The 230,686-nt window shown below is 61.9% G+C and carries 207 protein-coding genes and 1 pseudogene (2 of these 208 cut by a window edge); 102 read left to right on the top strand and 106 right to left on the bottom strand.

The window, feature by feature from the left end; genetic code table 11:
• From dapA to D460_RS0107510, 4 genes are all read right to left on the bottom strand, one after another.
• On the bottom strand, positions 1 to 622 hold the 5' portion of the coding sequence (dapA, locus tag D460_RS0107525; protein ID WP_018897919.1) for a 4-hydroxy-tetrahydrodipicolinate synthase. 269 nt of this gene lie to the left of the window's left edge; the window shows 622 of its 891 coding nt (coding positions 1–622); its start codon is at positions 620 to 622; the stop codon falls past the left edge of the window.
• Positions 623 to 637: 15 nt separating this feature from the next.
• Positions 638 to 1,330: an amino acid ABC transporter permease gene (locus D460_RS0107520; RefSeq protein WP_018897918.1), complete on the bottom strand. Its 693-nt coding sequence runs from the start codon at positions 1,328 to 1,330 to the stop codon at positions 638 to 640.
• A 73-nt stretch (positions 1,331 to 1,403) separates the two neighbouring features.
• Positions 1,404 to 2,240 (bottom strand): ABC transporter substrate-binding protein, encoded by an 837-nt coding sequence (locus D460_RS0107515; RefSeq protein WP_018897917.1) that lies wholly within the window; start codon positions 2,238 to 2,240, stop codon positions 1,404 to 1,406.
• Positions 2,241 to 2,349: 109 nt separating this feature from the next.
• Positions 2,350 to 3,000, bottom strand: a complete 651-nt coding sequence (locus D460_RS0107510; protein ID WP_018897916.1) for a GntR family transcriptional regulator — start codon at positions 2,998 to 3,000, stop codon at positions 2,350 to 2,352.
• Positions 3,001 to 3,104: 104 nt separating this feature from the next.
• On the opposite strand from D460_RS0107510, the gene D460_RS0107505 reads away from it, so the two are divergent.
• On the top strand, positions 3,105 to 3,785 hold the full coding sequence (locus D460_RS0107505) for a GntR family transcriptional regulator (protein WP_018897915.1): 681 nt from the start codon (positions 3,105 to 3,107) through the stop codon (positions 3,783 to 3,785).
• Positions 3,786 to 3,796: 11 nt separating this feature from the next.
• On the opposite strand, the gene fabI is transcribed toward D460_RS0107505, so the two are convergent.
• From fabI to D460_RS0107475, 6 genes are all read right to left on the bottom strand, one after another.
• Complete coding sequence (gene fabI / locus D460_RS0107500) at positions 3,797 to 4,579, bottom strand: enoyl-ACP reductase FabI (protein ID WP_018897914.1); 783 nt, start codon at positions 4,577 to 4,579, stop codon at positions 3,797 to 3,799.
• A gap of 27 nt (positions 4,580 to 4,606) precedes the next feature.
• Positions 4,607 to 5,806, bottom strand: a complete 1,200-nt coding sequence (locus D460_RS0107495) for an acetate/propionate family kinase (protein WP_018897913.1) — start codon at positions 5,804 to 5,806, stop codon at positions 4,607 to 4,609.
• Between the two features lie 3 nt (positions 5,807 to 5,809).
• Entirely contained in the window at positions 5,810 to 6,775 is a 966-nt protein-coding gene (locus D460_RS0107490; RefSeq protein WP_018897912.1) for a phosphate acetyltransferase, read from the bottom strand.
• Positions 6,776 to 6,836: 61 nt separating this feature from the next.
• Positions 6,837 to 9,086 carry a DUF3141 domain-containing protein gene (locus D460_RS0107485; RefSeq protein ID WP_026282889.1) on the bottom strand — a complete coding sequence of 750 codons (2,250 nt, stop codon included), beginning with the start codon at positions 9,084 to 9,086 and terminating at the stop codon, positions 6,837 to 6,839.
• Positions 9,087 to 9,333: 247 nt separating this feature from the next.
• Complete coding sequence (locus tag D460_RS0107480) at positions 9,334 to 10,845, bottom strand: ATP-binding protein (RefSeq protein WP_018897910.1); 1,512 nt, start codon at positions 10,843 to 10,845, stop codon at positions 9,334 to 9,336.
• Positions 10,842 to 11,564: a response regulator gene (locus D460_RS0107475; protein WP_018897909.1), complete on the bottom strand. Its 723-nt coding sequence runs from the start codon at positions 11,562 to 11,564 to the stop codon at positions 10,842 to 10,844. Before D460_RS0107475 ends, D460_RS0107480 begins: the two co-directional genes overlap by 4 nt.
• A 283-nt stretch (positions 11,565 to 11,847) precedes the next feature.
• Here D460_RS0107475 and D460_RS32740 point away from each other — a divergent pair, with 283 nt between their 5' ends.
• The 4 genes from D460_RS32740 (at position 11,848) to D460_RS0107455 (ending at position 14,510) form a co-directional block, all read left to right on the top strand.
• Positions 11,848 to 12,120: a hypothetical protein gene (locus D460_RS32740; protein WP_018897908.1), complete on the top strand. Its 273-nt coding sequence runs from the start codon at positions 11,848 to 11,850 to the stop codon at positions 12,118 to 12,120.
• An 83-nt stretch (positions 12,121 to 12,203) separates the two neighbouring features.
• Complete coding sequence (locus tag D460_RS32735) at positions 12,204 to 12,824, top strand: flavodoxin (RefSeq protein WP_018897907.1); 621 nt, start codon at positions 12,204 to 12,206, stop codon at positions 12,822 to 12,824.
• 180 nt (positions 12,825 to 13,004) lie between these two features.
• A complete protein-coding gene (locus D460_RS0107460) occupies positions 13,005 to 13,847 on the top strand; it encodes an SDR family oxidoreductase (RefSeq protein WP_018897906.1) in 843 nt (280 codons plus the stop codon).
• 93 nt (positions 13,848 to 13,940) lie between these two features.
• Positions 13,941 to 14,510: a flavodoxin gene (locus D460_RS0107455; protein WP_018897905.1), complete on the top strand. Its 570-nt coding sequence runs from the start codon at positions 13,941 to 13,943 to the stop codon at positions 14,508 to 14,510.
• Positions 14,511 to 14,575: 65 nt separating this feature from the next.
• Here the strand turns inward: D460_RS0107455 and D460_RS0107450 are convergent, their stop codons facing one another.
• From D460_RS0107450 to D460_RS0107400, 11 genes are all read right to left on the bottom strand, one after another.
• Positions 14,576 to 15,196 (bottom strand): nucleotidyltransferase family protein, encoded by a 621-nt coding sequence (locus D460_RS0107450; RefSeq protein WP_018897904.1) that lies wholly within the window; start codon positions 15,194 to 15,196, stop codon positions 14,576 to 14,578.
• A 52-nt stretch (positions 15,197 to 15,248) separates the two neighbouring features.
• Positions 15,249 to 16,172, bottom strand: coding sequence for an XdhC family protein (locus tag D460_RS0107445; protein ID WP_018897903.1), 924 nt, complete (start codon positions 16,170 to 16,172; stop codon positions 15,249 to 15,251).
• Positions 16,173 to 16,249: 77 nt separating this feature from the next.
• Complete coding sequence (locus tag D460_RS0107440) at positions 16,250 to 17,596, bottom strand: cytochrome c (protein WP_018897902.1); 1,347 nt, start codon at positions 17,594 to 17,596, stop codon at positions 16,250 to 16,252.
• A 125-nt stretch (positions 17,597 to 17,721) separates the two neighbouring features.
• The gene (locus tag D460_RS0107435; RefSeq protein ID WP_018897901.1) at positions 17,722 to 19,989 is read right to left on the bottom strand and encodes a xanthine dehydrogenase family protein molybdopterin-binding subunit; all 2,268 of its coding nucleotides are present in this window, start codon (positions 19,987 to 19,989) and stop codon (positions 17,722 to 17,724) included.
• Positions 19,986 to 20,447: a (2Fe-2S)-binding protein gene (locus D460_RS0107430; RefSeq protein WP_018897900.1), complete on the bottom strand. Its 462-nt coding sequence runs from the start codon at positions 20,445 to 20,447 to the stop codon at positions 19,986 to 19,988. The genes D460_RS0107435 and D460_RS0107430 overlap by 4 nt, the downstream gene beginning before the upstream one ends.
• A 396-nt stretch (positions 20,448 to 20,843) precedes the next feature.
• Positions 20,844 to 21,674 carry a ThiF family adenylyltransferase gene (locus D460_RS0107425; protein WP_018897899.1) on the bottom strand — a complete coding sequence of 277 codons (831 nt, stop codon included), beginning with the start codon at positions 21,672 to 21,674 and terminating at the stop codon, positions 20,844 to 20,846.
• An 11-nt stretch (positions 21,675 to 21,685) separates the two neighbouring features.
• A complete protein-coding gene (locus D460_RS0107420) occupies positions 21,686 to 22,414 on the bottom strand; it encodes an amino acid ABC transporter ATP-binding protein (protein WP_155947714.1) in 729 nt (242 codons plus the stop codon).
• Between the two features lie 66 nt (positions 22,415 to 22,480).
• Positions 22,481 to 23,122: an amino acid ABC transporter permease gene (locus D460_RS0107415; protein WP_018897897.1), complete on the bottom strand. Its 642-nt coding sequence runs from the start codon at positions 23,120 to 23,122 to the stop codon at positions 22,481 to 22,483.
• A gap of 9 nt (positions 23,123 to 23,131) precedes the next feature.
• Positions 23,132 to 23,800 (bottom strand): amino acid ABC transporter permease, encoded by a 669-nt coding sequence (locus D460_RS0107410; RefSeq protein ID WP_018897896.1) that lies wholly within the window; start codon positions 23,798 to 23,800, stop codon positions 23,132 to 23,134.
• Between the two features lie 28 nt (positions 23,801 to 23,828).
• Positions 23,829 to 24,275 carry a type II 3-dehydroquinate dehydratase gene (aroQ, locus tag D460_RS0107405; protein ID WP_018897895.1) on the bottom strand — a complete coding sequence of 149 codons (447 nt, stop codon included), beginning with the start codon at positions 24,273 to 24,275 and terminating at the stop codon, positions 23,829 to 23,831.
• Positions 24,276 to 24,374: 99 nt separating this feature from the next.
• Positions 24,375 to 25,205, bottom strand: coding sequence for a transporter substrate-binding domain-containing protein (locus D460_RS0107400; RefSeq protein ID WP_026282888.1), 831 nt, complete (start codon positions 25,203 to 25,205; stop codon positions 24,375 to 24,377).
• Between the two features lie 206 nt (positions 25,206 to 25,411).
• Here D460_RS0107400 and D460_RS0107395 point away from each other — a divergent pair, with 206 nt between their 5' ends.
• Positions 25,412 to 27,307, top strand: a complete 1,896-nt coding sequence (locus D460_RS0107395; protein ID WP_018897893.1) for a sugar phosphate isomerase/epimerase and 4-hydroxyphenylpyruvate domain-containing protein — start codon at positions 25,412 to 25,414, stop codon at positions 27,305 to 27,307.
• Between the two features lie 18 nt (positions 27,308 to 27,325).
• Here the strand turns inward: D460_RS0107395 and D460_RS0107390 are convergent, their stop codons facing one another.
• Positions 27,326 to 28,000 (bottom strand): FCD domain-containing protein, encoded by a 675-nt coding sequence (locus tag D460_RS0107390; RefSeq protein WP_018897892.1) that lies wholly within the window; start codon positions 27,998 to 28,000, stop codon positions 27,326 to 27,328.
• A 158-nt stretch (positions 28,001 to 28,158) separates the two neighbouring features.
• Here D460_RS0107390 and D460_RS0107385 point away from each other — a divergent pair, with 158 nt between their 5' ends.
• Positions 28,159 to 28,836, top strand: a complete 678-nt coding sequence (locus D460_RS0107385) for a GntR family transcriptional regulator (RefSeq protein WP_018897891.1) — start codon at positions 28,159 to 28,161, stop codon at positions 28,834 to 28,836.
• Positions 28,837 to 28,839: 3 nt separating this feature from the next.
• On the opposite strand, the gene D460_RS0107380 is transcribed toward D460_RS0107385, so the two are convergent.
• Positions 28,840 to 29,601 (bottom strand): IclR family transcriptional regulator C-terminal domain-containing protein, encoded by a 762-nt coding sequence (locus D460_RS0107380; RefSeq protein WP_018897890.1) that lies wholly within the window; start codon positions 29,599 to 29,601, stop codon positions 28,840 to 28,842.
• Positions 29,602 to 29,723: 122 nt separating this feature from the next.
• Between D460_RS0107380 and D460_RS0107375 the strand changes: the two genes are divergently transcribed.
• From D460_RS0107375 to pobA, 4 genes are read left to right on the top strand one after another with little or no spacing between them, the layout of a single operon-like run.
• On the top strand, positions 29,724 to 30,431 hold the full coding sequence (locus D460_RS0107375; RefSeq protein ID WP_018897889.1) for a 3-oxoacid CoA-transferase subunit A: 708 nt from the start codon (positions 29,724 to 29,726) through the stop codon (positions 30,429 to 30,431).
• The gene (locus D460_RS0107370) at positions 30,428 to 31,120 is read left to right on the top strand and encodes a 3-oxoacid CoA-transferase subunit B (RefSeq protein ID WP_018897888.1); all 693 of its coding nucleotides are present in this window, start codon (positions 30,428 to 30,430) and stop codon (positions 31,118 to 31,120) included. Before D460_RS0107375 ends, D460_RS0107370 begins: the two co-directional genes overlap by 4 nt.
• Entirely contained in the window at positions 31,117 to 32,322 is a 1,206-nt protein-coding gene (gene pcaF, locus D460_RS0107365) for a 3-oxoadipyl-CoA thiolase (RefSeq protein WP_018897887.1), read from the top strand. The genes D460_RS0107370 and pcaF overlap by 4 nt, the downstream gene beginning before the upstream one ends.
• Positions 32,323 to 32,362: 40 nt before the next feature.
• Positions 32,363 to 33,535: a 4-hydroxybenzoate 3-monooxygenase gene (pobA, locus tag D460_RS0107360; RefSeq protein WP_018897886.1), complete on the top strand. Its 1,173-nt coding sequence runs from the start codon at positions 32,363 to 32,365 to the stop codon at positions 33,533 to 33,535.
• On the opposite strand, the gene pcaQ is transcribed toward pobA, so the two are convergent.
• Entirely contained in the window at positions 33,514 to 34,467 is a 954-nt protein-coding gene (pcaQ, locus tag D460_RS0107355) for a pca operon transcription factor PcaQ (RefSeq protein WP_018897885.1), read from the bottom strand. The two genes, pobA and pcaQ, sit on opposite strands and share 22 nt — an antisense overlap.
• A 93-nt stretch (positions 34,468 to 34,560) precedes the next feature.
• On the opposite strand from pcaQ, the gene pcaD reads away from it, so the two are divergent.
• The 10 genes from pcaD to D460_RS0107305 all read left to right on the top strand — a co-directional run bounded on the left by pcaD (position 34,561) and on the right by D460_RS0107305 (position 43,111).
• The gene (pcaD, locus tag D460_RS0107350) at positions 34,561 to 35,370 is read left to right on the top strand and encodes a 3-oxoadipate enol-lactonase (protein WP_018897884.1); all 810 of its coding nucleotides are present in this window, start codon (positions 34,561 to 34,563) and stop codon (positions 35,368 to 35,370) included.
• Positions 35,363 to 35,767, top strand: a complete 405-nt coding sequence (gene pcaC, locus D460_RS0107345; RefSeq protein WP_018897883.1) for a 4-carboxymuconolactone decarboxylase — start codon at positions 35,363 to 35,365, stop codon at positions 35,765 to 35,767. Before pcaD ends, pcaC begins: the two co-directional genes overlap by 8 nt.
• 9 nt (positions 35,768 to 35,776) lie before the next feature.
• Entirely contained in the window at positions 35,777 to 36,526 is a 750-nt protein-coding gene (gene pcaH / locus D460_RS0107340) for a protocatechuate 3,4-dioxygenase subunit beta (RefSeq protein ID WP_018897882.1), read from the top strand.
• Positions 36,526 to 37,140, top strand: coding sequence for a protocatechuate 3,4-dioxygenase subunit alpha (gene pcaG, locus D460_RS0107335; RefSeq protein ID WP_018897881.1), 615 nt, complete (start codon positions 36,526 to 36,528; stop codon positions 37,138 to 37,140). Before pcaH ends, pcaG begins: the two co-directional genes overlap by 1 nt.
• A gap of 59 nt (positions 37,141 to 37,199) precedes the next feature.
• On the top strand, positions 37,200 to 38,249 hold the full coding sequence (locus D460_RS0107330) for a 3-carboxy-cis,cis-muconate cycloisomerase (RefSeq protein WP_018897880.1): 1,050 nt from the start codon (positions 37,200 to 37,202) through the stop codon (positions 38,247 to 38,249).
• A gap of 109 nt (positions 38,250 to 38,358) precedes the next feature.
• Entirely contained in the window at positions 38,359 to 39,531 is a 1,173-nt protein-coding gene (locus D460_RS0107325) for an ABC transporter substrate-binding protein (protein WP_018897879.1), read from the top strand.
• Positions 39,532 to 39,783: 252 nt separating this feature from the next.
• On the top strand, positions 39,784 to 40,647 hold the full coding sequence (locus D460_RS0107320; RefSeq protein WP_018897878.1) for a branched-chain amino acid ABC transporter permease: 864 nt from the start codon (positions 39,784 to 39,786) through the stop codon (positions 40,645 to 40,647).
• A gap of 1 nt (position 40,648) precedes the next feature.
• The gene (locus D460_RS0107315; protein WP_018897877.1) at positions 40,649 to 41,653 is read left to right on the top strand and encodes a branched-chain amino acid ABC transporter permease; all 1,005 of its coding nucleotides are present in this window, start codon (positions 40,649 to 40,651) and stop codon (positions 41,651 to 41,653) included.
• Complete coding sequence (locus D460_RS0107310; RefSeq protein WP_018897876.1) at positions 41,650 to 42,414, top strand: ABC transporter ATP-binding protein; 765 nt, start codon at positions 41,650 to 41,652, stop codon at positions 42,412 to 42,414. Before D460_RS0107315 ends, D460_RS0107310 begins: the two co-directional genes overlap by 4 nt.
• The gene (locus tag D460_RS0107305) at positions 42,395 to 43,111 is read left to right on the top strand and encodes an ABC transporter ATP-binding protein (protein ID WP_018897875.1); all 717 of its coding nucleotides are present in this window, start codon (positions 42,395 to 42,397) and stop codon (positions 43,109 to 43,111) included. The genes D460_RS0107310 and D460_RS0107305 overlap by 20 nt, the downstream gene beginning before the upstream one ends.
• 26 nt (positions 43,112 to 43,137) lie before the next feature.
• On the opposite strand, the gene D460_RS0107300 is transcribed toward D460_RS0107305, so the two are convergent.
• Positions 43,138 to 43,632 (bottom strand): GNAT family N-acetyltransferase, encoded by a 495-nt coding sequence (locus D460_RS0107300; RefSeq protein WP_018897874.1) that lies wholly within the window; start codon positions 43,630 to 43,632, stop codon positions 43,138 to 43,140.
• A gap of 72 nt (positions 43,633 to 43,704) precedes the next feature.
• The gene (locus tag D460_RS0107295) at positions 43,705 to 44,583 is read right to left on the bottom strand and encodes a LysR substrate-binding domain-containing protein (RefSeq protein WP_018897873.1); all 879 of its coding nucleotides are present in this window, start codon (positions 44,581 to 44,583) and stop codon (positions 43,705 to 43,707) included.
• A 237-nt stretch (positions 44,584 to 44,820) separates the two neighbouring features.
• Between D460_RS0107295 and D460_RS0107290 the strand changes: the two genes are divergently transcribed.
• The 6 genes from D460_RS0107290 to D460_RS0107265 all read left to right on the top strand — a co-directional run bounded on the left by D460_RS0107290 (position 44,821) and on the right by D460_RS0107265 (position 51,313).
• The gene (locus D460_RS0107290) at positions 44,821 to 47,208 is read left to right on the top strand and encodes a membrane-bound PQQ-dependent dehydrogenase, glucose/quinate/shikimate family (protein WP_196809320.1); all 2,388 of its coding nucleotides are present in this window, start codon (positions 44,821 to 44,823) and stop codon (positions 47,206 to 47,208) included.
• Between the two features lie 150 nt (positions 47,209 to 47,358).
• Positions 47,359 to 47,454, top strand: a complete 96-nt coding sequence (gene pqqA, locus D460_RS0107285; RefSeq protein ID WP_018897871.1) for a pyrroloquinoline quinone precursor peptide PqqA — start codon at positions 47,359 to 47,361, stop codon at positions 47,452 to 47,454.
• A 54-nt stretch (positions 47,455 to 47,508) separates the two neighbouring features.
• Positions 47,509 to 48,246 carry a YceI family protein gene (locus tag D460_RS32730; RefSeq protein ID WP_018897870.1) on the top strand — a complete coding sequence of 246 codons (738 nt, stop codon included), beginning with the start codon at positions 47,509 to 47,511 and terminating at the stop codon, positions 48,244 to 48,246.
• 142 nt (positions 48,247 to 48,388) lie between these two features.
• The gene (locus D460_RS0107275; RefSeq protein ID WP_018897869.1) at positions 48,389 to 49,330 is read left to right on the top strand and encodes a LysR family transcriptional regulator; all 942 of its coding nucleotides are present in this window, start codon (positions 48,389 to 48,391) and stop codon (positions 49,328 to 49,330) included.
• Between the two features lie 167 nt (positions 49,331 to 49,497).
• Complete coding sequence (locus D460_RS0107270) at positions 49,498 to 50,253, top strand: SDR family oxidoreductase (RefSeq protein ID WP_018897868.1); 756 nt, start codon at positions 49,498 to 49,500, stop codon at positions 50,251 to 50,253.
• Between the two features lie 58 nt (positions 50,254 to 50,311).
• Positions 50,312 to 51,313, top strand: coding sequence for a zinc-binding dehydrogenase (locus D460_RS0107265; protein ID WP_018897867.1), 1,002 nt, complete (start codon positions 50,312 to 50,314; stop codon positions 51,311 to 51,313).
• Positions 51,314 to 51,505: 192 nt separating this feature from the next.
• On the opposite strand, the gene D460_RS32725 is transcribed toward D460_RS0107265, so the two are convergent.
• Complete coding sequence (locus D460_RS32725; RefSeq protein WP_018897866.1) at positions 51,506 to 51,901, bottom strand: hypothetical protein; 396 nt, start codon at positions 51,899 to 51,901, stop codon at positions 51,506 to 51,508.
• 88 nt (positions 51,902 to 51,989) lie between these two features.
• Between D460_RS32725 and D460_RS0107255 the strand changes: the two genes are divergently transcribed.
• From D460_RS0107255 to D460_RS0107245, 3 genes are read left to right on the top strand one after another with little or no spacing between them, the layout of a single operon-like run.
• Positions 51,990 to 53,561: a recombinase family protein gene (locus D460_RS0107255; RefSeq protein WP_051110778.1), complete on the top strand. Its 1,572-nt coding sequence runs from the start codon at positions 51,990 to 51,992 to the stop codon at positions 53,559 to 53,561.
• Complete coding sequence (locus tag D460_RS0107250; protein ID WP_018897864.1) at positions 53,558 to 54,463, top strand: plasmid partitioning protein RepB C-terminal domain-containing protein; 906 nt, start codon at positions 53,558 to 53,560, stop codon at positions 54,461 to 54,463. Before D460_RS0107255 ends, D460_RS0107250 begins: the two co-directional genes overlap by 4 nt.
• Positions 54,464 to 54,466: 3 nt before the next feature.
• On the top strand, positions 54,467 to 55,393 hold the full coding sequence (locus tag D460_RS0107245; protein ID WP_018897863.1) for a plasmid partitioning protein RepB C-terminal domain-containing protein: 927 nt from the start codon (positions 54,467 to 54,469) through the stop codon (positions 55,391 to 55,393).
• A gap of 47 nt (positions 55,394 to 55,440) precedes the next feature.
• On the opposite strand, the gene D460_RS0107240 is transcribed toward D460_RS0107245, so the two are convergent.
• The 3 genes from D460_RS0107240 to ltnD all read right to left on the bottom strand — a co-directional run bounded on the left by D460_RS0107240 (position 55,441) and on the right by ltnD (position 58,255).
• A complete protein-coding gene (locus D460_RS0107240) occupies positions 55,441 to 56,472 on the bottom strand; it encodes a proline racemase family protein (protein WP_018897862.1) in 1,032 nt (343 codons plus the stop codon).
• 99 nt (positions 56,473 to 56,571) lie between these two features.
• Complete coding sequence (gene otnI / locus D460_RS0107235) at positions 56,572 to 57,339, bottom strand: 2-oxo-tetronate isomerase (protein WP_018897861.1); 768 nt, start codon at positions 57,337 to 57,339, stop codon at positions 56,572 to 56,574.
• 1 nt (position 57,340) lies between these two features.
• Positions 57,341 to 58,255 (bottom strand): L-threonate dehydrogenase, encoded by a 915-nt coding sequence (gene ltnD, locus D460_RS0107230; protein ID WP_018897860.1) that lies wholly within the window; start codon positions 58,253 to 58,255, stop codon positions 57,341 to 57,343.
• A 200-nt stretch (positions 58,256 to 58,455) separates the two neighbouring features.
• Here ltnD and D460_RS0107225 point away from each other — a divergent pair, with 200 nt between their 5' ends.
• The 12 genes from D460_RS0107225 to D460_RS0107170 all read left to right on the top strand — a co-directional run bounded on the left by D460_RS0107225 (position 58,456) and on the right by D460_RS0107170 (position 70,527).
• Entirely contained in the window at positions 58,456 to 59,460 is a 1,005-nt protein-coding gene (locus tag D460_RS0107225) for a LacI family DNA-binding transcriptional regulator (protein ID WP_018897859.1), read from the top strand.
• A gap of 29 nt (positions 59,461 to 59,489) precedes the next feature.
• Positions 59,490 to 60,752, top strand: a complete 1,263-nt coding sequence (otnK, locus tag D460_RS0107220; RefSeq protein WP_026282884.1) for a 3-oxo-tetronate kinase — start codon at positions 59,490 to 59,492, stop codon at positions 60,750 to 60,752.
• On the top strand, positions 60,752 to 61,396 hold the full coding sequence (otnC, locus tag D460_RS0107215; protein WP_037111011.1) for a 3-oxo-tetronate 4-phosphate decarboxylase: 645 nt from the start codon (positions 60,752 to 60,754) through the stop codon (positions 61,394 to 61,396). The genes otnK and otnC overlap by 1 nt, the downstream gene beginning before the upstream one ends.
• Positions 61,397 to 61,542: 146 nt before the next feature.
• Entirely contained in the window at positions 61,543 to 63,126 is a 1,584-nt protein-coding gene (locus D460_RS0107210) for a Na+/H+ antiporter (RefSeq protein WP_018897856.1), read from the top strand.
• A 264-nt stretch (positions 63,127 to 63,390) separates the two neighbouring features.
• Positions 63,391 to 64,416, top strand: coding sequence for a 4-hydroxythreonine-4-phosphate dehydrogenase PdxA (locus D460_RS0107205; protein ID WP_018897855.1), 1,026 nt, complete (start codon positions 63,391 to 63,393; stop codon positions 64,414 to 64,416).
• Positions 64,417 to 64,481: 65 nt separating this feature from the next.
• Entirely contained in the window at positions 64,482 to 65,471 is a 990-nt protein-coding gene (locus D460_RS0107200) for a tripartite tricarboxylate transporter substrate-binding protein (RefSeq protein WP_026282883.1), read from the top strand.
• Positions 65,472 to 65,543: 72 nt separating this feature from the next.
• Positions 65,544 to 66,032: a tripartite tricarboxylate transporter TctB family protein gene (locus D460_RS0107195; RefSeq protein ID WP_018897853.1), complete on the top strand. Its 489-nt coding sequence runs from the start codon at positions 65,544 to 65,546 to the stop codon at positions 66,030 to 66,032.
• A 19-nt stretch (positions 66,033 to 66,051) separates the two neighbouring features.
• Entirely contained in the window at positions 66,052 to 67,566 is a 1,515-nt protein-coding gene (locus D460_RS0107190) for a tripartite tricarboxylate transporter permease (RefSeq protein ID WP_018897852.1), read from the top strand.
• Between the two features lie 55 nt (positions 67,567 to 67,621).
• On the top strand, positions 67,622 to 69,004 hold the full coding sequence (locus tag D460_RS0107185) for a flagellar protein FlgA (protein WP_018897851.1): 1,383 nt from the start codon (positions 67,622 to 67,624) through the stop codon (positions 69,002 to 69,004).
• A gap of 9 nt (positions 69,005 to 69,013) precedes the next feature.
• Positions 69,014 to 69,742 (top strand): sulfite exporter TauE/SafE family protein, encoded by a 729-nt coding sequence (locus D460_RS0107180; protein WP_018897850.1) that lies wholly within the window; start codon positions 69,014 to 69,016, stop codon positions 69,740 to 69,742.
• Positions 69,743 to 69,827: 85 nt separating this feature from the next.
• Positions 69,828 to 70,130, top strand: coding sequence for a type II toxin-antitoxin system HigB family toxin (locus D460_RS0107175; protein WP_018897849.1), 303 nt, complete (start codon positions 69,828 to 69,830; stop codon positions 70,128 to 70,130).
• 10 nt (positions 70,131 to 70,140) lie between these two features.
• Entirely contained in the window at positions 70,141 to 70,527 is a 387-nt protein-coding gene (locus tag D460_RS0107170; RefSeq protein ID WP_018897848.1) for a transcriptional regulator, read from the top strand.
• Between the two features lie 65 nt (positions 70,528 to 70,592).
• Here the strand turns inward: D460_RS0107170 and D460_RS0107165 are convergent, their stop codons facing one another.
• From D460_RS0107165 to D460_RS0107155, 3 genes are all read right to left on the bottom strand, one after another.
• On the bottom strand, positions 70,593 to 72,305 hold the full coding sequence (locus tag D460_RS0107165) for a dihydroxyacetone kinase family protein (RefSeq protein ID WP_018897847.1): 1,713 nt from the start codon (positions 72,303 to 72,305) through the stop codon (positions 70,593 to 70,595).
• A 10-nt stretch (positions 72,306 to 72,315) separates the two neighbouring features.
• A complete protein-coding gene (locus D460_RS0107160) occupies positions 72,316 to 73,254 on the bottom strand; it encodes a sugar phosphate isomerase/epimerase family protein (RefSeq protein ID WP_018897846.1) in 939 nt (312 codons plus the stop codon).
• Positions 73,255 to 73,361: 107 nt separating this feature from the next.
• The gene (locus tag D460_RS0107155; RefSeq protein WP_051110777.1) at positions 73,362 to 74,351 is read right to left on the bottom strand and encodes a 4-hydroxythreonine-4-phosphate dehydrogenase PdxA; all 990 of its coding nucleotides are present in this window, start codon (positions 74,349 to 74,351) and stop codon (positions 73,362 to 73,364) included.
• Between the two features lie 207 nt (positions 74,352 to 74,558).
• On the opposite strand from D460_RS0107155, the gene D460_RS0107150 reads away from it, so the two are divergent.
• The 9 genes from D460_RS0107150 to D460_RS0107110 all read left to right on the top strand — a co-directional run bounded on the left by D460_RS0107150 (position 74,559) and on the right by D460_RS0107110 (position 85,226).
• Positions 74,559 to 75,239, top strand: a complete 681-nt coding sequence (locus tag D460_RS0107150; RefSeq protein WP_026282882.1) for a GntR family transcriptional regulator — start codon at positions 74,559 to 74,561, stop codon at positions 75,237 to 75,239.
• A gap of 236 nt (positions 75,240 to 75,475) precedes the next feature.
• Positions 75,476 to 76,174 carry a GntR family transcriptional regulator gene (locus D460_RS0107145; RefSeq protein WP_018897843.1) on the top strand — a complete coding sequence of 233 codons (699 nt, stop codon included), beginning with the start codon at positions 75,476 to 75,478 and terminating at the stop codon, positions 76,172 to 76,174.
• A 223-nt stretch (positions 76,175 to 76,397) separates the two neighbouring features.
• Positions 76,398 to 77,969, top strand: a complete 1,572-nt coding sequence (locus D460_RS0107140; protein WP_037110915.1) for an ABC transporter ATP-binding protein — start codon at positions 76,398 to 76,400, stop codon at positions 77,967 to 77,969.
• A complete protein-coding gene (locus D460_RS0107135; protein ID WP_018897841.1) occupies positions 77,959 to 79,035 on the top strand; it encodes an ABC transporter permease in 1,077 nt (358 codons plus the stop codon). Before D460_RS0107140 ends, D460_RS0107135 begins: the two co-directional genes overlap by 11 nt.
• On the top strand, positions 79,035 to 79,955 hold the full coding sequence (locus tag D460_RS0107130) for an ABC transporter permease (protein ID WP_018897840.1): 921 nt from the start codon (positions 79,035 to 79,037) through the stop codon (positions 79,953 to 79,955). The genes D460_RS0107135 and D460_RS0107130 overlap by 1 nt, the downstream gene beginning before the upstream one ends.
• Positions 79,956 to 80,001: 46 nt before the next feature.
• Complete coding sequence (locus tag D460_RS0107125) at positions 80,002 to 81,102, top strand: BMP family ABC transporter substrate-binding protein (RefSeq protein WP_018897839.1); 1,101 nt, start codon at positions 80,002 to 80,004, stop codon at positions 81,100 to 81,102.
• 94 nt (positions 81,103 to 81,196) lie between these two features.
• Positions 81,197 to 82,390: an amidohydrolase family protein gene (locus D460_RS0107120; protein WP_018897838.1), complete on the top strand. Its 1,194-nt coding sequence runs from the start codon at positions 81,197 to 81,199 to the stop codon at positions 82,388 to 82,390.
• Positions 82,390 to 83,967, top strand: coding sequence for a gamma-glutamyltransferase family protein (locus D460_RS0107115; protein WP_018897837.1), 1,578 nt, complete (start codon positions 82,390 to 82,392; stop codon positions 83,965 to 83,967). The genes D460_RS0107120 and D460_RS0107115 overlap by 1 nt, the downstream gene beginning before the upstream one ends.
• A complete protein-coding gene (locus D460_RS0107110; RefSeq protein ID WP_018897836.1) occupies positions 83,964 to 85,226 on the top strand; it encodes an amidohydrolase family protein in 1,263 nt (420 codons plus the stop codon). The genes D460_RS0107115 and D460_RS0107110 overlap by 4 nt, the downstream gene beginning before the upstream one ends.
• Before the next feature lie 200 nt (positions 85,227 to 85,426).
• On the opposite strand, the gene D460_RS0107105 is transcribed toward D460_RS0107110, so the two are convergent.
• Positions 85,427 to 87,832, bottom strand: coding sequence for an autotransporter domain-containing protein (locus D460_RS0107105; protein ID WP_026282880.1), 2,406 nt, complete (start codon positions 87,830 to 87,832; stop codon positions 85,427 to 85,429).
• Between the two features lie 254 nt (positions 87,833 to 88,086).
• Positions 88,087 to 88,824 (bottom strand): IclR family transcriptional regulator, encoded by a 738-nt coding sequence (locus D460_RS0107100; RefSeq protein WP_018897834.1) that lies wholly within the window; start codon positions 88,822 to 88,824, stop codon positions 88,087 to 88,089.
• 237 nt (positions 88,825 to 89,061) lie between these two features.
• On the opposite strand from D460_RS0107100, the gene D460_RS0107095 reads away from it, so the two are divergent.
• The 7 genes from D460_RS0107095 to D460_RS0107065 all read left to right on the top strand — a co-directional run bounded on the left by D460_RS0107095 (position 89,062) and on the right by D460_RS0107065 (position 102,079).
• Positions 89,062 to 92,922, top strand: a complete 3,861-nt coding sequence (locus D460_RS0107095; protein WP_018897833.1) for a hydantoinase B/oxoprolinase family protein — start codon at positions 89,062 to 89,064, stop codon at positions 92,920 to 92,922.
• Between the two features lie 65 nt (positions 92,923 to 92,987).
• Positions 92,988 to 94,544, top strand: coding sequence for an ABC transporter substrate-binding protein (locus D460_RS0107090; protein WP_018897832.1), 1,557 nt, complete (start codon positions 92,988 to 92,990; stop codon positions 94,542 to 94,544).
• A 215-nt stretch (positions 94,545 to 94,759) separates the two neighbouring features.
• Complete coding sequence (locus D460_RS0107085; protein WP_018897831.1) at positions 94,760 to 95,767, top strand: ABC transporter permease; 1,008 nt, start codon at positions 94,760 to 94,762, stop codon at positions 95,765 to 95,767.
• Positions 95,764 to 96,660 carry an ABC transporter permease gene (locus tag D460_RS0107080; RefSeq protein WP_018897830.1) on the top strand — a complete coding sequence of 299 codons (897 nt, stop codon included), beginning with the start codon at positions 95,764 to 95,766 and terminating at the stop codon, positions 96,658 to 96,660. Before D460_RS0107085 ends, D460_RS0107080 begins: the two co-directional genes overlap by 4 nt.
• A 9-nt stretch (positions 96,661 to 96,669) precedes the next feature.
• Positions 96,670 to 97,554: an ABC transporter ATP-binding protein gene (locus tag D460_RS0107075; protein WP_018897829.1), complete on the top strand. Its 885-nt coding sequence runs from the start codon at positions 96,670 to 96,672 to the stop codon at positions 97,552 to 97,554.
• Positions 97,554 to 98,378 carry an ATP-binding cassette domain-containing protein gene (locus D460_RS32720; protein WP_018897828.1) on the top strand — a complete coding sequence of 275 codons (825 nt, stop codon included), beginning with the start codon at positions 97,554 to 97,556 and terminating at the stop codon, positions 98,376 to 98,378. The genes D460_RS0107075 and D460_RS32720 overlap by 1 nt, the downstream gene beginning before the upstream one ends.
• 311 nt (positions 98,379 to 98,689) lie before the next feature.
• Positions 98,690 to 102,079, top strand: coding sequence for an autotransporter domain-containing protein (locus tag D460_RS0107065; RefSeq protein WP_018897827.1), 3,390 nt, complete (start codon positions 98,690 to 98,692; stop codon positions 102,077 to 102,079).
• Here D460_RS0107065 and D460_RS0107060 read toward each other — a convergent pair.
• Positions 102,076 to 102,867, bottom strand: coding sequence for a class I SAM-dependent methyltransferase (locus tag D460_RS0107060; RefSeq protein ID WP_018897826.1), 792 nt, complete (start codon positions 102,865 to 102,867; stop codon positions 102,076 to 102,078). The two genes, D460_RS0107065 and D460_RS0107060, sit on opposite strands and share 4 nt — an antisense overlap.
• Before the next feature lie 151 nt (positions 102,868 to 103,018).
• Here D460_RS0107060 and D460_RS0107055 point away from each other — a divergent pair, with 151 nt between their 5' ends.
• The gene (locus D460_RS0107055; protein WP_018897825.1) at positions 103,019 to 103,903 is read left to right on the top strand and encodes a LysR family transcriptional regulator; all 885 of its coding nucleotides are present in this window, start codon (positions 103,019 to 103,021) and stop codon (positions 103,901 to 103,903) included.
• Between the two features lie 42 nt (positions 103,904 to 103,945).
• On the opposite strand, the gene D460_RS0107050 is transcribed toward D460_RS0107055, so the two are convergent.
• On the bottom strand, positions 103,946 to 104,902 hold the full coding sequence (locus D460_RS0107050; protein WP_018897824.1) for a zinc-binding alcohol dehydrogenase family protein: 957 nt from the start codon (positions 104,900 to 104,902) through the stop codon (positions 103,946 to 103,948).
• A gap of 138 nt (positions 104,903 to 105,040) precedes the next feature.
• Positions 105,041 to 106,456: an aldehyde dehydrogenase family protein gene (locus D460_RS0107045; protein WP_018897823.1), complete on the bottom strand. Its 1,416-nt coding sequence runs from the start codon at positions 106,454 to 106,456 to the stop codon at positions 105,041 to 105,043.
• 135 nt (positions 106,457 to 106,591) lie between these two features.
• On the opposite strand from D460_RS0107045, the gene D460_RS0107040 reads away from it, so the two are divergent.
• The gene (locus tag D460_RS0107040; protein WP_026282879.1) at positions 106,592 to 107,497 is read left to right on the top strand and encodes a LysR family transcriptional regulator; all 906 of its coding nucleotides are present in this window, start codon (positions 106,592 to 106,594) and stop codon (positions 107,495 to 107,497) included.
• A gap of 168 nt (positions 107,498 to 107,665) precedes the next feature.
• Here the strand turns inward: D460_RS0107040 and D460_RS0107035 are convergent, their stop codons facing one another.
• On the bottom strand, positions 107,666 to 108,706 hold the full coding sequence (locus D460_RS0107035; protein ID WP_280741327.1) for a LacI family DNA-binding transcriptional regulator: 1,041 nt from the start codon (positions 108,704 to 108,706) through the stop codon (positions 107,666 to 107,668).
• A gap of 176 nt (positions 108,707 to 108,882) precedes the next feature.
• Here D460_RS0107035 and D460_RS0107030 point away from each other — a divergent pair, with 176 nt between their 5' ends.
• Both D460_RS0107030 and D460_RS0107025 read left to right on the top strand, forming a co-directional pair.
• Positions 108,883 to 109,407 (top strand): gluconokinase, encoded by a 525-nt coding sequence (locus D460_RS0107030; protein ID WP_026282877.1) that lies wholly within the window; start codon positions 108,883 to 108,885, stop codon positions 109,405 to 109,407.
• 93 nt (positions 109,408 to 109,500) lie between these two features.
• On the top strand, positions 109,501 to 110,853 hold the full coding sequence (locus D460_RS0107025; protein WP_018897819.1) for a GntP family permease: 1,353 nt from the start codon (positions 109,501 to 109,503) through the stop codon (positions 110,851 to 110,853).
• A 112-nt stretch (positions 110,854 to 110,965) separates the two neighbouring features.
• Here D460_RS0107025 and D460_RS0107020 read toward each other — a convergent pair whose 3' ends face one another.
• Both D460_RS0107020 and D460_RS0107015 read right to left on the bottom strand, forming a co-directional pair.
• Positions 110,966 to 111,937 (bottom strand): DMT family transporter, encoded by a 972-nt coding sequence (locus D460_RS0107020; protein ID WP_018897818.1) that lies wholly within the window; start codon positions 111,935 to 111,937, stop codon positions 110,966 to 110,968.
• Between the two features lie 148 nt (positions 111,938 to 112,085).
• Positions 112,086 to 113,006 carry an AraC family transcriptional regulator gene (locus tag D460_RS0107015; RefSeq protein WP_018897817.1) on the bottom strand — a complete coding sequence of 307 codons (921 nt, stop codon included), beginning with the start codon at positions 113,004 to 113,006 and terminating at the stop codon, positions 112,086 to 112,088.
• Positions 113,007 to 113,119: 113 nt separating this feature from the next.
• Between D460_RS0107015 and D460_RS0107010 the strand changes: the two genes are divergently transcribed.
• Positions 113,120 to 113,947, top strand: a complete 828-nt coding sequence (locus D460_RS0107010; protein WP_018897816.1) for an oxidoreductase — start codon at positions 113,120 to 113,122, stop codon at positions 113,945 to 113,947.
• Positions 113,948 to 114,008: 61 nt separating this feature from the next.
• On the opposite strand, the gene D460_RS34465 is transcribed toward D460_RS0107010, so the two are convergent.
• The 7 genes from D460_RS34465 to D460_RS0106975 form a co-directional block, all read right to left on the bottom strand.
• Positions 114,009 to 116,075 carry an SUMF1/EgtB/PvdO family nonheme iron enzyme gene (locus tag D460_RS34465; protein ID WP_018897815.1) on the bottom strand — a complete coding sequence of 689 codons (2,067 nt, stop codon included), beginning with the start codon at positions 116,073 to 116,075 and terminating at the stop codon, positions 114,009 to 114,011.
• Complete coding sequence (locus D460_RS0107000) at positions 116,072 to 116,455, bottom strand: VOC family protein (protein WP_018897814.1); 384 nt, start codon at positions 116,453 to 116,455, stop codon at positions 116,072 to 116,074. The genes D460_RS34465 and D460_RS0107000 overlap by 4 nt, the downstream gene beginning before the upstream one ends.
• 17 nt (positions 116,456 to 116,472) lie before the next feature.
• Positions 116,473 to 117,858 (bottom strand): ABC transporter substrate-binding protein, encoded by a 1,386-nt coding sequence (locus tag D460_RS0106995; protein WP_018897813.1) that lies wholly within the window; start codon positions 117,856 to 117,858, stop codon positions 116,473 to 116,475.
• 8 nt (positions 117,859 to 117,866) lie between these two features.
• Positions 117,867 to 118,706 carry an ABC transporter permease gene (locus D460_RS0106990; protein ID WP_018897812.1) on the bottom strand — a complete coding sequence of 280 codons (840 nt, stop codon included), beginning with the start codon at positions 118,704 to 118,706 and terminating at the stop codon, positions 117,867 to 117,869.
• Between the two features lie 5 nt (positions 118,707 to 118,711).
• On the bottom strand, positions 118,712 to 119,722 hold the full coding sequence (locus D460_RS0106985; protein WP_018897811.1) for an ABC transporter permease: 1,011 nt from the start codon (positions 119,720 to 119,722) through the stop codon (positions 118,712 to 118,714).
• Between the two features lie 86 nt (positions 119,723 to 119,808).
• Positions 119,809 to 121,374 (bottom strand): ABC transporter substrate-binding protein, encoded by a 1,566-nt coding sequence (locus tag D460_RS0106980; RefSeq protein WP_018897810.1) that lies wholly within the window; start codon positions 121,372 to 121,374, stop codon positions 119,809 to 119,811.
• Between the two features lie 240 nt (positions 121,375 to 121,614).
• Positions 121,615 to 122,472: a rhodanese-like domain-containing protein gene (locus tag D460_RS0106975; protein WP_018897809.1), complete on the bottom strand. Its 858-nt coding sequence runs from the start codon at positions 122,470 to 122,472 to the stop codon at positions 121,615 to 121,617.
• 190 nt (positions 122,473 to 122,662) lie between these two features.
• On the opposite strand from D460_RS0106975, the gene D460_RS0106970 reads away from it, so the two are divergent.
• Positions 122,663 to 124,465, top strand: a complete 1,803-nt coding sequence (locus tag D460_RS0106970; RefSeq protein WP_018897808.1) for an ABC transporter ATP-binding protein — start codon at positions 122,663 to 122,665, stop codon at positions 124,463 to 124,465.
• Between the two features lie 19 nt (positions 124,466 to 124,484).
• Here D460_RS0106970 and D460_RS0106965 read toward each other — a convergent pair whose 3' ends face one another.
• On the bottom strand, positions 124,485 to 125,177 hold the full coding sequence (locus D460_RS0106965; protein ID WP_018897807.1) for a GntR family transcriptional regulator: 693 nt from the start codon (positions 125,175 to 125,177) through the stop codon (positions 124,485 to 124,487).
• 193 nt (positions 125,178 to 125,370) lie between these two features.
• Between D460_RS0106965 and D460_RS0106960 the strand changes: the two genes are divergently transcribed.
• Genes D460_RS0106960 through D460_RS0106940 form a run of 5 tightly spaced genes read left to right on the top strand, consistent with a single transcriptional unit; the run spans position 125,371 to position 130,246 of the window.
• Positions 125,371 to 126,033 (top strand): aspartate/glutamate racemase family protein, encoded by a 663-nt coding sequence (locus D460_RS0106960; protein WP_018897806.1) that lies wholly within the window; start codon positions 125,371 to 125,373, stop codon positions 126,031 to 126,033.
• Complete coding sequence (locus D460_RS0106955) at positions 126,030 to 127,391, top strand: hypothetical protein (RefSeq protein WP_018897805.1); 1,362 nt, start codon at positions 126,030 to 126,032, stop codon at positions 127,389 to 127,391. Before D460_RS0106960 ends, D460_RS0106955 begins: the two co-directional genes overlap by 4 nt.
• Positions 127,392 to 127,412: 21 nt before the next feature.
• The gene (locus tag D460_RS0106950; RefSeq protein ID WP_018897804.1) at positions 127,413 to 128,339 is read left to right on the top strand and encodes a dihydrodipicolinate synthase family protein; all 927 of its coding nucleotides are present in this window, start codon (positions 127,413 to 127,415) and stop codon (positions 128,337 to 128,339) included.
• A complete protein-coding gene (locus D460_RS0106945) occupies positions 128,339 to 129,097 on the top strand; it encodes an SDR family oxidoreductase (protein ID WP_018897803.1) in 759 nt (252 codons plus the stop codon). Before D460_RS0106950 ends, D460_RS0106945 begins: the two co-directional genes overlap by 1 nt.
• A gap of 3 nt (positions 129,098 to 129,100) precedes the next feature.
• Positions 129,101 to 130,246 carry a PatB family C-S lyase gene (locus D460_RS0106940; protein ID WP_018897802.1) on the top strand — a complete coding sequence of 382 codons (1,146 nt, stop codon included), beginning with the start codon at positions 129,101 to 129,103 and terminating at the stop codon, positions 130,244 to 130,246.
• Between the two features lie 64 nt (positions 130,247 to 130,310).
• Here D460_RS0106940 and D460_RS32710 read toward each other — a convergent pair whose 3' ends face one another.
• Positions 130,311 to 131,204 (bottom strand): PHB depolymerase family esterase, encoded by an 894-nt coding sequence (locus D460_RS32710; protein ID WP_018897801.1) that lies wholly within the window; start codon positions 131,202 to 131,204, stop codon positions 130,311 to 130,313.
• Positions 131,205 to 131,281: 77 nt separating this feature from the next.
• Between D460_RS32710 and D460_RS32705 the strand changes: the two genes are divergently transcribed.
• Complete coding sequence (locus tag D460_RS32705; RefSeq protein ID WP_051110771.1) at positions 131,282 to 131,485, top strand: hypothetical protein; 204 nt, start codon at positions 131,282 to 131,284, stop codon at positions 131,483 to 131,485.
• 218 nt (positions 131,486 to 131,703) lie between these two features.
• On the opposite strand, the gene mnhG is transcribed toward D460_RS32705, so the two are convergent.
• The 6 genes from mnhG to D460_RS0106900 are packed head-to-tail and all read right to left on the bottom strand — an operon-like array spanning position 131,704 to position 137,692.
• Positions 131,704 to 132,066: a monovalent cation/H(+) antiporter subunit G gene (gene mnhG / locus D460_RS0106925; protein ID WP_037110997.1), complete on the bottom strand. Its 363-nt coding sequence runs from the start codon at positions 132,064 to 132,066 to the stop codon at positions 131,704 to 131,706.
• Positions 132,066 to 132,347, bottom strand: a complete 282-nt coding sequence (locus tag D460_RS0106920) for a K+/H+ antiporter subunit F (protein ID WP_018897798.1) — start codon at positions 132,345 to 132,347, stop codon at positions 132,066 to 132,068. The genes mnhG and D460_RS0106920 overlap by 1 nt, the downstream gene beginning before the upstream one ends.
• Positions 132,344 to 132,820, bottom strand: a complete 477-nt coding sequence (locus D460_RS0106915) for a Na+/H+ antiporter subunit E (RefSeq protein ID WP_018897797.1) — start codon at positions 132,818 to 132,820, stop codon at positions 132,344 to 132,346. Before D460_RS0106915 ends, D460_RS0106920 begins: the two co-directional genes overlap by 4 nt.
• Positions 132,820 to 134,439, bottom strand: a complete 1,620-nt coding sequence (locus D460_RS0106910; RefSeq protein ID WP_018897796.1) for a monovalent cation/H+ antiporter subunit D — start codon at positions 134,437 to 134,439, stop codon at positions 132,820 to 132,822. The genes D460_RS0106915 and D460_RS0106910 overlap by 1 nt, the downstream gene beginning before the upstream one ends.
• Entirely contained in the window at positions 134,436 to 134,771 is a 336-nt protein-coding gene (locus D460_RS0106905) for a Na+/H+ antiporter subunit C (RefSeq protein ID WP_018897795.1), read from the bottom strand. Before D460_RS0106905 ends, D460_RS0106910 begins: the two co-directional genes overlap by 4 nt.
• Entirely contained in the window at positions 134,771 to 137,692 is a 2,922-nt protein-coding gene (locus tag D460_RS0106900) for a monovalent cation/H+ antiporter subunit A (protein WP_018897794.1), read from the bottom strand. Before D460_RS0106900 ends, D460_RS0106905 begins: the two co-directional genes overlap by 1 nt.
• Before the next feature lie 122 nt (positions 137,693 to 137,814).
• Here D460_RS0106900 and D460_RS34975 point away from each other — a divergent pair, with 122 nt between their 5' ends.
• A complete protein-coding gene (locus D460_RS34975; protein ID WP_081619872.1) occupies positions 137,815 to 138,087 on the top strand; it encodes a helix-turn-helix transcriptional regulator in 273 nt (90 codons plus the stop codon).
• Positions 138,088 to 138,322: 235 nt separating this feature from the next.
• Entirely contained in the window at positions 138,323 to 138,769 is a 447-nt protein-coding gene (locus D460_RS0106890) for a phage regulatory CII family protein (protein ID WP_155947696.1), read from the top strand.
• A gap of 28 nt (positions 138,770 to 138,797) precedes the next feature.
• On the opposite strand, the gene D460_RS0106885 is transcribed toward D460_RS0106890, so the two are convergent.
• Positions 138,798 to 139,052: a hypothetical protein gene (locus tag D460_RS0106885; RefSeq protein ID WP_018897791.1), complete on the bottom strand. Its 255-nt coding sequence runs from the start codon at positions 139,050 to 139,052 to the stop codon at positions 138,798 to 138,800.
• Positions 139,053 to 139,195: 143 nt separating this feature from the next.
• On the opposite strand from D460_RS0106885, the gene D460_RS0106875 reads away from it, so the two are divergent.
• On the top strand, positions 139,196 to 139,825 hold the full coding sequence (locus D460_RS0106875; protein ID WP_026282876.1) for a hypothetical protein: 630 nt from the start codon (positions 139,196 to 139,198) through the stop codon (positions 139,823 to 139,825).
• A gap of 14 nt (positions 139,826 to 139,839) precedes the next feature.
• Here the strand turns inward: D460_RS0106875 and D460_RS0106870 are convergent, their stop codons facing one another.
• Complete coding sequence (locus D460_RS0106870; RefSeq protein WP_018897788.1) at positions 139,840 to 141,288, bottom strand: aldehyde dehydrogenase family protein; 1,449 nt, start codon at positions 141,286 to 141,288, stop codon at positions 139,840 to 139,842.
• Between the two features lie 323 nt (positions 141,289 to 141,611).
• Between D460_RS0106870 and D460_RS0106865 the strand changes: the two genes are divergently transcribed.
• Together D460_RS0106865 and D460_RS0106860 are read left to right on the top strand one after the other, a co-directional pair.
• Positions 141,612 to 142,289: a dimethylsulfonioproprionate lyase family protein gene (locus D460_RS0106865; protein WP_018897787.1), complete on the top strand. Its 678-nt coding sequence runs from the start codon at positions 141,612 to 141,614 to the stop codon at positions 142,287 to 142,289.
• Between the two features lie 220 nt (positions 142,290 to 142,509).
• The gene (locus tag D460_RS0106860; protein ID WP_018897786.1) at positions 142,510 to 142,800 is read left to right on the top strand and encodes an acylphosphatase; all 291 of its coding nucleotides are present in this window, start codon (positions 142,510 to 142,512) and stop codon (positions 142,798 to 142,800) included.
• Between the two features lie 47 nt (positions 142,801 to 142,847).
• Here D460_RS0106860 and D460_RS36350 read toward each other — a convergent pair whose 3' ends face one another.
• Complete coding sequence (locus D460_RS36350; RefSeq protein WP_196809327.1) at positions 142,848 to 143,249, bottom strand: hypothetical protein; 402 nt, start codon at positions 143,247 to 143,249, stop codon at positions 142,848 to 142,850.
• Between D460_RS36350 and D460_RS0106850 the strand changes: the two genes are divergently transcribed.
• Positions 143,184 to 144,089, top strand: a complete 906-nt coding sequence (locus D460_RS0106850; protein ID WP_018897784.1) for a LysR family transcriptional regulator — start codon at positions 143,184 to 143,186, stop codon at positions 144,087 to 144,089. The genes D460_RS36350 and D460_RS0106850 overlap by 66 nt on opposite strands.
• Positions 144,090 to 144,141: 52 nt before the next feature.
• On the opposite strand, the gene D460_RS0106845 is transcribed toward D460_RS0106850, so the two are convergent.
• The 4 genes from D460_RS0106845 to D460_RS0106830 form a co-directional block, all read right to left on the bottom strand.
• Complete coding sequence (locus D460_RS0106845; protein ID WP_018897783.1) at positions 144,142 to 145,176, bottom strand: L-idonate 5-dehydrogenase; 1,035 nt, start codon at positions 145,174 to 145,176, stop codon at positions 144,142 to 144,144.
• A gap of 10 nt (positions 145,177 to 145,186) precedes the next feature.
• Positions 145,187 to 146,134, bottom strand: a complete 948-nt coding sequence (locus D460_RS0106840) for a 2-hydroxyacid dehydrogenase (RefSeq protein WP_026282874.1) — start codon at positions 146,132 to 146,134, stop codon at positions 145,187 to 145,189.
• A gap of 87 nt (positions 146,135 to 146,221) precedes the next feature.
• A complete protein-coding gene (locus D460_RS0106835; RefSeq protein WP_018897781.1) occupies positions 146,222 to 146,995 on the bottom strand; it encodes an SDR family oxidoreductase in 774 nt (257 codons plus the stop codon).
• A 36-nt stretch (positions 146,996 to 147,031) separates the two neighbouring features.
• Positions 147,032 to 147,787, bottom strand: a complete 756-nt coding sequence (locus D460_RS0106830) for an SDR family oxidoreductase (protein WP_018897780.1) — start codon at positions 147,785 to 147,787, stop codon at positions 147,032 to 147,034.
• A 397-nt stretch (positions 147,788 to 148,184) separates the two neighbouring features.
• Between D460_RS0106830 and D460_RS0106825 the strand changes: the two genes are divergently transcribed.
• The 14 genes from D460_RS0106825 (at position 148,185) to D460_RS0106755 (ending at position 164,416) form a co-directional block, all read left to right on the top strand.
• Positions 148,185 to 149,603, top strand: a complete 1,419-nt coding sequence (locus tag D460_RS0106825) for a UbiD family decarboxylase (protein WP_026282873.1) — start codon at positions 148,185 to 148,187, stop codon at positions 149,601 to 149,603.
• Between the two features lie 55 nt (positions 149,604 to 149,658).
• Positions 149,659 to 150,234, top strand: a complete 576-nt coding sequence (locus D460_RS0106820) for a UbiX family flavin prenyltransferase (RefSeq protein ID WP_018897778.1) — start codon at positions 149,659 to 149,661, stop codon at positions 150,232 to 150,234.
• Between the two features lie 104 nt (positions 150,235 to 150,338).
• On the top strand, positions 150,339 to 151,943 hold the full coding sequence (locus D460_RS0106815) for an ABC transporter substrate-binding protein (protein WP_018897777.1): 1,605 nt from the start codon (positions 150,339 to 150,341) through the stop codon (positions 151,941 to 151,943).
• A gap of 118 nt (positions 151,944 to 152,061) precedes the next feature.
• A complete protein-coding gene (locus D460_RS0106810) occupies positions 152,062 to 152,994 on the top strand; it encodes an isocitrate lyase/PEP mutase family protein (protein WP_026282872.1) in 933 nt (310 codons plus the stop codon).
• Between the two features lie 109 nt (positions 152,995 to 153,103).
• Positions 153,104 to 154,063 (top strand): ABC transporter permease, encoded by a 960-nt coding sequence (locus D460_RS0106800; protein WP_018897774.1) that lies wholly within the window; start codon positions 153,104 to 153,106, stop codon positions 154,061 to 154,063.
• Positions 154,060 to 154,971, top strand: coding sequence for an ABC transporter permease (locus tag D460_RS0106795; protein WP_037110909.1), 912 nt, complete (start codon positions 154,060 to 154,062; stop codon positions 154,969 to 154,971). The genes D460_RS0106800 and D460_RS0106795 overlap by 4 nt, the downstream gene beginning before the upstream one ends.
• 1 nt (position 154,972) lies before the next feature.
• Positions 154,973 to 156,016 (top strand): ABC transporter ATP-binding protein, encoded by a 1,044-nt coding sequence (locus D460_RS0106790; RefSeq protein WP_018897772.1) that lies wholly within the window; start codon positions 154,973 to 154,975, stop codon positions 156,014 to 156,016.
• Positions 156,009 to 157,040, top strand: coding sequence for an ABC transporter ATP-binding protein (locus tag D460_RS32695; RefSeq protein ID WP_018897771.1), 1,032 nt, complete (start codon positions 156,009 to 156,011; stop codon positions 157,038 to 157,040). Before D460_RS0106790 ends, D460_RS32695 begins: the two co-directional genes overlap by 8 nt.
• 9 nt (positions 157,041 to 157,049) lie before the next feature.
• The gene (locus D460_RS32690; protein WP_018897770.1) at positions 157,050 to 157,604 is read left to right on the top strand and encodes a TIGR02444 family protein; all 555 of its coding nucleotides are present in this window, start codon (positions 157,050 to 157,052) and stop codon (positions 157,602 to 157,604) included.
• Positions 157,601 to 158,980, top strand: coding sequence for an amidohydrolase family protein (locus tag D460_RS0106775; protein ID WP_018897769.1), 1,380 nt, complete (start codon positions 157,601 to 157,603; stop codon positions 158,978 to 158,980). Before D460_RS32690 ends, D460_RS0106775 begins: the two co-directional genes overlap by 4 nt.
• Before the next feature lie 7 nt (positions 158,981 to 158,987).
• Positions 158,988 to 160,244: a Zn-dependent hydrolase gene (locus tag D460_RS0106770; RefSeq protein WP_018897768.1), complete on the top strand. Its 1,257-nt coding sequence runs from the start codon at positions 158,988 to 158,990 to the stop codon at positions 160,242 to 160,244.
• A 63-nt stretch (positions 160,245 to 160,307) separates the two neighbouring features.
• Complete coding sequence (gene hutH / locus D460_RS0106765; RefSeq protein ID WP_018897767.1) at positions 160,308 to 161,921, top strand: histidine ammonia-lyase; 1,614 nt, start codon at positions 160,308 to 160,310, stop codon at positions 161,919 to 161,921.
• 92 nt (positions 161,922 to 162,013) lie between these two features.
• Complete coding sequence (locus D460_RS0106760) at positions 162,014 to 163,888, top strand: LysR family transcriptional regulator (RefSeq protein ID WP_018897766.1); 1,875 nt, start codon at positions 162,014 to 162,016, stop codon at positions 163,886 to 163,888.
• 222 nt (positions 163,889 to 164,110) lie between these two features.
• On the top strand, positions 164,111 to 164,416 hold the full coding sequence (locus tag D460_RS0106755; RefSeq protein ID WP_018897765.1) for a hypothetical protein: 306 nt from the start codon (positions 164,111 to 164,113) through the stop codon (positions 164,414 to 164,416).
• 8 nt (positions 164,417 to 164,424) lie between these two features.
• Here D460_RS0106755 and D460_RS0106750 read toward each other — a convergent pair whose 3' ends face one another.
• The 4 genes from D460_RS0106750 to D460_RS0106735 all read right to left on the bottom strand — a co-directional run bounded on the left by D460_RS0106750 (position 164,425) and on the right by D460_RS0106735 (position 169,271).
• A complete protein-coding gene (locus D460_RS0106750) occupies positions 164,425 to 165,471 on the bottom strand; it encodes an AI-2E family transporter (protein WP_018897764.1) in 1,047 nt (348 codons plus the stop codon).
• 153 nt (positions 165,472 to 165,624) lie between these two features.
• On the bottom strand, positions 165,625 to 167,439 hold the full coding sequence (locus tag D460_RS0106745; protein WP_018897763.1) for an SLC13 family permease: 1,815 nt from the start codon (positions 167,437 to 167,439) through the stop codon (positions 165,625 to 165,627).
• A 57-nt stretch (positions 167,440 to 167,496) separates the two neighbouring features.
• Positions 167,497 to 168,018, bottom strand: a complete 522-nt coding sequence (locus D460_RS0106740; RefSeq protein WP_018897762.1) for a DUF1269 domain-containing protein — start codon at positions 168,016 to 168,018, stop codon at positions 167,497 to 167,499.
• 140 nt (positions 168,019 to 168,158) lie between these two features.
• On the bottom strand, positions 168,159 to 169,271 hold the full coding sequence (locus tag D460_RS0106735) for an alpha/beta fold hydrolase (protein WP_155947694.1): 1,113 nt from the start codon (positions 169,269 to 169,271) through the stop codon (positions 168,159 to 168,161).
• Positions 169,272 to 169,601: 330 nt separating this feature from the next.
• Between D460_RS0106735 and D460_RS0106730 the strand changes: the two genes are divergently transcribed.
• From D460_RS0106730 to D460_RS0106705, 6 genes are all read left to right on the top strand, one after another.
• Positions 169,602 to 171,431 (top strand): SLC13 family permease, encoded by a 1,830-nt coding sequence (locus D460_RS0106730; protein ID WP_018897760.1) that lies wholly within the window; start codon positions 169,602 to 169,604, stop codon positions 171,429 to 171,431.
• Positions 171,432 to 171,510: 79 nt separating this feature from the next.
• A complete protein-coding gene (locus tag D460_RS0106725; RefSeq protein WP_018897759.1) occupies positions 171,511 to 172,953 on the top strand; it encodes an amidohydrolase family protein in 1,443 nt (480 codons plus the stop codon).
• Positions 172,954 to 173,217: 264 nt separating this feature from the next.
• Positions 173,218 to 174,279, top strand: coding sequence for a helix-turn-helix domain-containing protein (locus D460_RS0106720; RefSeq protein WP_018897758.1), 1,062 nt, complete (start codon positions 173,218 to 173,220; stop codon positions 174,277 to 174,279).
• Positions 174,280 to 174,657: 378 nt separating this feature from the next.
• On the top strand, positions 174,658 to 175,707 hold the full coding sequence (locus D460_RS34455; RefSeq protein WP_018897756.1) for a helix-turn-helix domain-containing protein: 1,050 nt from the start codon (positions 174,658 to 174,660) through the stop codon (positions 175,705 to 175,707).
• Between the two features lie 381 nt (positions 175,708 to 176,088).
• The gene (locus D460_RS32675; protein WP_245267722.1) at positions 176,089 to 177,126 is read left to right on the top strand and encodes an efflux RND transporter periplasmic adaptor subunit; all 1,038 of its coding nucleotides are present in this window, start codon (positions 176,089 to 176,091) and stop codon (positions 177,124 to 177,126) included.
• Entirely contained in the window at positions 177,123 to 180,269 is a 3,147-nt protein-coding gene (locus tag D460_RS0106705) for a multidrug efflux RND transporter permease subunit (RefSeq protein ID WP_018897753.1), read from the top strand. Before D460_RS32675 ends, D460_RS0106705 begins: the two co-directional genes overlap by 4 nt.
• Before the next feature lie 53 nt (positions 180,270 to 180,322).
• Here D460_RS0106705 and D460_RS32670 read toward each other — a convergent pair whose 3' ends face one another.
• The 12 genes from D460_RS32670 to D460_RS0106645 form a co-directional block, all read right to left on the bottom strand.
• Complete coding sequence (locus tag D460_RS32670; RefSeq protein WP_018897752.1) at positions 180,323 to 181,303, bottom strand: urea transporter; 981 nt, start codon at positions 181,301 to 181,303, stop codon at positions 180,323 to 180,325.
• A 102-nt stretch (positions 181,304 to 181,405) separates the two neighbouring features.
• Positions 181,406 to 183,112 carry an urease subunit alpha gene (gene ureC / locus D460_RS0106695; protein WP_037110906.1) on the bottom strand — a complete coding sequence of 569 codons (1,707 nt, stop codon included), beginning with the start codon at positions 183,110 to 183,112 and terminating at the stop codon, positions 181,406 to 181,408.
• Positions 183,113 to 183,118: 6 nt separating this feature from the next.
• Entirely contained in the window at positions 183,119 to 183,424 is a 306-nt protein-coding gene (locus D460_RS0106690) for an urease subunit beta (RefSeq protein ID WP_018897750.1), read from the bottom strand.
• Between the two features lie 10 nt (positions 183,425 to 183,434).
• Positions 183,435 to 183,737: an urease subunit gamma gene (gene ureA / locus D460_RS0106685; RefSeq protein WP_018897749.1), complete on the bottom strand. Its 303-nt coding sequence runs from the start codon at positions 183,735 to 183,737 to the stop codon at positions 183,435 to 183,437.
• Between the two features lie 24 nt (positions 183,738 to 183,761).
• Positions 183,762 to 184,520 carry an urease accessory protein UreD gene (locus D460_RS0106680; protein ID WP_245267721.1) on the bottom strand — a complete coding sequence of 253 codons (759 nt, stop codon included), beginning with the start codon at positions 184,518 to 184,520 and terminating at the stop codon, positions 183,762 to 183,764.
• A gap of 169 nt (positions 184,521 to 184,689) precedes the next feature.
• Positions 184,690 to 185,211: a YqhA family protein gene (locus D460_RS32665; RefSeq protein ID WP_018897747.1), complete on the bottom strand. Its 522-nt coding sequence runs from the start codon at positions 185,209 to 185,211 to the stop codon at positions 184,690 to 184,692.
• A 63-nt stretch (positions 185,212 to 185,274) separates the two neighbouring features.
• Positions 185,275 to 185,988, bottom strand: a complete 714-nt coding sequence (locus tag D460_RS0106670; protein ID WP_245267720.1) for an urease accessory UreF family protein — start codon at positions 185,986 to 185,988, stop codon at positions 185,275 to 185,277.
• A gap of 71 nt (positions 185,989 to 186,059) precedes the next feature.
• Entirely contained in the window at positions 186,060 to 186,638 is a 579-nt protein-coding gene (locus D460_RS0106665; RefSeq protein WP_018897745.1) for a HupE/UreJ family protein, read from the bottom strand.
• 97 nt (positions 186,639 to 186,735) lie between these two features.
• A complete protein-coding gene (locus D460_RS0106660; protein WP_018897744.1) occupies positions 186,736 to 188,172 on the bottom strand; it encodes an SLC13 family permease in 1,437 nt (478 codons plus the stop codon).
• A 302-nt stretch (positions 188,173 to 188,474) separates the two neighbouring features.
• Positions 188,475 to 189,485 (bottom strand): hydroxyacid dehydrogenase, encoded by a 1,011-nt coding sequence (locus D460_RS0106655; protein WP_018897743.1) that lies wholly within the window; start codon positions 189,483 to 189,485, stop codon positions 188,475 to 188,477.
• Positions 189,482 to 191,338: a DUF2264 domain-containing protein gene (locus D460_RS0106650; RefSeq protein WP_018897742.1), complete on the bottom strand. Its 1,857-nt coding sequence runs from the start codon at positions 191,336 to 191,338 to the stop codon at positions 189,482 to 189,484. Before D460_RS0106650 ends, D460_RS0106655 begins: the two co-directional genes overlap by 4 nt.
• A gap of 5 nt (positions 191,339 to 191,343) precedes the next feature.
• Entirely contained in the window at positions 191,344 to 192,375 is a 1,032-nt protein-coding gene (locus D460_RS0106645) for a LacI family DNA-binding transcriptional regulator (protein ID WP_018897741.1), read from the bottom strand.
• A gap of 137 nt (positions 192,376 to 192,512) precedes the next feature.
• Between D460_RS0106645 and D460_RS0106640 the strand changes: the two genes are divergently transcribed.
• The gene (locus tag D460_RS0106640; protein WP_018897740.1) at positions 192,513 to 193,796 is read left to right on the top strand and encodes an ABC transporter substrate-binding protein; all 1,284 of its coding nucleotides are present in this window, start codon (positions 192,513 to 192,515) and stop codon (positions 193,794 to 193,796) included.
• Between the two features lie 73 nt (positions 193,797 to 193,869).
• The gene (locus tag D460_RS0106635) at positions 193,870 to 194,514 is read left to right on the top strand and encodes a ThuA domain-containing protein (protein ID WP_018897739.1); all 645 of its coding nucleotides are present in this window, start codon (positions 193,870 to 193,872) and stop codon (positions 194,512 to 194,514) included.
• A 30-nt stretch (positions 194,515 to 194,544) separates the two neighbouring features.
• On the opposite strand, the gene D460_RS0106630 is transcribed toward D460_RS0106635, so the two are convergent.
• Positions 194,545 to 195,429, bottom strand: coding sequence for a LysR substrate-binding domain-containing protein (locus D460_RS0106630; protein WP_018897738.1), 885 nt, complete (start codon positions 195,427 to 195,429; stop codon positions 194,545 to 194,547).
• Between the two features lie 164 nt (positions 195,430 to 195,593).
• Between D460_RS0106630 and D460_RS0106625 the strand changes: the two genes are divergently transcribed.
• The gene (locus D460_RS0106625; protein ID WP_018897737.1) at positions 195,594 to 196,304 is read left to right on the top strand and encodes an SDR family oxidoreductase; all 711 of its coding nucleotides are present in this window, start codon (positions 195,594 to 195,596) and stop codon (positions 196,302 to 196,304) included.
• Positions 196,305 to 196,652: 348 nt separating this feature from the next.
• Here D460_RS0106625 and D460_RS0106620 read toward each other — a convergent pair whose 3' ends face one another.
• The 16 genes and pseudogenes from D460_RS0106620 to D460_RS0106550 form a co-directional block, all read right to left on the bottom strand.
• A complete protein-coding gene (locus tag D460_RS0106620) occupies positions 196,653 to 198,059 on the bottom strand; it encodes an amidohydrolase family protein (protein ID WP_018897736.1) in 1,407 nt (468 codons plus the stop codon).
• 24 nt (positions 198,060 to 198,083) lie between these two features.
• Positions 198,084 to 198,959: an ABC transporter permease gene (locus D460_RS0106615; protein ID WP_018897735.1), complete on the bottom strand. Its 876-nt coding sequence runs from the start codon at positions 198,957 to 198,959 to the stop codon at positions 198,084 to 198,086.
• Positions 198,959 to 199,903, bottom strand: a complete 945-nt coding sequence (locus tag D460_RS0106610) for an ABC transporter permease (RefSeq protein ID WP_018897734.1) — start codon at positions 199,901 to 199,903, stop codon at positions 198,959 to 198,961. The genes D460_RS0106615 and D460_RS0106610 overlap by 1 nt, the downstream gene beginning before the upstream one ends.
• A gap of 54 nt (positions 199,904 to 199,957) precedes the next feature.
• The gene (locus D460_RS0106605) at positions 199,958 to 201,454 is read right to left on the bottom strand and encodes an ABC transporter substrate-binding protein (protein WP_018897733.1); all 1,497 of its coding nucleotides are present in this window, start codon (positions 201,452 to 201,454) and stop codon (positions 199,958 to 199,960) included.
• A gap of 14 nt (positions 201,455 to 201,468) precedes the next feature.
• Positions 201,469 to 202,554, bottom strand: a complete 1,086-nt coding sequence (locus D460_RS0106600; protein WP_018897732.1) for an oligopeptide/dipeptide ABC transporter ATP-binding protein — start codon at positions 202,552 to 202,554, stop codon at positions 201,469 to 201,471.
• Entirely contained in the window at positions 202,554 to 203,591 is a 1,038-nt protein-coding gene (locus D460_RS0106595; RefSeq protein WP_018897731.1) for an ABC transporter ATP-binding protein, read from the bottom strand. Before D460_RS0106595 ends, D460_RS0106600 begins: the two co-directional genes overlap by 1 nt.
• 195 nt (positions 203,592 to 203,786) lie before the next feature.
• Positions 203,787 to 204,680 (bottom strand): IclR family transcriptional regulator, encoded by an 894-nt coding sequence (locus D460_RS0106590; RefSeq protein WP_018897730.1) that lies wholly within the window; start codon positions 204,678 to 204,680, stop codon positions 203,787 to 203,789.
• 45 nt (positions 204,681 to 204,725) lie between these two features.
• Complete coding sequence (locus tag D460_RS32660; protein ID WP_018897729.1) at positions 204,726 to 205,898, bottom strand: MFS transporter; 1,173 nt, start codon at positions 205,896 to 205,898, stop codon at positions 204,726 to 204,728.
• A gap of 433 nt (positions 205,899 to 206,331) precedes the next feature.
• Positions 206,332 to 206,523, bottom strand: a pseudogene (locus D460_RS36705) (ribose ABC transporter permease); the annotation flags it as partial.
• Positions 206,524 to 206,546: 23 nt separating this feature from the next.
• Complete coding sequence (locus D460_RS32655; protein ID WP_018897728.1) at positions 206,547 to 207,494, bottom strand: substrate-binding domain-containing protein; 948 nt, start codon at positions 207,492 to 207,494, stop codon at positions 206,547 to 206,549.
• Position 207,495: 1 nt separating this feature from the next.
• Positions 207,496 to 208,551, bottom strand: a complete 1,056-nt coding sequence (locus tag D460_RS32650; RefSeq protein WP_018897727.1) for a hypothetical protein — start codon at positions 208,549 to 208,551, stop codon at positions 207,496 to 207,498.
• A 21-nt stretch (positions 208,552 to 208,572) separates the two neighbouring features.
• Complete coding sequence (locus D460_RS0106570) at positions 208,573 to 211,065, bottom strand: sulfite reductase flavoprotein subunit alpha (RefSeq protein ID WP_018897726.1); 2,493 nt, start codon at positions 211,063 to 211,065, stop codon at positions 208,573 to 208,575.
• Positions 211,062 to 212,036, bottom strand: coding sequence for an ABC transporter substrate-binding protein (locus D460_RS0106565; RefSeq protein WP_018897725.1), 975 nt, complete (start codon positions 212,034 to 212,036; stop codon positions 211,062 to 211,064). The genes D460_RS0106570 and D460_RS0106565 overlap by 4 nt, the downstream gene beginning before the upstream one ends.
• A 34-nt stretch (positions 212,037 to 212,070) precedes the next feature.
• Positions 212,071 to 213,123, bottom strand: a complete 1,053-nt coding sequence (locus tag D460_RS0106560) for an iron ABC transporter permease (RefSeq protein WP_018897724.1) — start codon at positions 213,121 to 213,123, stop codon at positions 212,071 to 212,073.
• Positions 213,120 to 214,154 (bottom strand): iron ABC transporter permease, encoded by a 1,035-nt coding sequence (locus D460_RS0106555; protein ID WP_037110975.1) that lies wholly within the window; start codon positions 214,152 to 214,154, stop codon positions 213,120 to 213,122. The genes D460_RS0106560 and D460_RS0106555 overlap by 4 nt, the downstream gene beginning before the upstream one ends.
• A 5-nt stretch (positions 214,155 to 214,159) precedes the next feature.
• The gene (locus D460_RS0106550) at positions 214,160 to 214,960 is read right to left on the bottom strand and encodes an ABC transporter ATP-binding protein (protein ID WP_196809318.1); all 801 of its coding nucleotides are present in this window, start codon (positions 214,958 to 214,960) and stop codon (positions 214,160 to 214,162) included.
• Between the two features lie 363 nt (positions 214,961 to 215,323).
• Between D460_RS0106550 and D460_RS0106545 the strand changes: the two genes are divergently transcribed.
• Positions 215,324 to 217,564: a TonB-dependent siderophore receptor gene (locus D460_RS0106545; RefSeq protein ID WP_245267719.1), complete on the top strand. Its 2,241-nt coding sequence runs from the start codon at positions 215,324 to 215,326 to the stop codon at positions 217,562 to 217,564.
• 162 nt (positions 217,565 to 217,726) lie between these two features.
• On the top strand, positions 217,727 to 218,611 hold the full coding sequence (locus D460_RS0106540; RefSeq protein WP_018897720.1) for a MurR/RpiR family transcriptional regulator: 885 nt from the start codon (positions 217,727 to 217,729) through the stop codon (positions 218,609 to 218,611).
• Positions 218,612 to 218,812: 201 nt separating this feature from the next.
• Here the strand turns inward: D460_RS0106540 and D460_RS0106535 are convergent, their stop codons facing one another.
• From D460_RS0106535 to D460_RS0106490, 10 genes are all read right to left on the bottom strand, one after another.
• The gene (locus D460_RS0106535; protein ID WP_018897719.1) at positions 218,813 to 219,391 is read right to left on the bottom strand and encodes a peroxidase-related enzyme; all 579 of its coding nucleotides are present in this window, start codon (positions 219,389 to 219,391) and stop codon (positions 218,813 to 218,815) included.
• Positions 219,388 to 219,876, bottom strand: a complete 489-nt coding sequence (locus tag D460_RS0106530) for a hypothetical protein (RefSeq protein WP_018897718.1) — start codon at positions 219,874 to 219,876, stop codon at positions 219,388 to 219,390. The genes D460_RS0106535 and D460_RS0106530 overlap by 4 nt, the downstream gene beginning before the upstream one ends.
• 63 nt (positions 219,877 to 219,939) lie before the next feature.
• A complete protein-coding gene (locus D460_RS0106525) occupies positions 219,940 to 221,229 on the bottom strand; it encodes an FAD-binding oxidoreductase (protein ID WP_018897717.1) in 1,290 nt (429 codons plus the stop codon).
• Complete coding sequence (locus tag D460_RS0106520; protein WP_018897716.1) at positions 221,226 to 221,885, bottom strand: VOC family protein; 660 nt, start codon at positions 221,883 to 221,885, stop codon at positions 221,226 to 221,228. Before D460_RS0106520 ends, D460_RS0106525 begins: the two co-directional genes overlap by 4 nt.
• On the bottom strand, positions 221,882 to 222,679 hold the full coding sequence (locus D460_RS0106515) for an ABC transporter permease (RefSeq protein WP_018897715.1): 798 nt from the start codon (positions 222,677 to 222,679) through the stop codon (positions 221,882 to 221,884). The genes D460_RS0106520 and D460_RS0106515 overlap by 4 nt, the downstream gene beginning before the upstream one ends.
• A 3-nt stretch (positions 222,680 to 222,682) precedes the next feature.
• Positions 222,683 to 223,546 carry an ABC transporter permease gene (locus D460_RS0106510; RefSeq protein ID WP_018897714.1) on the bottom strand — a complete coding sequence of 288 codons (864 nt, stop codon included), beginning with the start codon at positions 223,544 to 223,546 and terminating at the stop codon, positions 222,683 to 222,685.
• A 71-nt stretch (positions 223,547 to 223,617) separates the two neighbouring features.
• Positions 223,618 to 224,523, bottom strand: coding sequence for an extracellular solute-binding protein (locus tag D460_RS0106505; protein ID WP_018897713.1), 906 nt, complete (start codon positions 224,521 to 224,523; stop codon positions 223,618 to 223,620).
• Positions 224,524 to 224,720: 197 nt separating this feature from the next.
• Positions 224,721 to 226,700 carry a hydantoinase B/oxoprolinase family protein gene (locus D460_RS0106500; RefSeq protein WP_018897712.1) on the bottom strand — a complete coding sequence of 660 codons (1,980 nt, stop codon included), beginning with the start codon at positions 226,698 to 226,700 and terminating at the stop codon, positions 224,721 to 224,723.
• Complete coding sequence (locus tag D460_RS0106495; RefSeq protein ID WP_018897711.1) at positions 226,697 to 228,754, bottom strand: hydantoinase/oxoprolinase family protein; 2,058 nt, start codon at positions 228,752 to 228,754, stop codon at positions 226,697 to 226,699. Before D460_RS0106495 ends, D460_RS0106500 begins: the two co-directional genes overlap by 4 nt.
• A 17-nt stretch (positions 228,755 to 228,771) precedes the next feature.
• Positions 228,772 to 229,869, bottom strand: a complete 1,098-nt coding sequence (locus D460_RS0106490) for an ABC transporter ATP-binding protein (RefSeq protein WP_018897710.1) — start codon at positions 229,867 to 229,869, stop codon at positions 228,772 to 228,774.
• A 185-nt stretch (positions 229,870 to 230,054) separates the two neighbouring features.
• On the opposite strand from D460_RS0106490, the gene D460_RS0106485 reads away from it, so the two are divergent.
• Positions 230,055 to 230,686: the 5' portion of a LacI family DNA-binding transcriptional regulator gene (locus D460_RS0106485; protein ID WP_348625617.1), read on the top strand. The gene runs 379 nt beyond the window's last position; the window shows 632 of its 1,011 coding nt (coding positions 1–632); it begins with the start codon at positions 230,055 to 230,057; its stop codon lies beyond the right edge, outside the window.

Raw genomic sequence — 230,686 nt, 5'->3', positions numbered from 1 at the left:
AGGCCACCGCAACCCAGCCCTGCGCACCCATCACAAAGGATTCGAAGCCGAGGATGCCGCCGAACACCGTCATGTCGTCGCCCGCCAGCCGGATGATGTCGCGCACGCGCGTCACCTCAAGCGTCGATTCCTTGATGTAATCGCAGCCCTTGATCTCGGCGATGCGCTTCACGAGCTCGGGCTTCAGATCGACGTTGGCAGTCGCGGGGTTATTGTAGACCATGATCGGGATCGAGATCGCGGCAGCAACGGTCTTGTAGTGATGGACGAGTTCGTCGTCGGTCGGGGTCGAGTAGAAGGGCGGGATGATCATCACGCCGTCGGCGCCCATCTGCTCGGCCTTGAGGCTGAGGCGCACGCATTCGCGCGTATCCTCGGCGCCGGTACCGATCAGGACAGGCACGCGGCCGGCAACGGTTTCGATGACGGTGTGGGCGACACCGTCGCGCTCTTCCTCGCTGAGCGACAGGAACTCGCCGGTCGATCCCAGCGGAATGAGGCCATGGATACCCTGGCGCACCTGCCATTCGGTGAAGGAGGCCATCGCCTTGAGATCGACGGCGCCGTTGGAATCCAATGGCGTAATCATCACGGTGTAAACGCCGCGAAACTTCTTGGTCATGTCAATATCCTGGTTCTAGCGCTTTTCGCTGACGGACAGCCTGGAATCGGACTGGCCGAAGCGCTTCTCGATATGCCTCTGGAAAACATCCCAGAGCGTGGTCAAAAGGAGGTAATAGATCGCCGCAACGGCGAAGAGCTCGAGCACCATGAAGCGCTCCTGGATCAGCACCTGGGTGCGACGCAGCAGTTCTTCCATCGAGATCACCGACGTGACCGATGTCGTCTTCAAAAGCCCGTTCACGGAATTGCCGAGCGGCGGGATGATGACCTTGAACGCCTGCGGCATGACGACGTAGCGCATGATCTGGCGCTCGGTCATCCCAAGCGCACGAGCGGCCCGCGTCTGGCCGATCGGGACGGCCTCGATGCCGGCGCGAATGATTTCGGCGAGATAGGCCGCCTCGTTGAGCGCCAGCCCTACGAGCGCCGCCTCGATCACCGAGAGACGGATGCCGAACAGCGGCAGCGCGGTGTAAAGCGCAATCAGCTGCACAAGAAGCGGTGTGCCCCTGAACAGCCAGATGTAGACCTTGGCCAGCGTCTGAACCGAACGCAGTCTCGAGCGGCGCATCATCGCCAGCGCGAAGCCCAATATAAGACCCGCGATCAGCGAGACGACGGTCAGCCAAATGGTCGTGACCACGCCACCGAGGATGAAGGGGTTGAAGAGGTATCCGAAGAAACCCGACCAGTTCCAGAGCGACATCAATCCATTTCCTGCTCAAGGCGAGCGCGGGAGCCCCGCGCCTCGCCAGTCAATCGATCGTCCGGCTGCCCGATCAGCGGCCGGGACCCTTTACGGAATAGTCGCCGGCGACCATCGGCATGCCGTACTTGTCGAACAGCGCCTTCAGAGAGCCGTCGGTCTTCATTTCCTTCAGCGTCGCAGAGACGGCATCCGCCAGCACGGTGCTCTTGAAGGCGACGGAGACGGGCGCCGGATAGAGACCGCTCAGGGCGCGCTTGAAGTCGCCGCGGCTGTCATATTCCTTGGCGACCGCGTCGATCGACACGACGGCCTGGACCTGGCCGGCGCGAAGCGACTGGTAGGCCAATGCGAAATTGTCGAAGGTCTGGATCGTCAGGCCTTCCTTGCCGGCGTCGCGCAATTCCTTGTCGAGCAGGCGCGTCTTCGTTTCCTCGAAACCACCGATCTCGACGCCGACAGTCATGCCGGCGAGGTCATCCTTGGTGGCGACCTTCTTGTCAGAGTTCGGAGCGATGGAAACGCTGATCGCCTGATCCTCATAAGGGATCATCTGCATGATCTTGGCGCGTTCCTCGGTGAAGAAGATGCCGGTGTTGATCATATCCCAGCGGCCGGCCTGCAGGCCCGGAACCATCGCCGAAAATTCGATGCGGACATATTCCGGCTGGAGGCAAAGGCGCTTGGCGATCTCCGCACCGAGTTCGACGCGCATGCCCTTCAGCTCACCGCTGGAATCGACGAACTGCAGCGGCGGCAATGTCGGGTTGGTCGACATGACAAGCGTGCCGGGCTTGATCAGCTCGCTTGCGGGAACCTTGGGTTCGCAGGCCTGCGCGAAGACGGCCGATGCCGTCAGCGACACGGAGAAGGCGGCGAGAGCACCGCGAAAAATGAAAGAACGGGTCATGGATGGCCTCTGGAGTTGGTCTTTGAATTATGCTACCCAGTTTGCATTCATCTGGGATCCCACTTTTATACATGGTTCTCTGAGACACGCAACAGGCATGAAGATGACATCAGTAATTTGTGAGAACGCCCTGACGGACAGCGTCCAGATGCTCGGACATCGCCCTGCGCGCACCCTCGGCGTCACGGGCGGCCAGGGCGACAAGTATCGCACGGTGCTCCGAAATGCCTGGCTTGGCGCGCACGACAGCCATCTGGCGTTCGAAGATCGTGGTGTAGCGCCGCATGTCGCCAATCGTCGCCTTCATGAAAGCATTACGGCTATTGTCGGCAATGCAGCCATGCAGGGCGTCGTCGAACTGCCACACGATTTCGGGGTCGGGGCCGGGATCCGCATCGATCGCATCAAGCATCGACGTGAGGCGCTCAAGATCGACGTCGGCGACATGAGGCGCCGCCAAGGCGGCCGCGGTCGGCTCGATCAGCATGCGCATCGTCAGGCCATCGAGATAGTCCTTCAGCGAAATCACGCGAACGCAGAGAACGCCCTTCTCGTTGCGCACGAGCAGCCCCTCCCCCTCCAACCGGCTCAGGGCATGGCGCATGGGAGAACGCGACACGGCGTGCTGGCTGGCGAGACGGCGCTGCTGGACGATGGAGCCGCCGGCGAGCCGGGCCGACAGGATATCAGCCAGAAGCAGGCGATAGGTGTCATCGGCAAGGCTGGTCTCGTCGTTGGTTTCGCTCAATCCATCGTCCATCGGGTCTCTTTCGGGTTCTCGTCGGTATCGACTATCATATGCGGCAGCTTTCCGCGTAAAGGAATAAGCGAGGGGCTACATTGCCGGTAGAGGAAGAAGGCAAAGTGACGAACACATCGGTTGCTTCAGACGTGAAGATCGCCACCCGCGGTCAGCACAATCTCGCATCGCTGACCTATAAAGCGGTCTCCGACATGATTCGCCACCGCAGGCTGAAAGGCGGCCATGTGATCGTCGAGGCAAAGCTCGCCGAGACCCTTGGAATATCGAGGACGCCGCTGCGCGAAGCCCTGCAACGGCTTGAGGGTGAAGGGCTCGTCCGCAAAGGCGACGGCCGCAACTATGTCGTGCGCCGCGTGGACATCGGAGAGTATCTGCAGAGCCTACGGCTGCGCTTGCTGATCGAGCCGGAAGCCGCCGCCCTTGCCATCCGCAACATTCCGCGCCGCCGGCTGATCGAGGTCAGGCGCGAGATCCACGATCTTCTCGACGCGACGGCCTATCATACGGACGCGCACTGGTTCTCCGACGACAATCTGCACAACATGATCATCGACTACTGCGGCAATGCGGTGATGGCCGAGGTGCTGCGTGAACTGCGTGCCACCACCCGCCTCTTCGAGATCGACAGGCTGAAAGACCGGTTGAAGCCGGACTCGACCGAGCACCTTGTCATCATCGAGGCCATAGAACGCGGCGATCTCGACGCCACCCGTGCCGCGGTCGCCACGCATATCGAGAGCCTAATCTCGTTTACGCGTGACTATCTGGGCGCCGGCGAATAGCGGTGCGGGGGCTAATCGATGATGTGGTATCCGCCATCGATATAGATCGTGTCGCCGGTGATGAGCCGCGCCGCGTCGTGAGCCAGGAATGCGGTTGCCATGCCGACATCGTCGATCGAGACGAGACTGCGTGTCGGCGCTGTCTCCTGGGCCTTGTTCAGCAGCTCGTCGAACTCGGGGATGCCGGAGGCGGCCCGGGTTGCCAGTGGACCGGGTGAGATCGCATGCACGCGAATGCCCTTCGGCCCTAGTTCGGCGGCGATATAACGAACAGCGCTCTCAAGTGCTGCCTTGGCAACGCCCATGATGTTGTAATTCTTCACCACCATCTGGCTGCCGTAGTACGTCATGGTGAACAGCGTGCCGCCCTGCTTCATGAGCGGTTCGGCAAGATGCGCCATCCGGATGAAAGACCAGCAGGAGATATCCATCGTCTTAAGAAACCCGTCGTGGGGTACATCGACGACGCGGCCCTGCAAGGTATCCTTCGGCGAGAACGCGATGGAGTGCACCACGAAATCGAGCGCGCCCCATTGCTCCGTGATGCGCTCGAACACGGCTTCCAGCTGCCCCGGCACCGAAACGTCGAGCGGCATGACAATCGGCGCTTCCAGTGCCCGCGCGAGTGGCTCGACATAGGGCTTGGCCTTGTCGTTGAGATAGGTCACCGCTAGTTCGGCACCCAGAGCGCGGAATGCGCGCGCGCAACCCCAGGCGATCGACTGATCATTGGCGATGCCAACCACCAGCCCGCGCTTTCCTTCAAGAAGCTTCGCCTTCACGGTCGGTATCATATGTAGCCCTCTCTTTTGTCCAAGTAACTAGCGCGCGCCGGCAGACACGGTCCCGCCAGCGGTGATAAGCGCGAAAGTGTGCCGCGCAATCATCAGCTCCTCGTCGGTCGGCATGACGAAGACTTTGACCGTGCTGTCATCGCTTGAGATCAGCAATTCGCCGGCATTGTTCCGCTCCGTATCGAGCGATACACCGAGCCAGCGCAGTTTCCTGGCGATCCGTTCGCGCATCACCGGCGAATTTTCGCCGACCCCGGCGGTGAACACAAAGGCATCCAGCCCGCTCAGCGCGGCCGCAAGCGCACCGGCGTTGAGCCCGATGCGATGAACGAAATGGTCGAGCGCCAGCGCAGCACCGGCCTCTTGGCTGTCGAGCAGATCGCGCACGTCGTTGCTGATGCCGGAGAGGCCCTTGAGGCCGGACTCCTTGTAGAGCATATCCTGCAGCTGCCTTGCCGACATTCCATGCTGCTCGAGCAGGTAAAGCAGCACGCCGGGATCGATCTGCCCGCATCGCGTGCCCATCGGCAGGCCGTCAAGCGCCGTGAAACCCAGTGTGCTCTCCACGCTTCGTCCCTCATGAAGCGCGCACATCGACGCGCCGCTGCCGAGATGGGCGACGATGACGCGCCCGCCGCCAACGTCAGGCGCAACTTCCGCCAGCCGTCCCGCAACATATTCGTAGGACAGACCGTGAAAGCCGTAGCGCCTGACTCCCTCCTCGAAATAACGTGTCGGTATCGCATAATGATCCGTCATCGGATCATGCCCGCGATGGAAGGCAGTGTCGAAGCAGGCGACCTGCGCCAAGTCAGGCTGTCGTTCCAGCAGCACCCGGATGGGCGCCAGATTGTTTGGCTGATGCAGCGGCGCGAGCGGCGTGTACCACTCCAACTCCCGCAGCAAGCTTTCATCGACCCTCGCCGGCCCAGCATGGTTCGGCCCGCCGTGGACGACCCGGTGGCCGACCGCGATCAGGTGCCCCTCAAGTCGCTCACCCAGCCATTGCCCGACCAGGCGCATCGCCGAAGGCAGATCCGGGATGGCCTCGGACGGATAATCATCATTCGCCAGTTGCTCACCGCCAGCATTCCTTATGGAAAGATGCGGCGCGGTGCCGATCCCTTCCATCTTTCCCTTGACCAGACGCGTGAGCGAACCCGCGACGGAGAAGACTTCAAATTTCAGGCTGGATGAACCGGCATTCACCACCAGAATCGTGTCCATAAATCACCCGCCCTGTATCGGCGCCGCACGACGGCGCGCTTCTGCAAGCAAGACGCCGACGGCGCAGGAGGCAAGGCGCGTGCGCACAGAATCCGCCCGAGACGTCAGGATGATCGGCACGCGGGCACCAAGGACAAGCCCCGCCGCATCCGCCCGCGCCATAAAGGTCAGGTTCTTCGCCAGCATGTTGCCGGCCTCGAGATTGGGCACGACGAGGATATCGGCGTGGCCGGCGACCGGAGAGTGGATGCCCTTTATTCTCGCGGCCTCCGGATCGATTGCATTGTCAAAGGCAAGAGGCCCGTCCAGGACGCCCCCCGTGATCTGTCCGCGTTCCGCCATCTTGCAGAGCGCGGCCGCCTCGATCGTCGAGGGAATCTTCGAGGTGACCGTCTCGACGGCCGAAAGGATCGCCACGCGCGGCGTGCCGAGCCCGATCTGGGTGAAGAGATCGATCGCGTTCTGGATGATATCGCGCTTCGCATCGAGATCCGGTGCAATGTTGATGGCGGCGTCGGTGATGAAAAGTGTTTCCGCATGACCGGGAACATCCATCACGAAGACATGGCTGATCCGCCGTGCGGTTCTAAGCCCCGTCGCCGATGATGTCACGGCCCGCAAGAGTTCATCAGTATGCAGGCTTCCCTTCATCAGAAGATCACCACCGCCTTCCCTGATGATCTCGACCGCCTTTGCGGCTGCCGCGTCGCTATGGGGAGCGTCGACCAGTTGGAACGCCGAGATATCGAGGCTGTGCACCTCGGCGACGCCACGTATTTTCTCGGCCGGACCGACAAAGACCGGATTTATCAACCCGACCTCGGCTGCTTCGACGGCGCCGCGCAGCGATGCCTCATCGCAAGGGTGGGCAACCACCGTCGTCATCGCGCGAACCTGCTTGGCCTTCGCGATAAGCCGCTCATATTTCTCGTGCCTGCCGGCGTCGCCAACGTTTTCCAAGTTCGACATTTGCACATGCTCCATGCTGGAAGACGCATTCAAACCTTGGGCTGTTCAATGATCCCGTCGATTACGTCACACGGCGGATAGCTGTCACCGACGCCGTCTTTGCTGATGGCGCAGCGGGGGCTGTGATCGGCTCCTCGGAAATGTCGAAGATGCCGACAATCCTTTGCCAACGCTGTTCGGCCTCACCGGTCAACGCGCCACGCGCGTTCAGGACGTCCCGCAGCGAGGATAGCGCTTCACGGCGCACACCATCCTCTGACGGCAACAGCCGGGCAATGGCGTTTACGGCCGCCTCCTCGTCGATCACGAGCATGAGGAACTGGTCGCGGATCAAAGCTTTGAACTCCGCCAGCGTCATGACCGGCATTCCGTCTTCGACGCGACGCATCCTGCGGATCGCCGCAAACCCACGCTCGTCGGCAGCACCATTTGCCATCGCCACGTAAAGCAGACTACGCGCCAAACCCTCGCGAAGGCCGCCGAGGTCCATTTGTGCCTTGAGCTCCTCGATCCTCTCTTTCAGGACGCGTGCATGCAGCGCGGTCTTGCTTGCTCGCCGCTGCGGTCTGGTGTCCGAACTGTCGATACCGACCGAGGCCTGCAGAAACGGTGATCCATAGACGGAGAGGAACGCCGCCTCGCTCAGCATCTCCACGCCTTGCCGCCATGCTTCCAACCCCTCGACGATCTGGCGCGAGACCGTCTGCTCGACTGCCAGAAAGGGATTGCCTGAAGCGACGGGACGACGCTCTGCGGCCACCTCGGCCGCGAGATCGGCAATCGGCGCCATCAACGGATTGACGTCCGAGAAGACCTCGTATTGCAGCCGCAGCGGATGCATCTCGCGAAGGCTCCGGCTCGCCCAGTCCGGCACTGCGGCGCGCACGACGGGTTGAAGAAAAGCGCGGTAGAGCGACAGGTTGATGTCGGAGACCTTTGCGACGGTCGCGAAGCGCCGATCATCAGCCGGCCCATTGCATCCGAGCGCGCGGATGTCATCCAGCGTTCGCGCCTCGCAACGCATGATCCAATCGCCCTCGACGAGTTCGCCGCCGACGGTCTCATCGCTTTTCGCCTCGAAGACCGCCTCGTACAGCCCCGGCGGCAGCGCGTCGATAAGGTCGATATTGCTCGATAATTCGCCATGCTCCTTGCGCGCGACACTTGCGGAAACGAAGATCCCGAGATGGCCGATCGTCTCGTGCACGGTGTATACGATTGTCTGCCCGTGCGAGCGTATCTCGTTCACATCGTCGTAGAGATCGAGAATCCAGCCGAGTGCTTGCGCCGGCGGGGTGACATTGTCACCCTTCGAGCAGAAGACGACAATTGGCGCGCGAATGTTGCGAAGGTCGACCGCCTCCCCATTCGATGTCTCGATACGACCGGCGGCAAGATTGTTGCCGATGAATAGTTCGTCCACGATGAACTGGATCTCCTCGGCATTGAGGCTGACGTGACCGCCCCACCATTGCTCGAAGCCCAGATAGCGCGGCGCCTCAGTGTCGATCTTTGAGTACAGATTGTACTGCTTGGTCCAGAGCGTATTGGCCGGGTTCTGGTTCTCGAAATTCTGCACGAGCCAGGCACCGTCAAACAATCCGTGGCCGAGATCGCTCGTAAGCGCGGTCAACCAAGTGCCGCCAAGCAGGCCTCCGGTATAGCGCATCGGATACTTGCCGCGCTCGCCTGCCCAGTAGGACAGCGGCGCGCCGGCGATGATGATCGAGCCGAAGAGTTCCGGCCGCATCGCCGCGAGCATCATCACGGCCCAGCCGGCCTGGCAGTTGCCGATGACGCAGGGCTTGGCGTCAGCCTGCGGATGCAGCGAGATGACTTTTTCCAGGAAGACCGCTTCAGCGAGTGCGATGTCCTCGATCGTCTGGCCCGCGACCGGTTCCGGCAGGAAGCCGATGAAATAGCAGGGGTGTCCGGCCTTCAGCGCCACACCGATCTCGCTATCGGCCTTGAACCCTCCGATCCCCGGCCCGTGCCCGGCGCGCGGATCGACCACGACGAAGGGGCGGCGCGCATCGTCGATCGTCATGCCCTCAGGCGGGACGATGCGGACCAGCGCGTAGTTGACGGGGCAGCCCAACGTGCGCCCATCCAACACGACCTCGGGCGTGAAGTTGAGCACATGCGGCGCGTTTGCCTCAGCATGTGAGCGGTAATGGTTGCCGCGCTGTCGCATGACGTCCCAAAACAGAATGCTACGTTGCGCCGCGTCCAACGCGTAGTCGAACGCAAGCGCGGCTGGACCAAATTGAGTGGCGAAATCTGGTGTGGGGAGATGGGAAGAATACCGCATGCCGAATCTCCTGGTTCATCGCTTTTGGCGATCATTCAAAGACCTAATGCAGCTCTGAGATTAGCTTCGTTCTGCATCCGCTCTGTGAATGCGCCCTGATCTTGCAGAGCACTCAGTTATCTCGCAGATGCAACATAGGCAGACCGGGCACGCCGACCAACGTATCTTACGGTAGCATACGGGCGTTTTCGGCGGTCGAAAGCACATGTGACAGAACGGTGACGTACCTTGCATCCATCGGCCGATATCACCCCACCTTGGCCTTCTCCGGCTTTGAGCGCAAAGTAACGCGGAAGCGCCTGCCGCGCGTGGGCTGCACAAAGTTAACATTGTGCACCAACCCCTCCTTCGGCAGGGAGATGATGGCGCGCAGCCCGGGTTCGTTGGAGGCAAGCACGATGTCGCCGCCATGCTGACGCGCGACTGCCCTTGCGATCGACAGGCCGAGCCCGACGCCGCCGGTGTCGCGATTGCGCGATGTCTCCAGCCGGAAGAACGGCGCAAACACCTGCTCCCACATGGCCTCGGGGACACCGGGACCCTTGTCCTCGATGACGATGTCGACACCCGATGGGCCCTGCCTGACGCAAACCTTGGCGTGACCGGCGTAGCGTACAGCGTTTTCGGCGAGGTTTCGAACGGCACGGCGCAGGCCGTCCGGCCGGCAGCGGTAGGTGGTTCTTGGGCCGTCCACGAACTCTATCGGATGGCCGATGTCGGAAAGATCGTCGCAGATGCTGCCGACCAAAGCCTGGAGTTCGATCGTCCTCGTGTCCTCGACGTTCGCCTCGCCACGGGCAAAGGCAATAGCCGCTTCCGTCATGGCCTGCATCTCGTCGATGGTCGAGATCATCTTCGCGCGAACCTCGGGTTCCTTGACGAATTCGGCCCGCAGCCGCAACGAGGTCAATGGCGTCCTGAGGTCATGGCCGATCGCGGCGAGCATCCTGGTGCGGTCTTCCACGAAGCGATGCAGCCTCCGCTGCATGCGATTGAAGGCAACTGCGGTAGCTTTGACGTCGCTTGGGCCTTCCTCCGGCAGCGCCGGCAGATTCTCCCCTCTTCCGAGCGCCTCGGCCGAGGCAGCGAGACGACGAAGCGGGCGCGTGATTCGCCGCGCTATGAAGATGCCGATCAGCGAGAGTACGAATGCCGTGATCGCGAGTGATGTCAGCGACTTCGAGTTCCACCAGAACGAGGTGTCCAGCTTGTAGGACGCGCAGTTGAGCCAAACGCCGTCGTCGATCTTCACGGCAAGCCCGTAGCCGCTCCTTCCATCGAAATAGAGGAACTTTGCTTCCTGCGGTTGGCTCCATAAAACGCTCGTCGGCTTTATCCAGCTTTCGTCGACATTCGATGCCGTGATGTCCCTGTCGCTGATCTTGCGCCCCACGGGTCTTGTCTCAATGCCGTAGGACCGGCCGAGATCGACGAAGTTGTCGAGCGGGCGCGAGAGCTCCGTGACCGCGCGGCGGCGCCACGCTAGCGGATCCGTCTCGTCACGGTCCGACAACCAGAAGCGGGAGTAGCTCGTTTCGCTCGATGAGAGCACACTTTGCCTGACCTCGGGCTGCAATGTCTCCATCAGCCGGGTGATGGTGGCGGAACGGCTGAAGAACTCGCTCTTGATCGCCGCGTGCAGTGCCTTCGACCGCTCATCCCAGGACACAAGAAATGTGATTGCCTGCGCAACCACGAGCGCGAGCAGCGTGAAGCAGATGAACTGGGCAGCAAGGCTCCTTTTCCACCAGTAGATCATTCGAAGTTGACCTCCGCCGACAGGCTGTAGCCCCCTCCCCAATGCGTCCGGATGAGCGACGGGTTTTTCGGATCCGGTTCGATCTTCTTTCGTAGACGGCTGACCTGGTTATCGATGCTGCGGTCGAAGATGTCGGCGACCCGGCCAACGGTGAGATCAAGAAGCTGCTCGCGGCTTAGAACGAGACCAGGACGATCGAGAAAGACCCTCAACAGCCTGAACTCCGCGGTGCTCAACGGCACCCCGACCCCATCATCGCCCGCCAACTCCTGCCGACCAAGGTTGAGTTTCCAGTGCCCGATCCTGACGATGCTTGCCCCGACCCTGTCGCGCTGGGAACTCGCAGAGGTTTTGGCGCGTCGCAGCACGGCTCGGATCCGGGCGAGCAACTCCCGGGGATTGAACGGCTTCACCAGATAGTCGTCGGCGCCGAGTTCGAGACCGACGATGCGATCGGTATCTTCCGCCATCGCCGTCAGAAAGATGATCGGCGTCTCGGTGGTCGATCTCAAAGCCCTGCATACGGACAGCCCGTCCTCGCCTGGCATCATCACATCCAGCACGATGAGATCGACATCGTCCTTGTCGATGATCCGCCTGAGAGCCGCGCCGCTTTCCGCCACACTGACACGATATCCCTGTTGCTCGAGATATTGCCCGACCAACTCCCGGATATCCTGATGGTCATCGACGACCGCGATGTGAGCTGCGCTTTGCATGAACCGGCACCTTCAACGTTAAGGCACTTTACCGGACCACGCTTCGGCTCGCATCGACAAAAGTGTATCAAAGTTTCACAGCAAACGTCGCGCAGGCAAAGCGGGGTTGATGCCATCGAATGCCGTGGCTGTCACCAAAACTCAGCGTTGGCAGGCTTGGCCGAGCTTCGGGCGACCGCGCAAATCGAGACAATCGTGCGACAACTTCCGACACGACCGGCAAACCCCTGCGACATCTTCCCCCTATGGTCTCGGCACGGAAATGATTCGACAGGAGACCGGAATGCGTGGCGAACTCTGGCAGGTGATCATCATGAAGCAGGTTCTCAACGAATTCTGCGCGGACCATAAGCTCTCGCTCAAGGATCGCCCCGCGATCGAGGCCGCCGAACACCTGATGAAGTTTGTCGGGGAAGGCGAGGTCGAGCCGGACAGTCTTCGGTCCCGGCTGGATGGCGTCATGGTCGATCGCCCCTTTGGCAACAGACTGCCCGTGGCGGCCGGCGCCAATGCTATATCGCGCGATGCCGCGCGCATGAACACTCTGAATTCCTAGGCTTTATTCCACACCAGTCAGCACTACGCGGCAGCGTGAACGCTTGTTTTCAAAGTGCCCGCCGCGCAATCGAGGGGATCGGCATGAACATCAGGTCCATATCTGCCAACATCGCCTTCGCGGTCCGCAGCAACGGCGGCATCAGCGCGCTACCCGCGGTCATCGCGGTTCTCGCGATCTCGCCGGCGACAGATGCGCTGGCCGACCAGAAGATCCTCATCGCATATTTCTCTAACAGCGGCACCACCGCTGAGATGGCCCGGAAAATACACGATCAGCTGGGCGGAGAACTCTACGAGATAAAGCTCGCGGAACCCTATCCCACCAATGGCGCCGCCTTGGCCGAACGGGCAAGACGCGAAGTCGAAAAGGGCCCCTTGCCTGTCCTTGACGGAACGCTTCCGACCATGAACCATTACGACCTTGTGCTCGTCGGCGCCCCGGTCTGGTGGAACACGCTTCCCGCCCCGCTCATGAGCTTCCTCAAGCAGGTCGACTTCAAGCAGACGACGGTTGCCGGGTTCGCGACTTATTCTCTTTCCAGCGGCACTTTCTTCCCTGATCTCAAGGCTCAAGCGCGCAACGCCGTGTTAGCGGAAGGCCTCGGCCTGGACGAATTTGGCATACGACAAGGACAGGTGGACGATCGCATCGGCAGCTGGATCCGCTCGCTTTCATCGACCGACCTGCACTCGAGCCAGTGACGGTATATCAGGAACGGCGCTGCCTTCATGAAGCCGGAACATAAGTTCATGCGGAGCCTGACGGCTACCCAATTTGAACAGCGAGCGCTAAATTCCGTCCGCATCCTTCATTCGGCATGACGCTGGTCCGGCTGCGAGCGGCTTTGCCGCAGCCAAACCTTACTGACCCAGGAGATACACATGGCACAACGCACTTGGTTCATCACCGGGGTCAGCAGCGGCTTCGGCCGAGAGTTGACGCAGCAGCTCCTCGCGCGCGGTGACAAGGTTGTCGGCACCGTTCGCGACCTCACCAAAATTAAGGATCTGAGAGAGGCCTATCCCGACGCTTTCGTCGCAACCGTGCTCGAGGTGACCGATCCGGCTGCGGTCAAGGCAACCGTCGATGCCGCCTTCAGCGATCTCGGACGGATCGACGTCATCGTCAGTAACGCGGGCTACGGGCTATTCGGCGCCGCGGAGGAACTCTCCGACAGCGAGATCGACCACATCATCGCCACGAACCTGACTGGCTCGATCCAGCTCTTCCGCGCGGCCATCCCTCACCTGCGCGCGCAGGGCGGCGGCCGGATCATCCAGTTGTCCTCCTATGGCGGCCAGGTCGCATTTGCCGGCAATTCGCTCTATCACGCGACCAAGTGGGGTATTGAAGGTTTTGCAGAGGCCGTCGCCAAGGAAGTCGAAGCGTTCGGCATCGGCGTCACCATCGTCGAACCGGGCGGCGCGCGCACCGAATTCCGCTATGGCAGCGCCAAGGTCGCGAACCTCATGCCGATCTATGACAACAACCCCGCGCATACCTTCCTGCAAATGCTCGACCCTCAGAATGGCCTTGCCGCCGGCGATCCCGTCCGCATGGCCACCCGGATCATCGAAAGCGTCGACATCGAGCCGGCGCCTCTGCGCATGGTGCTGGGATCACAGGCGTTGGCGAGCACGATCGACACGCTGAAGGCGCGGATCGCGAACTTCGAGACCCAGGCGGACCTGGCCGCCTCCACCGACTTCCCGCCAAACGAATGATCTGCCGCCGGCGACATCGAATGACGAGAGGGCGGGCATCGGGATCACGGCCGGCACAACCAGGATTACCCGAGTTACTGTAAGGAAAGCAGAATGCAATTCGGCATCCCGCGACGCGAACTTCTGAAAACGCTTCCTCTTGCGGCAGTAGGTGCCACGGTCGCCGGTAAAGCTGCGGTTTCGCAAGTTCCGCCGCAAATCCGATCGACCCTTGTGGTTTACTTCGCGCGCACCGGCAACACGACGGTCATTGCAAAGCAAATTCGCCGATCGAAAAATGCAGACCTCGCCGAGATCATTCCCGTCGATCCTTACCCCGAGGACTACAAAGAGACCGTCTCGCAGGCCAGCCGGGAGACTGAGGCCGGATACCTCCCACCCCTGAAGCCGTTGACGGTCGAGGTTGCGCGGTACGATACCCTCTATCTCGGCTTTCCGATCTGGGGAATGACGGCGCCCCCGGTCATCCGCTCTTTTCTGCGGTCCAACAGTCTTGCTGGAAAGACGATCTATCTGTTCATAACGCATGGCGGCTACGGGCTTGGAAGCAGCATAGAAGTTCTGCACTCCCATCTGGACGGCGCCAAGATGCAACCCGCCTTCTCCATGGAGGCAGATCAAGAGCGCCGGACGTTGGAGCAGGTCACAGGCTGGCTGGGCTGACCGCGATCGACCACTGACCGGCGGAAAAGCAACGAAAGACGTGGCTACCCTGTTTTCGGCTCGTTTTAGATCGTCAAGCGGCCGCCGGCCTCAACGACGGCTTGCTGCGTGTCCACATCGAGATGCGCGGCCTCTCCGATCTCAATACCGACAACCGGCACACCGGCACGCTGGATAACGGCGCGCGCGCCCTCGTCTCCTTCCAACGTCAGAAGCTGGCCGTAGAGAGATCTCGGAAGGATCGCCGGATTTCCCCTCCGACCGTCGCTCGTGGCACGGATCACGGCCTGACCCCCGTGTTGACGAAAGCCCTCGATCAACATGTCGAGATGCTCGGTCTCGATAGCAGGCATATCGGCCAATGCGATCAAAACGCCATCCGCGCTCATGATCGCGCCAGCCTTGAGACCGCAGACGAGCGACGACGCCATCCCCAGTTCGAAGGTTTCGTTCAGCACGCGATCAATCGGGACGCCCTGCAAGGCGGCGCGGATCGCGCCGCTTCGGTGGCCGATGACCACCACCGCTGACGATAGGTCCGCCGCCAACAAACGCAGGGCGATGCGCTTGACGAGGGGAACACCATCGAACTCTGCGAGCAGCTTGTGATAGCCGTCCGGCCCCATCCGTCGAGCTGCGCCGGCGGCCAACAGAATTCCGGAAACCGACAGGTCGTTGGCCGTCATGCACATCACTCCTATGAACAGCAGGCACGAGCGGTCGCTTGCGGGCGATTTCTTACCCCGATGTCGCCAAGCGACAAGCGGCAATGTCGGCCACTACCGAAATCGCAAGGGATTGGGCATCTCGGGTCGGCCCGAACATGCCGATCGGCGCCTTGATCCTTGCGATATCGGCCTTGGAATGACCAGCTGCCCACAACATCTCTTCGCGACGGCGATGAGTGCGCGTGCTGCCGAGCGCACCGATGTAGAATGATGGTGATCGAAGCGCGATATCGAGCATCCCCTGTTCCGCATCCAGATCGTGATGCAACAGGACGCACGCAGTAAAACCGTCCAAGGGGACTGATTTCGTGAATCTGGCGTCGTCTGTACGCTCGACCACCCAGCCGGATGCCGCAGCCATGCGCGCCACGGCCTCGGCTTCAGCGCCCCGGCCGGAAATGACTACACGTGTGAGCGGGCGATAGACCGTGAGGAAATCCGCGCCTTGCGGGCCTGGCCGCGATGGAACTTCGGCGATGGCGAGCGATTGGCGTTCGTGACAGTAGCGCAGGCCGGCCGCCTCCCGGGCCTCCAGCCGACCCAGCACCGCCTCAAGCGGAGCAACGTCCCGCACGACATGGATGGCTACCGATATGCCGCCACCGCAAGGCAGAACGATATCGAAGAACGGCGAACCGTCACCGAAGTGGGCGATACGGTCCCGGCCCTCCTCCATCGCCTGAAGCGCTTCGGCCGCGACCGCGGCTTCGACGCATCCTCCGGAGACGTATCCGCAAAACCGCCCATCGCCGGATATGGCTACATGCGCGCCCAGCGCCCGGGCAGCCCCGCCGCGAATATCCACGAGCGTTGCAAGCGCCACCCGTTTGCCCTGATGCCAGGCGCCAACCGCGAAGCTAAGGATATCCGCGGGCGTATCGCCGACAGGGGCTCGTGTCAGGTCAGGCAACGATTTCACGATGGCGACGTCCATGCCGTTTCCTTTCATGTGGTGCTCCGGTGCGCACCTGCACGCGCAAGTGCGCAACCGGTTCGTATTGCCCCCGACCCTCAACGCATCTGCAGGACAATCGGATTGCTGCTGGCCGGATCCGTGTGGTCGCGCAGCGCCTTCACGTCTTCCGGCTTCACCGGCCCGCCATGATTGCCCCAACTGGAGCGCACATGGGTCAGAACATCGGCAACTTCCTTATCCGACAGCTGCTGGCGGAAGGGCGGCATGCGATAGGCATCCGGAACGCCTGCGGTCACCACGCGGCCGGAACCATTGAGCACCACATTGATCTGCGAATCCGTGTGCTCGATCAGCGACGAGGCGGCGCCGGCGAGCGGCGAGATCCACTCGTTCTGGCCACGACCATCCGGCCCATGGCAAAAGCCGCAGCGCGCCGCGTAAGTCTGCGCGCCGGGGACGCTGCGCGCAGCCGGCGTTCCGGGAGCGGCGGAAGCCTCGACATAGGCCCAGGGCTTCCCGTCACGCGAGGGGTCGCCAGGCAGCGATTTCAGATAGTGGCCGATCGCCCTCAGGTCCTCGTCACTCATGAACTGCAGCGAGTTGTTGTAGGCTTCCGTCATCGAGCCGAAGACAACGGCGTGGTGGTTGCGGCCATTCTTCAGGAAGGCGAAGATATCGTCCTCGCTCCACCGGCCAAGGCCCGTATTGTGGTCTTGCCGCAAGCTCGGTGCATACCAGCCATCGAGGAGCGCGCCGGAAAGGAAGGCCGTGCTGCTTTCGTCCAGGCCCTTTTCGTTCATCGTTAAGCTGCGTGGGGTGTGGCAAGCGCCGCAATGGCCAGCCGCCTGCACCAGATAGGCGCCGCGGTTCCATTGCTCATCCTGATCAGGTTTCTGCTGGTAGGTGCCGGACGGAACGAAGACGGCATTCCAGAACGCCAGCGGCCAGCGCATGTTCAGCGGCCATTCGATGCCGCTCGGCTTGTTGGCCTCGGCGACCGGCTGCACGTCATGCATGAAGAAGGCATAGAGCGCCGCAATGTCGTCATCGGACATCTTCACATAGGACGGATAGGGCATGGCCGGGTAGAGCCGATGCCCGTCCGGCGTAACACCATGGCGGACCGCGCGGTCGAAGTCGGCAAGGCTGTAGTTACCTATGCCATGCTCTTTGTCGGGGCTGATATTGGTGGCGAAGATCGAGCCGAGCGGCGTGCCCATTTCCAGCCCACCGGCAAAGGGCTTGCCGTCAGGCAGGCTGTGACAGGCAACACAGTCGGCCTGGCGGGCGACCATTTCGCCTCTGGCCAGGAGGTCAGGAGAGGAGACGACCGAGGCACTGTTACCGTCAAACGGAGACGATGGCGTGTGGTTGACGAACCATATCACGCCGCCGGCCACGATGATGACGATGAGAAAAATAACGAGAAAGAATCTCTTCAAGGATAATCCATCCTCTGTAGGGGGCTTCTATGCGAACGCACCGCCAACGCGCCTTGACGGGCGGTGCTGCCGCGTGCTGCGAACCGCGAGGCTCCCGACGCGATATCGTCGAGAGCCTGCTATGCTCAGCTTTGGAATGTGTAGTGTGAGAGCGGCATGCTGCGGACGCGCTGACCCGTCAGGGTCGAGACGGCGTTGGCAACCGCAGGCGGCACGGCCGGAAGCCCGGGCTCGCCGATCCCACCCATCTTTTCGCCGCTTTCGACGATCCGCGTATGAACCCGCGGCATCCGGCTTGGCGGCAGAATGGGGTAGAGATCGTAGTTGCGGGCAACCGGCTGTCCCTTCTCGTAGACGGCCTCTTCCAGCAGAACCTGGGATACACCGAGCGCCACAGCCGAATTGATCTGCGCGTCGATGATCGCCGGGTTGACGATGCTACCAGGATCGATCGCTTCCCACACATCGTGGACGACCACCTCGCCGGACTGGATCGAGACTTCGGCGATCGCTGCCGTATGGCTGCCGAAGGGTGATGCCATGGCGACGCCGCGTGCGCGGCGCGTGCCGTCCGATGCCGTAAACGGACCCCGCTTCCAGCCACCGGAAAGGTCGCCCACCGCCTTCAGAAGCGTGCTTAAACGCGCATTGTCCTTCAGAAGCTGCAGGCGCAGCTCATAGGGATCCTTGCCGCCCTTATCGGCCATCTCGTCGAGGAAGGATTCGTAGAGGAAGTCGTTCATCGAATTGCCGACCGATCGCCAATAGGCGAGCATGGTCGGGTTTTCGACATAGACCTGGGCGATCCGCTTGTTGGGGATCGCGTAGGCCTTGCCCGTCAGCCCCTCGACCGCCGTTTCGTCGATCTTGTCGGGATTGTGCCCGGAAATGCCTTCGCTCGGGCCTTCGCAGATACTGACCGCCTCGATCGCGACGGGCATGCCGCTGTCATCGAGTGCACCCCTGAAACGAACGGCTGCCATCGGCCGCATCGGATCGCGCAGGAATTCTTCCTCGCGGCTCCAGATCAGCTTGATCGGACGTCCCGTTTCCTTGGCGAGTTGGATCGCCTGTGGATAGGGATTTGCGGTCGCGTAGAGGAAGTGGCGACCGAAAAAGCCACCAAGCAGCGGGCTGTGAAGCGTGATCTTGGATGCATCGAGGCCGGTGCGCTTGGCGATGTCGGCCTGGAACATTTCCGGCGCCTGATTGGGCGCCCACAGCTCAAGGCTTCCGTCCTCGTTGAAGCGGGCGAGCGCCGAAGGGGGTTCCAGCTGGGCATGGTGGAGATACTGGCTGTGATAGGTTGCCGAGACGACGGTTTTCGCGGACGCGATCGCGCCGGCGACATCGCCTTCCTTTTCGGCATCCTTGCCCGCACCGGGTTCCTTAGCGAGACGGTCGGCGAAGGCTACCGTCGAGAAGTCGGCAGGCATGATCCTGGTGCCTTCGACGATCGGTTTGCCGTTGGCTTCCTGCCAGTCGACCTGCAACGCTTCGACCGCCCGCTTGGCATTCCACCAGCGCTCTGCAACCACTGCGACCGCACCTGGAAGGCGATGCACGGAGTGAATGCCCTTCATGGCCTTCACCGCATCTTCGTTGCGGATCGCCCCGACCGTCATGCCAAGCCGTGGCGCATGCTGGACTGCGGCATGCAGCATGCCGTCCACCTTGGCGTCGATCGCATAGACGGCGCGCCCGGTGGATTTGTCATGCATGTCGAGCCGCGCAACCGGCTTGCCGATCCAGCGGAACTGGTTTGGGTCGCGCAATGTGACGCTGTCGGCTGCGGGGATCGGTAGGTCGAGCGCGTCGCCGGCAACCTCGCCATATGTCAGCGAGCGGCCAGAAGCCGCGTGAATGACCTTGCCCGGCTCCGTCGTCAGTTCGGCGACCGGCACGCCGAGGCGGCTCGCCGATGCCTGCAGGATCATCAGCCGTGCGGAAGCGCCGAGATGACGCATCGTGTCGTAGCTAGTGCGAACCGACATGGAGCCGCCGGTGATGCGCATCTTGCCGAAGACGACGAGATAGTCGGGACCGGTCGGAGCATGATCGACGGTAAAGGCGGACGGATCCATGTCCAGCTCCTCGCCGACGATCTGCGCCATGGCGGTCATCACGCCCTGGCCGCCTTCGATGAATGGGTTCATCAGCCGTACGGTGTTATCCGGCCGGATTTCCAGGAACGCGGGCACGCGGGTGCCGGGCACAACGGCCGGAACCGCTTCCTGGGCGCGGGCGGCGCCCACCGGCATGCCGAAGCCGATGACGAGCGCACCAGCCGTCACGCCGGCCGAGGCCAGGAGAAACCTTCGACGGGAAATATTGACCGGCGCGCCATTCGGAAATTCGTCGGCCGGCGTGTTGTCACGAACGATCTCGCTCATAGCGAAGCCTCCTCACGACCAGCCACCTCGTTCACGGCGGCCTTGATGAAGTTGTAGGTTCCGCACCGACAGAGATTGACCATCGCGGCGGCAATATCGTCTTCCGAGGGGGTGGCGCTCTGCTTGAGAAGGGCTGTCGCGGCCATGACCTGGCCGGACTGACAGTAACCGCACTGCGGAACCTGATGCTTCACCCAGGCGGCGACAACCTTCTCACCAACAGGATCAGCTTCGATCGCTTCGATTGTCGTGACGGCGCGGCCGGCGACGCTTTCAACGGGCGTGACACAAGACCGGACGATCTCGCCGTCGATAAGCACGGAACAGGCGCCACACTGCGCCAGCCCGCATCCATATTTCGTGCCTGTCATGCCAAGCTCATCGCGGATCACCCACAGGAGCGGAGTATCCGGGTCGGCATCGATCTCGTGCGTAATGTCGTTGATACGAAGCTGCATCGTCTTTACCTCGACTGCTGGTGCGGCCTGCTAATTGCATTCGGACCACTGGCCCACGCCGCGACGAAAGGATTGGAAGCTATACGCGCGTTCAACTCGCAGGATTAGCCAGTCTGGATTGATTGCACTTATGCATCTGAAACATAAATCCAACCGATTGGTTCCTGGGCCGCTACCCCAGCGATTAATCTGATCCAAGGCTTACATATTGAGAAGAGCCTACTGCCCAAGCCGGGTAACGTTGTAGTGAACGAGCAGCCGGCTGCAGAGCGATGGTCCGTGAAGGCTTCGCCCGGCTGAATGCCGAGCGATCCTCAATCTCGCCCCGGATCAGGGGCAGCCGGCGCCTGCGGGGTATAACTGGGGTAACGTTTGAGATTTACGTGTGGGCTTAAGTCAACCCATCCGAGCGACGGATCGCAGCTCGTCCGCCGTCGTGGTCGGAAAGCCGAAGAATTCGAGGTACGCCGGAATCTGCTCGAACAGCATGTCGGTGCCCACCTGGAAATCGCAGCCGGCAGCGCGCGCTGCCGCGAGAAACGGCGTGATCTCCTGCTTCATCACGACCTCGCCCACGAATGTTGCGGAAGACAATCGCGACACATCGATCGGCAGCGGATCATCGCTCTTCATGCCGAGCGGTGTGGCGTTCACCACGATGTCGAACCCTTCAGGATCGCGCGAGCCGGCCGTGACGTCCACGTCGGGATAATGCTGGCGAAGCCGTCCAATCAGCCCATTCATGACCTCCGGGTTGGCATCGAAAATCGCGATCTTTCTAACGCCGGCGGCGGCGAGCGATGCGGCGATCGCCGAACCGACGCCGCCGGAACCGACGACAAGGACGTCAGCGCCAGCCACCCGCCTGCCCTTGCGCAGCACGCCGCGCACGAACCCCTCTCCATCGAACATGTCGCCAATTAGCCGGCCATGTTCATCCAGCCGGATGGCATTGCAGGCGCCCGCGACCTGGGCACGCGTCGACAGTTCGTGGAGCAGGCCCATGGTGGTGACCTTGTGCGGCATGGTGATCAATGCGCCGTGGATGTTCGACAGGCGGAAGACGAGCCTCAAGAAATCCGGAAAATCCTCCGCCCGGCAGCCCATGGGCACAACGACCGCATCAATGCCGTGCTTTTCGAAGTAGGGATTGTAGATCAGCGGCGACTTGAAGGTCTCCGTCGGATAGCCCAGATGGGCGATGATCCTGGTGGTGCCGGAAATCATGCCGAAAACTTTCAGTGACGCAGAATTTCGCCAAGGAACTTGCGCGTGCGCTCTTGCCTCGGATTGCTGAAGAATGTGGCGGGCGGCGCCTCTTCGACGATCGCGCCGCTCGCCATGAAGATGACCCGATCGGCCACCTGACGGGCAAAGCCCATCTCGTGGGTGACGCAGATCATCGTCATCCCCTCCTCCGCCAGGCCGATCATCGTGTCGAGCACTTCCTTGACCATCTCAGGATCCAGCGCCGATGTCGGCTCGTCGAACAGCATCACCTTCGGCCGCATGCAGAGCGCACGGGCAATCGCCACGCGCTGCTGCTGACCACCGGAAAGCTGCGCCGGATATTTCTCGGCCTGTTCGAGGATCTTGACGCGGTCGAGCAGGCTGCGTGCGCGCTCTTCCGCCTCCGCCTTGCCAAGACCGAGCGCACGCATGGGCGCCAGCATGCAGTTCTGCAGCACGGTCAGATGCGGAAAGAGATTGAACTGCTGAAACACCATGCCGACGTCGCGCCTGATGGCGTCGATATCCCTGGAGCGATGTCCGAGCAGCGTGCCGCCGACGCGGATCTCGCCTTTCTCATAGCTCTCGAGGTGGTTGATGCAGCGGATCAGCGTTGACTTGCCGCTGCCGGAGGGGCCGCAGAGCACGATCCGCTCGCCCTGGCGGACATCCATGTTGATATCGTGCAATGCCTGAAAGGCGCCAAACCATTTCTCGACCTGCGCCAGGCGGATCATCGGTTCGGTGGTGGTGGGCGTCGACACAGTGGTCATGGTTCAATTCTCCCGGACAGGCAGGCGCACTCAGCGCGCCGACATCGCGAAGCGCCGCTCGAGGCGGGCACCGAGGATCGTCAGCGGGCAGCACATGATGAAATAGAGGATGCCGACGATGCCGAAGACCGTCAGCGGCTCGAAGATCTGATTGGAGATGATGTTGCCGGCGCGCGTGAGCTCGGTGAAACCGACGATCGCGGCCAACGACGTTCCCTTGATCAGCTGCACCAGGAAGCCGATCGTCGCCGGCAGCGAGATGCGGATCGCCTGCGGGAGGATCACGTCCTTCATGCGCGACACGTATTTGATGCTGAGCGCCTTGGCCGCCTCGGTCTGCCCGCGCGGCACGGCCTCGATCGAACCGCGCCAGATCTCGCCGAGATAAGCGCTGGCATGCAACGTCAGCCCGATGGCGACCGCGACCCACGCATCAAGCTTCAGACCCACCAGCGCCAGCCCGTAATAGACGACGAAGAGCTGCATCAGGAGCGGCGTACCCTGAAACACGCCGATATATCCGGCGGTTATCCGCTCCAGAAGCGGCAGGCCGCAGGTCCGTAGCAGCGCGATTATGAGCCCGCCGATCGAACCGCAGATGAAACCGACGACGGACAACACGACAGTCCATTTCAGACCGATCAGCAGGAAGATGAATTCATCGCGACCCATGGGAGCCTCCTACTTGACCGGATAATTGAAATAACGGGACGAAAAGAGCCCGAAGAGGCGCATCATCACCCAGGAGATCACGAGGTAGAAAACCGTGACGGTGAAATAGACTTCGAAGCTGCGGAAGCTTTCGGATTCGATCCGTTGCGAGACCGACGTGAGCTCGTAGGCCGAGATCGCCGAGGCGATGCTGGTCGACAGCGTCAAGAGCACAAACTGGCTGGTCAGCGAGGGGTAGATAGCCCTTAGCGCAGGCTTCAAGACGATGAAACGGAAGACTTGCGCCTTGTGAAGACCGAGCGCCAGGCCTGCTTCCTTCTGGCCCGCGGGGATCGACTGCACCCCGCCGCGAATGATCTCGATCGCGTAGGCGCCGCCATTGATGCCGAGCGCGATAATCGCCGTCGGCGTCGGATCGAGCCTGATGCCGGCGAGCGGCAGGGCGAAATAGATGAAGAAGATCTGCACCAGGAACGGCGTGTTGCGGATGATCTCGACGAAGCCGATCACCAGCCAGCGTACTGCCTTGAAGCGGGAGTCGCGCAGCATGACGCCGCCGATGCCGATCAGGACCGCAAGCAGCATGCCCGAGATCGCCAGCAGGAACGTACCGAGACAGGCAAGCAGCAGGCTCGGCAGACCGTCGATGACAGGCGTGAAGTCCAGTGTGTAGTTCATGGTGTTATTTCTGGCCTTTCCTGTCCGGTCAACGGCTGCGAGCGACCAGCTGCGTCATGGCCTGGATCGCCAGCTCGTATCCATCCGCACCGAAACCGATCATGATCGACGTCGCGATGGGCGAGATCAGGGATTTGTGGTAGATGCTCTCGCGGGCGTGCACATTGGAGATGTGCAGCTCGATCTTCGGCGGATCGAAGGTCTTCAGCGCATCGAGAACCGCGATCGAGGTAAAGGTGAAGGCCGCCGGGTTGATGATGATCCCGCAAGCCTTCTCGCGCGCCTCGTGAATGCTTTCGATAAGCGCGCCCTCGAAATTCGTCTGGCGAAAATCCACCTCGTAGCCGAGGTCGCGCGCCTTGGCCGTGCAGCGCTGCTCGATCTCGGCAAGCGTCGTCGAGCCATAGATATGCGGCTCCCGCTGACCGAGAAGATTGAGGTTCGGCCCGTTCAGTACAAAAATCGTCTTGCTCATCATCGCTCCCGCGTTTGGCACGAGACAGTCATCGCCGCGGCAAAGCGGCGGCGGTCGTCTTCAAGACGCCGCCGTCGCACTGCCCTGTCGCGAAGCGGCCTACTTCGCAGCGAAGGGAATGCCTTCGAGGCTCGCCGGGAATTCAGGCACGGGAACCTTCATCCACTTGTCGTAGACCTTCTTCAGCTCGCCATTTGCCTTGATCTTGTCGATGAAGGTGTTGAGCGAGGCGTTGATTTCCTTCTCGCCCAGGCGGGTGCAGGCGCCGTTGTAGAGCTTCTGGAACTCGAGCTTGTTCTCGAACTCGCCGGGGCGGGCCTTCTCGACGCGATCCATGTAGAAGATGTTGCCGCCGAGTGCCTCAGCCTGCCCGGATACCAGCGCCTGGACGCTGGCCGCGTCGCCGTCGAAACGGCGAATGGTGGCCGAAGCCGGCGCATTCTTGGTCACCTGGGTGTCCTGTGCGGCACCCTTCGCCACGGAAATGGTCATATTGGCCATGTCGTCATTCGTCTTGATCGACTTGTTCTTCGGCCCGATCAGCACAATGGCATTGGCATTGTAGGGCTGGCTGAACTGAACCGCCTTGGCGCGGTCAGGCAGCATGGCCATCGTCGCGAAGAGAACATCGACGCGACCTGAGGTCAGCGCCGGAATGCGGTTGTTGACTTCGAGCGGCACGAACTCGACCTCGACGCCGAGTTCCTTGGCGTAGAGCGCGCCCATGTCGGCATCGAAGCCGTCCTGCTTGCCGGCGCTGGTAACGAAGCCCCATGGCGGATTGTCGCCCTGGATGCCGACGATCAGTTTGCCGCGGGCCTTGATTTCTTCTGGGGTGACGGCAGCTGCCGGCTGAGCCAGCGCAATGCCGGTGAGCAGAGCGGCCGCGCCAAGCATGGCGTTGCGCCGTGACAACATGGATTTCAACATCTTTTCCTCCTCCTCAATGGTCGTTGCGACCGCACAGCCTTCCTTCTCCTCCGACTGTGAGACCAAAACTGCCTGACACGGACCGATAAATCAACATAGTTTTTAGAAATCGTATGAGACTTCTATTTTCAAACGTTGAATTGAACTTCTCACGACATTCGTCATAATGATTGTCACGACGATATCGGCCAGGGAGGATAAGCGAGATGAAGACCTCGATAGCGACGGTTTCGATCAGCGGCGAGTTGCCGGAGAAGCTGGAAGCGATCGCGCGAGCGGGCTTTGACGGCGTGGAGATTTTCGAGAACGACTTCCTGGCCTTTGACGGCAGCCCCGCCGATGTCGGCAAGATGGCTGGCGATCTCGGACTTAAGATCACGCTGTTCCAGCCGTTCCGTGATTTCGAGGGCATGCCGGAACCGCTGCGCAGCCGCACCTTCGACCGCGCAGAACGCAAGTTCGACATCATGCAGCAACTCGGCACGGACCTCGTCCTCGTCTGCTCGAACGTCTCCTCTGCCTCGCTCGGTGGCATCGACCGTGCGGCTGCCGACTTTCGCGAACTGGGTGAACGCGCAGCAGCACGCGGATTGCGCGTCGGCTACGAGGCGCTAGCATGGGGTCGGCACATCAATGACCACCGCGACGCCTGGGAGATTGTGCGTCGTGCCGACCACGACAATATCGGCTTGGTGCTGGACAGCTTTCACAGCCTCTCACGCAAGATCGACATCAATTCGATCCGCTCGATCCCGAAGGAGAAGATCTTCATCGTCCAGCTGGCGGATGCGCCGCAGATCGACATGGACCTGCTCTACTGGTCGCGACACTTCCGCAACATGCCCGGCGAAGGCGACCTGCCGGTGACGGCCTTTACATCCGCGATCGCCGCGACCGGCTATGACGGCTACTATTCGCTGGAGATCTTCAACGACCAGTTCCGTGGCGGCTCGACGCGCGAGATCGCGGCCGACGGCCACCGTTCGCTGATCTATCTGGGCGATCAGGTGCGCCGCAGCCTCGGCGGCGACAAGCCGATTGGAAAGCCCATGCCGCCCCGCGCAACGGTGAAAGGCGTGGGCTTCGTCGAGTTTACGGCCGATGAAGGCGATGCGGCCGAGCTGATCGGCATCCTTGAGGTACTGGGCTTTCGCAAGACGGCCAAGCATCGCAGCAAGGAGGTCAGCCTCTACGAACAGGGCGGCATCCGCATTCTCGTCAACATCGACCAGGCCGGTTTTGCCAACGCGGCATACGCCGTCCACGGCACGTTGGCCTATGCCTTCGCGCTTGTCGTCAACCACGCCTGGGAGGCCCACCGGCGCGCGGTGGCACTCAATGCAGAACCCTTCCTGCAGCCGGTCGCCGAAGGCGAACTCGAGCTGCCGGCGATCCGTGGCGTCGGGGGCGGCATTGTCTATCTGATCGACGAAGCCTCGCCGCTCGGCCGCTTCGCGGAAGTCGACTTCATTCCCGTCGACGAACAGCAATTGGCCTCGAGCGCAGGTCTGCTGCGCATCGACCATATCGCGCAGACCGTAGCCTACGACGAGATGCTGACGTGGCTGCTCTTCTACACCTCGATCTTCGCGACCGAGAAGACGCCGATGGTCGATATCATCGATCCAGGTGGCGTCGTGCGCAGCCAGGTGGTCGAGAACGAGGAAGGGTCGCTGCGCATCACGCTCAACGGCGCGGAAAACAGGCGGACGCTCGCCGGACATTTCATCGCTGAAAAGTTCGGATCGGGCATCCAGCATCTTGCCTTCAGCACCGACGATATCTTCGCCACCGCCGAAGCCTTACAAAAAGCCGGCTTCAAGCCATTGCACATTTCGCCGAACTACTACGGGGATGTTGAGGCGCGTTTCGGACTGGATCCCGATCTCACCGAGCGGCTGAAGGCACACAACATCCTCTACGACCGCGATGAGCACGGCGAGTATTTCCAACTCTACAGCGGCACCTACGGCGAAGGCTTTTTCTTCGAGATCGTCGAGCGCAAGGGCTATCGCGGCTACGGCGCGGCCAATGCCATCTTCCGCATTTCGGCATTGAAAAAGCAGATGCGCCCGGAAGGCCTGCCGCGCGATAGCGACTAGGCCAGGAATAGTACGCGATCAGGCGACGATGCCGCTCTTCAGGATGTGCTCGACCCCGCTATGCACATGTCGGCGGATCACGGCCTTCGCCTGTTCCGCATCGCGCCGAAGCGCGAAATCGAAGAGCGCGCGGTGATCCTCGACCACCGGCTTGCCGCGGAAGCTCTCGGCCAGCATGTGATAGCGCAGGAAGCGGTCGAAGACCGATGAGAGCGTCGCCATCAGCGTCGCGGAATTGCAGGCCGAGACGATCGCCTGGTGGAACTCCCAGTCATAGCGCACCCATTCAATAGTGCGCGAGGCATCGCCGGCAAGAAGCCGCCGTTCCGCGGCCGCCAGCTTGTGATGCGCAGCAACGATGGAGGCCTCCCACTCGAGATCGCCAGCAGTAAAGGCGAGATCGAGCGCGTGGGTTTCGAGCACCACGCGGAGATCGGCAAGCTCGAGCAGTTCGCGACGCGACGCCGGGCTGACCTCGAAACCCTTCTGCCCCTCGGCGACGACGAGATTTTCCGTTGTCAGTCGGCTGAGGATTTCCCGCAGCGGCGAGACGCTGATCGAATAGCGTTCGCGCGCCTGCTCCAGCCTGATCTTGGATCCCGGCGGCAAGATGCCGGAAATGATGTCCTGGCGGATCTGCCGAAACACGACCTCGCTCACGGTTTCGGCCGTCTCTCCAGTTTTCTTCAGCATTGCGTTGCGCGGGCTCCAGTCGCCATGATTTGGAAAATCATACAGCAGATTGCCTTTCCTATGTCTTTTTTAAATATGGCAGACGATAGGATTTCAGCGGTTGTGACAATGAGGTAACGTGAACACCACAGTTCGCATCGAAATAGCAGAGCATCGTGATGTTGCAGCAGACAGTAAACGAGACCATCGCGGAGAGCAGCTACCGCCGCATCCGTGCCGACATCATCTTCGGCCGGCTCGCACCGGGCCAGAAATTGAAACTGGATGCGCTGAAGGAATCCTACGAGACCTCGATCAGCACATTGCGCGAGATCCTCAACCGTCTTTCCTCGGAAGGATTGGTACTGGCGGAGGGGCAGCGAGGGTTTCAGGTGTGCCCCGTCTCCATTACCGATCTCAGGGAGATCGCCGCCTTGCGGCTGCTCCTGGAGACGCATGCGCTGGAGCAGTCCTTCGCGCAAGGCGACATGGAATGGGAAGCGCGCCTCGTATCCGCCCACTACAAGCTTGCCAGCCTGGAACGACTGATGGCGACCGGTGACGCAAGCCGGGCCGAGGACTGGAAGCGATACGACTGGGAGTTTCACCAGGCGCTGATTTCGGCCTGTGGCTCCAAGCTCCTGATCGAAACGCACTCGGTCATCTTCGACAAGTATCTGCGCTATCAGATGGTCGCACTATCTTACCGCGGCGATGTGGCGTCGCGCGAGCATCAGGCGCTTCTCGATGCAGCCCTCAGGCGCGATGCCGATGCGGCCAAGCAAATCCTTGCCGCGCATATCGAAGGCGGTGTCGAGCATGCGCTCGCGCGCGGTCTGCTGAAGCAGGACAACTGAGGGCTAGACCAGAATTCCGCTCAGCTCGGCCTTTATCCGCAGCAGCGCCGGAAGATAGCGCGATACCATCGTCTGCATCGGCTCTTCCGTCGCCGCAAGGCCGACATTCAGCGCTGCCAGCGTTTGCCCGCGCGCGCCGACCAGCGGCACTGCGACCGACCTGAGGCCGATCTCGACCTCCTGGTCGATGGAGGCGTAGCCGGCGGCTTTGACGTCCTGCAGGATGCGTTGGAGTTCACCCACATCGGTCTGCGTTCTCGCCGTTCTTTGCGCGAGCGGTTCGGCCGAAAGCAATTCCAGCGCCCGCTCCGAAGGAAGTGCGGCCAAAAGAACGCGTCCCATCGACGTGCAATAGGCGGGAAGTCGCGATCCCGGCATCAATGCGATCGACATCACCCGGCGCTGCGATGCGCGCGCCACGTAGACGATCTCGGCATCATCGAGGATCGAGACTGACGTGCTTTGGCCGATTTCCTCCGACAGTTGGTCCAGCCATGGCTGAACGATGCGCGGCAGCGGCATGGAGGCTAGGCATCCGGCGCCAAGCCGCAGCACGCGCGGTGTCACCGTGAAATACTTGCCGTCATAGGCGCAGTAGCCAAGCTCCGCCAAAGTCAGAAGGCATCGCCGCGTCGTGGCGCGGTCGTAACCCGATATGTCAGCAGCCTCAGAGATGCTGAGACGCGGGTGCTCGGCTGTGAACGCCTCGATCACCTTCAGCCCCTTGGCGAGGCCACCCATGATGTCACGTTCCTTCACCTGCATGTGTCGTCCCCAATGTGCGATATTCGAACAAATATTACATACCGCACAAACAAGATTGCCGTCCACACCGCCCTCCCCTAAAAATCGACGCGCTGCCGGTGACAGGCGGCGATGGAGGATCGATGGACAAGACAGTGCGAAGCGCGGCCGAAGCGGTCGACGGGATTGGCGATGGAGCAATCGTAATGATCGGCGGCTTCGGCGGCTCCGGCGCCCCGATCGAATTGATCCATGCGCTGATCGACAAGGGGCCTCGGAACCTGACCGTTATCAACAACAACGCCGGCAACGGACGGATCGGCATCGCGGCGATGATCGATGCGGGCATGGTCCGCAAGATGATCTGCTCCTTCCCCCGCTCGTCCGACCCGCGCGCCTTCACAGACCGGTATCTTGCCGGCGAGATAGAGCTGGAGCTTGTGCCGCAGGGAACACTTGCTGAACGTATCCGCGCCGGCGGCGCCGGCATCCCGGCATTCTATACGCCGACAGGCTACGGAACCGAACTCGCGCAGGGCAAGGTCATCGCCGAGTTCGACGGCCGGCCCTATGTGCAGGAACGCTGGCTGAAGGCCGATTTCGCGATCGTCAAGGCGCATGTCGGCGACACCCATGGCAACCTCACCTATCGCAAGGCCGGCCGCAACTTCAATCCGCTGATGTGCATGGCGGCCGAGCAGACGGTTGTCCAGGTTTCGAGCCTCGTGCCCCCTGGCGGCATCGACCCCGAGCACGTCGTGACCCCCGGCATCTTCGTCGATCGCGTCGTCGAAATTGCAAATCCCAAACAGGAAGAAGAGCTTATCCGCGAGGGAGCGACACACCCATGAGCAACGATAACAAGCTCTCGAACGCGCAGATCGCCTGGCGTGCAGCGCAGGACATCGCTGATGGCGCCTATGTCAATCTCGGCATCGGCTTTCCCGAGATGGTGGCGCGTTACCAGCCGCCCGGCAGACAGGCGATCTTTCATACGGAGAACGGCGTTCTCGACTTCGGCGAGGCGCCGCCGGCGGGCGAAGAGGATTGGGATCTGATCAACGCGGGCAAACGCGCCGTAACCCTGAAACCCGGCGCCGCCTTCTTTCACCACGCCGACAGCTTCGCCATGGTACGCGGCGGCCATCTCGATGTCGCGATCCTGGGGGCCTACCAGGTTGCCGAGAACGGTGACCTCGCCAATTGGCGGGTGGGCTCCAAGGGCGTGCCCGCCGTGGGCGGCGCGATGGACCTCGTGCACGGCGCCCGACAGGCCTTCGTCATCACCGAACATGTAACCAAAAATGGCGAGCCGAAGCTCGTCGAGAAGTGCACCTTCCCACTGACCGGCGTCGGCTGCATCACCCGCATCTATACCAGCCACGCGGTGATCGACATTGCGGACGGCCATTTTGTGCTTCGAGAAAAGCTGCCGGATCTGGCGATCGAAGATCTGCAGGCCATGACCGGCGCAAAGCTGCATATCGACGGACCGGTCCTGGATCTGATCGTGCCGACGCTTTCGGGAGGTGAAGCATGACCGAAGCCTATATCTGCGACTACATGCGCACGCCGATCGGCCGCTTCGGCGGCGCGCTCGCCTCCGTCAGAGCCGACGATCTCGGTGCTGTACCTTTGCGCGAACTGATTGCGCGCAACGTCTCGGTAGATTGGGAAGCGGTGGACGATGTCATTTTCGGCTGCGCCAACCAGGCGGGCGAAGACAATCGCAACGTTGCCCGCATGTCGCTCCTTCTCGCCGGCCTGCCGGCGAGCGTGCCGGGCACGACGATCAACCGGCTGTGCGGCTCCGGGATGGACGCGATCATTGCGGCTGCGCGGGCGATCAAGGCCGGCGAGGCCGAATTGATGATCGCCGGCGGCGTCGAAAGCATGTCGCGCGCGCCCTTTGTCATACCCAAGGCGGATACAGCATTCTCGCGCCACGCCGAAATCCACGACACGACCATCGGCTGGCGCTTCGTGAACCCTCTCATGAAAGAGCTGTATGGCGTCGATTCCATGCCCGAAACCGGCGAGAACGTTGCTGAAGACTATAAGGTCAGCCGGCAGGATCAGGATGCCTTCGCGCTGCGGTCCCAGGAAAAGGCGGCAGCGGCAATGCAGAACGGCAGGCTTGCCAGGGAAATCGTCGCGGTCTCGATCCCTCAGCGCAAAGGTGACCCCGTTGTCGTCGACCGGGACGAACATCCGCGCGCCACCACGCTCGAAGCGCTGGCCAAGCTCGGGACGCCATTCAAGCGCGAGGGCGGCACCGTCACCGCGGGCAATGCGTCGGGCGTTAACGACGGCGCCGCTGCCCTGATCATCGCTTCTGAAACGGCCATCAGGAAATACGGCCTGACGCCGACCGCCCGCATTCTAGGCGGGGCGTCTGCCGGCGTGCCACCTCGCGTCATGGGCATCGGCCCGGTGCCCGCTTCGCAAAAGCTGATGGCTAGGCTGTCCATGGCCCAGCAGCAATTCGACGTCATCGAACTCAACGAAGCCTTCGCCAGCCAAGGTCTCGCGGTGCTGCGCCAACTCGGCATCGCCGACGACGACGCGCGCGTCAACCGCAACGGCGGCGCCATCGCGCTCGGCCACCCGCTTGGCATGTCGGGCGCGCGCATCACCGGCACGGCGGCGCTGGAGATGGCCGCCAGCGGCGGACGCTTCGGTCTTGCAACCATGTGCGTCGGCGTCGGCCAAGGGATTGCCATTGCGTTGGAGCGCGCATGACGCCGCATTAAGCTTCGGGAGGAGGACGCAGGGAGGATACATGCGTACCAAAGTCGCTATCATCGGCTCGGGGCCGGCAGGCATGTTGCTCGGCCAACTGCTGACCGCGGCCGGCATCGACAACATCATACTCGACCGTGTCTCCAAGCATTACATTCTCGGCCGCGTGCGGGCGGGCGTACTGGAAGAGGGCACGGTCGGCCTGATGGACAGGGCGAAATCCGGCGCACGGATGCATGCCGAAGGGTTGTTGCATGACGGCTTCTCGCTTGCCTTCGATGGCCGCGACCATCGCATCGATCTCGTCGGCTTGAGCGGCGGAAAGCGCGTCATGGTTTATGGCCAGACAGAGCTGACCCGCGACCTGATGGAACACCGCGAGGCAAGCGGCGCTACGTCGATCTACGAGGCGGCCAATGTCACGCCACACGATTTCGACGTCGATACTCCATGCGTAACCTATGAGAAGGATGGGGTGACCCATCGCATCGACTGCGATTTCATTGCCGGATGCGACGGTTTCCACGGCGTTAGCCGCAAGGCGGTGCCGGAGCAGGCGATCCGCACCTTCGAGAGGGTCTATCCTTTCGGCTGGCTCGGCATTCTGGCCGATGTCGCGCCCGTCAGTCACGAGCTTGTCTACGCCAACCATCCACGCGGCTTTGCGCTCTGTTCGATGCGCTCGCAGACGCGCAGCCGCTATTACATCCAGGCTTCGCTCGATGAAAAAATCGAGGACTGGAGTGACGAGCGGTTATGGGACGAGCTTCGCCGCCGCCTGCCCACGCATCATGCCGAAGCGTTGCAGACTGCCCCGTCCTTCGAAAAGTCGATTGCCCCGCTTCGCTCCTTCGTTGCCGAACCCATGCGTTTCGGTCGGCTGTTTCTCGCTGGCGACGCCGCGCATATCGTGCCGCCGACAGGCGCCAAGGGCCTGAACCTTGCGGCCAGCGATGTGCACTACCTGTTCTCGGGCCTTTCGGAATATTACGCGGAACATTCGCGCGCCGGGATCGACGCCTATTCGCAGCGCGCGCTGTCGCGCGTCTGGAAGGCCGTCCGGTTCTCTTGGTGGATGACGACCATGCTGCACCGTTTCCCCGATACCGACGACTTCGGCCAGAAGATCCAGGAGGCGGAGCTCGACTATCTTACGCATTCCAATGCTGCAGCGACGGTGCTGGCCGAAAACTACGTCGGATTGCCCTTTTGAGGGGCCAGCTTTGAGCTGGGCACTTCCCTAGCCGCCTCGCGGATGGTCTGCATCAGGATAGAAAGCGGTAGCGACGGAACGGCATCATTGCGCATCGTCAGGCCCACGGGGCCCTTGGTCTCGCTCGTATCAATTGGGAGCACCGCCAGCGCGCCATCCTCGATATCGTTGGCGACGACGCCGGCGGAGATGATCCAGATGGCATCGCTTGCGCGCACGAAGGCGCGGCCAAAGCTGTCTGAGACCGTTTCTATCTGGTTGGGAAGGCTGGGCACACCATTGGCGATGAGAAGCCCCTCGACGAATGGGCGGATGATCGACGCGCGAGTCGGCATCAGGACCGTGTAGTCACCGAGCGCATTGAAATGCGACTGCCTGGCGTTCAGCAGCGGATGGCCGGCACGCACAGCGAAGACAACCTGCTCGGAGTAGAGATGCTCGAAGGAAAATCCGGTCATCTTTTCCGGCCCGGCGAGACGCCCCACAACTAGGTCGAGATCGCCGACACGAAGCTGCTCGAGAAGCACGGCGTTCTCGCCGGTGACGATCTTCAGCCGGCTCCAGGTGTTCTCCTTCAGGAAGAGCTGCATGGCTCGCGGCATGATCCTCGTCGATACTGTCGGCAAGGCGCCGATGCGGATCGGTGGCGCATCGCCGATCCGCTCTTGCGTGACCGAATCGAGCCCCTGCCGCAGCGCCGTCAGCGCCGCGCCGGCGTGTTTCAGGAAGACCTCGCCGTAGCGGGTGATCTTGATACCGCGGCCGTCGCGCTCGAAGACTTCGACGCCCAGAACGCCTTCCAACTCACGGATCGTCTTGGTTACGGCGGGCTGGCTGACATGCAGCAGTTCTGCCGCCTTCATCACGCTTTTCTGGCGCGCGACCTCGACAAAGGTTTGCAGATGGCGGAACTTTATACGGCTGTCGATCATCTCTTACATAACTCTGAAGTTATAGGATCGCCACGAAATATCATTTTACCTAACCAGATTAAACATTCAATTTCCTGTCAGGAGGAGTTTCCAGTGCAGTTTGCCCGCGTCAACGACATCGCGATCCACTACCAGGTTATCGGCGGTCCGGCCGACAAGCCGGTTCTTGTCTTTGCGAATTCGCTTGGCACCGATTTCCGCATCTGGCGCGACGTTATCGTCCGGCTGGCGGGCGATTTCGCCATACTGCTCTATGACAAGCGCGGCCACGGACTCTCCGATGTCGGCCAGACGCCCTACACGATCGAGGACCACGCCTCGGACCTGATCGGCTTACTCGAAACGCTTGAGATCAAGAAGGCGATCATCTGCGGGCTCTCGGTCGGTGGGTTGATTGCCCAGTCGCTCTACCGGCAGCGGCCGGATCTCGTCAGCGCGCTTATCCTCTGCGACACGGCCCACAAGATCGGCACCGCCGACAGCTGGAACAAGCGTATCTCGGCCATCGAACAAAATGGCATCGACAGCATGTGCGATGCCATCATGGAGCGCTGGTTCACACCGGCTTTCCGCCGCCCCGAAAACACCGCCTATAACGGCTATTGCAACATGCTCGTCCGCCAACCGGTGGCCGGCTACGTCGCCACCTGCGCTGCCGTGCGCGATGCCGATTTTACCGAAGCGGCGAAGGCGATCACCGTGCCGACGATCTGCATCGTCGGTGACCGGGACGGCTCGACGCCGCCCGACCTCGTCAAATCGCTGGCGCAGCTGATCCCCAACGCTCGCTACGAGATCATCCGCGATGCCGGCCATATTCCCTGCGTCGAGCAGCCCGAGGCGCTGACGGCGGTGATCCGCGCATTCATCGACTTCGCATTAGATGGAAAAGCTCATGAGTGACACTCCGCTTGCCTCCGAGCGCTACAGGCAAGGCATGGCGACCCGCCGCGCCGTTCTGGGCGACAGCCATGTCGATCGCGCCGAAGCCGTCGCGACGGCGTTCGACAAGCCTTTTCAGGATCTGATCACCGAAGCAGCTTGGGGGCACGTCTGGTCGCGCCCGGGATTGACCAAGCGCGAGCGCTCCATCGTCACGATCGCGCTGCTCGCGGCACTCGGACAGGATGACGAGGTGGCCATGCACGTGCGCGCCACATCAAACACAGGCGCCAGCCGAGACGACGTCTGCGAAGCGCTGTTGCACGTCGCGATCTATGCCGGCGTCCCGGCCGCAAATCACGCGATCAAGATCGCCAAGCAGGTCTTCGAACAGATGGACGCCGAAAAGGCGGCTTGAGAGGAAGTCATGTCCGAAATACCGAACCGCAAGCCCGAGACGGGCGCCTTCTTCGCCCGCGACCTCAGCTGGCATCCGCCGGCTTTTGCGCCCGGCTACAAGACGTCCGTCCTGCGCTCGCCAAAGCGCGCGCTTCTTTCGCTCGACGGCACGATCTCGGAGATCACTGGTCCCGTCTTCGGCCACGCGATGATCGGGGAGCTCGACAACGACCTGCTCCACAACTTCGCCAAACCGGGCGAAAGCGCCATCGGCGAGCGCATCATCGTCCACGGACAGGTTCTCGATGAACGCGGGCGGCCGCAGGCCGGTGTGCTCGTCGAGTTCTGGCAGGCCAATGCCGGCGGGCGTTACCGCCACAAGAAGGAAAGCTACCTTGCGGCGATCGATCCGAATTTCGGCGGCTGCGGGCGTGCGATCACCGATGAAGACGGCCGCTATTTCTTCCGCACTGTCAGACCCGGCGCCTATCCATGGCCGAACGGCGTCAACGACTGGCGCCCGGCGCACATCCACTTTTCGATCTTCGGCCACGGCTTCTCGCAGCGCCTGATCACCCAGATGTACTTCGAAGGCGACCCGATGATCTGGAAGTGTCCGATCGTCGGCACCATCCCCGACAAGGCCGCCATCGAACAACTGATCGCGCCGATGGATTGGGGCAACACCATCCCCATGGACAGCCGCGCCTACCGGTTCGACATCGTGCTGCGCGGCCGCCGCTCGACGATGTTCGAAAACAAGCTGGAGGGCAACTGATGGCTCAGGAATTGCGCTATCTCAAGGAAACGCCCTCGCAGACGGCTGGCCCTTACGTCCATATCGGCCTGACGCCGAACTTCTGCGATATCGGCGGTGTCTATGAACGGGATCTCGGCGTCGCGATGGTCAACGACAAGACAACAGGCGAGCGCATTACCGTCACCGGCCGCATCTTCGATGGTGGCGGCGCGCTTGTGCGCGATGCCGTCATCGAGATATGGCAGGCCGACAGTGCCGGGCTCTACAACAGCCCGTCGGAAATGCGCGGCACAGCCGATCCGAATTTCACCGGCTGGGGGCGTTGCCCGAGCCGCGCCGAGGATGGCGTCTACAGCTTCGACACCGTCAAGCCGGGCAAGGTTCCCTTCAAGGACGGGCGCAGACAGGCGCCGCATATCAGCTTCTGGATTGTCGCGCGCGGCATCAATGTCGGCCTGCAAACGCGCATGTACTTTCCTGAAGAGACCGAGGCGAACGGCGCCGACCCACTGCTTCAGCGCATCGAACACAGGGATCGCGTGGCAACGCTTATTGCCGCGCGCGATGGTTCTACCTATACGTTCGACATCCGGCTGCAGGGCGAAAACGAGACCGTGTTTCTCGATATCTGACGACGGTGCGGGACCGTCCATTCCACATCCGCTCAAGACCATCAACGACGGGACGACAAATGGGCGCGACTGCCTTCGACCACCCCTTTCTCTCCGGCCTCGTTGGCGATGCGGAGACGTCGGCCTGGTTCACGGCCGAGGCCGATATTCACGCCATGCTGCAATTCGAGGCGGCACTTGCGCGCGCGGAGGCTGCCCATAACATCATCCCTGAGCCTGCCGCGCAGACAATCTCCGCCGCCTGCGCCGCCTTCAGCGCCGACCTCCCCGCTCTTCGCGCCGCTACTGCCCGCGATGGCGTCGTCGTTCCCGAGCTCGTTCGCCAACTGCGCGCCACCGTCGGCGACGCGTCGCCCCATGTCCATGTCGGCGCCACTAGTCAGGACGTCATCGATAGCAGCCTGATGATGAGGCTGAAGCCCGTCGCCTTTGTTTTCGCAGCGCGTCTGGCGGCAATCGAGCTGCGTTTATCGGAACTACAGCAGGCCTTCGGCGAAAGGCCGCTGATGGGCAGGACCCGCATGCAGGCGGCAATTCCGATCACCGTTGCCGACCGGCTGCAGGCTTGGCGCGCCCCCTTGGGCGGCTACCGCGAGACACTGACTGCGCTGCGCTTTCCCCTGCAGTTCGGAGGGGCGGCCGGCACGCTCGATAAACTCGGCAAAAGGGCCGCAGCGGTGCGTAGCTCGTTGGCGCAGGAGCTTGGGCTCGTCGATATCCAGCAATGGCAGAGCCAACGCGCCTTCATCGCGGAATTTGCCGGTCTGCTCACTCTGATTTCGGGCGGCCTCGGCAAATTCGGCCAGGACGTCGCGCTGATGGCGCAAGCCGGAGACGAAATCGGACTGACGGGTGGCGGCGCGTCATCCGCCATGGCGCACAAGCAGAACCCGGTCGCGGCCGAGACCCTGGTGGCATTGGCTCGCTTCAACGCGACGCAGATATCCGCGATCCACCATTCGATGGTGCATGAACAGGAGCGCTCCGGTGCGGCCTGGACGCTCGAATGGCTGGTCCTGCCCCAGATGGCAATTTCCACGGGTGCCGCACTGCGACTGGCGCACGAACTGGCGGTCAATGTAAGCCGCCTGGGATTCGCTGATCCATAACCCACGGGACATGACTTGCGGCCTTTATTTCATTTTACATTACCGTTTCGCATGACAAACTGGCCTGAAAACTAAGGCGTTGGAGTCGCCTAAAAGGGAGAGAGAAAGAATGAGGAAGCTGCTTCTGGCCGCCGCCGCGGCCCTGCTTATGGGTTCGGGCGCTTATGCCGACACGATCAAGGTCGGCGTGGTTGGCCCGTTTTCCGGTCCGTTCGCACTGCAGGGCAAGAACTTCAAGGCCGGGATCGACGCCTACATGGCGACCAACGGCAACAAGGTCGGCGACAACACGGTGGAGATCATCTATCGTGACCTCCCGGCCGCCGACCCCGCGCAGTCCAAGTCGCTCGCCCAGGAGCTGGTGGTCAAGGAAAAGGTCCAGTATCTGGCCGGCTTCTATTTCACCCCCGACGCGATGGCCGTGACGCCGATCCTCAAGCAGGCCAACACGCCGCTCGTCGTCATGAATGCCGCGACCTCGGCAATCGTCACCAAGAGCCCGCTGGTCGTGCGCACCTCCTTCACCACCTGGCAGACATCGACACCGATGGCGCAGGTCGCCTTCGACAAGGGCGTCAAGAAGGTCATCTCCGTGGTCAGTGATTATGGGCCGGGCGTCGATGCCGAAAACGCCTTCAAGGCCGGCTTCGAGAAGGCCGGCGGCGAAGTCGTCGAGGCGATCCGCATGCCGCTTGCCACCAACGACTTCAGCCCGATCATGCAGCGCATCAAGGATTCCGGCGCCCAGGGCGTCTTCGCCTTCCTGCCGTCTGGCCCGACAACGCTCGGCTTCGTCAAGGCCTATAACGAGAACGGCCTGAAGGGCGCCAATATCCAACTCTTCGCCCCCGGCGACTTGACGCAGGAATCCGACCTGCCGGCGCTCGGCGATGCGGCACTCGGCATGCTCACCACCTTCCACTACGCTGTCTCGCACGATTCCCCTGAGAACAAGGCTTTCGTCGAGGCGGCCGACAAGGCGATCGGTAACCCGGCGGAACTCACCTTCCCTGCTGTCGGCGCCTATGACGGCATGCATGTCATCTACAAGATGATCGAGGCGACCGGCGGCAAGCAGGATGCGCAAAAAGCTGTCGACGCGGTCAAGGGCCTTACCTGGGCCAGCCCGCGCGGTCCTGTTTCGATCGACCCCGAAAGCCGCCATATCACGCAGAACATCTACCTGCGCGAAGTCGCCAAGGATGCCGACGGCAAGTTCATCAACAAGGAAATCCAGACCTTCGAGAAGCAGGGCGATCCGGGGCTTGCGGCTGTGAAGTGAGGACATCAAACGTGGACGTTGTGCCAGCGGTCACGACGTGAACGTTGTGCCGCAGGCCCCCTCACCCTACCCTCTCCCCGCTGGGGAGAGGGGAAGTGAACACGGTGCCTGACATCCCTTCCGTCCTTCGGGCGCCGAAGGACGGGGCAAGACAAGCGGCTTAACCTCGCGGTGCCGGCAGGCGGATAAGGGGCCACGCGGGGCAAAGCCGCCAGTGTCTGCCTCGTATACAACAAGGACCATACCGAACCCATGCAAACTGTCTTCAGCATAGCCGTCGATGCGCTCGCCTATGGCATGGTGTTGTTCGTGATCTCGATCGGTCTTTCGGTGACCATGGGCCTGATGCGGGTCGTCAATCTCGCGCACGGCGCGTTTGCGATGATCGGCGGCTATATCGCCTCCTATGCGGTGCGCGACCTTGGGCTTGGCTATGGGATCGGCGTCATCGCCGCCGTGGTCGGCACGATCATCATTGCCATTCCGATGGAGCGCTTCCTCTATCGCCGCATCTACGGGGCGCCTGAGTTGACGCAGGTGCTGATGACGATCGGCATCACCTTCTGCATCATCGGCATTGCCAACTATGCGATGGGACCGACGTTGAAGACCATACCATTGGCCGAGAGCCTGCAGGGCTCCGCCAACCTGGGTTTCCGCACCATTCCCGTTCACCGCCTCTTCGCGATCGTTTGCGGGCTTGGCGTCGCCGTAGCACTTTGGTTCACGATCGAGCGGACGAGCTTCGGCGTGAAACTCCGCGCCTCGGTCGACAATGCTGCCATGGCGGCAGCACTTGGGGTGCGCACGGAGATCATCTATGCGCTGAGCTTCGCGGTCGCCGTCGGCCTCGCCGCCTTCGGTGGCGTCGTCGGCGCCGAGCTGCTGCCGGTCGAACCCTACTACGCGTTGCGCTACATGGTGACCTTCCTGGTCGTCGTTTCGGTCGGTGGCGCGGGCTCGATCCCCGGCGCGTTGATCGCCTGCCTGGTGCTTGGTGGCATCGACACGACAGGCCGCTACCTGATGCCCGAGTTCGGCGAATTCTTCTTCTACCTCGCCGTCATCGCGATCATCTGCATCTTCCCGCGTGGCTTTGCCGGAAGGGCGAAATAGGATGACGCTCGCCGTGAACACCGACACGACCGCTACGGTCCGACGCCATCGCTCCGCGGGTCGCGATCTCGCGGGCATCGCTGCGATCATCCTGCTTGCAGGCATCGGCTACCTGCTGTTTCCAGACAATCTGGCGCTTTTGACGCGCATCATCGCCATTGCGCTGCTGGTCCTGTCGCTCGACCTTGTCACCGGCTATTGCGGCATTGCAACGCTTGGCCATGCGGCGCTGTTCGGCAGCGGCGCATATGCCGCAGGGATCGTGTCTGCTCATTACGGCATTACCGACCCGCTGCTGATGACGCTGGCGGGCATCGTCGGCGGCGCGATTGCCGGGCTGGTCTGCGGTGCGATCATCCTGCGCGCCCATGGCTTGCCGCAACTGGTGCTGTCGATCGCGCTGATCAACCTCTTCCACGAATTGGCCAACAAGGCCTCGTCCTGGACGGGCGGCAGCGATGGCCTCTCCGGCATTTCCACCGATCCCCTGCTCGGCTATTTCGAGTTCGATCTCTATGGCCACACCGCCTATGTCTTCGGCGTCGTGCTGCTGCTCGTCGTCTTCCTGTTGCTACGCCTGCTGGTGCGCTCGCCGTTCGGCATGCTCTGCCGCGGCGTTAAGGAAGATCCGCTGCGTATCAAGGCGATGGGCGCATCGCCGAAGGCGGCGCTGATGAAGATGTATGTCATATCGGGCGCGGTCGCCGGGGCTGGCGGGGCGCTGACGGCGATCTCGACGCAGGTCGTCGGCCTCGACAGCCTCTCCTTCACGCTTTCGGCCGAAAGCCTCGTCATGCTCGTGCTCGGCGGCACCGGCTCGCTGTTCGGCGCTCTCTCGGGAACCGTCATCTTCATGCTCTTTGAGGATTATGTCTCGGCCGCCAATCCGTTCCACTGGCTGACCATGGTCGGCGCGCTGTTGATCCTCGTCGTCCTCTTCGCGCCAAAGGGCATTTACGGTACGGTCGCAGCCCTCTTTTCGCGACGTAAGGAGGCCGCCGAATGAACGCCGTCTTCGAAGTCGTCAACCTGAAGAAATCCTTCGGTGGCCTGGCTGTCACCAACGACGTGTCGATCTCGATGCATCCTGGCGACCGCGTCGCGCTGATCGGCCCGAACGGCGCGGGCAAGACCACCTTCGTCAATCTGGTCACCGGCAATCTGGCGCCAGATTCCGGCGATGTCCGGCTGGGGGGCGAAACCGTGACCCGGTTGGATGCCGCTGGCCGCGTCAAGCGCGGGCTGGTCCGGTCATTCCAGGTGACCCGGCTCTTTCACGATATGACGCCGGCCGAGCATGTCGCGCTCGCCATCCTGCAGCGAGACGGACGGACGGGCCGCATGTTCGGCAACTTCCTGTCGATGCCTGGTGTCATGGACGAGGTGACCGGCATGCTGCACACGCTGGGCCTCGATAACCTGATGCACCGCAAAGTCAACGAGATCGCCTACGGCCAGCAGCGCCTGCTGGAAATCGCCGTCGCCATGGCGCTGAAGCCGAAGGTGCTTCTGCTTGACGAACCGGCCGCCGGCGTACCGCAGAGCGATACGGGACGCATAGAACAGGCGCTGGCAGACCTGCCCGCCGATCTTGCCGTGCTGATGATCGAGCACGACATGGACCTGGTCTTCCGCTTCGCCAAGCGCGTCATCGTGCTCGCCGCTGGCGCCATCATTTTCGACGGTTCGCCCGCCGATGTCACCAAGGATGCCCGCGTACGCGAAGCCTATCTGGGGAGCTATGCCAATGCCAGCCACGTCGCTTGAGGTCGAAAACCTGTCGGCCGGATACGGCCCGATGCGCGTTCTCGAACATGTTTCCTTCTCGGTTCCTGCCGGCGCGCGGCTTGCGGTGCTCGGCCGCAATGGCATGGGCAAGACCACGCTGCTTGCAACCCTTGCCGGACAGACGAAGCGCTACGACGGTCGCATCAGACTCGGTTCCGCCGATGTCACGGCGATACCGAGTGCTGCGCGGGCGCATCAGGGATTGGGCTATGTGCCGCAGGCGCGCTGCATCTTCCCGACGCTGACGGTCGAGGAGAACCTCTTCGTCGGCTTGAAAGGACGTCCCAAGACCGCACTCGAGGAAGCCTACCAGATGTTCCCGCGCCTTAAGGAGCGCCGCCGCAATCTCGGCAACCAGCTTTCCGGCGGCGAACAGCAGATGCTCTCCACCGCCCGCTCCATTCTCGGGCGGCCCTCGGTGCTGCTTCTGGACGAACCGCTGGAGGGCCTGGCGCCGGTCATCTGCGAGGAACTGATGGCTGCTTTCGCCGAACTCGCCAAGACCGGCGACATGACCATTCTGCTCGTCGAGCAGCGCATCCAGAGTGCGCTCGAATTCGCCGATCAGGTGATCATTCTCGAACGCGGCCGGCTCGCCTGGACCGGTACGCCGCAGGCGTTGGCTCAAGACCACGACGCCGTGGAGCGGCTATTGGGTGTGGGCGGCCTGCACTGAGATGAGCGCCTTTAGGCGCGCTCGGTTCAAAGGTCCATAACCATCTCATGCCAGGCCATGCCGCCATGATCAGAGGCGGATGGCTGCGTGTAGCGGTAGCCCATCTTCGCATAGAGCGGTACGTGCTGCTCCCGACACATCAGATGAATACTCGACTTGCCCGCGTCCCGCATCTGCTCGATGAAATGTTGCATAAGCAGCTTTGAATAGCCTTTGCCCTGCTCAGCGGGATCAACCACCACCGACATGATGACGACGTTCGGCGCCGCCGGATCGTGGCCGATCAATTCCTTGAACGCCTCGTCGGACATCACAACGTCGAATGCGCAACCACTGTTGATAAAGCCCGCGATCCTGCCTTCTTCCTCAAGGATGAGAAAGCCTTCGGGATATTGCTCGATGCGTGTGGCTATCTTCTCCAACGTCGCCGCCTCGTCACCCTCGTAGGCGGCGGTTTCGATCTCGAAGCATCGGGTGGCATCGGCTGGAACGGGATGTCTGAAGGAAGGGTTGGTGGTCATGGCACGCTCCTAAAGGCTGCCCGGCTTGCTTAGCAACTTTAGGATTGCTGCGCCACGAGGGCTTATCGCATTCTAGCCCTCGCTCACCGCCGCCAGCAGCCAGTCGCGAAACGCGAGCACGACCGGTCGTGCCTCGTTGCGCTGGGGATAGACCAGGAAGTGGTTGGCCTCGGTCAGCGCCACCGCGCGTCCGGCCAATGGCTGCACGAGGCGGCCGCTCGACAGTTCGCGCTCGGCGAGCTTGACGGCTTCGAGACATACGCCCATGCCATCCGCCGCTGCGGCGATCGCCATGAAGCTGCGATCGAAACGAAGCGCGGGCTGGCGCGGCATCGCCGATCCGTTGGCGTGAAACCAGTCCGACCAGCTGACATTCTTGATCATGCTGCGAATGAGCGGCACGCGATGCAGGTCCTCAACCGTTTCAAGCTGTCGCGCCATTTCAGGCGTGCACATCGGCTGAACCTCCACCGGGCCAAGCGAATGGATGACCAACCCCTCGTGGTGACCGCTCAGACCATAGACAATATCGACGTCGAACTGGTCTTGGGCGAAGTGAACGGGTTTCGTGTCCGCCGAGATCGTTACCTCGAAACCGGGATTATCGATCAGGAACCTGTTGAGGCGAGGCGCCAGCCACTGTGCCGCGAAGCTTGGGGATGAATGCAGGCGCAGCACCAGCGACTGGCGGGCCGATAGCGTCTCCATCGCGCCGCGCAACAGCGCCATCGCCTCGACGACGGGGCGCTGGAACATCAGCCCATCGGCGGTCAGCCGCAGCTCACCATGGCTGCGGTCGAAGAGCAGCGTGCCGATCTCGCGCTCGAGCTTGGTGATCGCATGGCTGACGGCGCTCGGCGAGAGGTTCAGATCCTTGGCGGCCAGCTTGAACGAGAGATGCCGCGCCGCAGCCTCGAAAGCCGGCAGCCCGCCGATTGGAATCCGCTTCATCAGTTGTCGATCCGTCTGTTTCGCAGTCGCGGCACCGCTAGGACATTTTGTCATCTTGCGAAAGCGAAATGAGAAAATTTCACCTGGCCGGATATGTTTTCACCACCCGCCATCATTGCTTGTCCAGACAATGTCAACGGCGCAAAACGCGGCGTCACTTTGACCTGCGTCAATTTGCGCGGGTCTTCCAATCACGCCGACCTTTGCCGTTAGGCATCGTCTTTCTGTGAGGCAATCTTGTTATCTAATCGAGGCGCGAAGATCGCGCAGACTGTGTTCGGAGCGGTGTTATCGCTTCTAGGCTTGTACTTTGCCGCGAATGGCGGCTGGCTGGTGACCCTGGGCGGCACCTTCTACTATCTCATCGTCGGTCTCCTGATGATCGCCAGCGGCGTCCAAGTGGCGCGCGGTCGCAATTCCGGCTTCATCATCTATTTCGTCGCCTGGGTCCTGACGCTGGTCTGGAGCTTCGTCGAATCCGGGCTTGATCCGTGGAAGCTCGAGGTACGCCTCTTCGCGCCGAGCGTTCTGCTTGCCGCCTTCCTCCTGCCGGGGCTTGGCCGCGGCATCAAGGCCGCCAGCCCCCGTTTCTGGCGTGGCTTCCAGGCAGCGACTGGTGTCGTTGCCGTGCTTCTGGTCGGCGCCATCCTTTACGCCGCCTATGGCCCGACTTCGGGCGAGACCACTCAGATTACAGCCCAGACGGCTCCGATGAGCCCGACCGGGTGGGAACACTACGGCAATGATGCCGGCCAGAGCCGCTTTGCCGATCTGGCCCAGATCACGCCTGACAACGTTGGCAAGCTACAGGTTGCCTGGAGCTCGCATTCGGGCGACATGCCCGACGACACGGAACTGCACCGCAAGGGCCGCGAGTATCATTCGGAATCGACCCCCATCAAGATCGGCAACACGCTCTATAGCTGCACGCCGCATTCATGGGTCATCGCCACCGATGCCACGACCGGCAAGGTGAAGTGGACCTTCGACCCCAAGCTGCCGCGCACCAACCCCTATATCGTGTGCCGCGGTGTCAGCTACTACGACGCCCCGCAGGCCGATACCTGCAAGGCCCGCGTCTTCGCGCCGACCATGGACGGGCGCATCTACGCGCTTGATGCCGAAAGCGGTCAGATCTGCGAAGGCTTCGGCCAGAACGGCTTCATCGACCTGAAGGACCAGACCGGCAAGGACAACAATGGCAAGTCCTGGGGCGGTGGCTGGCAGGTTTCGACCTCGACGCCGCTGGTCATGAACGACCGCCTTGTCGTCGGTAGTCGCGTCATCGACAACATGTCCACTGACGAGCCTTCGGGCGTCGTGCGGGCCTTCGACCCGCTCGACGGACATCAGGTCTGGGCCTGGGACGTCGGCCGCTCGGAAGATGCCCTGCCCGGCCGCCTGCCGGAGGGTGAAGTCTACACCAAGGGCACGCCCAATGTCTGGGGCACCATCACCGGCGACGCGAAGCTAAACATGGTGTATCTGGGTACCGGCAACGCCGCACCCGACTACTACACCGCCTTCCGTCGTCCGTTCGACAACAAGTTCGGCACCTCGCTTGTCGCCCTTGATGTCACGACCGGCAAGCTGCGCTGGCACTACCAGCTGGTGCACAACGACATGTGGGACTTTGACGTGCCGGTTGGCCCGTCGCTCTTCGATATGCCAGATGGCACGCCGGCCCTCATCCAGACCACCAAGATGGGCGAGGTCTTCATGTTCAACCGCGCAACGGGCGAGCCTTTGGTCGAGACCAAGGAAATGCCCTTTGCGCAGAACGGCGCAGCACCAAACGTTCCTGTTTCGCCGACCCAGCCGGTTCCGGTTGGCATGCCCTCGCTGGTCCCGGAAAAATTGACCGAGCAGGACATGTGGGGCGCGACACCGATCGATCAGCTCGCATGCCGCATCGACTTCGCCCGCGCACGCAGCGAAGGCATCTTCACGCCCATCGGCCCGACGCGTTCGATCGGCAACCCGGCCTTCGACGGTGTGACGGACTGGGGCGGCGCCTCGGTCGATCCGGTGAATAAGGTCATGTACGTCAACACGATGAACATGCCCTTCTATTTCCAGCTGGTCGACCGCAACACGCCTTATGGCAAGGAACTGCTGAAGCAGAAGAGCAGCGGCGGCGAAAACGCCCAGAAGCTCGACGTGCGCCTGCAGGAAAACACGCCCTATCTGGCGACGCTGCGCGCATGGCTCAGCCCCTTCATGGTGCCTTGCGTCCCGCCGCCATGGGGTCAGCTGGTGGCGATCGACCTGAAGACGCAGAAGGTGCTTTGGCGCAAGACGCTCGGCAATGCTCGCAAGAACAACGCCTTCGGTCTGACGCAGAACCTCCCGCTGCCCACAGGCACGCCGAACCTCGGCGGTTCGCTGGCAACCGCGGGCGGTCTGGTGTTCATCGGCGCAACCACGGACAACTACGTCCGCGCATTCGATGCCCATACCGGCAAGGAAGTCTGGCGCTACAGCCTGCCCGCCGGTGGGCAGGCCAACCCGATGAGCTACATCGGCGAGGATGGCCGGCAGTATGTGGTTATCACCGCTGGTGGCCATGGCGCGCTCGGCACCTCCTATGGCGACGAGACGATCGCATTCGCATTGCCGAAGTAACCTCTGAGATCTCCACCCGCTCGACTGATCGTCGAGCGGGTGGATGTACCTGTGAACCGCTGCGGCAGGACAGAGCGTCTTGCCGCAGTATTTTGACCACCGCTCGCAGGATCGGTGGCGTCTGAAATCAAACACGAAAGGAATATCCCCATGACATGGTCTGCCCCGAAGTTCATCGAAGTCAGCTGCGGCATGGAAATCAATCGCTATGCGCCGGCTGATGGCGGTGAGCCGATCCTGTTCTAAGCAGCCGGACATCCCATCTCGCCAAGTCTGCCGGCGACGGCGTTGCGTGTTTCAATGATGACGCGTATCGATGCCGTCGCCGGCAACCCGGACCTGCCGCCACAGAACTCAGGCCGCGAATTGAAAGCGAATAGAATGTCATTGAACCGGATCGTCCTGCCCCTCGTTGCGGCCGCCACGCTTTTCTCCAGCTCCGTCTGGGCTGCCCAGCCCGAACGCGATCCCGCGCCGTCGGGCGCCTATGTGTCGGACCCCGCCCATTCGAGCGTGATCTGGAAGGTCAACCATCTCGGCCTTTCCAACTACACCGCCCGCTTCACCCGCATGACGGCGGAGCTGAACTGGAACGCGGAACACCCCGAGACATCCTCCGTGACCGCGACCATTGACCCGCTGTCCGTCCAGACGAACTTCCCCTTCCCCGAGCGCGAGGATTTCGACAAGGAGATCGGCACCGAGGACCGGTTTCTGGCCGGCAAGCCGATCAGCTTCGTCTCGAAAGAAATCAAAGTCATCGATCCGCACCATGGAACGGTCGCGGGCGATCTGACCTTTCGCGACGAGACGCATCCGGCCGTGCTGAATGTCACCTTCAACGGCTCGATGGCGCGGCAACCCGCAGCCGACACGCCGAAGATCGGCTTCTCCGCGCAAATGACCTTCAAGCGCAGTGACTGGGGCCTTGCGCCGAAGATCAAGTCGATCGGCGACGAGGTGACCGTCATCATCGAAACGGAACTGCAGCCGCCTCAGGCCGCCGATGACACGCACGAGGCAAAGCCAGCAAAATGAACCAGATCGCGTCCGTCGTGCCCGAACCGCGATGGACGCGTCAATGGCGCAGGATTATCCAAATCAAGCAATAACTTGCATGACGGGGCTAAGCGATCCGGTATAGATGGTCATCGTCTAACCAACAGCAGCCGGACCTCCCGTGGATCAGATACTCGCCATTCGAACCTTTGTCCGCGTCGCCGAGGCCGGCTCGTTTGCCAAGGCGGCGGATACGCTGAACCTGCCCCGCTCCTCCGTCAGCAAACTGGTGCAGGATCTTGAGGCGCATCTCGGGACCAAGCTGGTCGAGCGCACCACGCGGTCGGTCACGATGACCACCGAGGGTGTCGCCTATCACGAGCGCGCGCTGAAGCTCCTCGCCGATCTTGATGACATGGACGGCACGGTCGCCGGTTCCCGCAGCGCGCCAAAGGGAAAGCTGCGCGTCGATATCGGGTCCGTGCTGGCAAATCAGATCCTCATCCCCGCACTCTCAGATTTTCAGCACCAGTATCCTGATATCGATCTCATGCTTGGGGTCAGCGATCGGCCCGCCGACCTCGTCGGTGAGGGGATCGATTGCGTCATTCGCGGCGGGGCGCTGAGTGACTCATCGATGAAGGCGCGAAAACTGTGCGAGTTGGACTACGTCATTTGCGCGTCGCCCAGCTATCTGGATGGCCTGCAGTTGCCGGAGCGGCCGGAGGATATCGAGCAGCATCGGATCGTCAGCTACTTCTCTGCATCATCTGGCAAGAGGTTTCCGCTGCGGTTCCAGCGCGGAGACGAGCGAGGCGAGTATCTCCCGACCTCCAGCGGCATTTCGGTGAACGAGAGCACCGCACACCTGAACGCGCTGCTGTCGGGACTGGGGATCGGCCAGAGCTTCGGCTTCCTCGCAAGACCGCACTTCGAGACCGGGGCGCTGATCGAACTGCTGCCTGAGTGGAAGCCGGACAATCATCCGCTGCACCTCGTCTACCCGGCCGATCGATTTCCAAACCCGCGGCTGCGCGCCTTCACGGAGTGGGCGGCGAAAATATTCGAAGCCGTCGATGCCAGACGCAATGTGACGACGGAGACCATCCATCCCCATGGATAATGTCTCCACCCTGAGCGGCTTCTCGCCGCCAAGCTGACGAACTAACTTCTCCTCATCGGACGGCGACGAGGCCAACGGCCAACGCCACCTCCCGAACAGTTTCAGAACTTCAACAGGCCGCGCATTCGGGCTGAACCCTTTCGCGCGCCCAGCATCAGGAGAGTAAAATGACCAAAAGACTTGAAAACAAGATCGCTGTCGTCACCGGAGCAACCAGCGGCATCGGCCTCTCGACCGCCAAGCTCTTCGCCGCCGAAGGCGCTCGCGTCTACATCACCGGCCGCCGCAAGGATGCGCTGGACAAGGCAGTGGCCGAGATCGGTCATGGCGCTGTCGGCGTACAGGCCGACTCCTCGAGCAATGCTGATCTCGACAAGCTTTTCGCCCAGGTTAAGGCGGAACAGGGTCGCCTTGACGCTCTCGTCGTCAACGCCGGTGGCGGTAGCATGCTTCCGCTTGGCCAGATCACCGAAGAGCAGGTCGACGACACCTTCGGCCGCAACGTGAAGGCCGTGATCTTCACGGTGCAGAAAGCGCTTCCGCTTATGGGCAAGGGCTCGTCGGTCGTACTGACCGGCTCGACCGCAGGCACCGAAGGCACGGCTGCCTTCTCCGTCTACTCCGCCTCCAAGGCCGCTGTCCGCAACCTCGCCCGCTCCTGGGCGCTTGATCTCAAGGGCACCGGCATCCGCGTCAACGTGGTCTCGCCCGGCGCCACACGCACGCCCGGCCTAGTCGAGCTTGCCGGTGACGACAAGGAACAGCAGCAGGGCCTGCTCGACTATCTCGCCTCGCGCATCCCGCTCGGCCGCGTCGGTGAATCCGAGGAGATCGCCAAGGCAACCCTGTTCCTCGCCTCCGACGATGCAAGCTTCGTCAACGGCGCCGAACTCTTCGCCGATGGCGGCCAGGCTCAGGTCTAACCCCACAGCAGGAGCGGCGAACAGCCGCTCCACTTCTCATTCTCAAGGAGAGCCCGCGATGCGTGCCGCAGTCTATTTCAAGCATGGCAAGCCTGAGGACGTTCTTCAGGCAGTCGACGTCGAAGATCCCAAGCATCCAGACCACAACGAAGTGCTGATCCGGGTACTTCTCCGGCCGGTCCATCACGGCGACCTTCTCGGCATAGCAGGACGCTACCAGCCGGGAGCACCGCTTCCAAAGGAGGGCGTGCGCGTCGGCTTCGAAGGCTACGGCATCGTCGAGGAAGCCGGTAGTGGCGTCGATCTGAAACCCGGCACACGCGTTGCCTTCTTCCCCGGCAGGGGTGCGTGGAGCGAGAAGGCAATCGTTTCGGCCGAATACGTCACCAAAATCCCCGATAACGTATCGGACGAAGCCGCAGCACAGCTGCACGTCAATCCGCTGACAACGGCGCTTCTCTTGCGGGCCGTAGAGACATCCGGCGCGAAGCCGGGCCGCGACGTCGTCGTCCTCAGCGCCGCAGGATCCGCGGTCGCCAGACTGGTGATCGGACTGCTTCTCGATCGCGGCTTCGATGTCGTCGGTGTCGTCCGACGGGAAGCCGGCGTGAACGAGCTCAATGTCGTGTTTCCTGATCTGCCGGTGGTTTCAACTGACAAGCCCGGCTGGCAGGACAAGGTCGTTGCGGCCGCCGACGACCATCCCATCGGCGTCGTGCTCGACCCGGTTGGCGGCGAGACGGCCAGTGCGGCGGTCGGCCTGCTCGCCCAAGGCGGTAGCCTGGTGTCCTACGGCGACCTTTCCGGACAGCCGATCTCGGTCCCCGCGCTTTACTTTTCGACACGCGACATCCGGCTGTCGGGCGTGACGGTCGGGCGGTGGGCTGGCTTGCCTGTAGACGTCCGCAAGGCCGACCTCAAGCTGGCGCTTGAGCTCGCAGCCAGCAAGCCGGAGCTCTTTCAGGTTGAGCAGACGTTCGATCTCGCGGATGTCGGCAAGGCTGCCGCACTTGTCGAAAAGCCCGGCAAATCCGGCACGGTTCTGATCGCGTCGCGCTAAGCGCCGCGCGGCCGACGTGGCCCAAACCCAGGTCGCACCGACGACTACCCCCACCGGATCCACGCCTAGCTGAGAACGCAGGGCATGGACCCGGCGGCAAGCACCTGGCCCGATCAGTGATCGAGCCGCGAGCTTTGGCCGACGAAATTATACTCGAAATCAACAAGATTCAGATCGTCAGCGCCTGCTACCTTAGGGCACGGTATCTGCCCCCAAACCAGTTGCTTGAACGCTACGGACTAGCGCTAAAGCCGCCGTCAGACGTCGCTCAACGTCGTCAAGGCTCACAGCGACCAACAAGCTATCTCGTCCGGCCATCATGATGATTGCCTCCATCACGTCATCGCAGTGAGTAGCAAGTAGCATCAGATGATGGCCAAGGGGCGCGTATCGGCCGCTAAACCAGTTTTTGACGGTCCGGTCATTGGCACCAGTCCACCCGACCACCGTCTTGACGTTCAATTGTGTATCTTCAACGGCCCGCTCTAGCGCCAATGAAATGACCGTCGCGAACTTCAGCTCATCTATAAGACCCCTCTTTCCGCGTGCAGCATAGGGAAAGGACTTACCCTTCTTGGTAAACGACATTCTAGCCTCCTCTCAAGTACGTTTGGGATGCCTGCTCTCATGAGCCGGACAATTTCACTGCAAGCGTTTTTGAAGAGGTTTTCTATTGGTGAAGTCCTCAACCAAGACCATTTCGCCAAGCACGGCGAGCGACGGCGTGACGACACCGGCCGCTGCATACATTCGCACGTCAACCGATCTCCAAAAATATTCGATGGAAAATCAGCTCACGGCCATCCGCCGCTATGCCGATGCCAGAGGCTTTGAAATTGTTCGCATCTACGAAGACGCTGGTCGCAGCGGCTTACGGCTCGATGGCCGCGACGCGCTGAAACAACTAATGGACGACGTCGATTCCGGTGAGGCACCATTTGCGGCCATCCTTGTCTACGACATCAGCCGATGGGGGCGCTTTCAAAATTCAGACGAGAGTGCGCACTACGAATACATGTGCTCGCGAACGGGAATACGCGTGCACTACTGCGCAGAGCAGTTCGAGAATGACGGAAGCACCAAAGCGCATATCCTGAAATCAGTCGGTCGAATTATGGCGGGAGATTACAGCCGGGATCTTTCCGTGAAAGTGTTTGCCGGACAATGTCGCTTGACCGAGTTGGGATATCGCCAAGGTGGCGCTCCCGGTTTCGGCTTAAGGCGCTTGCTCATCGACGAGCACGGCAACTCCAAAGGGGAACTGCTACCTGGCCAACGCAAAAGCCTTCAAACCGACCGGGTGATTCTCATCCCCGGCCCCAAGCTTGAGACAGATACTGTCCGACGTATCTATCAAATGTTTGTCGAGGAAAGAAAACCGGAAGCGGAAATCGCCGACCTGCTGAACATGGTGGGCTTAACATCCGATCTTGGCAGGCCTTGGAGCCGCGGTACGATCCATCAGATCCTGGTGAACGAAAAGTACATCGGAAACAACGTCTACAACCGTGTCTCTTTCAAGCTGAAACAACAGCGTGTTCGCAACAAGCCGGATATGTGGATTCGAGCCGAAGGCGTGTTCACTCCGGTTGTCGAGAAAGCCCTGTTCGACCGGGCACGCGCCATAATCGATGCGCGAAGCCAACATCTCAGCGACGGAGAGCTGCTCGGACTTTTACGAAACGTCCTCGAAACGCAAGGAAGCCTCTCGGGATTCATCATCGATGAAATGGATTCGATGCCATCCACGAATACCTATCGTAGGCGTTTCGGCAGCCTTCTTCGCGCATACAGCATGATCGGTTACGATCCGGGCCGAGACTATCGTTACATCGAGATCAACCGCGACCTGCGGCGGCGGCACCCACACACAGTCACCTCTCTCATCGAAAAGCTTGTCTCCGTGGGCGCATCTGTTGTTCAGGACCCCTTCACAGACCTACTTCACGTCAACGAGGAATTCTCCATCTCCGTCATCCTGGCACGCTCGGCATGCACGAAAGCCGGCGCGCTGCGATGGAAAATACGGCTTGATACGGGACTTGTTCCCGACATCACAATCGTGGTCCGCATGGATGAAACCAATGAGGGCACACTGGACTACTACCTGCTCCCATCCATCGACATGACGCCACCAAAACTCAGCCTCATGGAACAAAACGCCTTCTCCTTGGACGCCTACCGTTTTCATTCACTGGACTTCTTCTTTGATCTCAGCCGAAGAGCAATTTTGGAGGATGCAGCATGACAAACGAAACAACCGACGACGCTTGGAAATACATCGACATCATTCCAATCAATCGAATCCGTGTCTTAAACCCGAGGGAGCGCGACAAGCGCAAATTTAAGCTTCTCGTCGACAATATATCAAAGGTGGGACTGAAACGGCCGATCACGGTCAGCAAGAGACATGTCGATGGACCCGACGCAAGCTACGACCTCGTGTGCGGACAGGGACGTATCGAAGCCTATCAAGCGTTGGGACAAACGCATATTCCGGCAATGGTCATCGAGGCGAGCAAAAATGAGTGCCTCGTCATGAGCCTTGTCGAGAATTGTGCGCGACGGCAGCATCGCGCGATCGATCTGCTTCAGGAAATAGCGAACCTCCGTCAACGTGGCTACAGCGACAAGGAGATCGGCAGAAAGATCGGCTTTACATCCGAGTATGTGAACATGATCGGCGGCCTGCTCGAAAAGGGCGAGGAGCGACTTCTTTCCGCCGTCGAAGCTGGCGTTCTGCCGTTGAGCCTCGCTGTCGATATTGCCAAGGCAGATGAAGAAGGCGCCCAAGCCGCTCTCGTGGAAGCTTACACGCAAAAGAAACTCCGGGGCAAAAAGCTCGTCACAGTACGAAGGTTGTTGCAACAACGCAGCCTGAAAGGTGGCCGACTACTTGATCAGAATTTCGGGAGATACAATGCGCCGAGGCGCACTCTGACAAGCGAAGCGATGGTCAGGGCTTACCAGCTGGAGGCTGATCGACAGAAGGTCTTGATCAAGAAGGCCGAAGTCACGCAAGGCAAGCTGCTGTTCGTCGTTGAAGCCATCCGCTCGCTCATGGCGGAGGACGGCTTCATGAGTTTGTTGCAAACAGAAGGGCTGGATGCTGTTCCCGCCCCTCTAAGGCATCGGCTTGTAAGAGGTTGAGCCATGAACAACGACGACACCGACAATCCCCCGCAAGACAAGCCAGTACGCCAGGGCTTCGAAAACCACTGCATCCTTGTCAGGCTGGATCAGTTGTTGCCCGGCAGGGTGATGCGCAAGGCCGTCAAGTCGAGCCGAAAATACAAGCAGATCGCAACATCCGTAACGGAAGTCGGCCTGGTCGAACCGCCGGTCGTTGCCCGCAATCCGGACAACGTGGGAACATTTTTCGTCCTTGACGGCCATCTGCGAATTGAGGTGCTGAAAGATCTTGGGCGAACGGAAGTGGAGTGCCTGGTTTCAACGGACGACGAAGCGTTCACGTACAACAAGCAGATCAATCGCCTCGCCGCCGTGCAGGAATACGCGATGATCGTCAACGCCATGAACCAGGGAGTGCCTGAAGACAGGATCGCGAGAGTTCTTTCGGTCAATGTGGCAACGATCCGTCGGCGTTCACGGATGCTGAACGGTGTCTGTGCCGAGGCAACGGAACTCTTGAAAGACAAGAACTGCCCAATGGCGATCTTCGAGATCCTGAAGAAGATGCAACCTCTCAGGCAGATAGAAACAGCCGACCTGATGATCAACGCCAATAATTACTCCGTCGCCTATGCATCGGCGATCTTGGCTGGAACGCCACGCAATCAACTGGCCGAGCCGGACAAGCCCAAAACGATCAAAGGCATGACAGCCGACGCCATTGCCCGCATGGAGAAAGAGCTGGCTCGGCTCCAGGAGGCCATGAGTTCGATCCAGGACAGCTATGGGAAGGACCACTTGGAGCTTACGGTGGTCAAAGGCTATCTAAAGCGCCTTCTCGGAAATTCTCGGGTGGTGAGTTATCTCGTCGTCAATCGACCCGAATATTTACCCGAGTTTCAAAGCATCGTCGAAATCACATCAACGATGCCTCCCGAAAGCGGATGATCTATTGTTGGTCCCAGGTTGTTGCGTCGCAACCCGGAACCACGCGCTCACTTCAGCATCGGCCAAGTATCCGAAAGCTTGTAGCCGCCGGGGAATGGATCGGTTGGGTCGAGCATCAATTGGGCGGTGCCGCTGATCCAGGCGCTGCCGGTGATTGAGGGAACGATCGCCTTTTGGTCGGCGATCGTCGTCTCCTTGACGATCTTGCCAACGAACCTCGTGCCGATGATCGAGACGCCGGTCAGGCTCTCGCCTTCGTGCAGCTCGCCGCGCGCGTTGAGAAGCGCCATGCGCGCCGAGACCGCCGTGCCGGTGGGCGAGCGGTCGATCTTGCCAGGCTGGATGGCGACGACCGATTTGACCAGAAGATCGCCATCCTCGCGATAGGGCTTGCCGGCAAAGAGGCAGAAGGAGATGTGGTTCCAACCCGTATCTTCGGGGTGCGAGAAGCCCAGCTGCTGATTTGCGGCATTGGTGATCCTGATGCCCGTCTCGGCGATCAGGCGGGCGTTCTCCGGGATCAGCTCGAGGCCGATCTCTTCGGGATCGACGACTACGAAACTGTCGCCGCCATAGGCCGTGTCGACGGTGAGCGCACCAATTCCAGGCACATCAAGCTTGGCACCCAGCTTCTGGGCGAAGCTCTTGACGTTGGTCACGGTAATGCGCTCTGCCTTGCCGTTCCGGCATTCAGCCTCGACCTCGACGAGGCCGGCGGGCGCTTCGAGCACCATCCTGGTCACCGGTTCGGTCATCGGGATGATACCGCTGTCCAAGAGGACGGTGGAAACGCAGATCGAGTTCGATCCCGACATCGGAGGCGTGTCCTCCGGTTCCATGATGATCCAGCCCATCTGCGCCTTCGGGTTCTTCGGCGGCACCAACAGGTTGACGTGGCGGAAGACACCGCCGCGCGGCTCGTTGAGAACGAAGTTGCGAAGCGTCTGGTCCTTGGCAATCCATCTGGATTGTTCCCACACGGTTTCACCGGGCGGTGGCGCGACGCCGCCGACGATCACGTCGCCGACCTCGCCCTCGGCATGACAACTGACAACATGAACGATCTTTGTGGTGCGCATCTTCTCACTCTCTCTGTGTTCCCCACCCATCCTAGCGAACGCCAGCGATGGAAACAGAAGAATTTCAGGCTGTTGAGAGCCTTGCCGTCGTGTCGCGTCTCAAAGGCGCTTCATCCACCCGAGCCCGGCAACCGTTTCTCCCGCCGGGCGGTATTCGCAACCGACATAGCCGCGGTAGCCGAGCTCATCGAGTGCTGCGAGGATCCTGAAATCATCGAGTTCGCCGGTTCCCGGCTCGTTACGCTTCGGCACGGATGCGATCTGCACGTGACCGATGACAGGCATTGTCTTTTCTAGGCCGACAAGCACGTCTCCATGGATGATCTGCCGGTGATAGATATCGAACTGCAGCTTGACGTTGGCGTGGTTCAGCTCGGCGATGAGGCCGACGGCAAGGTTGAAATCGTTGAGGAAATATCCCGGCATATCGCGACCGTTGATCGGCTCGATCACTAGGCCGATACCGTCGCGCGCCGTGGCGTCGGCGGCATAGGCGAGTGCGTCGCGATAGCATGCGCTCGCGGCTGGGTCATTCGCATCGGCGATCCCCGCCATCATGTGCAGCAGCGGCGACTGGATCGCCTTGGCGTATTGGATCGCCTTGCCTACCGCAGCTCGAAATTCGTCGCGCCGCTCCGGCAAGGCAGCCAGGCCGCGCTCGCCAGCGGCCCAATCGCCGGGCGGCATGTTGAAGAGAGCCTGCTTCAATCCGGCAGCCTGAAGCCTTCCGGCGACCACATCGGCGGGATGATCGTAAGGAAACAGATATTCGACCGCTTCGAAGCCGGCATCAGCGGCCGCCTGAAAACGGTCGAGAAACGCATGCTCGTTGAACATCATGGTGAGGTTGGCGGCAAGACGCGGCATCTCAGGCCTCCTTATCCATACCAGGCAGCTGCAGCCCGGCGATCGACGCCAGAAGACGGGCGACGGACGAATCGTCGTCCCGCCCCATGCCGGCCGCTTCCGTCATGAGGAAAAGCTGCAAGGCGGCGCTGGCGATCGGCAGTGGGAATTTCTGCTGGCGGCCAATATCGGAAACGATGCCGAGATCCTTGGTGAAGATCGATACGGCGCTGTGCGGCGTGTAATCGCCGGCAACGACATGCGGAATGCGGTTTTCGAACATCCAGCTGTTGCCGGCCGACTTGGTGATGACGTCGAAGACCCGCGAGATGTCGAGCCCGAGGCTCTTGGCGAAGGTAATCGCCTCGCACGCGACGGCGATATGGACGCCGGCGAGAAGCTGATTGACGATCTTGAAGGACGAGCCCACGCCGACATCGTCTCCAAGTTCGTAGACCGTTGCCGCCATCGCATCCAGCGCCGGTCGGGCCGCCGCGAAGCTCTCCGGCGAGCCAGATGCCATGACGGTCAGCGCGCCGGCATCGGCCTTGACGGAGCCGCCGCTAATCGGCGCGTCGAGATAAAGCACCCCATGTTCGCCGGCCCTTCGGGCGAAATCCTTCGCTTCGGCCGGCGAGATGGTCGCCGACGATATGACGACCGAGCCCGGCGCCAGCGCGCCAACGGCGCCTTCGGGACCAAACAAAACCGCCTCGGTCTGCGCCGCATTGACGACGACGACAACGGCGATCCGCGCATCCCTGGCGGCCGCGGCCGGCGTTGCGAACGGCTTGCCACCAGAAGCTTTCAAACTGGCCAAAGCCGCGTCGCTGATGTCGCAACCAGAAACCGCATGGCCGGCGCGCAGAAGCGAGCGCGCCATGCCAAGGCCCATCGAACCCAGTCCGACGATTGCTACATGGGTGGATCCGGCCATTATCGATTATTCCCTCTAAATCCGTACATCAATGCTGGGAGAGCGCATGGACCAAGGCCGAAACTCATGAATAGGCCTCTCCAAAGCACCGTCTCAGCGCTAACATGAAAATAACAAGCACATCCTCTAGCAATCCGCAAGCGAAACATGTTAGCGCTGAGATAGTCAACTTGCATCATCATTGGAGAAAGGAGAGCCATGTGACGCAGTATGAAGTTCCGACCCTCGCGCACGTGGCCAAGCTCGCCGGTGTCAGTGAAAACACGGTATCGCGCGTCATCCGCAACAAGGGCCCGATCGCTGAGCAGACGCGCAGCCGAGTCGCCAGGGCGATCGAGACGCTGGGCTATGTGCCCAACCGCGCGGCGGGATCGCTCGCCTCCTCCGGCTCGCTGCTGATCGGCGTCCTCCTGCCATCGCTATCGAACATCGTCTTTCCAGAAGTGCTGCAGGGGATACATGCAGCCCTTGCCACGACCGCCTATCAGCCGATGGTCGGCGTAACCAATTACGATGCGGGCAAGGAGCAGGATATCCTATCATCGCTGCTCGCATGGCAGCCGGCGGCGATCATCACTACAGGTTTCGATCATACGGAGGCGACACGGCGTATGCTGGATAACAGCCGCGTGCGCGTCGCCGAACTGATGGATATCGATGCCGAACCAATCGACGTGGCTGTCGGCCTTTCCCACCGCCAGGCCGGATACGCGACCGGTCGCCACCTGATCGAGCGCGGTTACCGTCGCTTCGGCTATGTCGGCCATGACTGGGTGGCCGACCGGCGCGCCAGGCTGCGATACGATGGCCTTTGCCAGGCTCTGTCGGAAGCCGGCTTGACCTTGCGGGCCGAGGAGCGCTTCAATGGCCCGAGTTCGACGATCGCGGGGCGCGACACGCTGGCAAGCTTGCTGACGCGCGCAGCCGATATCGACGCCGTCGTCTTTTCCAACGACGACATGGCCGTCGGCGGTTTTTTCCATTGCCTCGGGGCCGGTATTGTCGTGCGCAAGCAGCTTGCGCTCTTCGGCTTTAACGGTCTCGACATCGGCCAGGCACTGCCGATGCCGCTTTCAACCATACGATCCAACCGGTTCCTGATCGGCAAGACAGCGGTTGAGAAGCTGCTGGAGAACCCGACCCGGCCGGAGGAGCGTGTGGTGGTGGATACCGGTTTCGATATCATCGAAGGCGCGACGGCCTGAGAAATTTCTACATTTGGGAGTGAGTGAACATGCTTTTATGCGCGGTGGCGGATGATTTGACGGGAGCGACGGACCTCGCTCTGACCTTGGCTCGAGAGGGAATGCGAACGGTACAGGTGGTCGGCATCCCGCCCGCCGATTTTGACTATGGCGACGCCGAGGCGGTCGTCGTCGCGCTAAAATCAAGAACGATCCCGGCAGCAGAAGCAGTCGCCTTATCGCTTGAGGCCTGCCGCCGCCTGACCGCGGCTGGCGCCGAGCAGATCATCTTCAAGTACTGCTCGACCTTCGATTCCACGCCGGAGGGCAATATCGGCTCCGTGGCCGAAGCCTTGCACGCGGAACTGGGCGGCGCGCTCACGCTGGCCTGCCCCGCCTTCCCCGCCAACGGCCGCACGGTCTATCGCGGCCACCTGTTCGTCGGCGACATGCTTCTGTCCGATAGCCCGATGAAGGACCATCCGCTGACGCCGATGACGGATCCGAACCTCGTTCGGGTGTTGCAGCAGCAGACGGCGCTCAAGGTTGGGCTGGTTACTCGCGACACAGTGGAAAAGGGCAGCGATGAGATTGGCGCTGCCTTTCGCCAGGCGGCGGAACGCGGCGAAGGGATTGTCATCGTCGACGCCATCACCGACGATGATCTTCGCGCGATCGGACAGGCCGCAGCCGGCATGCGCTTGATCACGGGCGGCTCCGGCATCGCGATCGGCCTGCCCGAAAACTTCCGTCGCGCCGGCAAGCTCGGCGCAAACGGCACCGAGAAAGGTCTCGCCGCGCCGAAAGGCAAGGCGGTGATCCTCGCCGGTTCCTGCTCGACGGCGACCCGCCGGCAGGTGTCGGTCGCGATCAAGGCCGGAACACCGGCACTGAAACTCGATCCGCTCGACATCGCGGCCGGCCGCACCACCGTGGATTCTGTTGTCGACTGGGTGGCGTCCATCACCGACGCCATCCCGCTTGTCTATTCCAGTTCCGATCCGGAGGACGTCAGGCGAGCGCAGCAGGCGCTGGGGCGCGACAGGGCGGGCGAATTGGTGGAGCACCTGCTGGGTGAGGTGGCTTTCCGGCTGACAAGCCTAGGCTACTGCCGCTTCCTCGTGGCGGGTGGGGAAACCTCCGGTGCGGTGGTCAACCGTCTTGATGTACAGGCGCTTTTCATCGGCCCCGAGATCGATCCAGGGGTTCCGTGGACCGTGAGCATCGGCCGCGAGGAGCCGCTGGCGCTGGCGCTCAAATCCGGAAACTTCGGGGGCGACGACTTCTTCTTGCGGGCATGGGATTTGGTGTGATGACAGCGATCATTTCGGAAGAGACGAAATTGCGTGACGAGATTGCCAGCGTCGGACGATCCCTGTTCGATCGGTCGCTAACCTTTGGCTCGACCGGCAATATCAGCGCGCGGCTTGCCAACGGCGACATTCTCATGACGCCGACGAACGCTTCGCTCGGCGACCTCGATCCGGCGCGTCTTTCGCGCTTCACGGCCGAGGGCGTGCATGTGGCGGGCGACAAACCGACGAAGGAAGCGTTCCTGCATCAATGCATGTATTGCCAGCAGAAGATGAGCGGCGCCGTCGTTCACCTGCATTCCACCTACGCGGTTGCCGTCAGCATTCTCGACGATGTCGACCCGGCCGACGTACTGCCGCCACTGACGGCCTATTACGTGATGCGGGTGGGGAAGCTTCCGCTCGTCGAATACTTCCCGCCCGGCGACCCTGCCCTCGCCGCGGCAGTCGCGGAAAAAGCAAAGCACAGCCACGCCGTGCTTCTGGCCAACCATGGCCCGGTCGTCGCGGGCAAGACGCTGCGCGAAGCGCAATACGCAACCGAGGAGCTTGAGGAAACGGCGAAGCTCCACCTTTTGCTGCGCCCGCATCAGACCAGGCCGCTTACAGCGGATCAAAAGGCGGAGCTGCTATCCCGACGCTAGTCGGTTAGGCGCTTGCAACCTTGGCGATGGTATTGCGTGCGCAAGCGTCGCGCCTTTGAAAGAGAGAGGACGACCGGCCTCTAACCGCTGTTGCGTTTTCGTCGAAGCCGTCATTTTATGGAGGCCGCATTGGCGCGGGGACATAAATGGACGGCACCCATCTCTTTGAACTGGTGATCGCGATGTTTCTTGCGATCATCGCGCTTCACTATCTCGCCCATCGTCTCGGGCTCCCGCCGTCCGTGGCGCTGCTGACGGGTGGTGCAGCGCTTGCCTTCATGCCTGGGCTGCCGACGATCACCGTCGATCCCGAGCTCGTGCTCGTCACTTTCCTTCCACCGCTTCTGTTCGACGGCGCGTGGTCGATCGCGGTGGACCGTCTTAAGCGCCACATGTTCGGCATCGCCTCGCTCGCGGTCGGGGCCGTGTTCTTCACGACCGTCATCGTCGCCCTCGTTGCCCATATTCTCATGCCATCATTGCCGTGGGCCGCTTGCGCAGCACTTGGCGCCATCGTCTCGCCGCCGGACGCTGTGTCGGCCCGCGCCATTCTCGAACGGGTCAACTTGCCCCGGCGCCTTCAAATCCTTCTGGAAGGCGAGAGCCTGCTCAATGATGCGAGCGGGCTGGTGCTCTTCCGCTTCGCGGTCGCCGCCGCGACGACGGGCACATTCAGCGCGTCGGGCGCCGTGGGCACCTTTGTCCTTCTCGCCCTCGGAGGCGCGGCCGTTGGAGCAGTGATCGGCTACGCTTGGGTGAAGTTCGTCCGCCGGCTACGCGACGACTACCTGATGATTGCGGCGACGACGCTACTCTGCTGGGTCGCCTATCTGCTCGGCGAACAGCTCCATGTATCCGGCGTCATCTCGACCGTCACCGCTGGTCTGATCGCCTCCTGGCACCAGCATACGGTGATGTCGGCGGCGACGCGCATGCGTGGCACCTCGTTCTGGACGGTGCTTGTCTTTCTTATGGAGGCGATGGTCTTCATCCTCATCGGCCTGTCGCTTCGCGATGTCGTCGAGCGGGGCGGCGGGTTCGGCGCGATGATGGGGACGATGGCGCTTCCGGCGCTCGCAATCCTCGCCGCCCTTGTCGCCGCCCGCTTCTTTTGGGTCTTCGCCTCCGATCTTGCGATCGGCCTCGCCCATAAAACGGGACTTGCGCGATCTTCGCCGATGGGCGCCGGCGCCGCGACCGTTCTAGGCTGGGCGGGCGTGCGCGGCGTGGTCACGCTGGCGCTCGCCTTGAGCTTGCCTGCAGGCTTTCCCGGGCGGGACTTCATTCTCGTCATGTCGTTTGCGGTGATCATGGGAACGGTTCTCATGCAGGGGACGACCCTTGGAGCCGTGATCTCCTGGGCTGGCTTGGGTGCAAGCGAGAGCGAGCGTCCGCCGATGACGATGAGCCAGGCGGAGGCCGCGATGGCCCAGGTTCAGTTCGCGAAGGTGAGTACTCTCGCCTACGATGCCGACGGCACGTTGATCCATCCTCAGTTGCTGAAGCGCTACGAGCATCGCGCGACGGCCATCGTCGACTACGCGGAGCGCACCGAGGATTACACGCCGATGCTTCATGCGCATTTCGACGTCGTTCTCCAAGCTGTAGCCGTCGGACGAACCGAGCTTATACGCCTTCATCGATCGGGACAGATCGATGATGAGACGTTGCGCGAACTGGAACGGGATCTCGATCTCGAAGAACTGAGCGCGATTTCCGCCAAGGCTTGATCCAAACTCCCGTGGCGACTGTTTGAGTCCGAAAGCTGGCGGCGTCGTCGCGCCGGGCACCAGCGCCGCAGGCTTAGTCGCGATGAATGCTGCCGGGTCGGCGGCCTGAGCAAATTCCTCATCCCCCGAAAACACCGTACCGCACGCAATAGACATTGCGCGGGACGGCGAATTTCGCGCGCTCAGAATTTTGTATACAGCATTCAAAAGACTTGAAGTGGGGATTTGGATGGCGTATGACGGTCGGGAGGATGGAGGACAATCATGAATTCAAGCACAGGTCAGACGCGTGCAGTCATCGCTCTCGCCATGGGCGATCCCGCAGGCATCAGCCCTGAACTGACGGCGAAGCTGGTGGCACTCGACGAGATTGCCGCAGCTGTCCAGCTGATCGTCATCGGCGATCGCCGCATATTCGACAAAGGCGCCGCCGATGCCGGCCTTGCGCTGCAGATCCCGACCGTTACAGCCGATCAGATCGGCCGGCTGAATGATCACGGTCACGTCTTCATCGATCTTGGCCATCTCGACCCTTCAGAGGTCGCGATCGGCGAGGCAACGCTTGCCGGTGGACAGTTCGCCACGGCCAACTTCCGTCATGCGCTGCAGTTCGCGCGCGCCGGACACGTCTCCGCCGTCTGCTTCACGCCCTTCAACAAGAAGGCGATGCGCTACGCCTATCCCGGCTATGACGACGAAATCCGCTTCGTCTGCGATGTACTCGGGTTTTCCGGAAAGCTGCGCGAATTCAACGTTCTGGAAAAGATTTGGAACGCCCGCGTCACCTCGCACATCCCGCTCAAGGAAGTGTCCGATGCGATCTCCGTAGAAGCCATCATCGCCGAACTGGAGTTGACCAGCCGCTGCCTGAAGGAGGCCGGACACGCCGATGCGCGTATCGCTATCGCCGGGCTGAACCCGCATGCGGGCGACGGCGGCAGTTTCGGCATGGAGGAGATCGAGGTGATCGAGCCCGCGGTCGCGCGGGCCAAAACGCAGGGCTTCAATGTCGAAGGCCCCTTCCCCGCCGACACCGTCTTCTTGCGTGCCGTCAAGGAAGGCTACAACGCGGTGCTGACCATGTATCACGACCAGGGCCAGATCGCCATGAAGCTGATGGGCTTCGACAAGGGCGTGACGATGATCGGCGGCCTGCCGTTCCCGCTTTGCACCCCCGCGCACGGCACCGCCTACGATATCGCCGGCAAGGGCCTCGCCGATATCGGCGCCAGCCGCGAGGCAGTGCTGCTTGCCGCGCGCATGGCCGGGAGGGCAAAGCCCGCCGCCTAGCAAGTTTTCACGTGCATACCGGCGTGCGGAGGCCGCGCCGGCTTTCATCTCAAAGGAGGAACAGGATGAAAAAACTATCTTTAGGTATGGTTCTTGCCGCCACGGTCGTGGCTGCCGGTCCGGCATTGGCCTTCGAGCCGACGCGTCCGGTCGAATTCGTGGTGGCATCGGGCGCCGGTGGCGGCACCGACAACTTCGCCCGCACCATCCAGTCGATCATCACCAAGCACAATCTGATGAGCAAGCCGATGGTCATCCTCAACAAGGGTGGCGGCAGCGGCGCCGAGGCGTTTCTTTACGCGAAGAAGAACGAAGGCGACGCCAACAAGCTCTACTTTGGCACTAACAACGCCTATCTGCTGCCGCATGTCGCCAAGATGGCCTATTCGATGAAGGATTTGGAGCCGGTCTCGGCGCTCGCCTTCGACGAATTCCTGATCTGGGTTAAATCGGATTCCGAGTACAAGACGCCGAAGGAACTGATCGACGCCGGCAAGGCGGCACCGGGCACGATTGCCTTCGCGGGTAGCCAGTCCAAGGATACGGACGAAACTCTGGTCGCGCTGATCAAGCAGGCAACCGGCGCCAAGTTCAAGTATCTGCCGTTCAACGGCGGTGGTGAAGTCGGCGTACAGCTGGCCGGCGGCCATGTCGCTGCCAACGTCAACAACCCGAACGAAAACCTCGGCCAGTGGCAGGCCGGCGTCGTCAAGCCGCTCTGCGTCTTCTCGCCGAATCCGATGGCCAAGGGCGAGCCGGTTCACGACGGCAAGGGCTGGGGCGACATCCCGACCTGCGTCTCGCAAGGCCTTCCGATCGAAAGCTACAAGATGCCGCGCACGGTCTGGGCCGCCGCCGGGACGCCCGCCGATGCCGTCGCCTACTACGCCGATGTCATGAAAAAGGTCAGCGAAACCCCGGAATGGGCCGAGTACATCAAAAAGACCTCGCAGACCGGCGACTATCTCGACCCGGCCAAGCTGAAGAGCTTCATTTCCAGCAGCGAGACGAATGCCGTGAAGGTCTTCAAGGAAGAAGGCTGGCTGGTTCAGTAATCGCGCCCGCAAGCGTCAAGCGCCAACGGGTCCGGCAAACTCTGCCGGACCCTTCGACGAAGGAAAGCGATCATGCATATCAAGCGCCTCCATATGGAGATTATAACCGCCGGCTGCCTGGCGATCGTCGGCGTGCTCGGCGCCACGGGCGCCCTGGAACTCGGCGTAAGCTGGGGGGATTCAGGCCCGAAACCCGGCTACTTCCCCTTCTATGTCGGCCTGATCGTGATCGCGGCCAGCATCGGCTGCATCATCCAGGCATTGCTCAAGGCCAAAAGCTCGGAACAAAGGGAAACATTCCTCGAATCCGAGCAGACGATGCGGCTCCTCTCCTTCTTCGTGCCGATGGCGATCTATGTCGTGGTGACCATCTTCCTCGGCTTCTATGTCGCAACCGCACTCTACCTGTTCTACGTCGCCTGGCGACAGGGCAAGTACAAGCCGTATGTCGCGCTGCTCATCGGCATCGCTTTTTCGGTCGCTCTCTATCTGGTTTTCGAGACCGCCTTCCAGGTGCCGCTGCACAAGGGGCCGATCGAAGACATGCTCGGCATCTACTAAGGGAAGGCGACGCATTCCGATGGCCAATTTTGAACTGCTCATGCATGGCTTCAGCATTGCGCTGAGCCCCACTCATATCATGCTGATGGTGGTCGGCGTCCTGCTCGGCCTCGTCGTCGGCGTCCTGCCGGGCCTTGGCGCGCCGAACGGTGTATCGCTGCTGATCCCGCTGACATTCTCGATGGATCCTGTTTCGGCCATCATCCTACTGGCATCGATGTACTGGGGCGCGCTCTTCGGCGGCTCCACGACGTCGATCCTCTTCAACATCCCCGGTGAACCGAGTTCCGTGGCAACGACGTTCGACGGCTATCCGCTGGCCCGCACAGGGCAATCGACAAGGGCGCTGACCTTCGCTTTCGTGTCGGCCGGCATCGGCGCGTTGGTGGGCGTTCTCGTCATCACGCTTCTGTCGTCCTGGGCCGCCAATTTCGCGCTGAAGTTCGGCGCGCCTGAATATTTCGCCGTCTACTTCCTCGCCTTCTGCGCCTTCATCGGCATGGGCAGCGCCTCGCCGCTGAAGACGGTCGTATCGCTCGGCATCGGCCTTCTGCTGTCGACCGTCGGCATGGACACCATCACCGGATCGCTGCGCCTGACCTTCGGCTTCGACGAACTCATCAGCGGCATCAGCTTCCTCGTCGTTGTCATCGGCTTGTTTGGTATCGGGGAGCTGCTCGCGACCGTGCAGGACGGCCTGCATTTTCGTGGCGTCTCATCCCGCATAGACCCACGCGACGTCTTTCGGACAATCTGCGAAATGCCGCGTTACTATGCGACGGTGATCCGCTCGGCGCTGGTCGGCATCTGGATGGGCATCACGCCCGGCGGTCCGACGGCGGCATCCTTCATGAGCTATGGCCTTGCCCGGCAATGGTCGAAGCCCGGCGCCAAGTTCGGCACCGGCCGTCCGGAAGGCATCATCGCACCGGAGACGGCCGACCACTCCGCCGGCACCTGCGCCATGCTGCCGATGCTCGCGCTGGGCGTCCCGAGTTCGGCAACGGCAGCCGTCATGATGGGCGGCCTGATGATCTGGGGCCTGACACCCGGACCGATGCTGTTTGCCACCAAGCCGGACTTCGTCTGGGGCCTGATCGCCAGCATGTATGTGTCGAACATCGTTGGCGTGATCCTCGTGCTCCTCACCGTGCCGATGTTCGCCGCCCTGCTGCGTATTCCCTTCACCATTATCGGACCGATGATCATCGCCATCTGCTTCGTCGGCGGCTATACGGTCGCGAACTCGACCTTCGATCTGTGGCTGGTGCTGATCTTCGGGCTCATCGGCTTTATCTTCAACAAGCTGGAGTTTCCGCTGGCACCGCTCGTGCTCGCCATGGTGCTCGGCGACAAGGCGGAAGAATCCTTCCACCAGTCGATGATCGTCTCCGACGGCTCGCTCAGCGTGTTCTTCTCCAACTATCTTGTCGGCGGGATCATGGTGGTGGCGCTCGGCCTGCTCATCGTGCCGCAGTTGTCCAAGCTGGTCTCCTATTTCAAGCAGCACGGAAAGGTGGACTCGGCGGCCTGAGGCAGGGTCCATCGCTTCCGCCGCCGATAAGCCCAAGGGCATTCGAGGGGAATTCATGAACTACCATAGCTACTTCGGCACGCAGACCGAGCCTGTGGAATGCTGCATCGTCGGCACCGGCGGCTTCGGCCGCAGCTTTCTCGCCCAGAGCCTGAAGACGCCGCTGATCAGCACCCGCGTCGCGGTCGACCTAAAGGCGGAGACCGCGGCCGCGGTCCTCGGCAGCCTCGGCATCGACCCTACCCGGATCGCCATCTGCACCACGGCCGACGAGGCGAAGGCCGCGTGGGACAACGGCACCTTCATTGCCGCCGGCGATATCGCCGTCGTGCTTGACCTTCCGGTTTCCGTCGTAGTCGAAGCGACCGGTCACCCAGAAGCCGGCGCCCGACATTGCCGCCTGGCGATTGACGCGGGCAAGCATGTGGCGCTCGTGTCGAAGGAGGTCGACAGCGTGGTCGGCCCCGGCCTGTCGCGGCGCGCACGCGAAAACAACGTGATCGTCACGCCTGTCGACGGTGACCAGCCGAGCCTGCTGATGGGGCTGATTACCTGGGCCGAAGTGCTGGGGCTCGACATCGTCGCGGCCGGCAAGGCTAGCGAATACGACTTCGTGTTCGATTCCGAAAAAGAGACCCTGACATCGAACGGCCACACCGCCGCCGCCTCGGGTTTCGGCGTGTTGATAGAGACCGCGACATCCGACCTCGCCGAAATCGCCGCCAAGCGCGGCGCGATCGCTGAGAGCTTCCCGCAGCGGGCCGTGCCTGACCTCTGCGAAATGACGCTGGTCGCCAATGCCAACGGCTTCACCGTCGACCGCGCGGAACTGCATGCGCCGATCGCCCGCATCAGCGAAGTCGCCGACTTCTTCTCGCCTGCCGCCAGCGGCGGGCTGCTCGATACGCCGCGTAGCCTCGACGTCTTTCATTGCCTCAGGCTTCCAGGCGAAGTGAGCTTTGCCGGCGGCGTCTTCGTCACCATCCGCTGCGACGATGCCGAGACCTGGGCGATGCTTGCGGAAAAGGGTCATGTCGTCAGCCGCAAGGGCGACGTCGCCATGCTTTACATCCCCCGCCATCTGCTCGGCGTCGAAGCGGCGACCAGCATTCTCGAAGTGGGCCTGAAGGGCGTTTCGAGCGGCGCTCTGGAACCGAAGCCTGTCATCGATCTCGTCGCCCATGCCGATGCCGATATCGCCGCCGGCACGGTACTGACCGCCAGCGGTCACCATCACTCGATCGTCAATGTCTCGGCCCGCATGGTGCCGGCAGGAAAGCTTGGCGACGACACGCCGGTGCCGTTTTATCTGGCTGCCAACCGCAAACTCAAAAACGCGGTCAAGGCGGGTCAGCCGATCCTGTGCGGCGACGTAGAGTTCGACGAGGCCTCTGAGCTGCTCACCCTGCGACGACTACAGGACAAGGCCTTCTTCTAGGAAAGTCTCGTGATCTCCTATCTCATCGTCTGCGCCATCGGCTTCGTCGCCGGTGGCCTTAGCGGCATCATCGGAACGGGCGCCAGCCTCATTCTTCTGCCGGTCCTGGTACCGATGTTCGATCCGAGCCGCGCCATCCCGGTCATGGCGATCGCCGGCCTTATGGCTAATACGGCGCGCGTCATGGCCTGGCACCGGGAGGTCGACTGGAAGGCCGTGCTCGCCTACGCGACACCCGGCATTCCGGCGGCTTCGCTCGGCGCCATCAGCCTCGTCAACCTGCCGGCCGAGATCAGCGGCACGTTGCTCGGCCTCTTCATCATGGCGCTGGTGCCGCTGCGGCGTTTTCTCAAGAAGCAGGAGCTGACAATCGGGCTTGTGGGCCTTGCGGTCGCCGGCGCGATCGTCGGCTTCCTGACCGGCCTGTTCCTGTCGACCGGCCCGCTCAGCATCCCGGCCTTCCTCGCCTTCGGCCTGACCCGCGGCGCCTTCCTCTCCACCGAAGCGGCATCATCGATCTTCGTGCAGGCCGCCAAGGTCCTGACCTTCCGCGAAACCGGCGTATTGACCGGCGATCTTCTGATCAGCGGCCTGATCATCGGCTCGTCGCTGATGGCCGGAACCTTCTTTGCCAAGCGCTACGTCATCAGCATGTCGGAGAAGACCTTCCGGATCATGATGGATGTCATCACGCTGGTGTCGGGCCTGTGGCTGACGGGTGTGGGATTGTTTGGGTAGGAAATTTGTCGATTTCCCGCAATGGGAATTTTGTTGACCTTGCCCCATCAAGCGTCTATTTTCCCAATATGGGAAATGAGGCTGGATGCGAATTATCTCTCGAAAGGTCCTTGTCGATTTCGCAATCGAACACCCTCAGGCGAGGCCTTCGCTGGAGCATTGGGAGCGCTTGGCAAAATCCGCCTCATGGCGATCGATCCAGGATGTCACGTCGGTGTTCTCGAAATCCAAGGGGCTCAACGCGGAGCGGATCAGGTTCGAAATCCAGGGCGGAAACTATCGTCTTATCGTCGCCTTCGACTTCAACCGTCAGGTTGCTTTCATCAAGTTTATCGGCACGCACGCCGAATATGATGCCTGTGACGCCCTGACCGTGTGCCAATATTGAGGAGCGTAGCGTGGACATTCAACCGATCCGAACTGCCGACGACCATGCGAAGGCCTTGCGCGCGATCGAAGCCCTGTGGGGCGCCGAAAGCGGCACGCCCGACGGCGACAAGTTGGATATCCTGATCACGCTGGTGGATCGCTACGAGGATGAGCATTTTCCGATAGAAGCCGCCCACCCTATCGACGTCATCAAGACGCATATGGACATGACCGGCCGAAAACAGGCGGACCTCGCCGCTTTGATCGGCTCCGCCTCACGCGCATCGGAGATCCTGAACCGGCGACGATATCTCACCATCGACATGGTGCATAAGCTGCACAAGGAGTGGGGTATCCCGGCAGACTGCCTGGTCCTACCCTACGAGCTTGAACCTCCGCAGCGCCGGAGGGCGTGACGGCTTCGCACCAGTCTGGAAACGCTGTTGGAACGCGGCGCATTCACCGCGTTCGCAGCCCCAGTTCACCGACCTCTGCCGATAAATCCGGCCACCAGCCGCGCCACCATCGCCAGCGAGACGGCGCCGGCGTCGGGGTGACCGATGCTCTTTTCGGCGAGCGGGCGGGCGCGGCCGAGGCGGGGCGTAAGCGACGACGTCGCATTTGCGGCGGTGTCCGCGGCGTTGGCGGCTGATGTCCAGGCTTCGGCGAGCGGCTTGCCCTTCGCTGCTTCCGTCTTCAGCGTTTCGACGAAGGGTACCAGCGCATCGACCAGCGTCTTGTCGCCGACGCGGGCGCGGCCGAGGCGGGTGACGCCGTCAAGCGCCAGTTGCGCGCCTTCGGTGATGGCCTTGTCGTCGGGCGCTTCGCTGTCGTTGAAGGCGTTGCTCCAGGAGCGCAGAAGCAAGCCCCAGATAGCGCCGGAGGTGCCGCCTGCGCGGTCGGCCCAGGCATCGCCACCGAGCGCCAGCGTGGTCTGCGCGCCGGCACCGGCGTCCACGGCCGCCGCCATCGCCTTAGCCGCAGCTTCGGCGCCACGCCGCATTCCCTGCCCGTGATCGCCGTCGCCGGCGACCGCGTCGATGCGGCCGAGTTCAGCCTCCTGGTCCTTCAGAAGCGCGGCGATCTCGGAGAAGAGGTCGCGGATGCAGGTAGCGGTGCGACGGGAGATTTCGGTGGCAGCCGGAATGTTGGGCGCTGTTTCCTCATCCGTGATCGCGTCGGTGCGGAGATCGGCGGCAACGGTGCGGCCCTTGCGGAAGGCCGGCGCGTCGCAGGGTGCTGTCCAGTAACGCTCCAATTCGTCGGTCAGCCAGGTCAAAGTCAGAGAGCAACCCTGCATGTCGAGACTGGTGACGTATTCGCCGGCTTCCGGCTGAACGAGTTCGAGGCCAGCGGTCGTCAACTTCTTTTCGACCGCAGTCCACAGGACGAAGAGCTCTTCATATTTGGTCGAGCCGAGGCCGTTCAGCACGGCGGCGACGCGGGTGCAGTCGGCCGGCTTTTCGGCGAGCAGCTTGTCGGCCAGAAGCGCGGCGAGATCCGTAGCGCTGGCGATGTCCTGTTCGCTGATCCCGGGCTCGCCATGGATGCCGAGGCCAAGCGCCATGCGACCCTTCGGCACGGTAAAAAGCGGCTCCTTGGCGCCCGGCAGCGTGCAGCCGGCAAAGGCGACGCCGAAGGAGACCGTTCGGTCGTTGGCAAGCCGCGCGACGCGTTCCACTTCATCCAGCGACAAACCTGCTTCAGCGGCGGCACCGGCGATCTTGAAGACCACCAGGTCACCGGCAATGCCGCGACGTATGGCGTGAGAAGCAGCCGGCGCGCTCGCGACGTCGTCGGTGACCGCGATGATGCGCACGTCGATGCCCTCGGCGCGCAGGCGCTCGGCAGCAACGCCGAAGTTCAGGACGTCGCCCGCATAATTGCCGAAACCGAGAATGATGCCCCCGCCGTGGTGGGCGTGGCGGCAGACCCGCGCGACCGCCGCCGTCGACGGCGAGGCGAAGACGTCACCGGCAACGGCGGCGTCGGCCAGGCCGGGACCGACATAGCCGGCGAATGCCGGATAGTGGCCCGAACCGCCGCCGACCACGACCGAGACCTTGCCCTTCGGCACGGTGGTGGCGCGCACGACGCCGTTGGTGACCAGGCGCACATGGTTCGGATAGATCCGGCAGAAGCCGGCAAGCGCGGTTGCTGCAAATTCTTCGGGAGCATCAAAGATCGTCGTCATGAAACGGTCCTCAGTTACGCGGCAGGATACGCCGGAGATAATCACGATTGGTGGCGCTGACGGAAAGACCGTCGCCGCCGTAATGCTCACAAAGGAAGGCGCTGGCAAAGCCATGCTCGAGCGCCAGCTTGATCGCCGTCCGGTAATTGATCAGCCCGGATTCGAGCGGCACCGGATGGGTGGCGATCAGGCCGGCATGCTCGTCCTCCATGCGCATGTAGTTCTTGACGTGCCAGTATTTGGCGTAGGGCGCAACCTTGGTCATCATCTGCAGCCAATGTTCGACCGGACGGTGGAGGCGAATGAGATTGCCGAGATCGGCATTGATGCCGACATTGTGGAGCCCGACCTCCTCGACGAAGCGCACGGAGCTATCCGCGGTGCCGAGATAGGTGTCCTCGTACATTTCGAGCGAGACCTCGACCCCGACCTCTGCCGCATGGCGGCCCAGCTCTGCGATGCGGGCGACGGCCTTCTTCCATATGGCGGGGTCGTCGGGGTTTTTCGCACCCTGTTCAGTCCAGAACCAGAGCGCCTTCTTCTGTATGTCGGTGAGCGGCTCGAAGAAGCCGAAGGACACGCTGGCGGCGCCGATTTCGGCGACCGTATCGATGACGCGGTGGCTGTAGGCCAGGTATTCGTCGCCGCTGCTGACGTCGATGACGCTGCGTCGCGAGGTGGAAATGGCCGGGATGGTCATGCCGTGCGAGCCGACGACATCCAAAAACTCGCGGCGGCGCCCGGCCGAAAGATCGGCGACGCGCAACCAACTGTCTGTCGGGTCGATTTCGGTAAAGCCGGCATCAGCGACTTCGCCGACAGTCCGCGACCACTCCTCCGCGCTCTGATCCTGCACCGAGCGGCCATCGGCCAGCATGTTCGGATACTGGATCATGGCCGCTGCGATCGGCCAGTTGTCACGCGTCCATTTGCGGGTTGCGCCGGTCATTGCGATCCTCCCTTTTCATCAGAAAGCCCGCATCCTCTTGCGGGCCCGATACAGCCGGCGACACTCTCGCTGGCTGCAAAATCATGTGGTCATTTCGACCTGCTTGATCAGGCTGCCTTGGCAGCCTGGCGCTTCTGCGCCGCCATGCGCGCGGCGAGCAGAATGGCCTCGCGGCTGGCGCCGACATCGGCGATGCCCTTGCCGGCGATATCGTAGGCCGTGCCATGCGCGGGGGTGCAGAGCGGGAACGGCAGACCGCCCATCATCGTCACGCCCTTGTCGAAGCCCATCAGCTTCATCGCGATCTGGCCCTGGTCATGATACATGGTCAGCACCGCGTTATAGCCTTCCTTCAGCGCCCGCAGGAACACGGTGTCAGCCGGGAACGGACCTTCGACGTCGAAGCCGCGATCCTTGGCTGCTGCGACCGCAGGCTCGATGATGTCGATCTCTTCCATGCCGAAGCTGCCACCATCACCCGCATGCGGGTTGAGACCGGCGACGGCGACCTTGGGCGACGCGATACCGGATGCCTTCAGGCAGGCTAGCGTCAGTTCCAGTTCGGAGAGAATGCCCTCCACCGAGAGATGGGCGGCGACGTCCTTCAGCGGGATATGCGAACTGACGCGCGCGTTCCAGACCTTCTCCAGAACGTTGAATTCGCGGACCTTGCCCTTGAACGACAGGACGTCGGAGACGAAGCGGATCTCATCGTCATAGCCGGGATAGGCGTAGCGCATCGCCTTCTTGTTGAACGGCGTGAAGCAGACCGCATCCGCCTTGCCTGCATGCGCGAATTCGAGTGCTGCCCGGAAATTGCGGGTGGCGAAGGTGCCGCCGGCAAGCGTCGCCTCGCCGCGCGTCACCTCTTCTGGCGCAAGATGCGCGAGATCGACGAAAACGTGACGGGAACGGTCGGCGGCGGCGGCATCCTCGAGCGATGCGGAGGCGAGATCAAGCGTGACGCCGGCCTCCTTGGCGCCCTTGTCGAGAATGCGACGGTCGCCGATGACGATGATATGCGCTTTCGCCTTGATGTCACCAAGAGCGAGAAGGCTTGCGGTCAGTTCGGGGCTGATGCCGGCGGGATCGCCCATCGCAAGGGCGATGACGGGCCGGTCGTCTCTATGCGCGCTGATATCCACGATTTCTGTTCTCCTACCAAGATGGGCACCTTGTAGGCCATCCGGATTTCAAGAACAAGTCTTTTGCATTTTGTATGCAGCATTTTTTATTTGAACTGAAAGCGATCTGGTGTAACCCTAGAATCTAATGGCCCCGCAGCAGAAAGACCCGGCTTTCGAATGAGTGATGTATTGTCCGACCTGCCCGCATCGCATAGCGGGCGCATTCAGCGCACCGCTCTGCACGACACATTGGTCGGCCGGTTGCGGGATATGATCATCGAAGGCGAACTCGCGCCGGGCTCGCGGATGCACGAAAGCCAGCTCGGCGAACAGCTCGGCGTCTCCCGCACGCCACTGCGCGAAGCGATCAAGTATCTGGCGAGCGAAGGCTTGGTTGAGCTCGTTCCGAGCCGCGGCGCCGTCGTCAAGCGGTTCACCGGCAAGGACGTGCACGACATGATCATCGTGCTGAAGAGCCTTGAGGAACTCGCCGGCAACCTCGCTTGCGTGACGGCAACCGACGAGGAGATCGCTCGCGTCCGCCGCATCCACGACGAGATGCTGCGCTGCTACAAGGCCAAGGACAGGCTCAGCTACTACAAGCTGAACCAGGCCATCCACACCGAGATCAGCCAACTCACGCACAACGAGGCGCTCGCCAGCATGCAGGCGCTTTTACAGTCCCGCCTGAAGCGCATCCGCTTCATCGGCCATGAAGGGCCGGAGAAATGGGCGGCCGCGGTCGCCGAGCATGAGGAAATGATCACGGCGCTCGAAGCGCGGGATGGCAGGGCGCTCTCCGAGGTTCTCGGTCGCCACCTGCTGAAGGCCTGGGAGCGGGTGAAGGACTCCATCTAGGCCGTGGGCTCATGTTGCGCTGCGCGGCGTGCCATCAAGGAAGCCGGCGCCCTCCAAGGCTGCTGCGGTCGTGCCATTCAATCGGTCCATCGCCATTCGTTCGCGAGCGGGCAAGAAAGGCATTGGGCCGCCTTCAGCGGATCTGGCTGAGAGCTCTTCCCGGCGAGTAAGCTGGACTTGTTGTACGCGTGATGACGATATAGCGTATACGTCATCGAAACATTCATTGAAGTCCCATGTCATCGAATTCCGACCGGGTCGACATCGCCCATCGCACCCTTAGACAAGCCATCATCGAGCAGGCGATCAAAGCCGGCACCAAGCTGCCGGAGGATGAGATCGGCCGGCACTTTTCCATGAGCCGCACCCTGGTGCGCGCCGTGCTGGCCAAATTGCAGGCGCAGGGTCTTGTCGATACTTATCACAAGCGCACCGCCACGGTGGCGCAACCAAGCCTTGAAGAAGCACGCGATGCATTCGCCGTGCGCCGTGCGCTGGAGCGCGAAGTCATGAAGGCCGTGGCCAAGCGCTGGAGCCCGGCTATCGAGAAGAGCCTGCGCGAGCACGTGCAGGAAGAGGAAGCGGCCCATGCCAAGGGTGACGTCCGACTTTCGACGCGGCTTGCCGGTGAGTTTCATTTGAAACTTGCAGACCTTGCCGGCAATACGCTTCTGGAGCGCTATCTCTCCGAACTGGTGTCGCGCTGCTCGCTGATCCTCGCCATGTACAGCCGCCCGCATTCGAGCGAATGCGCCATCAGCGAGCACTCCGGGCTCATCGTTGCCCTCAAGAAGGGCGATATCGCCGCTGCCGAGCGCTTGATGGACGATCATCTGTCGTCTGTGGAAAGCCGTGCGCTGTTCGAGGACGAGCCTGCCGCCGAGCCTGATCTCGGCTCGATCCTCTCCCGCTTCTCCGCTCGCACCGCGGGCTGATTGCCGCTTTTTCAATCACGTATACATGATTTTGCATTTTATGTAGACGGAAAACCGCTCACGATTTTGCTCGCTTTTGCGTAACATCCGGCACCGCGCGTGTTTTATCTCAATGAATCCATACCTATAGGGCTTTTTCGCAGCGTTTGACGCGGCGATCGATACGGAATGGCATCAATTTTGCATACGTGATTACAGAGATCATGTAGCCAAGATTGTCATCATGCCACATACGATATCGCCACATACCGAACACCGCCTTGAGTTGCGAGGCATCCGCAAGGCCTATCCGGCCGTGGTCGCCAATGACGGGATAGACCTTTGCGTCCGTCCGGGCGAGATCCACGCCGTCGTCGGCGAGAACGGCGCTGGCAAGTCGACGCTGATGAAGATCATCCACGGCATGGTGCGCCCGGATTCCGGCGAACTCCTGTGGGATGGACGCGAGGTGTCGATCGCCTCGCCCGCCGATGCGCAGAAGCTCGGCATCGGCATGGTGTTCCAGCATTTCGCGCTGTTCGACACGCTGTCGGTGGCGGAGAACATCGCGCTGGCGCTGCCCGGCCGGCCGCCGATCGAACCGCTGTCGAAAAGGATCGCCGAAGTCGCCGCGCGTTATGGCCTGCCGGTCGAGCCGGAGCGGCACATCTATACGATGTCGGTCGGCGAACGGCAGCGGGTCGAGATCATCCGCGCGCTTTTGCAAAATCCGCGCCTGCTCATTCTCGACGAGCCAACCTCGGTGCTGACGCCGCAGGCGGTCGAAACGCTCTTCGTAACGCTGCGGCAGATCGCGGCCGAGGGATGCAGCATTCTCTATATCAGCCACAAGCTGAACGAGATCCGGGATCTCTGCCACACCGCGACGATCCTGCGCGGCGGCCGGGTGACCGGCATGTGCGATCCGAGGCAGGAAAGCCCGGCCTCGATGGCCCGCATGATGATCGGCGCCGATCTCCCGAGCTTTCGCCATCGCAGCGACACGTCGGCCGGCAAGACACGCCTCAGCGTTTCCGGTCTGACGCTCCCCACCCAGGACCCGTTCGGAACGGCGCTTGGCGACATCAGCTTTGCGGTGCGCGGCGGCGAAATCCTCGGCATCGCCGGCGTCTCGGGCAACGGCCAGCAGGAGTTACTGGCAGCACTCTCGGGCGAAACGCCGCTCTCGAACGCCGATACGATCACCATCGACGGCAAGCCGGCGGGCCATCGCGATCCTGCCGGCCGGCGGCGGCTTGGCCTCTGCTCCGTGCCCGAGGATCGGCTGAAGCAGGGCTCGGTTCCTTCGCTGCCGCTCCTGGAGAATGTCCTGCTCACCGCCAATCGCAACGGCGCCGTTCGCGCCGGCCTCATCCGCTTCGATCGCGTCAAGGCCTATGCCGAGCGCTGCATCCAGGCCTTCGACGTCAGGACACCCGGCGCACAGGCGCGGGCCGGCAGCCTGTCGGGCGGCAACCTTCAGAAGTTCATCATCGGCCGCGAGATCCTGCAGGAGCCGGGCGTACTGATCGTCTCGCAACCGACCTGGGGCGTGGACGTCGGCGCGGCACTGGTCATCCGCCAGGCGCTGCTCGACCTGCGCGATCGGGGTGCGGCGATCGTAGTTATCTCCGAAGAACTCGACGAGCTCTTCGAAATCTCCGACCGGATCGCCGTCATCGCCGGCGGCCGGCTGACGGCGGCCATACCGATTGCCGAGGCGAACCGAGATGCGATCGGCATTGCCATGTCCGGCCAAAGTACCGCTGACGAGCCAGATGAACGCGCCAGCAAGGAGCTTGCCCATGCGCTTTGAACCGCGCCCCAATCCCTCGCGCATCATGATCCTGATGTCGCCGGTCATCGCGATCGCGCTGACGTCGATCGTTGCCATGGTGCTCTTCGCGCTCGCAGGCCAGAACCCGCTGGAGGCGCTGATCACCTTCCTGACCGCGCCACTTGCCGATCTCTACGGTCTCGGCGAACTCCTGATCAAGGCCGCGCCCCTGGTGCTGATCGGCGTCGGGCTCGCGATCGGCTTTCGCGCCGGCATCTGGAACGTCGGCGCGGAAGGACAGCTGACCGTGGGCGTCATCTTCGCCGGTTATGTCGCGCTGAAGTTTGGGCCGACTGGTGGCTGGTGGGTTCTGCCCTTGATGGTGATCGCCGGCGCCGCTGGCGGCGTCTTCTGGGCAGCCATCCCGGCGCTGTTGCGCATCAAGTTCAATGCCAGCGAAATCCTGGTGAGCCTGATGCTCAATTACGTCGCGGCACTCTGGCTGTCCTGGCTGATCTTCGGCCTCTGGCGTGACCCGGCCGGGTTCAATTTCCCGCAGTCGGAGCCGCTGGCGCCGGATGCCCTATTCCCGATCCTGATCGAGGATACCCGCGCCAATGTCAGCGTGCTCTTCGCGCTGGGCGCGGTTGTCGCGGGCTGGCTGTTCATGAACCGCAGCTTCGCCGGCTTCCAGCTAAAGGTCACTGGCCTCTCCGAAGGTGCCGCGCGCTATGCCGGCTTCGGCGTCAGCCGCGCGGTCTGGATCGGCATACTGGCAAGCGGTGCGGCGGCCGGCATCGCCGGCGTCGGCGAGATCGCCGGACCGCTTGCACAGATTTTCCCCACCGCATCGCCCGGCTATGGCTACGCGGCGATCATCGTCGCCTTTCTCGGGCGTCTGCACCCCGTCGGCATCCTGCTCTCCGGCCTCCTGATGGCGCTGCTCTACCTCTCGGGCGATGTCGCGCAGATGTCGCTTGGCATGCCGTCCTCGATCACCGGCCTTCTGCAGAGCACACTCCTCTTCTTCCTGCTGACGACGGATGTCTTCATTCAATACCGCATCCGCTTCCAGTCCTCCAACCGGCAGGGAGCCGCCGCCTGATGGACCAGATCCTTCCCATACTCGTGGCCACGCTCGTTGCCGGCACGCCCCTGATCTACGCAGCACTCGGCGAACTCGTTGCCGAACGCTCAGGCGTGCTGAACATGGGCGTCGAGGGCATGATGGTGATCGGCGCGGTGATCGCCTTCATCGTGATGATGGCGACGGGCAGCCTGTGGCTTGCCGTCTTCGCGGCCATGCTGGCCGCCATGCTGCTCGCCCTGATGTTCGCGGTGCTAGCCGTCGGCTTCCGCGCCAACCAGATCGCGGTCGGGCTGGCATTGACGATCTTCGGCACCAGCCTCGCCTCGTTCATCGGCAAACCCTATATCGGTATGGCGATCGTGATCGAGCCTTCGGCGGCATCAAGGCTTGCCGCGAAAATCCCGTTGCTGGGCATGGTTCTCGGCCAGCTTCATCCACTGACGTGGCTGTCCTGGGTCTTCTTCGCCGGCGTCTGGTATTTCCTGAACCGCAGCCGCAGCGGGCTTATCCTGCGCGCCGTCGGTGAATCTCCCACATCCGCGCATGCGCTCGGCTATCCGGTCAACTTCATCCGCTATCTCGCCACGCTGTTCGGCGGCGCCAGCGCCGGCATCGCGGGCGCCTATGTCTCGATCGTTTACACCTCGCTGTGGACCGAGGGACTGATCGCCGGGCGCGGCTGGATCGCCGTGGCACTGGTGGTTTTTTCCACTTGGCGAGCGGGACGCTGCTTCCTCGGCGCCTATTTGTTCGGCGGTGCGACAATCGCGCAGCTTTTTGCCCAGAGCGCCGGCATAGGCCTGCCGTCCGAGCTCATGTCCGCCCTTCCCTATCTCGTCACCATCGTCGTGCTGGTGCTGATCTCGCGCAACGCCGCACTGATGCGCCTCAACGTCCCCGCTTCCCTCGGCAAGCCATTCGCCGCCGAGGGCTGAAACAGCCGTCCATCAACCAGATCAAACATCAACAGAGGGAACCGAAATGACCACATTTTCCAGACGCGACTTCCTGAGAACCAGCGCCGCCGGCGCGCTTGCGATCGGCGCGGGCGCAAGACCTCTTTTCGCCGCCGAAGAGCCCCTCAAGGTCGGCGTCATCCATATGGGCGCCATCTCCGATACCGGCTGGGAATATTTCCAGGCCAACGCCTGGAAATCGCTCGAAAAGGAATTCGGCGATAAGGTGAAGGTAACGGTGCTCGAAAACATCGCCCAAGTGCAGGATTGCGAGCGCCTGTTCCGCCAGCTTTCTGCACAGGGCAACAAGCTGATCTTCGGCACCACCTTCTCACAATACGCCTCGCTGAAGAAGCTGGCGCCGATGCTGCCCAAGTCGCATTTCGAATGCTGCGCCGGCATCGAGGCAGGCAACAATCTCGGCGTCTTCGAGGCCCGCCACTACGAGGGCACCTACCTCACCGGCATCGCCGCCGGCCGTACGACCAAGACCAACGTTCTCGGCTGGGTCGGCGCCTTCCCGGTGCCGCAGGTCATCTATAGCCTGAACGCCTTCCTGCTCGGCGCCCGCTCGGTCAACCCAGATGTGACGCTGAAGGTTGTCTGGGCCAACGCCTGGGTTGATCCCGGCAAGGAAAAGGATGCCGTCGCGGCACTGATCGCACAGGGCGCCGACGTCATCTCCGGCAGCCCCAACACGCCGGTGCAGGGATTGGCCGCCGAAGAGAAGGGCGTCTGGTCGATCGGCTCGACCGGCGATTTCTCCGCCTATGTAAAGAAGAAGCAGCTCGTATCCTTCGAGTTGGACTGGAGTGCCGCCCATATCAACGCCGCCAAGGCCGTCATGGCAGGCGACTGGAAGCCGGAAAGCCGCTGGCTGGGCCTCGGGCCGGGCGGTTACGTCAAGATGACGACGAGCAGTCCGGAACTGCCGGAATCGGTCGCCGCCGAAATGAAGGCTGCCGAGGCCGCGATCATCAGCGGCAAGCTGAAGCCCTTTGCCGGCGAGATCAAGGATCAGAAGGGTGACGTGAAGGTCGCCAAGGGCCAGGAACTCGCAGATGCCGACATCAAGGGCATGACCTGGCTGATCGAAGGCGTGCAGGGCACCTTGCCGCAGAACTGATCGGCGCCGCGCCGATTGCACGACATCGCTCCTCCCCTGGTTGGGGAGGAGCATCGCAAATGACGATAGAACAAAGACATCAAGGGAGACCCCGGTGACCGAAACACTGTTCACAAACGCCAAGCTGGCCGATGGCACGCTCAACGACATCCTCGTTTCGGACGGCCGCATCGCGGCAATCAACAAGGCTGGCACGCGCACGGCCGCCACCACGACCGTCGACATTGCCGGCGCGCTTCTGGTCCCGAGTTTCGTCGAGGGGCACATCCATCTCGACACCAGCTTCTATGGCGACAAGTGGATCCCGCACAAAGCCTGCACGAACGGCTTCGACGTGCATGAGCGCGTGGCCTTCCAGGCCGAGAACATGGCAAGTGCCGCGCCGATGGACGAGCGCGCCCGCAAGCAGCTCGATCTCTGTATCGCAAACGGTGCGCTGCAGATGCGCAGCCATGTGATGGTCGACGGCTCGGTCGGGCTGAAATCGCTGGAGACGATCCTTGCCGTTCGCGAGGCCTACAAGGACATCATCGACATCCAGCTCGTTGCGTTTCCGCAGAGCGGCATTCTGAAAAGCCCCGGCACGCCAGAGCTGATGGACGAGGCGATCGGCATGGGCGCCGATCTTGTCGGCGGGCTTGATCCGCTCTCCTTCGACCGTGACATCAAAGGGCATCTCGACGTGGTCTTCGGCATTGCCGAAAAGCGCGGCGTCGATGTCGATATCCATCTCCACGACGCCGGCACGATGGGCGCGATGACCATCGAGGAAATCTGCGCCCGAACGGTCGCACTCGGCATGCAGGGCCATGTCGCCGTCAGCCACGCCTATGGCCTCGGCGATCTCGGACCGGATGCCATCAAGAAGATCGCTGCTCTCATTGCCAAGAGTGGTGTCGCGATCATGACCAACGCACCGGGCAACCACAACTTCCCGCCGGTGGCGCTGCTGCGCGCGGCAGGCGTCACGGTCTTCTCCGGCAACGACAATATCCGGGATTCCTGGTGGCCCTTCGGCGATGGCGACATGCTGCGCCGCGCTGAGATCATCGCCTACCGCTCCGGCTTCTACACGGATACGGAACTCGCGGCCGCCTTTGACGTGGTGACTACAGGCGGCGCCAAGGCGCTTAATCTCGAAGGCTACGGCATCGCCATCGGCGCCAAGGCCGATTTCGTGACGCTTGCGGCCGAGCATATCCCGGAAGCCGTCGTCGCCATTCCGAAGCCCCGGCGTGTCTTCAAGGAAGGCCGATTGGTTGCAGAGAACGGAGCCGTGGTCCGCTGATGAACTACCGGAGCCGGCAGACCGCAACAGCCGTCGCGCAATCGCGCGACGGCATGGTGACGACACCGCATTGGGCGGCGAGCGAGGCCGGCGCCAAGGTGCTGGCGCGCGGCGGAAATGCGATCGAGGCGCTGGTCGCCGCGGGCGCCGCGCTCTCCGTCACCTATCCGCATTTCTGTGGTCTCGGCGGTGATGCCGTCTGGATGGTCTGCGACCGGGATGGCGACGCACGCACCTTCCTCGGTATCGGCAAGGCGGCCGCGAATGCCGAGATCGACGGCCCGATCCCGCCGCGCGGACCGGCTTCGACGCTGACCACCGCCTGCCTGGTCGATAGCTGGGAGAAGGTGCTCGATCATTCCGTCGCGAACTGGGGCGGTTCCGAACGGCTAGCCACGCTGCTCGACGACGCCATAACGCTCGCCGAAGAAGGCTTTGCCGTCAGCCCGTCGCAGACATTCTGGCACGATTTTCGTGCAGACGAATCCGGGACATGGCCGGGCTTTCGCGACCTCTTTCAGCGCGACGGCACCCAGCGCCAGCCGGCTTTGGCACAAACCCTCAAGGCCATCGCCGCGAATGGCGCCAGGGAATTCTACGAGGGCGAACTGGCAGACCGGATAGCGCAGGGTCTTGCCGCCGCAGGCTCACCGTTGACAGCCGCCGATCTCGCGGCGACGCGAACCCGCATGGTGGAGCCTGTGCGGCTCGCCTATGGCGACACCGTTCTGCTGGCACCGCCCCCGCCGACCCAGGGCGTAACGACGCTGGGCATCATGGCCGTGCTCGCCCAGCTGGCGCCGAAGGACAAGGCGCCCGACAGCGCTGCCTATTACCATGCGCTAGTAGAATCCGTGAAGCAGGCCTTTGTCGACCGTCATCTGATCGCGGATCCCGAATTCGGGAGCGACGCCACGAAAATGCTTCTCGATCCTGCGCGCTTCGCCGCAAAGGCTGCGGCGATCGACCCCAGCCGCGCCGCCGCCTGGCCCGTGCCCTACAGGCAGGGCGACACCGCGCTTCTCGCCGCGGTCGATGCCGAAGGCCGCGCCGCCTGCCTGCTGCAAAGCATCTATTTCGATTGGGGGAGCGGGGTGGTTGCCGGCGACACCGGCATTCTCTGGCAGAACAGAGGCGCTGCCTTCACCACCGACCCTGCAAGCCCGAACTGTATCCAACCCGGCAAACGACCCTTCTACACGCTGAACCCCGGTCTCGCGCTCAAGGGCGGACGTCCGCATCTGGTCTACGGGACGCAGGGTGCGGATGGCCAGCCGCAGACGCTGACGCTGCTGCTCAGCCTGCTGATCGACCATGGACTTGATCCGCTGGCCGCATTGTCCAGGCCGCGCTTCCTGCTCGGCCGCACCTTTTCCGATAGCCGCGACAACCTGAAACTCGAGGAGGATATCGGCGCCGACACGCTCGCGGCACTCAGCGCCATGGGCCACGAAGTCGCGACCATCTCTGCTCTCAGCCCACTCGGCGGCCAGGCAGGCATCATCCGCATCCACGAAAACGGACGAATGGAAGCAGCCCACGACCCTCGCAGCGATGGCGGAGCCATCGGCCTATGAGCAGCATGTCCGATCATCTCTTCGACCTCATCATCCGCAATGTCCGTATCGAGGAAGACGGTGCCCTCGTCGATATCGCGGTGCGCGATGGGCTGATCGCCGCGATCGAGTCTAACTTCCGCTGCGATGCCGTCTCGAACTTCGATGGAAAAGGCAACTTCGCGTTCGGCGGTTTCGTCGATACGCATGTGCATCTCGACAAGGCCTGCATCCTTGATCGCTGCTCGATCTGCGAGGGAACGCTCGCCGAGGCGGTGCGCGAGACGGCACGCGCCAAGTCCGGCTTTACGGTGGACGACGTTTACGAGCGAGCCGCCCGCGTCGTCGAGAAGGCAATCGCGCACGGCACGGTGCGGATGCGGACCTTCGTCGAGATCGACCCGCGCGCCGGTTTCCGTTCCTTCCAGGCGATCAAGCGCATCAGGGCGGATTACGCCTTCGCGATCGACATCGAGATCTGCGCCTTCGCGCAGGACGGCCTCACGAGCGAGCCCGAAACCTTGGCCATGCTCGACGCAGCGCTCGCCGAGGGCGCCGATCTCATCGGCGGCTGCCCCTACACCGACCCCGATCCTGAAGCCCACATCACCAGGATCTTCGAACTAGCAATGAAACACGACGTCGCCGTCGATTTCCACCTCGACTTCAGCCTCGACCCCAACAAGACCGACCTGCCCGCCGTCATCGCGGCTACGAAACGCCACGGCTGGCAGGGCCGCGTTTCGATCGGCCATGTCACCAATCTCTCGGCATTGCCGGAGGCATCGGTAATCGAGATCGCAAAGAACCTCTCGGAAGCAGGGATCGCGCTCACCGTCCTGCCGGCCACCGATCTATTCTTGAACGGTCGCGGGCAGGACCATCTGGTGCCGCGCGGCGTCGCCCCCGCCCATATCCTCGCGGCACACGGTGTTGTCGCCTCAATCGCTACCAACAACGTCCTCAACCCGTTCACGCCCTACGGAGACGCCTCGCTGATCCGGATGGCCAATCTGTATGCCAACGTCGCGCAACTCTCACGCGACGCTGAGATATCCGGCGTATTCGACATGGTCGCACGCTTCGCCGCCCGCCAACTCGGAGTGCCGCATGGCCTCACCGTAGGCAAGGAGGCGACGATCATCCTCATCGACGCAGTCGGGCCACGAGCCGCCGTGCGCGAAATCGGCCGCGTTGTCGCGGGCTGGAAAAGCGGGCGTCCGAGTTTCCACAATGGCGACCCGCATATTTACAGGTCGAGCCGGCAGTCTGTTGAGTGAAAGGACTGAGCCAGAAGGGACCCGCGCCTGCAGAACGTACAGGTCAACGAGCCGCGGCTTGCCTTCAGCATCGATAGGACCAAGCCGCCACGCTAGGCGTGCGATCGGATCGATCAAGGCGGGCGGCGTGGAAATCGGCAGAGCGAACACGCAGCGCACCACAAGCGCTAACGGCAATAGCGACCACTCTGGATGACGCCTTAGAACGTCACCATCAGCCGCGCGTTCACGCCCTGATCAACGACGTCCCGGGACAGGGCCGCGTTGTAGGAGAGGCCCAGCTTCATATTGTCTGAGACGAGAGCGTCGAAACCGAGTTCGATAAGCGCGGCATTTCTCGTTGCGCCAAGCCCGGTCACGCCAAAGGACGAGCCGCCGGAAAAGGCAACGACATCGACCGGCGAGAGATCGCCGAACGCATACCGCCAGCCGATCATCCCTCTGGCCTCGACCGTGACGTCCTCGATTGCGAAGGCGGACGTTGTTCGCAATCCCAATGTGGTCAGCCCGACATTGTCGTTACCGTCGTCCATATGGAGAGCCGCGCTCCCGCCGGTTTCGGTGAAACCATCCGAGCGAACATTGACGTAGGCGGCGCCGGCGAATGGTTCCAGCGTTGCCTGACCGAGATCGGTCGCGTAGCCGACTTCACCGAAGATCTGCGCGGTCGATGCCGAGTAGCCGCCCGAAAGCCTTTCGTTGAACCCGGTGAAGACGACGTCGCGTGTCGTACCGAGGTCGTGCCAGGTGTAGGCAATCCCCCCTCTGACCCTGACCTGGCCGAAGTCCGCCCCGGCGTAGGCCGCAATGTACCAGTCGTCGCTATTCGCGCGGGTATTACGGCCATCATCGTCGAAAGACGATCTGCTGTAGCCGCCGGCGAGGCCGATCCTGACGTTATCGCTCATTTCGCCATCGCCGCCGAAGAAGAAGCCGCCGATGGAGCGGTCGAGAGCGGATGCGTCCGAGGTTGCGTCGCGGCTGGCCCATGAGCCCACGCCTTGAAGCCAGAAGCCATTTGCGGCCTCTTCGCTACGCGCCGTCGGGCCGGGTCCATAGAGCCGGTCGTTGATCGCATCACGCACGAAGCGGCTGTCGTCGATCATCGAGGAGCGGATGGATGCGTAGCTCTGGCCCGAGAGCTGATCGAGGGCCGTGTCGATGGCGGTCGTGGAGACCTGCCCCACGATGGCGTCGAAAACGGGATTGCCCGAGCCCAATGACTGCACGCCGGTTCCCGTGCCAATCCGCGCGAAGGTCCGCGCCGCGATGGCCGATGTGATGGGCTGGCCGTTATAGGTCACATCGAGATATCCGCTGGAGGCGTCGTATGCAAAGGCCAGGTCGGCCAGCGGGAGTTGTTGGGGCGTGTTGGCAAAGAGACCGCTGACGCCGCCGGTGGCCGAAATCAGCGTATAGCGGGCCGGACGAAAGAACGAGCCGACGAGATCAAGCGACGAGCCGCCGATCGTGGCGATGCCGGTGACGTCGAGAAGATCGCTCGTGCCCACAAGGCCCGCATAGCCGATATCCGCGCGATAGGTCGAGCCGGGCGCCAGCAGCAGGTTGCCTGCGATGGATAGCACGCCGATATCGTGGCCGGTGCTGCCGGGCGAAATGAAGCCTCCTGCGTTTACCGTCGTCGACGGCAAAGTGCTGTCATAGCCGGCGATCGTGCCGCTGGAATTCACTGTGAGCGAACTGGAGCTCGACAGGTTCATGCCGTTGATCGCCAGGGTGCCGCCGTTGACGATTGTCGCGCCGGTATAGGCCGCCGTTCCCGAAAATATCTGTGTCCCGGCGCCAGCCTTGACGATACCGAGCGGACCGGCGGAGAAGCTGCCCATAAACGCCACTTGCCGCCATGCCGCCGTATCGATGGTCAGCGTCGCTGCGCCGCCCGACGTGCCAACGTTTCCGGCCCCTGCGAGCGAGCCGATCGTCGCCACATGTCCCACGAGGTCGAGGCTGCCGTTGACGATAAAGCCGCTCGTTGGAGACAGCACATTGTCTGCGCCCGCCTGCAAGGTGGCGGCGGATCTGATCGTCGTATCTCCGCTGTAGCTGTTCGTTCCCCCAAGGGTGAGCAGGCCGCTTTGCAGCGTCAGCGCGCCGCCACCCCTTATCCCGCCCGATATGGTCGTGCTGCTCGCGCCGATCGCCAGCTCACCGTCTGAAATCAGGATACCGCCAAGAAGGGTTGCACCGGTCGAAAATCCGAGAAAGGTCGAGCCGCCAGTCTGCAACCCGTCCGCGCGCGTGGCGCCATCGCCACTCAATCCGCCATTGATCGCGCCGCCGTTGATGATCGAGAGGTCACGACCGATGATGCCGACGCCACCCGCACCGGCCGCTCCCGTCGTGCCAAAGAGGCCGCCCGACCCACCGGCTCCGCCTGCACCGCCCGTGATCGTAGCACCCGCGCCGATCGTGACCGCCGTCGGAACGGTGGCGAGCAATCCAGGGCCGCCTGCACCGCCTGCGCCGCCGGTGGATCCCGGTGAGCCACTGGCCGCCCCGCCCGCGCCGCCTGCCCCACCTGACAGCGTCGTGCCCGGTGCAACGTCGTAGGGAACGCGCTCTTGCGCCTGCGAATAGGCCGGCAAAAGAAAGGGAATAGCGCAAAGCGCAAGCGCAATGCGAAGAGCATGACGAGAGTGTGCCCCGGCAATATGCTTGCCGTGGCTGGTGTTGCGATGACGAGATACGCGCCAACGATCGATAATGGACTTGTTCCCTCTGCCCAGAACCACAGCGTAAACAAGTATTTGCGAATTGTCTAATGAATATGAGCCGAAGTCTTCATTCAATAAGAGTGGCATCTACCGCTAAGGAAGCTGCTTGAGCCCTCGGCGCTTCGCTAATCCGACTTGATGCTGAGATCCGTGCGCATCTGATCGAGCAGCACCGCAATCTTCTCCTTGAGTTCCGTTGTTCCAAGGCTGGCTGGATAGGAAATCGCGACGCCGAAAATCTCGAGCGTTTCGGGATCACGCATGGCGACCCCTTGAGAGGATACGCCCTCGACGATCTCGTTCGAGGCATAGGACCGGCCGGTTGCGCGGATCTTGCCGATTCGCTCCTTCAGCTCCTCGTGATCTCTGGGCGTATTTTCCGAGACGTAAGGCAGTGGGTCGGGCACACGGCCCTTCCAGACATGATCCTCCAGCAGGGCCAACATGGCGCGGCCGTTGGAGGTCGCATAGGCCGATGACTTATAGCCGGGTGTCGAAGCGATCGCCAATGGGCTGGATCCACGCACCACGCGCAGCACCATCAGGTCAAAGCCATCGAACACGGTGATGTAACCCGTATGCCCCCCAATATCGCAGATCTGCTTCACCCGCGTGTAGATCATGTCGAGGAAGTGGTGGCGGGAGCGAAAGATCTGACCGAGCTCGAACAGGCGCATGCCTGGCGCATAGAGCCTGGTCGAGTGATCATATTCGACCAGACCGGCGGCAACGAGGCTCTTCAGAGCCCGGTGCACAGTGGCCTTGGGGCGGTCGAGACGGCGCACAAGCTCGGCTTGTCCAATCGCCGGCTCCTCCAGGGAGAAGCACTCGAAAATTGCAATCGCATCGTCAAGAACGCCCATTCACCTACCCCTAATTGCTTTGACGACCATATTTGTTCCACTATTGAAATTCGGTGTCAACTTTGAAACTCTTTCTAGACTCGCTTGAAAAGCTCGCCTACAAATCTTGCACGAACAAGAGAAGCTGAATTTTGAGGCAACCGCCCGCAGTGGCGATAATTGCCCAAGAGCACAGCTCGGGAACATTCGAGCACGGACCAGAACGGCCGGCTCACTCGCGTGATCTAGGATTGACATATGTTAGCTACTGGCCAGACGACCGGTAAGCGCCTGCGTGCGGGCGTGGATATCGGCGGCACTTTCACCGACTTCATCCTTTTCGACGAGAGCGCGACTGCGATCCGTCTGCACAAGTGCCTGACCACTCCAAAGGACCCCTCCCAGGGCGCATTGGGCGGTCTCGGAGAACTGGTCGCGGCTGCCGGCATCGGCATCTCCGACCTCTCCGAGATCGTCCACGGCACGACGCTGGTCACCAATGCCGTCATCGAGCGCAAGGGGGCCGCCGTCGGCCTGATCACCACCGAGGGTTTTCGCGACATCCTCGAAATCGGCACCGAGCAGCGTTACGATATCTATGACCTGACGCTGGCATTCCCGGCGCCGCTGGTCGAGCGCTCGCGCCGCCTGGAAGTGTCCGAGCGTATCGATGCCGATGGTAATGTCATTCTCGAACTCGATGAGGTCGCGGTTCTCCGCGCCGCCGAAGCCCTGAAGAAGGACGGTGTCGAGGCGATCGCCATCTGCTTCATGCATTCCTATCGCAACCCGAGCCACGAGCGCCGCGCCCGCGACATCATCGCCAAGGCCCTGCCCGAGCTTTCGATCTCGATTTCCTCGGAAGTCGTTGCCGAGATTTCCGAATATCAGCGTTTTGTCACCACCTGCGCCAATGCCTATGTGCAGCCGCTGATGGACCGTTACCTGCGCAGGTTCGAGGGCGAGCTGGCAAAGCTCGGTTTTGCCGGCGATTTCCGCCTGATGCATTCGGCCGGCGGCCTGGTGTCGCTGGAAACCGCCCGTGCCTTCCCGATCCGCCTTCTTGAATCCGGCCCGGCCGGCGGCGCGCTTGCCACAGCATGGTTCGGCAAGAATGCCGGTCATGACAATGTCATTGCCTTCGATATGGGCGGGACCACTGCAAAAGCCTGCCTGATCGAGGACGGCAAGATCGACATCGCCTCCTATCTGGAAGCCGGTCGTGAGCATCGTTTCAAGAACGGTTCCGGCCTGCCGATCAAGTCGCCTGTTGTCGACATGATCGAGATCGGCGCCGGTGGCGGCTCGATCGCCTCGATCGATGGCGTCGGCCTTTTGCAGGTCGGCCCCCATTCCGCAGGTTCAGAACCCGGTCCGGCCTGCTACGGCCGGGGTGGAGCGCGGCCGACCGTCACTGACGCCTCGGTCGCGCTCGGTTATTACGACCCGTCCTTCTTCCTCGGCGGACGCATGACGCTGGATCTCGACGCCGCTGAGGCGGCGCTCGGCACGATCGCCAAGCCGCTGAACATCTCGTCCGTGGAAGCGGCCTGGGGCATCCATCAGGTCGTCAGCGAAAGCATGGCGAGCGCTGCCCGCATCCATCTGGTCGAAAAGGGCAAGGATCCGCGCGGGTATTCGATGATCGGTTTCGGCGGCGCCGGCCCGGCATTCGCCGCCAAGGTCGCCCGCATTCTCGGCGTTTCCGAAGTCATCATTCCGCCGGCAAGCGGCGCGGCCTCCGCCTTCGGCTTCCTCACCGCACCGCTTTCCATCGATATCGTCCGCTCCCACCCGATCGCGCTGTCGGAAAAACTGGAAGCAGACACGCTCAACGCCATCATCGAGGAAATATCCGAGGATGGCCGCGTGCAGCTGCGCAGCGCCGGTGTTGCCGACGCCGACATTCTGGTCGAGCGCTCCGCCGACATGCGCCTCGTCGGCCAGCTGCATGAAATCAACGTGCCGCTGCCGGCCGGCAAGCTGGATGCCGGCGCCTATGCCGAAATACGCGGGGCATTCGAGGCCGTATACAGCGCGCGCTACACCCGCGTGCCGTCCGAAGCGAAGCTCGAAATCCTCTCCTTCCGCATCCGTGCTTCCGGCGCCGTGCCGCAGCTGACCGTCCGTCAGGCCGGCATCGAAGGCGGCGCGACCGAAGCCAAAAAGGGTACGCGCAAAACGTTCTTCGGCAGCGACTGGGTCGATGCCGGCATTTATGACCGTTACGCGATGCGTCCGGGCATTCTCGTCGAAGGTCCTGCCATTATCGAGGAACGCGAATCCACCACCATCATCCCGCCGGGAGACAAGGTGACGGTCGACGAGACCGGCAACCTGCGCATCCAGATCGCCGAAACCGCCAAGGGCGCGACGATCGTCGACGAGACCATGTCGCTCGAAGAGGCAGGCCGCCGCATCCAGTCCGATCCGATCGCGCTGGAAGTCATGTGGAGCCGCCTCGTCAACGTCGCGGAAGAAATGTGGTCGACAGTCTGCCGCACCGCGTTTTCGCTGATCATCTCCGAAAGCCAGGATTTTGGCTGCGCCATTCTCGATCCGGATGGAGAGACGCTGGCCCACTCCGCCCGCGTCATGCCGGTCTTCAACCTGACCCTGCCGATGGCAGTGAAGGCGATCATCGAGCGTTACCCGGTCGATACGATGAAGCCGGGCGATGTCTATATCACCAATGATCCGTGGCTCTGCGCCGGTCACCTGTTCGACCTCGCCATCGTCACGCCGGTCTTCCATCGCGGCCGCGTCGTGGCACTGATGGGCACGGTCGGCCATGTCGGCGATATCGGCGGCAGCCGTGACGGCCTTAATGTCACCGAGCTTTACGAGGAAGGCATCCAGATCCCGGCCATGAAGCTGGTGCGCGAGGGTGTCGAAAACGAAGACCTGTTCCGCCTGATGGCGGACAATATTCGCGATAGCGATCAGGTTCTCGGCGACGTTCGCTCGTTCATCTCCGCCAACGAAACCGGCTCGGCCCGCATGCGCTCCTTCATGGAAGAGTATGGCATGCACGACTTGAAGGCCTTGTCGCATGTCGTGCAGTCGCTGTCCGAAAAGGCCATGCGCGATGCCGTCACCAAGCTGACGGACGGCGTCTACTATTCGGAGATTTCCAACAATCCGATGGGCTCGACCATGACCTTCCCGCTGAAGGTAACGGTCAAGGGTGACGAGATCGAACTCGATTTCGAAGGCGCACCGCCGCAGACAGTGAAGGGCGGCATCAACTGCACCCTTTCCTACACGACGGCACATGCCACCTACCCGATCAAATGCATGCTGACACCGGGCATTCGTGGCAATGCCGGTTGCTATCGTCCATTCACGGTGAAAGCACCGAAGGGTTCGATCCTCAACTGCGAAAAGCCGGCTCCGGTTTCGCTCCGCACCCGCACCGGCTGGTATCTGGCGCCGAACGTTTTCCGAGCACTCTCGGAAGCGGCACCGGACACGGCGCAGTCCTTCTCCGGCCTGCCGAGCCTGATGAGTTTTTACGGCAAGTCCATGGAAACGGGCGCTTTGTTCTACGAACTGCTGCTGCTTGGCGGCGGTCAGGGTGCATCACAGACCAAGGACGGCAAATCCTCGCTTCTTTGGCCGACATCTGCGGCAACCTCGTCGCTGGAAATGTTCGAAACCCGCTCGCCTATTGTCATCTGGGAAAAAAGCCTGATGACCGACAGCGGTGGCGCCGGTGAAAACCGCGGCGGCCTCGGCGTTCGCGTCCGCATCTCGCGCCGCAATGCCAAAGGTCACCCGATCAAGGCGATCGTTTCGCCTGAAGGCGTCGACCTTCCGGTCGAAGGCCTGTTCGGCGGCAAGCCGGGCAAGACGGCAACCGGCAAGATCCTGTCGCATGCCAGCGGTGAGACAGTGCAGGATTGCGGCACCGGCGCGATCGTCGATCTCGTCGATACCGATGCTGTCGTGGAACTGACGCTGGCCGGCGGCTCCGGTTACGGCGACCCGAACAAGCGCGATCTCGACAAACTCGATGACGACGTGCGCCAGGGTTACGTGAGCGCTGAAGCGGCCGAAGCCATCTATGGCCGCACCGCCCGCAGCGAGGAACGCAAGAAGTCCGATACCGCAGCCTGAACGATAAAATTCCGGCCGTCTTAAGGGGAGACGGCCGGTTCTCAAAAAACTAGGAGACCATACGCATGCAGATGACCAGACGTTCGTTCATGGGATCGGCGGTTTCCGCTGCCGCGCTCGCTTCGATGCCGCTCGAAAGCTTCGCAGCCGGCCGCAAGATCCTGATCATGGCCAGCAGTGTCGATATTCCGAATTTCGACCCGCATGTCGCCACCGGTTATGCACCGGCCATGCTGTTCCGCAACACCTATGATGCGCTGGTGCGCGTCGTCGGCACGCCGCCGGACGTCAAGCCGGGTCTGGCCGTCAGCTGGACCGTTTCGGAAGACCAGAAGCATTACGAATTCAAGCTCGACCCGACCGCCAAATTTCAGGACGGTTCGCCGGTCACCGCCGAATCCGTCGTGTATTCCTTCAAGCGTATCGTCAAACTGAAGCGCGGCCCCTCATGGATGATCGCCGGCATCGTCGATGCCGACAGCGTCAAGGCCGTCGATGCCCAGACCGTTGCCTTCGACCTGAAGGCGCCGTTCGCGCCCTTCCTGCAGGTTCTGCCGTGGATGTTCATCGTCAACCATACGGTGGTCGAAGCCAATATCGGCGGCGATGACGGTCAGGCCTATCTGATGAAGAACACCGCCGGTTCCGGCCCGTTCAAGATGGGTCGCGTTGCACCGGGCAATCTTTACGAATTCATCCGCGTCAAGGATGACTGGCATCAGGGCGGCGGCAATCTCGAAGGTGCGATCTGGAAGATCGTGCGCGAGGCCTCCACCGAACGCATGATGCTACAGCGCAAGGAAGCGCATATCGCGCTGGAACTCTATGCCGAAGACATGGATGCCCTGAAGGACAATCCAGCGGTCGTCAGCGTCATCGAGCCGGAATATCGCACCTTCTCGATCAAGATGAACACCGCCAAGGGACCGCTTGCCGACAAGAACCTGCGCAAGGCGATTTCCTATGCCTTCAACTACCAGAGCATGCTGGATGCCGCCGGTCCGGCAGAGCTGATGGTCGGCCCGCTGCCGACCGGCATTTTTGGCCACGACCCGAGCCTCACCGTCTATCGTCACGACATGGACAAGGCGAAGGAATATCTCGCCAAATCCGAATACAAGGATGGCGGTTTCAAACTTTCGGTCATGCATGCCACCGGTTACGAGAACCAGCGCCGCTGGTCTCTGCTTCTGCTGGAGGCCCTGAAGGCGCTCAACATCGAACTCGACATTCGCCCCGCAACCTGGCCGGACACGGTTGCCGCCGCGCAGTCGCCCGACACGATGCCGAGCTTCATGTGCCTGTTCCAGACGGCCAACTATGCCGATCCGGACAACGTTGCCTTTGCCGCCTATCATTCGTCGCGCAACGGCCAGTGGCAGAACCCGGTCTACAAGAACGAGGCAGTCGACAAGCTGATCGAGGCCGCTCGTATCGAGACAGACCAGACCAAGCGTGCGGAGCTCTACAAGCAGTTCCAGGAGCTTGTGGTTGACGATGCGCCGGATATCTTTGGCGTGCTCGAAAAGCGCAAGCTCGGCTTCGGTGCAAACGTGAAGAACTTTGTTTTCACCCCGGTTGCCGCCAACGCCATCGAGCTTCTGCCGCTGTCGCTTGATTGATAAGGACGATCGCATAGAGGAAAACCCCGAAATAAAGTCCCCCTCTGGCCTGCCGGCCATCTCCCCCACAAGGGGGGAGAAACCGAGCCGCAGCCGTCTGCCTCGATTGAGCCGCAGCGGATCGGCTGGGTTAAGCCCTCCCCCTTGTGGGGAGGGTTGGGAGGGGTCTTTTAGCCTCATGCGATCGACCAAACATACTGACCACCGGAAGCGCCATGATCCTTTACACCTTGCGACGCCTCGTCCTGTTGATCCCGATGCTGATCGGGCTGACGATGATCGTTTTCGCCATCGCCCGCCTTCTTCCCGGTGATCCGGTGGCACTTGCCGCCGGCCCGAATGCCACGCCCGACGTGATCGAGAGCGTGCGCCAGGAATTCGGCCTCGATAAATCGCTGCCCCTGCAATACTTGGCTTACGTGACGGGACTGGTTCAAGGCGACTGGGGCGTTTCCATCTTCACGCGCCGGCCGGTTTTCGAAGACATCATGACCTTCCTGCCGGCAACGCTGGAACTGGTGGCCGCCGCAATGCTGATCGCCATCGTGCTCGGCATTCCGCTGGGCCTCGCCGCTGCCGTCTATCGCAATGGTCTTGTCGATTATCTCACCCGTACGGTGGCACTTGGCGGCATCGCCATGCCGCGCTTTTTCCTCGGCCTTCTGCTGCAGCTGATGTTCGTCTCATGGCTCGACATCCTGCCGCTTTCGGGCCGTTTCCCGCTGATCGAGATCCCGCCGGAAGGCCCGACCGGTTTTTACACGATCGATTCCATTCTCGCCGGCGACTGGTATTCGCTGACGATCGCTCTGCAGCACCTCGCTCTCCCCGCCTTTGCCATGTCGTTGTCCCCTCTGGCGACCATCATGCGCATGATGCGTGCGTCGACGATCGAGGTGCTGCAACAGGATTTTGTCATGACCGAACGGGCGCTCGGCATTTCCAATCGCAAAATCCTGTTCAAATACGTGCTGAAAAACGCCATGACCTCGACGCTGACCGTCATCGGTCTCTACGTCTCCTGGCTGCTCGGCGGCACGGTTCTGGTCGAGACGGTGTTCGACTGGCCGGGGCTCGGCCTCTACGCCACGCAGGCGATCCTCTCCCAGGATTTCATGCCGGTCATCGGCGTCACACTCGTCATCGCCGTGATCTATCTCGTCACCATGCTGATCGTCGACCTGCTCTACGGCGTCTTTAACCCGAGGGTTCGTTACACATGACCACAACACCCGTAACCCTCCCGAAGCGCGACCAGTCGGCACGGCTGGAAAACTGGTCACGCGCTTTCTACCGTTTTCGCCAGAGCTGGCTTTCCGTCATCGGCCTTGCCATCGTCGTGGCGCTCGTCCTCATCGCCCTGTTTGCGCCGTTTATCGTGCCGCATCCCGAACATGTTGCCGGCGGCACCAACACCGCCGCCCGATTCATGCGGCCGGGCGCAGACTACTGGTTCGGCACCAATGCACTCGGACAGGACGTGTTTTCGCTCGTTCTCGTCGGTTCGCAGGTTTCGCTGTTTTCCGGCCTGGCGGTGGTGGTCATCGCCATTGTCGTCGGTGGCATTATCGGCGCCATCGCCGGTTATTTCGGCGGCTGGATCGACGAGATCCTGATGCGCATCACCGATCTGCTGCTCACCATCCCGAGCCTGATCCTCGCCATGGCGGTGGCGGCTGCCCTCGGCACCGGCGTCACCAACATGATCATCGCCATCGCGATTACCTGGTGGCCGGCCTATGCCCGCCTCGTGCGCGGCGAGGTGATCGGCAAGAAGGAAGAACAGTTCATCACCGCCGCCAAGGCGCTGGGTGCCGGCTGGCCGCGTATGCTCGGCCGCCATATTCTGCCCAACATCATGTCGCCGATCATCGTCAAAGCGTCGCTGGACATGGGTTTTGCCGTTCTGACCGTCGCCTCGCTCGGTTTTGTCGGCATCGGCGTGAAGGCACCGACGCCGGAATGGGGAACGCTCTTGTCCGTCGCCCGCGCCGACATGCCGGATTACTGGTGGACGGCGGTGTTTCCGGGCTGCGCCATCTTCCTGGCAGTTCTTGCCTTCAACCTCCTTGGCGACGGTCTGCGCGACGTCATGGACCCCAAGGCACGGCGGTGAGGTGACGACATGACATTGCTCGATATCAAGAACCTCAACCTATCCATGCGCAGCTTCGAGGGCGAAACGCAGATCCTGCACGGCATCGACCTGACGGTCGAACGCGGTCAGATCTGGGGCATGGTCGGAGAGACCGGCTCCGGCAAATCGCTGACCGGCCTCTCCGTTTCGCGCCTCATTCCGCCGGCTACCGGCCGTTATCTCGCGGGCTCGATAGAATTCGAAGGCCGCGACGTGCTGAAGGCGAACGAGAAGGACATGCGCACGCTGCGCGGCCGCAAGATCGGCATGATCTTTCAGGACCCGACGACCAACCTCAACCCGGTCTTTCGTATCGGCACGCAACTGGTCGATGTGGCCCTGCACGCCGGCCATGCCGATCCGACCGTGCTGGGCCTCGAACCCGGCGCATCCTCGCGCGATCTGAAAAAGGCGGCAAAACGCGTTTCCATCGAAATGCTCGAAAAGGTCGGCATCCCGAAGGCGGCGGAACGCATGCACGATTATCCGCACCAGTTTTCCGGTGGCATGAAGCAACGTGTGCTGATCGCCATGGCGATGATCGGCAAGCCGGACCTTTTGATCGCCGACGAACCGACGACCGCACTCGACGTTTCGGTCCAGGCGCAGATCCTGAAACTGATCCACGACCTTGTTGCGGAGAGAAACATCGGCGTGCTGATGATCACCCACAATCTCGGCGTCGTGGCGCAGATCTGCTCCCATGTTGCGGTCATGTATCGCGGCCGCATTCTGGAGCGCGGACCGGTCACGGATGTTCTGAAAAAGCCTGCCCACGTCTACACGCAGGCGCTCCTCAATTCCATTCCGACGGCCCATACCAAACGCGGCGAACTGCGCGGCCTTGGCGGCGTCATGCCGGAGGTTCAGTAATGCTTGAGATCAACAACGTCTCGAAAATTTTCCCGGGCCAGCGCAAGGGCCTGTTCGGCCACACCGAGGGTTTCAAGGCGCTCGACGATGTCAGCCTGCGGGTCAAAAAAGGCAGGAGCTTTGGTCTTGTCGGCGAGAGCGGTTCCGGCAAGACGACGCTGACACGCTGTATCCTGCGGCTGGAAACGCTGACCTCCGGCAATATCCTTTATGACGGCGCCGACATAGCCAAACTGACGCCGACCGAGATGCGCCGCCTGCGCGCGCGCCTGCAGATCGTTTTTCAGGACCCTTACGCCTCGCTCGATCCGCGCATGACGATCCATGACATCGTCGCCGAACCGCTGGTCATCCACCGCGACATCGTGCCCATGACGGCGCGCCAGCGCACGGAGCGCGTGCTGGAACTACTCTTGCAGGTCGGTCTGCGCGAAGAACATCTGTTTCGGTATCCGCACGAGTTTTCCGGCGGCCAGCGCCAGCGTATCGGCATTGCCCGGGCACTTGCCGCCAAGCCGGAATTTCTGATCCTCGACGAGCCCACGTCGGCGCTCGACGTTTCGGTTCAGGCCGATGTTCTGAACCTCCTGCACCGCCTGCAGGAGGAACTGGGCCTTACCTATTTCTTCATCAGTCACGATCTCGGCGTCATCCGCTATATTTGCGATGAAGTCGCTGTGATCTATCGTGGAAAGCTGGTTGAAAGCGGCCCAGTAGGAGATATCTTCGAGCGACCGACAAACGAATATACGCGCATGCTGCTGGATGCGATGCCGGATCCTGATCCGGATCGTTCCCCCTTCCGGCATGCCGCGTCCGGCTGAGACACCTGCTCGGCCGGTCGCTCTGCGCGACGGTGTCGCTGGCGTAGATGCAGCGGGACATCGTCGGCGCGCTTCCAGACCAACCCGAGCGATCCGGACCTGACGTCGGTGGATCAGGCCGACGATGAAAGCGTGGAGCATTAGACCAAAACTCCGCGGCGCTCTTTCGGTGCCGCATCGGCCTCGGTTCCTGGCGAGGGTGGTCGCTCTTCGCTTGAGCCGTAGTAAGACTTCGTTAACCGAGTTTCGTTAGGAATCGTTAACCCTCCCGTGGATGTGTCGCGGGTGTCCGCTAGCGTTGGCCGATCCTGATGAAACCACTGCTCCCGGCATTATTCCGCCGCCTCAGCCTGTTCACTGCGCTGGTCTCCGCCGTGGCGCCCACGCATGCGCTGGCGCAATCGGCATGGTCGGGCGGCGGCGCGGATAACGAATTCAGCAATGGCTCGAACTGGACGCCCGCTGCACCTGGTGCCGCCGACACGGCAACCGTCGACACCGGATCGTCTCAGGTCACCGACGATGTGACCATAGGGCGCCTGGACGTTGACGGCGGCAATGTCACGGTGACCGATAGCGGCACGCTGACCACGACGTCAGGCACCACGATCAGTTCCGGCAGCGTCAGCATCAACGCAGGCGGGGTGGTCAACTCGGACGTCAGCCTCGACGGCGGCAGCCTCTCGCTTGACGGCAACCTCAATGGAAGGCTGAACCTCAACAACGGCAATGTGACTGTGAATGGCACCCTCGGCAGCGCGTCGGTCGCAACGGGGACGGCGCTATCCAACAACGGAACCACCGGCGACGTCGACGTGTCGACGGGCGCGACATTCGTCAACAACAGCGGGGCAACCGTCGATAGGGTGAGCAATTCAGGCACCACAACCAATGCCGGAACCGTCGGCAGCCTGACCAACACCGCCGGCAATTTCACCAACAATGCTGGCGGAACGGTGACGGGAACGACGACGGTCTTAGGCGGCACCGTCACGAACAATTTCGTCATCACCGACGCTGATGTCGCCGCCGTCGCCACCTTCGTCAACAATCAGGGCGCCACCGCAGGCACGGTCAGGAATTCCGGCACCGTCACCAATGCCGGCACGATCGCTTCCGTTCAAAACGACGCGGGAACATTCACAAACAATGCGGGCGGCGTCGTCACCGGCAGCACGACGGTCAACGGCGGCGACGTCACCAACAATGCCGGCCTCAACAGCGTCAATGTCGGCGCGGGCGGCACGTTCATCAACACCACCGGCGCCACCGCTGGCGCGGTTGCAAACGCGGGCACCACATCCAATGCCGGGACTATCGCCAGCCTGACAAACACGGCCGGGACCTTCACCAACAATGCCGGCGGCACGATAACAGGACAGACCGCCGTCGAAGGTGGCACGGTCACCAACAACTTCGTCATCACCGACGCCGATGTCGCTGCGGTCGCCACCTTCGTCAACAACCAGGGCGCCATTGCCGGCACGGTGAGGAATGCTGGCACCGTTACAAATGCCGGCACGATCGCTTCCGTTCAGAACGACGCAGGCACGTTCACCAACAATGCGGGCGGCATCGTCACCGGCAGCACCACTGTTAACGGTGGAAGCGTCACCAACAATGCCAGCCTGAACAGCGTCGATGTCGGAACCGCCGGCGCCTTCACCAACGCCACCGGCGCCAACGCGGGCGCCGTGACCAATGCGGGCACGACATCCAATGCCGGAACCGTGACGAGCCTCGCGAACACGGCCGGGACCTTCACCAACAATGCCGGTGGCACGATCACTGGACAGACCACCATCCACGGCGGCACGGTCACCAACAATTTCGTTATAACCGACGCCGATGTCGCGGCGGTCGCCGCCTTCGTCAACAACCAGGGCGCCACCGCCGGTGCCATCCGCAATTCCGGCACGGTCACCAACGCGGGCACGATCGCTTCCATTGAGAACGACGCCGGCACGTTCACCAACAACACAGGCGGCACGGTTACCGGCGCCACGACGGTGAACGGCGGCAGTGTGGTCAACAATGCGACCTTGGCCGACGTCGCTGTCGGGGCGGCGGGCACATTCGTCAACAATAGCGGCGCGGTCGCCGGCACGGTCACCAATTCCGGCACCGCCGCGAATGACGGAACCATCGCAGCGCTTCAAAACAACGCCGGCACATTCTCCAACACCGGCACGATCACTGGGGCCGCAACGGTTTCGGGCGGCTCGCTGATCAACGACGGCACCATATCGGGAGCCGTCGATGTCGATGATGGCGGGCTTCTGTCCGGCAGCGGCAGCATTGGTGGACTGGTGGTGAACGCAGGCGGCGTGCTGGCACCCGGACCAGGCATCGCAACGCTTGGCGTCAACGGCGACGTGACCTTTCGCGCCGGCTCGACCTACCAGGTGGATATCACATCCAACGGCCTTTCCGACAGTGTGAATGCAACGGGGGCCGTGTCTATCGAGGGCGGCACACTGGTGATCAAGGCTGCGGCCGGCCGTTACGCGACCGCCACCAACTACACAATCCTGGCCGCCGGCAGCATTGCGGGCACTTTCGACACGGTCTCAAGCGATTTCGCATTCCTGTCGCCGACGCTGATCTATGACGCGACATCCATCGACATGCAGCTTGACCGAAACAGCGTGCAGTTCGCCGATGTTGCCCAGACCGCAAACGGCCGGGCGACGGCTACCGCCGTCGAGGCGCTGGGCTCGGGGAGCAGCGTCTACGACGCGGTCCTGCCGCTCGATGCAGCGACCGCGGACGACGCCTTCACGCAATTGAGCGGCGAGGTTCATGCCTCGCTCAAGAGCGCGTTGCTCTGGGAGAGCCGGTTCCCCCGCGAAGCCATTCTCGACGAGATCGCCTCCGGCCTTGATAAGCGCGACGACGCGGTGGTGTTCTGGACCTCCGGCTATCTGTCTTCCAACACCTGGTCGGGTGATGGCAATGCTGCTGCTATCAATGTCGCGACCGATGGCATCGTCTTCGGCGCCGACGCACCCATCACCGACCAATGGCGCGTCGGTGGAATAATCGGCTATGGGCAGGACTCCTTCTCCCAGGCGAATACCGATTCCTACCATGCCGGCCTTTACGCCATGGGCGAGATTGGCAAGGTGACGCTTGCTGGCGGCGCGATCTACAGCCACAGCGAAGCCTCCATCCGGCGCGATATATCGTTTGGAACATTTTCCGATCGGCTGGCCGCCGACTATGCCAGCGCCACCAGCCAAGTGTTCGCGGATGTCTCCTGGACACATGAGGTCGATGGAATCAAGCTCCAGCCATTCGCCAATCTCGCCTATGTGAACCTGGATAGCGATGGCTTCCGCGAAACCGGCGGCGATACCGCCTTGTCGGCGTCGAGCGCCAGCGATGCGATCACCGCCACCACGCTCGGGTTGCGCTGGTCGATGGATTGGCTGGCGAACGAGGTCCCGGTCACCCTGTCAGGCATGCTGGGTTGGCGGCACCTGGCCGGCGACGTGGCCCCTCGTTCAAGCCTCGCTTTTACCGGAGGGTCGCCGTTCATCATCGAAGCGGTGGAAATGCCCCGCGACTCCCTGGTGGCACAGGTTGGCGTGTCCGCGACACTCTCCAAATCGTCTCGCCTGACGCTCAGCTACTCCGGCGAGTTCGGCAAGGGCCTGCAATCCAGCGCGGCGCGCATCAATTTCGAAGCGCGCTTCTAGGACGCAGTATCTCCCGGCCTTGCGACCACCAGGCGGAGGGATCCTTCGAAGAAAGGCTGCGTGCGAAGTCCGCCATAGCGCGCATCCCAGGTCCCGTTCCCCAGGTCCCGGCTCAGATCGGCGACAAATCGCTCCCCGATGCTAGGGTCCACGAAACTCCATGCCGAATTGGCGAGACGGGCGCCGGGTTCGAGGATGCGCTCTGGCCGGCCGTAATAGGCTTCGCCGAACCCATCGATGCAGCCAAGCGGAATGGGGACGGCCAGGATATCGACCTCCCCGCCCAACTCCTTGGATATCGCGCCCATGGCCGGATACCGCCGCGCCTCGACGGCAATCATTTCCGGTGCATAGTCGTTCAGCCAGCATCGCGTGAGCTCATTGGGATCGCAGGTGAGAATGAGAACCGGCCCACGGGTGACGCGGCGCATTTCGGCCAGACCGGCGGCCAGATCCGACCATTGGTGAACGGTGAACGAAGCCATGCTCGCGTCAAAGGACTTGTCGGCAAACGGCAGCTTCTCCGCGACGGCGTCGATCGCAACGGGAAGATGGGCGGGCCGCTGCGCGCGCATGGACGCGGAGGGCTCGACGGCCGTGACCGCGCGGTCCACGGGCTCGTAGGAGCCGGCGCCGGCACCGACGTTCAATACCGTGCGCGCATCACCAAGCGCGTGTCGGATGAATTCCGCGATATGCGGTTCCGGCTGGCGATAGCTTGTATATCCCTTGCCGATAACACCGTAGTTTGCATCGCCAGCGCTGCCGTCTTGATGTCTTTCACTCACCGCTCTTGAACCTTCCCTTATGAAAATACGCGGACACGTCGGTTCTCCATGTTCATTGTTGGAAGAACGGCGCTCCGTGAACGTCATATGCCGCTATGCAAGGCAGACTGAAAACCGATATGATCGAACATCTTATGTTCGGAAATCTCACATGAGCAGACGCATCCCCTCACTCAACGCGTTGCGTGCATTCGAAGCCGCAGGCCGTCATGGGCGTATGACGCTCGCGGCGGACGAACTCAACGTCACCCACAGCGCCGTGAGCCGGCAGATCCAACACCTCGAGGCTCTGCTTGGGGTACCTCTGTTCGAGGGGCCGAAGAACCGCCTGCGGCTTACGGAGGCCGGCGTCACCTTGCTGGCTGGGCTCGGCACGGCATTCGATCAGATCGATGCGTCGGTGCGCGCGGTTGCGGATACGGACGAGGGAGCGATCAACATTTCCTGTCCGGGAACCTTCACCATGCGCTGGCTCATCCCCAGGCTCTATCGCTTTCAGTCGGATTACCCGAAGATGGAAGTGCGCCTGACCGCATCCTCGAAGCCGGTCGATTTCGAACGGGACGGCGTCGATGTCGCCATCCGCGTCGGCGATCCTCCGTGGCCGGCTGGCGCGGAGGTCATCCCATTGTTTCCGGAGCAGATCGGGCCGGTTATCGCCGCCGACCTTGCACAGGACAATGTGGGGGAGTTCGGCACGATCCCGGAACTTCACACACGTACGAGGCCCCAAGCCTGGAACGATTGGCGCTCTCGCTCGGGCCGCCAGCTTTCGCTCGGCCCGCGGGTCGATTACGAGCACTTCTACTTCATGCTGGAGGCAGCACGGGCTGGGCTCGGCATGTGCGCCGCGCCCTGGCCCTATGTGGTCGACGACATCCATGCGGGCCGCTTGCGCGCACCGTTCGGCTTCGTCGACAGCGGCCACCACTATGTCGCTCTGAAGCGATCGAGGCGCAACCGCAAGGCCAGCCTGTTTTGTGATTGGCTAGCCGCACAAGCCCGGGAGTTTCAGACATCGAACCCGGCCGTCTGACACAGACGCCCAGACATGCTGGGCGACTTCAGAAGTCTATCTTCAAGGCTTCATGATGACCCGGCCGATGCGGCCACGCTCTTCCGCGCGGCGATGAGCGCCTGCCGCGTCCGACAGCGGGAAGCTGGCGTCGATCGGGATTTTGAGGTCGCCCTTTTTCGCCATCTCGAACAGCTCGGTGATCAGGCGCCGCGGGATCTCGTCGCCCATCTCCGGGCCGAGCAGGCAACCGATGATCGTGTGCCGATGCGCAAGAAGGCTACCGCCATCGATCATCGTGTGGCGTCCGCCGAACACGCCGATCAGCACGGCATTGCCGCCATCCTTGAGAACCTTGAGCGCATCGATGAGCGCGTCGCCACCGATGGTGTCGATGATGACATCGACCTCGTTGCCGCCCAACAACGCGCGGATCTGTTCGCTCGCGGTCTTTTGGCCAACGACAATCCCATGGCCGAGCCCGTATTCGCGAACGCGATCGAGCGATTCCGGGCGCGTGCCGGTACCGATGACGTGGGCGCCCAGCTTTGCGGCAAGCTGCACGGTTGCCAGGCCGACGCCGCCGGCGGCACCAAGAACCAGGACCGTCTGGCCGGGTTGCAGCTTGGCAAGATGAAGCGCCCAAGCGGCCGTGCCCGGACCAACCGGAATGGTCGAGGCGATGCCGATATCGAGACCGTCGGGGACCGCGAAACAATTGCGCGCGGGTACGGCACGAAGCTCCGCATGCGAGCCCTTCCAATGAAAGGTGGTCACCTTCTGCCCCACCACAAAGCCGTCGACATCCTTGCCGATGTGAAGGATTTCGCCCGCAGCGGCATAGCCAGGCACCTCGTCTTGACCTGGCATCAGGTCGCGCCGGCCGGCAAGATCACCACCTTCGATACTGATCGCCTCGACGCGGATCAGGAGCTCGTCGTCCGCCGGGACCGGGTCCGCGACATCCACGTAGCGGAACACATCCGGCCCGCCGGCCTCGTGATAAATTGCTGCCTTCATTATAATATCTCCTGTATGGGATGCCACCGGCTACGCTCGCACCCGGTGGCGACGACAATCAAAATTCGTGGACCGTCGATCGAACGGCGGTCGCGCTCACATCGGCATCGCCCTGAACGGTTGACGCCGATGCCGCAACTATTTGCCGAACAGCGCTTCGAGGCCTTCGAGCTTGGCGGCGTACGGTGCTCTGAGGCGCAGTCCCGATGTGCCGCTATCGCTCTGGAAGACGACAGGCTTTGCGTGGCTGAAGCGCAGGAAGCCGTGCAGGCCGTGATAAGCGCCCATGCCGGCTGCGCCAACGCCGCCGAAAGGCAGGGTATCGATCGACGCATGGCTCATGATGTCGTTGATCACGAGGGCGCCGGATGTCGTCTGTAGGGCAAATCGGTTTGCCTCCTCCTTGCCCGCGCCGAAATAGTAGGCGGCAAGCGGCCGAGGATGGGCATTGATATAGGCAATCGCCTTGTCGATGCCGCCGCAGGATACGATCGGCAAAAGCGGACCAAAAATCTCCTCCTGCATGATCTTCATGTCGTCATTGGCACCGACGACCGCGACCGGAGCAAACTTGCGGGTGCTCCGATCGTAGATCGGCTCCCCGGCGGGGCCAAGATTGACGATCTCGGCGCCCTTGGCCTTCGCATCATCAAGCAGGCCAACCAGGCGCTCGAAGTGCCTGTCTGTAACGATGGCGGTATATTCCGGATTGGTCTGACTGGTTGGGAAGCTTTCCGCGACAAGGGATCGGGCCGCATCGATAAAAGCGGCAATCTTGTTGTCGGCGATCAGGACGTAATCGGGCGAGAGGCAGATCTGGCCTGCATTGAAGGTCTTCACCGTCAGGGTGCGCTCGGCCGCGACCTTCACATCGGCATCCGCGGCGATCACGACAGGCGATTTACCACCCAGCTCCAGCGTCACCGGCACGAGGTTGTCGGCGGCAGCGCGCATGACGTGGCGCCCGACACTGGTGCTTCCCGTAAAAATCAAATGGTCGAAAGGCAGACCGCTGAAAGCCGCGCCGACACCGGCATCTCCAAGGACGACGCCCAGTTCCATCGGGTCGAAATAGCTTGCAATCAGCTCCGCGATCGTTTCGGACGTATGCGGGATCAGCTCGGAAGGCTTGAGGAGAGCGGTATTGCCTGCCGCAAACACGCCGGCCAGCGGGCTGAAGGCAAGATTGACCGGAAAATTCCAGGGACTGATAACGCCGACCACACCGAGCGGCTGATGATCGATCCGCGCCGTCATGCCCGGCTCAGGATCGGCCACCTGTTCGGGCCGCATCCATGCTTCCAAGTTGTCGATGGAGTATTGCAGGGCTTTGACCGTCGTGGCGATATCGGCGACCTTCGACTGATAGATGCTGCGATTTCCAAAGTCCGCGCTCATGGCCTTGGCGAGGCGATCGTGATTGTCGAGCAGCATGCGGATGGCGCGCTGCAGCCGGTCCTTGCGCAGGCCGGCATCGGCGACACCCGCCTTGAGATGATACGTCTTCATAGCGGTTAGAATGGAATTCAATTCCTCGGCGACATTCGTGCCCATGGCTGATCTCCGTCAGTGTCGTGTGCGAGGCAGCCAATTGCTGCCCGTTCGGTTCGAGGAGATGTAGCGACGCGGGTCCGGCCGAAAAACAAAGAGGAATTGCCCCTTCCCATAAAATATTTTATGGATGTGGAAATGTATCTTCAGCAGTTGCGCACATTCACCGAAGTCTACCGCCAGCGCTCCATTAGCGGCGCGGCGCGTAAACTCGAGCTCACCCAACCGGCCGTTTCGCAGCAGGTCGCCAGCTTGGAAGCGGCCATCGGCCGTCCACTGTTCGAACGGCATGCACGGGGCGTTCTACCGACCGCGACGGCTGACGAGCTGGCGGCGGATATCGGCGACAAGCTGGATCATGCCGAAACGGCGCTCGCCACAGCACGCTCGCGATCGACAGAGATCGCCGGCTCGGTGCAGATCATTGCCCATAGCGACTTTGCGGCCGAGACGATCGGTCCGGCTCTGCGCCCGCTTCTGGAGGCGGGCGTGCGGGTACGGCTGCAAACCGGCGATTGGGAAAAGATCCGCATCATGGTGGCCGAAGGTCAATGCGACCTGGGGTTTTCGGCACTCCCCACAAATGATTCCCGCCTGCGCAGCGAGGCGCTGCACACGGAAACGACCGTAGCCGTCGCCTCGCCCGAAGTCGCCGCGAATATCATGGCCCAACCACACCTCTACGCGGCCCTGGCGGCACAACCGGTGCTTGCCTACAATCTTGCAATGCCGCTGATCTGCGCCTGGCTTGCGGAAAACCACATTGACATCGGCGAGACCACGCCGGCGGTCGTCAGCCAGGATTTGAGGGGCCTGCGCTCTATCCTGGTCAGCGGGTTCGGCTGGTCGGTTTTACCCGAATACCTCTGCCGCGAAGAACTCGGGCGCGGCACCCTAATGGAGATCACCCCGCCCGTCGCGCGCCCTCAAAACACCTATTACGCGGTATGGAGCCCAGCGGCACTTCGAAACCACCGCGTGGCTTTCGTGCGCCAGACACTGATCTGGCGCCTCAAACAGAATGAGCATAACGCTCGACCTTGAACCCGACGGCGCGAGCCCCGCTTGGTAGTGCCACGATGATGCAGTCCGGTCGGCACATTCGGATCGGCAATAGCTATCCGGCGATCCCCGACGACCCGCCGTTGTTCATGACGTTTCCTCCTTTGATCGCGGATGGGCGCAGCAGGGCGCTCCGGAGGGCTTCCCGATTTATCCGCTCTCCCGAACCATGAGCTCGAAACCAAGATCTATCGATTTACGTGCAGTTTCCGATCCGCCAATCAGTTGCAGCAGGAGACGCGCGGCATGCTCTCCCACCTCGGCGCGCGGTGTGCGGATCGAGGTCAAGCGCGGCACCGTATGAGCCGACATCGGCAGGTCGTTGAAGCCGACGAATGTGATGCGCTCGGGCACCGGCACTCCTCTTCGCTGTGCTTCGAAAAGCGCGCCATGCGCCAAGTCGTCGTTGCAAAAGAAGATTCCGTCGATATCCGGATGATCATTGAGCAAGGCTTGAAAGAGCTCGCCTCCAAGTTCGACGGAGGATGGGTCGGCCACCTTGATCTCGACGGCGCGATCCAGCACGCCTGCTTCGGCTAGCGCCCGCTTGAAGCCCTCGCCTCGCTGGACGACACGAGCATCGAGCTGGGCGGCGACGTAGGCAAGCCGACGACGCCCCTTGGACAGAAGATGCCTGGCCACGACCGCGCCTGCATCCTCCTGGGAGAAACCAACGGAATGGACATCTTCCGTGCGCGACAGCTCCATCATATGAACACGCGGAACACCGGTCGCCTCCAACAGACGAAGCGATGCCTCGGTGCGATCGAAACCGGTCAGCAGCATCCCGCAAGGTTGAAAGCTGAGATAGTTACGGATCAATTCCTCTTCTTCTTCCTTGGAATAATGGAAGTTTCCGATCAGGATCTCGAACCCGCGTGGATGAAGCACCGCGTGGATGGCTTCCAGCGTCTCGATGAAAAGCTGGTTGGCAAGAGCAGGAACGAGCACTACCACAGATTGACTTCGAGCGGAAGCCAAGGTGCGCGCCGCGGGATTTGGAACATAGCCAAGCGCCTTGGCCGCGTCCTTCACCTTCGCCACGTTTTCCGGATCGACGGTCGGAACATTTCGCAATGCGCGCGACGCGGTGATCTGCGAAACACCCGCCAGTTTCGCAACTTCCGCGAGAGTTGGGCGGCCGGTTCCTCGGGATGCCTCGCGACGAATCATACTTTTGATGCTTGCCAATACTGATTTTTCGATTAAAGACAGCGCTATCTTACGAGAATTGGATTCCCGCCGCTAGGAGGTTCGTCGGCGTTTTGCGGGAATATTTCGGAGTTTCTCCGCTGCTGCTGGTGCGCCGGAGATATTTAGGGAGCGAGAGTCAAGATAGCGCTATCTTGACTGTAGGAGGAGAAAAGATGAGCGAGCAAATACGTGGTGTCGTGGTCATGGGCGTGTCCGGCTGTGGAAAAAGCAGCGTCGGCGCGGCTGTCGCGGAACGGTATGATGGGCAGCTGATCGAAGGCGACGCCTTCCACCCCGCCGCCAATATCGCCAAGATGAGCGCGGGCATTCCCCTGAACGACGAGGACCGGCAGGAATGGCTCTGCCGACTGGGCGAAGAGGTCGCGTCCGTACTCGATGCAGGGAATCGCCCTGTTTTGACATGCTCCGCTCTAAAGGTCGCCTACCGTGATCTTCTTCGCCAAAGCGAGCCGCGTCTGGGCTTCATCTTTCTCGACCTTTCCCGCGAGCTCGCGGGTGAGCGCGTGTCGAAACGGCCTGGGCATTTCATGCCGGCGAGCCTGATCGAAAGCCAGTTCTCGACCCTCCAGCCGCCATACAGTGAGCCGCTGACACTTTCCGTCGATGCCAGTCTTCCATTGGAAACGATCGCCGACCGGGCGGTTGACTGGTGGCGATCATCGAACGGTGCGGCGTAAGTCCGATTTGCGCTTTGCCGCGGCTTTTGAGCACCGCCCAAGACAGCGCTATCTTCAACAATTGCCTTTCACCAAACCTTGCAGGGAGTTCTAATGCTTGGATTGTCAAAAGACACCTATCTGCTGCTTGACGCGGCAGTCACCATTATCGGCCTTGTGCTTCTTATCACCCGTTTCAAGATCCACCCCTTCGTCGCGCTGACCTTGGCCGCCGGCTTTCTCGGCCTGACATCGGGCATGGCGGGCGAGCTGATCATGAAGACATTCCAGGACGGCTTCGGAAGCGTGATCGGCTTCGTGGGCATCGTCCTGGGGCTCGGAACGATGCTCGGCAAATTGATGGCCGAATCCGGCGGCGCCGACCAGATTGCGCAAACGCTGATGCGTGTCTTCGGCAAGGAGAAAGTCCACTGGGCGATGATGCTGGCCGCGTTCCTCGTCGGCATCCCGCTGTTTTTTGAAATCGGCTTCGTATTGCTCATCCCGCTGGTCTTCATCATCGCAAGGCGCTCGGGCGTTTCGCTGGTGAAGATCGGTATCCCGCTGCTGGCAGGTCTTTCGGCCGTGCATGGGCTCGTCCCTCCTCACCCCGGCCCCCTACTGGCCGTCAGCGTTTTCGGCGCCGATATCGGCAAGACCATCTTCTATGGCCTGATTGTCGGCCTTCCCACCGCCGCCATCGCCGGACCGATTTTCGGAGAATTCATCTCGAAGCGGATACCCGGCCGGGCTTCCGGCGAGCTGAGCGATCAATTTGTGAAAGAGCAAGATTTTGAATCGCTGCCAGGCTTTGGCATCACTCTTGCGACCATTTTGCTTCCTGTGTTCCTGATGCTCCTCAAGGCATTCGCCGATGTCCAGTTCGAAACGGGAAGCCCGGTTCGCGTCTGGATGGATCTCATCGGACACCCGATTACTGCCCTGCTCGCGGCTCTGCTGCTCGCATTCTATACGTTTGGATCCGCGCGCGGGTTCGAGCGAGAAAAGATCGTGTCGCTGCTCAATGACAGCTTGACCCCCGTCGCCGGCATTCTGTTGATCGTTGGCGCCGGCGGTGGCTTCAAGCAGATGCTTGTTGCAAGCGGCGTGGGCGATGTCATTGGGCATCTGGCGGTCCAAGCCCAGATCTCGCCGATCTTGCTGGCATGGCTGGTCGCGGCGGTGATCCGCATCGCCACCGGCTCCGCAACCGTGGCCACCATCGCCGGAGCCGGTCTCGTTGCCCCTGTTGTCGCGTTGGTTCCTGGTGTCAACAGGGAGCTGCTGGTGCTTGCGACCGGTGCGGGTTCGGTGGTCCTCTCCCACGTCAACGATGCTGGTTTCTGGCTGGTTAAGCAGTATTTCAACATGACGGTTCCCGAAACCTTCAAGACCTGGACGGTGATGGAGACGATCTTGTCGGTCGTGGGCTTGATCCTGATCCTGCTGCTGTCCCTCGTCGTCTGATCGAGGACAGTTCAGGCTTCTACGGGCGGCCTTCTCCGGCCGCCCATCAAAGTCACAGTCGGAGAGACCACAACACTTCAGCCTCTCCGACATCAACAAACGGATTGAAGGATCAAGCTTTCGTCGCCTTTTCCCTGGCCGCCGGCTTCAGCAGAATGATGAGAAGCAGTCCGGCGATTATGAGTGCCGCGCCCTCGATATGATAGCGCTGCAACTGTTCGCCGAGGATGAAGTAGGCGAGCACGGCGATGAAGATCGTCTGGATGTAAAGAAGTACACCCGCCCGCGCGGCACCCAGAGCCTCGATACTACGGTTGAACAGGTAATACATGACCGCTCCACCAGGGATCGCAACGTAGCCTAGCGCGATAAGGCCGCTGGCATTCAGCGTCGAGCGCTCGTCGAAGAATAGCTCAACTAAATAGAAGGGCAGCGCCGTCAGCGCCGCGGCACCCAGAAGCAGCACCAGCAGCGAGAGGCGGTTGACGTCGAATTTCGCGCGGCGGAGCAGCACCGTATAGAGGCTGAAGCAGAAGGCGCCGGCCACGATCCACAATTCGCCGGGATTGAAGTCGAGACGCAGAAGTGCCGCCGGGCTGCCCTTGACGATGATGATCACGATACCCAGGAAAGCGAGGATCGATCCGATCACCTGCCAGCGTCCCATCGGCTCGGCCAGAATGATGCGTGCAAGGATCATGGTTATGATCGGGATCAGGGCAATGATGATGCCGGCGGTTGTCGCGTCGGCATGCCTGAGACCGACGAAAATCAGGCCCTGGCAGATCGCGAGCCCGATGCCACCGATGATGAGCAACTCAAGGCCACGAGCCTGCACAAGCGCGATCATGGCGCTGAAATGACGGTACACGATCGGCATCAGGATCGCCCAGGCAATCAGCACGCGCCAGAAGCAAAGTGCCCAGGGCGGCATTTCGGAAGAGACCCATTTTGCGGCGATATAGACGCCGGCAGACAAAAGCCAGCAGAATACGCCCACGGAATAGGCCCCGGCAAGCGAACCGCCCGCAACCTGTTCCGTCCCGACCGTGTCGCGATGGACCGCCAAGACATGTATCGCCATGGGCTAGTTATGCCACAATTCGCGCGGGCTGCACAGACAAAGGCGGCTCATCCTATTGCACGCTGGCGACGTCCAGCATTGGTGGACCGGCTCGCTACTTGAGATCGCCAATGCGCTCGACAGCCGAGCGACCACGGGAAACCTTGGGTCACTGGTCCGAAGCGAGCTCTCCCAAATGTTGCCGGACCCATTTGACCTCTTCCGACGCGGTCCTGCCAAAGTGGCGCTTGAAATCACGGCTGAACTGAGCGGGACTGACATAACCTACCGACAGCGCGATTTCCGCAATGGTGCTGTTCTGCCGAGCCATGAGCAGTCGCGCTTGGTGAAGACGCATCGCTTTCACATATTGTATGGGACTGCTTCCAGTGAGCGCCTTGAAGTGCGTGTGGTAGGACGGAACGCTCATGCCGGCCTCGCTGGCTAAAGCCGCTATCGAAACCTCGGAACGGAAGCCACCACTCAGCCGCGCGAGGCTCTGAACAATGCGCCCAGCCATTCCCTTTTGCTGAAGCGCCGCCACCAATGCGGAACCCTGCGGACCAACGAGAATTCGGTAGTGAAGCTCCCGCAGGATGCTTTTTCCCAACACTGATGTCTCGACGGGGCTGGCGAGCGCTTTCAACAAGCGAAAAACCGTATCCTCGATCTCAGCTTCCATTCTGCTCGAAACGAGGCTTCTGGCCTTGCCCCCGGCTTCCAGATGCCAACTCTCCAAGGCAGCAACGATCTCGGCGGCGAGCGTCATGTCGAAGTCGATGTAGATTGCCAAAAGCGGCCGCTCGGGGCTTGCCGCCGATTCCATCCGGAAAGGCACAGGCACCGCCACCGCCAGATAGTGATCTTCATCGTAGATGTAGACCTCACTCTCGAGAACACCCCTTTTGCTCCCTTGCAGAACGAAGACAGCACCCGGCCGGTAAAGTACGGGCACGTTATTCAGAATCGCTTCGGACCTGAGGAGCCTGACTTTATCGAGACCGGTGACGTTGTAGCCTTGGCGCGGCGCAAGGGCACCAGCCAGCTCCACCAACTCGCGGCGCCGTGATTGATCACATTGCATTGTCATCGGAGACGGACAGTATCATAGAAATTGGCAATTCCTTTAGATGATCTGACGTCGAACAGGAGGTCCATTCAGATTATCAGTCAAGTTGTCGATCAACAATGCGAGAAAGCAATATGTCCAAGAAAACGTTCTTCATAACGGGCGCCAATTCTGGCTTCGGCCTCGCCATCGCAACGGCGGCAATCGCCGACGGGCATGCTGTCATAGGGACTGTCCGTTCCGACGCCGGGAGAGCGAAACTCGCCGAGCTGCTGCCGGCGGCCAAGACCGTGCTTTGCGATGTCACCGAATTCGATCGAATCCCATATGTCGTGGAAGATGTCGAACATGAACACGGCCCGGTGGATGTTCTGATCAACAACGCCGGGTATGGCCATGAAGGCGTACTCGAGGAGTCCCCGCTTGAAGAGATGCGACGGCAGTTCGACGTCAACGTCTTCGGTGCCGTCGCGGTCGCCAAGGCGTTCTTGCCCCGGTTCAGATCGAGACGTCGAGGCTTCATCATCAACGTGACTTCGATGGGCGGAATGATCACCATGCCGGGCATTGGCTATTACTGCGGCAGCAAGTTCGCCCTTCAGGGCATATCAGAGGTCATGCGTTCCGAGATGGCGCCGTTCGGGGTGCATGTGACGACACTATGCCCCGGTTCTTTCCGCACGGATTGGGCGGGGCGTTCGATGGTTCGAACCGACAGGTCAATCGCCGACTACGATCTTCTGTTCGATCCGATCCGCCAGGCGCGTCAGGAAAAAAGCGGCCAGCAGCTCGGCGATCCCGCCAAGCTGGCAACCGCCGTCCTGACGCTGATCGACTCTGACAACCCGCCACCGCAACTTCTGCTCGGAAGCGACGCCCTCACATTTGTCTCAGCCAGAATTGAGCGCTTACAGGCAGAAATCGAGGCATGGAAGTCCGTCACCCTATCGACTGACGGTTGACCGAGGTCAGGCACGTCATGGCGTCGAGCATTCGTTCGTGGGCAGGCCGAGCTACTTCACCCTAGCTCCGCGCGACCACGATCCTGAACCCGTTGCCGCGCCAGAACCCATCGGGCTCCAGGCTTCCGCGATAGGTGCAGCAGGCCTTCAGCTTGCCGCTGGAGAAGCATCCTCCGCGCAGCACGCGGCGGATGGATGGCCCGGCGTCCGGCGCCTCCCGCCCGTCATCGGCGTAGGGATATTTGTAATGCGGCGTTGCCATGTCGTCGCCCCAGAGCGTGGTCGCCCACTCCCATACCTGCCCGGCCATGTCATAGCAGCCGTATGGTGACTTGCCCTTCGGGAAAAGGCCGACGGCACAGGTGGTGTTGAACCCCGCTTCCTCGGAATTGGAGGCGTCGTCCTGCCATTCAGCGCCCCAGGGATAGACGATCGTTTCAGGCCCTTTGTCGGGCTGATCGCCGCGCGCGGCGCGCTCCCATTCCGGCTCCGTCGGCAGGCGCACGGTTTCGTCCGCCGCGATGCGTCCCTCGGCACGCCAGCGTTCGGTCAGCCAATCGCAATAGGCTCGCGCATCACGCCAGGTCAGATCCGTCGCAGGTGCATTGCGGCGATCCTCCGCGAAGCCGTCGGGGCTGCGCCAAAGGCGATTCGTCTCCTCAATGAAGGCGCCATAGTCGCGGTTCGTGACGGGGTAGATGCCAATCTTGAACGGGCCGACCGTCACCGCATGCGGTGGCGCCGAGTTCGGGTGCGTGTTGGAACCGAACGTGAAGGTGCCGGCGGGAATATCGGCCAGCGCTTGCAGGTCACGCGGATCGCCCCAGCGCGAGAGGATGCGGGCCGCCTGCTCGCGCTGCGGCGCCGAAAGCGCGCCGTCGGTTACAATGGCAAGCAGATGTGCGGCGATACGTTCACGAAGCGGGCTGGCTTCGGTCACGAGGTCGGCGGCAAGCAGCGCGCCACGCAGGACGTCCTCGCCCTCTCCGGCAAGCAGCGCTTCGATGAGCCGGTCGGCTGCCTCGCCGCCGGAAAGGCGCTTGGCAAGCCCCCGCAGAACCGGTGCCCAGAGCGCTGGATGCTTCTGGAACGGCAGGACGGCCTCGTCGGCTGATTGCGATGTGAGATGTCGCGCCGCCAGCAATTGACGCACGCGGGTCACCGGAAAGAGCGCGGGATCGTCGCTTTCGCCGGCGAGAGCATCGAACGCTAGGCCGCAGAGAAGGCCGGCCGTCTTGTCGTCGCCGGCGATCCGCGCCACCCAACCATCGGTGATCGCCTCGGCGGTCTCCCCGGCATCGCCGGCTGACATCGCCATGGCGAACTGCGCCGGGTTGCCGGCGGCAGCACCGAGCGCGACGTTTGACCGGGCAAGGTCGAGCCCCGCCAGCCGCGCAGCGGCTTCGACACGCTGGGTCTTCAGAAGCGGCAGCAGATCGTAGCGGACGCAATCGGCGGGCAGCGGCCAGCTCTTGACGGTGGAGATCTCGCCGAGCGCCAGCAGCCGCACCCGCGAGTGCGCCTTCTGGAACGCCACCGCCTCGGCAAGCAGACGCGGGCCTTGATCACCGGCGGCTTCGATCGCATCGAGGATGATCAGAATGGTGATACCGGCATCCACGAGCGCCTGATCGTCGAACACCTCGCGCGTCCCGGTCTGCTCAAGCAGCGCGTCGAGTGTCTGCGGACCGGTGACGGTCATGTAGATGGGAACGACATTGTCGAGGTCCCAGCGCTCGTCATGCACCGCCCCGAGATCGTTGCGCGGCACCGCCTGCGGCGACAAGGCCAAAGCGCCGATGGCGAGCCTGGAAGCGAGGCTGCGGGCGAAGCTCGTCTTGCCGCTGCCGGTCTCGCCGGTCAGGATGATCGCCGGATTATCGCGAACCATCTCCAGCGCCGTGAAATAGACGGCTGGCTCGGGTTCGGCCTGATCCTTGAGCTTGCGCAGCCCCTTGGCGGCTTTGTCCTCGAAGGTGAAGTTGACCAGCAGCGGGATATAGCCGGTCGCGAGATCCGCCACCGAACCATCGGGCAAGCCGAGCAACGGCGAATGACCAAAGGCCTTCGCTTCTGCCAGGATGGCGTCAAACGCGGGGCCGAGCGGCGTTTCGTTCGGGGTGGTCATTGAAACAGCTTCGCAACGTCGCGATTGTGGAAACGCTGGATTTCGATCGCGTAGCCGGCGGGATCCTCGAAGAAGAAATGCTCGCAGAACCGGCCGCGCAGCATCTCGGACTGGCCGGCGACACCGGCTTCCTTGAGGCGCGCATGCCAGCCTTCGACGTCCTGCGAAACGATCGTCAGCAGCACCGCGCTCTTCTCCTGATGCTTCAGGTGGCCGCGATTGCCGTCGACGATGCCGAAATAGCAGTTCTCGGCGATGCGGTAGATACGCGCCAAGCCCTGATCGAGGACCAGCTCGAAGCCGAGCGTCTGTTCGTAGAACGGCACCACGGCATGGATGTCGTCATAGTAGAAGAAGGTGATCGAATAGTCGTTTTTCATGGTCTGTCCTCACAGGCTCAGGCGATGCTCAAGGTGCCCTTGTGATCGATGGATAGGCCGGCAATCTCCTTGCGCGCGGCGAAGACGTCGACCGGATGCACGAGGTAGAGCCAGGGCGGATTGGCGTTGAGATAGGTCAGGCACGCGGCATAGGCAGCCTCGCGCGCCGCAGGCTCGACGGCGGCATTGGCAGCCGCGATCAGGCGCTCGGCCTCGGCGTCGTCATAGCCTTGCCACCACACGGCCTTGGTGACGCTGGAAATCTTGTCGTTGAGGATGCGGTAGGTGCTGTGCGGCGAGGAATCGAAGATCGCCAAATCTCCCATCTCCTTGCGGCCGATCTGGCGCGCATATTCCGGCCGGTCGGTCTCGATCTCGATTTCCACCTCGAAGCCGATAGCCTCCAGCGACGCCGCCACCAGCCGGCTGACCTCGGGCGCGCGCTCCGGCATGAAGGTCGGCGTGCGCAGCTTGACGCGCTTGCTGCCTTCCACCTTATCGAGCAGCGTTCGCGCGCGCTCGGGATCGTAAGGGATCGGCGACAGGCCGGCGCTCGCCATGCCGAGATGATAGGGGCTGACGATGCTCGATGACGGCACGGCGAGACCGTGGAAAATCTCGTCTGCGATGCGGGCGGTATCGACGGCGAGATTGGCAGCCAGCCGCGCTTCGGGCGAGCGGAAGACACCCTCCTGGCAATTGAGATAGAACATCACCGATAGCGTATTGACCGCCTTCCCCCACTGGAAGCGATCGTCCATCTCGAGACGTTCTTCGACGCGCTCAAGATTGAGTGCGGCGTCCACCGCGCCTGACGTCAGCATCTCAAGGCGCTTGTCGGCGGAGGGTTCGGCGATGGCGACGATCTCGCGCGGCTCGGCATGTCCGGCGACACGCTCAAGCACGGCTTTCGCCTTGGGCTCGAACGAGCGAACGCGAAATGGTCCGGTCCCCAGGATCGGCTGCCCATCGGGCGTTAAGCGGCAGATGTAAAATTCGGAGAAAATGTCGAGAATATCGGCGAAGGCATGGGGGTTGCGGACGACGACGGTGGTGTCGCTCTCGGCGGTGATGACGGCATCGGCCAAGTAGCGCGCGTAGGACCACTTCATCCCGAACGTGTCGACGGCTTCGAGAATACCGTCGATGAACGCGATGACATCGCCTGCGACGCAGGGCTTTCCGTCATGAAAGGTCGCGCCTTCGCGGATCGTAAACCGCCACTCGCTGCCGCCGTCACCATGCGTCCAATCGGAAAACAGCGCCGGCAACACCTGTCCGTCCTGCCATTTCAACAGCGGCTCGAACACCAGGTTCTTCAGCGTCAACACGCTGGTATCGTCTGTCACCCGCGTCGGCGGCAGGAAATCGACCTTCTCAAGGCTGATCGTCAGTGTGGACATGATAGGCCTCAGTCGAGTTCGCTGCGTCGGCGCGGATTGAACCAGTCCGCAAGGGAATCGCCGATCAGATTGAAGGACAGAACGGCAAGCAGGATCGCCATGCCGGGCGCCAGCGCCACCCAGGCGGCACCACGCACGAACTGCAGGTTGGCCGAGACATCCGCGCCCCACTCCGCCATCGGCGGCTGGGCGCCGAGGCCGAGGAAGCCGAGGCTGGCCGTCTGCAGGATGGCGCTGCCGAGCGCCAGCGTCGATTGCACCAGAAGCGGCCCCAGGCCGTTCAGAAACACATAGCGGAAGAGCACGCGCGGCGTCGGCAGGCCGAGCGAGATCGCGGCCTCCACATAGGGCTTCACCGAGATGCTGAGCGCCTGACTGCGGGCCACACGGGCAAACTGCGGCGCCAGGGTGATCGCCACGGCGAGCATCGCGTTTTCAAGGCTTGGGCCGAAGGCGGCAGCGAGCGCAATCGCCAGCACCAGCGCCGGAAAGGCCAGGATCGCATCGACGATGCGCATGATCACGCTGTCCGTCCACCCACCGGCAAAGCCAGAGAGCATGCCGAACGAGACGCCGACGACAAACGCGATCGCCACGACGCCGACCCCGATCGCAAGCGTCGCCCGGCCACCATGCATGATGCGGGTGAAGACGTCGCGGCCGAAGGCATCGGTGCCGAGCCAATGGCTGAAGCTCGGCGCGGCAAGCTTGTGCAGCACGTCGAGCTTGGTCGGCGAATAGGGCGTGATCATTGGCCCGAAGACGATCACCAACACGAGGGCGAGCAGGATGAGGCTGCCGGCCATGGCCAGCGTGTTCTTGCGCAGGAAGCTGAAAAACTCTGACATCGCACTCACTTCATCTTCTTGCGGACGCGCGGATCAAGAACGCCGTAGAGGACGTCCACCACGATCGAGGTGAAAACGAAGAGCAGCGCGAACACCAGCGTCGTGCCCTGAATGACGGGATAGTCGCGGTTCTTGATCGCCTCGAACATGTAGCGTCCGATGCCAGGCCAGGCGAAGATGGTTTCCGTCAGAATGGCGCCGCCGAGCATCTCGGCGAATTTCAGGCCGATAACGGTGATCGCCGGCAAAAGCGAGTTGCGCAGCCCGTGATGAATGATCACGTCGCCGCGCCTCAGCCCCTTGGCCTTGGCGGTGCGAATGAAATCCTCACCCATGACCTCGAGCATGGTGTTGCGCACGAAGCGGCCGAGCGTGGCGGCAAGGAAAGCGGCGAGAACGGCGGTGGGCAGGATCAGGTGCTGCAGCGCGCTGAGCGCGGCCGCCCAATTGCCGGTGATCACGCCGTCAAGGATCGCGAAGCCGGTGACCGGTTCGGCGACGATAAAGGAGCTCATGCGACCGGAGACCGGCAGCCAGCCGAGATAGGTGCCGAAGACCAGCTGCAGGATCAGCGCCAGCAGGAAGGCGGGCATGGACACACCGACCAACGAGACGACGCGGGTCACATGGTCGAAGATGGAATTGGGGCGGGTAGCAGAGAGGATGCCGATCGGGATGCCGATGATGACGGCGACGATCACCGCGAGCACCGAGAGCTCGATGGTAGCCGGCAGCCGCAGCAGGATTTCATGCGCCACCGGCTGGCCAGTCTTCAGCGAGATGCCGAAATCGCCCTGCAGCAGGCCGCCGACATAATTCAGGAACTGGATCGGAAACGGCTGGTCGAGATCGAGCTGCGCCCGCAGCGCATCGATCTGCGCCTGCGTCGCTCCGGGCCCGAGCAGCGTCACGGCCGGATCGCCGGGAATGAAGCGCACCAGCGAAAAGACGATGACCAGCACGATACACATGACGGGTATCAACGCGATCAATCGGCGCAAGATGAAGGTCGCCATGCCCAGTTCTACTCACATCCTAGGGAAAGAACCCGCAGCGGAAAACCACTGCGGATCGATTTTTCGTCAGAGAGACGCGATGCGCCTCACTTCTTGGACACGCCCCAATACTCGTTGAGCGGAGGCGCGCTGTTGACCACCAGACCCTCGACATTGGCGCGGGTGAAGACGATGAGCTTCGGGCTGAACAGATAGGCGCCCGGCACGCGCTTGACGATCTCTTCCTGCACCTGCTGATAGAGAGCCTTGCGGGCATCCATGTCGACCGTCTGCTGCGCCTTCAGAATAAGGTCGTCAAGCGCCTTGTCCTCAGGCATGCGGAAGGTCATCGCGGTGTCGGCGAGCGACGAGAGATAGCCGATGGTGATGTGCGCATCGGGATCGTTGTACCAGGGCTGGCGGCCATCCAGTGCGGCGTCGAACTGGCCGGCGGTCTGCAGTGCGCGGTAGGCCGGGAATTCGGTCTGCTCGATCGTCGCCGTGATGCCGATATCGGCAAGATTGGCCTGAACGAAGGTAGCGACGGCGCCCCATAGCGGTCCCTGGAAGCTGTAGAGCTTCAGGTTGATGGTGGAGGGATCGACGCCGGCTTCGGAGAGAAGCTTCTTCGCAAGCTCCGGATCGTAGGCCGGCGCCATGTCCTTGATCTTCGGGTCGAACGCCCAGCTGTTCGAGGTCAGCGGACCGTAGACGCGCTCGGCCGTGCCGCCGAATACGCCGGTCAGAAGACCGTCATAGTCGATCGCATGCGCAACCGCCTCGCGGACCTTGATATTGGCGAAGGGGCCATCCTTCTTGCTGTTGTTGAATTCCAGCTGGCGAATGATCTGGCTCGACGCCTCGATGATCTTGACGTCCTTGTTGGACTTCAGCGCTTCGATGTCCTCAGCCGCGATGGCCGACAACTGGCCCTGCTGCTGCACGACGTCAACACCGCCGCTCTCGAGCTCCAGGCGCCGCGTCGAGGCATCGGGAATGACGCGGTAGATGATGCGCGACAGCTTCGGCGCGCCACGGAAGTAATCGGGATTGGCTTCAAGCACGACATTGGTGTCGGCCTGCGCACTCTTGAACGAGAACGGTCCGGTGCCGACAGGATTGGCCGCGAACTTGTCGCCGTACTTCGCAACGGCAGCCGGGCTGACGATCGCCGACTGCGGCTGTGCCAGGATCGACAGGAACGCCGGATAGGGCTCGGAAAGCGTGATCTTCACCTCGGCCGGCGAGACGACGGCGATGTCCTTGATCAGGTCGAAGGTCGCCTTGACGTAGGAGTTGGTGGCCTTGGTGCGCTCCAGCGAGAACTTGACGGCGGCCGCATCGAATGGAGTGCCATCCTGGAACTTCACGCCATCGCGCAGCTTGAAATCGAACTCCTTGCCGTTGGTCGAAACGGTCCAGCTGTTGGCGAGACGGCCTTCGAGCTGCTTGAAGTCAGGCGCGGTCCAGGCGACCAGCGTGTCGAAGACGTTGAGAATGATCTCACTGCCGATCGGCTCGGCCTTGTTGGTGCCGGGCTCGAGGCTGACGGGGTCGGAAGGAACGGCAACGACCAACGTCTTCAATTGCTCGTCGCTCTGGGCATGCGCCGATCCGGAAAAGATCGGCAAGGCGACCAAGGCCGCGGCGGCAAGTCCTTTAAGCAGTTTCATTCGCACGACCCTTTCATGGTCTGGCCAGGACGCGATCAACATTGCCCGAGCCTCTCATTGTCAGCCTAACAAGGCTTTCCCCTTCTGATATTCCACGAAATATATCATCGCTTTTCCGGCTGTAAAGGCTTGCCTGCCAGCGTTTTGAACAAGTAGCCAATATGGCCTAATTATTGTGCATTTGCGAAAAGATTATTCCGCACAGCAGCATTCCTGCGAAAAATTAGGGCTATCGACGGCTTATGCCGGGTCGGCGCCTGAGACGACCGGCCGCGACGGATCGCTCACCCAGGCCGACCACGACCCCGGATACATCGCCGCATCGATACCGATCGACGCCAAAGCCAGCACCGTGTGCGCGGCGGACATGCCGGCGCCGCAATAGACGCCCACCGGTTTCTTCCCATGGGCGCCGAGCGCGCGGTACATCTCCTTCAGCGTCGCCCCATCGGTGAAGTTGCCGTAATCGGTGACATTGTCGGGCGCCGGCGCGCTCAGCGCATACGGGATGTGCCCGCGCGGCGGCTGGCCGGGAAGCGACGCGCCGCCGATATAGTTCGGGCGAATGCGGGCATCCAGGAGCACGCCATCGACGGCAAGACGGAGCGCCTCATCCGGCCCGATTTCGGCCATGTGACCTGAAGTCAGCGTGATATCGCTAGGCGTTGGATGAGAAACCGCTTCTGTAACAGGAAGGCCGGCGGTCAACCAGGCTGGAAAGCCGCCGTCAAGCACCCTGACGTCAGGCAGACCGGCCCAACGCAGCACCCACCAGGCCCGCGCCGCCGTCATGCTGCGATCGGCGTCGTAGATGACGATCGTGCTCTCGCGGCGCAGACCCCAGGCGCGCGCCTTGGCCTGCAGCACCGCGATATCGGGCAAAGGCCGCTGCCCGCCCTCGACCGTCGCCGGCGATTGGAAATCCTCATAGGCCTGCGTATCGATCGCCCCTTCGATGCGCTGCCCCTTGAACGAGGCCTGACCCGTATAGGGATTGATCGAGTGCACGGCGATGACGGTGACATCCGCGCCGGATGCGCGCATCGCCTGCAGCTGAGTGGGGGTGAGCAAAACGGTCTCGCGCTGCGCGTCTGCCATGTCGGTCTCCAATCGATCCTGTTAGGATCCTGTCTCCATCTACCTCAGGCGCAGATTCGTCGATCGGTTATGCGATCGCAAGCTTAAAATATCTTACGTGATATTCCACCAGGTATTTTCATTGACATTTGTTCATTGACGCGTTGCAATATCGACCTGCCAGCTTTGCCGCGATCCGGAGTATCCGCGCTTGACAGTCCTTTCGGTCGAAAATCTCACCACGTCCTTCCGCAGAAATGGCGCGTGGACGCCTGTCGTCAACGACGTGAGCTTCAGCGCCGCGGCAGGCGAGACGGTCGCGATCGTCGGCGAATCCGGCTCGGGAAAAAGCGTCACCGCCATGTCGATCATGCGTCTGCTGCCGGAGCGCACCTCGCGCGTATCAGGCAAGATCACGCTCGGCGGAACCGATATCCTGTCGCTGCCGGAGCGGCAGATGCAGGACGTGCGCGGCAACGACATCGCCATGATCTTCCAGGAGCCGATGACCTCGCTCAACCCGGTCCTGACGGTCGGGCGCCAGATCGCCGAAGCCATTATCCGCCATCGCGGCTGCTCGAAGAAAGAGGCGCGCGCCGAGGCCGTGCGCCTGCTCGAACGCGTGAGAATTCCGGCCGCCGCCAGCCGATACGACGAATATCCGCACCAGCTCTCCGGCGGCATGCTCCAGCGCGTGATGATCGCGATGGCGCTCGCCTGCCGTCCGAAACTCCTCATCGCCGACGAGCCGACCACCGCGCTCGACGTCACCGTCCAGGCGGAAATCCTGCAGCTGATCAAGTCGCTGCAGGACGAAGAGAACATGGCCGTTCTCTTCATCACCCACGACATGGGCGTCGTCGCAGAAATCGCCGACCGCACGGTGGTGATGTTCCGTTCGCGCGCGCTCGAAATCGGCAAGACCGAACAGATTTTCGAACAGCCCGCCAACGTCTACACGAAGGCGCTGCTCTCAGCCGTCCCGAGGCTGGGCTCGATGGAAGGCCGCGCCTTCCCGGCCACGCTGCCGCTGACGGATACGGACACCGGCGTTGCCTCGCCGGAGCGCGAGATCGCCGGCACCGTCGAGATCGGCAAGCGCCCCATCCTGGAGGTTCGCAATCTCGTTACCCGCTTCGACATCAAGTCGGGCCTCTTCGGGCGCGTCAGCGGCCGCGTGCACGCGGTCGAAAACGTCTCCTTCGATCTTCACGAGGGAGAAACGCTCTCGCTGGTCGGCGAATCCGGCTGCGGAAAGTCGACCACCGGCCGCTCCGTCCTGCGCCTCGTCGAGCCGGTCAGCGGTTCCATTCATATAGACGGCCAGGATATCAGAGCGCTCGACCACGCGAAGCTTACGAAGCAGCGCCAGCACATGCAGATGATCTTCCAGGACCCGTTCTCCAGCCTCAATCCCCGCATGCGCGTCGGCGATGCCATCATGGAACCGATGATTACGCACGGCTTGGCGACGGCGAAAGAGGCGCGCGAGAAAGTGGCGGACCTGATGGTGCGCGTCGGCCTCCAGGCCGACATGGCGCGGCGCTTCCCGCATGAATTCTCCGGTGGTCAGCGGCAGCGTATCAGCATCGCCCGCGCGCTCACCCTCAATCCCGGCCTGATCGTCGCCGACGAGGCGGTCTCAGCTCTCGACGTATCGATCAAGGCGCAGGTCGTGAACCTGATGATGGAACTGCAGGAGCAGCTGAAGATCGCCTATCTCTTCATCAGCCACGACATGGCCGTCGTCGAGCGCGTCAGCCATCGCGTCGCGGTCATGTATCTCGGCGAGATCGTCGAGATCGGCACACGCGAGCAGATCTTCAGCAATCCGCAACATGCCTATACGCGCAAGCTCTTGAGCGCAGTTCCGATCGCCGATCCTGCCCGCCGTCACATCCGCCGCGCGACACCCGGCGGCGAGATCGGCAGCGCCGTGAGGCCCGCCGACTACCAGCCGCCTGTCGCCCGCTACGACGAACCGGCGCCCGGACACCTCGTCAAGGTCGCCTGACGCGACGACCGACGCCAACTTAAAGCGTCAACCCCACCTGCCCGGTCGCGACGAGCGCGCCGAGTATTCCCTGGCGCGTATTCTCGTTGTGCTCGACCACGGCGTCGCGCGCCTTGTCGGCATCGCGCTTGCGCAGCGCTGCCACGATGCGGTGATGGTCGTCATTCGTCTCCGGATTGATGTCGCGAACCCGGGCGCCCATGTAGAACAGCCGGGCGCATTCCTCGAGATGGCTCATGACCAGCGCATAGAGGCGCGGATTGCGCGAGCCGCGCGCGATCGCGGAGTGGAATTCCTGATTGGAATCGACGAAGGTCTTGGTGCTGACTTCCTCGCCGATCACATAGCTGACATCGGCGAGCTGATCGAGAAGATCGAGATCGGCATCACTAAGGTTTTTGGCGGCAAGTGCTGCCGCAGTCCCTTCCAGCATCCCGCGAATGGCGAAGAGGTCGTTCATGTCCTTCACCGTCACCGGCGTCACGCGATAGCCGCGCCGGGGATAAGCCTCCATGAAGCCTTCGACACAAAGCCGCGCCAAGGCTTCGCGCACCGGAGTCTTGCTGACCGACAGCTGCTCGGCCAGTTCCGGTTCCGAAACCTCCACGCCGGGCGCCAGGTCGCCGGTGATGATGCGCTCGCGAAGAATGGCATAGGCCGTCTCCGTCAGCGACTTTCCACGCTTGCCGCTCGACGTGTCCGCTTTAATCAAAATCAATCTCCAGTTCCGATTCCGGCGGCGTCATCCGTCGAGCCGAGCATCAACATAGGCGAGCAATCCGCCAATTTCCACGGACACTTCGCATCATCAGGCCTGCGCCAACAGAACTTTGACAAGCCAAATTTTCTGATATACTACGTAATATATTTATTGGACGCAATGCTGTCCCCCAGCAGGTATCGCCGTGTCAGAAATTCTCGTCATCAATCCCAACAGCTCCGTATCGGTCACCCGGTCGATGGAGACGTGCCTGGGCATCGTTCGCGATGCCACCCGCCATGACATCCACTGCACGGAACTGCAGAAGTCGCCTCCCGGCATCGAGAGCGATGCGCATGTGGCCGAGGTGATACCCAACATTCTCGAAGCGGTCGCGATCTCCGACGCTGATGCCTTCGTCCTATCCTGCTTTTCCGATCCCGGCATCGCCGCCGTCAGAAAGGCGACAACCCGTCCCGTCGTCGGCATCGCCGAGGCCGCCTATCTTGCAGCGCTGGGCCTTGGACAGAAGTTCGGCATCGTCTCGCTCGGCCAATCGTCGATCGACCGCCACCTACGCTATCTCAAGGTGCTTGGCTTCGACGGGCGGCTTGCCGGCGATCGCTCCATCGACATGACGGTCGTCCAGCTCATGGCCGGCGACGTGGTCGAAACCGTTGCCCGCACGGCGCGCCTGCTGCGCGACGAGGATGGCGCGGACGTGATCATCCTCGGCTGCGCCGGCCTCGGCGGCTATCGCCAGGCGATGCAGGATGCGCTTGGCATTCCCGTCATCGATCCGGTGCAGGCGGGCGTGGCACTCGCCTGCACCACTCTCGACCTGCAATATGGAAGGCATGCATCATGAGCTACGACATCGTCATTCGCGGCACCGCCGTCCTGCCTGAGGGACCCCTCGACAACGCCTGGATCGCCATCCGTGACGGCAAGATCGCCGCGATCGGCACCGGCGAAGCGCCTGATGCGGCCCAGAGCTTCAATGCGGGCACCGACCTCATCATCCCCGGCGTCATCGATGGCCAGACCCACGCCTGCAGCTATGGCGGCCTGCCTGGCATCCGCTCGACGACGCGCTCGGCGGTCGCCGGCGGCATCACCACCATCGTCGACATGCCCTACGACAATCCCGACCCGCTCAACTCTGTCGCCAAGCTAGACGCCAAAGTCGCGGCGATCCGCGAGCACGCCCATACCAACGTCGCCCTCTACGGCACGGTCATGCCCGGCCAGTCCACCGACGAGATCGACGGCCTGATCGCCGGCGGCGTCGTCGCCTTCAAGATCTCGACCTTCGAAAGCAGCCCGACCCGCTTCCCGCGCATCTCCTCCAACCAGACGCTGGAGATCTTCACCGCGCTGGCTGAAACCGCGATCCCGCTCGGCGTGCACAATGAAGACCAGGAAATCGTTCGCGCCAACATCGCCGCCGCCAAGGCCGCCGGTCGCGATGGCATCGAGGCGCATTCCGAAAGCCGACCGCCGGCCGCCGAAATGGCCGCGACCGCCCAGTTCCTCGAACTCGGAGCAGCCGCCGGCGCGCACGCCCATATCGTGCATCTGACAACGACGCGCGGCTTCGATCTCGTCGAAAACTATCTGACGGACGGCTACCGCGCCACCGGCGAGCTCTGCGTCCACTATCTCTGGCTCGATCCCGAAATCGACGGGCCGGCGCTCGGCGCCAAGATGAAGGTCAACCCGCCGATCCGCCCCGGCCAGATCGAACTGCTCTGGGACGACGTCGTGTCCGGCCGTGTCGCCTTCGTCAGCTCTGACCATTCCAGCTGGCCGATCGACAACAAGTTCACCGCGTCGATCTTCGACGCCGGCGCTGGCGTTCCCGGCCTTGAGACGCTCCTGCCCGCCTTCTACACCGGTGCCGAAATACGCGGCTTCGACGCCGTGACGCTGACCGTCGAGCAGCTGTGCGAACGCCCCGCCAAGTTCTTCGGCCTGTGGCCGCAGAAGGGCGCGCTCGTCGTCGGCGCGGATGCCGACATCGCCATTCTCAAGGTGGAATCGCAGGTCTGGGATTCATCCAAGGCGCATGACGAACTCCGCTGGAGCCCCTTCGACGGCCGCGAATTCAGCGTTCGCGTCGCCCGCACCTATGTCGGCGGCAAGCTCGCCTATGATGGGACGGAGATAGTCAACGCCCCCGGCGACGGCCAGTATGTCGGCCGGGGCAATTCCGCCTGGTTCTGAGTGCTATAGCGAGGATAACAAATGTCACACATCACAGCCGATACCTCGGGCGTCTTCGTCATCGCCTGCACCCCCTTCGACGAGAGCGGCGCGATCGACGCAGCCAGCATCGATAGCATGGCCGATTTCTACTATGAGAAAGGTGCCGACGGCCTGACGATCCTCGGCATGATGGGCGAAGCGCCGAAGCTGACCCAGGCCGAATCGATCGACGTGACGCGCCGGACCCTCGCCCGCTCGGCCGGCAAGCCCGTTGTCGTCGGTGTTTCCGCCCCAGGCCTTGCCGCGATCGGCGAGCTGACCAAGGCGGTGATGGATATTGGCGCCGCCGGCGTCATGGTTGCGCCTCCCTCCAGTTTGCGCACCGACGACCAGATCGTCACCTACTACCGCAATGTCGTCGAAACCATCGGCACGGAAGTCCCCGTCGTGCTCCAGGACTTTCCGCTGGCAACCGGTGTCCAGATCAGCTCGAAGACGCTCGGCGCGATCTTCGAGGCGCATCCGAGCATCGTCATGCTGAAGCACGAGGACTGGCCCGGCCTGCAGAAGATCACCGACCTGCGCGCCGCCGAAGCCAAGGGCCGCCGCCGCGTCTCGATCCTTTGCGGCAATGCCGGCGTCTTCCTGCCCGAGGAAATGCAGCGCGGCGCAGACGGCGCCATGACCGGCTTTGCATACCCGGAAATGATGGTGAACGTTTGCAAATTGAGCAACGAAGGCCGGCATGAGGACGCGCATGATCTCTTTGACGCCTATCTCCCCCTGATGCGCTACGAGCAGCAGCCGGGTCTCGGCCTCGCCGTTCGCAAATATGTGCTTGCCAAGCGCGGCGCGATCGCCAGCGCCGCCCAGCGTCGCCCCGGTGCCGCATTGAACGCGGCGGCGGTAGCCGAAGTCGAGCGGCTGATTGCCCGCCAGGAAAAGAAACTAGGAGCTTTGAACTAATGGACCTGCAGATCTCTGGTAAGAAGGCACTCGTTCTCGGCGCCAGCCGCGGCCTCGGCGCCGCCATCGCGGCCGGTCTCGCGGCTGAAGGCGTCAAGGTCTTCGCCGCTGCCCGCAGCGCCGACAAAATCCAGGCGACCGATAACATCGTTCCCGTCGCCGTCGATCTCTCCGATGCCGCTTCGGTCGCAGCGCTGATCGAGAAGCTGAACGCCGAGGGTGGCGTCGATATCGTCGTCAACAATTCCGGCGGTCCGAAGGCCGGTCCTGCGCTCGGTCAGTCCTCGGAAAGCTGGGTTGCCGCCTTCCAGTCGATGGCGACCTCGATTTTCTCGATCACCGACGCCATGCTCGCAGGCATGATCGCCCGCAAGTGGGGCCGCGTCATCACCATCGGCTCCTCCGGAGTTGTCCAACCGATCGCCAACCTCGCTTTGTCGAATGGTGTGCGCGCCGCCGTCGCCGGCTGGTCGAAGACGCTCGCCTCCGAGGTCGCCCGCCACGGCATCACCGTCAACATGATCCTGCCCGGCCGCATCGCCACCGACCGCGTCCGCGAACTCGACGGCATCAAGGCCGAGAAGACCGGCGCATCGCTCGAAGCCGTGCAGGAAGCATCGCGCAACGAAATCCCGGTCGGCCGCTACGGCAAGCCCGAGGAATTCGCGGCTGTCGCCGTATTCCTGGCGAGTTCTCAGGCCAGCTATGTCACGGGATCGTCCATCCGCGTCGATGGCGGCATGATCAGGGGACTGTAAGCGATGACCGATTTCGATGCTGTGCATGAGCGCCGCGGCACTGGCAGCTCGAAATGGAGCAAATACCCGGCCGACATCCTCCCCATGTGGGTCGCCGACATGGACTTTCCGGCCGCACCCGAGATCGTCGACGCCATACGCAACCGCCTCGAACATCCGATGCTTGGCTATGGCGTCGCCCGCGACGAGCTGCGCGCCCGGATCGTCGAGGACATGGCCTCGAAATACGATTGGTCGATTACAGTAGACGACATCGTGTTCCTGCCGGGCGTGGAGCCCGGCTTCAACATGGCATTGAAGGCGATGCTGGAGCCCGGCGACGGGCTGGTGGTGCAGACGCCCGTCTATCGCCCCATCCTCAATGCGGCCGGCCATTGGGGTCTGGTTCGCAACGAAGTGCCGCTCAGGGCAACCGAGCAGGGCTACGTGATGGATGTCGATCCGCTGGCCTCCGCGCTTGCCAGATCACGCGCACTGCTTCTCTGCAATCCGCAGAACCCGACCGGCAAGGTTTTCACAAAAGACGAACTCACCGAGATCGCCGCGCTTTGCGAAAAGAATGACGCGCTGATCATCTCCGACGAGATCCATTGCGACCTGCTCTTCGACGGCCGCCGCCATATGCCGATCGCCACCCTTTCAAAGGAAACAGCAAACCGCACCATCACCCTGATGGCCGCCAGCAAGACCTACAACATTGCTGGCCTCAAGACTGCGTTCGCGATCGTTCAGAACAAAGAGATCCGCGAACGGTTCGCGCAATCGCGGCTCGGCATGGTCGATAGCGTCAACATACTCGGCCTCGAGGCGACGCTGGCGGCCTACACGCATGCTTCCGACTGGAAGGCGCGGATGCTCGCCTATATCCAGGCCAACCGTGACTATCTCTCCGAACAGGTGGCATCCCGTTTCCCCGCGATCCGTCTCATCAAGGCGGAAGCCACGTTTCTTGCCTGGCTCGATTGCCGTGAGATGGGCTTAGCGCCGGATCCGCAGGCGTTCTTTCTCGAGCGCGGCAAGGTCGGCTTCAGCGCCGGATCGGAATTCGGCGCCCCTTACGGAGACTACGTCCGCGTCAATTTCGGTTGCCCACGATCACTATTGAGCGAGGGCCTCGACCGAATGGAACGGGCGCTGGCGGCGAACTGACGACACTCGGCCACGCATCTGGCGACAGAAGCAGCCATGTCGGCACGCGCTGAGGCTCCGATGCCTACCGCCGCGACAGGCGCCATAAACGCATCAACTCGGCGGGGGCAGAGATACCTGCCCCCAACACGAACGGGTCCTTCGATCTCGACCCCGCCGAACGGCTCTCTTTGACAGGAAGGCCGTGGCCCATGCGGTCGATGGAATAGAGCGAGACCTGGGCTCCGCTACCCGCGCTCCAAGTGGACAATGCACCCCAAGGCTTCTTATCGACACGGCCGGCGCTTCGCTCAAGGCCACTTGCTTCGACCCATTGATCGACGCAGCACAGGGCGTTCGCCGGGGTGACCGTGCGGTCCGCAGTCCCCTGCCAGATGCTGATCGGTGGCCAGGCGCGACGGCCTGGTGAAACTTCCGCGATCCTTGCGCCCCAGCCGGCAGCCGGCGCCGGCGCGCCCGATTTCATCGCACGCAGGGCCGAGATCGCATCACGCACGGCACCAACCGGCATTCCTGCGACGATGGCGGCGCCCGCGAACATGTCCGGATAATTGGCGACCAGCGCACCTGTCATCGCTCCACCCGCAGACAGGCCGACGATGTAAACGCGGGCTCGATAGGCGCGATGGTGTTTCAGAGCATGGTCAATCATCTGCCTGATGAACAGCAACTCGCCGCGATCGCGAGCCACCTCGCTCGGACGGAACCAGTTGAAACACCTTTGCAGATTGTTCGAGCGGGTCTGCTCCGGATAGAGCAGGACAAAGCCGCGATCCTTTGCCAGCTTCGAAAAGCCGCTTGCGGCATTCAAGCTCTCCGCCGTCTGGCGGCAGCCGTGAAGCACCACCACAAGGGCCGGCTGGTTTGGAAGGTTGGCCGGCACATAGGACTTCATCACAAGCCGGCCCGGGTTGCTGCCGAAAGCCGGGATTGCCTGAAGTGTCGGCCGCTCCTGCATTGCCGGTTTCCGGCGAACGGGGCCCCATGCCTCCTCAAGCAACCGTGCAGCCTTGCGCTGCGTCTTCAACAGCCCGCGTGAGCGATCTGGTGAAGCAGAGCTTCGTGTACCTCATCAAGGTGCGGCGACGTAAGAAGCGGCTTCCGGAGATGGCGGAGCGCAATGTCACCTGGATGAAGCCGGCCGAAGCGGCGCGGCACGTCCGGGAGCCCGAACTGCGAAAGCTCCTGCTGGCGGTTGGCCGCCGCTTCGGCGACCAACACGAGCACTCCGCGGCCTGAACGCCTCAAGGCTTATCGACTAGCGGAAATGACCAGCACCCTATTGGGCGCGGTCACGGCAATCGGTTGGGCGCGGGACGCCGCAGCACTTGTCACTCAACGCATGTTCGATTTTGAATTGTCTGGAGGGGGGACAAGCAGGAACTGAAAGCCTTGCGCTGAAGCGCCGTCGCCGCCGCTTGCAAAGACGAAGGCTCTCCTGTCCGGCGGGTCGCGCGTTACTCCCCGGCTTCTGGAGTGTGCTTTGGCGGCGCCTCTCGATTTCCTTCTGCTCGGTCTCGGTGCAAGGCGGCGCGCGCCAGCATCATTAGAGTTACCGGTGTCGTCACGGTGACGAAGACGCCGATCAGGATCTCATGGATCGCTAGCCGCGAGGAGGCCACGGAAAAGAAGATCATCGACCCGAGCATGACGCCGCCGATCCCCCAGCTGGTTCCGAGCGTGGGAGCGTGGATACGCTCGTAAAAGCTTGGCAGGCGGAGAAATCCGATAGCGCCGATCAAGGCCAACAGGGCGCCGAGGACGAGAAAGAAGGCAACCAGCGCCGCCACCCAAACAGATATATCCATAGCCGGGTGCATCATTCGATCACCTCCCCGCGCATCAGGAATTTGGCCAGTGCAACCGTTGCCACGAAGCCGATCACGCCGATGACAAGCGCGGCTTCGAAATAGACCACCCGTCCCGTTCCGACGCCGAAGGTCACCAGAAGCAGCATGGCGTTGATGTAGAACGTGTCGAGCCCGAGGATCCGGTCCTGCGCGCGGGGGCCAACGAACATGCGGATCGAGACGATGGCCATGGCGGCGACGAGCATGATCTGGGCGACCGACACGGCCGTGAAGAGGATGATTGCACTCATGCGAATATCTCCAGCAACAGCGCCTCGTAGCGGTTCTTGATCGTATCGCGCCAGACGGCCTCGTTCTGGATGTCGAGAACGTGCAGCAGCACCGAATGATCGTTGGAATCATACTCCAACCATGCGGACCCCGGGGTGCTTGTCAGGATGACGGCGAGGACGGCGAGCGCGAACTGGCTGCGAAGTTCCAGATGGATGGTGATGAAGCCGGGATTGTGCCGGCGTTTGCCGCTGCGCAGGATGATCCACACGACGTCGATGTTCGACTTGACGATATCGCGAAACACCAGGCCAAAGAGCTTCGGCAGGAGGTACCATTTCTTCAGCCGTATCGGTTCCGGCTGCAGCGATGCCATCGCCCAGCCCGCGAAGACCGCGACGACGAGGCCGAGGATGAAATGGCCGAGGGTGAAGCCGTTGAGCAGCAGCCACATGATGAGAAGGCACGTCGCGAGAATGGGATAGGGAAGCATCACTCGCCCTCCGTTCCGGCCTTGACGCCCTTGATCGGCAGCGCGCTGTTGACCGCGTCGATATAGATCGACGGCTTGCTCAGCGTGCGGATCGTGGTGTCCATGTACTGCATCGCCGGCCCGGCCTGCACGGTGAGTGCTAGCGTCAGTGCCAAGAGGAACATCACCGGCACGATCTCGATCACTAGCACGCGGGGAACCGTTCCCTCAATCGAGCTCCAGAAGGTGCGGATGCCGACGCGTGTCATGGAGATCAATGCAGCGATGCCTGAGAGAATGACGAGAACGACCAGCGCCCAGATCGCCGCCGTGGGCGGCACGCCGATAGAGCCGGTGCCCATCATCGCCGACAGCATGGCGAACTTGGCGACGAAGCCCGAGAGCGGCGGGAGCCCGGACAAGAGGATGCCGCAGGCCGCGAAACAGATGCCGAGAACAGCCATGGTGCCGGGCATGGTCACGCCCTCTTCCTCGTTTTCAGGCTCGTCGTCGGCCTCGCCATAGGCTTCCATGGTCACGGCAAGCACGTTTGCGCCCGCATCCTGACCGCGCTCGACGAGCTCGATCAGCATGAAGAAGGCGCTGATGGTCAGTGTCGAACTGACGAGATAAAGCAGCGCGCCGGAAGAGACCGCGCCGTCGTTGATGCCGAGCACCATCAGCAGCGTGCCGGAGGAGACCAGCACGGAAAAGCCAGCAAGCCGTCCGAGCGCCTGCGACGCCAGCACGCCGACGATCCCGAAGATCAGCGTTGCCATGCCGCCATAGAGCAACACCGGCGCGCCGAACCCGGCCGAAGGTCCTTCGCCGAACAATAGCATTGTCAGCCGCAGGATGACGTAGATGCCGAGCTTGCTCATGATCGCGAAGATGCCGGCCACCGGCGCCGATGCGGCGCTGTAGGCGGTGGGCAGCCAGAAGCAGAGCGGCCACATCCCGGCCTTGATGAGGAAAACGACACCCAATATGCCCGCGCCTGCCTCCATCAGCATGCGCCGGTCAGGCTCGATCTCGGGGATGCGGGCCGCAAGGTCGGCCATGTTGAGCGTCCCGGCGGTTCCGTAGATGAGGCTGACGCCGATCAGGAACAACAGGGCGGCCACGAGGTTGACCGCGATGTAATGCATGCCGGCCTTGACGCGCAGCGGACCGGACCCGTGCAGCAGGAGACCATAAGAGGCTGCCAGCATGACTTCGAAGAAGACGAAGAGGTTGAACAGGTCGCCCGTGAGGAACGCCCCGTTGACCCCCATGAGGAGCAGCTGGAACATGCTGTGGAAATGCGCGCCCACGGCATGCCAGCGCGCCAGCGAGAAAACGAGTGCCGACACGGCAAGCAGCGCGGTCAGAAGCAGCATCATGGCCGATAGGCCATCCAGAACGAGCACGATCCCAAAGGGTGCCGACCAGTTGCCGACCAGATAGACGCCCTCGAAGCCATTTGGGCCGCTCTCGATCCTGAACAGGATGAAGGCGATCACGGTGAGCAGAATCGCGGAGGCGAGACTGACCATTGCCTTGGCGACACGGCGCCGCTCGTCGATGAACAGCAGGAGTGCGCTCGCGATCAGCGGAATGAGGATGGGCGCGACAATGAGGTGGTGGGACCAACCGTTCATTTCGGCTCGTTCCTTCCATCGACATGGTCGCTGCCCGTCAGTCCGCGCGACGCCAGGAGGACCACGAGAAACAGCGCCGTGGTCGCAAAGCCGATGACGATGGCGGTCAGCACCAGGGCCTGCGGTACAGGATCGGCGAGAATGGACGGATCGTCATTGCCCAAGATCGGCGGCACGTTGGCCTTCACGCCGCCGACGCCGAAGATGAACAGGTTGACGGCGTAGGAGAGCAGCGAGAGCCCGATGATCACCTGATAGGTGCGCGGGCGCAGGATAAGCCAGACCCCGCAGCTCGTCATGATGCCGATGGCGATTGACAGAACCAGTTCCATCACCGCTCCTCCGATTTGGCCGCTTCGATCGTGCGCAGGCGATTGATCCGCAGCGATTGGTGGGCAAGGGCGACAAGGATCAGCACGGTCGATCCGACAACCAGGGAGAAGACGCCGAGATCGAAGAGCAGCGCCGTCGCTGCCGGTACTTTGCCGATGAGGGGCAGCTCGAGATAGCGGGAGTGCGAGGTCAAGAACGGATAGCCGAGCAACCATGCGCCGGCACCCGTCAGCACCGCCGTCAACAGCCCCGCCCCCATCCAGCGCAGCGGCAGAATGCGGATGCGGTCCTCCGCCCAGCGCGTGCCGCCGGCGAGATACTGCAGCAGGAAGGCGATCGAGAGCGTCAATCCCGCCGAGAACCCGCCGCCCGGCAGGTCATGCCCGCGCATGAAGAGGTAGACGGAGAAGGTGATGATCACGGGGAACATCCACTGCATGATGACGGATGGCACGAGCAGATAGTCGCGCACCGTGTCGCCAGCCGAGCGCTCCGGCCGCTCCTCGTCGAAGCGGTTTTGCACCTGCTGCTGCTCCGGCATCCCCATGCTGTCTTCAGCCGGGCGGAAACGACGCAGCAAACCGTAGACGGTGAGCGAGACGACGCCAAGCACCGCGATTTCGCCCAGCGTGTCGAAGCCGCGGAAATCCACGAGGATCACATTGACGACGTTTCGTCCACCGCCGAGCGAATATGCATGTTCGAGGAAATAGTTGGCGATCGCGTCGGGCACCGGCATCGTCATCACGGCATAAGCGATGGCCGACATGGCGACGCCGCAGAGGACCGCAAGCGCGAAGTCGCGGAAGCGGCGGAACCGGGCGCGGATCGTCATGGATTCACGAATGTCTTCGGACCGCTTCGGCAGCCACCGCAGTCCCAAGAGGATGAGAACGGTGGTGACGATCTCGACCAGCAGCTGGGTGATGGCAAGATCGGGTGCGGAAAGCCATACGAAGGTGGTGCACACGATGAGGCCGACACCGCCGAGCATGACCAGCGCGGCCAGTCGGTGGTATTTGGCTGTATAGGCGGTGCCGATCGCCAGGCACACCCCGATCACCCAGAGCGCGGTGAAGACGGGATCAACGCCGGAATAGACAAACGGGCGATGCTCGAAACCGCGGAGATAGAGCGGCAGGGCGCCAGCCAGAAGGCCGGCAACCACCAGCCACCGCAATTGCGGCTGCAGCTTGCGTGTTCCCAAGCGCCGCTCGGCAACGCGCGCCCAGCGCCAGGAGACTTCCACGAGGATTCGCTCAAAAATGCGCTGGCCCTTCAGCCGCCGGATAAAGGGCGGGCCATCATCGCAGCGAGACAGATAACCTTTCAACGCCCAATAGATCGCGGTTCCGGCGATCAGCGCGATGACGCTCATGATCAGCGGGAGATTGATCCCGTGCCACAGCGAGAGGCTGTACTCAGGCGTGTCGTCTCTCAGAACGCTGATCACGGCGCTATGAAGAAACGGTCCGATCGAGAGTGCCGGAACGATACCGACAACCAGGCACAACACGACGAGGAACTCGATCGGGAAGCGCATCCAGCGCGGCGGTTCGTGCGGATGCGCGATCGGCAGGTCTGTCGGCGGGGGGCCGAAGAAGACGGTGTGAATGAAGCGCAGGGAGTAGGCAACGCTGAAGGCGCTGGCGAGGGTCGCGACATAGGGTAGAATTCTGTCGAGGATGGAATCGGCATGGGTCTCGACCGCTTCCGCGAAGAACATCTCTTTCGAAAGAAACCCGTTCAACAGCGGCACGCCCGCCATGGCGGCGCTGGCGACGACGGCAAGCGTCGCCGTGATCGGCATGAACCGGTACAAGCCGCTCAGCTTGCGCATGTCGCGCGTCCCGGTCTCGTGGTCGATGATACCAGCCGCCATGAATAGCGACGCCTTGAACGTCGCGTGATTGAGCATGTGGAAAATCGCCGCCACCGTTGCCAGCGGGCTTCCGAGGCTCAGCAATGTGGTGATCAAGCCGAGATGACTGATCGTCGAATAGGCTAGCAGCCCTTTCAGATCGCGCTGGAATATCGCGAAGTAGGCGCCCAGCAGCAAGGTGATCATGCCCGCGGCGCCGAGGATCCAGAACCACTCATAGGTTCCCGACAAGACGGGCCAGAAACGCACGAGCAGGAAGACGCCCGCCTTCACCATTGTCGCCGAATGCAGGAACGCCGACACGGGCGTTGGCGCCGACATGGCGTTCGGCAGCCAGAAATGGAACGGAAACTGGGCGCTCTTCGTCAACGCTCCAAGCAGAATGAAGATCAGCGCGGGCACATAGAGGCTATGATTTCGGATCAGGTCGCCGGAGTTCAGGATCTTGTCCAGATCGTAGCTGCCGACGATCTTGCCGAGCAGGATCAGACCGATCAACAGGCAGAAGCCGCCGATCCCGGTGATCGTCAGCGCCATTCGCGCGCCATCGCGTGCGGCGGCATTGTTGTGCCAGTAGCTGATCAGCAGGAACGAGAAGATGCTCGTCAGTTCCCAGAACACCGACAGCAGGATGACATTGCCTGAAATGACAATGCCGACCATTGCACCCATGAATGCAAGCAGGAACGAGAAGAACCGCGGGACCGGATCGTCTTCCGACATGTAGTAGCGGGCGTAGAGGATCACCAGAAAGCCGATGGAGGTGATCAGCATGGTGAAAATCCATGCAAAGGCATCCATGCGCAGCGTCAGATCAAGCCCGAGCTGCGGCAGCCATTCCGCATTGAAGCGAATCACGCCCCCATCAGACACCTGCGGGTAGAGACTGGCATTGATCAGAAGGGCGAGGAGGACGACGAAACCAGCGAGGCCGGCAGGCAGGCGACGCGATGCCGTTCTCAGGAAAAAGACCGACAGGATGCTTCCCACGAACGGAAGAAGCAGCAGTGCAACGAGCATGAACGGTCCGGCGGTCATCCCAAGGCGTCGATCCTTTTCTTGTCATTATGACCAAGTGGAGCACATTCTACATCCACCTAGAAATCTCTTTAAAATTAGCCTATATGATCTATGTCAACCAATATGGGCGATAGTCGAACATGGGTCAAGCTTACGACCATAAGATTTTGTCACCGGCTCTCTGTCGAGCGGCCCGCGGCCTTCTGGACTGGACACAGGTCGAACTGTCGGAACGAGCCGGCGTGTCGCGAAGCACGGTTCGCGACTACGAGGGCGGGCGCCACGATGTCCATCGCGCAACAGCGGCTCAGTTGAAAATCGCGCTGGAAAGCGGCGGTGTCAATTTCGTCACTCTGGAGGATGGCAAGATAGCCGTTTGCGCCAATCACGACCAGCAACGCGTGGGTGACTAGGCTGCGGCACATCGCAGCCGCATGACTTTCGATGGTCAACTCTGAGGCAGTCCGCGCAAGTGGCTTTTGCAGTCGCGGCTGAATTTAGCCAGACTGCCTGCCGCCTGCCTCGTTAGGAAAGGCAGACGGCATCGTCCCGTCGAATGGGGTGCTTCCGACAGGCAAACGGGTCATACTCTTCAGGCAATGACAGCGCCATCAAAACGCACGCATGCGTTTTCACCGAGGGGGAGTGATGGGAGATCGTGGTCAGGATTTCGCAAACATCGTCTATACGATCCTCGTGGTCGAGAAACGGCCTCGGGTGGAAGACGCCGCCCGGGCTCTCGGAATGAGCTATGCCACCCTGCATTCCCGACTGATCGTGAGAACATGTTTTTCTCCCGACGAAGTCCGCGACCTTGTCAGAGTGGTGCCGGATCCACGGCTCCTGAACTATCTGTTGGACGGCACGCCGTTCCTGGCAGCGGAACGACCCCGACCAGGGGAACCGGAACCGGCAGTCGAAAGAGGTGCGACCAAAGTTGTCATCGGCGCTGCCGACGTGCTTGAGATCATTGATGCTGCCATAGCCGGCGGCGGCCTGGATCGGAGGCAGGAGGCCCTCGTTCTCGGCAAGATCGATGAAACTGAGCGGGCGCTCGCGTCGCTGAGGCTGCAGTTGCAGTCAGGAAGGCGATGACGGTGCCGAGCGGCGCTGGTTGATTGCGCTAGGTTTGGTCGCGTTGCCGGAGCCAGGCATCGCGAAGCCTCGCGAGATGCCGATCGCCCTCATCGAGAAGCGCGGCGATCTCATCTTGCACTGCCCTAAGCCGCCCGACATGGAAAATCTTCCTCGACCCGGAGGTCTTAGCGACCTTGTCCGACAGCAGGATCAAGCGCCGCTTGTAGATGTTGAGTATGCGCACGACACGCATATAGTCCCGCAGTGGATCAGATAGTTCGGACATGGCAACCAAAGACATTTGGCGCCTGCTACCGGAACCGCGGATAGAGAAACATCAAATCGTGGAGGACGATTTTGATGGACATGACAAGGTCCGTCGATCGGACCGCGCTCATAGTCAGTGCTTGACGGCGGCAGGCCATCCCCCCATCTTTGCCGGCGATGCCGAAGACCGAAAAGAACGAAGTAGAGTTGCTCAAGACGTGGGTGTTGCCGCCATCGGCGACGCTGGGCTCGTCGGTACGAGCCAAAGGCATTCTTCTGGAGATGCGGGCGCGGTTGCCGACCGCGGTCAAGAAGGCGCTCGACCTCGACGGCGTTGAACTCACCTTGGTGATGCCGGCCACCGCAAAGGCGGAATTTCGCGCCGCTGCTGCCGTCATCGCGGACGTCATGCAGCAGGCGGAAACCCTGCCCGTGATCCCGCGCGAGATAGAGGACATTCTGACCATCAAGACGAGCGAGCGTCATCGCTGGCTGTCCGACGGCCGGTTGCCGAGTACGGGAACTCGAACCGTCCGATTGAATGGCCGCGCCCGAAGGATCACCTTCCATGTCTTCGATCCCAAGGTCGTCGAAGACATTCTTGACCGTGGGCTCGTTGAGGAATGGCGAGAAGAAGATGCCGCCGCGAAAGCGGAGAACCGTCGAAAGGCGGCATACAACGCCAAGCTGACGCGGTCCCTGAAGAAAGCCGGCAAAGCCAAGAAGGCTCAAGGCGAAGAACCGGACGAGGCCGCGACCGCCCTGCGTGGCTGGGCGGAATTCGACATCGATGGACTGCTCCGCTAAATCCTGCCCGAACCTCAGAATGGATAGTGCTGGTGTGGGTCCTCGATCGTGATCCAGCGAAGATCCGTGAACTCGCTGATCGCAGCCTTGCCGCCAAATCGACCATAGCCCGAGTTCTTGACGCCTCCGAACGGCATCTGCGCCTCATCGTGAACGGTCGGGCCGTTGATATGGCATATGCCTGATTGGATCTGCGCCGCGACGGCCAGCGCACGCTGCACATCGCGGCTATAGACCGATGACGACAGGCCATACTCGGATTCATTGGCGATCCTGATCGCCTCGGCTTCGCTCTTGACCCGAATGATCGGCTTCACGGGGCCGAACGACTCCTCGTCGAAGCTGCGCATGCCCGGCTTCACATGATCGAGAAGCGTCGCCTCGACGACAGAACCCTCCCGCTTTCCACCCGCGACCAACTTGGCACCCTTGTCGAGACCGTCCGCGATAAACGCCTCCATCTTCGCCGCCGCCTGCGGAGTGACGAGTGAGCCGAGAACGACCTGGCCTCGCGGGTCGCCGGCGGGCAGCTCGCTTGCACGTGCAGCCAGCTTCTCAACGAACTCGTCCGCTATTTTCTCGTCAACGATAATGCGTTCGGTCGACATGCAGATCTGGCCCATGTTCGCGAATGCACCGAAGATTGCCCCATTCACCGCCGCGTCGATATCGGCATCGTCCAATACGATGAACGGCGCCTTGCCTCCCAGTTCAAGCAGCGCAGGCTTGATATGGCGCCCGCAAAGCTCGCCGATGATCCGGCCCACTTTCGTCGATCCGGTGAAGTTTACGCGGCGCACCTCCGGCGCGGCGATCAAAGCCTCCACGATCTGCGCGGCGTCTTCGGGCGCGTTGGTAATCACGTTTATCACACCATCGGGAAGCCCAGCCTCCACAAGTGAGCGACCGATAAGCAAATGGATCCCGGGGCAGGCTTCGGAGGCCTTCAAGATCACCGTATTGCCGCAGGCAAGCGCCATGGCGATCGCCCGCGTACCGAGAATGACCGGCGCATTCCAAGGCGCAATTCCAAGGCAGACGCCCGCCGCCTGCCGGATGCCCATGGAAAGGGTGCCGGGCTTATCCGAGGGAATGACCTCTCCCTGGATCTGCGTCGTCATGCTCGCCGCCTCACGAAGGATGCCCGCGGCGAGCATGGTGTTGAAACCCGCCCATGGAGCGGTCCCGCCCGTCTCCTCGATCATGATGCGTGCGAATTCATCGGCCTTCGAGGCCAGCACGTCGGCTGCCTTCAACAGCAGTGCGCGACGTTCGCCCGGCCCAGTCTTCGACCACCCGGGGAATGCGGCGGCGGCGGCCGACACCGCCGCCTTTGCATCCTCCACGCCGGAGGCCGGAGCCCGGCTCGCCACCTTACCCGTATAGGGATCAATACGATCATACGTGCGGCCGGACTTCGCCGGGACGAACTTGCCGCCAATGAGTTGTTGTAGCTCGAACATGAATTCTCCCTTGAAATACCGCCGAGGACTACGCGGTGATTATGGATTTGCGACCCCCTGCGTGCCCTGAGCACCTTCGAAATCTCCCGGTCGACACCGTACTACGACTGACTGTGGGAGGCGATCTCAAGTTGAGCTTTACACAGCAATGGAATGGCTCGCCGCTGCTCAGGCAAACAGCTTCAAGGTGCTCGGTCGGCAGGATTTTCCGATCCAGCAACCACCCAGAGGCCTGCATTGGGCTTGCCTCACGATCGCGATCACGGTTAACACGGCTTATTGTAGGTGCCGTATCACCTAAGCAGCCACATGTGGATCTCAGAATGAGCAAGAAAACCGACCACTCCGCCGACCTTCTTGTGACGGAGAAGGATGGTGTGGTCGCAAGGCTCGTCGTACGCGGCGCCGTTCGCCGCCCCGACGCCTTACAAGGATTTCTGAACGCCTTTGCCTCGGTGATGCTCTCGGCGAACGGCTGCCCGACGGCGAGCTTCATTGCGGGCAAGGTGCTCCAGCGGACAGAACGAACGGGCGTCTTCAATCTCGAAGAGACGGCGCAGCGCAAGCAATCGTTCGAAACGGCTTTGCGCCACGCTCAGAAATCCGGCCTGCCGATTCGACGCCTGGCGACCGAACTCGCGCAGCTAAGCCGATATGTGGTTTGGCAAAGCGGTCGGTCGGGCCCGTTTGCGAGCGTCAACTTCTCGAAAGCGCATGCGCATAGCGTCCTGGTCGGCCCATCCGGAATCGAAACGCGTCCGGACATTCGGATATGCCTGATCCTAATGGAGCCGTATACGCGCTTTCCCGACAACGTTCAGGCCCGTTCCAAGGCCTTCGTGCTTCTAAGCCCCTCCGAGATATGCATCGATGGCGAAGCGTGGCTGAAAGCCGATGCCGGATCGGTGTTTTCGGTCGAGGCGAACCAGACATTCGCCATACGATGCACCTCTCAGCCGTTGCTCGCCATCTGGTGCCAGCTGGAAGAAGGCTTCAAGTAAGCCGCTCGACATCCCCAGTTGCGTCATACGCCCCTCCTATCGACCGGTGTTTCACCCAATCTTGAGTAGCCTCTTGCGGCCGCTAGGCTGTAGACTGCGTAGGCCATCACGCTCGACAAGCCTGGATGGGCCGGCATAACCTTCAGCGCTATTCGCCAGGGGCATCCAGGCAACTGGACCGCCGTTTACCATAGGCTCGAGCGTTCAATCAGGAGTCCACATGACCCCCGATCTGTTTGCCTTTCATGTCAGGATAACCGGGAAGGTCCAGGGTGTGAGCTATCGCGCCTGGACGCGCGACCAAGCGGTTCAGCTCGGACTGACAGGCTGGGTCAGGAACGAGGATGATGGCTCAGTGTCCGCCCTTATCGTCGGACCATCGAAATCGACATCGACTATGTTGGAAAGGTTCTGGGATGGACCATCCGGTTCGGCCGTCCGCGCGGTTGATCCGCAGGCCGTCACTCTGGAGACACATCCAGACGACTTCGTGATTACCGGCCCGCGATAAAGGCTGACCTTGACGCCTCACTTTGAAGCGAAGCAGCTGCCGCGCCGTCAATCATGCAGCAGCATGTCTTGAACTGGGTCATCGGCGTGGCTGACGGGCAGCGGCCCCGAGGCACATCCCCCTTGAGTTGCTGCCGCCAGCTCGACCGGCACGATCGAGGCCGTCCGCAGCCCGTGGTCGGGAAGGTGGCGCGCTGCAAACACGGCCAGCACGAGGAGCAGTAGCCTGAAGATGAAGGCTCGCAGGATTTTTTCGGTCGCGTCCATGGCTTTTCCCGGCTCGTAAAATGATGTCCGCATGATCTTCGGCAGGCGACACAGCACAATGTGGAAGATACAAGGGAAGCCTTCGGTAAATCCGAAGGGTCTTTGCCGGGAGGAAAAATGCGCTTCGACATGACGGACCTTCGCCTGTTTCTCCACGTCGTGGAGGCTGAGAGCATCACGCAAGGATCCGAACGCGCCGGGATGGCTCTGGCATCCGCGAGCGCGCGCATACGCGGGATGGAAGAGATGAGCGGAGTACCGCTGCTGGAGCGCGGCGCGCGTGGTGTGCGACCAACGCAGGCAGGCGACGCCCTTGCCCACCATGCCCGCATCATGCTCGGGCAGATGGAGCAGATGCGCGGCGACCTGCAGCTTTACGCGAAGGGCCTGCGCGGCCAGATTCGCCTGCTGTCCGGCCGCGCCGCGATGGCCCACCTGCCGGACGTCCTTCGGCGTTTCCTTATCGATCATCCGACGATAGACCTTGATCTCGAGGAACGGCAAAGCCCCGACGTCGTTGCCGCCGTCGCCGGAGGTAGTGCTGATCTTGGCATTGCGGCGGACACGACGGACACCGGCTCGCTGGAAACGCAACCGTTCAAGACCGACAGGCTCGTTCTGATCACGTCTCGCGATCATCCGCTTGCGCAACAGAAAGCGATCGCGTTCCGGAACGTGCTTGACGAACCTTTCGTCGGCTTGCCTGCGGACAGCGCGCTACAGGGCCACCTCTCGACCCATGCAGCGCGCGAGGGCCGCCAGTTCAAGCTTCGCATCCGGCTTGACAGCTTCGAGGATATCTGCGCGATGGTAGCAAGCGGGATCGGCCTGGCGATCATCCCTGACATCTACGCAAAACGACACCAAGACGCTCTTTCGCTCGGCGTCGTTCCGCTCACGGACGCTTGGGCACTCCGTCACCTTCTCGTCTGCTCGCGAAACTTCGCCGCGCTACCGGTTCATGCACGGCAGCTCGTGGAATACTTCCGGGCTGGCGGTGATATCAGCGCAGGGCATCGGTAGCGCATGCCCGCAGGGCACACGGAAGCTGCGCCGAACCGCCAAGCTCCTGCTTCTATTGGAATGCGAGCTGCACCTTCATCGACCGCGTCCGATCGCCAGCTGTTTCGAACGCGGCAACGGCGTCCTCGATCGGCAGCACATCGGTCAGCAAGGGCTTGAGATTCACAAGCCGGCGATTGATGAGATCCACGGCAAGCGCGAACTCTTCGTGGAAGCGGAACGTGCCCTTCATCTCGATCTCCTTGGAGACGATCATGTTCTGCGGCACCGAGACATCGCCGCCAAGGCCGAGCTGAACGAGGACGCCGCGCGGTTTCAGCACTTCCAGCCCGGAACGGAGAGCGGCCTGATTTCCCGACGCCTCGAACTGGACATCGAAATAACCCTTGTTGGCTGAATAGCCGGCCAGCACGTCAGGATCGAGGGCAACGTTGATCGCCCGGTCAGCGCCGACCTCGAGGGCCTTGGCGAGCACCGCGTCCATGACATCGGTGACGACGATCTCGCGCGCTCCGTGAGCGCGCGCGGCGATGACAGCAAGCGCGCCGATCGGACCGCAACCGGTGACGAGGACCCGTCGGCCGATCAGAGGACCGGCGCGATTGACCGCATGCAGCGTCACGGCGAGCGGCTCCGCCATGGCCGCTTCGTTGATCGAGATGCCCTCGGTCACCTTGTGGCATTGCGAGGCGTCGGCGGTGAGACGTTGGCGAAAAGCGCCCTGGATATGCGGCATCGGCATCGCGCTGCCGTAAAACCGCATGTTGAAGCAGTGGTTCTGCTGTCCCTTCAGGCAGTAGTCGCAGGCATTGCAGGGGCGGCTTGGCGAGACGGCGACCCTATCGCCGACGGCAAGTCCAGACACGCCGGCGCCGAGCGCCTTGATGGTGCCCGCCACTTCGTGACCGAGGATCATTGGCTCGCGCAGCCGCACCGTTCCGAAACCGCCATGATTGTAATAGTGCAGGTCGGAGCCGCAGATGCCGCCGGCCTCGATGGCCACGTCCACCTGCCCGGGAGCCAGGGGTTCGGGCTCACGCTCCTCGATACGCAGGTCCTTGGCGGCATGGATGACAACGGCTTTCATGTGACGGACCTCAGATGACGGGTGTGGGGAGCTTGGCGCCGGCGAAGTGGGCGGCGAGATTGTCGCGCATCAGCTTTGCGACGTCCTTGCGGGTCTCGATCGTGGCGGAGGCCTGGTGCGGCTGCAACAGCACGTTCGCCAGCGTCTTGAAACGCGGATCGAGCGCCGGCTCGTTCTCGAAGACATCCAGGGCCGCGGATCCGAGACGGCCGGTCCGCAGAGCGCCAAGCAGGGCTTCCTCGTCGATATTGGAAGCGCGCGAGATGTTGATTAACATGCCTTGCGGACCGAGCGCCTCGATGACGTCCTTCGAGACCACATGGCGGGTCGCGGCAGATGCCGCGAGCGTCACGAACAGGAAATCCGACTGGCGCGCCAGCTCCACCGGATCGGCGACGAAGCGCATGCCTTCGACGCCGGGCTTCTCGCTCCGGCTGCTGTAGGCGATGTCCATATCGAAGGCGCGCAGGCGCTTCGCCACCTCAAGGCCGATGCGCCCGAGGCCGAGAATGCCTGCCTTTTCCCCCCAGACGCGGTTCTGCAGCGGATAGAAGCCTTTCTGCTCCCAGCTGCCATCTCTCACCCAACGATCGGCGCCGTGCACGCCGCGCGACAGGCAGAGCATCATCGCGATCCCGAGGTCCGCGACGTCCTTGGTGAGGACATCGGGCGTATTGGTGAGGCGGATGCCTCTCGCCCGGCAGGCATCCATATCGACCGCATCGTAGCCGACGCCGTAGACCGAAATGATTTCGAGCCTCGGCAGCTTGCTGATCAGCTCCGCCGATGCGCCAAGCTCGCCACGAGTGGCGATTGCCCGGATGCTTTCGCCGTGGCGCTGTAGAAAGGCGTCACGATCGGTCGCCTCGTAAAGCTTGTGCGTGGTGTAGAGCGCATCAAGCTCGGCGAGATCTCCATCGGGATAGGGGCCGACCAGCAGAATATCGGGCTTGCTCACAATTTCCTCTTTCGCATTGGGTTCGTTGCCCGGCGCACGGGCCAAAGCATAGCGTGCAGCATGCCTGACGGCGCTGCGGCGTTTTTCTCAAAGGCTGGTAGTGATGCCGCCGTCGACATAGAGCGTATGGCCGTTCACGAAGGAGGAGGCCCTGGACGACAGGAAGACGGCGGCACCCACCAGTTCCTCGACGTCGCCCCAGCGTCCGGCCGGCGTGCGCTTTTCCAGCCAAGAGGAGAACTCCTCGCTGTCGACGAGCGCCTGATTGAGCGGCGTCTTGAAATAGCCCGGCGCCAGCGCGTTGATCTGCAACCCGTGCCTTGCCCAGTCCGTGCACATGCCGCGGGTCAGGTTCTTCACTGCCCCCTTCGTCGCCGTATAGGGCGCGATGCCGGGACGGGCGAGTTCGCTCTGCACAGAGGCGATGTTGACGATCTTGCCCCGTCCGCGGCCAATCATGTGGCGCGCCACGGCCTGGCCGGCATAAAAGACGCTGGAGATATTGGTTCGCAGCAGCTGCTCCCATCGGTCCACGGGAAAGTCTTCAAGCGGCGTGCGAAACTGCATTCCGGCATTGTTGATCAGGATATCAATCGGTCCGATGCCCTGCTCGATCGCATCCACGCCACGCTTCACGGCATCGGCATCGGTCACGTCGAATTCCGAAATGGACACGGTGACACCGACCTCCCGCAGGCGTCGCGCCGCGTCATCGAGCTTCACCTTGTCTCGCCCGTTGAGCACGATCTCGGCGCCATGCATCGCAAGGCCGTGCGCGAGCGCAAAACCGATCCCCTGCGAGGAGCCGGTCACCAGCGCGCGCTGGCCTGAAAGGTCGAACAATTCGGAATTCACATCCATCTCCGTGTCGTCTCGTTATGCATTGCCAGCTTAAGCCTAACCACGGCCGACGAAAGGCATTCCTGTCGCCATTACGGTCATGGTCAACACATTCGCCTCAAGCGGCAGCGCTGCCATGTGGACAACGGCATTCGCAACGATGCCGACGTCGATTGTCGGCTCCACCGCCGTGCTGCCATCTGCCTGCAGCACGCCCGTCGCCATGCTTCGAGTCATCTCCGTGCCGGCATTGCCGATATCGATCTGCCCGCAGGCGATATTGAAAGGCCGTCCGTCGAGTGACGTCGATTTGGTCAATCCTGTGATCGCGTGCTTGGTCGCCGTATAGGGTGCGGACCGTGGACGTGGCGTCATCGACGATATAGATCCATTGTTGATGATCCGGCCGCCCTGCGGCACTTGCGCCTTCATCTGCCTGAAGGCAGCCTGCGTGCAGAGAAAGGCGCCGGTAAGGTTGACGCCGACGACCGCACTCCATGCCTCGAACGTCACCTCCTCCAATGGGATTGAAGGAGCGGACATGCCGGCATTGTTCACAAGAAGATCCAGCCTGCCCCATTTTTCGTGCAAGGCGGAAAATAGTCGGCCGACATCGTCCGGCACCGAGATGTCCGCAGGTACGACGAGGACACGGGCGGACCAATCCCGCCATTCGGACGCGGCACTCTCGAGGACATCGCGCCGACGGCCGGTTATCGCGACATGATAGCCATCGTTGAGAAGCGCCGATGCAATCGCCTTGCCGATACCGGTTCCAGCACCAGTGACGAGTGCAACCTTGACCGCAGTCATTCTTATTCCTCCTCAAGCGTTGAGTTTAAGGCTTAAATAGGCCCCAACCCGCTTGAGGGAATGTCGGATCGATCGCCCCTCCTGTCAACGGCAGCCCGCAGTTGCGGCATTGCCGTTATTTTGAGCAAGTGTGGACACCGGGGCTTATCGTCTGCATTCCTTTGAGATGTCTTACCATCTGAATTATATAGATATTTATACAAATATCCGCAGCTTTCAAGAGTTCCAGAATGCACCTTATGAGGATACATGATTGAATCCAATTCAATCACTGGTAAATGATTTCAAAATTTCCGATGTGCCAGTTGGATTTTATGCGCGTGTACAAGATGAAAAGTTACCGCCATGATCCTGCCACTTGCACAGACCTGTTATGGAGTTTTGATTGACCCGCGAGATCACCCCCCTGGCCGAACGAAACGCGTCTCGATCCGCTCCGGTTTCCGTTGAGACCGACCAATCATGCCGTTCACTGCTTGCAACGCTTGCCGGTCAGGGCAAGCTCTTGACCGTCGATCAGGAAATCGATCCGGTCTACGATCTGTCCGCGCTGCTGTCGCTGACGCATGAAACCTTCGCGGTTCGCGCGAACCGCATCAAGGGTTACGACCTGCCGGTCTTCGGGAACATGCTTTCCGATCTCGACCGTATCGCCATGGCGATGAACGTGCCGCGCGAGAACATCCAATCGGCGCTGATCGACTCGATCCGCCAGCCAATCGCTCCCGTCGTGATCGACAAGGCACCGGTGCAGGAGAAGGTGTTCGAAAGCGACGTCCTGCTGCGGCTGCCGGTCCCAACCTTCTTCGATAAGGAGACCGGCCCCTATATCAGCGCCGGCCTGATGGTTGCCCGCGATCCTGAAACCGGCCTCGGCAATGCGTCTTACGCGCGCCTGAAGGTTCTCGGCCCGAACGAAGCCCTGATCGGCATCGCGCCCAATCATCACCTCGCGATCATGGCGCGCAAGGCGGCCGAAAGCGGCAAGCCGCTGCCTTTTGCCGTCGTGCTTGGAGCCCATCCGATCATCCAGCTCGCCGCATGCCTTTACCTCGGTCTCGGCGACGACGAGATGCATTGCGCCGGCGCGCTGTTCAAGGAGCCGGTCCGCATGGCCCGCTGCCTGACGAGCGACATTCTCGTGCCCGCGGAAGCGGAGATCGTGCTTGAGGGGCATATTCATGCCGACAAGCCGATCGTCGAGGGGCTCGTCTCCGAATATCACGGCATGTACGAGGACTATGGCAGCGGTGTGCTGGCAACCTTCCACACGATGACGTCCAGGTCCGACGCCATGTTCCAGGTCATCCAGCCCGGCTATCATGCCGAACACATCTATCTCGGCGCCGTGCCGATCGCCGCGAGCCTGAAGGCGCAGCTGGCGCGCGTGATCCTCAATGTTGGCGAGGTCGCGGTTACGGCGTCCGGCTGCGGGCGCAACAATGTCGTGGTGCAGATCAACAACCCGAGACCGGGCCAAGCCCGCCGCGCCATGGCGGTCTGCTGGGGCGCCGTCAGCATCATCAAGAATGTCACGATCGTCGATTCCGATGTCGATCCCTGGGATATCGCGGCCGTCGAGCTGGCGAAGTCCACGCGCATGCGCGCCGACCGGGATATCCTGATTGTCAACGGCCTGCCCGCCGACCGTTCGGAACCACAGGAAGACGGCTTCGTCGTTGCCAAGACCGGCTACGATGCTACCCGAAAGGCGGGCGACCGCAAGGAAGGTTACGACAAGGCCCAGCCGCCGGCTGCCTCCTATGATCGAATGCGCGACCTGCTTGCGGAGATCGCGCCGGGAGTTTCGTTTTGATCGATCGTCTCACTCCCGCGGTCGCATCGCCCGTCCGGATGCCAGGAGCTCTCCCATGCGCAGGCTGATCGTCGCCATAACGGGCGCTTCGGGCACCTGCTACGGCATTCGCGCGCTTGAAATGCTGCGCGAGGTCGGCGGTTTCGAGACGCACCTCGTCATCTCGCCCGCAGGCCTGCGCACGGCAGTCGAGGAAGACGTCGGCTACGATGCCGACGAGATCCGTGGACTTGCCGATGTCTATCACAGCCACAAGGACATCGGCGCATCCATCGCCTCGGGTTCGTTCAAATGCGACGGCATGCTCGTGGCCCCCTGTTCCGTCAAGACGCTGAGCGGCATTGCCCATTGCTACAGCAACGATCTGATCACGCGCGCCGCCGATGTCTGCCTGAAGGAACGCCGTCGCGTGGTGCTCATGGTTCGGGAAACGCCGCTGCATGCCGGGCATATCGCGCTGATGGACCAGGCGACGCGCAACGGCGCTGTCATCATGCCGCCGGTGCCGGGCTTCTATACGCAGCCGAAGACCATTGACGACCTGATCAACCAGACCGTGGGACGCGCGCTCGATCTCTTCGACATCGACCATCCTAACGTCCGCCGCTGGAAAAAAGGAGATCCTTCCTAGGGAGACCGAGGGAAGCGCAGCCGGGTCGTGGCGATAAGTCTCGGCCCGGACAGAAAAAGGGGAACGCCGACTGACAAAGACAGCGGCAAACTGGAGAAATTTTCATGACTGACAGATTTTTCAGCGTAAGAACACATAGCCCGAAGACAGTTCGCGCCGCGGCGCTCGCCTTGGCGATGCTGTGCGGGTCGGCATTGAGCTCAACCCTTGCGGTGGCCGAAGAGCAGCCCGTTAAGGGCGGCGAAATCACCATCATCAACGGATCCGACATCAAAAGCTGGGATCCGGCGATCACCAATTCCACCTTCCCGGGCGGTCCGATGGACATGCTCGATGCGATCTACGGCTTCATCGTCTACGTCGACGTCAAGGGCGTGGTACAGGGCGGCATGGCGGAAAGCCTGACCAGCCCGGACGCCAAGGTATGGACCCTGAAACTGCGTCCCAACGTCAAGTTCACGGATGGCGCCGCTTATGATGCGGAAGCCGTCAAATTCAACTGGGATCGCGTCGCCGACCCCGCCACGCTTTCTCCGGCCCAGGCTTTTGTGTCCGGCTGGAACAAGAGCATCAAGATCGTCGATCCCCTGACGATCGAGATCACGCTCGCGACCCCGGACCGCAATTTCGGCTCGACGCTGGCGAACCTTTCGCCCTTCATCGCCTCGCCCGCCGCGCTGAAGGCAGCCGAAAAGAAGACCGACATCAAGCCGGTCGGCGCTGGCGCCTTCGTGCTCGATAACTGGAACCAGGGCGTCTCGATGACGCTGAAGCGCAATCCCGGCTACTGGGACCAGCCTCGCCCGTATCTCGATACGCTGAAGTTCGTGGTCATTCCTGAAACCAACAGCCGTATTTCGACGGTCGTCCAGGGCGGCGCCACGATGATGGCGGGCTACATGTATCAGTTCGGCTCGAACGCGACCGCCGAAGGCGTCACCACACATGAGGTACCGCTGTCCGGCCTCTACCGCGCCTATTTCAATCAGGCAAAGGGTGTCTTCGCCGACCATCGCGCCCGCGAGGCCTTCTATGAAGCACTGCAGCGCCCCCGGCTGATGAAGGCCTATACGCAGATCGACGGCTACGTCATGCCGACGAACTACTTTACGGCTGACTCGCCTTATTACGACGCCACCTACAAACTGCCGGAGTACAATCCGGAGCACGCCCAGGAGCTGTTCGACGCCTTGGCCAAGGACGGCAAGCCGTTCGAGATCAAGATCGTCACCTATTCGAACTCCGACCTGAAGCGGATGGGTTCCTATCTCCAGCAGAGCCTGAGCGCCTACGAAAACGTCAAGGTCGACCTCCAGCTTGTCGACCAGGCGATGCTGCCGCCAACCTGCAAGGTGCAGGGCAACTTCGATCTCTGCATCGATGGGGGCGTGCTGGTGGCCAACGGCGCCGAGCCGATCATCACGAACTTGCTGGGCTCCAAGGGCAACGACAACTGGGGCAAGTACAACAGCCCCGACATGGACAAGGCGCTTGCGGCCGCCAACGCGACCATGGATCCCGAGGCCGTCAAGAAGGCCTATGCGGATGTCCAGAAGCTCGTCGCTCAGGACCTGCCCCTCTACATTTACGGCTCCGAAGCCCGCAACCTGCTGATCCGCAACAATACCGGCGGCATCGTGCCCTCCAACGGCGGCATCCTGCAGAAGCAGTTCCTGTTCGTCTGCAAGGACGCCTGCACGACGAAGTAAATTGCAAGCCTGGCCCCACTTGAGGGTGGGACCAGGCTCCCTCGCCGGCCGTGAAATGCGGCCCGCAACATCCGGCGATCTCGATCGCCCCCTACAACCTCGTCGATGGTGACATTCAATGTTTGACAAAAGGCCCAGAACCACATTCCGCGAACTCATGTCGGCCGGGCAGGTCTTCACGCCCTGCGTCTGGGACTGCTATTCCGCCAAGGCGGCCGAGATGGCGGGGTTCAAAGCGATCCTGCTCTCAGGCGCGTCGCTCGGCTTCAGCATGTCGGGCGTTCCCGACATGGGCCTTCACAACCAGGAAGAGCTTGTCTGGGCGACCGACCGCATCTCGGACTATTCGCCGCTGCCGCTCATCATCGACGCCGACGATTGCTTCGGCGACGTGGCGCAGGCCTATCGCACGTGCCGTCGTCTCGCCAAGGCCGGCGCCGCCGCCATCCTGCTCGAGGACACCCCCAACGAGCGCGGCTATGCCCGCTTCGGCCGCGCCATGGAGGCAGCGACGCTTGCCGGCAAGCTCGACGGCAACATCGAACACCCCGTGATCTCCAAGGAACTGTGGCTGGCCAAGTTGAAGGCCGCCCTCGACGCCTGCGAAGGCACCGACTGCGTGGTCATCGCCCGCACGGAATCCAAGCTGGAACTCGGCCTCGACGACGCCATCGAGCGCTGCCTGCGCGCCGCCGAACTCGGCTGCGAGATGACCTACGTGCATGGCCTTCGTACGCTGGACGAGTGCCAGAAGGTGGCCAAGGTGCTGCCGGGCTGGAAAATGTTCGGCGACGTCGCCACACAGGATGGCAAGGCCTTCGTCGAGCTCGAGGACATCGCGGCTCTCGGCTTCAACCTCGTCACCATGCACTACCTCGAAAAGGGTTCGATGTGGGGCATGATGGATTTCGGTCACCGCGTCTTCAAGGAGCAGAGCACCCGCTACTCGGACGAGCACACGATGGGCGGCCTCAGCAAGACCGAGCAGCGTGAACTGCTGGAGCGCGACATCGGCTGGATGGCCGCTGAAGACGAATGGAAGAAGATCTGACACCGATCAGCCCGCAGCTCTCAAGGATGCGGGCAGAGAAAGGCGCCGGCGACAACCGCCGGCGCTCCATGATCGGACAACTCGAACGGAAGAAGGAGTTTGGCGCTTGATGACCGGGTTGAAGCCTTATGCGAAGGCCATCTCGACACGGATCCTGGCGGGGATCCCTGTCTTCATTCTCGTCACCTTCGGCGCCACGGCTCTCTCCAGCCTAGCGCCCGGCTCCGCCGCGCAGCTGATCCTGGGCGACAACGCCACGCCAGAGCAGATCGCCGCGCTCAACAGTGCCTACGGCTATGATCTGCCTTTGTGGGAGCGCTACCTGATCTGGCTCGGCAATCTGCTGCGCGGTGATCTCGGACAGACCCTGTTCAGCCAGCAGCCGGTCATCAGCGTCGTCTTCGATCGCGCCGCCGTCACCTTCGAGATCGCCTTTCTAGCGATGGCGCTGTCACTGATCGGCATCCCAACGGCGATGTATACGGCAAGCCATCCCGGCAAGCTCGTGGACCGTATCCTGCGCTCCGTTTCCTCGATCCTGCTTGCCGTTCCAACCTTCGTGATCGTGGTGCTTCTATCATATGTCTTCGCGATCGTGCTGCGCTGGCTGCCAGCCACGGGCTGGGCCAACTTCAGCGATGATCCGATCGCCAATCTCTGGTACGTGGCACTGCCGGTCATCTGTCTCAGCCTGCACCAGACCGCCTATCTCTACCGCGTCGCCCGCAACGAGATGATCACCACGCTGCAAGAAGACTTCGTGCAAGTGGCGCGCGCTCGCGGTCTGCCACTGGGCTACATCATGTTCCGGCATGTGCTTCGCCCGGCGATGCCGCAGATCCTCACCGTCATGGGTCTGTCGCTCACCTACATGCTGGCCGGTTCCTTTGTTGTCGAAAGCTACTTCGCGGTGCCCGGCATCGGCTGGACCGTGCTGACGGCCGTCAAGAGCCATGACATCCCGCTCGTCCAGGCGATCCTGTCGCTCACCGTCGTCATCTTCGTCATCGTCTTCATGCTCGTCGATATCGGCTACGCCATCATCGATCCGAGGGTCACCGTATCATGACTGCTACGCCCCAATCCCCCGCAAGCGGAGCTGCTACGCTGGCCGGCATCGCCCGCGCCGCAATGCCGGCCACCAGCAGGCTCAAACTGCCCGGCGGTACCGTCTTCGAAATGCTTGCGGCAGCCTTCCTGGTCTTTCTCGTGCTGATCGCGCTGTTCGTGGACGTAATCCCTGGTCTCGTCAGCCCGAAATTCCCGTATGGCGATTTCTCGCAGCTGCCGGATCTGACACTGAACGGCCTGTTCGGCACCGATGACATCGGCCGCAGCATCCTGTCGCGCGTGCTTTACGGTGCTCGCGCGTCGCTGATGATCGTCGGCGTCGCCACCTGTCTTTCGGTGTCCGTCGGCCTGCTGCTCGGCATGCTCGCCGGCTACTACCGCGGCATGCTGGAGCGCATGGTCGATCTCTATGCCAACACCATGTCGGCTCTCCCCTCGGTGCTTGTGGTGCTTGCCTTCGTGACCGCCACCGGCACGTCTGTCGGTGCGATCATCCTCATTCTCGGCATCCTCGACATCGGCACTTATGCCCGTGTGGCAAAGGCCGGCGTCATCTCGCAGAACAACCGCGATTATGTGCTGGCGGCCCGCGCCATGGGCGCAACGGACGCCCGCATCATGATGCAGGAAATCCTGCCGAACCTCGTTCCGGCGCTGACGGCTGTAATGCCGACGCTGATGGCCGGCCTGATCATCACCGAGGGGTCGCTGAGCTTTCTCGGCTATGGCATTCCGGCGCCGGCGCCGAGCTGGGGCGGAATGATCGCCAGCTCGACCGATCTGCTTAACCGTTTTCCGGTGCTGATCGTCGGACCGACCATGGCAATCGTGCTCACTGTCTACGCCCTCAACACCGTCGGCGACTACCTCGCGCAGCGCCTCAACAGCCGCGAGAGGGGGAACTGAGATGATCGACCATCAAGACCAGCCCATTCTCGCCTGCCAGGACATGTCCTGCGAGATCGTCGCGCGCCCGAAGCCATTGAAGGTGCTTCAGCATATCGACTTTTCCGTCAACCGCCGCACCGCGCTCGGCATTGTCGGCGAGTCCGGCGCCGGGAAATCCATGCTGATCAAGTCCATCATGGGCATCGCGCCGGGAAGCGTCCGGGTCGATGGCCGGATTTCGGTGGATGGGCGCGACCTGTCAACCATGAAGCCGCGCGAGCGTGCACGCTTCATCGGCCGCAAGGTCGGCATCGTCTTCCAGAACCCAATGACCTCGCTCAATCCGTATGTGCCGATCGGCCGGCAGATCTCCGAAGCCTGCCAGCAGCATATCGGCCTTACGCGCAGCGAGGCTCGTCAGCGGGCAATCGATCTGCTCACCGTCGTCGGCATCGCCGACCCCGAAGACTGCTACGACTACTACCCGCATCATTTTTCCGGCGGCATGAAGCAGCGCATCATGATCGCCGCCGGCCTGATCTGCCATCCCGACCTTCTGATCGCCGACGAAGCGACCACCGCGCTCGACGTAACGGTGCAGAAGGAAGTTCTCGATCTCCTGCAGACCATCCAGCAGGAACGGCAGATGTCGATGATCCTGGTGTCACACAATCTCGGCGTCGTCGCCGGACGCACGGATGAGATCCTGGTGCTCTACGGCGGCCACATCGTCGAATACGGCCCGACGTCGGAGGTGTTCCGCAATCCGCGGCATCGTTACACCGAGGCGCTTCTCTCGGCCATGCCGCAGATGGACCAGCCGGCGCATACACGCCTCAGGACCATTCCCGGCCAGCCGCCGAGCCTGGCGAACCAACCGGCCGGCTGTCCCTTTGCACCGCGCTGCGGCGCTGCCCAGGGGCCATGCCACGTCTCGATGCCCGAGATGGTCAACGGCACCGACGACCGCCATCGCTTCGCCTGCCATTTCCCGCTGGATGCGACCGCGCGTCCGTCAGGCAAGCCAGACATCATTGCAAAAGGTGGGCTCGCACATGGCTGAGAACCCGAACACGACAGCCGCCAACGCGACCCCCTCGCCTCTGCTTGGTATCACCGACCTCTCGGTGCAATTTACCCGTTCCGGCAAGGTGATGCGCGCGGTAGACAATGTCTCGCTCCACGTCGCACCCGGTGAAACGCTTGGGCTCGTCGGAGAGAGCGGCAGCGGCAAGACGACCATCGGTCGCGCCGTGCTGCGGCTGCTGCCGGATGCCAATACGCGGTGGGACGGCTCCATCCGCTATCAGGGCACCGATATCGCCAAGCTGTCCAAGCGCGACATGCGCCGCATGCGCGGCCGCCTGCAGATGATCTTCCAGGATCCGGTATCGTCGTTCAATCCACGCCGCAGAATAGAGGATATTGTCGCCGAAGGCCTCATCATCCAGGGTGTTCCAAGGGCCGAACGTCAGGCACGCGTCGAACAGGCGCTTGCGGACGTCGGCTTTGCCCTTGCAGACGTCGCCGGCCGCAGGCCACACCAGTTTTCCGGTGGCCAGTGCCAGCGCATCGCCATCGCGCGGGCGCTCGCGGTCCAGCCGGAACTGATCGTCTGCGACGAGCCGGTGGCCTCGTTGGACGTGTCGGTGCAGGCGCATGTCATCAACCTGCTGCAGGATATCCGCGAGGCGCGCAATCTCGCGCTGATCTTCATCTCGCATGATCTGGCAGTCGTGAAGAACGTCAGCGACCGCGTCGCCGTGCTCTACATGGGGCGCATCGTCGAGGTCGGCACGGGAGAAGAGATTTACGATCGCCCGGCGCATCCCTACACGCGGAAGCTTCTGGAAGCCGTTCCCGTCGTGGATGCCAGCCGCAAGATCGAACCCGACACCGAGCGCACCGCGATCCCGTCGCGCATCCGCCCGCCGACCGGCTGCGCCTTCCGCACACGTTGCCCACGTGCGGCGGCCCGATGTGCCGACGAGGAACCGGCCCTGACGCAGGCGCCTCGCGGGCAGCTGGTCGCCTGCCATTTCCCGCATGACGAGGCAGCGCCCGGCATGACGGCAAAGACGGCATAGGAGCGTTCGATGCAGAAAACAGGCTTCGCCGCCCATGTCTGGCCCAACATGATCCTGCTCTACGCCGACAGCAGGATTGCGCAGCTCTGCCTGTCCCTGCAGGACGAATTCGACGCCGACGTGCCGGTTCTTCTGCTTCTCGTGCTTGCCGACCGACGTGGGATGTCTTGTGAGGATGAGGCTTTCCACAAGTTCCTGGCGGACGCGGCAACGTGGCGCGAGCTTGTGGTGCGGCCATTGCGAACCCTTCGGCGCGCCATGAAAGGCCATTGCGCGCCCGGCGCCGAGACTGCCCTGCGCGAGAATATCAAGCGCATCGAACTGCAGGCCGAACGGGTTCATGTCGCGCGCCTGGCAAAGGCGTTTCCGGTCAGCCCCGCTAGGGAAAAGCGCGAGCATGATCTCGCCGACCGTTACCTGATCGAGCGCGGCGTCCCCAGTGAACAGCGACGTGACTGCCTCTCGCTGTTCGACGCGGTCATCACCAGGCTCGTAAAGACAGCATACCCGCCCGACCACCAGCATACCAATCTCGATCCAGCAAGAAAGACGACTGCATCATGAGCGATTTCGACACAGTGATCCGCGGCACACTCGTCAACGAGGACGGCGTCACCGAAGGTGGCTTCGTTGCCATCCGCGACGGAAAGATCGCCATGCTTGGCGCCGGCACGCCGCCGGCCGCGCGCGAAATGCATGATTTCGGCAATGCTTTGGTCCTGCCGGGCACGATCGACGGCCAGGTGCATTCGCGCTCGCAGAAGGACCAGGAGGATTTTGTCTGGTCGACACGGTCCGCTGCCGCCGGTGGCGTGAGCACCATCGTCGACATGCCTTACGACGCCGGGGGCAAGCTGATCTGCACGGCCGATCTCCTGAAGGAAAAAGCCGCCAGCGCCGCGGAGCAGGCCCGCGTCGATTTCGCGCTCTACGGCACCATTCGCCCCTCGGAGGGGGCAACGCATATTGCCGAGATGGCCAAGGCCGGAGCCATCGGCTTCAAGTTTTCCACCTTCGAGACGGATCCGAACCGCTTCCCACGCATCCCCACGCCGCTGCTCCATGCCGCCTTCACTGAAGTCGCCAAGACCGGGCTTATTGCCGGCGTGCACAACGAAAACGACGAATGCGTGAAGGTCTGGAGCGAGGCGGTCAAGGCAACCGGCCGCACCGATTACCGCACCCACGGCGATTCCCGCCCAGCGATTGCCGAAACGCTTGCCATCGCCGAAGTCTACGAGATTGCCGAAGCCACCGGCTGCTCCGCCCATATCGTCCATTGCTCGGTAGGTCGCGGCTACGAGATGGCGCAGGCTTACCGCCAGCAGGGCGTGGATGCGACGATCGAGGCCTGCATTCATTACCTCGTCTGCAGCGAGGAGGAAGATGTCTCGCGGCTGATCGGTCGCGCCAAGTGCAATCCGCCAATCCGCTCGGCCAAGGAGCGCGAGAAGATCTGGGAACATCTGGCCGCCGGCCATGTCACCATCGTTTCTACCGACCACGTTTCCTGGAGCCTCTCGGCCAAATCCTCGAAGGTGATGCTGGAAAACTCCTCCGGCATGCCGGGCCTGGAAGTGCTGCCGAGCCTGCTGCTCGACGGCCTGACCGACCGCAACCTGCCGCTCACCTATGCGCCACGGCTGCTTGCCTCCAATCCGGCCCGCCTTTTCCGCCTTGCCGACCAGAAGGGTTCGCTGGCAATCGGGCTCGATGCAGACATCGCCGTCTTCGCCGAGCGCCCGCGCCTCTACGACCCGGCCGCCAGCGGCCACAACGTCGTCGGCTGGAGCCCCTATGAAGGTCGTCGCATTCGTCACGCGGCGATCGCGACTTTCCAACGCGGCGGCATGATCTTCGACGGCACCGACGTTCTGGCAAAGCCTGGTGCCGGCCGCTTCATCCGCCCGAGCGTCAATGCTCTAACGCCAGCCGCGTGACACTCCGATGACTTCGTTTCACAAGACAGACAGAGACCGTCTGCAACAGGATTTCGATGCTCTGGCCGCGATCACCGAGCCGGGCATTCCCTGGACCCGCCGGTCGTTCACGCCGATGTTCCTCAAGGGCCGCGATTACCTTGAGAAGCGTTTCGCCGAGGAAGGCCTGACCACCACGATCGACGCATCCGGCAACCTGATCGGCCGTTGGCAGGGTAGCGACCCAACGTTGCCGGTGCTGATGACCGGCTCGCACAGCGACACCGTTCCGAGCGGTGGCCGTTTCGACGGCATTGCCGGCATCCTCTGCGGTCTCGCCGCGATCCGCGCCCTGCGCGAGGCGGGATACCGCCCGCGGCATACGATCGAACTTGTCGATTTCCTTGCCGAAGAGCCCAGCGAATGGGGCCTCTCCTGCATCGGCAGCCGCGGCATGGCAGGCGCGCTTGATCCGGAACATCTGGCCATGAAAGGCCCCGGAGGCGAGGAGCTTGGCGATGCGATCAGCCGCGTCGGCGGCGCGCCGGAGCGTATCCGTCAGCATCAGCGCACGGATATCGGCCGCTTCGTCGAAATCCATATCGAGCAGGGGCCGGTTCTTGAACGGCTGAACGTACCGATCGGCATCGTCACCGCCATTGCCGGGATCGCTCGTCTGCGTATCCGCATTGAGGGCGAAGCTGCCCATGCCGGCACCGCGCCGATGACGATGCGCGCCGATGCGGGAATTGCGATGGCGGCGCTGGTGGTTCGATTGCGCGATGCGGCGCGAGCCGTCGAGGGCAACGGCCATTTCACCGCCACGATCGGCATCATCAAGTTCGAACCTGGTGGCGCCAATGTCGTGCCCGGCGCTGCCGAAGCGATCGTCGATATCCGCGCCGAGAACGACCAGGCCATGGACGACTTCCTGGCGCTCGCCGACGACCTAGCTGAGAAGGCCGCGGCGCAGGAAGGCTGCAAGGTCATCGCTGTCGAGAGATTGAGCCGAACCTTTGCCGTTGCCTGTGATCCGGCGCTTCGCGGCGTGATCGAAGCCGGTGCCGACGACCTTGGGCTTGGCACCTTGCCGCTCGCATCCGGCGCTGGCCACGACACCGCCTTCGTGGCGCGACTTGCCCCCGCCGCGATGATCTTCGTGCCGTCGAAAGACGGCAAGAGCCATACGCCGGAAGAATGGACCGACACCGAAGCAATTGCGCTCGCCGCTGATCTCCTGACGCGCACGCTTGTGCGGCTGGACACACAGTCCGACGCGCACTGACACCCCCCCGAAACATCCTCGACACAGCACGTCGAGCCCCCATCACCTGAAGGACACTGAAAAATGGAAACCATCATTCTCGACGGCGACAGCCTGACAATCGAGCAGGTCGTCAAGATCGCCCGCCAAAATGTGCAGGTCGAGATCGCGCCTGCCGCGCGTGCCGAAATCTCCAGGAAGCGCGCCTATATCGAAGAGAACTGGCTGACCGAAAACGCGCCTGCGACCTACGGCTTCAACACAGGTGTCGGCAAGCTAAAGGACTACAAGATCAACCAGGCGGACAACGAGCAGTTCCAGCTGAATATCGTACTTTCGCACTGCTCGGGCATTGGCGAGCCGGCCTCGGAGGAAATCGTTCGCGCCATGATGGCCGTGCGCATCAACGCCTTCTGCGTCGGCGTTTCGGGCCTTCGCATGGAAGTCGTCGATCGCCTCGTGCAGATGCTCAACAAGGGCGTCCACCCGGTCGTGCCGATCCAGGGTTCGGTTGGTGCCTCGGGCGATCTTGCCCCGCTGGCACACATGGTTTCCGTGCTGATCGGATATGAGGAAGCCGAAGCGATCTACAACGGCGAACGCATGCCGGCGCCGAAGGCGCTCGAGCTGGCAGGTATTTCGCCGGCCACCTTCGAACTGAAGGCGAAGGATTGCCTCGCGCTCATCAACGGCAACAGCCTGTGCGCCGGCATGGCCTCCCTGACGCTGTTCGATGCCGAGCGGCTGATGAAGACCGCCGATGCGATCGGCGCGCTGAGCCTGGAAGCGATCCGCGGCGAGCAGGCGGCCTTCGACGCCCGCATTCACGAGGTCCGCAAGCAGCCGGGACAGATCCTGACCGCGGAAAACATTCGCCGCCTCATCGAGGGAACACGCCGGGCGTCGGAATCAGCGCGCGCCGTCCATCTCGAAGACGACATCCTGCATCCCACCTACCATCCACGTGTACAGGACCAGTATTCCTTCCGCTGCCTGCCACAGGTTCATGGCAGCTGCCGCGACCAGCTCGAGCATGCCAAGACGATCATCACCCGCGAGCTGAACGCCGCCACCGACAATCCCCTGGTCTTCTGGAATGAAACCGGCGCGCTCGAATTCCTCTCCGGCGGCAACTTCCATTGCGAGCCGATCGCCTTTGCGATGGATCTCCTCGCCATCGCGCTTGTCGAGATCGGCAACATCTCCGAGCGTCGGCTTTTCGCGCTCTGCGACACGACGCTCAACTACGGCCTGCCGCCGAACCTCGCCGGCAAGCCGATCGGCCTGAACTACGGCTACGGCATCATCTCGACCGCCGCCGCCGCCGTCGCCTCCGAAAACAAGACGCTCGCCTTCCCGTCGGTGGCCGACACGATCCCGACCAAGAGCAGCCAGGAAGACCATGTGTCGATGGCAGCGTGGTCGTGCCGCAAGTCCCAGCAGGTTCTCGACAACCTGCCGAAGATCATCGGCGTCGAATGCCTGCTGGCGACGAAGGCGATCTTCCTGACCCGCCAGCCGCTCGGCGGCTTCAAGCTCGGCAAGGGCACGCAGGCGCTCTACGACGCTCTCGCCGCGGTCATCCCGCTGCAGGACGGCGATGGCTACATGCAAAAGCAGATCAAGCCGGCCTTCGCGATGGTCACCGAGGGCAAGGTCCTCGACACGGTGGAAGCGGCGATCGGTGCGCTGCGCTGAGTAAGCCATGGGGAAAGGGGCGCCACGTCCCCTTTCCCCATCCATGAGCCGCATGACCGTAGGATGCTGAAAATCCACGCTTGAGAGTCCCCATGGCGACGCATATCCTTTCCGGCATGGACAAAATCAGCGTCGAACTGCGGCTTCTGGCGAATTTCGTATCGGCCTGCCAGCATTCCAGGGTTTCGGAAGCCGCATTGGCCCTGGGGCATACGCCTTCGGCGCTGAGCACCGCGCTGCACAATCTGGAGGAACGCTTCGGGCTGCGCCTGTTCGTGCGCCAGGGGAGCTCCCTCGGGCTGCTGCCGGCTGCCTTCTGGCTGTTTCGCAACGCCTGCCAGCTGCTCTATCTGGAATCCTACGCGCGCGGCACGCTGTCCCTGCCGCATTCGAAGCTCGACCGGCTGGTTGTCCGGCTGGACCTCAGCCCCGCGATCGGCCGTTTTTCCAAGGCGCTGGTGCGAGCGACGCTGGAGCTGACGAAGCGGCACCCGGAGACCTTCGTGGAATGGCGCTTCGCGGGCCTGCAGGACCGGGCGCAGGACGAAATCTTCTCGGAAAGATCAGGCGTCGCATTTGAGGGGTCCGGCGAAACCGTCTCGATTTCCTATCAGCCACCCGATGGCAATGCGGGCGAACCGTTTCACCTAGCCAACGACCCTTGGATCATCACCGGCAGCGCCGACCGGGAGGTCAGGCTGTCCCAGGTGGATGCGCCTGTCGTCGTGATGAGGATGCGGCCGCACCTGCTGCAGGCGATCTCGGCCTATGCGCAGAACCATTCCCTCGATGGCCGGCTGAAATTCGTGGAGGACGATCCAAGCCAGCTGGGACGGCTGCTCCAGGAGTTTCCGCAGACCCGCTTCCTGATGCCGGCGAGCCTGATTGCCGATCGCATGGGCCTGTCGCGGCTGGATTGGGCGCCTCTTTCTCCTTTGCTCGTCTCTCCTCTACACGGTTTCCTGGGCGCCGCACCCTCCGCAAAGGGCCGGCTGTTCCTGGAACTCCTCAAGCGGGAACTGGGATCGGAAGAGCGCAGCGTCGACTTCGATCCCCAAATGACCGTCCGGCAGCTGCAGTACTTCAACCTGAGCTACCGCACCGGCGGCATCGCCGCGGCGGCGCGCGCGGCCCACGGATCGCAATCGGCCGTGTCGGCGCAGATTCACAAGCTGGAAACGTCAGTCGGCGGACGCCTGCTTCAGCGCCACCAGGAGGGGCAGACGCTGTCCCCCGCCGGCGCCAGGCTGCTGCCCTTCACGCTGGCAATCGAGGAGCGCTTGTCCTGGCTGATAAGGCAATCCACGGATATTGCCGCCCATACGCAGGCAAGCATCAAGATCGGCACGCTGCCCAGCTCGGGCCACGACAGCGCCCTGACCGACAAGATCGCGCGGGCGATGACCACCATTCACGCCAACTACCCAACCTGGAAGCTTCAGGTAAGCGAGGGTTCGAACCAGACGCTTCATGAAAAGATCAGGGCGGGCGAACTCAACCTCGCGATCGTCGGCGCGGCCCAGGCGCAGGCGTCGCGCATATCGCTCGGACCGAGCGAGCCGCTTTCGGTCGTGGCACATCCCTCGGTTTCGCTTCCAAACCGGCACGAGATGAGTGTCGCCGAGGTCTGCGGACTTCCCCTGGTTCTCGGCGCCGGACAGCTGAGCATCCACCAGATCTTCGCGCAGGCAGCCAAGGCGAGGAAGATCAGCATTACGCCCGTCATCGAGGTGGGCTCGCTCGCGCTCGCCATTGCCATGGTCCGCAGCTCACGCCTGTGCACCGTCCTGCCGGCATCCTCCGTGCGCAAGGACGTCGAGGCCGGCCTGCTCGCCACCGTGCCCATAAGAAGAGACGAAGTGCCCGGCGCCCTATCGATCATCTTCTCGTCGGATCGGGCTCTATCCGATGCCGAGCGGACCATCATTCAGGAACTGGTGCGCGCTTTCAAAAGTGGCCGAGAGTGAGGCACCGGGAAGCGGTCTTGGATGCCATATCAACCTCCAATATGTGAACCTCCCAAACCAACAGCGCGGGCGCAAAGCGAGGCAATAGACACATTCCTTATGCGTAGATCGTCCAAGGGATGGGCGCCGCGTCCCTAATCTAGCGGCGTGCCGTGACCACTCATTGACAAGGCTTCAACGCGGCAAATATCTCGCGGAGCTTTTCATCGATGGAGAGGCAAGATGCGCCTGAACATATGGACTGCGTTTGCTTTGGCTTCCTTGGTGGTGCTGACCGCTTCGCCGCCAGCACCCGCCTATGCCGTGACTGTCAACATTCACGTCGGCTCCGATCTCAACTTCGGCCGCGCGATCAGCTGCAGGCAAGGACAACAACTCCTCCAAAACCGCGGCTTCCGCAATGTGCGGCGCATCGATTGCAGTGGCCGAACATTTATCTATCACGCAAGACGCGGCAGCAGCGATTTCGAGATTGCGCTCAGCGCCCACACAGGCCGCGTGATCCGCATGACCAGGCTTCGTCGGTAGACATCCGATCAGCCTGAGCGTCGAGGTTTGTCCTCCCGTTCGCTTGGCGCGCCCAGGATTTCCGCTATCCAGCGCGTCGAGGAAAACCGTGCGCAGAAGGTAAGAATAGCGATCGTGATCGGTACGCCAATGAAGGCGCCGAATACGCCCCAGACGAACGACCATGAAAAGACGGAAAACAGGACCAGGAACGGCGACATCGCGAGCGCGTAGCCGGCAACACGCGGTTCGATATAACTCCCGATGACGAATTGGATGATGTTGAGCCCGGCGAAAATTAGTATCGCGGCCTCCGCCGAGCCGAATTGCGCCAGGGCATAAGCGCTCGGCAGCAATGTCGCGACGAAGGGCCCCATGAATGGGATGTAGTTCAGCGTGAATGCAATGACGCCCCATTCGGCTGCGAAGCGCAGGCCGAACAGCGCGGAAAGCACCCAGACCAGCGTGCCGGTGGCAAGGCTCATGACCGTGCGCACCGCCATGTATCGCCGCAGCTTGGCTGCCGTCTGCAATGCGCCGCCGATGATCGCATCCGCTTTTTCGTCGCTGAGAGCGTTTCGAATATTGCGGGCGATGGCCTCGGTATCGAGCAACCCCAGGAGCACATAAACGACCACAACGATCCAGAAGGAGATCATCGTGTTCAAGCGCGCCGTCGCTCCCTGCAGCACGCGCAAGAGCGAACCGAAGCTGAAATAGTCCGCCCATACCCCAGCGATGACGATGCCATGCCCGTCAAGCCATTGGACGAGATCGCCATAGAGCAGCTGGAAGCGAGCGGCATCGCTGACGATTGAACGGCCGATCCGCCCAAAACCCCAGGCGGATATCGAGGCCAGAGCGACGAAGACGCAGACGATCACCGCGACCACCACCGCCAGCGCCAGCAACTTGGGCAGGACGCGCTGCAGGCTCTTCTGAAGCGGCCAGACGAGGCCGATGATGAAGAGCGCACCGGCAACGGGCGCAAACACGCCGGCCGCCGTCCGCAGCACTCCAAAGACCGCTATCGCGGCAATGATGGCGAGGAGAGTGATCACGGCTCGGCTATTCATTCAGTCGACATCCCCTCCAACCGCCTTCGGGCGACCATCCTCACAAATATCATTGGGCCGACAATCGGTTGCCCGTCCCAAAAGCATGCCTGACGTCTCTAATCGGGGTGACGGTGACCTGCTCTCGGCCGCCGGCCGGTGTCCCGCCGACACCTAGTTGAACGGCCATATCCGCGGGACCAGGAAAACGGCCACGATGAAGAACCATGTCATCAAGGGCGTACCGAGTTTCCAATAGTCGCCGAACCGATAGCCGCCCGCGCCCATGACCATCATATTGGTTGTTGTCGCAATCGGCGTCATGAAGGATGCGGATCCGGCGATGCAAAGGCTCATCAAAACCGGGTGCGGCTGGATATGCATCGCGGCGGCCGCCGCCATTGCGATCGGAATGACCAGCATCGTCGTCGCCGTATTGCTCATAACCTGCCCCAACACCGCCGTGAGTACAAAAAGACCTGCCACGAGAGCGCTCGGTCCAGCCGAGCCGAGCGCGGAGACCAGTTCGTCGGCGACGAACTTCGCCGTGCCGGATTGTATCATCGCCGTTGAGATCGGCATCATCGCGCCGATGAGGATGACCGTCGTCCAATGAACGGCGCGATAGGATTGCTCGACGGTGATCGCGCCGGAAGCAACAAGCACGCAGGCGCACAGGATGCCCGCGACGGCGGGCGGCACGACGTTCGATGCCAGCATGACGACGAGCCCGATCAGTGTCGCCACGGCGACCTTGGCGCCCGGGCCCATCGGCACTGCGTGGCGGCGAACGAGATCGGGGGAATCGACCACGAGAACATCGGGATCATCCAGGCGCAGATCGAGCGCCTCCCAGCTTCCTTCGAGAAGTATAGTATCGCCGGCCTTGAGCACAGGGTTGGCATAGTCGATTTCCGCGCCGCCGCGATGCACCGCCAGGACGACGAGGTCGCCGCTCTCGGTGGCGAGGCCGGGAAACATCGATTGGCCGATCAGCTTGGATCGCGGCGGGATCATCACCTCGGCTAGACCGGACCTGCGGTTGAATGCGGTGCTGCCGCTGCCCGTCGGCGCATCCTCGCGAACGGCAAGATGGAGCCGGGCGGCCACTTCGGCGACAGCCTGGGCGGTGCCTCGCACAAGCAGGTAGTCATCGGCAATCATGGCCCTGTCCCGCACAGGAAGACCGGATGCGGCGGCCTGGACGGCCATCACCTGAATATCGCTAGCGGCACCCAGATCGATGTTTTCAGTGGGCAACCCAACCAGAGGCGAGACCCGCCGAATGCGAAGCCGGAAGAGCCCGTCCTCAAGGCCATAATGTTCGACTAGCGTTTGGGCGTGGCCGCTGAAATCGGCGGGCAGCCGTGCATTCGTCTGCCGGGGCAGCAGATACTTGCCCAGCAACAGGATAATGAAGACGGTCCCGGCAAGAAGTGGAACGCCGACAAGGGCGAACTCTGTGAAGCCAAAGCCTTGAAGGCCCGCATCTTCAAGCGCCTCCGAAACGAGGAAATTCTTAGGCGCCCCGGTCAGCAGCAGGTTCGCGCCGGCATGGGCGGAGAATGCTAAGGGCATCAGCAGTTGCGCGGGTGACTGGTTTAGCCGCACGGCCGCGAACACCGCGATGGGCATCAGAGCCGCCACGGCGCCGCTGCCGCTTAAAAGCGACGTCAGGCACCCAACGGAGATCATCAGAACAAACAAAAGGCGGCTGCGGTTGTTCTGACCTGCGAGCGAGATCAGCGCTTGCCCGCACCACGCGGTAACGCCGGTTCTCTCAAGCGCTGCGCTGACGATGAAGAGGCTGGCGACGAAGAGCACGGCGCGATCGCCAAAGCCGGCCAGTGCCTGATCCAGAGTGACGAGCCCTGCAGCCCACAGCGAAAGCGCCGCCGCGAAGGCGACGGCGATGACAGGCAGCCTGTTCCACGCAAAAAGAACGATCGTCGCGAGGATGATGCAGCAGGTCGTCTGGATCGGGGTCAAGCAGGCCCTCCCCGTCTAGCGCCCCGGTATCGATGAGACCTCCCATGCATGGCGGCGTTACGAGGTCGCCGCTGGCGCCGTCTCCGCTTCTGCCTGCGCCGCGGACAGGGCTTCACGCAATTCGGCCTCCCTGGTCTCATCGAAGGACGTCTGCAGCAGTTCGCCGCCGATGCCCTTGAGGTCGGCCAGCACCTTATCAGCGGTCATCTTGCGCACGAGCAGGAACAGCCCGGCCGTGCCCGGCTGCAAGGCCGACGCAGCCTTCTTCATGAATTCGTCGTTAATGCCGACATCGCTGAGTTGGCCCGCAAGCGCACCGGACGCAGCGCCCAGCGCGGTGCCGACCAATGGCATCAGAAAGATCGCTCCGATCAGCGTTCCCCACAAGGCGCCCGAGGCAGCACCGCGTGCGGTAAGATTGACCATCTGATTGAGCTTGATCTGAGCCTTCTCGTTCTTCACGACGACAACCGCGTCTTCCAGTTCGATGAGATATTCCTGCTGCAGCTCCAGCACCTTCTGCCGCACCTCTTCGGCCTTTGCTTCCGTTGGGAACCCGATGAAAATCAGATCGCTCATGCCCGCACCCTTTTGCTGAAAAGTCGACCATTGGCGATGCCCAGGCACGCCCTGCGACTACGCTAGCAATTGCCGCGAAAATATTGATGCGCGGCGAATCCCAATATTGCGCCGGTCGTCCCATTTTCGACCTGGGCGTCTCATTGGCTGGTCGCCATGTCGAAGATCAGGATCGGCGCGGCAACCGCAAAGGTCGCGGCGGCGCCGATCGCATCGACCGCCGTCGTGGGCCTCGCAACATCAGCGTCCGAGATTTGCTGCCCTTGCACCAGCCGATCGCCGATCAAACGAACGGCCTCGGGGCTGGTGGCGAACAGCGCGTGATTGACCCGATCACCCGAACTCAGCGCGCTCAGATCCAGGACCGTGACACCCTGCAGATCCGACAGTGTCCGCCGGTAATCCTCCTGCGTAGGGTCGATGCCGCCTAGACGGGCATCTCCGCGCGCAATGAACCGCGACAGCCGAAGCGCCAAGTCGTTGCGCGCGACGAAAATCGTGATCTTGGGCCGCTTCGGCCCCATATCCTCCACCTGCCGGCGGAAGACACCGACATCCAGGTCCGGGGAAGCGAGGATGAGGCTAGAGACCTTGCTCGGCACGCCACCGCGCCGCAGAGCGACCTGCCGGATCGCCTCGACCGTGAGCCAGGCACCCATGGAATGGGCGAGCACCACCACCTCGTTGATCGATTGGCTGTCGATCGCGGCCTCAAGCAGGTTCGCCAAATCCGATCGCGAGTAGGATGCGTTATCCAGGTCGCGTTTGTAATCGAGAAACCGCCCGCGCGACGGCCATGAAAAGAGGATCGGAACTGCATCCGCATCGGAATCGTGCACGAGCTGCGCAAAGCGGAAAACCGCGCGATCGAAGGTCGTGCTGTAGCCGTGCACGAAGACGAAGGCGCGCCGTTTGTGGGCCCCTGGGGCACGAAACGCGGCGGCGACATCTTCGCGCTTGATCGGGGTTATCGATGTCGCGGCGAAGGTCCGCTCGGGATCGCCGGGAGAACGGCGCGGCAGTTCGAGCGTCCCCGCCTTGCGGTTTGGAGGAACTGAAATCCCGATCCGGGTGTAAGAAACAGATGTGCCTCGTTCGCCGCCGTAGAGCACCGCGGGGTCCTGGACGGGCGCCCGCGTCGTCGCCGCGATAAGCGTGATCTGATCGGAGTCTTTTGCCGGGTGGGTGACGTTCAACAGTCCCGCCTGCGGACCAGCGCAGGCCAGCAGGCATGCATTGAGAACCAAAACCATGAACAGCCGCCGCCAGCGCATCCTTACCTCGGCACCTCAGGGCGGCGATGCGAGACCGCTTTGCCAGCACGCATGGTCACCATAAGAAATACTTGCTCCGCGACCCGTCAGTTTCACCTGCTTCCAGACTTCACACGGGGTCAATAGCTTCAACGATGAAATCGAATGAAGCCTGAATACTCCGGGACGCACAGCGTAGCTTCGGGACGCTCGGCTCATGACATCTAGTATCCCCCGGCTCATCCTGTGGGTCGGTTTCACATGCTCTGAGCGGTCATCAGCGCCTTTGAAATCGCCTCAAGATCAGGTCTTCTCAAAGGGATAGTGGAATTGAGTCCGGTAGCCCTCGTTGCGATCATCGTCGCTGCAGCGATCGTTCTCTTCGTGTGGAACAAGCTGCCTGTCGCGGTTGTCGCAATGCTGGTGTGCTTGTCCCTGTGGGCCTCGGGCGTCCTCAGTCTCGACCAGGCGCTCGCGGGCTTCGGCGATCCAGTCGTCATCTTCATCGCGACGCTCTTCGTTGTCAGCTCGGCGCTCGAAATTACCGGTGTGACCGCCTGGATCGGCAAGCACCTGATCCGCGCAGCAGGCCAAAAAAGCCGCAACCGCTTTCTCGTCCTGATGATGAGCCTCGCAGCGATCCTGGCGATGTTCGTCGGGACGACCGGGGCTGTCGTGGCGCTATTGCCCGTTGTCATCGTGATTGCGGTCCGCCTTGGCCGAAAGTCCTCGCAACTTCTCATGCCGCTTGCCTTCGCGGCGCATGCCGGCTCCATGCTGGCACTCACAGGGACGCCGGTGAATGTCCTTGTGTCCGACGCCGCCATCGACGCGGGTTTTGCCGGCTTCGGCTTCTTCGAATTCGCGCTGGTTGGCCTTCCGCTGCTCCTCGGCAGCATGGCGGTCATCATGCTTCTCGGCGAGCGCCTTTTGCCGCAACGAAATGGCGCAACCATACCCGCGGATTTCAGCCGGCACGCGCGGACGCTGGTCGAGCAATATGGGCTTGGCAATGACATCCACCGCCTGCGGATTCGCGGCTCTTGCCACTATGTCGGCAAGACGCCTGCGACAATCGAGATCGCGCGCCATGAGGGCATGCAGCTGGTCGCCGTGCACGAGGGCGACACGGCACGGCCAATCAGCCGGCCGCACATCGCGGAAGGCGATCATCTTCTCCTGCGCGGCGACGCCGATGTCGTCGCGAAGTTCGCGGCGGAGACGCACCTGTCCTTTCGCGAGCAGGCAGGAGGCGCCGACGACATCCTCTTCACGCACAAATCGGGATTGGCGGAAGTGGCGATCCCACCCCGATCGGGTCTGATCGGGCAAAGCGTCTTCCCCGGCATGGTGACCGAGAGCGGCGATCTGATCGTCCTCGCCGTCCAGAAAGCCGGCACTCAGATCGATGAAATCGAGGCAAATAGCCAGACAGGCGCGGTCGTGCTCGGCGCCGGCGATACGATGCTGCTGCAGGGAACCTGGAAAGCGCTGGACACGCGGCTCAGCGACCCGGATGTGCTGACAGTTGGCTCCCCGGATCTCGTTCGCCGGCAAGCCGCGCCAATGGGCGGCGACGCAAAGCGGACCGCCGCGATCTCGGCTGCGATGATCCTTCTTCTCGCGACCAGCCTCGTGCCGCCGGCTGTGGCAGGCTTGCTGGCGGCTGGAGCAATTGTCCTCTCGGGGATCCTGACGCCGGAACAGTCCTGCAATGCGATCGGCTGGACGACCGTGGTGCTCGTCGCGGCGATGAAGCCACTCGGCACCGCGATGACGGAAACCGGCGCCGCGCAACTCGCCGCCGATCACCTTCTCTATATTCTCGGGCAGAGCAGCCCGACCATGCTTCTGGCAGGTCTGTTTCTGCTGACCGCGCTGCTCGGACAGTTCATCAGCAACATGGCGACCGCCTTGATCGCAATCCCGATCGGGGTTGCGGCGGCGGCCGGCATGGGCATCTCCCCACGTCCCGTGATGATGAGCATCGCCGTCGCGGCATCGGCAGCCTTCCTGACGCCGATAGCAGCGCCGGCGAACGCCTTGGTCATGGGGCCCGGCGGCTACACTTTCGGCGAATACTGGAAACTGGGTTTGCCGCTGCTTGCCTGGTTTTTTGTCGTGGCCGTCTTCATCGTCCCGCTCGTCTGGCCGTTCTAGGTCGAGGGCAGTGCCATTACAGATCATGTTGCGGCCATGCAGATCGGCCGCAACGCAAAGAAACCAGGGAGGAAAAGCCATGCTGCGGATGGGAGAGAAGTATCGCCACCTTGTTCACGACGCGGGCTGCGGCTGTTCGCATCCGGACCTGCAACGGGCTTCGCGTCGGCTGGAAGCCTTCTCGCGACGCGATCTCCTGTCAGGCCTAGCGGCGACCGCCCTGGTCGGTGCCCTGCCCGCGCAGGGTCTGGCGCAAGCGACGACCAAGCCGAACACGACCCTCTTGAGCAACGCCCGGCTCTTCGACAGCAAGGCCGGCACGGTTGTCGACAATGTCCAGGTGCTGATCAGCGACAACCAGATCGCCAATGTCGATCGTTCCCATGCGCCGCCGCCCGACGGCGCAACCGTTCTGGACTGCCGAAACGGCGTCATCATGCCGGGCCTCATCGATGCGCACTGGCACACGATTTTCGCAGCGGTGCCGCTGAACCTGCTCCTCGGCGGAGATCCCGGTATCGTCTTCGCCGCTTCCACCGCTGAAGCCGAGCGCACGCTGATGCGCGGCTTCACCACGGTGCGCGATCTTGGCGGCCCTGTCTTTTCATTCAAGCAAGCGATCGACGCCGGCCTCATCCCCGGACCCCGCATCTATCCGTCCGGCGCCATGATCACCACATCGGGCGGGCATGGCGACCTGCGTCTTCCCACCGAGATTCCGAGGGACGGAAACAAGCTAAGCAGCGGCGAACTTTTTGGAGGCGCTGCGATCGTCGACGGTGTAGCCGAATTGCAGCTTCGTGTACGCGAGCAGCTTCTGCAGGGCGCTTCCCAGGTAAAGATCGTCGGCAGCGGCGGTGTTTCATCGCCGCGCAGCCCGCTTGATATGATCACCTTCAGCGAGGACGAACTGCGCGCCGCGGCTAGCGTTGCTGCGGACTGGAACACCTATGTCGCCCTCCATGCCTACACCACCCGAGCCGTTCAACGCGCCCTGCGCGCGGGCGTGACCTGCATCGAGCACGCTCATCTGATCGATGAAGAGACAGCGATCATGATCGCCGAAAAGGGCGTGTGGCTGAGCACCCAGCCCTTCCTGACGATGGCGGACGCTGCCTCTCAAAGCGGCCCCGGCGTCGAGCGCGCCAAGCAGATTTTCCTCGGAACCCCGACGCTCTACCAATATGCGCGCAAGCACGGCATCAAGACCGCCTGGGGATCTGACGTGCTCTTTTCTCCGGAACTTGGACCACGGCAGAACATCATGCTGACCCATCTGGGCAACTGGTACAAGAACGCCGAGGTGCTGCAGATGACGACATCAGGCAACGCGCAACTGCTCGAACTCTCCAACTTGCGCAACCCTTATCCCGGCAAGCTCGGCGTCATCGAAAAAGGCGCCCTGGCGGACCTGGTTGTCGTCGATGGCAACCCGACGGAAGACCTGAGCCTGGTCGAAAATCCGCAGAAGAATTTCCTGGCGATCATGAAGGATGGGCGGCTGCACAAGAACAGCCTTTAACACAGCGGACCTTTCACGAGCGGCGCAAGCCAGATCCCAGCTCCTCCCACATCCGGAAACACGTTAACCGGGAAAATGGACGCGCATTGCGTCTTTCTTTTACATAGCAAGAATTGTATTAGTGATCTTCGCTTTAGATTTACCTTCCGCACGCAGTCAACATTGCCGTCGTGGTGCAAATCAGCTTCCCTCCGGGTGCACCACCGCCTTCGTCGATACTGATCACTTCATGCTTGCTTAGTCTTGTGTTCAAGGAGCGACATCATGAATGCACGGGTAGAATTGGGGTCGACATCCGCCGCGGCTTTCGCGGACGAACCACTGAGATGCGCAATCGAATGTGATACTTCACGCGCTCGCGCGCCGGAGCGGTTCGAGGTTTTTCGAAACTGGCATTCGTCCATCCTCGATGTAGGCCTGAAGAGCGGCGAGACGAATACCTTCGAGGCGACGGAGAAAATCTGGCAGCTCGGCGATATCGCCTTTGCCGTCATCGATGCGTCTCCCGATCATCTCCTGCGGTGGGAGCACAAGAGAAAGCCGGCCGTCGACAATTGGGTCGTCAGCGTAAAAAACAGCGGCGTATCGAGCACAGCCGATAGAACCTCCCGGCGAAAGCTTGGCATAACGAACCTCACGGCGCCGCATGCCTGCGAAAGCGAGGGGCGGTTGATCGCGCTCTTTCTGCCATACAACATGGTTGATGCGTCCCTCCACCCGGAGATCGCGGACGACGACGCTGAGTTCCTCGCCGACTATCTGATCCTCCTGCATCACAATCTCACTCACCTGCGCCGAAGCAACGTTGCGAGGGTCGCCGAAGCGACCATACACATGCTTGCAGCCGTGCTCGCACCCTCTCACGAGAAGATGGCGCAGGCACAGGCGCCCATCGATGCCGTGATAACGACCCGCGCCATCAGGGCGATCGATGCCAAGCTTGCAGACCCGGGCCTAAGCCCGGAGTATCTTTGCAAAAGTGTCGGCGTATCGCGCTCGCGCCTCTACCGGATTTTCGAACCGGCGGGCGGAATCTCCAACTATATCCGCCGAAAACGACTGCTTGAGACGCGCCGCGCGCTGGCCGATAGCGCCAATGTGCACTCGATCGCGCAGATCGCGGAGAATATGGGCTTTACCGATCCATCGACCTACAGCCGCATGTTCAAGCGCGAATTCGGACTGTCGCCGAAGGAAGTGCGGGCGCTGGGCTGGCAGGGAATGCTGCATCCGGGCTCGCTCAAGATGGATCAGGCAGGTGGCAGCAATCCCACATTGAACACGCTGCTCATCAGCAATTCACTCGGCATGTCGATGGGCAACTGACAAATTTGGCGAGATTGCGTTCCTTCTGCTTGGTGGGGCAGAAATGGACACTCTGCACAGAATTGGGATGGAATGCATATATTCAAACCGGAACATATGAATAGAGTTGCGTGATATCGACACGCAATTGCAACCACTAATGCCCTGCCTGAACTCTGCTTTCTAGGTTCGACCAACGTGCTTTCTCGTTCCTCTCGGCCAGCGCCCTGTTGCTGATGAGCCGACGTTTCGTGATCGCCATCGAACAAGGAGTAATGCTCATGAACGCCGGAACAGCATTGGCGATCCGCCCCACCGTGCCTCTAAACACGCGCGACATCTTCCTCTCCACACAACCAACCTTCTGTCAGTCATAGGCTCTCAACAGCAGGATGGATCATGCAGCACGACAGCAACATCGCCGGCAAGGACGAGGGCCAAGCTCCCCTCACATGCGTCGTCGACATCGACACATCCGCCGCGCCGCCCGCCGAACAATTTGATCTCTACCGATCCTGGAATGCCAATCTCGGCGATGTCACGCTGCTGCGGGAAAAGTTCAGTGCGTTCACCGCGCATCAGCAGGTCTGGCAGCTCGGAAGCCTCGCGCTGATGTCGCTGGATTACCGTGGCACCGGTTATCGCCGTCGATGGAACAACAAGAAGGATCCCGTTTTTGATCACTGGATCCTCAGCGTCCCGTTGACGGCCTCGGACAATGGCGGCCCGAGCATTCCCGGCCAGCTGCACTGGCATTGCCTTGCCGCGCCCTACGAGGCGGAAGGCGAGGATGACGGCGCGCTTGCGCTTCTGCTTCCCCGCGACTTCGCGTTCTCGCAGCCCTATGACCTCGCCATTCGCCCCGAGATGGCGGCCATGATCGTGGATTACCTCCAGCTTCTCCACCGCTCCCTTCCCAACCGGATGGAGAGAGACGCCGAACATATCGCGGTCGCGACGATCACATTGCTCGCCGCCTGCCTTGCGCCATCGCGCGATCACCTTGTCGAAGCCGAAGGACCGATCAACGGCGTTATCATGGCGCGCGCCAAGAAGCTCATTGCCGCGCAGCTTGCCAAGCGCGATCTATCGCCGGAAAAGCTTTGCCGCGATCTGAATATTTCGCGGTCCCGGCTCTATCGGATTTTCGAGGCCAGCGGCGGCATTTCCAATTACATCCGCCGCCAACGACTGCTGCGTACCAGGGACATCCTTTCGGACGACAAGGACCGGCGCTCCATCTCGCTGATTGCCGAAGAATGGGGCTTCATGGATCCATCGACATACAGCCGAACCTTCCGTCGTGAGTTCGGGATGACGCCGAAGGAGGCCCGCGAGACCGGATGGCTGCGGATCAATGAGGCGCCGAGACTTTCCGCCGCCCATTTCGCCGGCGGTCCGCCTTGGCGCTCCCTGCTGGCGAGCGGTGATATAGCGAACCGCTCTTAGCCGCCCCTGGGAACATCCTCCCAAGCACCGCCGGACCGCGCGCGGCACCGTCCGCGTTTGTGACAGCGTGGCTACTTGCTCGTGGCTGTGCAGTTTATCCCAGCGTCGTGCACAGTATCCATTTCTGCGAGAATGAGCGCGAAACCACTGTTTAAACGGCATTTTCCGCTTTCCGGGCCATGCCCTGCGGAAATAAGCTTCGAGTGCCGCCGTCGGAGCGCGAGGTCTGAACTCGCGTTTCGTCCACCGCTTCGGCCATGGCCATTGACGCTTTCAGGAGTGTGACGGATGGGAATTCCTGGCAGATTTTCTGGTTTCTTTCTCGCCTCGTTCATCGCAGCCTCGCATTCAATAACGGCACAGGCACAGGATGTGCCGAAAGTGGCGACAATCACCGTTGCAGTTGAGGATGTTTCGCCGAAGCACGAATTCGTCGGGCGGGTGGAAGCGCTGAATGCCGTGGACATCCGTTCCCGGATTGACGGCTTCGTCGATCAGAGGCTGTTCGAGGAAGGCGCCGTGGTCGAGGAAGGCCAGGAGCTCTTCAAGATCGACAGCCGGGCGCTTGAGATCGCACTGGCCGATGCCAATGCCAATCTCGCCCGCGCCAAGGCGACACTGCTTGATGCCGAACGCCAGATGGTGCGCAATCAGTCCCTCAACCAGACCGTCGCACGCGCAACAATCGAACAGAGCGAAACTGCGCGCGACACTGCCGCAGCCAACCTGCAATCGGCGGAAGCGGCCGTCAAGCAGGCCGAGCTCAATCTCAGCTACAGCCGCATCGTGGCGCCCCTGAAGGGCCGGATCGGAACCGCTGCTTTTTCCCCCGGCAGCTTCATCACCACCGCCTCACCCGCATTGGCGCGCGTCGTGCAGATGGATCCTGTCAGGGTGGTCTTTTCGGTCAGTGACCGCTCATTGCTCGATCTGCGCGAAGCCGCCGGCAATGTCAGCAAGGACGAGCTGGCCCAGCGCTACCAGACGCGTCTGAGGCTATCCAACGGACAGATCTATTCGCAGAACGCGCCCATCGCCTTCCTGGGAAACGAGGTGGATGAAGGCACCGGAACGCTGGCCGTCCGCTCGGTCTTTCCAAACAGCGACTTCCTGCTGATCCCAGGCCAGTTCGTCACCGTCGTCGTATCCGAGACCGCGCGGAAGGAACGGGCCACGGTTCCGCTGGGGGCAGTGCAGCAGGACCGTGAGGGCAAGTACGTGATGCTGGTCACGCCTGACAAGAAAGCCGAGGAGCGCAGGATCAGCGTCTCCGAGCAGCGAGAGGGCAGCTGGATCGTCGACGACGGGCTGAAGGGCGGTGAAAACGTCATCATCGAGGGGCTTCAGAACGTCACGGAAGGTTCTGCGGTCGAGATCATCGCGGACAAGGATGCGTCCCAGCCGGCGGTGTCAAAATGAACATTTCCGCTCCCTTCATCGGCCGCCCGCGCTTCGCCATGGTGATCGCGGTCGTCATGCTTATCGCCGGCACGGTCGCACTCATGCAAATACCGGTCGCGCAATTCCCGCAGATCACGCCGCCGGAAGTGCAGGTCACCGCCAGTTATCCAGGCGCCAATGCGCAGGTGATGACCGACAGCGTCGGCGCGCCGATCGAAGAGCAGGTCAACGGCGTGGAAGGCATGATGTACATGTCTTCCTCAAGCACCGACAACGGCACATACAGCCTGACCGTAACCTTCGAGGCAGGGACCGATCCGGCAATCGCCCAGGTCAACGTTCAAAACCGGCTCGCCCTGGCAACGCCCCGCCTTCCGGCCGCCGTCACGCAGGCGGGCGTCACGGTGCGCAGCCGCTCGTCCAGCATGCTGCTCGGCCTTGCGCTCTATTCGCCGAAAGGCACGCGCGACGAAGTCTTCATCAGCAATTACGCGACGATCAACATTCGCGACGCCATCTCCCGACTTCCCGGCGTCGGCGAAGCCGCCGTGTTCGGGCCGACCTACAGCATGCGCATCTGGATGATGCCGGATCGCATGGAGGCGCTGGGCGTCACGGCGGCCGACCTCATGACCGTCATCCGAGCCCAGAATGCCCAGGCATCAGCCGGGCAGATCGGCTCGCCTCCGGCGATGACCGGACAGCAGCTGCAGCTCACGGTGACGGCGCGCGGACGGCTCGCAGATGCCGCCGAGTTCGGCGACATCATCGTTCGCAGCAACCGCGATGGCGGCGTTGTCCGCCTGCGCGACGTCGCGCGCGTGGAGCTCGGCGCCCAATCCTATGACACGGCTTCGACGCTGAACGGCCGGCCCAGCGCGACGGTGGTCGTCTATCAGGCATCCGATGCCAACGCGCTTGCGGTATCGAACGCTGTGCTTGGCGAAGTCGAGCGGCTCTCGAAGCAGTTCCCCGATGATGTCGCCTATACGCTGGTCTTCGACACGACCTCGTTCGTGCGCGAGACCATCCGAGAAATCTTCGTGACGCTTGCGATCACCTTTGTCCTTGTCGTGGCCGTCGTCTACGCGTTCCTGCAGGACTGGCGCGCCACCGTCATCCCGACGCTGACCATCCCGGTCTCACTGATCGGCGGCTTCGCCGTTCTCTACGTTCTCGGCTATTCGGCGAACACGATCACGCTCTTCGCCGTGATCCTGGCGATCAGCCTCGTGGTCGACGACGCTATCATTGTCGTGGAAAACGCCCAGCGACTGATGAGCGAAAAGGCGATGGATATACGAGCCGCGACGCTCGCCACCATGCAGCAGGTCACCGGACCGATCGTCGCGACCACCCTGGTTCTCGCGGCACTCTTCGTCCCGGTGGCTTTCCTGGCCGGGATCACCGGCGAACTCTACCGCCAATTTGCCGTCACCATCCTCGTGACCGTGGTCTTTTCGACCATCAACGCACTCACACTGAGCCCCGCGCTCTGCGTGCTCATCCTGAGGCCGGCACCTGAACGCAAGACGGGTCTTTTCGGCCGGATGAACAACGGCCTTGAGGCATCCCGCCGCTTCTACCTCAGCATGTTTATGATGTTTGCCCGGCGTCTCGTGCTGGCCGGCGTGCTGTTTGTCGCCGTTATCGGCGGCATTTACGGCTTCTACCGCGTTCTCCCCACCGGCTTCGTGCCGGCCGAGGACCAGGGATACCTGTTCATGAACGTACAGCTTCCGAACGCCGCCTCGCTGGAGAGAACGCAACAGACGATCGCGCAAGTCAGCGCTCTCCTGCAGCAGACTCCCGGGATCGCCAATACGATCGGCATCGCTGGCGTCAGCATGGTGGGCGGTGGTGGCTCGAACAGCGGCATGATCATTTCCGCGCTGGAGCCATGGAGCGAGCGCCCCGCCGACCAGAGCGCCTTCGCGCTCATCGCCAAGCTGCGCCCGCAACTAGCCGCCATCTCAACAGCATCGATCGTACCCTTCAACCCGCCCGCGATCCCCGGGCTCGGCACCACGGGCGGCTTCGATTTCCGCCTCCAGGCACGCGCCGGCCAAAGCCAGCAGGCGCTGGCCGAGGTCATGCGCGACCTGATCATCCAGGCAAACCGAACACCCGGCCTCGCCGGCGTGTTCAGCACCTTCTCCGCCGACGTGCCACAGGTCTATCTCGATATCGACCGAAAACGGGCCGACCTCTACGGCGTCTCGCCGGCGGCGATCTTCAGCACATTGCAGGCGCATCTCGGATCGGCCTATGTCGACGACTTCAACATCTTCTCGCGGGTGTATCAGGTGCGGCTGCAGGACGAGCCAAGCTATCGCCAGCGCATCGACGACATTCAGCGGCTCAGGGTGCGCAGCCAGTCGGGCGCGCTCGTTCCGCTGCAGAGCATGATCTCCATTCAGACGATCTATGGGCCGAGCTCGGTCAACCGGTACAATCTCTTCTCATCGGCAGCGATCAACGGCCAAGCCGCGGCCGGCACCAGCTCAGGTCAGGCGCTCACGATCATGGGCAACCTCGCCAATGAGACCATGCCTGACGGGTTCGGCTTCGAATGGACCGGGCTTGCGCTTCAGGAACAGCAATCCGGCAATGAGACTGTGATCATCCTGATCGCCGGCATCGTCTTCACCTATCTCTTCCTCGTCGCGCAATATGAAAGCTGGAGCGTGCCTGTTGCCGTCATGCTGTCGGTCGCGGTCGCGGTGGTCGGCGCGCTGGGCGCGCTCGTCATCGGCGGGATTGATCTCAACATCTACGCCCAGATCGGCATGCTGTTGCTGATTGGCCTTGCGGCCAAGAATGCGATCCTGATCGTCGAGTTCGCCAAGGAACGCCGCGAGGAGGGGATGAGCACGCTGGACGCAGCCTCCGAGGCGACATCCCAGCGGTTCAGGCCCGTGCTGATGACCGCGCTCGCCTCGATCTTGGGTGTCGTGCCGCTGGTGGTCGCAACAGGCGCCGGAGCGGGCAGCCGTCAGGCGATCGGCGCTACCGTTCTTGGCGGCCTGCTTCTCGGCACGGTTCTTGGGCTTGTCGTGATCCCGGTTCTTTACCTAGTCGTTCAGAGTCTCCGAGAAACACTCAAGCAACGGCTATTCGGCGTCGAGCCCGACCCGGTCACCAACGTCGCCGCGGAATAGATACTTTCACCGGCCCTGTCCTGCCTGGCCCGACTTTCCCTAGGCGCCGTGGGCTACTCCGCGGATGCCGGCTCGAGCGCTTTGAACGCGCCCTGCCCCAAAAGCATCAGCCAGGTCACCAGCACGAAGGTGGACGTCAGGACCGGCATTGCGATCGGTGTGAGGAAAATCGCGACGGACGCCCAGAGCCAACTGGAGATGACGGCGCCGAAGACCGCATAAATCAGGCTGCGCCAATTAAAGGCGAGGAAGACACCACATAGCGCCATGGCCGTCAGCGCGGAGTTATAGCCGAAGAGACCATCGCGAACCGCGCCCTCCGGACCGCCATAGACGGCCGCCACCAGCGTGCCGACCACAGCACCGAGCAGCCCCATCGCGGCGCTGATGCGGGAATTCAGGGCGATGGCGGCTATGATGAGGTAGCCCGAAATCCAGTTATCCTGGAAGAATATCTGCCCGATCGAGGTCCCTATCCCCTCGTACCAGGTCGCAAAGACATAGGGCACCGTATCGGAAAACTGTTCGGGCGATACCGGCTTTGCCATCGGCCCCGCATCGATAGCGTCGAACTTCAGCACCGCGAACAGAAACAGCCATCCGACGAGAACGAAAGGCATCGTCAGAGGTGCGGTCTTGTATGGCGCCAGAACCGCGCCCATGCTGGCGAAGGCCATAGTGGTGAAAGCGGCGGCGCAGACGAGATAGACGACCATGGCGACCGACGGGATGGCGCCCGTGCGAAAGTTCTCGCTGGTGAAGGCGACGAGCGCCAAGCCCACCAGCGCACCGTTGAAGCCATATAACCCATCGCGCATCACGGCCCTGTCTGCCTTCAGAACAAGTGCGGTGGCGGTACTGGCGATGACGCCGAGCACGCAGATCGCGGCATAGATCCATGAGTTCCAAGCGAGCGCCGCGAGGATCACCAGCCCCGAAAGCGGATTGTTCTGGAAGACGACCTGGCCCACGCCGCGCAGTGACCAATCCACGAAGAACAAGGATGGATGATCACGGAAACGATCCAAATTCATTGATCTCTGCTCCTTCGGCTCGGCCCGGAAGAGACAGCGTGCCTCGTTCCCGCGGCGTGTTGGTCCGGCCCGGGCGCGACCTCACGCCCGAGCTTTCCTCGTCTAGAAGAGGAAGTATCGCTGCGACATTGGCAATACATCCGCCGGCTCGCAGGTGATCAGCTGGCCATCGACCCGCACATTGTAGTTTTGCGGATCGACCTCCAGTTTCGGCGTCAGATTGTTGTGCACCATGTCCTTCTTGCGCACCGTCCGCGTGCCTTTCACGGCCGCAAGCTGCTTGGAGAGCTTCAGCTTTTCCCCGATACCGTCGTCGAGTGCGGCCTGCGAGACGAAGGTGACGCCGGTCGAACCCAGCGCTCTTCCGAGCACGCCGTACATCGGGCGATAGTGCACCGGCTGCGGCGTCGAGATCGACGCGTTGGGATCACCCATCGGAGCGATCGCGATCATGCCGCCGATCAGGACCAGCTGCGGCTTGATGCCGAAGAATGCCGGTTTCCAGAGCACGAGATCGGCGCGCTTGCCGACCTGGATCGAGCCGATCTGATCGGCGAACCCATGCGTCAGCGCCGGGTTGATCGTATATTTGGCGACATAGCGTTTTACGCGGAAATTGTCGTTGCGCCCGCTATCCTCGGGCAGCGGACCGCGCTGCACCTTCATCTTGTGCGCCGTCTGCCAGCACCGCAGCGTCGTCTCGCCGATACGACCCATCGCCTGAGAGTCCGACGACATCATCGAAAACACGCCGAGATCGTGGAGAATGTCTTCGGCCGCGATCGTCTCGCGCCGAATGCGCGATTCCGCGAAAGCGACGTCCTCCGGGATTTGCGGGCTCAGGTGGTGGCAGACCATCAGCATGTCGAGATGCTCGTCCACCGTATTGATCGTATAGGGCCTTGTCGGGTTGGTGGACGACGGCAGCACATTCTCCTCGCCCGCCGCAGTGATGATGTCAGGCGCATGGCCGCCGCCGGCGCCCTCGGTGTGGAAGCTGTGGATCGTGCGCCCCTTCATGGCCGCGAAGGTGTCGCGCACGAAGCCGCTCTCATTCAGCGTATCGCTGTGAAGAGCCACCTGCACGTCCATCTCGTCGGCAACCGTCAGGCAATTGTCGATCGCCGCCGGCGTCGTGCCCCAGTCCTCGTGAAGCTTCAGCCCGACAACACCGGCGCGCACCTGTTCGCGCAACGGATCGGGCAGGCTGATATTGCCCTTTCCAAGCAACCCGACATTGATCGGCAGCGCTTCCGCCGCCTCAAGCATGCGGTGGATCGCCCAGGGGCCCGCTGTCACCGTGGTCGCAAGCGTGCCGACCGTCGGTCCGGCGCCACCGCCAACGAGCGTGGTCGTGCCGCTCGCCAATGCCTCGTCCGCCTGCTGCGGGGCGATGAAATGGATGTGCGTGTCGATCCCGCCCGCGGTGAGGATCTTGCCTTCGCCCGCGATCACATCCGTCGCGCCGCCAACGACGATGTTGACGCCCGGCTGGATATCCGGATTGCCGGACTTGCCGATCCCGGAAATCCGTCCATTCTTGATGCCGACATCGGCTTTGATGATGCCCCAGTGGTCGATGATGATGACATTGGTGATGACGACGTCGGCGACCTCGGCGTAGGGGCGCTGCCCCTGCCCCATGCCGTCGCGGATCACCTTGCCGCCTCCGAAGGTCACCTCTTCGCCGTAAACCGTGCGGTCTTCCTCGATCTCGATGACGAGCTCGGTATCGGCCAGCCGAAGCCTGTCGCCCTTGGTCGGGCCGTAGAGATCAGCATAGGTCTGCCTTGTGATCGTTGCCATCATAGCCTCCTACAGCTTGCCCATGACCTTGGCGTTGAACCCGTAAACCTCACGCTTGCCGTCGAGCGCCACGAGCTCCACCGTTCGCTCCTGGCCAGGCTCGAAGCGAACCGCCGTGCCGGCCGGAATGTTGAGCCGAAAGCCGCGCGTGGGCCCGCGGTCGAACAGCAAAACCTCGTTGGTCTCGTAGAAATGGTAGTGAGAGCCGACCTGGATCGGTCGGTCGCCGGAATTGGCGACATCGACCTTCAAGGTCTGCCTGCCCGCATTGATGTCGATCGAGCCACTCTCGATGAAATATTCGCCGGGGATCATGATAGCCTCCTCAGGGAATTGGGTTGTGGACGGTCACGAGCTTCGTGCCGTCAGGAAAGGTTGCTTCCACCTGGATGTCGTGGATCATCTCGGGCACGCCCTCCATGACCTCCTCGCGGGTCAGCAGCGTTGCGCCATAAGACATGAGGTCCGCCACTGTCCGCCCCTCGCGGGCGCCCTCCAGCAGGGCGGCCGAGATGTAGGCTATGACCTCAGGATAGTTCAGCTTCAGACCCTTCGCCCTGCGCCGCTCCGCGACCAATCCGGCTGTAAAGATCAGGAGCTTGTCTCTTTCACGCGGTAGCAGTTCCATGAGCTAGCCTCCTTGTTTTGCTGTTCACGTTGCCCAGATGCGCGGAGCGACGGCCTTCTTCATCAGGCCGCGTTCGCGAAGAATGCTCCAAGCTTGCAGAAAAAGTGCCTTGCCCTCGGACATCCGGCTTCCGAGATAGCGGCAGACGATCACGCGCTCGAGCTGGCTGGCCGAGAACACGCCGCGCGCCTGCTCGCCGAGCTCGTCGCGTATATGCTGAACGGTGTTTTCCAGCGCCGGCCCTGCATAGACCATGGTTCCGACAATAGGCTTTCCGCCGAAGAACACCGGCGCGTCCAGAACCTCCGGCGCGCGCGAAAACGCCATTCGCTCAAACCAGATCAGCTCATCCTTGCGAAAGATCTCGACCCGCTGGGCAAGCCGGCCGCTTGCGAAGCCCTCGCCCGCGGCGGGGCGGCCAAGGCTGACGAAATCCCAGCCGACATAGGCCGCGTCCTCGCCCAGCGTCACGCGCGTACTGATCGAGGCATCCGCGCCTTCGAAAAGGATCGTCTCCTGCGGGAGATTCTCGCAGACCGCACCGGCGCCGACATCGATCCGTATGCGCTGCGTACTCGTGCCGATTTCGCTGCGGTAGAATTTCGTCGCACCAGGCGTCGTCAGAACGCAGCGCGCCTCAGGCGCAAGGCCGCAGGTTATGTTGAGAACATCGCCGCCTGCCACACCGCCTGGCGGATGCAGGATGTAAACGTGAGCCGAGCCATCGTCCTCTGGGTGGAAGGCGCGCTGCACAGCCAGCGGCCCGACGTGGCGCCGGCGCATCAGGCGCGTCTTCCCGTGGGAGTTCGCAAACCACAAATCTAGCTCGGCATGCCAACCATCGGCCATCGGCGATAAACCCTTTCCCAATCCGGCCTCGCGGCCCCTGCTGCCACCTTGTTACCTCGACGTTTCATGTGCTGCTCAACCCCGGGCGTGAAGCAAAGCGCTTTCACGCCTGATCGCTTGATCTCTGTTTCTCGCTTCTCTCGTGTCGTGTCCCCTCCGAAAGATGGTGCGAACTGGCGGTCAACTTCATGGCTCCCGCCAAAAGTAGCGCCGATACCGGAAGCACGAGCGCCTCCCACTGCGGAGGCGTCTGCATTTCGCCCACCTGGGCCGCGAAGTGCACGACCAGGTAGAGAATGATCATCTGGAAGAAGAGGTTCTTCAGTTCCGCGACGGTATCGATGATCATCCACTGCGGTAGTCTCGATCGCTGTTCCGGCGGAATATCGAGGGCAAAGCCAAGCGCGATACCGCAGCCGACCACCATCAACACGATGCCGAGGAGGATCTTGTCGGTAGCGCGCAGGACCGAGACGATGACCGACATATCCGGATTGAGCCGGGTCATCCGGAAGGTTTCCACCAGCATCAAGATCGCCTCCCAGAACATCAGGAAGGCACCGAACAGCACACCCGCGGCAGCAAGTATGAGAATGGACCGGAGGCCGCGGAACAACGAAATCAATGCACTCATCCCCCTTGGATCAATTCGACGGCGTCGGCGCGGCACGTTTTGCCCAGCCAGCACCTAGGAACGAAACAGCCGGCTGTACTGCGTTTCATGCCATGCGCTTGCCATCGCCATTGCCGGCGCCGCATTGCCGATCTCGTCGTCACCAATCGTCTCTGCCGTGCGCGCCGCCCGCTCGATGACGTCAGCCGCCGCGATCAGAAGGCGCTGGCCGGCTGTATGTCCCAGCGGCACGAGCCGGATGGCGGCCGATACCTGCCCTTCCACCGCACTCCACAGCAGCCCGCGCAAGGCATCTGCCGGCGCGATCTTCCAATGCGCGGCCGCGAGGGCAAAGACCGCCGGGTAGGTCAGCTTCCTGCCGCTGAAGGTCTTGGCGGAGGCGACGCCGAGATCGCTAAGGACCGTCAGCATCGATGCGCCCATCTGCCTGTCCTCCAGCTCCACCTCCTTGCTTTCGCGCGCGGCCGACAGCCATGCATCGGCTTTCAGGAAGGCCGCGCGATCATCCGCTTCGAGCGCATGCATCATGCGCAGGAATAGCGCCGCATCGCAGACGGCGTAGCTGTGTTCGATCAGCCTGAAGATCCAGTCGCGGGCTGTCGCCTCGTCGCGAACGGTCCGATCGTGGACCGCCCATTCGAGGCCACGAGAATAGGCGAACGCACCAACCGGCTGGCTTGGACTGACCAGCCGCAGCAACTGAAGCGGCAAGCCGCCCGATGTTGGTTGGCCCAATGTTGGTTGGCCCAATGTTGGTTGGAACGTCACATCCATCTCCCGAAACGATCGCCCGCGGCCGGACCACCCACCGACCCCAGGGCTTCAAATGCCTATGCCCTTCAGCTCGCCAGCAGCAGAACGCCGCCAAGCGCCGTGGCTCCGCCGGCGATCCGTAAGGCCGCTGTGCCTCGCGTCAGGCGACCGGCCGCGATGCCCATTCCCATACCCACGGCATGCAGGAATGCCGTTGCCAGCACAAAGCCCACGCCGAAGGACAAGGCGTTTGCACCCGCCATCTCGGCGCCATGCGCATGCCCGTGAAAGAATGCGAAGCCGCCGACAATGGCCGCAACCAGGGTGGGCGACGCCGGTCTGGCAACTGCGACCAACAGACCGATGACAACGGCCGAGGCAAGAATGACCGGCTCGACGAAAGGCAGGTGCATACCCGCAAGTGCCGACAAAAAGCCGAGGATCATCACACTGACGAAGGCCGCGGGGATGGCGAACCGCGCGCGGCTCCCGAGCATGACCGCTGCCAGGCCGACTGCGACCATGGCGAGAACGTGATCCGGTCCCGTAAGAGGATGCAGGAAGCCGGAGACGAAGGACCCATGGTCACCGGGGCCAACATGCGCGAGTGCCGGCGTACTCGCCATAAGCAGCGGCGCGAGGATCAAGAGATGCATCTTCTTCATGGCACGAATCTCCCTAAGGTTGGTCGAACAGGAACGATTGACATCCAGTCTTTCAGGCACTCCATCGAACTCATGCTGACACTGCGCTCGGGCCTGCTCAGAAAGAGCCGAACATCGACCCAAGCACGAAGACCGCGACAAGCGAGATGATGACGCCGACGATCACGGTCATCACCATGTCCAAATAGCTTCCCGAGTGCGTCTGCTTGCTGATCTGCAGGAGTAGAAGCACCGTCCCATTGTGCGGCAAAGCATCGAGCGTACCCGCGCTGATCGTCGTCAGGCGGTGCATGAGCGCAGGATCGATACCGTGTTCGGCCGCAAGCTTCATATATTCGGCGCCAAGTGCGTTGAGCGCGATCGCCATGCCGCCGGACGCCGTACCCGTTAGCGCCGCCAGTGCGTTCATCGCCACGACCAGCGACACGAGCGGGCCGCCAGGCATCTGCAAGACAGCATCGCGCACGACATTGAAAGCCGGCATTGCCGCCACCACCGCGCCGAAGCCGACGAGGCTGGCAACGGTCATGATCGGCAAGACGGCCGAGTTGGCACCCGCGTCGAGACTTTCGCGCAGTGCACCCAGCCGCCCGTAGTTCAATCCGATCACAGTGACGATCGCCGCGGCGAGCGCGATCAGAACGGCCCAGACGCCGATCGTCGAGGTGATATTGATGCCAAGTGCTGCTTCGGCGCCGGAGAAGTCGATCCGGGGCAATACGACAAGCGCCATCAGGAAGTTGACACCGATGACAACGATCAGCGGCAGCACCGCGAAGAGGAAGGACGGCCCCTGGTCGCTCTTCTTGCCGTGGGTGAGTTCGCTCGGGTCGAAGTCACCCGAGGTCGTTGCCTGTTCGCGGACTTTTTCGCTGATGACGACAGGCGTTTCGTCCTCCGTGTAACCCTCGTTGGCGGCGCGCGCCCTGGCTTCGATGTGTGCCAGCCACCACATCCCGAACGCGAAGGTGATGATCGAGGCGATGATGCCGAGGCCGGGCGCAGCGAAGGTCGTCGTGCCGAAGTAGGGCATCGGTATCGCGTTGTTCGTCGAGGGCGTGCCGGGCATCGCCGACATGGTGAACGTGAAAGCGCCGAGGCCGATCGCCGCTGGCATCAATCTTGCCGGAATGTTCGCTGCGCGAAACATTTCGCGCGCCATGGGTACGAGCACGAAGAAGGCGACGAACACGCTGACGCCACCATAGGTAACGACGGCGGAGGCGAGCACCACGGAGAGCATGGTTCGCTTCACGCCCAGCCGCTCTGTCAGGAAACGGGCGATCGACGTGATGGAGCCGCTGTCATCCATCATCTTGCCGAAGATGCCGCCGAGCAGGAACATCGGGAACCACTGCGTGACAAACCGCGCCGTGCCGCCCATGAACGTCGAGGTCCAATGCGGAAGCAGTGGCTGGCCTGAGGCCGCGGCAACGATCAGGGCTGCCGCAGGCGCCAGGAGCAGCACGCTCCATCCGCGATAGGCGAACCACATCAGCAAACCGAGCCCAAGCAGAATTCCGAACAGCCCCATGGATCCGCCTCTCAATCCAGCCAGATAAGCGGAGATGTTATGCGATCCATAGCCTTTCGCCCGTCTTGGTGCAGCTATGATGCGCGTCACAACTCACGGCCTTACCCGGTTTTCATGAACCACCCCTGCGGACGTGTCGACCGCTCACGCGCGCAAAGCCATGAGGCGGAGCAAGAAATGGACACCGTGCTCACTCCTGGGATTTCTCGCTCAGCGGAGTGTCCGCTACAGCCCCACCATCAGCAGCTCCGTATCGCCGCCGCCTTGACGCGCTGGGAACCGGCCTTTGGCCCTACACGACCTCAAGCCATTTTATCGAGGTCGGCCAGCGTGATCGCGTATTGCAGTGGTTGACCGCTCAAGTATCGCTCTATCTCATCGACCGCCATTTCACCCAATCTCGTCCGCTCAAGGCCGATGGCGCCTGCGATATGGGGGGTCAGGAAAACGTTCGGCAGATCATAAAAGGCGGATGCTGGCTCCGGTATCTCGGGGTCGGTCACGTCTATGATCGCATCGATCCGGCCGGTCGAAAGCGTGGCGAGAAGTGCTGCTTCATCGATGATGGCACCGCGTGCCGTATTGATGAGCGTGGCGCCGTCCTTCATCATCGCCAACCTTTGAGCGTTGATCATATGATGTGTCGATGGAAGCGAAGGCGCGTGCAGCGAGACGATATCGGCACTACGCATCAGCGTATCCAGATCAGCCTTTTCAGCGCCCAACGCCGCACACTCCCATGCGCTCAATGTCGGGTCAAAAAGGATGACCTTGAAGTTGAAAGGCTTCAGCAACTCGATCACGCGCCGGCCGATGCGCGACGCGCCGATGATGCCGACCGTACGGCCGTAGTTTCCGATCGAAAGCCGCTGCATCGGATGGGTGCGATCGCGGTTACGGTCCGCGACGTAAGTGTCGCGAAACCGGAAAACCTGCTTGCCGGCGAAGAGGATGGCGGCAAGCGTGAATTCGGCAACCGGGATCGCGTTCGCCTCGGCCGCATGGCTGACGGCGATGCCTGCGCGAAATATGTCTTCGTCGATGAGGCCCTTCACCGTTCCCGCCGCATGGGCGATCATCTTGAGCCCTCCGGCTGCCGAAAGCACGTCGCGGCCGACATAGGGGGCGCCCCATCCGGTGATGAGGATTTCCGTTTCGGGCAAAAGTCGCCTGGCGCGTTCGTCGGCGAAGGTCTGCATAGGTTCCCGGTCGAGCAAGAGGCCCAGACTTTCCAGCCGGTCGAGAAGGCGATCGGGGAGAACGTGCTCCGTCCGCCCCGGGTGCATGGCAAGCGCGATACCCGGTCGGTTCATGCCATCTGCCCCGGGGCTTCGATGGCGCTGACGGTGATGCCGTCCCTGGCTATGCGGGCCTCCAGCTCGGAGATATCAGGTGCTGCCGGAGGCCTGGTCCATGCACCAGAGACCGCGGCCGGATCATCGAGCGCGAGCACGGCCGTGACGAGCACGGTCTCACCGGCCGGGATTTCGCCGCGCAGTTGAGGGATCAGCGTCTTGGCGACGATCAGGTTGGTATTCGGCAGAGCTTTCTGCGTCAGGCCGGCTCGCTTCACCGCAGAACCCAGATCGACAATGCCGGAGAAGTCGGCAGCGCCGATGACGTGGGCACTCCCCTCCTCTGCTCCAAGCACATCGAGATCGAAGTCTCGCTTGGCGATCGCAAAGCCGCCTTCGGCCGTTTGCAGCGGGCGCGGCGAATTGATGCGGTGGACGCGGATGTGCCAGGGCGCTGCGGGGATCAGCCAGGTTTCGACGGAAACATCCTTGAATGGCGACCATCTTGAATAGAGCATGTCGCCGGCGAGCTTCGCCTCGGCGTTCGTCTCGCGCACGCGGTAGTGCAGTCCATCGTCGCTGAAGGCGAGCGCGGAATCGAAGGCACCGCCGGCGAAACTCCGTTCATCGGCCTCGACGCTGAAGCCATAGCGTGCCGAATAGGCGAACTTCGCGTATTTCTCCGTGCCGAAGCGCATCTGGAGATTTTCTTGTCCCGATGACAGGGCCACCACATCGCCACCGGCGCGCATCAGGACCATGCCGGGATGGCGCTGCGGCGAGACGCTTTCGCTTGGTGCAGGCGCTTTCTCCTTCGCTGTCCAGAAGGGATGGTCATCCGCGATCGCGAGCGGCAGAAAGGCCTTGAACGCCCAATAGGGCGATCCCGCCGAGTTGTAGCTTTCCGACATCAACAGGTTCGGATAACCGAAGCCGATCGACAGGATGCCGTCGCGATTGGTCATCGGCTTGTCCTTCCACCAGCGCAGATGCTGCAGGCAGAGATGCTTGATCTCGCCCCAGGGCAGCGCCTCCAGGTCGGCAAATGCGAGCGCCGACCAGAAGCCGGCGCAGGCGAAGCGATAGGTGAGGCTGCGGCCGAAGGGGATAGTCGCGCCATCGGGCGCAAACCAGTTGCGGAAATCCTTGGCAAACAGCACGGCGCGCTCGCGGTAGCGTTTCGCGTAGTCGTCATCGACAAGCTTGGAATAGATCAGCCCATAGAAATGCATGGCGAAGGGGATGTAGTGGTCGATGCGGCGCACATTGCCGTCACGATACCAGCCATCACCGATATAGAAGCCCTCAAGCTCCTCGAGATATTGCCTCGTCAGGCTGCGGTCGAACTCGGCGCCGACGCGATCAAGGACAATGTCGACGAAGATGCGGAAAAACTTCCAGTTATTGTCCGCATAATCAAACTGTCGCGCATGCTTGAGATAGGCGATGACATTGGCCCGCGCCTTGTCGCTCAGAGGCTCCCAGATCTTTTCGGGGACTAGCGCCAGCGCGAAACCGAGCGCCGCGAGCTCGACCATTCGCTGGTCGCGCCCGTTGACCGCGCCCCAATATTCCGGGTGGTCGGGATCCGTGCCGTTCGCCAGACCGTCTGCAAAACGCTGCCAGTGGGCAAAGTCGCCTTTTCCCGCTCCAAGCGGAGCCAGGCCCCAAAGCGGACGAGCAAACCCTTCTAGGTCCGCGGCCGCGCGATCAAAATGTGCGCCGGCACCATCCAGGCGAACGCGTGCATTGCCCTTTGAAAAATAGGGAAGCAACGGATCGAAGAGGTCGAGGAGCGCGCGGCTCATGTGCTCGCGCGTCTCCAGCGGATTGCCTGCTAACGGATTGGCGCTGGCCGGATCATAGGTCATCTCTATCACTCATCGGTTTTCGGCATTGGTACGGTGCCGCCCACAACGGGGACGACCGCATGGCATACGTGACGGGCCGGCGCTGACCGATCATGGAACCTGTCGATCATCAGGCCGATGGCCTCGCGGCCGAGAGCGCCCCGATCGACGCGCATGGTGGAGAGCGGCGGATTGGTCATCAAGGCGCAGGGCAGATCGTCGAAGCCGACGATCGCGAAGTCTTCCGGCACACGAAGGCCCGCCTCGGTGACGGCCTCCAGAACACCGACGGCAATGAAGTCGTTCATGCAGAAAGCGGCAGTGAAGCCTGCGTTTTCATCCAGGATGGCGGCCATCAATTCGTGGGCTTCCCGGCTGGCGCTGCCTTGGAAACTCATCGGAACCATCCTGCTCGCGGCTCCCTCCACCGAGGCGATCGCCGCGTCAAAGCCCCTGACGCGTTCGCGGATGGTGTGGCGATGCGAGCCGGTGAAATGCAGGATCTTGCGATGTCCCGCCGCAAGCAACCGTTCGCCGGCCTGGAGGGCACCGAAGAAGTTGGCGGGAGAGACACCGTCGAGGCGAAGCTGCGGATCAGTGCCATTGACGAGAACGACCGGGATCTTCTCCGCCTCGATCCACTGTCGTAGTGCGGGATTGGGATCGATACCGACCAGGAACAGGCCTTCCGCGTTGGTGGCCTTCATCTGGTCGCGAACGACATCAGGCATGGCGCGATCCTCACGCACCAGCCTGACTTCGAAGGACATTCCCGCGTCCGCCGCGCCCGCCCGCAAGCCTTCCACGATCGTTTCGTAAAAGACGCTCAGCCCGCCGGTCGCACCGTCGCTGGCGATCAATGCGAGTCCGCCCGGCATCGGCTCGGAAGACCCCTTCGTCTGGTAGCCATGCTCGGCCGCGACCCGCAAGATGTGCTGCCGAACACTTTCGCTAATGCCGGGCTCATTCGCCAGCACACGCGACACGGTTGATACGGAGACGCCTGCGGCGGCGGCAATGTCGGCCTGACGCGGCCGCTTTGATTTAATCTCGCTCATAAACGCAGAGTTATGCAAATTACGCAAATTTGCAACAGAAAGATATTTTATTGCAAACGGAAATTTTTTGCGTAATCTTCCCGCCACATGCCCAAAAGGCGTTGGAGGACGCCGGGCAGACAACCGGAGGAATCAGCATGCAGATCAATCGACGTTCATTTCTGATGGGCTCCGCCGGCGTGGCGAGCGGCCTTGCACTCGGCGCCGGCATGCCGGCCTTCGCGGCGGACACACAGCTGCGCGCCATGTGGTGGGGCTCGAACGATCGGGCAAAGCGCACGCTCGATGTCGCCCGGCTTTATCAAGGCAAGACGCCAGGCGTGTCGATCATAGGAGAATCCCTCAGCGGGGACGGATACTGGACCAAGCTCGCGACACAGATGGCCGGCCGCTCGATCGCGGATGTGTTTCAGCTCGAGCCAGGAACGATCTCCGACTACTCCAAGCGCGGCGCCTGCCTGCCGCTCGATGAATTCGTACCCTCGACATTGAAGGTCGACGCCTTCGGCAAGGACATACTGAAACTGACGACCGTCGACGGAAAGCTTTACGGCGTGGGTCTTGGCCTCAATTCCTTCGCGCTCTTCTTCGATCAGACGGCATTCGAGACGGCAGGCATCCCCTTGCCCACGCCTGATCTCACCTGGGACGAATACGCCAAGCTGGCGGTCGAGCTCACAAAGGCCGTCGGCAAGAACAATTACGCGGGCGGCCCCTACGGCGCGCGCTACACCTATGTGTTCGACGCCTGGCTGCGGCAGCGCGGCAAGAGCCTCTACAAGGACGCGGCGCTTGGCTTTGACGCCGAGGACGCCAAGGAGTGGTACAGCTTCTGGGAGGACCTGCGGAAGAAGGGCGGCACCGTCGCCGCCGATGTGCAGACACTGGACCAGAACACGATCGACACCAATTGCCTGGCGCTCGGCAAGTCGGCAATGGGCATGGCCTATTCCAACCAGCTCGTCGGCTACCAGCTCCTCTCGAAGAACAAGCTCGCCATCACCATGCTGCCCCGCGAGAAGAAAGGCGGCCCATCAGGCCACTACTATCGCCCTGCTCTCATCTGGAGCGTCGGCGCGACGACGAAGAACGGCGAAGCCGCCGCACAGTTCATCAGCTTCTTCGTCAACGACCCGGAGGCTGGCAAGATCCTCGGTGTCGAACGCGGCGTGCCGCTGTCGCCGGCCGTCCGCGAGGCGATTTTGCCGAACCTGAACCCGACGGAGCAGGATACCGTGAAATACGTGAACCTGCTCAAGGATCAGGTGGGCGACTACCCGGCACCCGCGCCTTTGGGATCGACCGAGTTCGACCAGCGCGTCCTGCGCCCGATCGCCGACGAACTGGCGTTTGAGCGCACGACGCCCGCCGAAGCGGCGGCGCGGCTGGTCGAAGAAGGGAAAGCCACGATCCGCAGCTGAGATCGTGCAAATTTCTGGACCGCCGGCGCGCCATGGCCCCGGCGGTTCAGCGCATCAGAGATAAGGGAAGATCATGAGCAAGGCGATCATCGTTTGGGGCGGCTGGAAGGGTCATGAGCCGGAGCAATGCGCTCACATCGTCGCCGGCCTTCTCACCGAAGACGGCTTCCAGACCGAAGTAACCAACGATCTCGGCATCTTCGGCTCGCCTCAGCTTGCTCAAGCCGATATTCTCGTGCCTGTGATCACGGGCGAAAGGCTCGAAAAGGCCCATGCCGACGCGCTCGTGGAAGCCGTACGCGGAGGACTTGGGCTTGGCGGCCATCATGGCTCGCTCGCGACCTCATTCAAGGAAAGCGCGCCGTTCCGCTATGTCTCCGGCGTCACCTGGGTCGCCCACCCCGGCAACATCATCGATTTTCACGTCGCGGTTACCCGCCCGGAAGACCCGGTGATGCAGGAAATACCGGATTTCGACTATCGGTCCGAGCAATATTACCTGCACTACGACCCCTCGATCGAAATCCTCGCGACCACCACCTTCAACGGCGAACACGACCCGGCTGCTAGCAACGTCACCATGCCGGTCGTCTTCAAACGCCAATTTGGCGCCGGCCGCGTCTTCTATTCCGCCCTCGGCCACATCGCCGCCGAATTCGCTCATCCCCATATGCGGCTGATACTGCAGCGCGGCTTGAACTGGGCCGCCCGCCGATAGCCCTGTAAGCGGATTTCAAGTAATGCATATCTACCGTCGGAGCGCTTGAGAGAAATAGTCGACCAATGCTCTGACACGCCTTGAAGGCCGTCTACCTGCGGGGTGTACGGCGTAGAGATTGCTTTCAGCCAAAGCAAAGTCATCGAGAACCGGCTCGAGGCGATTGGCAGCAAGGTCGTCCATGATGTCGAGACTGGATTTAAGGACAATGCCCGCCCCCTTTACCGCCCAGTCGCGCAGCACTGCGCCGTCATTTGACGTTCTGTCGCCCTCGACGCGGACGCTGAACTGGCGGCCGTCTTCCTGAAAGTGCCAATGCGCCTTCAGCGCCTCAGGCTCCGCAAGCACCATGCAATTATGGCGTGAGAGGTCACGGGGATGCTTGGGTCGGCCCATCTGTTCCCAATAGGAGGGCGCCGCGCAGACATGGCGTTTACCGTGAAGCAGAAGTCGTGCCGTCAAACGCGAGTCACGAAGCTGTCCGATCCGAAAGCCGAGATCATAGCCGCTTTCCACAAGATCGATCACCGCATCGCTGAGCGTCAACGCAATCCTGACGCCCGTATGGAGCTTCATGAACTCGTCGACCAGTGGCGCTATTCGGCTGCGCCCGAGATCGCTGGTTGCCGTTACTCGAATGTCTCCCTGGAGCGCACCGTGGTCGGCGACGCCATCCATGGCCTCCTCCAGGTCCGAGAGAATTCGCCTGCAATCAAGAAGGAAGCGCTCTCCCTCATGCGTCAGCGACAGGCGACGGGTGGTCCTGACCACCAGTCTGGCGCCAACGCGTTCCTCCAGCCTTTGCAGCCCAAGAGTGACGGTTGAAGCCGACAGGGCCTGTGCGCGCGCCGCCGCGGAGAGACTGCCGTGATCGGCGATCATCACAAACAGGCGAAGCAGATCAAAACGGTCCATTTTTCGATTTTCAAGAAGAGTGAATTGAAAACTCAGAGATTATCATTTCTAGCAATAACGATAAAAGGGCACAACAGGTGCGGTGTCGCGGTTCAAGCTTGAAGGTGATTGCATCGAGACCACCTCACCTCCTCGGGCATTCACGCTAAGAAAGGACGTTTCGCATGAGCTTACAAAATCAGCGCATTCTCGTCGTCGGTGGCAGTTCCGGCATCGGATTTGGGGCAGCGGAAGCGGCGGCGCATGCCGGGGCGACGGTGACGATCGCCTCGCGCTCGAAACAGAAAGTCGATGCCGCCATCGAACGGCTGGGTCACGGCGCCGAGGGATATGTCCTAGACACCACGGACGAGCATGGAATCGAGACTTTCTTTGCCGACCGGCAGCCCTTCGATCACATCGTCATTTCCGCAGCGAGCACGAAGGTCGCGGCCATCCGCGAATTGCCGCTGGCCGACGCCTATGCATCAATGAACTCGAAATTCTGGGGCGCCTATCGAATTGCGCGCGCGGCAAAGATCAACAGGGGCGGCTCGCTCACCTTCGTATCCGGTTTCCTGTCGATAAGGCCGAAGAAGGGGGCGGCGATCCAGGGCGCGATCAATGCTGGGCTCGAGGGGCTGACGCGCGGCCTGGCGCTGGAATTCGCGCCTGTCCGCGTCAACTGTGTCTCCCCCGGCCTCGTGATGACGGAAATGTATGACGGGCTTGCCGGCGATGCGCGCGGCCAGATGTTCGAGGGCGCTGCCGAACGCCTGCCCGCAGGCCTGGTTGGAATCCCTCAACATCTTGCGATACAGATCTTGGCCTTCATGACGAACCCGTTCATCACAGGCAGCACCGTCTATGTCGATGGCGGGGGCGCCATCGGCTGATCAGAGCCTTTCCTGGTTAGATTGAAGCATTCTGCCGGAGCAGGTTTTCGTCAGGGCAAAGGCGATTGGCGAAGGGCATACCTCGGGTACGGTCGAGCCGATCGCCTTTGATCCTGGCGGAAAGATGCCCGGCCCTAGCTGGTTTGCGAAGCAAACCACCGGGGTTGGCTGAAACGGGCCGCCTGATCGTCCGGCCATCCGACTCCGTTTGAGCCAACAGAATGCTGCAATCTAACCAGGAAAGGCTCTAGGAGAGAGGATAGCCCTTTCCAGTGCTATCGCTCCGAACGGGAACCATCCGTGCGCGAGACTCCGGCAGCGTCTACCGCCGGAGCCTCCGTGAACGCGTTACGCAGGAATGAATTCGGCCATACCAGCGCGTTCCAGAACCGAAATCGCGCGCTCGCGCAGCTCGACTGCCGCTCGTTGCGCGGCCGCGTCCTGGACCAGCCTGCCATCCTTCTTCGCGAGCTTGCCCGCGACATAGACGGTATCGACGTTCGAAGGATTGGCGAACGAGACAACCGCGTCAACGGGGTCAATGGCCGGCGCAAGATTGAACCCTGTGCGCTTTATGAGCGTGATATCCGCCTGCTTGCCCGGCGTCAGCGAGCCGATGCGGTGATCGAGGCCGAAGGCTTTGGCATTGCCCATGGTTGCCCATTCCAATGCATCATAGGTGCTTGGCGTGATCCGCGCAGGGCGCTCCATTCCGCGAAAGACGGCATTGGTCGCCGCCGGCGGCTCCTTATCGAGCTTCTTGGACTTCTCGATATTATTGAACAATCGCTGCAGGACCATGCTCCAGCGCATCACTTCCATCATGTCGGCAGCGCTGCTGGACTCTGAGTCATTGCCGATCGAGGGCATACCGCCCAGTTCCTTCACACGCCGGATCAGAGGCTCCTTCCAGCCGCCATTGACCTCGGTCTGCGATGTCGCGGTGACGGAGCACCCCGTCTCGATCAAGAGCTTCAGCTCCTCATCGCTCATGCTGTTGGCATGGACGACGTTGTGTTTCTCGGTCAAAAGCCCTTTTTCCTTGAGCGTGAAATAGCCGCCGGCAAGTTTGCCCGGTTTTCCGGACACATGCGCGCTCGACCAGAGATCCAGTTCGGTCGCCAGAGTGAAGTCCTGCGTGCAGATGTCGAGCGGCGAATAATCCGGCCCGAGGATGCCAAGTGCAAGCATCACCTTGCCATCATTGGACCCGAAACGTTTGCGCAAGCGGACAGCCTCGTCGCGCGGATGCGGGATTTGCGAGAAATGCTTCTCGCCTTCGCGCGGCAGTGTCTTGATCGACCCATGAATGAAAAGGCTGCGAATATCGGAATTCTGCAGCCCTTCGATGGCGGCGTCGCTGTGTTCAGGCGTCCGATTGCCGTGGCACCATTCATAGACCGTTGTCGTGCCGCCGTTGAGGAGATTGAGCGCGCCGAAATACTCGGCGATCTTGATGTCATCAGGCGTGTAGACCGGCACGATATCGGTCTGCATGTGGAGATGGTGTTCGATGCCCGTCCAGTTCACGCCAAAGCCACGGATCGTCGTCTGCCACATATGAATATGCGCATTGATGAGGCCGGGGATGACGATCATGTCGGATCCATCGACGATCTCGGCATCATCGGCCTGGATGTTGGGACCGACGGCAGAAATGGTATCGCCTTCAAACAGCAGATCCCCCTTGGGCAGGATGCCAAGGCTACGGTCCATGGTGACGATCGTGGCGCCGCGAATAAGTGTTTTGGTCATGGGGTCTTCCTTAAAATCCCTGCATCAGGCGTCACGCGGGTCGAGCGCATCGCGCAACCCGTCGCCCAGAAGATTGAAACCGAGAACGGTGAGGCAGATGGCGGCGCCTGGAAAGATCGACATCCAAGGGGCCTGGTTCATGAAATTCTTGGCGGTATTCAGCATCGATCCCCATGACGGGTTCGGCGGCTGTTGCCCGATACCGAGGAACGACAGGCTGGCCTCGGCGATAATGGCTGTCGCGATCGTGATGCTTGCCTGGACGACGATCGGCGGCAGTGCGTTGGGCAGGATATAGCGCCAGAGGATCCACCGGTGCGGCAGGCCGATTGCCCGCCCACCTTCGACATAGTCCTCCGTCTTGACCGACAGGACCTGACCGCGGGTGAGGCGAATGAAGATCGGCATCGATGCGATGCCAATCGCGATCATGGCGTTTGTCAGGCTCGGCCCCAGAAACGCCGCCAGAGTGATGGCGAGAACCAGCGACGGGATGGCCAACAGCGCATCGGTAAACCGCGACACGATCATGTCGATCCACCCGCCGAAATAGCCCGCGACGAGCCCAAGCGGTATGCCGGTCACGAGAGCGACAATCACCGAGACGACGCCAGCCGAGAGCGACACACGGGCACCATAGAGAATACGGGTCAGGATGTCCCGCCCGGCCTCGTCGGTCCCCAGCCAGTAGATGGCCGAGGGCGCCTTGCGAATAGCGCGGTAGTTCGGCGTGAATGGATCATGCGGCGAAATATACGGCGCCAGGATCGCAACGAGCGCAAAGACACCGACGATAACCGCGCCCAATACCGCCCCACGGTTGGACAGGAACTTGGAGACGGAGCGCGGCAGGACCCTGCGCCTCGTTGCAGGATGGGAGGCGAGAGCAACATTTGCCATCAGGCATACCTCAGTCTAGGCGTGATCAGGATATAGACCACGTCTGCAATCAGGTTCAGAAGGATGAATGCGACGGCCGAGCACAGGACCACGCCCTGAACGACAGCATAGTCGCGGGTGAACACCGCATCGACGATCAGCTTTCCGAAGCCGGGTATCGTGAAAATCTGCTCCGTCAGTACGGCGCCGGCGAGAAGCTCGCCGAACAAGAGGGTCACCATCGTCACGATCGGCGTCAGCGCATTGCGCAATGCGTGCTTGAACACCACGCTGTTGGCGCGCAATCCCTTTGCTCTTGCGGTTCGGATATAGTCCGACCGCAGCACGCCCAGCATCGCCGATCGCGTGTGACGCATCAGATAGGCTGCGACCGGCGTCGACAGGACGAAGGCGGGCATTAGGACCGACTGAAAGAACAGAAGCGGGCTGTCGAAGATGCTGACCATGCCCGAGGACGGCAGGAGCCCAAGCTGCACGGAGATCACCATGATCATGATGATACCCAGCCAGAAATGCGGTATCGACATGCCCGTGAGCCCGATCATGCCGGTGATATAGTCGAGCGCCTTGCCTCGTTTCACCGCCGAGAGAATGCCGGCAGGAACGCCGAACAGCACTGCAAACAGCATCGCCGTCAACGACAGCTGGAACGTTACCGGCAGCTTTTGAGAAATCAGTTCTCCAACGGGCACCTCTGTTCGCAACGACATGCCCAGATCGCCGTGCAGGATCTGCCAAAGCCATCGGCCATATTGGACAGGCAATGGATCGTTGAGGTGGAACTTCTCGCGAAGTTGCTCGAGAACGACCGGATCGCGCTCCTCACCGGCAAACATCAAGGCGGGGTCTCCGGGCAGGAGCTTCTGCATCGAGAAGATCAAGACGGAGACCAAAAGGAGGGTTGGCACGGCAATGACAAGCCGGCGAACAATGATATTGATCATGATGCGTCCTTCAGGCGTGGCCGCGCGCGCGGCCCGCCTTTTCCTGGCTGATCGTCAGTTGGCTTTTTGTACGCCCGCCAGACGGATCATACCGTCGGGATAGGCCTTGAAACCGGTCAGCTTCGCATTGATGCCGTATGACCAGGGCTGATAGTAAAGGAAGACCGACGGCACTTCGTCCTGCATGACCTGCTGGAATTCATCGTAGAACTGCTTGCGCTTGACGAGATCGTTGGTCTGTCGCGCTGCCTGCAGGGTTCGATCGATCTCCGGATTGCAGATACCGCTATCGTTCAGCCCGGCCTTGCACATGACATACTGGCTGATATTGCCATCGGGATCGACGCGCCCGGCCCAGCCGCCCTGCCCCGCCTGGAAGTTGCCTTCCTTCATCGCCGCCTGCATGGCCGCGAACTCGGACGCTCTCAGCGTGACATCGAACCCGGCCTCACCGGTCATCGCCTGGATAAGCTCGAACACCTGTTGCGACGTCGTGTTGTTGCCATATGTCAGTTCGACCGGCACCCGGTCATAGCCGGCAGCCTTGATCAGCGCCTTTGCCTTTTCGACGTCCCGCTTGAAGTCGAACTTGGCATCGTAGGCAAAGCTCGCAGGGGCAAAGGGTTGGACGGCGGGCGTCAATGCACCGGCGCCCACAACCTCGTTGATCACGTCGCGGTCGATCGCCAGGTTGAAGGCCTGCCGTAGCCGCTTGTCTTTTGCCAGCGGGCTATCCTTTGCACCGGCGCCATGCGCAACGTTGATCTGGATTGCCTGGTAGCCAAGGCCCGGCGTGGAAACAAGCTTCACCTTGGGGTCATTCTTGACCTCTTCGAAATCCGTCGGCGCAACACGCTCGATGATGTCGAAGCCGCCGGATCTCAGGTTTGCGAGACGAACCGTCGCGTCCGGGATCGGCTGGAAAATCACTCGGTCGAAATGATAATTGTCCTTGTCCCAATAGTCGGCGAATTTCTCCAGGACGACACGGTCATTTTGAACCCGCTCGGCGAATTTGAATGGTCCCGAGCAGACCGGCGCCTTGGCGAAATCCGCTTTGGCGAAGGCGGTCGGCGACAGCATGATGCCACCCTGGCTGGTCATCTGCGACAAGAGCGTACTGTCGGGTGCCTTGAGATGAAAGACGACGGTCGTCGCATCAGGGGCATCGACGCTTGCGATCGACGCAAGCTCGCTGCGCCGCAAGCTACCCTCGGCCGTCAGCGACCGTTCGATATTGGCCTTGACCGCCGCTGCGTTGAAATCGGTTCCGTCCTGAAACTTGACGTTCGGGCGCAACGTCATCGTCAGCATCTTCTCGCCATCGCTCCAGTCCCACTTGGTTGCGAGGCGCGGCACGTATTCGAGCTTCTCATTCACGTCGATCAGGGTATCGCACATCGAGGTGGAAATGATCTTGCCGACGAATGTGCGCGACCGCATCGGGTCGAGGATATCGACATCGTCCTGAAGACCAATCCTCAGATCGGCAGCCAGCGACGAGCCGGCCGCAACCAAGGAGATCGCAGCGGTCAGAATAAGCTTCTTCATATGTTCCCTCATTTTTATTGGGCTGCGGACGCAGCATTGCGAGCTTGTCGCTCGCGGTAGATTTCAAGCTTTCTGGCCAAGCCTGGCGCGGTGCGATCGGGCTTGACGGTCATGGGCGCCTCGGCGGCGATCTCCTTCCAGAAATGGCATGCGATCTGGCGAGATGATCCTGCCATCAGAAGTTTCGGCGCCGTTGTCTGGCAGATCGGCTTTGCAAAGGGGCAACGGGAGGCAAACTTGCACCCCCCTTGCCCACCGGACAGTGCAAGTTCGCCCTTGACGAGAGCCCGGTCTTGACGAGCGCTCGGCTGCGCCGCCGGCACGGCTTCCAGAAGCGCGCGGGTATAGGGATGAAGTGGCTCGGCATAGAGATCCTGGACATCGGCCAGCTCGATGATCTCGCCGAGATACATCACCGCAACCCTGTCGCTCATGTGCCGGATGACGGCCAGATCGTGCGCAACAATGATAAGAGTGAGGCCGAGCTTTTCCTTCAGATCTTCAAGCAGATTGATGATCTGCGCCTGAACGGACACATCCAGCGCAGACACCGGCTCATCGCCGAGAATGACTTTCGGCGATCCGGCTATTGCACGGGCGATGCCGATGCGCTGCCGCTGACCACCAGAAAACTCATGCGGATACCGATCTGCCTGATCAGGCCTCAGCCCGACCAGTTGAAGAAGCTCTTGGACGCGTTGGCGACGCTCACCCACGGAAAGCCGGCCTTCAAGCCACAATGGCTCGCCGACGATGTCGGCGACACTCATTCTCGGATTGAGCGAGGAAAATGGATCCTGGAAGATAATCTGGAAATCGCGGCGGAACTCGGAAAGCGCCTTTCCCTGCATCCGATTGACGGCTTGGCCCTCGAAAGTCACTTCTCCGGCCGTCGGCGTCATCAGGTTCAGAAGCATTCGTCCGAGCGTCGACTTGCCCGAGCCGGATTCGCCGACAATCGCGAAGGTCTCGCCCTTGCGGATGCTGACGGAAACGCTGTCGACAGCGGTCACTGTCTTGGGTTTGCTGAAGAGGCCCTCACGGCTGGTGAATGTCTTGACGAGCTTCTCGCCCCGCACGATGAAATCGGAATTGCTCATCACGCTGCACTCGCCAGTAAGTCGATCGGTGCGTGCCAGCATGCGGCCCGATGCCCGGAACCGAAATCATGGTCGGGAGGAACCTGCTCGAAACACTTTTCATCGGAGAAGGGACAGCGCGGCGCAAACCGGCATCCCTGTGGCATATCCTCAAGCTTCGGTACCGTGCCTTCGATCGTTGCCAGACGACCCTGTTTCGGGCCGAGCGTGGGCGTCGAGCCAAAAAGCCCTATCGTGTAAGGATGCTGCGGGTTTTCGAAGACGGACGTAACCGGGCCTGCCTCCACGGCGCGGCCGGCATACATGACCATTACATTGTCCGCCACTTCTGCAACGACACGCAGATCATGTGTGATAAGAACGATTGCGGATCCATATGATTGTTGAAGCGACTTCATCAGCGTCAGGATCTGCGCCTGGATGGTCACATCGAGTGCCGTGGTCGGCTCGTCGGCGATCAAGAGACGCGGATTGTTGGCCAGAGCCATCGCGATCATCACGCGCTGACGTTGGCCGCCTGACAGCTGATGGGGAAACCGGTTCAGGCGCTCGATTTCCGCGGGCAGGCCAACCTTTTTCAGCAGCTCCAGCGCTTCGACCGTCGCATCCTGCTTTGTTATCGAACGGTGGCGGCGAATGCCCTCGATGATCTGATGACCGATGGTGAAGGCCGGATTGAGCGACGTCATCGGCTCCTGGAAGATCATGGCCATGTCACTGCCGCGTAGATCGGCGCGCCGGCGCTCGCTCATCGCCAAAAGGTCATCGTCGCCGAGCCGCATGGACCCGGACACGACGCGCGCCTTCGTGTTGGTCAAAAGCCCCATGAGCGCGAGTGACATCACGCTCTTTCCGCATCCCGACTCGCCGACGATGCAGAGCATTTTACCCGCCTCGACATCGAACGAGACGCCGTCGATCAAATTCTGCGACGCATTCTCGGAAAACGTCAGCGAAAAATCCCGAACCGACACGATGACTTCCGGCTCGACCTCAAGAATTTCCTGAACGCCAACTTGGCGCTGCTGCTTCTGCATACCTATAAGATCCCCGCGCTATTTTATATTATGAAATTAACGGCGCCATTAATTTCACTATTTATCATCGCGAATTGGGGATGGTCAATGAGTATCGCGCAAAATTAGGCGAAATGCCGCACATCTATCGAGAAAACAGAGACTCCATGCAGGAATCCCTGTCGCAAAAGCGGCCATTAATTTTATAATATGAAATCAGCGATACAGGCTGGAGATTTTCCGCGCGGTCGCGATCACCTTGATCTGCGCCATCCGCATCCTTGCGGCATCGGCGTCGGCCACATGCATCAGGCAGCCAATCGCGCCGATGACGGCGCCCGCGTGGTCACGGATCGCACTGGCCAGCCCGACAACGCCGAGACGAAACTCCTCGTCTTCGACAGCAAAGCCATGTCGGCGCACCTGGCGCAGATTTTCAACGAGATCTCCCAATGTGTCGATCGTCTTGGGAGAGAAGACGCCAAGCTCGTGCTCGGCGACGACCCGCGCAATCTTCGGCTCCGGCAGCCAGGCAAGGATTGCCTTTCCAAGCGCCGTCGCATGCGCGGCTCCAGCCAGGGCCTCCTTGTAAAGCGCTAGCGAGACGCCTGAACTGGCCTCGACATACGCCGTCACCTCGAGGCTGGTACCCGCCATCGACGCAATGCAGCTCGTAGCGCCGGTTGCGTTAGCGAGCTCTTTCAGGTGAGGGCCGGCATCGACGGCGATATCGAAGTTCGCACCGACGGCACGGGCGAGCTCGCCAATCCTGCGCCCAGGATAGTAGGCGCGGGATTGCGGGGCACGCGCGACATAGCCACGCCGCACCAGCGTGTTGACAAGATGATAGCACGTCGGGGTCTTCAACCCGACGGAGGCGGCGATATCCTGCAAACGCTGCGGGCCGCGCTGATGCGCGATAAACTCGAGAACCGCGAGGGCGCGATCGACCGACTGGATGGTGACGCCCTCGTTCGGGCTATCGCCATCCTGCTGGATGTCTACCGCTTGGCCGGAGGCTTCGTCTTCCAGAACCACGCTCGTCTTGTCGCTCGTAATATCCGCCGGCTCGAGCCGTCGCGCGACCCTTTGCGTGTCTTCCTGACCCATCAACCACTCACTGCAACCGCAGCACAGTCGCTGCCGCGACCATTCTTACTTCGAAGTCTCGTAGTGGTCCACACTCGACACGGCCGTTCGCTCCGACATCAAGCCCAGGACGGTACCTAGGACGCACATCCCGCCACCGATCGCGCAGGTGAGCACCCATCCGCCCGCGCCCCAAGCCACGCCACCGATATAGGTTCCAACCGCGGCACCTAAGAAGCGCACGACCATATAGACGGTGTTCAGTCGGCTCATCGCGGAGCGATCCAGCTTCAGAACGGACGCCATGCTGGTCACGTGGCTGACCTGCATACCGAGGTCCAGCAGCACGACCGCGGGAACCGTCCAGAACAGGGACTCGGTCGCAAGCGCGAGCAGACCAAACGAAGCGACCATCAACAGCCCGCCTGACACGAGGATGACCTTAGTGGAGAAGCGCGCGGTGATACGCCCGAGAAAAAGCGCCGCAATCACCCCACCGGCCCCGATCAGCGCAAGCGTGCCGGTGACACTTGGCGGGTATTTCTGCGGCATGGCGCTCAGGTGAAACCCGACCGTCCCCCAAAAAAGACTGAAGGCGCCAAACTGAAGCGCTGCGGCCATCGACAGGCGCCGCAATGGCTTGTGATCACCCCACAGCTTCCACAGGCTGCCCATCAGGCCGTGATACGACCCGGAGTAGGTCGCCGGCATCGGCGCAAGCGAGCGCCGCAAGAGCACGAGCAAGCAGACCATGAGCGCGGCTGCCGCGAAGTAGAGGTTGCGCCATCCAAGATACTCGCCCGCCCAGCCACCGACGAAGCGAGACAGAACAATCCCGAGGAGCAGGCCCGCCATGACCTGGCCAACCGCGCGACTGGCCTCCTTCGGACCCGCAAGCTGGCTGGCGATCGGCGGCAGCGTCTGCGGCACGATACTGGTGAACCCGACCAGCAAGCCCGCAGGCAGAATGAAGGCATAGGTCTGAGCCAGACCGAACAGAATAAGAGAGCAACCGGACACCGCCAGAAGAACCGAAATCAGCCTGCGGCGATCGAACATATCTCCAAGCGGCAAGAGGAGGAGCAGACCCAACGCATATCCAAACTGCGTAACGCTCGACACCCATGTCGCAGCCGCTTCACTGACCTGGAACTCGCGCGCGAATTCACCGAGCAGAGGCTGGCTGTAATAGTTGTTCGCCACGACGAAACCCGCGGTTACAGCCAAAAGCAGCTGCACGGCCCTGCCCCTTTGAGCATGAGAACCATCATAATTTGATTTCATATTATTAAACCAAAGCAAAAATTGCACGAGCACAATCGCACGCAATCCAGCTATATCGAGCAATACGCGCCTTTAGCAAGTCGAAACGGGGAAAGGAAATTCATATTATAAAATTCTTGACGCTTTATGCACACGCAGCTGTCACTCTCATGTCGACCACCCAAGGCGATGCTATCGCTTCGGATCTGCAAGCTCTTTTCGACTGACGAAGGGCGGTTACGTGCAACATAGGCGCCGGAACTGTCGAACCTGCAAAGGTTAGGGCACCGCTTTGCACCAGGGATTCCATCGTGGAACCAACTTAGGAAAGCCTCGTCGCCCGCACGACGTGATCGACGAGAACCTGGCGCGCCACAGGGACGCAACCGCCATTACTTTAGCCATTGGCGATATATTGCCGGAGATCGGGAACACCCGTGGGGACCAATCCATTTGTGATCACTGTAAAGGTGACCGCACCAATCAGCGTACCCCAGTTCGATCAGCTTTCACCTCCGAACGAAATGCCCCCCAGGGTGACAGCCGCGATCGCGTCCAGTTCGTAGGCCTGACCACGCCGCAGCCCGTTCGCGGCGTGAACCAGCCTAGGGCATTACGAACTCCTCACCGTGCAAGAAACGCTCGCAGCCTGCTTCTCTCCAGTGCCAGATCTTCGGCACTGAGCGGAACATATCCTTGATGCGACGAGATATGTTGGGCAACCAGGGACTGGCCTTCTTCAGACAAGGCTATTTCCAGAAACGTCGCGAGAACCGGCGATGGTTTCGCGTTAGGCGCAGGGTCGAAATAGAGGCTGAGAAAGGCCGACAAGGGATAAGCGCCAGCACCGACATCGGCTAGGTCAGGCGTGCAGAACCGATCGCTGCCATCGCGTGACAAGCCCAGAACTCTCACCGAACCTTCGAAGTCCTGACCGTCAAACCAACCGATGGAGCCTATGCCATAGGGATCCTCTGCGACCGCCGCAATGACTGCTGCACGGTTCGGCAGGGTCTCGTAATGCGCCGCATAGGCCCGTCCGCCGAGATGTGCCTCGCGAAAACCGGAGGCGTATTTTCCGTCGTCGCGCAGGCCGTAGAGATGGATGCGGCGGTGGGCGAAATTGCCGCCGAGGCTCAGTTGGTGCCAGAAATTCACGTCTCCCCGCGGATGCCCCGAAGAGAAGACGCGCGCGACGTCTGACATCGTCAGACCGGCAAGCGGGTTTTCAGCGTGGACATAAAGCGCCGGCGGCGTCTTGGCGCCTGGTCGTGGCCCATGGCCCGTGTAGCCGATATGGATGCAGGCGGCGGCATGTCCCTTGGCCGATCTGAATGACGCCTGTTCGCTTTTCCAGGGGCCCCTCGACATGGGCGCGATCAGACAGTCATCGCTTGCCAAAGCCGGAAAGGCGGTCGACGAGCCGTGCATTTCGAGGTCGAATTCAATGCCTGGATGACGGTGCTGGACCGCTCTGCAAAGTGCCTCGATCAGAGGCTGCATGCCATCATTGCCGACGATCCTCACCTGCTCAGAACGGGACGTCTCATGGATTTCTGCGGTTTTGGACATATCAGTTGACCTCCTTGGCGGTCGCGGCGTCGAAGGGGATTACGATATCGAGCTTGGTGCGCTCCTCGGCGACTTCATTGGGACGCAGCGGGATATATCCGCGCGGCTGCTGCGCGATGATCGTCTGGCCTTCGAGAGAAAGCACGAAGCGCAAGTATTCGGCCGTCAACGGATCGAGCGGCTGGCCGCGCTTCTTCGGCACATAGGCATAGAGGAAGCGTCCGAAGGCATATCGTCCGTGGCGGACATCCTCCGTCGATCCCGTCGAGAAATGATCATCCCCGGTCATCGCGATCGGAACTGAACGAATAAGATCAGTGTCCCGCCCGATCGCCGCAACGGCAATACCAGATGGATCGGCCTCCAACCGCGCCAGCACGTCATCGGTGCCGATGTAGCGCTCGTAAATCGGGCTGAGCGGACGGCCTGCCAGATGGTGCGCCTGCATATAGGTTCCAAAGCCGGTAAATTCCGGCGTGCCGATCGGATGGATCAACCGTCCGCGCCATTCGCCGTCCAGGCCAAGCTGCCCCCATCGCGAATAGTCGCCCTGCGCATTGCCGATCGAAAAGATCTGCGATAGCTGCAGCTGCGTCAGCTTGGCAAGCGGGTTCGAGCGATGCACATAGACCGCTAGCGATGTCGCCAGATGCTGAGCGGTTTCCTCAGCCGCGTGAGCGATGCGGATGCCGACCGGCGGGGCGCCGATGCGTTTGCCATAGGGAACGGTTTCCACCGGCGTGATCTCGCGCCCCATCACGCTCAGCATCGACCGGCCGCTGGTGAGAAAAGCCATGGCGGAAGGTGTTCCACACAGATCGACGTCAAACCGGATGCCCGCATGCCGTGCCTGAAACGCCTCACACAGGCGTTCCATGATCCAACGGCCATGGTCGGAACCGCTGATGCGTGCGCGGCCATCTGCCGTCAGCCAGCGTTTCGAAACCGGCATGCTGATCGCCCCGGGTTCGTAAGGCGGGATATTCGGATCCACATATCGTGGCGTCCAGGTGTCGTCATTCGCAGCCGTTGGCGGCGTGTCAGTCGCTTGTTCCAAGATTTGCTCCTGTTGGTCATATCAGTAGATGTCGCGTCGATAGCGGCCGGATGCGATCAACTCATCGACGTATCCGGCGCTCAGAATGTCGCGCAGCGTAGCGTCCACGGCCGGCGCCATCGTGTCACTGCTGCCACAGACGTAGATTGCAGCGCCTCGCGCAACCCAGTGGCAAAACTCTTCCGCCTCCTCGCGGATTCGGTCCTGGACATAGATCCGGTCCCGCTGATCGCGCGAAAATGCCATCGAGAGACGTTGCAAGGCCCCGCTCGACCGGAGAGCCTGCAGTTCGTCCTCCAGCAGGAAATCACAGGCCCGATTGCGCTCCCCGAAAAACAGCCAGTTTTCACCAGCCGCGTCACCGGCCCGATAGCGCAGATGCGCATGAAGGCCGGCAATACCCGTGCCGTTGCCGATCAGGATCATCGGTCGTCCGATCTCAGGCGGATGGAAAGCGGCGTTACGCCGGATGCGAAGAGAAATGTCCGAGCCAATCGACGCATGTGCCGTCAGCCAGCCTGAGCCGAGCCCGAGCTTTCCGTCGGTGCCGGATACCTGCCGAACGATCAGGGTGATCGCCCCGTCAGCGGCGATCGAGGCGATCGAATATTCCCGCATCGGCGACGAGGACTTTTCTCCGTCTTCGGATGGCCCGGCCAGGATTTCCGCAATATCGCCGGGCTCCCAGGAGGCCGCATGACCGTGCGGTACGAGACGGACGCGAAAGACAGCGGCGCCGATGCTGCCGTCATTCAACCGTTCACGGCTGTCCAGACGCCAGGACGTGAAACGTTTGCGGGGTTCGCCCGTGCCGAAGTCAGCGGCACCCTGTTTTCGCAGATTGTCCCACCACGGCAGCGCATCGGGATTGGCGTGGGAATCGATATCGACGCGGGCGAAATCGGATCTGGCGCCACAGGCAGTCAGCCAATTGTCGAGCCTGCGTCCGAAAGCGCAGAAGTCATTGTGCCTGAGATCACCGAGCGCAAGCAGTCCGTAACGCAGATGCATCAGCGAAAGGTTCGACCCCATCACACGGCTCTGGAACAGACGTGCGGAATCCGGCGCGTGCCCGTCTCCATAGGTGCTCGCCACCAGTAGGATCCAGCCTTCCCGTTGCAGTCGGTCGGCATCGAGCTCCGCAATCGGCAAGAGACGCGCGGCAATACCGTTTTGCTGAAAGCGCCCGACAGATTGCCGGGCCAGCGCCTCGGCACCGCCGGTCTGCGAGGCATAAACGATGAGTGGCCCCGGCTTCGCGTTATCCTGCAGCCGGCTAACCGACGGAGGCACATCGGCGACCGTACTGCGTTTGCGCCTCCGGTCGACATAAAGCAGCAGACCAGTGGCCGCGAACATCGGCAGACCGAGCGCTGCCAGGAAAACCGCAGCCCTGCCGGCCGGGCCGAAGGCGATGCCGGTATGAATCGGATCCATGTTGCCCTTGATCCAGTCGCCAAGAGCAAGGTTCTCGTAGAGCTGTTCACGGACGATCCTGCCCGATTGCGCGTCGATCTGCAGGTCGTCGAGTGCACGTCCATGGCCTGCATTGGTCGGCAGCACCCTCACCCGGACTGGCTTTCCGGCCGCCGGAATGAGGATGACGACGCTTTCGAGCCGCCCGGCATAGCGATTTTTGACAGCCGCCAGCACACGGCTGAGGCTGTCCGGTTGCAGCGGCTGGGCGGCCGGTTTGGCGGTGGCGCTTTTCGGTGTCGCAGCCTTTGAACCTTCGGCGGTTTCGATCTTGGCCGTGAGAAGCCAGGTCACCGCGCCGCGATACCAGTCCCAGGACCACCATAGGCCGGACAGGGCGCTGACCACATAGATGAGCGCCAGCCAGCTGCCGATGACGCTGTGCAGGCTGCGATAAAGCGCGCGTCCGCGCAGCGACAGATCGATCCGAACCCAGGAACGCCAGGCAAGCGGCCGGTTCGGCCAGCGTAGATAGAGGCCGGACAGGGCGAAGAATACCACCGCGATCGCGCAGATGCCGGTCACATGCCGACCGATATCATTGGTGGCCCCCGATGCAGTCAGATAGCGGTGCAGCGAGCGGACACGGCCGAAAAACTCGGCCCCGGTCGCTTCTCCCCGCAACGTACCGTCATAGGGGTTGAGATAGATGCGCGGATTGCGCCCACCATCCGCAGGCTGCCGGCGGATCGTGACCGTATAGGCGCGATCCGGCTCGTTTTCGACCTGAAGCGACAGGATCTTGGCCTGTGGCAGCTGCTCGCCGACACGGGCCAGAAGCACATCGGGAGATAGCGGCATCGGAGTGCCGATCTCGACCCTCGCCTGGGGGCTCAGCGCCTCCATGATCTCGTCTTCGAACGCCATCATCGCGCCGGTCACGCCCATGAAGGCAAGAACGAGGCCGGCGCTGATACCCAGCAGCCAGTGGACGCGCAGGATCACCCGCCGGACGGACAGGCCGGTCGCGGCACGCGCCGGCGCTCGCGTCCGACCCGCAAGCGGGATAGCAGCATTCTCCTGCACGTGATCGCTCACTGGGCAAATTTCGGCAGAGGCCGTCCGCTGATCTGCGCCTGTATGGTCGATACCAGCAGGCTCAAGGCGGCAAACGAATTCGTGATCGTTTCTTCCCGCGCCAGGATGACGTAACGCCCCTCCCGGCAGGCGGTGAGGAACTGGCAATACCCGGGCAGCACCTTTTCCATCTCTGCGATCTCGTCGACCGGCTTGCCGCCGGTGTCAGACCTGAACGTGTCGAAGATGAAGTCGGCATCGAGTTCGGGCAGGCGCTCGGCGCTGACATCGATCCGCTGACCCTCGGGGATATCGTCCATAATGGCGGGGAATTTGAAACCGGCATCGCGCAGGACGCGGCCGAGCGAGCTCTGCGTGTGGTGGACGGTGATCTTGCCCTTGTTGGCCTGCAGGACCGATACCGTGATCTTGTTCGTATCGATGACGCGTTTCAGCTGGCTGATCTGCTCCTGATAGCGGCGCTCCAGCAATGCCAGCCGCGCCTGCGTTCCGGTGAGATTTGCCAGCGTGGCATAAATCCGTGGCGCGCTGCCGATGCGATTGTCGATGCTGACGGTCGGAGCGATCTTTTCGAGCTGCTCAATGGGCGTATCGCGTGATGGTTCGGTGATGATCAGGTCGGGCTTTGCGGCAACTACAGCCTCGAGATCGATATTGGCCGTGCCGATGAACTGGATGTTCGAATTGTCGAAATCGACACCGGTAAGAAGCGCGCTGGAGCGAAGAAAATGCCGCCCGTCTAGCGCGGTGCGACCATGGCTCGCGATCGGCGGCACGCCGAGCTCGATGAGCGGTATTGTGATGTCGAGATCATGCAGCGAAACGATGCGCAGCGGTCGGACCGGCACCTGCACCTCGCGGCCGAGATCGTCGGTAAAGGCGCGCGTTTCCTGCGCATGCGCCACGATGGCGCCGGAAAGGAGCGAAAGCACGATGGCGACGAGCCGGATGCGAATACGGTTCAAGACCATTCTCCTGTGTTGCTAGTCGGCTGGCGGGCAGTCATCAAAGCTGATCCCTGCGCCGCCAGAGAAGTATGAGAAAAAACGGCACCCCAAGCATCGACATGACGATTCCCGCGGGGATCTGCAGCGGCGCGAAGGCGAGGCGGCCGATCGTGTCGGCAAGGAACACCAGAGCCGCACCGCTCAGCGCGCTCGAAACGAGAAGCGCCATCTGGTTGCCGCCGATCAGGAAGCGAGCGATATGCGGCGCGACGAGGCCGACGAAGCCCAGGCTGCCGACACAGGAGACGCTCGCCGCCGTCAGCACGACCGGAGCAAGGAAGCGCAGGAATGCCAGGACGGGCAGGTTGACGCCGAGGCCGGTCGCGGTGTGGTTGCCCAGAAGCGCGACATCGGATGCGCGCGCGGTCGCGAACAGCACGATGGCGCCGATGCAGCCCCAGATGCTGGCGATGATGACCAAAGGCCAAGTGGCGGCATGCAGGCTGCCCGACAGCCAGATCAGCGCCGTCTGCACGTCGCGAATGTTGGCGGTGGTCATGAAAATCGCGATGGCTGCGGAAAACAGCCAGGACACGCCGATACCGATCAGGATGAAACGCACCCGCGACATGTCGCGTGCGATGACGACGACGATGGTGGCGGTGACCAACCCGCCGATCATGCCGACCAGCGGGCGCCAGACGATACCGACCTGCGGCGCCAGGATCACCAGCGACAGGACCATGACCGCCGCCCCTTCCTTGACGCCGATCAGGCCGGGATCGGCGAGCCCGTTACGGGTGATGGACTGCATGGCAGCACCCGAAAGACCGAGCATCGCACCACACAAAAGAGCCATGGCAATCCTTGGCAGGCGAATGTCCCAGACGACATGCCGCTGCTCCGTGCCCACCGCCTGTGGATCGAACACGGCGCGCGCCAAGTCTGGAAGCGCGAGATGGAAACTGCCGGCGGACAGGCTGGCGGCAGCAATGACGGCAAGCACGATCGCCATCATCGCGCACGCCAGCACGATGCGCGGGTCCACCAGGATCGATGCCTTGCCCATGCGCAGGTTGCGATAACCATGCCGCTTGAGGAACTCGCTCATCGATAACTCCTAGCGGCAATAAGGATGAACACCGGCGCGCCGACGATGGCCGTGACCACCCCAGTCGCAAGCTCCTGTGGAGCGACGACCATGCGCGCGACGATATCCGAGGCGAGGAGCAATGCAGCGCCGCCGATCGCGGAAAGCGGCAGGAGAAGGCGGAGATCATTGCCGGCAAATCTGCGCGCGACATGCGGGACGACCAGACCGACGAAACCGACGGGGCCGGCAATCGAGACCGCGGCGCCCGAGAGGAGCGCAGCACAGACGAGGCCGCCCGCCCTGACAGCCGTTACTTTCACACCCAGTCCCCTTGCGACATTGTCGCCGAGCGCAAGGACATTGAGATAGGGGGCAAGGAAAACGGCAGCAACGATCCCGACAGCCGCGACCATGGCCGCATAGTCGAGTGCCGGATAGGTCAGGCCGGCGAGATCACCGGCAAGCCAGATGCGCAGATCCATCAGCGTCTGTTCATCGAGAATGAGGATCGCGCCGGTGAACGACGACGCGAAGGCGGAGAATGCGATACCGCAGAGCGTTGCCTTGATCGGCGTCAGCCCGGTCTTGCCGCTCGACGCCATCGAGATCACCAAGCCGAAAACGACCGCGGCCCCGATCGCCGCCACGAGCGGGCGCCCGAGCGGTCCGACAACCGCAGCGCCGCCGAGCGCCGTCGTCAGGACGACAGCCAGCGCCGCGCCGGCATTTAGGCCGAGAATATGCGGCTCACCGAGGGAATTACGCACGATCGATTGCAGCAATGCGCCGGCGAGCCCGAGAGCGGTGCCAGTACAGATACCTGACAAGAGACGCAGAAGGCGCAGATCGACGATGATCTTGTGATCAAGGTTTCTCGCATCATAGGCAGTCATGGCCGACAGCACGGTGCGCGGGCCGATGAAGCGCGCCCCCACGCCGATATGGATCACAGCCAAGGCTGTGAGAAGGGCGACGGCGGCAGCCAAGATCGCGATCACTTTCGGTGCGCTACCGGCTCTGACGTTTGCTGCGACGGCAATATCGTTCACGTCGCTCAAGCCCAATGTCCACTGACAGGCATGACGAACGGTCGGCCGCTGCGTGGGTGGTCGGTCACGACCACGTCGATATCGAAGACCGACGAAATGACCTGCGCAGTGCAGGCCTCGGGCGGGACGGGATCGCCGACGAGCTGCCCGTCCTTGAGGAACATGATCATGTCGGCATAGGTGATCGCGCAATTGAGATCGTGCAGGACAACGACGACGGTCCGGCCGTGGTCACGGGTCAATGCATAGAGGAGATCGAGGATTTCCACCTGGTAACGCATGTCGAGGAACGCCGTCGGTTCGTCGAGCATCATGATATCGGTGTCCTGGGCGATCGCCATAGCGATCCAGCAGCGCTGCCTCTGCCCGCCAGAGAGATCGTCGACCTTGCGATCGGCAAACTGAAGCGTGTCGGTGAGCGTCATCGCCCTCTGCACTGCAGCCTCGTCTGCCTCGCTCCACTGCTTGAACAGGCCCTGATGCGGGAAGCGCCCGCGCGAGACGAGGTCGAAGACGCGCATGCCTTCCGGTAGGATCGGGTTTTGCGGGAGAATGCCGAGCTTGCGTGCAAGCTCGCGTGTTGGCATTTTGTGGATCGCCTTGCCGTCGAGGCAGACCTGTCCGGCAACGGGCTTCATCAGCCGCGCCATGGTCGACAGCAGCGTCGACTTGCCCGACCCGTTCGGGCCGACAAGGGCGATCATCTTCCCGCGTGGGATAACCGCCTCGATTGCGTCGAGCACGACCTTGGAGCCGTAGCCAGCCGTGATCTGCTTAACACGCAGGCCATCTGACGCGCTTCGCATCTGCGCGTCGTTTCGCGGCAATGGGGGCTGGCTCATCTCGATCGGTCTCTCATGCTCGCAGTCGATAATTCTCTTGCGCTCTCACTACATCATTTTATTGAATGTAGTAGTCAACTTTATCCCGTTCGGAATTTTCTGTGAGAATTGATGGTTGCGCGTTCAGGCGTGGTCGATTTGCAACAGTTCCACCGTTTATGGCCAATTTCATTGCCTTTTCTTCGCTATTTCAGATATGTGGGCCTTTCACTTTCCCCTCCTGCGTTCACAAAAATATTGCCCCGCACCTATGAAGTTGACAACTACACTCATGTTTGAGAATTGGCGACCATTACATTTTATCTGTCTACACCCGGGGAATCTTTAATGCATTTTGACACTTGCGGACGCAGCCGACGTCAGGCGTTGATGGGATCTGTCGTGATCGTCGGCCTTGCAAGCTCACTGGGCGTCGCCTTCGCGCAGACTGCTGCACCCAAAAGCGGGCGCGATGCGCAGACGAGCGGTCAACGGGCCAGCCGTCAACAGGCCAGTGAGGCGGGAACTCAGCCTGCTGCCGACAACGGAGCCGGAACCGCACTCCAGCCGATCGTTCTCAACGGCACCGCCGGCAAGCAGACAGACGGCTACCAGCCGATCGACAACAGCTCGGCAATGGGCAGCGAGATGCCCATCCTCGATGTTCCACAGGCCGTCAATGTGGTCAGCGATCAGGTCATCAAGGACCAGGACGCGCGATCGCTTGACGACGTGTTGAACAATGTCAGCAATATCAACCAGACCAATACGCTGGCTGGAACGCAGGACTCGTTCATCCGCCGCGGCTTTGGCGACAACCGCGACGGCTCTGTTCTCACCAACGGACTGCGCACCGTGCTTCCACGCAGTTTCAACGCCACGACAGACCGGGTCGAAGTGCTCAAGGGACCGTCCTCAGCACTCTTCGGCATTCAGGAGCCTGGCGGCGTCATCAACGTCATTACCAAGCGACCGGAACAGACCTTTGGCGGATATGTGGAAGCATCGGGCTCAAGCTTCGGCGGCGGATCGTCGCAATTCGATGTGACCGGCCCGATCGGCGATACCGATTTTGCCTACCGGCTCATCGGCTCCTACCAGAATGTCGACTATTGGCGGAATTTCGGGGAAACCAAGGAATGGTTGATGTCTCCCTCGATCGCCTGGTTCGGCGAGGATACGACCGTCAATCTCAGCTACACGCATCGTGACTATGTCGTTCCTTTCGATCGCGGCCAGATCTTCGATCCGACCACCGGAAGGGCAGTGACGACCGACCCCGAGATTCAGTTCACCGAACCCTACAACATCACGGATGGCGCCTCCGATCTCGTCAACCTGAATGTCGAACATGATCTCAGCGACGATTGGAAGCTGCGCTTCGATTACGCCTACAGCCGGGACGCCTATTTTGACAACCAGGCGCGCGTGATGAGCTACGATCCCTCGACAGGCAACCTGACACGACGCGCGGATTCCACCAACGGCTCAGAACAGGTGCAGCACGCCCTTCGCGCCGACATTTCGGGCGACGTGGATATCGGCGGCTTGCGAAACCAGGTGCTGATCGGCGGCAGCTACAGCAATTACGACCTTCTGCGTTCCGACATGATCCGTTGCCCGGTCGTCCAGGACTTCAACATCTACAATCCTGTCTACGGCAATCTTCCCAAGTGCACGACCGTGGTGGCGAAGGACAGCGACCAGCGTATTCAGCAGAAGCTGTTCACAGGCTATGTGCAGGATTCGCTCTATCTTACCGACGACCTGATCCTGTCCGGCGGCCTTACGCTGCAGCACTATACGCAATACGCAGGCAAGGGGCGGCCTTTTGTCGTCGGCACGGATGCAAGTGGCACCGAAGTGACGCCACGCGCCGGCATTGTCTACAAGCTGTCGCCGACCTGGTCGGTCTATGGAACCGTGGCCACGTCATTCATGCCGCAAACCTCGATCGCCGACTATATCGGCGAGCTGCCGCCAGAAACGGGCATCTCCTACGAAATTGGCACCAAGTTCGAACTCTTCGACGGCGTAACGGCCACTGCGGCCCTGTTCGACATCGACAAGAAGAATGTACTCTACAACGAGTTCATCGATGGCGTCACATATGCGCGCACCGCCGGTCAGGTCAGGTCGCGCGGCTTCGAGTTCGACATTGCCGGCCAGCTGACCGACAATTGGAGCATCATCGCAAGCTACGGCTTCACCGACGCGGAAATCGTCAAGGACGCCAACTACGCCGGCATGCGCCCTGTCAACGTCGCCCGGCACACCGGGTCACTCTATCTGACCTATGATTTCGGCGAGATCGGGGGCGGAGAAAACACGCTGAAGGTCGGAGGCGGTGTACGCGCCCGCAGCAAGCGTGCAGGCGTCTATGACAACAGCTATTTCCTGCCGGGCTATATGACCGCCGACGCGTTCGCAGCCTATACGATCCAAGCCGAGCGGCCGGTGACCTTCCAGCTGAACCTCAAGAATATCTTCGACAAGACCTATTATACGTCGTCGCTCTATGCTTCCAATCTCGGCAATCAGATCGGCGACCCCTTCGAGGCGACGCTTTCCGTAAGGATGGATTTCTAACCGATTGCAAAGATCTTTCTGGAATCGCGGCGCCCTTCTGGACGCCGCGATGCTACATGTTAGCGTGATCTACGGGACTAAACCGGGCCGGGCCCGACGCATGCCCTGAGAACAAACCAACTAGGCTGTATTGGATCAGAGCACAGACGATGGATCACAGGGATGGCAGCTGAGACACGAAAGACGCCGGATCGGCTGGGCGAGCGAATAGCGGCGCGGTTCGAAAAACTGTCACCGCGTTTAAAGTCGGTCGTCACCTATATAGACGAGAACCGCGCCGCCGTGATGTCGCTCTCGGCGCTCGAAATCGCGGCCGAGACCGATACGTCGGACGCGACGGTTATCCGGGCAATACAGGCGCTTGGCTTCGAAGGGTTGCGCGATCTAAAAAGCGAACTCCAACATGCTATCGGCGGCGCAATGTCATCGGTCGAGAAGATGACTGCGACGACGCGTGCGCTCAATGACGACGTCAATGCTGCTATATCCTATGTAGCCAATGCGCATCTCGAAGCGGCGAAGCAGTTGGCGTCCGACGACACCCGCCTTTCGATCATCAACGCCATTGATCTCCTGAAACTTGCAGACCGCATCGCGGTCTTCGGTATCGGTGCGTCGGGCATTCTGGCGGATTATTCCTCTCGCCTGTTCAATCGAAACGGGTTCGCGACCTACTGCCTCAATCGCACCGGCATTGGGCTGGGAGAGCAGCTTTTGAATATGCTGGCGGGCGATGTATTGCTCATGATGGCCCAGGAAAACGTGCACCGCGAGGGTGCCACCGTTCTGAAGGAAGCCCTCAGGCTTCGCGTGCCGGTCATTCTCTTGACCGCATCGGCGACGACGACATTCAACGACGCAGCGGACGTAACGATCATTGCACCTCGGGGACAACGCGACCGCTTTCCCATCCATGGTTCCGTACTCATGTTTCTTGAAACAATTGTATTGGGCCTTGCAGCCGCCTGTGCCGATCGCTCAAGCGAATCGCTGCAACGGCTCAATCACTTCCATCTCTCGATCAGAAAAACGCCGCGGAAATTCTGAGGAGATTGGTCGGCTTTCGCCCAGCCCCCGGCCACTCGTGATGTTCTCAGGGCGTATGCTCAAGTTCGCAGCCTGACCGTTGGCCGCGTATCCATTGGGAAGCGGAGTGAACTATGCCTTCGCCACGGATTGTCTTGACGGATATGGATGCCAGCACAGCAACCTTCGGATGATGCTCTGCCTCACGCCGGTCGCTGGACGTCAGCCGGGAGATACAGGCTCGCCCAATGTATGCATCAGGCGGTTTGCCCAGCCGAATATCGCTGTCGACAGGATCAGATCCAGTACTTCCAGTTCACTAAGGCCAGCCGCGGTCAATCGCTCCATATCATCCGCAGTGGCAGCTGGTGGGAAGGCGGAAAGTTTGACCGCGAAATCGAAGATTGCCTGCTCGCGCGCCGGCAGTTTCGCATCGGTCTCCTGGGCGAAGATTTCTTCGACGATTTCGGTCGTCTTGGTCGCCTGGTTGAAATGGCGCGCATGAACGGCAATGCAGTAGATGCAGCGGTTGACGATCGAGGAACCGATTGCGCCAAGTTCGCGGCCGCCGCGATCCAGGCCGTCTTTGCCATACATGATGCCGTTGAACAGCGGCGAGCGATGCAGCAAGGATTCCGGATCATGGGCAAGCGTCAGGACATAATCCGAGACCTTCTTGTTGGCCGGCGTGATCTTCAGCGCCTCCAGCTGTTCCGGTGTCGCCGTCTCCAGCTCGATCGGCTTGACGAAGGGCCGCCAGTCGAGAACTTCGGTCGTATAGTGGTGAACAACGTCGCTCATCGGGCAATCTCCATTAGGCGCAGGCCGGCGACGAGGCGGGCCTGATATCCGAGAAAAGCAGCAAGTTCGGCAAGGCGAACGATATCGGCGTCGCTGACGCCTGCCGCATAGAGCTTTTCGATATCGCCCTTGGTCGCCGTACGCGGACGGCAGGTCAGCATGTCGGCATGATCGAGGACCGCCTGCAGCCAGGGATCATCGGACCGTGTATCGGGCTCGACGAGGCCGACCAGATCGTAGAAGTCCTCGCATTGGGTAAAGTGCTCGTAATAGTGATCCTTCATCCGCATATCGCCCAGGCGCTCGGAGGCGCGAACGGCGATCAGCGCCCTCAGCGCATGGGAAAAACCGCCGGCTTCGGCCGGTGTCAGCACAGCCTTGCGGCTCGCTTCCGTCAAGACCATCAGCTCGGCACGGCGGGCGAGAAGCTGTTTCAGCCGGTCGTCGGAATTTTCACCGACCAGGGTTTCGATCAAATCTGTCATCTTGAACTTTCACAGGGAATGATGGGGAGCAGGCCCGAACGGCCAGGCAGGGAGACCGATTGCCTAGACCTCGCGACTGTCCTTGAACCGGTACCAGGGCAGGATCAGCCGGGCGAAACGGGAAACGAAGGCATGGAAGGGAACCGCGGGCGGGGCGGTCGGCCGAAGCGCCAGTTCCTCGTCAGCCACACCGTCGATCGCGTCGGCAAGAACCGGCGCCATAGCGCAGGCCAGTGCCAGCCCGCGCCCGTTGCAGCCGATCCAGGCGCAGAGCCCGTCGCCTCGCCGGTGAAGGCGCGGCAGGCGATCGACAGTCATGGCGATACGACCGCTCCAGAAGGAGGTCATCGGATTCTCCGGCAGCGCCGGGAACATTTCTTTCAGGCGCTTGCCGACCATGGCCGGGAGCCGCCGCGATGCACCGATCTGAAAGGTGAGCGCCCCGCCGGAGACGAGCCGCCCGTCGCGGGTCTTGCGGAAATAGCGTAGGTCCATGCGCGTATCCGACGACGCCTCGTCATTCGGCAGAATTTTGTCAGCCAGCGGGCCGAGCGGATCGGTGGCGGCCTGATAGGACGTGACCGGCACGATCGAACGGCGCAGTTCCGGCCAGAGATCGCCGGTATGGGCCGCTGTCGCAAGCCCCACCTTATCGGCGACAACCCGGCCTTGCGGCGTCTCGACGATCCAGCTTCCGTCCTTGCGCGACAGGCGCGTTGCAGGACTGTTTTCGTAAATGATCACGCCTTCCGATGCGGCCGCGCGGGCCAGACCGACGGTGAAGGCGTAAGGATTGATATGACCGCCGCGGCGATGTTCCCAGCCACCGCAATAGGTATCCGTGCCGAGACGTTCGGCAACCTGCGATGCGGAAAGCGCGCCGGTTTCGGCACCGCTGACGGCCCATTGGGCGGCGAGGCCGGAAACCCGTTTGGCGCGGCCGGGCGAATGGGCCGGCTGCAGCCAGCCGTTGCGCCGTGCATCGCAATCGATGCCGTAGCGCTCCAGCAGATCGTAAAGCTGGTCGGCAGCCCCCTTCACCAGCTGGATGAAACGTTCGCCGCGTTCTCCCGGCCAGGCCTTTCGCACCGCGTCGGGGCCGTGGCGGGTGAGCGCGGAAATGACCTGCCCATTGGCCCGACCGGATGCGCCATAACCGACGCGTGTCGCTTCCAGCAGGATGACACGGCGACCGCGGCGGGCAAGCTCGAGCGCCGTCGCAAGGCCGGAAATCCCGCCACCAATGATGACGACATCAGCCTTCGCCTCGCCCTTCAGCGACGCTGCCTCAAATCTCTTGCGCGACAGCGACATCCATAGCGGAGACGGTGTGTCAGAAGGCCAGGAGGTCATGCCGAGACGATCTCCAGTTCGATACCGCAACTCTCGCGGAGATCATGATATTGTGCGCTTACTCCCGACAGGATCAGGCGGGCGCTGCCCGTCTCGATGGCGGTGGAGGAAGCGGTTTCTTCATCCGCAAGAGCCGAGAGCGAGCCTGCCTGCGGCAATGTGATAGAGGCGAGACGCGCGGCGCCGTTCGCATGCACCAGCGTCTGCGGCAGCCACAGCAGTTCCGCCGTATGATGCTGGCAGACCAGGCATTGCAGGCCGGGCGTGGCGGCCGGGTCGATACGGGTGATCGAGAAACGCAGCTCGCCGTCTTCGGTCATGCGCGAAAAGTGGCGCACGGGTTCGGCAGGGATGGCGTGCCGCGCCAGTGCCTGTGCGGAAGCCTCGATATCGGTGCTGCGCAGGGCCAAACCGCGGATGCCGGCGCCATCGGACAAAACCTTACGCCATGTCGCATTGGCGATCGTCTCGGCAACCATGCCCATGATCTCGATATAGCTTCCGTCGAGCATGACGCAGCGATTGGCGGTGCCCATGGCTGCGCTGTGCAGCGTCTTCCGCGTTACATGAAAACCGGCGGCTTCGAATGCGGCGCCTGCCGCATCAAGATCCGCCACAAGGATGACGACGTGATCGACGGGAAGCCGAATGCTCATCCGGCCACCGTCATTTTTTCGATGCCATAGACGCGATCGACGATCAGCAGGGCGACGACGGCGAGAAGAAGCTGCAGCGTGCTGAGCGCTGCGATGGTCGGGTCGAACTGGTTTTCCAGATAGCTGAGCATGACGACAGGCAGCGTGTTGGTGCTGGCGCTGCCGAAGAAATAGCTGATCGGCAGGTTGTCGAAGGAGGTGAGGAAGGAAAACAGAGACCCCGCCATGATGCCCGGCCGGATCAGCGGCAGCGTCACATGCCAGAAGGTCAAAAGCGGATTGGCACCGAGGATCGCGGCGGCCTCCTCATAGGAGCGCGGCATGCCGGCGTAAACGCCGGCCACGGTGCGCACGATATAGGGCAGGCAGACGACGGTATGGGTGATCAGCAACGCCGAAAACGAGATGCCGACGCCGAGCCAGGAGAGGAAGAACAGCGAGGCGAAACCGATGACGATCATCGGCATGGAAAGCGGCGACAGGAGGAAGGTCATCACCGCACTTGCCCAGGCGCTGCGCGAGCGGGCGAGATAGATCGCCGCCGGCACCCCGATGACGCAGGAGAGCAATGTCGCGCCGATGGCGATCTCGAAGCTGACGATCAGCGCGTCGATGAAGGGCTGATACTCGAAGATATGGGCAAACCACTTCATCGACCAGCCGGGAATCGGGAAGGAGACATAGCCCGCCGAGGTGAAGGAGACGACGACGACAATCAGGATCGGCGCCAGCATGAAGACGAAGAAGAGGACGACGAAAGCAAGAAGGCCGATATTGATCCAGTCGCGTTTCATCACTCAGGCTCCCTTGCGGCGCACGAGGCGCAGTTGCAGGAACAGGCACAGGACCGCGATGACGAGAAGGATCGTGCTCATGGCGCTCGCCATGCCGAAATCGCGCGTCGTGTTGAACTGCTGGTAGATCATCAGCGGCAAAGTCTGCAGCCCACCGCCGAGCAGGACGAGCGTGACGAAACTGCCATTGGCGATCATGAAGACGAGGATGGCGCCGGTGCCGATGCCATCGAGCGACAGAGGCAGCGTCACTTCAAAAAAGGTGCGCAGCCGGTTGGCGCCGAGGATCTTTGCCGATTCCTCCAGCCGCGTATCGATGCCCTGCAGCACGGTCGCGATCGATAGGACCATGAAGGGCACCAGAACATGGACGAGCGCGGCAATGGCGATTTCCGGCGAATTGGTCAGGCGCAGCGGCGCCGACAGAATACCGAGCTGATCGACCAGAAGATTGTTGACGAGGCCGCGGCGGGCAAACAGCACCTGCCAGCCGAACGTGCGCATGATGATCGAGGTCAGAAGCGGCGCGATCAGCAGGAAGATGATCAGCCCGGCATAACGCCCAGCCTTGCGGACGAGGAAATAGGCGACCGGGTAGCCGATGAGAATCGAGATCACCGTGACGCCGGCCGACAGAAGCACCGTCTGGCCGATGATGCCGAGATAAAACCCATCGGTTAGCAGCGAGACGTAACGAGACAGGGTGAAGCTGCCGTCGTCTGCAACGATGCTGCGCATGCCGTTGTCGATCAGCGGCAGGACGAAGAAGACGACAAGGAACAGCACTGCCGGCAGCGCCATGAGATGCGGCATCAACAGCCGGGAGCTGCGTCTCGTCGGGGCCGGTTCTACGCTGGTCTGGCTCATCGCTCTTTTCCGTTGGCGGTTGCTGCCCTCGACAGTGAGTGCAGCCCATCCTTTTCTCGGTGACCGAAGTCTTAGCGGCCGATCTCGCGGTTCCAGCGGTCGACCCATTCATTGCGCACCTGGGCGATCTGCTCATAGGGCGGGAAAGCGGTGTTCTGCCAGGGCGTGATGCGCGGCTTCAGTTTTTCGCTGTAGACGACGTCTGTATTGGTCACGCCATAGTTCATGATGTCGGCGAACTTGGTCTGGTTCTGGGCATCCAACACTTCGTTGATGTATTCCCACGCCAGCGGATTGGCGTTCTTCGGCTTCTGCACGGCGACGCCATTGAGCGAGCCGCCCTCTTCCGGATTGATGAAGTCGATCCAGGTTGCGCCGCTGTCATAGTGGTTCCAGGTGCGACCATCGAAATAGATGCCGCAATCGGCCTCTCCAGACGACAGGTGGTTGAAGAAGTCGTTCGGACCGCCCCAGAAGACGAGGTTGGACTTCATCTTCTCCATCGCCTTGAAGAAGGGATCGACATTTTCGACACCGCCGCCGAGCGCTTTGGCCATCGCCCAGATCAGCATGATCGGGGTGACCGCATAGGAAATCGACGGGACCGATGCGACGAGATCGCCCGAGGACACACGATCGACGAATTCGGCGAACGATTTCGGCGGGTTCTTGACGCGCTCCTTATGGAAGGTGATGCCGCCGACGCCGTAGTCGAACAGCGTGCCCTTGCCCATGACGCTGTCGGTCAGCTGCTGCGGGATCTTGGCAAGGTTCGGCAGCTTGTCGACGGTGAAATCATCGACAAGATCGGCCTTGGCGGCCGTCAAAGCCAGATCGGGCGTCATGATCAGCACGTCGACCGGAGGCTTGGCGGCATTGGCCTCGACCTGCGCCAGCCATTGCGGCGGGCCACCGAGCGAAACATTCGCCTTTGCGTTTGTCTTCGCCTCGAAAGGCGCAACGAAGCAGGTACGCACTGCCTCTTCCCAGACGCCGCCAAAGGCGGTGACGGTGATTCTTTGGACTGGGCGCTCGCCAGACGCGGCATGCCGCCCGCCATCAGGCCGGCGCCGAGTGCAGCGCTGCCACCGAGGAAATGTCTTCTCTTCATTATTGTCATCGCAGTTCTCCAAAGCTGGAACGAGGTGGCATCGGATGTATTATGGCATGCGCATCAGAAGCTGCCGGCGGCGGCTTCGAGTTTTTGCCGCGCGGCACTGACGGCGGCGTCACTTGCGGCGATACGCGGAAAACCTTCCGGCAGTTCCGCCAGAACGGCATCGAAGATTTCGCGGCGGCGACGCTGGCGAACCGCGCCCGGCAGAACCACCAGTCCACGGTTCAGACGGTCCATCACAACGGCCGGGAAGGCCTCGTCCCAGCGCTCACGCTCTGTTCCTTGCGCATTGGCGGATGTGCTTGTGCCCATCGCCTTGCGCAGGGCCTCGGTCTTTGCCGCATCGACAGAACCACCAATGATCGCAACGCCGTATTCATTTGCGGCAGCCTCGACGGTGACAAAACCGTTGACGACATCACGCAACACGGCTTCGGGCTCACGGCTGGCGGGATCGCCCCAACCGCCGGCACCGGGGGTCAGGAATGTAACGGTGTCGCCGGCATTGACGGTCAAGACGTCGATCTTGCCGAGATGGCGCTCGCCGTCCTTGCCACGATTGAGGATGAGCTGGCCCGGCATGCCAGGTTTGCCGCCATTCGAGCCCCAGGGACGGAACAGAAGACGTTCGAGGCCACGACCGAGAACATTGCTGTCATCGGTCAGCACGCGAAAGGTCAGCTCCATGCCGCAGCCGCCACGCCACTGCCCGGCGCCACCGGAATCGGGCCGAAGCGCGTAGGTGGAAATCTCGATGCCGAGTTCGGCCTCGACCGTTTCGACCGGATTGTTGGCGAGATTGGAAATGCCGCTGTCGCGACCGTCGATGCCGTCGCGGCCCTTGCGGGCGCCGGTGCCGCCGATCATCGGCTCGATGACCTGCACGCGCCGGCCGCCATGGCCGTCCGGTTCCGCCATCACGACAGGGATAACCGTGCCCGAGGATGCGGCCGGCATGATATCCGGCAATGCCTTGCCGAAAGCGCCGTTCAGCACGTCGTTGACGCGGATCGCCGCCGCATGGCGAACACCGACGGCTGCCGGTTCCTGCGGATTGACGAGGCTGCCCTCGGGCGCGGTGATCCTGACCGGCGCCAGCATGCCGACATTGAGCGGCGTGGTCGGGTCGAGCGTGTTGACGAGCGCAAGCACGCGCAGCGTCAGCCAGGCATGCGGGCGGCCACGCGAGGGAATGTTCATGGCGGTCGACACTTGCGGGTCGGTGCCCGTGAAATCGAGATGCACCTCGCCGTCATCGAATGTCGCCGACAATGCGATGCGCACAGGCAGACGGCTTGCGGCATCGTCGTCGAGATAGTCGGAGAAGCTGTAGGTGCCTGATGGCACCCGCTTCAGCACGGTGCGAGCCTTTTCCGCCGAATAGGCGACCAGATCGACCGCAGCCGTGGCGACCGTTTCGGCACCATGCTGGCCGATCGTCTGTTCCAGGCGGCGGCGGCCGGCGGCAAGCGCTGCCAGCATGGCGCGGATATCGCCCATATTGGCATCGGGCGTGCGGCTGTTGGCATTGAGGAACAGCGCCACGTCGGGGTTCATCTCGCCCTTCTTCATCAGCTTGACCGGCGGAATGCGCAGGCCTTCCTGGAAGATTTCCGTATTGACCGGCGAGATGCTGGACGGCACGCGGCCGCCGACATCCGAGCAATGCACGAAACACCAGCCATAGGCGACGATCTTGCCCTCATGGAAATAGGGCTCGATCATGTGCAGGTCGGGCAGGTGGGTGGCGAGGCCCTCCGAACGATAGGGATCATTCGTCAGGATGACGTCACCCGGCTCCAGCGGGCCGACAGCAGCGATCGACGGGGCGCATTCCAGGCCGACGAAGCCGGACACGCCGATCGAGCGCGGATAGGCAAAGAAGCGACCATCGAGGCCTGCGAGCGCACAGGCGAAATCGGCGGTTTCCTTGACATAGAGCGTGCGGCCGGTGCGCTGCAGCGTCAGGCACATTTCTTCGCTGACGGCGGCGAGCTTGTTGCCGAGAATGGCGAGCGTGACGGGATCAAGCTTCATTGCGCATGTCTTTCGAGATGGAGGTTTCCGAGAACGTCGGCGCGGGCCGACCAGCCGGGAAGAAGAACCGTTGTCGTATCGTCCTGTTCGATGATCGCCGGGCCGCTAATCTTGTCGCCGGCGCCAAACGCGCTGCGGTCATAGACGCCGGCAGAAACCCATTTGCCGGCACGGAACAGAGGTCGCTCGCCCTTGGCAAACGGCGTGCCACTGCCGGCGGCGATTTCCGGCTGACTGATGTTTTCGGTGACGCCGACGACAGCCAGTCGCACGGTGCCGAGTTCGACCTCAGTCTGCGTATCGCGGAAACCGTAGATGCGCTCATGTTCGAGATGGAAGGCTTCGCAGATAGATGCGGCGTCGCGGGCGTTTTCATCCAGCTTGACGCGCAGTTCATAGGCCTGACCGGCGTAACGCATGTCGGCGCCACGTTCGAAGCGGCGGGTCTGGCCGGCGTCACCTTCGCGGTCGAGCCAGGCGTTGCCTTCGTCTTCCAGTTCCTTCATCACGTCGAGCATCATGGCCGCACTGGCATCATCAACCGCTCGGCGCAGGCTGCGGACGAAATCGCGACGCAAGTCGGCGGCCGCAGCCCCGAGGGCGCAGAAGGTCCCGGCGGCGGGCGGGATGACGACGCGACCGATGCCTGCCTCTTCGGCGAGAAGATTGGCGTGGGTCGGACCGGCGCCACCGAACGGTACCAGCGCGAACGAGGCCGGATCGAGCCCGCGCGAGGCAAGCGTTTTATAAAGCTCGGTCGCCATGCCGGCAGTGGTGACGGCAAGCGCGCCTTCGGCGGCAAGGGCAGCACCATCGTCACCGGTCAGGCCGATGCGCTGGCCGACCTCGCCGAGCGCTGCGCGTGCTGCGTCGATATCGAGCTTCATGCGGCCACCAAGGAAACCGGCGGGATCGATATAGCCGAGCGCCAGATAGCAGTCTGTGACCGCTGGCTGTTTGCCACCGCGACCGTAAGAAACCGGTCCGGGCATGGCGCCAGCACTCTGCGGGCCGACCTTCAACAGGCCGTGGGCATCGACCCAGACGATTGAACCACCACCTGCACCAATGGCGGATACGTCAACAACCGGCAACACGAGTGGCAAGCCACCGATATCGGTGCGGGTCGCAAGCTCGGCGGAACCGGCCTGCGCGACGGCGATGTCGGAAGAAGTACCGCCCATGTCGAAAGTGATGATCGACTTGACGTCCGCGGCTTCGGCGAGGCGCGCCGCGGCCATGACGCCGGAAGCGGGACCGGAGAGGATGGTTTCCACCGGGCGCTCATCGGCCGAGACGAGACTGAGCGAACCGCCGTTGGAGGCCGTGACGAGGATTGGTGCCACGACGCCGTCGCGTTCCAAACCCGTTTTCAGGCCAGCGAAGTAGCGCTGCATCAGCGGCTGGATATAGGCGTTGAGACAGGCGACCAGCGTGCGCTCATATTCGCGGATTTCCGGCCAGATCGCGGCGGCGGACGTAATCGACAGGCCTCCGGCCTTTTCCGAAAGCGTCTTCGCCATGCCGATTTCGACGGAAGGGGTCGTATAGCCATTGATCAGCACGAGAGCTGCGGCATCAACACCGAGCGTCTTGAGTTCGGCGGCAACACGATCGAGTTCGGCGTCATCGGCGGCTTTCGTCACCTCGCCCGAGGCGGACAAACGCGCATCGACCTCGATGATGCGCAGGCGCGGCACCAGCGGCTCTTCCTTGCTCGCATGGAAATCGAAGGAAGACGGCATGCGGCTGCGGGCGATCTCCAGAATATCGCGATAGCCCTTGCTCACCACCAGCGCGATGGTGGCACCACGCCGCTGAATGATGGCATTGAGGCCGATCGTCGTGCCGTGCATCAGCGTGCCGACATCGGCGGATGTCATGCCGGCCTTCGCCAACAGGCTCTGCAACCCTTCGATCAGTGCGCGCGACGGATCGTCCGGCGTCGAGGGTTCCTTGTAATAGGTCAGGCTGCCGTCATTCGGATTGGACAGCACGAAGTCGGTAAAGGTACCGCCGACGTCGATCCCGATACGCGCACCAGTTTTCTGCATCTGCGTCACTTTCAAAATTACTCCGCGCTGACGACGACGCCATCCTGCGGCGCCCAGTCGAGCGTCACGGCCTGGCCGAGATGATAGGTGGTCGAGCCGAGAGGGCCATCGGCCTGCCGATAGACGAAAATCTCGCGACCAAGCGAGGGGACCTCGACCTGATAGGCGGCATAATTGCCGCGGAAGACGGCTCCGATGATGCGGCCGACGAAGCCGCCTGTCGTCTCGCCGGAAACCAGCGAGATGCGTTCCGGACGCACCGAGAGAAGCTGTGTCTGGCCGAAAACCCGTCGCTCGGGCAAGGACAAGGCCACTGCGCCCTGCGGTCCGGAAACATTCAGCGTCGCACCGTCTTCACCGACAGTGCCTTCAAAAATGTTCGACGTGCCGAGAAATTCAGCGACAAAGCGGCTCTGCGGCCTGTCGTAAATATCGGTCGGCGCACCGATCTGCAGGATGCGGCCGCCATTCATGACCGCAACCTGGTCGGCCATGGACATGGCCTCTTCCTGATCATGCGTCACGAGAAGCGCCGTGATGCCAAGCCGCTGCTGCATGCCGCGGATCTCGAACTGCATGCTTTCGCGCAGCGACTTGTCGAGCGCGCCAAGCGGCTCGTCGAGCAGCAAAACCTTCGGATTGACGACAAGCGAGCGCGCCAGCGCCACGCGCTGCTGCTGACCACCCGACAATTTCGACGGATAAACGTCGCCGCGTCCCTGAAGCTGCACGAGATCGAGCATCTCCGCGACCTTCTCATCGCGGTCGGCCTTCGCCATGCCGGCCATGCGCAGGCCGAAACCGATGTTTTCGGCAACTGTGCGGTGCGGAAACAGGCTGTAGTTCTGGAACACCATGCCGAGATGGCGCTTGTGCGGCGGCAGCTGCGAGATCTCGTCGTCGCCTATCTTGACCGAACCTGAGTCCGGCGCCTCGAAACCCGCAACCATGCGCAGGGTCGTCGTCTTGCCGCAACCTGATGGACCAAGCAGCGCCACGAGCTCACCGGCCGCGACATTCAGGTCGAGGTTCTTCACGGCCACGACCTTGCCGTAGGACTTGTGAATTCCCGTTAGCAACAGACCCGTATCGCCCTCACGTCCTGCTACCGTCATGAATGGTTCCCGGTTTTTCGTATTCGCTTCAAGATCGGAACAGAGATATTCCCATCCGTGTTTTGTAGCGCTACAATATTCTGCACATGACTTCTGTCAAGGATTGCTTTTCTCATTTTGCCGTCAATTATAGCAGTGCATATTTCGTGATCATATCGATGTAGAATTAAGCTCAAGGCCACACCATGACGAAGCCCCGGAATGATGAAACTGTCACGATGCAATCGGTCGCCGTCGCGGCCGGCGTTTCGCCGATGACGGTGTCGAATACGTTCCGCTATCCTGAGCGCGTGCAGGAAGAGACCCGCGAGCGCGTGCTGAAGATCGCCTCCGAACTTGGTTATGTCCCGAACCATGCCGCCGGCAATCTTGCATCCGGCCAGAGCCGCGTTATCGGCGCGGTCATCCCCTCGATCAAGAACTCGAGTTTCTACAACTATGTTCGCGGCATGCAGGACCATGTGACAAGCCAGGGCTATCAACTGATCTTGAAATTGGCCGACACGGTCAGCCAGGAAGCGGCAGCGATCCGAACGTTTGTCGGCTTGCGTGTTGCAGGCATCGCGCTCGTCGGCGACGAGCATGAAAGCGATGCCTTGACCCTGCTGCGTAAGACGGGCACGCCCGTGGTGGAATCCTGGGTATACAATGACCCCTTCGACATGGCCGTTGGCTATTCGACCGCTGACGCCACGCACGCAATGACGTCCCTTCTCATCGAGACCGGCCGCCAGCGGATCGGGTTTGTCGGCTATGACGGCGATGTGTCCCATCGCTACACCGAGCGTGTGCCGATTTTCAAACGCTGCGTGGAACA

Source organism: Rhizobium sp. 2MFCol3.1 (genome assembly GCF_000377565.1).
In the GTDB taxonomy this organism is placed as follows: Bacteria; Pseudomonadota; Alphaproteobacteria; order Rhizobiales; family Rhizobiaceae; genus Rhizobium.
Note: the sequence above shows the minus strand (reverse complement) of the source record. Positions and strands in the feature narration are given on the sequence as shown.

Bases quoted from the DNA above. Each gene is read 5' to 3' on its own strand.
- D460_RS0106865 (WP_018897787.1), top strand. From the start codon at position 141,612: ATGAGCAAGAAAACCGACCACTCCGCCGACCTTCTTGTGACGGAGAAG.
- D460_RS0107245 (WP_018897863.1), top strand. From the start codon at position 54,467: ATGAACAACGACGACACCGACAATCCCCCGCAAGACAAGCCAGTACGC.
- D460_RS0107315 (WP_018897877.1), top strand. From the start codon at position 40,649: ATGACGCTCGCCGTGAACACCGACACGACCGCTACGGTCCGACGCCAT.
- D460_RS0107100 (WP_018897834.1), bottom strand. From the start codon at position 88,824: ATGGGCGTTCTTGACGATGCGATTGCAATTTTCGAGTGCTTCTCCCTG.
- D460_RS0107010 (WP_018897816.1), top strand. From the start codon at position 113,120: ATGTCCAAGAAAACGTTCTTCATAACGGGCGCCAATTCTGGCTTCGGC.
- D460_RS0106525 (WP_018897717.1), bottom strand. From the start codon at position 221,229: ATGACCTCCTGGCCTTCTGACACACCGTCTCCGCTATGGATGTCGCTG.
- D460_RS0107520 (WP_018897918.1), bottom strand. From the start codon at position 1,330: ATGTCGCTCTGGAACTGGTCGGGTTTCTTCGGATACCTCTTCAACCCC.
- D460_RS0106810 (WP_026282872.1), top strand. From the start codon at position 152,062: ATGTTTGACAAAAGGCCCAGAACCACATTCCGCGAACTCATGTCGGCC.
- D460_RS0106535 (WP_018897719.1), bottom strand. From the start codon at position 219,391: ATGAGCGACGTTGTTCACCACTATACGACCGAAGTTCTCGACTGGCGG.
- D460_RS0106640 (WP_018897740.1), top strand. From the start codon at position 192,513: ATGCAGATCAATCGACGTTCATTTCTGATGGGCTCCGCCGGCGTGGCG.
- D460_RS32720 (WP_018897828.1), top strand. From the start codon at position 97,554: ATGCTTGAGATCAACAACGTCTCGAAAATTTTCCCGGGCCAGCGCAAG.
- D460_RS0106955 (WP_018897805.1), top strand. From the start codon at position 126,030: ATGAGCTACGACATCGTCATTCGCGGCACCGCCGTCCTGCCTGAGGGA.
- D460_RS0106800 (WP_018897774.1), top strand. From the start codon at position 153,104: ATGACCGGGTTGAAGCCTTATGCGAAGGCCATCTCGACACGGATCCTG.
- D460_RS0106830 (WP_018897780.1), bottom strand. From the start codon at position 147,787: ATGACTGCGGTCAAGGTTGCACTCGTCACTGGTGCTGGAACCGGTATC.
- D460_RS0107310 (WP_018897876.1), top strand. From the start codon at position 41,650: ATGAACGCCGTCTTCGAAGTCGTCAACCTGAAGAAATCCTTCGGTGGC.
- D460_RS0106515 (WP_018897715.1), bottom strand. From the start codon at position 222,679: ATGAAACGCGACTGGATCAATATCGGCCTTCTTGCTTTCGTCGTCCTC.
- D460_RS0107020 (WP_018897818.1), bottom strand. From the start codon at position 111,937: ATGGCGATACATGTCTTGGCGGTCCATCGCGACACGGTCGGGACGGAA.
- D460_RS0107050 (WP_018897824.1), bottom strand. From the start codon at position 104,902: ATGAAGGCAGCAATTTATCACGAGGCCGGCGGGCCGGATGTGTTCCGC.
- D460_RS0106735 (WP_155947694.1), bottom strand. From the start codon at position 169,271: ATGGTTTTGGTTCTCAATGCATGCCTGCTGGCCTGCGCTGGTCCGCAG.
- D460_RS0107075 (WP_018897829.1), top strand. From the start codon at position 96,670: ATGACATTGCTCGATATCAAGAACCTCAACCTATCCATGCGCAGCTTC.
- D460_RS0106560 (WP_018897724.1), bottom strand. From the start codon at position 213,123: ATGAGCGAGTTCCTCAAGCGGCATGGTTATCGCAACCTGCGCATGGGC.
- D460_RS0107385 (WP_018897891.1), top strand. From the start codon at position 28,159: ATGTTGCAGCAGACAGTAAACGAGACCATCGCGGAGAGCAGCTACCGC.
- D460_RS0106980 (WP_018897810.1), bottom strand. From the start codon at position 121,374: ATGAAACTGCTTAAAGGACTTGCCGCCGCGGCCTTGGTCGCCTTGCCG.
- D460_RS0106610 (WP_018897734.1), bottom strand. From the start codon at position 199,903: ATGATCAATATCATTGTTCGCCGGCTTGTCATTGCCGTGCCAACCCTC.
- D460_RS0106545 (WP_245267719.1), top strand. From the start codon at position 215,324: ATGCATTTTGACACTTGCGGACGCAGCCGACGTCAGGCGTTGATGGGA.
- D460_RS0107250 (WP_018897864.1), top strand. From the start codon at position 53,558: ATGACAAACGAAACAACCGACGACGCTTGGAAATACATCGACATCATT.
- D460_RS0107415 (WP_018897897.1), bottom strand. From the start codon at position 23,122: ATGGGTCGCGATGAATTCATCTTCCTGCTGATCGGTCTGAAATGGACT.
- D460_RS0106740 (WP_018897762.1), bottom strand. From the start codon at position 168,018: ATGAGCGATCTGATTTTCATCGGGTTCCCAACGGAAGCAAAGGCCGAA.
- aroQ (WP_018897895.1), bottom strand. From the start codon at position 24,275: ATGAGCAAGACGATTTTTGTACTGAACGGGCCGAACCTCAATCTTCTC.
- D460_RS0106530 (WP_018897718.1), bottom strand. From the start codon at position 219,876: ATGACAGATTTGATCGAAACCCTGGTCGGTGAAAATTCCGACGACCGG.
- D460_RS0106910 (WP_018897796.1), bottom strand. From the start codon at position 134,439: ATGAACGGTTGGTCCCACCACCTCATTGTCGCGCCCATCCTCATTCCG.
- D460_RS0107030 (WP_026282877.1), top strand. From the start codon at position 108,883: ATGAGCGAGCAAATACGTGGTGTCGTGGTCATGGGCGTGTCCGGCTGT.
- D460_RS0106940 (WP_018897802.1), top strand. From the start codon at position 129,101: ATGACCGATTTCGATGCTGTGCATGAGCGCCGCGGCACTGGCAGCTCG.
- D460_RS0107055 (WP_018897825.1), top strand. From the start codon at position 103,019: ATGAGCAGACGCATCCCCTCACTCAACGCGTTGCGTGCATTCGAAGCC.
- D460_RS0106630 (WP_018897738.1), bottom strand. From the start codon at position 195,429: ATGGACCGTTTTGATCTGCTTCGCCTGTTTGTGATGATCGCCGATCAC.
- D460_RS0107380 (WP_018897890.1), bottom strand. From the start codon at position 29,601: ATGCAGGTGAAGGAACGTGACATCATGGGTGGCCTCGCCAAGGGGCTG.
- D460_RS0106625 (WP_018897737.1), top strand. From the start codon at position 195,594: ATGAGCTTACAAAATCAGCGCATTCTCGTCGTCGGTGGCAGTTCCGGC.
- D460_RS0107395 (WP_018897893.1), top strand. From the start codon at position 25,412: ATGAAGACCTCGATAGCGACGGTTTCGATCAGCGGCGAGTTGCCGGAG.
- D460_RS34975 (WP_081619872.1), top strand. From the start codon at position 137,815: ATGGGTCAAGCTTACGACCATAAGATTTTGTCACCGGCTCTCTGTCGA.
- D460_RS0106905 (WP_018897795.1), bottom strand. From the start codon at position 134,771: ATGGAACTGGTTCTGTCAATCGCCATCGGCATCATGACGAGCTGCGGG.
- D460_RS0107325 (WP_018897879.1), top strand. From the start codon at position 38,359: ATGAGGAAGCTGCTTCTGGCCGCCGCCGCGGCCCTGCTTATGGGTTCG.
- D460_RS0106500 (WP_018897712.1), bottom strand. From the start codon at position 226,700: ATGAAGCTTGATCCCGTCACGCTCGCCATTCTCGGCAACAAGCTCGCC.
- D460_RS0106490 (WP_018897710.1), bottom strand. From the start codon at position 229,869: ATGACGGTAGCAGGACGTGAGGGCGATACGGGTCTGTTGCTAACGGGA.
- D460_RS0106870 (WP_018897788.1), bottom strand. From the start codon at position 141,288: ATGTTCGAGCTACAACAACTCATTGGCGGCAAGTTCGTCCCGGCGAAG.
- D460_RS0107045 (WP_018897823.1), bottom strand. From the start codon at position 106,456: ATGGGCACGAATGTCGCCGAGGAATTGAATTCCATTCTAACCGCTATG.
- D460_RS0106615 (WP_018897735.1), bottom strand. From the start codon at position 198,959: ATGGCAAATGTTGCTCTCGCCTCCCATCCTGCAACGAGGCGCAGGGTC.
- D460_RS0106565 (WP_018897725.1), bottom strand. From the start codon at position 212,036: ATGGTCTTGAACCGTATTCGCATCCGGCTCGTCGCCATCGTGCTTTCG.
- D460_RS0107490 (WP_018897912.1), bottom strand. From the start codon at position 6,775: ATGTCGAACTTGGAAAACGTTGGCGACGCCGGCAGGCACGAGAAATAT.
- D460_RS0106660 (WP_018897744.1), bottom strand. From the start codon at position 188,172: ATGGGGCTGTTCGGAATTCTGCTTGGGCTCGGTTTGCTGATGTGGTTC.
- D460_RS0106975 (WP_018897809.1), bottom strand. From the start codon at position 122,472: ATGGCAGACGCGCAGCGCGAGACCGTTTTGCTCACCCCCACTCAGCTG.
- pcaG (WP_018897881.1), top strand. From the start codon at position 36,526: ATGGCTCAGGAATTGCGCTATCTCAAGGAAACGCCCTCGCAGACGGCT.
- D460_RS0107200 (WP_026282883.1), top strand. From the start codon at position 64,482: ATGAAAAAACTATCTTTAGGTATGGTTCTTGCCGCCACGGTCGTGGCT.
- D460_RS0106520 (WP_018897716.1), bottom strand. From the start codon at position 221,885: ATGAGCATTCGGCTTCCCGTCGATCACGTCGTCATCCTTGTGGCGGAT.
- D460_RS32740 (WP_018897908.1), top strand. From the start codon at position 11,848: ATGCGTGGCGAACTCTGGCAGGTGATCATCATGAAGCAGGTTCTCAAC.
- D460_RS0107240 (WP_018897862.1), bottom strand. From the start codon at position 56,472: ATGCGCACCACAAAGATCGTTCATGTTGTCAGTTGTCATGCCGAGGGC.
- D460_RS0106690 (WP_018897750.1), bottom strand. From the start codon at position 183,424: ATGATCCCCGGCGAATATTTCATCGAGAGTGGCTCGATCGACATCAAT.
- D460_RS0107015 (WP_018897817.1), bottom strand. From the start codon at position 113,006: ATGACAATGCAATGTGATCAATCACGGCGCCGCGAGTTGGTGGAGCTG.
- D460_RS0106725 (WP_018897759.1), top strand. From the start codon at position 171,511: ATGCTGCGGATGGGAGAGAAGTATCGCCACCTTGTTCACGACGCGGGC.
- D460_RS0106875 (WP_026282876.1), top strand. From the start codon at position 139,196: ATGCCGAAGACCGAAAAGAACGAAGTAGAGTTGCTCAAGACGTGGGTG.
- otnC (WP_037111011.1), top strand. From the start codon at position 60,752: ATGACAGCGATCATTTCGGAAGAGACGAAATTGCGTGACGAGATTGCC.
- mnhG (WP_037110997.1), bottom strand. From the start codon at position 132,066: ATGCACCCGGCTATGGATATATCTGTTTGGGTGGCGGCGCTGGTTGCC.
- D460_RS0107390 (WP_018897892.1), bottom strand. From the start codon at position 28,000: ATGCTGAAGAAAACTGGAGAGACGGCCGAAACCGTGAGCGAGGTCGTG.
- D460_RS0106665 (WP_018897745.1), bottom strand. From the start codon at position 186,638: ATGAAGAAGATGCATCTCTTGATCCTCGCGCCGCTGCTTATGGCGAGT.
- D460_RS0106845 (WP_018897783.1), bottom strand. From the start codon at position 145,176: ATGAAAGCCGTTGTCATCCATGCCGCCAAGGACCTGCGTATCGAGGAG.
- D460_RS0106590 (WP_018897730.1), bottom strand. From the start codon at position 204,680: ATGGGTCAGGAAGACACGCAAAGGGTCGCGCGACGGCTCGAGCCGGCG.
- D460_RS0106885 (WP_018897791.1), bottom strand. From the start codon at position 139,052: ATGTCTTTGGTTGCCATGTCCGAACTATCTGATCCACTGCGGGACTAT.
- D460_RS0107510 (WP_018897916.1), bottom strand. From the start codon at position 3,000: ATGGACGATGGATTGAGCGAAACCAACGACGAGACCAGCCTTGCCGAT.
- D460_RS0107085 (WP_018897831.1), top strand. From the start codon at position 94,760: ATGATCCTTTACACCTTGCGACGCCTCGTCCTGTTGATCCCGATGCTG.
- D460_RS0106635 (WP_018897739.1), top strand. From the start codon at position 193,870: ATGAGCAAGGCGATCATCGTTTGGGGCGGCTGGAAGGGTCATGAGCCG.
- D460_RS0106945 (WP_018897803.1), top strand. From the start codon at position 128,339: ATGGACCTGCAGATCTCTGGTAAGAAGGCACTCGTTCTCGGCGCCAGC.
- D460_RS32735 (WP_018897907.1), top strand. From the start codon at position 12,204: ATGAACATCAGGTCCATATCTGCCAACATCGCCTTCGCGGTCCGCAGC.
- D460_RS0107515 (WP_018897917.1), bottom strand. From the start codon at position 2,240: ATGACCCGTTCTTTCATTTTTCGCGGTGCTCTCGCCGCCTTCTCCGTG.
- D460_RS0107460 (WP_018897906.1), top strand. From the start codon at position 13,005: ATGGCACAACGCACTTGGTTCATCACCGGGGTCAGCAGCGGCTTCGGC.
- D460_RS0106790 (WP_018897772.1), top strand. From the start codon at position 154,973: ATGATCGACCATCAAGACCAGCCCATTCTCGCCTGCCAGGACATGTCC.
- D460_RS0107040 (WP_026282879.1), top strand. From the start codon at position 106,592: ATGTATCTTCAGCAGTTGCGCACATTCACCGAAGTCTACCGCCAGCGC.
- D460_RS0107185 (WP_018897851.1), top strand. From the start codon at position 67,622: ATGAACTACCATAGCTACTTCGGCACGCAGACCGAGCCTGTGGAATGC.
- D460_RS0107450 (WP_018897904.1), bottom strand. From the start codon at position 15,196: ATGACGGCCAACGACCTGTCGGTTTCCGGAATTCTGTTGGCCGCCGGC.
- fabI (WP_018897914.1), bottom strand. From the start codon at position 4,579: ATGATACCGACCGTGAAGGCGAAGCTTCTTGAAGGAAAGCGCGGGCTG.
- D460_RS0106595 (WP_018897731.1), bottom strand. From the start codon at position 203,591: ATGCAGAAGCAGCAGCGCCAAGTTGGCGTTCAGGAAATTCTTGAGGTC.
- D460_RS0107495 (WP_018897913.1), bottom strand. From the start codon at position 5,806: ATGGACACGATTCTGGTGGTGAATGCCGGTTCATCCAGCCTGAAATTT.
- D460_RS0107080 (WP_018897830.1), top strand. From the start codon at position 95,764: ATGACCACAACACCCGTAACCCTCCCGAAGCGCGACCAGTCGGCACGG.
- D460_RS0107110 (WP_018897836.1), top strand. From the start codon at position 83,964: ATGAGCAGCATGTCCGATCATCTCTTCGACCTCATCATCCGCAATGTC.
- D460_RS0107210 (WP_018897856.1), top strand. From the start codon at position 61,543: ATGGACGGCACCCATCTCTTTGAACTGGTGATCGCGATGTTTCTTGCG.
- D460_RS32725 (WP_018897866.1), bottom strand. From the start codon at position 51,901: ATGTCGTTTACCAAGAAGGGTAAGTCCTTTCCCTATGCTGCACGCGGA.
- D460_RS0106620 (WP_018897736.1), bottom strand. From the start codon at position 198,059: ATGACCAAAACACTTATTCGCGGCGCCACGATCGTCACCATGGACCGT.
- D460_RS0106495 (WP_018897711.1), bottom strand. From the start codon at position 228,754: ATGCAGAAAACTGGTGCGCGTATCGGGATCGACGTCGGCGGTACCTTT.
- D460_RS0107090 (WP_018897832.1), top strand. From the start codon at position 92,988: ATGCAGATGACCAGACGTTCGTTCATGGGATCGGCGGTTTCCGCTGCC.
- pcaQ (WP_018897885.1), bottom strand. From the start codon at position 34,467: ATGATCGACAGCCGTATAAAGTTCCGCCATCTGCAAACCTTTGTCGAG.
- D460_RS0107270 (WP_018897868.1), top strand. From the start codon at position 49,498: ATGACCAAAAGACTTGAAAACAAGATCGCTGTCGTCACCGGAGCAACC.
- pobA (WP_018897886.1), top strand. From the start codon at position 32,363: ATGCGTACCAAAGTCGCTATCATCGGCTCGGGGCCGGCAGGCATGTTG.
- D460_RS0107065 (WP_018897827.1), top strand. From the start codon at position 98,690: ATGAAACCACTGCTCCCGGCATTATTCCGCCGCCTCAGCCTGTTCACT.
- D460_RS0106650 (WP_018897742.1), bottom strand. From the start codon at position 191,338: ATGACCTATGATCCGGCCAGCGCCAATCCGTTAGCAGGCAATCCGCTG.
- D460_RS0106890 (WP_155947696.1), top strand. From the start codon at position 138,323: ATGGGAGATCGTGGTCAGGATTTCGCAAACATCGTCTATACGATCCTC.
- D460_RS0107115 (WP_018897837.1), top strand. From the start codon at position 82,390: ATGAACTACCGGAGCCGGCAGACCGCAACAGCCGTCGCGCAATCGCGC.
- D460_RS0107295 (WP_018897873.1), bottom strand. From the start codon at position 44,583: ATGAAGCGGATTCCAATCGGCGGGCTGCCGGCTTTCGAGGCTGCGGCG.
- D460_RS0107000 (WP_018897814.1), bottom strand. From the start codon at position 116,455: ATGAAAAACGACTATTCGATCACCTTCTTCTACTATGACGACATCCAT.
- D460_RS0106600 (WP_018897732.1), bottom strand. From the start codon at position 202,554: ATGAGCAATTCCGATTTCATCGTGCGGGGCGAGAAGCTCGTCAAGACA.
- D460_RS34465 (WP_018897815.1), bottom strand. From the start codon at position 116,075: ATGACCACCCCGAACGAAACGCCGCTCGGCCCCGCGTTTGACGCCATC.
- D460_RS0106680 (WP_245267721.1), bottom strand. From the start codon at position 184,520: ATGCGCCGGCGCCACGTCGGGCCGCTGGCTGTGCAGCGCGCCTTCCAC.
- D460_RS0106860 (WP_018897786.1), top strand. From the start codon at position 142,510: ATGACCCCCGATCTGTTTGCCTTTCATGTCAGGATAACCGGGAAGGTC.
- otnI (WP_018897861.1), bottom strand. From the start codon at position 57,339: ATGCCGCGTCTTGCCGCCAACCTCACCATGATGTTCAACGAGCATGCG.
- D460_RS0106820 (WP_018897778.1), top strand. From the start codon at position 149,659: ATGCGCAGGCTGATCGTCGCCATAACGGGCGCTTCGGGCACCTGCTAC.
- D460_RS0107455 (WP_018897905.1), top strand. From the start codon at position 13,941: ATGCAATTCGGCATCCCGCGACGCGAACTTCTGAAAACGCTTCCTCTT.
- D460_RS0107165 (WP_018897847.1), bottom strand. From the start codon at position 72,305: ATGACGACGATCTTTGATGCTCCCGAAGAATTTGCAGCAACCGCGCTT.
- D460_RS0107300 (WP_018897874.1), bottom strand. From the start codon at position 43,632: ATGACCACCAACCCTTCCTTCAGACATCCCGTTCCAGCCGATGCCACC.
- D460_RS0107195 (WP_018897853.1), top strand. From the start codon at position 65,544: ATGCATATCAAGCGCCTCCATATGGAGATTATAACCGCCGGCTGCCTG.
- D460_RS0106705 (WP_018897753.1), top strand. From the start codon at position 177,123: ATGAACATTTCCGCTCCCTTCATCGGCCGCCCGCGCTTCGCCATGGTG.
- D460_RS32695 (WP_018897771.1), top strand. From the start codon at position 156,009: ATGGCTGAGAACCCGAACACGACAGCCGCCAACGCGACCCCCTCGCCT.
- D460_RS0106900 (WP_018897794.1), bottom strand. From the start codon at position 137,692: ATGACCGCCGGACCGTTCATGCTCGTTGCACTGCTGCTTCTTCCGTTC.
- D460_RS0107135 (WP_018897841.1), top strand. From the start codon at position 77,959: ATGCGCTTTGAACCGCGCCCCAATCCCTCGCGCATCATGATCCTGATG.
- D460_RS0107160 (WP_018897846.1), bottom strand. From the start codon at position 73,254: ATGACCGGCGCAACCCGCAAATGGACGCGTGACAACTGGCCGATCGCA.
- D460_RS0106720 (WP_018897758.1), top strand. From the start codon at position 173,218: ATGAATGCACGGGTAGAATTGGGGTCGACATCCGCCGCGGCTTTCGCG.
- ureA (WP_018897749.1), bottom strand. From the start codon at position 183,737: ATGGAACTGCTACCGCGTGAAAGAGACAAGCTCCTGATCTTTACAGCC.
- D460_RS0106990 (WP_018897812.1), bottom strand. From the start codon at position 118,706: ATGTCAGAGTTTTTCAGCTTCCTGCGCAAGAACACGCTGGCCATGGCC.
- D460_RS0106920 (WP_018897798.1), bottom strand. From the start codon at position 132,347: ATGAGTGCAATCATCCTCTTCACGGCCGTGTCGGTCGCCCAGATCATG.
- pcaC (WP_018897883.1), top strand. From the start codon at position 35,363: ATGAGTGACACTCCGCTTGCCTCCGAGCGCTACAGGCAAGGCATGGCG.
- D460_RS0107370 (WP_018897888.1), top strand. From the start codon at position 30,428: ATGAGCAACGATAACAAGCTCTCGAACGCGCAGATCGCCTGGCGTGCA.
- D460_RS32690 (WP_018897770.1), top strand. From the start codon at position 157,050: ATGCAGAAAACAGGCTTCGCCGCCCATGTCTGGCCCAACATGATCCTG.
- D460_RS0107205 (WP_018897855.1), top strand. From the start codon at position 63,391: ATGAATTCAAGCACAGGTCAGACGCGTGCAGTCATCGCTCTCGCCATG.
- D460_RS0107425 (WP_018897899.1), bottom strand. From the start codon at position 21,674: ATGATTTCCGGCACCACCAGGATCATCGCCCATCTGGGCTATCCGACG.
- D460_RS0106750 (WP_018897764.1), bottom strand. From the start codon at position 165,471: ATGAATAGCCGAGCCGTGATCACTCTCCTCGCCATCATTGCCGCGATA.
- D460_RS0107480 (WP_018897910.1), bottom strand. From the start codon at position 10,845: ATGATCTACTGGTGGAAAAGGAGCCTTGCTGCCCAGTTCATCTGCTTC.
- D460_RS0107430 (WP_018897900.1), bottom strand. From the start codon at position 20,447: ATGCAGCTTCGTATCAACGACATTACGCACGAGATCGATGCCGACCCG.
- D460_RS34455 (WP_018897756.1), top strand. From the start codon at position 174,658: ATGCAGCACGACAGCAACATCGCCGGCAAGGACGAGGGCCAAGCTCCC.
- D460_RS0107375 (WP_018897889.1), top strand. From the start codon at position 29,724: ATGGACAAGACAGTGCGAAGCGCGGCCGAAGCGGTCGACGGGATTGGC.
- D460_RS0107435 (WP_018897901.1), bottom strand. From the start codon at position 19,989: ATGAGCGAGATCGTTCGTGACAACACGCCGGCCGACGAATTTCCGAAT.
- D460_RS32670 (WP_018897752.1), bottom strand. From the start codon at position 181,303: ATGAATTTGGATCGTTTCCGTGATCATCCATCCTTGTTCTTCGTGGAT.
- D460_RS0106950 (WP_018897804.1), top strand. From the start codon at position 127,413: ATGTCACACATCACAGCCGATACCTCGGGCGTCTTCGTCATCGCCTGC.
- D460_RS0106540 (WP_018897720.1), top strand. From the start codon at position 217,727: ATGGCAGCTGAGACACGAAAGACGCCGGATCGGCTGGGCGAGCGAATA.
- D460_RS0106550 (WP_196809318.1), bottom strand. From the start codon at position 214,960: ATGCGAAGCGCGTCAGATGGCCTGCGTGTTAAGCAGATCACGGCTGGC.
- D460_RS0106795 (WP_037110909.1), top strand. From the start codon at position 154,060: ATGACTGCTACGCCCCAATCCCCCGCAAGCGGAGCTGCTACGCTGGCC.
- D460_RS0107190 (WP_018897852.1), top strand. From the start codon at position 66,052: ATGGCCAATTTTGAACTGCTCATGCATGGCTTCAGCATTGCGCTGAGC.
- D460_RS0107320 (WP_018897878.1), top strand. From the start codon at position 39,784: ATGCAAACTGTCTTCAGCATAGCCGTCGATGCGCTCGCCTATGGCATG.
- D460_RS0106775 (WP_018897769.1), top strand. From the start codon at position 157,601: ATGAGCGATTTCGACACAGTGATCCGCGGCACACTCGTCAACGAGGAC.
- D460_RS0106770 (WP_018897768.1), top strand. From the start codon at position 158,988: ATGACTTCGTTTCACAAGACAGACAGAGACCGTCTGCAACAGGATTTC.
- D460_RS0107485 (WP_026282889.1), bottom strand. From the start codon at position 9,086: ATGCGGTATTCTTCCCATCTCCCCACACCAGATTTCGCCACTCAATTT.
- D460_RS0107155 (WP_051110777.1), bottom strand. From the start codon at position 74,351: ATGGGCGATCCCGCCGGCATCAGCCCCGAACTGACCGCAAGCCTTCTC.
- D460_RS0106760 (WP_018897766.1), top strand. From the start codon at position 162,014: ATGGCGACGCATATCCTTTCCGGCATGGACAAAATCAGCGTCGAACTG.
- D460_RS0106645 (WP_018897741.1), bottom strand. From the start codon at position 192,375: ATGAGCGAGATTAAATCAAAGCGGCCGCGTCAGGCCGACATTGCCGCC.
- pcaH (WP_018897882.1), top strand. From the start codon at position 35,777: ATGTCCGAAATACCGAACCGCAAGCCCGAGACGGGCGCCTTCTTCGCC.
- D460_RS0106655 (WP_018897743.1), bottom strand. From the start codon at position 189,485: ATGAACCGACCGGGTATCGCGCTTGCCATGCACCCGGGGCGGACGGAG.
- D460_RS0106510 (WP_018897714.1), bottom strand. From the start codon at position 223,546: ATGAGCCAGACCAGCGTAGAACCGGCCCCGACGAGACGCAGCTCCCGG.
- D460_RS0107475 (WP_018897909.1), bottom strand. From the start codon at position 11,564: ATGCAAAGCGCAGCTCACATCGCGGTCGTCGATGACCATCAGGATATC.
- D460_RS0107410 (WP_018897896.1), bottom strand. From the start codon at position 23,800: ATGAACTACACACTGGACTTCACGCCTGTCATCGACGGTCTGCCGAGC.
- D460_RS32655 (WP_018897728.1), bottom strand. From the start codon at position 207,494: ATGTCCAAAACCGCAGAAATCCATGAGACGTCCCGTTCTGAGCAGGTG.
- D460_RS0107330 (WP_018897880.1), top strand. From the start codon at position 37,200: ATGGGCGCGACTGCCTTCGACCACCCCTTTCTCTCCGGCCTCGTTGGC.
- D460_RS0107095 (WP_018897833.1), top strand. From the start codon at position 89,062: ATGTTAGCTACTGGCCAGACGACCGGTAAGCGCCTGCGTGCGGGCGTG.
- D460_RS0107305 (WP_018897875.1), top strand. From the start codon at position 42,395: ATGCCAGCCACGTCGCTTGAGGTCGAAAACCTGTCGGCCGGATACGGC.
- D460_RS0106995 (WP_018897813.1), bottom strand. From the start codon at position 117,858: ATGTCCACACTGACGATCAGCCTTGAGAAGGTCGATTTCCTGCCGCCG.
- D460_RS0106835 (WP_018897781.1), bottom strand. From the start codon at position 146,995: ATGGATGTGAATTCCGAATTGTTCGACCTTTCAGGCCAGCGCGCGCTG.
- D460_RS32710 (WP_018897801.1), bottom strand. From the start codon at position 131,204: ATGCAGGAGCGGCCGACACTTCAGGCAATCCCGGCTTTCGGCAGCAAC.
- D460_RS32730 (WP_018897870.1), top strand. From the start codon at position 47,509: ATGATGACGCGTATCGATGCCGTCGCCGGCAACCCGGACCTGCCGCCA.
- D460_RS0107140 (WP_037110915.1), top strand. From the start codon at position 76,398: ATGCCACATACGATATCGCCACATACCGAACACCGCCTTGAGTTGCGA.
- hutH (WP_018897767.1), top strand. From the start codon at position 160,308: ATGGAAACCATCATTCTCGACGGCGACAGCCTGACAATCGAGCAGGTC.
- D460_RS0107125 (WP_018897839.1), top strand. From the start codon at position 80,002: ATGACCACATTTTCCAGACGCGACTTCCTGAGAACCAGCGCCGCCGGC.
- D460_RS0106850 (WP_018897784.1), top strand. From the start codon at position 143,184: ATGCGCTTCGACATGACGGACCTTCGCCTGTTTCTCCACGTCGTGGAG.
- pqqA (WP_018897871.1), top strand. From the start codon at position 47,359: ATGACATGGTCTGCCCCGAAGTTCATCGAAGTCAGCTGCGGCATGGAA.
- D460_RS0106915 (WP_018897797.1), bottom strand. From the start codon at position 132,820: ATGCTTCCCTATCCCATTCTCGCGACGTGCCTTCTCATCATGTGGCTG.
- D460_RS0107145 (WP_018897843.1), top strand. From the start codon at position 75,476: ATGTCATCGAATTCCGACCGGGTCGACATCGCCCATCGCACCCTTAGA.
- D460_RS0107150 (WP_026282882.1), top strand. From the start codon at position 74,559: ATGAGTGATGTATTGTCCGACCTGCCCGCATCGCATAGCGGGCGCATT.
- pcaF (WP_018897887.1), top strand. From the start codon at position 31,117: ATGACCGAAGCCTATATCTGCGACTACATGCGCACGCCGATCGGCCGC.
- D460_RS0107130 (WP_018897840.1), top strand. From the start codon at position 79,035: ATGGACCAGATCCTTCCCATACTCGTGGCCACGCTCGTTGCCGGCACG.
- D460_RS0107400 (WP_026282888.1), bottom strand. From the start codon at position 25,205: ATGTTGAAATCCATGTTGTCACGGCGCAACGCCATGCTTGGCGCGGCC.
- D460_RS0107175 (WP_018897849.1), top strand. From the start codon at position 69,828: ATGCGAATTATCTCTCGAAAGGTCCTTGTCGATTTCGCAATCGAACAC.
- D460_RS0106815 (WP_018897777.1), top strand. From the start codon at position 150,339: ATGACTGACAGATTTTTCAGCGTAAGAACACATAGCCCGAAGACAGTT.
- ureC (WP_037110906.1), bottom strand. From the start codon at position 183,112: ATGATGGCAACGATCACAAGGCAGACCTATGCTGATCTCTACGGCCCG.
- D460_RS0106755 (WP_018897765.1), top strand. From the start codon at position 164,111: ATGCGCCTGAACATATGGACTGCGTTTGCTTTGGCTTCCTTGGTGGTG.
- D460_RS0107445 (WP_018897903.1), bottom strand. From the start codon at position 16,172: ATGGACGTCGCCATCGTGAAATCGTTGCCTGACCTGACACGAGCCCCT.
- D460_RS0107025 (WP_018897819.1), top strand. From the start codon at position 109,501: ATGCTTGGATTGTCAAAAGACACCTATCTGCTGCTTGACGCGGCAGTC.
- D460_RS0107265 (WP_018897867.1), top strand. From the start codon at position 50,312: ATGCGTGCCGCAGTCTATTTCAAGCATGGCAAGCCTGAGGACGTTCTT.
- D460_RS0107420 (WP_155947714.1), bottom strand. From the start codon at position 22,414: ATGATCCGCCTGGCGCAGGTCGAGAAATGGTTTGGCGCCTTTCAGGCA.
- D460_RS0106605 (WP_018897733.1), bottom strand. From the start codon at position 201,454: ATGAAGAAGCTTATTCTGACCGCTGCGATCTCCTTGGTTGCGGCCGGC.
- D460_RS0106985 (WP_018897811.1), bottom strand. From the start codon at position 119,722: ATGGCGACCTTCATCTTGCGCCGATTGATCGCGTTGATACCCGTCATG.
- ltnD (WP_018897860.1), bottom strand. From the start codon at position 58,255: ATGGCCGGATCCACCCATGTAGCAATCGTCGGACTGGGTTCGATGGGC.
- otnK (WP_026282884.1), top strand. From the start codon at position 59,490: ATGCTTTTATGCGCGGTGGCGGATGATTTGACGGGAGCGACGGACCTC.